Annotated in this window: 213 protein-coding genes, 3 rRNA genes and 1 pseudogene (2 of these 217 running past the window's edge); 94 read left to right on the forward strand and 123 right to left on the reverse strand. The window is 69.1% G+C overall.

The features are described from left to right. From GIY23_RS18440 to GIY23_RS18450, 3 genes are all read left to right on the forward strand, one after another. Positions 1-249, forward strand: the final stretch of a protein-coding gene (locus GIY23_RS18440) for a hypothetical protein (protein WP_228717377.1). Its footprint begins 345 nt before the window's first position; 249 of the gene's 594 nt are visible here — the last part of the coding sequence; the start codon falls outside the window, past its left edge; it ends in the stop codon at positions 247-249. A gap of 142 nt (positions 250-391) precedes the next feature. Beyond that, complete coding sequence (locus GIY23_RS18445; protein ID WP_154077813.1) at positions 392-1435, forward strand: ABC transporter ATP-binding protein; 1044 nt, start codon at positions 392-394, stop codon at positions 1433-1435. After that, positions 1435-2280: an ABC transporter permease gene (locus GIY23_RS18450; protein ID WP_154077814.1), complete on the forward strand. Its 846-nt coding sequence runs from the start codon at positions 1435-1437 to the stop codon at positions 2278-2280. Before GIY23_RS18445 ends, GIY23_RS18450 begins: the two co-directional genes overlap by 1 nt. Before the next feature lie 246 nt (positions 2281-2526). Here the strand turns inward: GIY23_RS18450 and GIY23_RS18455 are convergent, their stop codons facing one another. After that, entirely contained in the window at positions 2527-3003 is a 477-nt protein-coding gene (locus GIY23_RS18455; RefSeq protein ID WP_228717378.1) for a GNAT family N-acetyltransferase, read from the reverse strand. A 149-nt stretch (positions 3004-3152) separates the two neighbouring features. Between GIY23_RS18455 and GIY23_RS18460 the strand changes: the two genes are divergently transcribed. From GIY23_RS18460 to GIY23_RS18485, 6 genes are all read left to right on the forward strand, one after another. Then, a complete protein-coding gene (locus GIY23_RS18460) occupies positions 3153-6911 on the forward strand; it encodes an ABC transporter ATP-binding protein (RefSeq protein ID WP_228717379.1) in 3759 nt (1252 codons plus the stop codon). 385 nt (positions 6912-7296) lie between these two features. Beyond that, positions 7297-11121 (forward strand): multifunctional oxoglutarate decarboxylase/oxoglutarate dehydrogenase thiamine pyrophosphate-binding subunit/dihydrolipoyllysine-residue succinyltransferase subunit, encoded by a 3825-nt coding sequence (locus tag GIY23_RS18465; protein WP_154077816.1) that lies wholly within the window; start codon positions 7297-7299, stop codon positions 11119-11121. Positions 11122-11281: 160 nt separating this feature from the next. After that, positions 11282-11464 (forward strand): DUF6104 family protein, encoded by a 183-nt coding sequence (locus GIY23_RS18470; RefSeq protein ID WP_154077817.1) that lies wholly within the window; start codon positions 11282-11284, stop codon positions 11462-11464. A gap of 175 nt (positions 11465-11639) precedes the next feature. After that, on the forward strand, positions 11640-12671 hold the full coding sequence (gene tdh, locus GIY23_RS18475) for an L-threonine 3-dehydrogenase (protein ID WP_154077818.1): 1032 nt from the start codon (positions 11640-11642) through the stop codon (positions 12669-12671). Further along, positions 12672-13853 carry a glycine C-acetyltransferase gene (locus GIY23_RS18480; RefSeq protein WP_154077819.1) on the forward strand — a complete coding sequence of 394 codons (1182 nt, stop codon included), beginning with the start codon at positions 12672-12674 and terminating at the stop codon, positions 13851-13853. A 52-nt stretch (positions 13854-13905) separates the two neighbouring features. Continuing rightward, entirely contained in the window at positions 13906-14817 is a 912-nt protein-coding gene (locus tag GIY23_RS18485) for a LysR family transcriptional regulator (protein WP_154077820.1), read from the forward strand. Between the two features lie 224 nt (positions 14818-15041). Here GIY23_RS18485 and hutI read toward each other — a convergent pair whose 3' ends face one another. The 5 genes from hutI to hutH form a co-directional block, all read right to left on the reverse strand. Further along, complete coding sequence (gene hutI / locus GIY23_RS18490; protein WP_154077821.1) at positions 15042-16202, reverse strand: imidazolonepropionase; 1161 nt, start codon at positions 16200-16202, stop codon at positions 15042-15044. A gap of 65 nt (positions 16203-16267) precedes the next feature. Next, positions 16268-17587 (reverse strand): formimidoylglutamate deiminase, encoded by a 1320-nt coding sequence (locus tag GIY23_RS18495; protein WP_154077822.1) that lies wholly within the window; start codon positions 17585-17587, stop codon positions 16268-16270. Next, positions 17587-18786, reverse strand: coding sequence for an allantoate amidohydrolase (locus GIY23_RS18500; RefSeq protein WP_154077823.1), 1200 nt, complete (start codon positions 18784-18786; stop codon positions 17587-17589). The genes GIY23_RS18495 and GIY23_RS18500 overlap by 1 nt, the downstream gene beginning before the upstream one ends. 11 nt (positions 18787-18797) lie before the next feature. Further along, the gene (gene hutU, locus GIY23_RS18505) at positions 18798-20453 is read right to left on the reverse strand and encodes a urocanate hydratase (RefSeq protein ID WP_154077824.1); all 1656 of its coding nucleotides are present in this window, start codon (positions 20451-20453) and stop codon (positions 18798-18800) included. A 14-nt stretch (positions 20454-20467) separates the two neighbouring features. Further along, entirely contained in the window at positions 20468-22012 is a 1545-nt protein-coding gene (hutH, locus tag GIY23_RS18510; protein WP_154077825.1) for a histidine ammonia-lyase, read from the reverse strand. Between the two features lie 96 nt (positions 22013-22108). On the opposite strand from hutH, the gene GIY23_RS18515 reads away from it, so the two are divergent. Then, complete coding sequence (locus GIY23_RS18515; RefSeq protein WP_154077826.1) at positions 22109-22885, forward strand: IclR family transcriptional regulator; 777 nt, start codon at positions 22109-22111, stop codon at positions 22883-22885. Between the two features lie 205 nt (positions 22886-23090). Here GIY23_RS18515 and GIY23_RS18520 read toward each other — a convergent pair whose 3' ends face one another. The 4 genes from GIY23_RS18520 to GIY23_RS18535 are packed head-to-tail and all read right to left on the reverse strand — an operon-like array spanning position 23091 to position 26443. Further along, positions 23091-23978 (reverse strand): ABC transporter substrate-binding protein, encoded by an 888-nt coding sequence (locus GIY23_RS18520; RefSeq protein WP_154077827.1) that lies wholly within the window; start codon positions 23976-23978, stop codon positions 23091-23093. A gap of 4 nt (positions 23979-23982) precedes the next feature. Continuing rightward, complete coding sequence (locus tag GIY23_RS18525; protein ID WP_154077828.1) at positions 23983-24675, reverse strand: ABC transporter permease; 693 nt, start codon at positions 24673-24675, stop codon at positions 23983-23985. Further along, positions 24672-25343 carry an ABC transporter permease gene (locus GIY23_RS18530; protein WP_154077829.1) on the reverse strand — a complete coding sequence of 224 codons (672 nt, stop codon included), beginning with the start codon at positions 25341-25343 and terminating at the stop codon, positions 24672-24674. The genes GIY23_RS18525 and GIY23_RS18530 overlap by 4 nt, the downstream gene beginning before the upstream one ends. Next, positions 25340-26443, reverse strand: a complete 1104-nt coding sequence (locus GIY23_RS18535; RefSeq protein ID WP_154077830.1) for an ABC transporter ATP-binding protein — start codon at positions 26441-26443, stop codon at positions 25340-25342. The genes GIY23_RS18530 and GIY23_RS18535 overlap by 4 nt, the downstream gene beginning before the upstream one ends. A 242-nt stretch (positions 26444-26685) precedes the next feature. Here GIY23_RS18535 and GIY23_RS18540 point away from each other — a divergent pair, with 242 nt between their 5' ends. Continuing rightward, positions 26686-28212 (forward strand): bis-aminopropyl spermidine synthase family protein, encoded by a 1527-nt coding sequence (locus GIY23_RS18540; protein WP_154077831.1) that lies wholly within the window; start codon positions 26686-26688, stop codon positions 28210-28212. Between the two features lie 61 nt (positions 28213-28273). After that, positions 28274-28639: a GntR family transcriptional regulator gene (locus GIY23_RS18545; RefSeq protein ID WP_154077832.1), complete on the forward strand. Its 366-nt coding sequence runs from the start codon at positions 28274-28276 to the stop codon at positions 28637-28639. 16 nt (positions 28640-28655) lie between these two features. Here the strand turns inward: GIY23_RS18545 and GIY23_RS18550 are convergent, their stop codons facing one another. Together GIY23_RS18550 and GIY23_RS18555 are read right to left on the reverse strand one after the other, a co-directional pair. Continuing rightward, positions 28656-31490 carry a sensor domain-containing protein gene (locus tag GIY23_RS18550; protein WP_228717380.1) on the reverse strand — a complete coding sequence of 945 codons (2835 nt, stop codon included), beginning with the start codon at positions 31488-31490 and terminating at the stop codon, positions 28656-28658. Positions 31491-31842: 352 nt separating this feature from the next. Next, on the reverse strand, positions 31843-33048 hold the full coding sequence (locus GIY23_RS18555) for an NAD(P)-dependent malic enzyme (RefSeq protein WP_187351933.1): 1206 nt from the start codon (positions 33046-33048) through the stop codon (positions 31843-31845). A gap of 372 nt (positions 33049-33420) precedes the next feature. Between GIY23_RS18555 and GIY23_RS18560 the strand changes: the two genes are divergently transcribed. Further along, positions 33421-34029, forward strand: coding sequence for a dTDP-4-dehydrorhamnose 3,5-epimerase family protein (locus tag GIY23_RS18560; protein WP_154077833.1), 609 nt, complete (start codon positions 33421-33423; stop codon positions 34027-34029). Between the two features lie 241 nt (positions 34030-34270). Here GIY23_RS18560 and GIY23_RS18565 read toward each other — a convergent pair whose 3' ends face one another. Further along, entirely contained in the window at positions 34271-35890 is a 1620-nt protein-coding gene (locus tag GIY23_RS18565; protein ID WP_154077834.1) for a GMC oxidoreductase, read from the reverse strand. A gap of 51 nt (positions 35891-35941) precedes the next feature. Beyond that, on the reverse strand, positions 35942-36277 hold the full coding sequence (locus GIY23_RS18570; protein ID WP_154077835.1) for a S26 family signal peptidase: 336 nt from the start codon (positions 36275-36277) through the stop codon (positions 35942-35944). 97 nt (positions 36278-36374) lie between these two features. Here GIY23_RS18570 and sodN point away from each other — a divergent pair, with 97 nt between their 5' ends. From sodN to GIY23_RS18585, 3 genes are all read left to right on the forward strand, one after another. Next, positions 36375-36782: a superoxide dismutase, Ni gene (gene sodN / locus GIY23_RS18575; protein ID WP_154077836.1), complete on the forward strand. Its 408-nt coding sequence runs from the start codon at positions 36375-36377 to the stop codon at positions 36780-36782. Positions 36783-37002: 220 nt separating this feature from the next. Further along, on the forward strand, positions 37003-37608 hold the full coding sequence (locus GIY23_RS18580) for an acid phosphatase (protein WP_154077837.1): 606 nt from the start codon (positions 37003-37005) through the stop codon (positions 37606-37608). After that, positions 37605-38084: a GNAT family N-acetyltransferase gene (locus GIY23_RS18585; protein WP_187351934.1), complete on the forward strand. Its 480-nt coding sequence runs from the start codon at positions 37605-37607 to the stop codon at positions 38082-38084. The genes GIY23_RS18580 and GIY23_RS18585 overlap by 4 nt, the downstream gene beginning before the upstream one ends. A gap of 221 nt (positions 38085-38305) precedes the next feature. Here GIY23_RS18585 and GIY23_RS18590 read toward each other — a convergent pair whose 3' ends face one another. After that, the gene (locus tag GIY23_RS18590) at positions 38306-38740 is read right to left on the reverse strand and encodes a hypothetical protein (protein ID WP_154077838.1); all 435 of its coding nucleotides are present in this window, start codon (positions 38738-38740) and stop codon (positions 38306-38308) included. A 321-nt stretch (positions 38741-39061) separates the two neighbouring features. Here GIY23_RS18590 and GIY23_RS18595 point away from each other — a divergent pair, with 321 nt between their 5' ends. From GIY23_RS18595 to GIY23_RS18605, 3 genes are all read left to right on the forward strand, one after another. Beyond that, positions 39062-39328, forward strand: coding sequence for a hypothetical protein (locus GIY23_RS18595; protein WP_154077839.1), 267 nt, complete (start codon positions 39062-39064; stop codon positions 39326-39328). A 51-nt stretch (positions 39329-39379) separates the two neighbouring features. Next, on the forward strand, positions 39380-40312 hold the full coding sequence (locus GIY23_RS18600) for a diacylglycerol/lipid kinase family protein (protein WP_154077840.1): 933 nt from the start codon (positions 39380-39382) through the stop codon (positions 40310-40312). A 233-nt stretch (positions 40313-40545) separates the two neighbouring features. Then, positions 40546-40800 carry a WhiB family transcriptional regulator gene (locus GIY23_RS18605; protein ID WP_154077841.1) on the forward strand — a complete coding sequence of 85 codons (255 nt, stop codon included), beginning with the start codon at positions 40546-40548 and terminating at the stop codon, positions 40798-40800. 255 nt (positions 40801-41055) lie between these two features. Here GIY23_RS18605 and GIY23_RS18610 read toward each other — a convergent pair whose 3' ends face one another. Both GIY23_RS18610 and GIY23_RS18615 read right to left on the reverse strand, forming a co-directional pair. Further along, entirely contained in the window at positions 41056-42540 is a 1485-nt protein-coding gene (locus tag GIY23_RS18610; RefSeq protein ID WP_154077842.1) for a PAS domain-containing sensor histidine kinase, read from the reverse strand. Between the two features lie 63 nt (positions 42541-42603). After that, positions 42604-42819 carry a biotin/lipoyl-binding carrier protein gene (locus tag GIY23_RS18615; protein WP_154077843.1) on the reverse strand — a complete coding sequence of 72 codons (216 nt, stop codon included), beginning with the start codon at positions 42817-42819 and terminating at the stop codon, positions 42604-42606. Between the two features lie 295 nt (positions 42820-43114). On the opposite strand from GIY23_RS18615, the gene GIY23_RS23440 reads away from it, so the two are divergent. Beyond that, positions 43115-43189, forward strand: a complete 75-nt coding sequence (locus tag GIY23_RS23440) for a 50S ribosomal protein bL37 (protein WP_407646879.1) — start codon at positions 43115-43117, stop codon at positions 43187-43189. A gap of 62 nt (positions 43190-43251) precedes the next feature. Here GIY23_RS23440 and rsrA read toward each other — a convergent pair whose 3' ends face one another. Together rsrA and GIY23_RS18630 are read right to left on the reverse strand one after the other, a co-directional pair. Further along, positions 43252-43581 carry a mycothiol system anti-sigma-R factor gene (gene rsrA / locus GIY23_RS18625; protein WP_154077845.1) on the reverse strand — a complete coding sequence of 110 codons (330 nt, stop codon included), beginning with the start codon at positions 43579-43581 and terminating at the stop codon, positions 43252-43254. Then, positions 43578-44261 (reverse strand): sigma-70 family RNA polymerase sigma factor, encoded by a 684-nt coding sequence (locus GIY23_RS18630; RefSeq protein WP_228717381.1) that lies wholly within the window; start codon positions 44259-44261, stop codon positions 43578-43580. Before GIY23_RS18630 ends, rsrA begins: the two co-directional genes overlap by 4 nt. A 253-nt stretch (positions 44262-44514) precedes the next feature. Here GIY23_RS18630 and ybaK point away from each other — a divergent pair, with 253 nt between their 5' ends. After that, positions 44515-44991, forward strand: coding sequence for a Cys-tRNA(Pro) deacylase (ybaK, locus tag GIY23_RS18635; RefSeq protein WP_154077847.1), 477 nt, complete (start codon positions 44515-44517; stop codon positions 44989-44991). Positions 44992-45208: 217 nt separating this feature from the next. Here the strand turns inward: ybaK and GIY23_RS18640 are convergent, their stop codons facing one another. The 4 genes from GIY23_RS18640 to GIY23_RS18655 form a co-directional block, all read right to left on the reverse strand. Further along, positions 45209-46006 (reverse strand): hypothetical protein, encoded by a 798-nt coding sequence (locus GIY23_RS18640; RefSeq protein ID WP_154077848.1) that lies wholly within the window; start codon positions 46004-46006, stop codon positions 45209-45211. 553 nt (positions 46007-46559) lie between these two features. Beyond that, positions 46560-47171: an alpha/beta hydrolase family protein gene (locus GIY23_RS18645; RefSeq protein WP_154077849.1), complete on the reverse strand. Its 612-nt coding sequence runs from the start codon at positions 47169-47171 to the stop codon at positions 46560-46562. Beyond that, positions 47168-47878, reverse strand: coding sequence for an SOS response-associated peptidase (locus GIY23_RS18650; protein ID WP_154078963.1), 711 nt, complete (start codon positions 47876-47878; stop codon positions 47168-47170). The genes GIY23_RS18645 and GIY23_RS18650 overlap by 4 nt, the downstream gene beginning before the upstream one ends. A gap of 38 nt (positions 47879-47916) precedes the next feature. Beyond that, on the reverse strand, positions 47917-48669 hold the full coding sequence (locus GIY23_RS18655; protein WP_154077850.1) for an SOS response-associated peptidase: 753 nt from the start codon (positions 48667-48669) through the stop codon (positions 47917-47919). A 99-nt stretch (positions 48670-48768) separates the two neighbouring features. Here GIY23_RS18655 and aroA point away from each other — a divergent pair, with 99 nt between their 5' ends. From aroA to GIY23_RS18670, 3 genes are all read left to right on the forward strand, one after another. After that, positions 48769-50046 (forward strand): 3-phosphoshikimate 1-carboxyvinyltransferase, encoded by a 1278-nt coding sequence (aroA, locus tag GIY23_RS18660; protein ID WP_154077851.1) that lies wholly within the window; start codon positions 48769-48771, stop codon positions 50044-50046. 2 nt (positions 50047-50048) lie between these two features. Next, positions 50049-51062, forward strand: a complete 1014-nt coding sequence (rsgA, locus tag GIY23_RS18665) for a ribosome small subunit-dependent GTPase A (protein ID WP_154077852.1) — start codon at positions 50049-50051, stop codon at positions 51060-51062. A 125-nt stretch (positions 51063-51187) separates the two neighbouring features. After that, positions 51188-52054: a hypothetical protein gene (locus tag GIY23_RS18670; RefSeq protein WP_154077853.1), complete on the forward strand. Its 867-nt coding sequence runs from the start codon at positions 51188-51190 to the stop codon at positions 52052-52054. Between the two features lie 194 nt (positions 52055-52248). On the opposite strand, the gene GIY23_RS18675 is transcribed toward GIY23_RS18670, so the two are convergent. Both GIY23_RS18675 and GIY23_RS18680 read right to left on the reverse strand, forming a co-directional pair. Further along, positions 52249-52752 (reverse strand): DUF6912 family protein, encoded by a 504-nt coding sequence (locus GIY23_RS18675; protein ID WP_154077854.1) that lies wholly within the window; start codon positions 52750-52752, stop codon positions 52249-52251. Beyond that, a complete protein-coding gene (locus GIY23_RS18680) occupies positions 52752-54170 on the reverse strand; it encodes a WS/DGAT/MGAT family O-acyltransferase (protein WP_154077855.1) in 1419 nt (472 codons plus the stop codon). Before GIY23_RS18680 ends, GIY23_RS18675 begins: the two co-directional genes overlap by 1 nt. 95 nt (positions 54171-54265) lie before the next feature. On the opposite strand from GIY23_RS18680, the gene GIY23_RS18685 reads away from it, so the two are divergent. Beyond that, a complete protein-coding gene (locus GIY23_RS18685; protein ID WP_154077856.1) occupies positions 54266-55033 on the forward strand; it encodes a TrmH family RNA methyltransferase in 768 nt (255 codons plus the stop codon). Positions 55034-55127: 94 nt separating this feature from the next. Here the strand turns inward: GIY23_RS18685 and rrf are convergent. The 4 genes from rrf to GIY23_RS18705 all read right to left on the reverse strand — a co-directional run bounded on the left by rrf (position 55128) and on the right by GIY23_RS18705 (position 61181). Then, positions 55128-55245, reverse strand: a 5S ribosomal RNA gene (gene rrf / locus GIY23_RS18690). 181 nt (positions 55246-55426) lie between these two features. Next, positions 55427-58521, reverse strand: a 23S ribosomal RNA gene (locus tag GIY23_RS18695). Between the two features lie 305 nt (positions 58522-58826). Next, positions 58827-60362: ribosomal RNA gene (locus tag GIY23_RS18700) — 16S ribosomal RNA — on the reverse strand. Together the 16S, 23S and 5S rRNA genes form the textbook arrangement of a ribosomal RNA operon. A 402-nt stretch (positions 60363-60764) precedes the next feature. Further along, positions 60765-61181, reverse strand: coding sequence for an HAD-IA family hydrolase (locus tag GIY23_RS18705; protein ID WP_187352193.1), 417 nt, complete (start codon positions 61179-61181; stop codon positions 60765-60767). Positions 61182-61304: 123 nt separating this feature from the next. Here GIY23_RS18705 and GIY23_RS18710 point away from each other — a divergent pair, with 123 nt between their 5' ends. Beyond that, the gene (locus tag GIY23_RS18710; protein ID WP_154077858.1) at positions 61305-61727 is read left to right on the forward strand and encodes an Rv3235 family protein; all 423 of its coding nucleotides are present in this window, start codon (positions 61305-61307) and stop codon (positions 61725-61727) included. A gap of 33 nt (positions 61728-61760) precedes the next feature. Here GIY23_RS18710 and secA read toward each other — a convergent pair whose 3' ends face one another. The 7 genes from secA to GIY23_RS18745 all read right to left on the reverse strand — a co-directional run bounded on the left by secA (position 61761) and on the right by GIY23_RS18745 (position 72119). Further along, a complete protein-coding gene (secA, locus tag GIY23_RS18715; protein WP_154077859.1) occupies positions 61761-64658 on the reverse strand; it encodes a preprotein translocase subunit SecA in 2898 nt (965 codons plus the stop codon). A gap of 285 nt (positions 64659-64943) precedes the next feature. Further along, a complete protein-coding gene (gene hpf, locus GIY23_RS18720; protein WP_154077860.1) occupies positions 64944-65621 on the reverse strand; it encodes a ribosome hibernation-promoting factor, HPF/YfiA family in 678 nt (225 codons plus the stop codon). 389 nt (positions 65622-66010) lie between these two features. Beyond that, the gene (locus tag GIY23_RS18725) at positions 66011-66676 is read right to left on the reverse strand and encodes a ComF family protein (RefSeq protein ID WP_154077861.1); all 666 of its coding nucleotides are present in this window, start codon (positions 66674-66676) and stop codon (positions 66011-66013) included. A 419-nt stretch (positions 66677-67095) separates the two neighbouring features. Beyond that, positions 67096-68865: an LpqB family beta-propeller domain-containing protein gene (locus tag GIY23_RS18730; RefSeq protein ID WP_228717382.1), complete on the reverse strand. Its 1770-nt coding sequence runs from the start codon at positions 68863-68865 to the stop codon at positions 67096-67098. Next, positions 68835-70592, reverse strand: coding sequence for an MtrAB system histidine kinase MtrB (gene mtrB / locus GIY23_RS18735; RefSeq protein WP_154077862.1), 1758 nt, complete (start codon positions 70590-70592; stop codon positions 68835-68837). The genes GIY23_RS18730 and mtrB overlap by 31 nt, the downstream gene beginning before the upstream one ends. Positions 70593-70635: 43 nt before the next feature. Next, the gene (mtrA, locus tag GIY23_RS18740; RefSeq protein WP_154077863.1) at positions 70636-71313 is read right to left on the reverse strand and encodes an MtrAB system response regulator MtrA; all 678 of its coding nucleotides are present in this window, start codon (positions 71311-71313) and stop codon (positions 70636-70638) included. Between the two features lie 128 nt (positions 71314-71441). Then, positions 71442-72119, reverse strand: a complete 678-nt coding sequence (locus GIY23_RS18745; protein ID WP_154077864.1) for a dTMP kinase — start codon at positions 72117-72119, stop codon at positions 71442-71444. Between the two features lie 177 nt (positions 72120-72296). On the opposite strand from GIY23_RS18745, the gene GIY23_RS18750 reads away from it, so the two are divergent. Further along, entirely contained in the window at positions 72297-74849 is a 2553-nt protein-coding gene (locus tag GIY23_RS18750) for an alpha/beta hydrolase family protein (protein ID WP_154077865.1), read from the forward strand. Positions 74850-74946: 97 nt separating this feature from the next. On the opposite strand, the gene GIY23_RS18755 is transcribed toward GIY23_RS18750, so the two are convergent. The 6 genes from GIY23_RS18755 to GIY23_RS18780 all read right to left on the reverse strand — a co-directional run bounded on the left by GIY23_RS18755 (position 74947) and on the right by GIY23_RS18780 (position 81503). Further along, on the reverse strand, positions 74947-76497 hold the full coding sequence (locus GIY23_RS18755; RefSeq protein WP_154077866.1) for an amino acid permease: 1551 nt from the start codon (positions 76495-76497) through the stop codon (positions 74947-74949). Between the two features lie 244 nt (positions 76498-76741). Beyond that, positions 76742-77980: a mannose-6-phosphate isomerase, class I gene (gene manA / locus GIY23_RS18760; protein ID WP_154077867.1), complete on the reverse strand. Its 1239-nt coding sequence runs from the start codon at positions 77978-77980 to the stop codon at positions 76742-76744. A gap of 131 nt (positions 77981-78111) precedes the next feature. Then, the gene (locus GIY23_RS18765) at positions 78112-79191 is read right to left on the reverse strand and encodes an SIS domain-containing protein (RefSeq protein WP_154077868.1); all 1080 of its coding nucleotides are present in this window, start codon (positions 79189-79191) and stop codon (positions 78112-78114) included. A 5-nt stretch (positions 79192-79196) separates the two neighbouring features. After that, positions 79197-79433, reverse strand: coding sequence for a Trm112 family protein (locus GIY23_RS18770; RefSeq protein WP_154077869.1), 237 nt, complete (start codon positions 79431-79433; stop codon positions 79197-79199). Positions 79434-79534: 101 nt separating this feature from the next. After that, entirely contained in the window at positions 79535-80884 is a 1350-nt protein-coding gene (locus GIY23_RS18775) for a phosphomannomutase/phosphoglucomutase (protein ID WP_154077870.1), read from the reverse strand. 259 nt (positions 80885-81143) lie between these two features. After that, a complete protein-coding gene (locus GIY23_RS18780; RefSeq protein WP_187351936.1) occupies positions 81144-81503 on the reverse strand; it encodes a DUF3499 domain-containing protein in 360 nt (119 codons plus the stop codon). A gap of 155 nt (positions 81504-81658) precedes the next feature. Here GIY23_RS18780 and GIY23_RS18785 point away from each other — a divergent pair, with 155 nt between their 5' ends. After that, positions 81659-82132, forward strand: a complete 474-nt coding sequence (locus GIY23_RS18785; protein WP_154077871.1) for a metallopeptidase family protein — start codon at positions 81659-81661, stop codon at positions 82130-82132. On the opposite strand, the gene GIY23_RS18790 is transcribed toward GIY23_RS18785, so the two are convergent. Then, positions 82093-85461 (reverse strand): glycosyltransferase family 2 protein, encoded by a 3369-nt coding sequence (locus GIY23_RS18790; protein WP_154077872.1) that lies wholly within the window; start codon positions 85459-85461, stop codon positions 82093-82095. The two genes, GIY23_RS18785 and GIY23_RS18790, sit on opposite strands and share 40 nt — an antisense overlap. A gap of 148 nt (positions 85462-85609) precedes the next feature. Continuing rightward, a complete protein-coding gene (locus tag GIY23_RS18795) occupies positions 85610-85939 on the reverse strand; it encodes a WhiB family transcriptional regulator (RefSeq protein ID WP_154077873.1) in 330 nt (109 codons plus the stop codon). A gap of 586 nt (positions 85940-86525) precedes the next feature. On the opposite strand from GIY23_RS18795, the gene GIY23_RS18800 reads away from it, so the two are divergent. The 6 genes from GIY23_RS18800 to GIY23_RS18825 all read left to right on the forward strand — a co-directional run bounded on the left by GIY23_RS18800 (position 86526) and on the right by GIY23_RS18825 (position 91093). After that, positions 86526-87278, forward strand: coding sequence for a site-2 protease family protein (locus tag GIY23_RS18800; protein ID WP_228717383.1), 753 nt, complete (start codon positions 86526-86528; stop codon positions 87276-87278). 78 nt (positions 87279-87356) lie between these two features. Further along, positions 87357-88349, forward strand: a complete 993-nt coding sequence (cofD, locus tag GIY23_RS18805; RefSeq protein ID WP_154077874.1) for a 2-phospho-L-lactate transferase — start codon at positions 87357-87359, stop codon at positions 88347-88349. Next, the gene (locus tag GIY23_RS18810) at positions 88346-89701 is read left to right on the forward strand and encodes a coenzyme F420-0:L-glutamate ligase (protein ID WP_154077875.1); all 1356 of its coding nucleotides are present in this window, start codon (positions 88346-88348) and stop codon (positions 89699-89701) included. The genes cofD and GIY23_RS18810 overlap by 4 nt, the downstream gene beginning before the upstream one ends. After that, complete coding sequence (locus tag GIY23_RS18815; RefSeq protein WP_154077876.1) at positions 89698-90237, forward strand: NUDIX hydrolase; 540 nt, start codon at positions 89698-89700, stop codon at positions 90235-90237. Before GIY23_RS18810 ends, GIY23_RS18815 begins: the two co-directional genes overlap by 4 nt. A 209-nt stretch (positions 90238-90446) precedes the next feature. After that, the gene (locus GIY23_RS18820; protein ID WP_154077877.1) at positions 90447-90710 is read left to right on the forward strand and encodes a hypothetical protein; all 264 of its coding nucleotides are present in this window, start codon (positions 90447-90449) and stop codon (positions 90708-90710) included. Continuing rightward, positions 90707-91093: a type II toxin-antitoxin system VapC family toxin gene (locus GIY23_RS18825; RefSeq protein WP_154077878.1), complete on the forward strand. Its 387-nt coding sequence runs from the start codon at positions 90707-90709 to the stop codon at positions 91091-91093. Before GIY23_RS18820 ends, GIY23_RS18825 begins: the two co-directional genes overlap by 4 nt. Before the next feature lie 85 nt (positions 91094-91178). Here GIY23_RS18825 and GIY23_RS18830 read toward each other — a convergent pair whose 3' ends face one another. Together GIY23_RS18830 and manB are read right to left on the reverse strand one after the other, a co-directional pair. Continuing rightward, positions 91179-92096, reverse strand: a complete 918-nt coding sequence (locus GIY23_RS18830) for a DNA-3-methyladenine glycosylase family protein (protein WP_187351937.1) — start codon at positions 92094-92096, stop codon at positions 91179-91181. A gap of 9 nt (positions 92097-92105) precedes the next feature. Further along, positions 92106-93209 carry a mannose-1-phosphate guanylyltransferase gene (manB, locus tag GIY23_RS18835; RefSeq protein ID WP_154077879.1) on the reverse strand — a complete coding sequence of 368 codons (1104 nt, stop codon included), beginning with the start codon at positions 93207-93209 and terminating at the stop codon, positions 92106-92108. 150 nt (positions 93210-93359) lie between these two features. Here manB and GIY23_RS23325 point away from each other — a divergent pair, with 150 nt between their 5' ends. Next, positions 93360-93698, forward strand: a complete 339-nt coding sequence (locus GIY23_RS23325) for a hypothetical protein (protein WP_154077880.1) — start codon at positions 93360-93362, stop codon at positions 93696-93698. Between the two features lie 15 nt (positions 93699-93713). Here the strand turns inward: GIY23_RS23325 and GIY23_RS18845 are convergent, their stop codons facing one another. From GIY23_RS18845 to GIY23_RS18855, 3 genes are all read right to left on the reverse strand, one after another. Further along, the gene (locus GIY23_RS18845; protein ID WP_154077881.1) at positions 93714-94589 is read right to left on the reverse strand and encodes a glycosyltransferase family 2 protein; all 876 of its coding nucleotides are present in this window, start codon (positions 94587-94589) and stop codon (positions 93714-93716) included. A gap of 51 nt (positions 94590-94640) precedes the next feature. After that, complete coding sequence (locus tag GIY23_RS18850) at positions 94641-95789, reverse strand: glycosyltransferase family 4 protein (protein ID WP_154078968.1); 1149 nt, start codon at positions 95787-95789, stop codon at positions 94641-94643. Positions 95790-95957: 168 nt separating this feature from the next. Beyond that, positions 95958-97037, reverse strand: a complete 1080-nt coding sequence (locus GIY23_RS18855; protein ID WP_154077882.1) for a glycosyltransferase family 4 protein — start codon at positions 97035-97037, stop codon at positions 95958-95960. A 314-nt stretch (positions 97038-97351) separates the two neighbouring features. Here GIY23_RS18855 and GIY23_RS18860 point away from each other — a divergent pair, with 314 nt between their 5' ends. Next, the gene (locus GIY23_RS18860; RefSeq protein WP_154077883.1) at positions 97352-98578 is read left to right on the forward strand and encodes an MFS transporter; all 1227 of its coding nucleotides are present in this window, start codon (positions 97352-97354) and stop codon (positions 98576-98578) included. A gap of 82 nt (positions 98579-98660) precedes the next feature. Here GIY23_RS18860 and GIY23_RS18865 read toward each other — a convergent pair whose 3' ends face one another. The 4 genes from GIY23_RS18865 to GIY23_RS18880 form a co-directional block, all read right to left on the reverse strand. Then, positions 98661-99176 carry a DUF6346 domain-containing protein gene (locus GIY23_RS18865; RefSeq protein ID WP_154077884.1) on the reverse strand — a complete coding sequence of 172 codons (516 nt, stop codon included), beginning with the start codon at positions 99174-99176 and terminating at the stop codon, positions 98661-98663. 155 nt (positions 99177-99331) lie between these two features. Then, positions 99332-100216, reverse strand: a complete 885-nt coding sequence (locus GIY23_RS18870; RefSeq protein ID WP_154077885.1) for a hypothetical protein — start codon at positions 100214-100216, stop codon at positions 99332-99334. Position 100217: 1 nt separating this feature from the next. After that, the gene (locus tag GIY23_RS18875) at positions 100218-100544 is read right to left on the reverse strand and encodes a type VII secretion target (protein WP_154077886.1); all 327 of its coding nucleotides are present in this window, start codon (positions 100542-100544) and stop codon (positions 100218-100220) included. Then, complete coding sequence (locus tag GIY23_RS18880) at positions 100544-100993, reverse strand: YbaB/EbfC family nucleoid-associated protein (RefSeq protein ID WP_154077887.1); 450 nt, start codon at positions 100991-100993, stop codon at positions 100544-100546. Before GIY23_RS18880 ends, GIY23_RS18875 begins: the two co-directional genes overlap by 1 nt. Before the next feature lie 143 nt (positions 100994-101136). On the opposite strand from GIY23_RS18880, the gene GIY23_RS18885 reads away from it, so the two are divergent. Then, complete coding sequence (locus GIY23_RS18885) at positions 101137-103668, forward strand: glycosyltransferase (protein ID WP_154078969.1); 2532 nt, start codon at positions 101137-101139, stop codon at positions 103666-103668. Next, entirely contained in the window at positions 103652-104719 is a 1068-nt protein-coding gene (locus GIY23_RS18890) for a glycosyltransferase family 4 protein (RefSeq protein ID WP_154077888.1), read from the forward strand. The genes GIY23_RS18885 and GIY23_RS18890 overlap by 17 nt, the downstream gene beginning before the upstream one ends. 24 nt (positions 104720-104743) lie before the next feature. On the opposite strand, the gene rfbD is transcribed toward GIY23_RS18890, so the two are convergent. Together rfbD and rfbB are read right to left on the reverse strand one after the other, a co-directional pair. Then, positions 104744-105673, reverse strand: coding sequence for a dTDP-4-dehydrorhamnose reductase (gene rfbD, locus GIY23_RS18895; RefSeq protein WP_154077889.1), 930 nt, complete (start codon positions 105671-105673; stop codon positions 104744-104746). Then, positions 105670-106659 carry a dTDP-glucose 4,6-dehydratase gene (rfbB, locus tag GIY23_RS18900; RefSeq protein ID WP_154077890.1) on the reverse strand — a complete coding sequence of 330 codons (990 nt, stop codon included), beginning with the start codon at positions 106657-106659 and terminating at the stop codon, positions 105670-105672. The genes rfbD and rfbB overlap by 4 nt, the downstream gene beginning before the upstream one ends. A 338-nt stretch (positions 106660-106997) precedes the next feature. On the opposite strand from rfbB, the gene GIY23_RS18905 reads away from it, so the two are divergent. Genes GIY23_RS18905 through GIY23_RS18920 form a run of 4 tightly spaced genes read left to right on the forward strand, consistent with a single transcriptional unit; the run spans position 106998 to position 111553 of the window. Then, positions 106998-108674 carry an LCP family protein gene (locus GIY23_RS18905; protein WP_228717384.1) on the forward strand — a complete coding sequence of 559 codons (1677 nt, stop codon included), beginning with the start codon at positions 106998-107000 and terminating at the stop codon, positions 108672-108674. Positions 108675-108727: 53 nt separating this feature from the next. Further along, entirely contained in the window at positions 108728-109942 is a 1215-nt protein-coding gene (locus tag GIY23_RS18910; RefSeq protein WP_154077891.1) for an LCP family protein, read from the forward strand. A gap of 51 nt (positions 109943-109993) precedes the next feature. Continuing rightward, positions 109994-110716, forward strand: coding sequence for a TIGR03089 family protein (locus GIY23_RS18915; protein WP_154077892.1), 723 nt, complete (start codon positions 109994-109996; stop codon positions 110714-110716). Positions 110717-110761: 45 nt separating this feature from the next. Next, entirely contained in the window at positions 110762-111553 is a 792-nt protein-coding gene (locus GIY23_RS18920; protein WP_154077893.1) for a thioesterase family protein, read from the forward strand. Between the two features lie 322 nt (positions 111554-111875). On the opposite strand, the gene purE is transcribed toward GIY23_RS18920, so the two are convergent. The 3 genes from purE to GIY23_RS18935 form a co-directional block, all read right to left on the reverse strand. Beyond that, positions 111876-112361, reverse strand: coding sequence for a 5-(carboxyamino)imidazole ribonucleotide mutase (gene purE / locus GIY23_RS18925; RefSeq protein ID WP_154078971.1), 486 nt, complete (start codon positions 112359-112361; stop codon positions 111876-111878). A 189-nt stretch (positions 112362-112550) separates the two neighbouring features. After that, positions 112551-113735 carry a 5-(carboxyamino)imidazole ribonucleotide synthase gene (locus GIY23_RS18930; RefSeq protein ID WP_154077894.1) on the reverse strand — a complete coding sequence of 395 codons (1185 nt, stop codon included), beginning with the start codon at positions 113733-113735 and terminating at the stop codon, positions 112551-112553. A gap of 56 nt (positions 113736-113791) precedes the next feature. Then, positions 113792-114607 carry a hypothetical protein gene (locus GIY23_RS18935; protein ID WP_228717385.1) on the reverse strand — a complete coding sequence of 272 codons (816 nt, stop codon included), beginning with the start codon at positions 114605-114607 and terminating at the stop codon, positions 113792-113794. 79 nt (positions 114608-114686) lie between these two features. On the opposite strand from GIY23_RS18935, the gene GIY23_RS18940 reads away from it, so the two are divergent. Further along, positions 114687-117116, forward strand: a complete 2430-nt coding sequence (locus GIY23_RS18940) for a sigma-70 family RNA polymerase sigma factor (protein ID WP_228717386.1) — start codon at positions 114687-114689, stop codon at positions 117114-117116. 705 nt (positions 117117-117821) lie between these two features. On the opposite strand, the gene GIY23_RS18945 is transcribed toward GIY23_RS18940, so the two are convergent. Further along, positions 117822-118478 (reverse strand): spermine/spermidine synthase domain-containing protein, encoded by a 657-nt coding sequence (locus tag GIY23_RS18945; protein ID WP_228717387.1) that lies wholly within the window; start codon positions 118476-118478, stop codon positions 117822-117824. A gap of 101 nt (positions 118479-118579) precedes the next feature. Here GIY23_RS18945 and GIY23_RS18950 point away from each other — a divergent pair, with 101 nt between their 5' ends. Then, positions 118580-119077 (forward strand): GtrA family protein, encoded by a 498-nt coding sequence (locus tag GIY23_RS18950; protein ID WP_154077895.1) that lies wholly within the window; start codon positions 118580-118582, stop codon positions 119075-119077. Between the two features lie 109 nt (positions 119078-119186). On the opposite strand, the gene GIY23_RS18955 is transcribed toward GIY23_RS18950, so the two are convergent. Together GIY23_RS18955 and GIY23_RS18960 are read right to left on the reverse strand one after the other, a co-directional pair. After that, positions 119187-120461 (reverse strand): ATP-binding protein, encoded by a 1275-nt coding sequence (locus GIY23_RS18955; protein ID WP_154077896.1) that lies wholly within the window; start codon positions 120459-120461, stop codon positions 119187-119189. Positions 120462-120464: 3 nt separating this feature from the next. Next, positions 120465-121142, reverse strand: a complete 678-nt coding sequence (locus GIY23_RS18960; RefSeq protein ID WP_154077897.1) for a response regulator transcription factor — start codon at positions 121140-121142, stop codon at positions 120465-120467. Between the two features lie 351 nt (positions 121143-121493). Between GIY23_RS18960 and hisN the strand changes: the two genes are divergently transcribed. Continuing rightward, positions 121494-122276, forward strand: a complete 783-nt coding sequence (gene hisN / locus GIY23_RS18965; protein WP_154077898.1) for a histidinol-phosphatase — start codon at positions 121494-121496, stop codon at positions 122274-122276. 595 nt (positions 122277-122871) lie between these two features. On the opposite strand, the gene GIY23_RS18970 is transcribed toward hisN, so the two are convergent. The 7 genes from GIY23_RS18970 to GIY23_RS19000 all read right to left on the reverse strand — a co-directional run bounded on the left by GIY23_RS18970 (position 122872) and on the right by GIY23_RS19000 (position 128928). Further along, complete coding sequence (locus tag GIY23_RS18970; protein ID WP_154077899.1) at positions 122872-123141, reverse strand: hypothetical protein; 270 nt, start codon at positions 123139-123141, stop codon at positions 122872-122874. Further along, positions 123138-125285 carry a glycohydrolase toxin TNT-related protein gene (locus tag GIY23_RS18975; protein WP_154077900.1) on the reverse strand — a complete coding sequence of 716 codons (2148 nt, stop codon included), beginning with the start codon at positions 125283-125285 and terminating at the stop codon, positions 123138-123140. The genes GIY23_RS18970 and GIY23_RS18975 overlap by 4 nt, the downstream gene beginning before the upstream one ends. 2 nt (positions 125286-125287) lie before the next feature. Continuing rightward, positions 125288-125605, reverse strand: a complete 318-nt coding sequence (locus GIY23_RS18980; RefSeq protein ID WP_154077901.1) for a hypothetical protein — start codon at positions 125603-125605, stop codon at positions 125288-125290. Next, on the reverse strand, positions 125602-126069 hold the full coding sequence (locus GIY23_RS18985; RefSeq protein WP_154077902.1) for a YbaB/EbfC family nucleoid-associated protein: 468 nt from the start codon (positions 126067-126069) through the stop codon (positions 125602-125604). Before GIY23_RS18985 ends, GIY23_RS18980 begins: the two co-directional genes overlap by 4 nt. A gap of 149 nt (positions 126070-126218) precedes the next feature. After that, positions 126219-127169, reverse strand: a complete 951-nt coding sequence (locus tag GIY23_RS18990; RefSeq protein ID WP_154077903.1) for a hydroxymethylglutaryl-CoA lyase — start codon at positions 127167-127169, stop codon at positions 126219-126221. A gap of 64 nt (positions 127170-127233) precedes the next feature. Next, positions 127234-127749 carry a PH domain-containing protein gene (locus GIY23_RS18995; protein ID WP_154077904.1) on the reverse strand — a complete coding sequence of 172 codons (516 nt, stop codon included), beginning with the start codon at positions 127747-127749 and terminating at the stop codon, positions 127234-127236. A 342-nt stretch (positions 127750-128091) separates the two neighbouring features. Then, positions 128092-128928, reverse strand: a complete 837-nt coding sequence (locus GIY23_RS19000; protein ID WP_154077905.1) for a biotin--[acetyl-CoA-carboxylase] ligase — start codon at positions 128926-128928, stop codon at positions 128092-128094. Positions 128929-129418: 490 nt separating this feature from the next. Here GIY23_RS19000 and gvpO point away from each other — a divergent pair, with 490 nt between their 5' ends. From gvpO to GIY23_RS19100, 20 genes are all read left to right on the forward strand, one after another. Then, positions 129419-129769: a gas vesicle protein GvpO gene (gene gvpO, locus GIY23_RS19005; RefSeq protein WP_187351938.1), complete on the forward strand. Its 351-nt coding sequence runs from the start codon at positions 129419-129421 to the stop codon at positions 129767-129769. Positions 129770-129805: 36 nt separating this feature from the next. Then, positions 129806-130222: a gas vesicle structural protein GvpA gene (locus GIY23_RS19010; RefSeq protein WP_154077907.1), complete on the forward strand. Its 417-nt coding sequence runs from the start codon at positions 129806-129808 to the stop codon at positions 130220-130222. Then, positions 130219-130974 carry a GvpL/GvpF family gas vesicle protein gene (locus GIY23_RS19015; protein WP_154077908.1) on the forward strand — a complete coding sequence of 252 codons (756 nt, stop codon included), beginning with the start codon at positions 130219-130221 and terminating at the stop codon, positions 130972-130974. Before GIY23_RS19010 ends, GIY23_RS19015 begins: the two co-directional genes overlap by 4 nt. 11 nt (positions 130975-130985) lie before the next feature. Further along, entirely contained in the window at positions 130986-131222 is a 237-nt protein-coding gene (locus GIY23_RS19020) for a gas vesicle protein GvpG (RefSeq protein ID WP_154077909.1), read from the forward strand. A 20-nt stretch (positions 131223-131242) separates the two neighbouring features. Further along, positions 131243-132148, forward strand: coding sequence for a hypothetical protein (locus GIY23_RS19025; RefSeq protein WP_187351939.1), 906 nt, complete (start codon positions 131243-131245; stop codon positions 132146-132148). Then, entirely contained in the window at positions 132141-133358 is a 1218-nt protein-coding gene (locus GIY23_RS19030; protein WP_228717388.1) for an SRPBCC family protein, read from the forward strand. The genes GIY23_RS19025 and GIY23_RS19030 overlap by 8 nt, the downstream gene beginning before the upstream one ends. A gap of 49 nt (positions 133359-133407) precedes the next feature. Next, entirely contained in the window at positions 133408-133869 is a 462-nt protein-coding gene (locus GIY23_RS23120; RefSeq protein ID WP_154077911.1) for a gas vesicle protein, read from the forward strand. Then, a complete protein-coding gene (locus tag GIY23_RS19040) occupies positions 133866-134639 on the forward strand; it encodes a GvpL/GvpF family gas vesicle protein (RefSeq protein ID WP_154077912.1) in 774 nt (257 codons plus the stop codon). Before GIY23_RS23120 ends, GIY23_RS19040 begins: the two co-directional genes overlap by 4 nt. Next, positions 134629-134907, forward strand: a complete 279-nt coding sequence (locus tag GIY23_RS19045) for a gas vesicle protein (RefSeq protein WP_154077913.1) — start codon at positions 134629-134631, stop codon at positions 134905-134907. The genes GIY23_RS19040 and GIY23_RS19045 overlap by 11 nt, the downstream gene beginning before the upstream one ends. 62 nt (positions 134908-134969) lie before the next feature. Continuing rightward, on the forward strand, positions 134970-135251 hold the full coding sequence (locus tag GIY23_RS19050) for a gas vesicle protein K (protein ID WP_154078975.1): 282 nt from the start codon (positions 134970-134972) through the stop codon (positions 135249-135251). Between the two features lie 295 nt (positions 135252-135546). Then, on the forward strand, positions 135547-137187 hold the full coding sequence (locus GIY23_RS19055; RefSeq protein ID WP_154077914.1) for an acyl-CoA carboxylase subunit beta: 1641 nt from the start codon (positions 135547-135549) through the stop codon (positions 137185-137187). A gap of 14 nt (positions 137188-137201) precedes the next feature. Further along, on the forward strand, positions 137202-137435 hold the full coding sequence (locus tag GIY23_RS19060) for an acyl-CoA carboxylase epsilon subunit (RefSeq protein WP_154077915.1): 234 nt from the start codon (positions 137202-137204) through the stop codon (positions 137433-137435). 174 nt (positions 137436-137609) lie between these two features. Further along, a complete protein-coding gene (locus tag GIY23_RS19065; RefSeq protein ID WP_154077916.1) occupies positions 137610-138236 on the forward strand; it encodes a Maf family protein in 627 nt (208 codons plus the stop codon). 466 nt (positions 138237-138702) lie between these two features. After that, positions 138703-140061: a dicarboxylate/amino acid:cation symporter gene (locus GIY23_RS19070; protein WP_154077917.1), complete on the forward strand. Its 1359-nt coding sequence runs from the start codon at positions 138703-138705 to the stop codon at positions 140059-140061. A 266-nt stretch (positions 140062-140327) separates the two neighbouring features. Continuing rightward, positions 140328-142112: an acetyl/propionyl/methylcrotonyl-CoA carboxylase subunit alpha gene (locus tag GIY23_RS19075; protein WP_154077918.1), complete on the forward strand. Its 1785-nt coding sequence runs from the start codon at positions 140328-140330 to the stop codon at positions 142110-142112. Positions 142113-142115: 3 nt separating this feature from the next. Further along, entirely contained in the window at positions 142116-142484 is a 369-nt protein-coding gene (locus tag GIY23_RS19080; protein ID WP_154077919.1) for a DUF1707 SHOCT-like domain-containing protein, read from the forward strand. 69 nt (positions 142485-142553) lie between these two features. Further along, a complete protein-coding gene (locus GIY23_RS19085; RefSeq protein WP_154077920.1) occupies positions 142554-143240 on the forward strand; it encodes a DUF3558 domain-containing protein in 687 nt (228 codons plus the stop codon). 137 nt (positions 143241-143377) lie between these two features. Next, positions 143378-143737, forward strand: coding sequence for a hypothetical protein (locus GIY23_RS19090; protein WP_154077921.1), 360 nt, complete (start codon positions 143378-143380; stop codon positions 143735-143737). Position 143738: 1 nt separating this feature from the next. Further along, positions 143739-144734: a PPE domain-containing protein gene (locus GIY23_RS19095; protein WP_154077922.1), complete on the forward strand. Its 996-nt coding sequence runs from the start codon at positions 143739-143741 to the stop codon at positions 144732-144734. Next, positions 144734-145558 (forward strand): ESX secretion-associated protein EspG, encoded by an 825-nt coding sequence (locus GIY23_RS19100; protein WP_154077923.1) that lies wholly within the window; start codon positions 144734-144736, stop codon positions 145556-145558. The genes GIY23_RS19095 and GIY23_RS19100 overlap by 1 nt, the downstream gene beginning before the upstream one ends. 139 nt (positions 145559-145697) lie before the next feature. Here GIY23_RS19100 and GIY23_RS19105 read toward each other — a convergent pair whose 3' ends face one another. Both GIY23_RS19105 and GIY23_RS19110 read right to left on the reverse strand, forming a co-directional pair. Next, a complete protein-coding gene (locus GIY23_RS19105) occupies positions 145698-147206 on the reverse strand; it encodes a glycerol-3-phosphate dehydrogenase/oxidase (RefSeq protein ID WP_154077924.1) in 1509 nt (502 codons plus the stop codon). Continuing rightward, positions 147203-147808 (reverse strand): TetR/AcrR family transcriptional regulator, encoded by a 606-nt coding sequence (locus tag GIY23_RS19110; RefSeq protein WP_154077925.1) that lies wholly within the window; start codon positions 147806-147808, stop codon positions 147203-147205. Before GIY23_RS19110 ends, GIY23_RS19105 begins: the two co-directional genes overlap by 4 nt. 42 nt (positions 147809-147850) lie before the next feature. Here GIY23_RS19110 and GIY23_RS19115 point away from each other — a divergent pair, with 42 nt between their 5' ends. From GIY23_RS19115 to GIY23_RS22850, 4 genes are all read left to right on the forward strand, one after another. Then, complete coding sequence (locus GIY23_RS19115; RefSeq protein ID WP_187351940.1) at positions 147851-149455, forward strand: FAD-binding oxidoreductase; 1605 nt, start codon at positions 147851-147853, stop codon at positions 149453-149455. 5 nt (positions 149456-149460) lie between these two features. Next, a complete protein-coding gene (locus GIY23_RS19120) occupies positions 149461-150330 on the forward strand; it encodes a diacylglycerol/lipid kinase family protein (protein ID WP_154077926.1) in 870 nt (289 codons plus the stop codon). Positions 150331-150391: 61 nt separating this feature from the next. Further along, on the forward strand, positions 150392-150580 hold the full coding sequence (locus GIY23_RS19125) for a hypothetical protein (protein ID WP_228717389.1): 189 nt from the start codon (positions 150392-150394) through the stop codon (positions 150578-150580). A gap of 209 nt (positions 150581-150789) precedes the next feature. Further along, positions 150790-150951, forward strand: coding sequence for a type II toxin-antitoxin system VapC family toxin (locus GIY23_RS22850; RefSeq protein WP_222850187.1), 162 nt, complete (start codon positions 150790-150792; stop codon positions 150949-150951). A 61-nt stretch (positions 150952-151012) separates the two neighbouring features. Here GIY23_RS22850 and glpD read toward each other — a convergent pair whose 3' ends face one another. Then, complete coding sequence (glpD, locus tag GIY23_RS19135) at positions 151013-152815, reverse strand: glycerol-3-phosphate dehydrogenase (protein ID WP_154078977.1); 1803 nt, start codon at positions 152813-152815, stop codon at positions 151013-151015. Beyond that, a complete protein-coding gene (locus GIY23_RS19140) occupies positions 152815-153660 on the reverse strand; it encodes a DeoR/GlpR family DNA-binding transcription regulator (RefSeq protein ID WP_154077927.1) in 846 nt (281 codons plus the stop codon). Before GIY23_RS19140 ends, glpD begins: the two co-directional genes overlap by 1 nt. Before the next feature lie 386 nt (positions 153661-154046). On the opposite strand from GIY23_RS19140, the gene GIY23_RS19145 reads away from it, so the two are divergent. Both GIY23_RS19145 and glpK read left to right on the forward strand, forming a co-directional pair. Then, positions 154047-154790 (forward strand): MIP/aquaporin family protein, encoded by a 744-nt coding sequence (locus GIY23_RS19145; protein ID WP_154077928.1) that lies wholly within the window; start codon positions 154047-154049, stop codon positions 154788-154790. A gap of 61 nt (positions 154791-154851) precedes the next feature. Then, positions 154852-156357 (forward strand): glycerol kinase GlpK, encoded by a 1506-nt coding sequence (gene glpK / locus GIY23_RS19150; RefSeq protein WP_154077929.1) that lies wholly within the window; start codon positions 154852-154854, stop codon positions 156355-156357. Positions 156358-156437: 80 nt separating this feature from the next. Here glpK and GIY23_RS19155 read toward each other — a convergent pair whose 3' ends face one another. The 4 genes from GIY23_RS19155 to GIY23_RS19170 form a co-directional block, all read right to left on the reverse strand. Further along, complete coding sequence (locus tag GIY23_RS19155) at positions 156438-156974, reverse strand: GNAT family N-acetyltransferase (protein WP_154077930.1); 537 nt, start codon at positions 156972-156974, stop codon at positions 156438-156440. 85 nt (positions 156975-157059) lie between these two features. Then, complete coding sequence (locus tag GIY23_RS19160; RefSeq protein ID WP_222850188.1) at positions 157060-158247, reverse strand: macrolide family glycosyltransferase; 1188 nt, start codon at positions 158245-158247, stop codon at positions 157060-157062. 241 nt (positions 158248-158488) lie between these two features. Further along, entirely contained in the window at positions 158489-158875 is a 387-nt protein-coding gene (locus GIY23_RS19165; RefSeq protein WP_154077931.1) for a thiol-disulfide oxidoreductase DCC family protein, read from the reverse strand. 106 nt (positions 158876-158981) lie between these two features. Continuing rightward, positions 158982-160385: an NAD(P)H-quinone dehydrogenase gene (locus GIY23_RS19170; protein ID WP_154077932.1), complete on the reverse strand. Its 1404-nt coding sequence runs from the start codon at positions 160383-160385 to the stop codon at positions 158982-158984. A gap of 160 nt (positions 160386-160545) precedes the next feature. Between GIY23_RS19170 and GIY23_RS19175 the strand changes: the two genes are divergently transcribed. Further along, positions 160546-160998, forward strand: coding sequence for a gamma-glutamylcyclotransferase family protein (locus GIY23_RS19175; RefSeq protein ID WP_154077933.1), 453 nt, complete (start codon positions 160546-160548; stop codon positions 160996-160998). An 8-nt stretch (positions 160999-161006) separates the two neighbouring features. Here the strand turns inward: GIY23_RS19175 and GIY23_RS19180 are convergent, their stop codons facing one another. Next, positions 161007-161681, reverse strand: coding sequence for a hypothetical protein (locus GIY23_RS19180; protein WP_154077934.1), 675 nt, complete (start codon positions 161679-161681; stop codon positions 161007-161009). A 107-nt stretch (positions 161682-161788) separates the two neighbouring features. Here GIY23_RS19180 and GIY23_RS19185 point away from each other — a divergent pair, with 107 nt between their 5' ends. Further along, positions 161789-162307: a GNAT family N-acetyltransferase gene (locus tag GIY23_RS19185; RefSeq protein WP_154077935.1), complete on the forward strand. Its 519-nt coding sequence runs from the start codon at positions 161789-161791 to the stop codon at positions 162305-162307. Between the two features lie 98 nt (positions 162308-162405). Here GIY23_RS19185 and GIY23_RS19190 read toward each other — a convergent pair whose 3' ends face one another. The 10 genes from GIY23_RS19190 to mbhE all read right to left on the reverse strand — a co-directional run bounded on the left by GIY23_RS19190 (position 162406) and on the right by mbhE (position 172181). Then, positions 162406-163653 (reverse strand): amidohydrolase, encoded by a 1248-nt coding sequence (locus GIY23_RS19190; protein ID WP_154078979.1) that lies wholly within the window; start codon positions 163651-163653, stop codon positions 162406-162408. A 230-nt stretch (positions 163654-163883) separates the two neighbouring features. Continuing rightward, complete coding sequence (locus GIY23_RS19195; RefSeq protein WP_154078980.1) at positions 163884-165107, reverse strand: M20 family metallopeptidase; 1224 nt, start codon at positions 165105-165107, stop codon at positions 163884-163886. A 516-nt stretch (positions 165108-165623) separates the two neighbouring features. Next, positions 165624-165938, reverse strand: coding sequence for a hypothetical protein (locus GIY23_RS19200; protein ID WP_154077936.1), 315 nt, complete (start codon positions 165936-165938; stop codon positions 165624-165626). A gap of 130 nt (positions 165939-166068) precedes the next feature. Beyond that, a complete protein-coding gene (gene mnhG / locus GIY23_RS19205) occupies positions 166069-166410 on the reverse strand; it encodes a monovalent cation/H(+) antiporter subunit G (protein ID WP_154077937.1) in 342 nt (113 codons plus the stop codon). Next, the gene (locus GIY23_RS19210) at positions 166407-166673 is read right to left on the reverse strand and encodes a monovalent cation/H+ antiporter complex subunit F (protein ID WP_154078981.1); all 267 of its coding nucleotides are present in this window, start codon (positions 166671-166673) and stop codon (positions 166407-166409) included. Before GIY23_RS19210 ends, mnhG begins: the two co-directional genes overlap by 4 nt. Before the next feature lie 2 nt (positions 166674-166675). Continuing rightward, positions 166676-167281, reverse strand: a complete 606-nt coding sequence (locus GIY23_RS19215; protein WP_154077938.1) for a Na+/H+ antiporter subunit E — start codon at positions 167279-167281, stop codon at positions 166676-166678. Then, positions 167274-168809: a Na+/H+ antiporter subunit D gene (locus GIY23_RS19220; RefSeq protein ID WP_154077939.1), complete on the reverse strand. Its 1536-nt coding sequence runs from the start codon at positions 168807-168809 to the stop codon at positions 167274-167276. The genes GIY23_RS19215 and GIY23_RS19220 overlap by 8 nt, the downstream gene beginning before the upstream one ends. Further along, positions 168806-169210 carry a Na(+)/H(+) antiporter subunit C gene (locus GIY23_RS19225; RefSeq protein WP_154077940.1) on the reverse strand — a complete coding sequence of 135 codons (405 nt, stop codon included), beginning with the start codon at positions 169208-169210 and terminating at the stop codon, positions 168806-168808. The genes GIY23_RS19220 and GIY23_RS19225 overlap by 4 nt, the downstream gene beginning before the upstream one ends. Then, positions 169207-169776 (reverse strand): MnhB domain-containing protein, encoded by a 570-nt coding sequence (locus tag GIY23_RS19230; RefSeq protein ID WP_154077941.1) that lies wholly within the window; start codon positions 169774-169776, stop codon positions 169207-169209. The genes GIY23_RS19225 and GIY23_RS19230 overlap by 4 nt, the downstream gene beginning before the upstream one ends. Then, complete coding sequence (mbhE, locus tag GIY23_RS19235) at positions 169773-172181, reverse strand: hydrogen gas-evolving membrane-bound hydrogenase subunit E (protein WP_228717390.1); 2409 nt, start codon at positions 172179-172181, stop codon at positions 169773-169775. Before mbhE ends, GIY23_RS19230 begins: the two co-directional genes overlap by 4 nt. A 468-nt stretch (positions 172182-172649) precedes the next feature. Between mbhE and GIY23_RS19240 the strand changes: the two genes are divergently transcribed. The 3 genes from GIY23_RS19240 to GIY23_RS19250 are packed head-to-tail and all read left to right on the forward strand — an operon-like array spanning position 172650 to position 176950. Further along, complete coding sequence (locus tag GIY23_RS19240) at positions 172650-174431, forward strand: serine/threonine-protein kinase (protein ID WP_228717391.1); 1782 nt, start codon at positions 172650-172652, stop codon at positions 174429-174431. A 57-nt stretch (positions 174432-174488) separates the two neighbouring features. Beyond that, complete coding sequence (locus GIY23_RS19245; protein ID WP_154077942.1) at positions 174489-175304, forward strand: purine-nucleoside phosphorylase; 816 nt, start codon at positions 174489-174491, stop codon at positions 175302-175304. Next, a complete protein-coding gene (locus GIY23_RS19250; RefSeq protein ID WP_154077943.1) occupies positions 175301-176950 on the forward strand; it encodes a phospho-sugar mutase in 1650 nt (549 codons plus the stop codon). Before GIY23_RS19245 ends, GIY23_RS19250 begins: the two co-directional genes overlap by 4 nt. Positions 176951-177095: 145 nt before the next feature. Here GIY23_RS19250 and GIY23_RS19255 read toward each other — a convergent pair whose 3' ends face one another. Next, entirely contained in the window at positions 177096-177506 is a 411-nt protein-coding gene (locus GIY23_RS19255; RefSeq protein ID WP_154077944.1) for a hypothetical protein, read from the reverse strand. Between the two features lie 123 nt (positions 177507-177629). Here GIY23_RS19255 and GIY23_RS19260 point away from each other — a divergent pair, with 123 nt between their 5' ends. Both GIY23_RS19260 and GIY23_RS19265 read left to right on the forward strand, forming a co-directional pair. Next, complete coding sequence (locus tag GIY23_RS19260; protein WP_154078984.1) at positions 177630-178082, forward strand: flavodoxin family protein; 453 nt, start codon at positions 177630-177632, stop codon at positions 178080-178082. A gap of 75 nt (positions 178083-178157) precedes the next feature. Continuing rightward, positions 178158-178493, forward strand: a complete 336-nt coding sequence (locus GIY23_RS19265; RefSeq protein WP_154077945.1) for a hypothetical protein — start codon at positions 178158-178160, stop codon at positions 178491-178493. Between the two features lie 67 nt (positions 178494-178560). On the opposite strand, the gene GIY23_RS19270 is transcribed toward GIY23_RS19265, so the two are convergent. From GIY23_RS19270 to GIY23_RS19280, 3 genes are read right to left on the reverse strand one after another with little or no spacing between them, the layout of a single operon-like run. After that, positions 178561-179754, reverse strand: a complete 1194-nt coding sequence (locus tag GIY23_RS19270; protein ID WP_154077946.1) for a glycosyltransferase — start codon at positions 179752-179754, stop codon at positions 178561-178563. A gap of 49 nt (positions 179755-179803) precedes the next feature. Next, positions 179804-180202, reverse strand: coding sequence for a type II toxin-antitoxin system death-on-curing family toxin (locus GIY23_RS19275; protein WP_154077947.1), 399 nt, complete (start codon positions 180200-180202; stop codon positions 179804-179806). Next, entirely contained in the window at positions 180199-180405 is a 207-nt protein-coding gene (locus tag GIY23_RS19280) for a ribbon-helix-helix domain-containing protein (RefSeq protein ID WP_154077948.1), read from the reverse strand. The genes GIY23_RS19275 and GIY23_RS19280 overlap by 4 nt, the downstream gene beginning before the upstream one ends. Positions 180406-180480: 75 nt before the next feature. Between GIY23_RS19280 and GIY23_RS19285 the strand changes: the two genes are divergently transcribed. Then, positions 180481-181071 carry a TetR/AcrR family transcriptional regulator gene (locus GIY23_RS19285; protein ID WP_154077949.1) on the forward strand — a complete coding sequence of 197 codons (591 nt, stop codon included), beginning with the start codon at positions 180481-180483 and terminating at the stop codon, positions 181069-181071. Between the two features lie 110 nt (positions 181072-181181). Here the strand turns inward: GIY23_RS19285 and kynU are convergent, their stop codons facing one another. From kynU to upp, 4 genes are all read right to left on the reverse strand, one after another. Further along, entirely contained in the window at positions 181182-182396 is a 1215-nt protein-coding gene (kynU, locus tag GIY23_RS19290) for a kynureninase (RefSeq protein ID WP_154077950.1), read from the reverse strand. Further along, positions 182393-183442, reverse strand: coding sequence for an amidohydrolase family protein (locus GIY23_RS19295; RefSeq protein ID WP_154077951.1), 1050 nt, complete (start codon positions 183440-183442; stop codon positions 182393-182395). The genes kynU and GIY23_RS19295 overlap by 4 nt, the downstream gene beginning before the upstream one ends. Further along, the gene (locus GIY23_RS19300) at positions 183439-184293 is read right to left on the reverse strand and encodes a tryptophan 2,3-dioxygenase (RefSeq protein ID WP_154078985.1); all 855 of its coding nucleotides are present in this window, start codon (positions 184291-184293) and stop codon (positions 183439-183441) included. The genes GIY23_RS19295 and GIY23_RS19300 overlap by 4 nt, the downstream gene beginning before the upstream one ends. Positions 184294-184654: 361 nt before the next feature. After that, complete coding sequence (gene upp / locus GIY23_RS19305) at positions 184655-185278, reverse strand: uracil phosphoribosyltransferase (RefSeq protein ID WP_154077952.1); 624 nt, start codon at positions 185276-185278, stop codon at positions 184655-184657. A gap of 171 nt (positions 185279-185449) precedes the next feature. Here upp and deoC point away from each other — a divergent pair, with 171 nt between their 5' ends. From deoC to GIY23_RS19320, 3 genes are read left to right on the forward strand one after another with little or no spacing between them, the layout of a single operon-like run. Further along, positions 185450-186418: a deoxyribose-phosphate aldolase gene (gene deoC, locus GIY23_RS19310; protein ID WP_154077953.1), complete on the forward strand. Its 969-nt coding sequence runs from the start codon at positions 185450-185452 to the stop codon at positions 186416-186418. Then, a complete protein-coding gene (locus GIY23_RS19315; RefSeq protein WP_154077954.1) occupies positions 186415-187860 on the forward strand; it encodes an aldehyde dehydrogenase family protein in 1446 nt (481 codons plus the stop codon). Before deoC ends, GIY23_RS19315 begins: the two co-directional genes overlap by 4 nt. Next, a complete protein-coding gene (locus GIY23_RS19320; RefSeq protein ID WP_154077955.1) occupies positions 187853-188752 on the forward strand; it encodes an aldehyde dehydrogenase family protein in 900 nt (299 codons plus the stop codon). The genes GIY23_RS19315 and GIY23_RS19320 overlap by 8 nt, the downstream gene beginning before the upstream one ends. Before the next feature lie 506 nt (positions 188753-189258). Here GIY23_RS19320 and GIY23_RS19325 read toward each other — a convergent pair. Continuing rightward, positions 189259-189837 (reverse strand): SMI1/KNR4 family protein, encoded by a 579-nt coding sequence (locus GIY23_RS19325; protein ID WP_154077956.1) that lies wholly within the window; start codon positions 189835-189837, stop codon positions 189259-189261. Positions 189838-190047: 210 nt separating this feature from the next. Between GIY23_RS19325 and GIY23_RS19330 the strand changes: the two genes are divergently transcribed. Continuing rightward, entirely contained in the window at positions 190048-191280 is a 1233-nt protein-coding gene (locus GIY23_RS19330) for a primosomal protein (protein WP_154077957.1), read from the forward strand. A gap of 273 nt (positions 191281-191553) precedes the next feature. Here the strand turns inward: GIY23_RS19330 and GIY23_RS19335 are convergent, their stop codons facing one another. Further along, positions 191554-192642, reverse strand: coding sequence for an adenosine deaminase (locus GIY23_RS19335; RefSeq protein WP_154077958.1), 1089 nt, complete (start codon positions 192640-192642; stop codon positions 191554-191556). 319 nt (positions 192643-192961) lie between these two features. Here GIY23_RS19335 and GIY23_RS19340 point away from each other — a divergent pair, with 319 nt between their 5' ends. Further along, entirely contained in the window at positions 192962-194236 is a 1275-nt protein-coding gene (locus GIY23_RS19340; protein ID WP_228717392.1) for an apolipoprotein A1/A4/E family protein, read from the forward strand. Between the two features lie 174 nt (positions 194237-194410). On the opposite strand, the gene GIY23_RS19345 is transcribed toward GIY23_RS19340, so the two are convergent. The 6 genes from GIY23_RS19345 to GIY23_RS19370 form a co-directional block, all read right to left on the reverse strand. Further along, a complete protein-coding gene (locus GIY23_RS19345) occupies positions 194411-195700 on the reverse strand; it encodes a thymidine phosphorylase (RefSeq protein ID WP_154077959.1) in 1290 nt (429 codons plus the stop codon). 134 nt (positions 195701-195834) lie between these two features. Beyond that, entirely contained in the window at positions 195835-196218 is a 384-nt protein-coding gene (locus tag GIY23_RS19350; RefSeq protein ID WP_154077960.1) for a cytidine deaminase, read from the reverse strand. A 20-nt stretch (positions 196219-196238) separates the two neighbouring features. Beyond that, positions 196239-197504: an ABC transporter permease gene (locus tag GIY23_RS19355; RefSeq protein ID WP_407646787.1), complete on the reverse strand. Its 1266-nt coding sequence runs from the start codon at positions 197502-197504 to the stop codon at positions 196239-196241. Then, positions 197501-198595 carry an ABC transporter permease gene (locus tag GIY23_RS19360; protein WP_154077961.1) on the reverse strand — a complete coding sequence of 365 codons (1095 nt, stop codon included), beginning with the start codon at positions 198593-198595 and terminating at the stop codon, positions 197501-197503. The genes GIY23_RS19355 and GIY23_RS19360 overlap by 4 nt, the downstream gene beginning before the upstream one ends. Then, complete coding sequence (locus GIY23_RS19365) at positions 198595-200163, reverse strand: ABC transporter ATP-binding protein (RefSeq protein ID WP_154077962.1); 1569 nt, start codon at positions 200161-200163, stop codon at positions 198595-198597. The genes GIY23_RS19360 and GIY23_RS19365 overlap by 1 nt, the downstream gene beginning before the upstream one ends. A gap of 66 nt (positions 200164-200229) precedes the next feature. After that, complete coding sequence (locus tag GIY23_RS19370) at positions 200230-201333, reverse strand: BMP family lipoprotein (RefSeq protein ID WP_154077963.1); 1104 nt, start codon at positions 201331-201333, stop codon at positions 200230-200232. Positions 201334-201737: 404 nt separating this feature from the next. Between GIY23_RS19370 and GIY23_RS19375 the strand changes: the two genes are divergently transcribed. The 5 genes from GIY23_RS19375 to GIY23_RS19395 all read left to right on the forward strand — a co-directional run bounded on the left by GIY23_RS19375 (position 201738) and on the right by GIY23_RS19395 (position 206690). Beyond that, positions 201738-202757, forward strand: a complete 1020-nt coding sequence (locus GIY23_RS19375; protein ID WP_154077964.1) for an App1 family protein — start codon at positions 201738-201740, stop codon at positions 202755-202757. Positions 202758-203183: 426 nt separating this feature from the next. After that, positions 203184-203621 carry a succinate dehydrogenase, cytochrome b556 subunit gene (sdhC, locus tag GIY23_RS19380; protein WP_154077965.1) on the forward strand — a complete coding sequence of 146 codons (438 nt, stop codon included), beginning with the start codon at positions 203184-203186 and terminating at the stop codon, positions 203619-203621. Between the two features lie 2 nt (positions 203622-203623). Then, positions 203624-204043, forward strand: coding sequence for a succinate dehydrogenase hydrophobic membrane anchor subunit (locus tag GIY23_RS19385; RefSeq protein WP_154077966.1), 420 nt, complete (start codon positions 203624-203626; stop codon positions 204041-204043). A 68-nt stretch (positions 204044-204111) separates the two neighbouring features. Next, entirely contained in the window at positions 204112-205902 is a 1791-nt protein-coding gene (gene sdhA, locus GIY23_RS19390; RefSeq protein ID WP_154077967.1) for a succinate dehydrogenase flavoprotein subunit, read from the forward strand. Next, positions 205902-206690: a succinate dehydrogenase iron-sulfur subunit gene (locus GIY23_RS19395; RefSeq protein WP_154077968.1), complete on the forward strand. Its 789-nt coding sequence runs from the start codon at positions 205902-205904 to the stop codon at positions 206688-206690. The genes sdhA and GIY23_RS19395 overlap by 1 nt, the downstream gene beginning before the upstream one ends. Positions 206691-206982: 292 nt before the next feature. Here GIY23_RS19395 and GIY23_RS19400 read toward each other — a convergent pair whose 3' ends face one another. Then, on the reverse strand, positions 206983-207219 hold the full coding sequence (locus tag GIY23_RS19400) for an SCO4848 family membrane protein (protein ID WP_154077969.1): 237 nt from the start codon (positions 207217-207219) through the stop codon (positions 206983-206985). A gap of 77 nt (positions 207220-207296) precedes the next feature. Between GIY23_RS19400 and GIY23_RS19405 the strand changes: the two genes are divergently transcribed. Then, entirely contained in the window at positions 207297-208619 is a 1323-nt protein-coding gene (locus GIY23_RS19405) for a D-alanyl-D-alanine carboxypeptidase family protein (protein WP_228717393.1), read from the forward strand. A 158-nt stretch (positions 208620-208777) separates the two neighbouring features. Here the strand turns inward: GIY23_RS19405 and yhjD are convergent, their stop codons facing one another. The 3 genes from yhjD to GIY23_RS19420 are packed head-to-tail and all read right to left on the reverse strand — an operon-like array spanning position 208778 to position 211214. Next, positions 208778-209818, reverse strand: a complete 1041-nt coding sequence (gene yhjD / locus GIY23_RS19410; RefSeq protein WP_154077970.1) for an inner membrane protein YhjD — start codon at positions 209816-209818, stop codon at positions 208778-208780. Between the two features lie 57 nt (positions 209819-209875). Then, positions 209876-210919 carry a tryptophan--tRNA ligase gene (gene trpS / locus GIY23_RS19415; protein ID WP_154077971.1) on the reverse strand — a complete coding sequence of 348 codons (1044 nt, stop codon included), beginning with the start codon at positions 210917-210919 and terminating at the stop codon, positions 209876-209878. Between the two features lie 43 nt (positions 210920-210962). Then, the gene (locus tag GIY23_RS19420; protein WP_187351942.1) at positions 210963-211214 is read right to left on the reverse strand and encodes a hypothetical protein; all 252 of its coding nucleotides are present in this window, start codon (positions 211212-211214) and stop codon (positions 210963-210965) included. Between the two features lie 288 nt (positions 211215-211502). Here GIY23_RS19420 and GIY23_RS19425 point away from each other — a divergent pair, with 288 nt between their 5' ends. Further along, a complete protein-coding gene (locus GIY23_RS19425) occupies positions 211503-212327 on the forward strand; it encodes a GNAT family N-acetyltransferase (RefSeq protein ID WP_187351943.1) in 825 nt (274 codons plus the stop codon). A gap of 75 nt (positions 212328-212402) precedes the next feature. On the opposite strand, the gene GIY23_RS19430 is transcribed toward GIY23_RS19425, so the two are convergent. Continuing rightward, on the reverse strand, positions 212403-215015 hold the full coding sequence (locus GIY23_RS19430; RefSeq protein WP_228717394.1) for a bifunctional FO biosynthesis protein CofGH: 2613 nt from the start codon (positions 215013-215015) through the stop codon (positions 212403-212405). Positions 215016-215340: 325 nt separating this feature from the next. On the opposite strand from GIY23_RS19430, the gene GIY23_RS19435 reads away from it, so the two are divergent. Together GIY23_RS19435 and GIY23_RS19440 are read left to right on the forward strand one after the other, a co-directional pair. Then, the gene (locus GIY23_RS19435) at positions 215341-216855 is read left to right on the forward strand and encodes a S8 family peptidase (RefSeq protein WP_228717395.1); all 1515 of its coding nucleotides are present in this window, start codon (positions 215341-215343) and stop codon (positions 216853-216855) included. Between the two features lie 123 nt (positions 216856-216978). Continuing rightward, positions 216979-217527, forward strand: coding sequence for a hypothetical protein (locus GIY23_RS19440; protein WP_154077974.1), 549 nt, complete (start codon positions 216979-216981; stop codon positions 217525-217527). A gap of 165 nt (positions 217528-217692) precedes the next feature. Here GIY23_RS19440 and GIY23_RS19445 read toward each other — a convergent pair whose 3' ends face one another. From GIY23_RS19445 to GIY23_RS19515, 15 genes and pseudogenes are all read right to left on the reverse strand, one after another. After that, positions 217693-217953 (reverse strand): hypothetical protein, encoded by a 261-nt coding sequence (locus GIY23_RS19445; RefSeq protein ID WP_154077975.1) that lies wholly within the window; start codon positions 217951-217953, stop codon positions 217693-217695. 41 nt (positions 217954-217994) lie between these two features. Further along, a pseudogene (locus GIY23_RS23125) lies at positions 217995-218096 on the reverse strand (exodeoxyribonuclease III); the annotation flags it as partial. Between the two features lie 3 nt (positions 218097-218099). Beyond that, positions 218100-218453 (reverse strand): hypothetical protein, encoded by a 354-nt coding sequence (locus GIY23_RS19455; RefSeq protein ID WP_154077976.1) that lies wholly within the window; start codon positions 218451-218453, stop codon positions 218100-218102. A 10-nt stretch (positions 218454-218463) separates the two neighbouring features. Beyond that, on the reverse strand, positions 218464-219870 hold the full coding sequence (locus GIY23_RS23130) for an alpha/beta hydrolase (protein WP_228717396.1): 1407 nt from the start codon (positions 219868-219870) through the stop codon (positions 218464-218466). A 140-nt stretch (positions 219871-220010) separates the two neighbouring features. Further along, on the reverse strand, positions 220011-221012 hold the full coding sequence (locus GIY23_RS19465) for an IS30 family transposase (protein WP_222850173.1): 1002 nt from the start codon (positions 221010-221012) through the stop codon (positions 220011-220013). Positions 221013-221595: 583 nt separating this feature from the next. Beyond that, complete coding sequence (locus tag GIY23_RS19470) at positions 221596-222396, reverse strand: exodeoxyribonuclease III (RefSeq protein WP_154077977.1); 801 nt, start codon at positions 222394-222396, stop codon at positions 221596-221598. A 309-nt stretch (positions 222397-222705) separates the two neighbouring features. Then, positions 222706-224079: a PrsW family glutamic-type intramembrane protease gene (locus GIY23_RS19475; protein ID WP_154077978.1), complete on the reverse strand. Its 1374-nt coding sequence runs from the start codon at positions 224077-224079 to the stop codon at positions 222706-222708. 277 nt (positions 224080-224356) lie between these two features. Beyond that, positions 224357-225163, reverse strand: a complete 807-nt coding sequence (locus tag GIY23_RS19480) for an IclR family transcriptional regulator (RefSeq protein ID WP_228717397.1) — start codon at positions 225161-225163, stop codon at positions 224357-224359. Beyond that, positions 225160-225513 carry a 4-carboxymuconolactone decarboxylase gene (gene pcaC, locus GIY23_RS19485; RefSeq protein WP_154078992.1) on the reverse strand — a complete coding sequence of 118 codons (354 nt, stop codon included), beginning with the start codon at positions 225511-225513 and terminating at the stop codon, positions 225160-225162. Before pcaC ends, GIY23_RS19480 begins: the two co-directional genes overlap by 4 nt. A gap of 46 nt (positions 225514-225559) precedes the next feature. Continuing rightward, positions 225560-226117, reverse strand: coding sequence for a protocatechuate 3,4-dioxygenase subunit alpha (pcaG, locus tag GIY23_RS19490; RefSeq protein WP_154077979.1), 558 nt, complete (start codon positions 226115-226117; stop codon positions 225560-225562). 123 nt (positions 226118-226240) lie between these two features. After that, entirely contained in the window at positions 226241-226957 is a 717-nt protein-coding gene (gene pcaH / locus GIY23_RS19495) for a protocatechuate 3,4-dioxygenase subunit beta (RefSeq protein WP_154077980.1), read from the reverse strand. Positions 226958-227294: 337 nt separating this feature from the next. Continuing rightward, the gene (locus tag GIY23_RS19500) at positions 227295-227687 is read right to left on the reverse strand and encodes a hypothetical protein (protein WP_154077981.1); all 393 of its coding nucleotides are present in this window, start codon (positions 227685-227687) and stop codon (positions 227295-227297) included. A 101-nt stretch (positions 227688-227788) separates the two neighbouring features. After that, positions 227789-228649, reverse strand: a complete 861-nt coding sequence (locus tag GIY23_RS19505; RefSeq protein WP_154077982.1) for an NAD(P)-dependent oxidoreductase — start codon at positions 228647-228649, stop codon at positions 227789-227791. A gap of 35 nt (positions 228650-228684) precedes the next feature. Next, a complete protein-coding gene (locus tag GIY23_RS19510; RefSeq protein ID WP_154077983.1) occupies positions 228685-229194 on the reverse strand; it encodes a metallophosphoesterase family protein in 510 nt (169 codons plus the stop codon). Between the two features lie 35 nt (positions 229195-229229). Then, a complete protein-coding gene (locus GIY23_RS19515) occupies positions 229230-230414 on the reverse strand; it encodes an acyl-CoA dehydrogenase family protein (protein WP_154077984.1) in 1185 nt (394 codons plus the stop codon). Positions 230415-230527: 113 nt separating this feature from the next. Between GIY23_RS19515 and ligD the strand changes: the two genes are divergently transcribed. After that, positions 230528-230686, forward strand: partial view of a non-homologous end-joining DNA ligase gene (ligD, locus tag GIY23_RS19520; protein WP_154077985.1) — the 5' portion only. It continues 1431 nt past the right edge of the window; 159 of the gene's 1590 nt are visible here — the first part of the coding sequence; it begins with the start codon at positions 230528-230530; its stop codon lies beyond the right edge, outside the window.

A 230686-nucleotide genomic window follows, 5' to 3' on the forward strand; every position in this document is an offset into this window, starting at 1 on the left:
AGCCGGTTCCGCACACGCCGGGCTCATGCAGGGCCGACCCGCCACCACACCGAGCACACCGGCCCGGTCGTGGCCGAGATGATCGTCCGGTCCGGGGACGAGGGGCCGAGCGAATGGGACACCGACGAGTTCGAGCTCCCCGACCTCGCCACTGGCCGGGCCCGGCCGCAGCCACCGATGGGCGGACATCTCGAAACCGATCACACGCGGATCCACCGGGCAGGTGTGGTTGACAGGACGGCCCGCTGACGTCGGCATCGCGTGCCTGAACTGCTCCCGCACCAGCCTGTCGACCCGCACCAGTTCGTCCACCCGTATGAGCGATGAGGCACGATGGACACGCCCGGATCGTGACGCCGGGCGAACGTGACGCCATTCGGGAGGACGGGTTTTGCACGACCGCAGCGGTCGCATCGCGGTACACGGCCTCAGCAAGTCGTTCGGCCAAGTCGACGCGGTGCAGGACCTCAGCTTCACGGTCGAGCCCGGTGTGGTGACCGGATTCCTCGGGCCGAACGGCTCGGGCAAGACGACCACCCTGCGCATGATCCTCGGCCTGGTCACCCCGACAGCGGGGCACGCAACGATCAACGGCGTGCCGTTCCAGCAACTGAGCAACCCAGCCACGGTCGTGGGCGCGGTGCTCGAAGCGCAGAGCTTTCACGGCAGTCGCACCGCACGCAACCACCTTCGCTGCTACGCGGCCGCGATGAACGTGCCCGACGAGCAGGTCGAGCGGGCGTTGGACCTCGTCGGCCTGAGCAGCGCGGGCAGGCGCCGGGTGGGTGGGTACTCACTCGGCATGCGACAGCGCCTGTCGCTGGCGACCGCACTGCTCGGTGACCCGCAGGTGCTGGTCCTCGACGAACCCTCCAACGGTCTCGACCCGGAAGGCATCGCCTGGTTGCGCGGGTTCCTTCGGTCCTTCGCGGCCACCGGCCGCACGGTGCTCGTGTCCAGTCACCTGTTGCGCGAAATGGAACACACCGTCGACGACGTCGTGATCGTCAGCCAGGGCCGGTGCGTCTACAACGGCGACCTGGAACGGATACGCGCCGAGCAACGCACCCGCGTGCTCGTTCAGGCCTCCGACCCGGCGGCGCTCGTCACGGCACTGCAACAGCGGGGATATCGCGTCGAGTACGAGCAGGACGGGCAACTCGCGGTGTACGACACCGACTCCCGCACGGTCGCCGACCTCGCCCTCGACAGCGGCGTCGCGCTGTACGGGATGCGGGACGAACACGTCGATCTTGAGCAGCTTTTCTTCCAGCTGACCCGCGGGCAGTACCACGCGGCGGCACCGACGAACGGCGCGCAGTGGGGCTCACCCGGCGGGCCGGGGCAGCCCGACCCGTACGCACCGCCGCAGCAACCACCCGATCAAGGACGACCGAACCACGGTGGACACGCCGGCCTCGGAGGGGGTGCCTGATGGGGCCGCTGGTCAAGGCCGAGTTCCGCAAGATCTTCACCACCGGTGTGTGGTGGGGGATGCTCATCCCGGTCGCGATTCTGAGCTTCTTCGCCTCCTGGGCCGGTACCGCGCTCGGCGCCGTCCAGGAGATCCAGGACAGCGTCGGCCAGCCCCTGCCGCTGGGGCTGCTCACGGTGTCGATGTCGACGAACTTCTGCACCGTGTTCGCGGTGCTGTTCGGCGCGTTGTCGTACTCCTCCGAGCACAACAACAAGAACATCACCACGACGTATCTCACCGGGAATCCCCGTGGCGCCGTCATGGGTGCCAAGCTCATCTCCTACGCGAACCTCGGCCTGCTCTACGGTCTGGTGAACCTGGTGCTCGCCAGCCTCGGCGCGCTGCTCGGCGCCGGTCTCGCCGGATTCGGCAACCCGGCAGACTGGTTCGCGGTCGGCGCAGCCGGACTGCTGTCGATGATGCTGTGGACGCTGCTTGGCGTCGGCCTCGGCGCGATCATCACCAACCCACCGCTGGTCATCGTCACGGTGCTGGTCTACAAGTTCTTCGAGTTGGTGCTCGCCCCGTTCCTGGCGACCAGCGAATGGTCCGAGCTCGCCGGCTATCTGCCGGGCGCGGCGGCCTCCGGGATCGTCGGCAACATCGCCGTGCCGGTGTTCATCCGGGCGGTCGCGGGAGACAACGAGCAGAACGTGCCCGCCGAGGCGTTCGAGTTCCTGCATTTCACCTTCGGCGGCACGTACGGACAGCCGTGGTGGGCGAGCGTGCTGACGTTCGCCGGCTACGCCGCCGTCGCCGTCGTCGGCGGCTGGCTCCTCAGCCGCAGGCGCGACATCACCTGAGAGTGGATTTGGGAGCTGGCATGTGTGCCCGTAGGGCACGCCTCCTACAGCCGCACGGCAGGGTGAGAAACTCCGGCGTTCCAGTACGTGCCTCGTAAGGCAGGGGTTCTCGCCGCGTACGCGTGGTGCTCAAGGCGTGAACCGGGGCGGCGGTACCGGGCCACCCACCCAAGTTCTCACATGCGTTCTGAGACGAGGTGTGTCTCGCGACGCCGAGGGCCGGGTGACAGGAAGGTTCCCTTACTGTCAGACGAGGCGCTTCTCGAACCAGTGCGCGGCGTAGGCGTTGTCGTTGTAAGCCTGGACCTCCGCGTAGCCGGCGGAGGCGTACAGCGCGCGAGCCTCGTGGAGTTCGGCCGCGGTGTCCAGCCGGATCCGGTCGCAACGGTAGCGCCGCGCGTGGGCTTCGAGCTCCGCCAGCAACGCCCGGCCTGCTCCGCGACCGCGCAGCGCGGGTGAGATCCACATGCGACGGATCTCGCCCGCCCCGTCGGAGTCGGTCCGCAGCGCACCGCAGCCGAGCACCGCACCACCGGATCGGACCAACAGAAACACCCCTGCGGGTGGAACGAAGTTGGTCTTGGCCGGTGGAGCGGCTCGGCTCGTGTCGAAACCGTCCGGAAACCGCTCCTCCAGTTCGGCGACGTAGGACGACAGCGCGCCCTGGGCCTCAAGACTGTCGATCGGTTCGGGCTCGATGGTGAAGCCTGCCTCGCGTGTCACACCGCCGAGTCTGCCCCTCACTCACGCAAGCGTGTCGACCCCGGTCCCGCTCAGCGCGTGACAGTAAGGGAACTTTCCTGTCACTGGTGACAGGAAAGTTCCCTTACTGTCACGCCCCCGGCGCCGGTGGGTGTGCCTAACCTGGGGGCGTGAGTGACTCCTTCGGATCCGACTCGAGTTCCGGCGGGTGGGTCCGTCGGATCTGGGCGGCCTGCTGGCGGCACCCGGCCGCGGTGCTGCTCTCGCTCGGCGCGTCGATGACCGCGGTCGGCACCGAGGCGGTGGTGCCGCTGCTGACGAAGTTCGCCGTCGATGACGCGGTGGCGCAGAGCACAGCCCGGCTCGGCTGGGTGGTGACCGCACTGGTCGCGGTCGGCGTCTTCCGGTTCGCAGCCGCGTTCGTCCGGCGCTACTGGGGCGGGCGGCTCGCGGTCGACGTGCAGCACGACCTCCGGCGTGCCGTGTTCGCCTCCGTGCAACGCCTCGACGGCGGCAAGCAGGACGCGCTGCGCACCGGGCAGGTCGTGTCTCGTTCGATCAGCGACCTGCAGCTGGTCACGTCGCTGCTGATGATGTTCCCGCTGGCGTCGGGGATGGTCGTGCTGGCGGTCGTCGCGTTCGTCGCGATGCTCTGGCTCTCCCCGCTGATGACGGTCATCGCACTGGTCGTCGGCCCGCTGATGGCGTTCGTGTCGGCCCGGAGCAAGCGCACGCTGTATCCGGCGACGTGGTCGGCTCAACAACGCGCCGCCGACATCGCCCAGCAGGTCGAGGAGACCGTCACCGGAGTACGGGTCGTCAAGGGATTCGGGCAGGAAGGACGCGAAGTCTCCCGGCTACGAGATCGGGCTCGCACGCTCTACGCGGAACGGCTGCGAACGGCCCGGTTGGCGTCGATGCCGACGGCACTGATGTCGGCGCTACCCGCCGCCGGCCAGGTCGCGGTGCTGGCGCTCGGCGGTCTGCTCGTGATGCGCGGGCAGATCAGCGTGGGAACCTTCGTGGCGTTCGCCGGCTACATGGCGATGCTCGTCGCTCCGGCCCGGATGCTGTCCGGGCTGATCATCCAGGCCCAGCTCGCTCGCGCCGCGACGGAGCGCATTCTCGGCCTCATCGACTCGCAGCCCGAGGTCCGCGAAGCGCCGGACGCGGTGCCGTTGCCCAGCGGACCGCTGCGCGTCGAGTTGGACGGGGTGACATTCGGCTACACACGGGACCAACCGGTGTTGCGCGACGCCTCTTTTCAGGTGGAGCCTGGCGAGACCGTCGCGTTGGTCGGCTCGGCGGGCTCGGGCAAGTCCACGGTGTCGCTGCTGCTTCCCCGCTTCTACGACGTGCACGCGGGTTCGGTGCGGCTCCGGGCCGGCGAGGACGCGCTCGACGTGCGCTCCGTTCGGATGGATTCGCTGCGCACGGCGGTCGGTGTCGTGTTCGAGGAAGCGTTCCTGTTCTCGGACACCATCGGGGCCAACATCGCCTACGGCAGACCGGGCGCCTCCGATGCCGAGGTCCGTGCCGCAGCCGACGCGGCCGAAGCGCACGAGTTCATCACCGCGCTACCCGAGGGCTACGACACGGTCGTCGGCGAGCGCGGCCTCACCCTCTCCGGCGGACAGCGTCAACGGGTCGCGCTGGCGCGGGCGCTGCTGTCCGATCCGCGCGTGCTGGTGCTCGACGACGCGACCTCGGCGGTGGACCCGACGACCGAAGCCGCCATCCACGGCACCCTGCGGCAGGTCACGGCGGAGCGGACGACGTTGCTCATCGCGCATCGGCGTTCGACGTTGAACCTGGCGGACCGGATCGCCGTGCTCGACGAGGGGAGCGTCGTCGACGTCGGCACCCGGGAGCAGCTCGAAGCACGGTGCCCGCTGTTCCGGTCGCTGCTGGCGGGGCCCGGTGAGGAGATCGAGCGGATCCGGGACGACGCCCCCCAGCAGGACGAGTGGGACGCACAGCTGTGGCCGGAGGTGCCGAAGCCGGACGAGCTCGCCGCGCACACCCGGACGACCGACGCGGGGACCGGCCACTCCACTGTCGATTCGATGGCTCCGACACCGGAACTGCTGGCAGGGCTGCGTACCCTGCCTCCTGCTCGCGACCACCCGCACCTGCCTCGGAGTCTGGATCCGACCGCGCCGGACCCCCAGTTCCGACTGGCCCGGTTGGTGCGACCGATCCGGTGGGGCCTCGCACTGACGATCCTGCTGGTGGCCGCGGACGCGGCGACCTCGGTGGCGCTGCCGTCCCTGATCCGTGAGGGCCTCGACCGGGGGGTTTCCGTCGGGAACACGGCGACCCTCGGTGTGGTCAGCGTGATCGCGGCCGTCGTCGTGCTGGTGGGGTGGCTGGCCGTGCGGGCACAGACGATCGTGGCGGCACGCACCGGCGAGAGCCTGCTCTACCTGCTGCGTCTGCGCAGCTACGCCCATCTGCAGCGGCTCGGGCTCGACTACTTCGAACGCGAGCTCGGCGGCCGGATCATGACCAGGATGACCACCGACGTCGACGCACTGTCGGCATTCCTGCAAACCGGGATGGCACAGGCGGTCGTGAGTATCCTGACGATCTTCGGGATCACCTCGGCGCTGCTGATCACCGACCCGTCGCTGGCGGTGGTGGCATTCACGGTACTGCCGCCGCTGGTGCTCGCGACCGTGGTGTTCCGCCGGCTGTCGAGCACCGCGTACGCGGAGGCGCGGGAGAAGGTCAGCACGGTCAACGCCGACATGCAGGAGAACGTCTCCGGGCTCCGCGTCGCCCAGGCGCACCGCCGCGAGGAGCACTCGGCGTCGATGTTCGCCGAACGCAGTAACGACTATCGTCGGTCCCGGCTGCGGGCGCAGCGCTACGTGGCGACCTACTTCCCGTTCGTGGCCTTGCTCTCCGAGTTGGCCCAGGCGGCGGTGCTCGGTGTCGGCGCGGCGCGCGTGGCCTCGGGGACGCTCACGGCCGGTGTGCTCGTGGCGTTCCTGCTCTACCTGGGGCTGTTGTTCGGCCCTGTCCAACAGCTCGGATCGGTGTTCGACAGCTACCAGCAGGCGCGGGTGGGTATGCGTCGGATCGGGGATCTGCTCCGCACCCCCACGTCGGTTCCCGAACCGCAGCGGCCGGTGGCGGTGCCGTCCCGGCTGCGGGGAGACGTGGAGTTGCGGTCGGTGTCGTTCACCTACGGCGGCCCGGAATACGCGGTGCGGGACATCACGTTGCACGCGTCGCCGGGAGAAACGGTGGCTCTGGTCGGGCCGACGGGCGCAGGGAAGTCGACGTTGGTGAAGTTGCTCGCGCGCTTCTACGACACCACCGAGGGTTCGGTGCTCGTCGACGGGGTCGACGTGCGTGCCTACGACCTGGCCGCGTTCCACCGGCGGATCGCCGTGGTCCCGCAAGAGGGACACCTCTTCGCGGGAGACGTGGCGACCAACATCGCCTACGCGGTGCCGGGTGCGAGCCCGGACGACATCGAGGCGGCCGCCCGCAAGGTGGGTGCGCTGGCCGCGATCGCCGCGTTGCCCGACGGCTTCCGCACCGAGGTCGGCGAGCGGGGCAAGAACCTCTCGGCGGGTCAGCGTCAGCTGGTCGCACTCGCCAGGGCGGAGCTGGTCGATCCCGACCTGCTGTTGCTCGACGAGGCGACGGCCGCGTTGGATCCGGCGACGGAGGCGATGGTGGTCGACGCGAGCGCCCGGGTCGCCTCGTCGCGGACGACCTTCGTGGTGGCACACCGGCTGGCGACGGTGGCGCGGGCGGACCGCATCGTCGTCGTCGACGGCGGGCGGATCGCAGAGCAGGGTTCGCACGACGAGTTGCTCACTACCGGTGGCCACTACGCACGACTGTGGGAGGCGGGGGACTTCTCGGCGCCCGAGACGGGCCGGGAACACGCCGACACCGGTACTCCCGGCTGAGTGGTCGCGGACTGATCCGCATCCGGTTTCCGCGACGGCAGACCCACCCGCACACCCTCCACGTCCCGCGGTGTGACCGATCGTGTCCCACTCGGCGGGAGCCGCGTCCGGCTCCGAAACACCGGGTGCGGAGCGGACGACATGACAGACGGAACAGTACGGACGCACTCCGCCTGGGCGGCGGCGCATAGTACTCGATCGACGCCCCGTTCGCGTGACCCGACCGGGGAGAAAATCGGGGATCCGAGTGATCCTGATCGATTCTGTGACCGGTTTTCCACCCACGCCGGTCCTCCTGTGTGCCACCGGCCCGACAAGGACCGCTAGCCTGGTACGTGAGTGTGTCTGTAAATCACGAGCAGATGGATTGAGGCGAACGCCAGCCGTGTCCAGCAGCAGCCCTGCTTCACAGTTCGGCCCCAATGAGTGGTTGATCGAGGAGATGTACGAGCAGTTCCTCCACGATCCCTCCTCGGTAGACCCGGCGTGGCACGAGTTCTTCGCCGACTACAAGCCGACTGAGGCCGCCACCGACAACACCGTTGCCGCGACGTCGCGCGCAGCCACGTCCGACGCGAGTGGTTCCGGCGGTGCCGCCACCGCGACCACCACCGGCGGGGACGGCAACGGGCAGGTTTCCCGGCAGGCCGCGACCTCCGCGAACAACCCAGCCCCGAACACCGCCCCTGCGAAGGACGCCACTGCGCGGCAGGACGGCGCGTCGCAGAAGAAGGACGGGACGGCGCAGAAGTCCGGTGCGTCCCAGCCCGCCGAGGCTCCCGCGAAGCAGCAGTCCCAGCAGTCGGCCAAGCCGTCCCCACAGCAGGCCGCCAAGGCCGCGCCGGTCAAGAACGGCACGGACGGAGGGGACACCAAGTCGCTGCGCGGCGCCGCCGCGGCGATCGCGAAGAACATGGAACAGTCGCTGACCGTTCCCACCGCCACCTCGGTGCGCGCGGTCCCGGCGAAGCTGCTGTTCGACAACCGCATCGTCATCAACAATCACCTGAAGCGGAACAAGGGCGGCAAGGTCTCGTTCACGCACCTCATCGGCTACGCGCTGGTGCGGGCGATGCGGGACTTCCCGAACATGAACCGCCACTACGGTGAAGACGCCAAGGGCAAGCCTGCCGCGATCACGCCCGAGCACATCAACATGGGCCTGGCGATCGACATGCCCGGCAAGGACGGTGACCGCAACCTCGTCGTGGCCTCCATCAAGGGCTGCGAGGAGATGACCTTCCAGCAGTACTGGCAGGCCTACGAGGACATCATCCGCAAGGCCCGCAACAACGCGCTCACCGCGGACGACTTCGCGGGCACCACGTTCTCGCTGACCAACCCCGGCCCGTCGGGCACCAACCACTCGGTGCCACGGCTGACCAAGGGGCAGAGCGCGATCATCGGCGTGGGTGCGATGGACTACCCCGCCGAGTTCCAGGGCGCCAGCGAGCAGACACTCATCGACATGGGCATCAGCAAGATCGTCACGCTGACGTCCACCTACGACCACCGGGTCATCCAGGGCGCCGAGTCCGGCGACTTCCTGCGCAAGGTGCACCAGCTGCTGCTCGGCGAGGACGGGTTCTTCGACGAGGTCTTCACCTCGCTGCGAATCCCGTACGAGCCGGTGCGCTGGACCCAGGACATCCCGGAAGGCGCGGTCGACAAGACCGCCCGGGTGCTGGAACTCATCGACGCCTACCGCACCCGCGGCCACCTGATGGCCGACATCGACCCGCTGAACTACCGGCAGCGCAGGCACGAGGACCTCGATGTCCTCTCGCACAGCCTCACCCTGTGGGACCTGGACCGGACGTTCCCGGTCGGCGGTTTCGCGGGCAAGGAGCGCATGAAGCTGCGCGACGTGCTCGGGGTGCTGCGGGACTCCTACTGCCGCACGGTCGGCGTGGAGTACATGCACATCCTGGAGCCCGACGAGCGCGAGTGGCTGCAGAAGCGGGTGGAGAAGCCGCACGTCAAGCCCGATCCGACGGAACAGAAGTACATCCTGTCGAAGCTCAACGCCGCGGAGGCGTTCGAGACGTTCCTGCAGACCAAGTACGTCGGCCAGAAGCGGTTCTCGTTGGAGGGTGCCGAGACCGTGGTGCCGCTGCTCGACGCGGTGCTGGACTCCTCGGCGGCTTCGGAACTCGACGAGGTCGTCATCGGCATGCCGCACCGTGGCCGCCTCAACGTCCTCGCCAACATCGTCGGCAAGCCGATCTCGCAGATCTTCCGCGAGTTCGAGGGCAACCTCGACCCGGGCCAGGCGCACGGTTCCGGTGACGTCAAATACCACCTCGGCGCCGAGGGCAAGTACTTCCGGATGTTCGGCGACGGCGAGACGACGGTCTCGTTGACGTCGAACCCGTCGCACCTGGAGGCGGTGAACCCGGTTCTGGAGGGCATCGTCCGCGCCAAGCAGGACGTCCTCGACAAGGGTCAGGAAGGCTTCACCGTGCTGCCGGTGTTGCTGCACGGCGACGCCGCGTTCGCCGGTCAGGGTGTGGTCGCGGAGACGCTGAACCTGTCGATGCTGCGGGGCTACCGCACCGGCGGCACCGTGCACGTGGTGGTCAACAACCAGGTCGGCTACACGACCGCCCCCGAGCACTCGCGCTCCAGCAAGTACTCGACGGACGTCGCCAAGGTCATCGGCGCCCCGGTGTTCCACGTCAACGGCGACGACCCCGAGGCGTGCGTGTGGGTCGCCCAGCTCGCCGTCGACTACCGGCAGGCGTTCGGCAAGGACGTCGTCATCGACATGGTCTGCTACCGCCGTCGCGGCCACAACGAGGGCGACGACCCGTCGATGACGCAGCCGGCGATGTACGACGCGATCGACAAGATGCGCAGCGTGCGCAAGACCTACACCGAGTCGCTCATCGGTCGCGGTGACATCACCGTCGAGGAAGCCGAGAAGGCGCTCAAGGACTACGCCAACCAGCTCGAGCACGTGTTCAACGAGGTTCGCGAGTTGGAGAAGCACCCGCCGGAGGTGAGCCCGTCGGTGGAGTCCGAGCAGACGCTGCCCGCGAAGCTGAACACCTCGTTGAGCCCGGAGGCCTTCCAGCGCATCGCGGACGCGCAGGTGAACTGGCCGGAGGGCTTCACGCCGCACTCGCGGGTCAAGCCGGTGCTGGACCGCCGCGCGAAGATGGCCACCGACGGCGGTGTCGACTGGGCGTTCGGCGAGCTGCTGGCGTTCGGTTCGCTGGCGATGGAAGGCCGTCCGGTGCGGCTCACCGGCCAGGACACCCGGCGCGGCACGTTCGGCCAACGGCACTCGGTGCTCATCGACCGCAAGACCGGCACCGAGTACACGCCGTTGCAGAACCTCAGCGACGACCAGGCGAAGTTCCTCGTCTACGACTCGGCGCTCTCCGAGTTCGCGGCGGTGGGTTTCGAGTACGGCTACTCGGTGGCGAACCCGGACGCGCTGGTGTTGTGGGAGGCGCAGTTCGGGGACTTCTTCAACGGCGCGCAGCCGATCATCGACGAGTTCATCTCGTCCGGTGAGGCGAAGTGGGGCCAGCGTTCGGACGTGGTGATGCTGCTGCCGCACGGCCACGAGGGCCAAGGCCCGGACCACTCGTCCGGCCGGATCGAGCGTTGGCTGCAGCTGTGCGCGGAGGGTTCGATGACGGTGGCGATGCCGTCGACGCCCGCGAACTACTTCCACTTGCTGCGGCGTCACTCGCTCGACGGCATTCACCGCCCGCTGGTGGTGTTCACGCCGAAGTCGATGCTGCGTCTGAAGGCGGCGACGAGCTCGGTCGCGGACTTCACGGAGGGCAAGTTCACCTCGGTGATCGATGACCCGACCCAGCCGGACCCGGCTTCGGTGACCAAGCTCGTGCTGTGCACCGGCAAGCTGTATTACGAGCTGGCCGACGAGAAGGAGAAGCGCGGCCTGACCGACACGGCGGTGGTGCGGCTGGAGCAGCTGTACCCGCTGCCGCACAACAAGCTGCGCAAGCTGCTGGATCGGTACCCGAACGCCACGAACATCCGCTGGGTGCAGGAAGAGCCTGCGAACCAGGGCGCGTGGCCGTTTCTGGGGCTGGCGCTGCCCGAGGTGGCTCCGGAGCGGTTCACCGGCATCGAGCGGGTGTCGCGCCGTGCGATGGCCGCCCCGGCATCGGGCATGAAGGTCGTACACGACGTCGAGCAGGCCGAGGTCGTCTCCGGCGCGTTCGACGACTGACGCCTACCACAGCAGCGGGCCGTCGGTTCTCCGGAACCGGCGGCCCGCCGTCGTGCGCGCGGGGGGTGGTGACAGTAAGGGAACTTTACTGTCACCGGTGACAGTAAAGTTCCCTTGCTGTCACCTCGGCAGCGAGACGCAAGAGTGCGAGGGAGGACGGGTGTACTTCACCGATCGGGGCATCGAGGAGTTGGAGGACCGCCGCGGCGAGGAAGAGGTCACGCTCGCGTGGGTCGCCGACCGGTTGCGCGCGTTCGTCGACCGCCACCCCGAGTTCGAGAACGCGACCGAACGGCTCGCCACATTCTTGGCGCGCGACGACGAGGACGATCCCGACGAGTGACGCGCTGACAGTAAGGGAACTTTCCGCGCACTGGTGACTGGAATGTTCCCTTACTGCCACGCGCTGTGCAGTGGTGCTTACCAGGCAGTGCAGAAAGTTGCGATGGACCCTGTACAGCGGGCCGGGACAGAATCCTTCGGAACCGTTCGACTGGGAACGGGCCGAGGAGGTAGCCGTGCGAGCACTGGTGAAGACGTCGCCCGCCCCGGGCTTGGAGCTGACCGAGGTGCCGGACCCGACGCCGGGACCGACGGACGTGATCATCCGGGTCCATCGGACAGGCATCTGCGGGACGGACCTGCACATCGAAGCGTGGGACGACTGGGCGGCGAAGACCGTGCCTGCTCCCCTCGTGATCGGTCACGAGTTCGCGGGCGAGGTCGTCGAGGTCGGGTCCGCGGTCACCCAGGTGTGTGTCGGCGACCAGGTCAGCGGCGAAGGGCACCTGGTGTGCGGGCGCTGCCGGAACTGCCGCGCAGGCCGCCGCCACCTCTGCGCGAACACGCGCGGGCTCGGCGTGCACCGGCACGGGGCGTTCGCCGACTACGCGGTGCTGCCCGAGTCGAACTGCTGGGTGCACCAGCAGGACCTCGACCCGGACGTTGCGGCGATCTTCGACCCGTTCGGCAACGCGGTGCACACGGCGTTGAGTTTCCCGGTGGTCGGCGAGGACGTGTTGATCACGGGCGCCGGGCCGATCGGGCTGATGGCGGTGGCCGTGGCGCGGCACGCGGGAGCCCGCAACGTCGTCATCACCGACGTCAGCGATCACCGGTTGGAGCTGGGGAGCAAGGTCGGCGCGACGCGGGCGCTCAACGTCGCGGAGTCGTCCGTCGAGGAAGCCCAGCGCCAGCTCGGGATGACCGAGGGCTTCGACGTGGGCATGGAGATGTGCGGCCAACCGGCGGCGCTGCGCGAGATGATCGGCAACATGTCCCACGGCGGCCGGATCGCGATGCTCGGCCTGCCCTCCGAGGGATTCGCCGTCGACTGGGGCCAGGTCGTGCTGAAGATGCTCACCGTGAAGGGCATCTACGGTCGGGAGATGTTCGAGACCTGGTACTCGATGTCGGTGTTGCTGGAAGCGGGCCTGGACCTCACCCCGGTCATCACCCATCGGTTCCCGTGCACGCAGTACGAAGAGGCGTTCGAGACCGCACGGCTGGGGCGTTGCGGAAAGATCATCCTGGATTGGACGGTGCGGTAGATGTTCACGATGCGCGACGAACTGCGCGGCAAGCTCGACGAGATCCGCGAGGCGGGCCTGTACAAGACCGAGCGGGTGCTGGCGTCGCCGCAGAGCGCCGAGGTCGGAGTGCAGGGCGACCGGAACCGGGTGCTGAACTTCTGCGCGAACAACTACCTCGGACTGGCCGACCATCCGAAGCTGGTGGAGGCCGCGCAGCAGTCCCTCGAGCAGTGGGGCTTCGGGATGGCCTCGGTGCGGTTCATCTGCGGCACGCAGGCCCCGCACAAGGAGCTCGAACGTCGCCTCGCGGACTTCCTCGGGCAGGAGGACACGATCCTCTACAGCTCGTGTTTCGACGCCAACGGCGGCCTGTTCGAGACGCTGCTGGACGAGCGGGACGTGATGATCTCCGACGAACTCAACCACGCGAGCATCATCGACGGGGTGCGGCTGTGCAAGGCGCGCCGCGGCCGGTACGCGAACCGGAACATGGCGGAGCTGGAACAGCAGCTGGCCGACACCCAGGACGCGCGGCACCGCTTGATCGTCACCGACGGCGTGTTCTCGATGGACGGATATCTGGCGCCGCTGGACGAGATCTGCGATCTGGCGGAGCGCTACGACGCGATGGTCATGGTCGACGATTCGCATGCGGTCGGGTTCATGGGTGCGACCGGAGCCGGAACACCGGAGTTGTTCGGCGTGCAGGATCGGGTGGACATCATCACGGGCACGCTCGGCAAGGCGTTGGGCGGCGCGAGCGGCGGCTACACGGCCGCGCGAGCCGAGGTCGTCGAGTTGTTGCGGCAGCGTTCCCGCCCGTACCTGTTCTCGAACTCGCTGGCACCGTCGATCGTGGCCGCGTCGCTGGCCGCGCTCGACCTCGTGGCTTCGGAGCCGTCGTTGCGGCAGCGTCTGCGCGACAACAGCGAGCTGTTCCGGCGTCGCATGTCCGAGGAAGGGTTCGACCTGCTGGACGGCGAGCATCCCATCATTCCGGTCATGATCGGGGGCGCCGCCGAGGCGGCGAAGATGGCGGATCTGTTGCTGGACAACGGAATTTATGTCATCGGGTTCTCGTTCCCGGTGGTACCGAAGGGCAAGGCCCGCATCCGCACCCAGATGTCGGCGGCACATTCGGCTGACGACGTCGAACGAGCCGTGTCCGCCTTCGTCGCGGCGCGCAACGCCATGGTCTGACTTGTCCGGCAGGCGCGTGGCCAGGGTCGTGTGTGGCTCGTAGGCTGACCGGATGATGGATTCGCGGCGGTTGCACGTCCTGCGTGCACTCGCCGACCACGGCACCGTGCGAGCCGCCGCCGAAGCGTTGTTCCTCACCCCGTCTGCGGTGTCCCAGCAGCTCAACGCGCTCGAGAGCGAGGCCGGCCAGTCGCTGCTGGAACGGCGCGGTCGCCGCGTGCGGCTGACCGCCGCGGGCGAGCTGCTCGCAGAACACGCGACCACGGTCCTCGCGGAGCTGGATCGTGCCGAGGCGACGCTGGCGGCGTGTGCCGCGGGCGCCGTGGGGCGCGTGGAGGTCGCCTCGTTCTCGTCGGCGATCACGCAGGTCCTGGCTCCGGTGATCGCGTCGCTGCGAGAGCAGGCTCCGGACGTCACCGTCCGGGTACGCGACGCCGAAGGACACGAGAGCGTGGCACTGCTGCTCACCGGGGACGTCGACGTCGCGATCTCGATGGAGTACAGCTCGACGTTGCAGGCCGACGACAACCGGGTGACCCGGTACCCGCTCTACGCCGAACCGTTCGACGTCGTCCTGCCGCCCGGCCACGAACTCGCCGCACGCGAGGCGATCGAGCTGACGTCCTTACGGGACGAGGAGTGGATCTCGCCGCTGCCGGGGAATCCGTGCCGATCGGTGGCGGAAGTGTCCTGTGAGAACTCGGGATTCCTCCCCCGCACCACACACACCTCGGACGACTACCACGCCGTCGTCGCGCTGGTGGCTGCCGGAACGGGAGTGGCGCTGGTACCGCGTACCGCGATCGACCCGGGGCACGAGGCAGTCGTGCGTCCGGTCTCGGGCCGACCGCCGACACGTCGCGTGTTCGCTGCCGTCCAACGTGGACGGGAACAGCATCCGCTCCTGCGACTCGTGCTGGACGCGGTCCAGTCCCAGGCGCGCACCGCGTTCGCCGCGGTCTGACTTAACGACAAGCCGCCGGGAGGCGGCGCTCAGCGGTCCTTGCACGTTGGGTCGTGTCAGCAGCGGACGCAGCCGGACCACCGGCGGGTTCTCAGCGCCCTCCTCGCGAGGACAGCGGTTTCGTGGCGTAGGTGGCTACTCGAGATACCGATCCCGCAGCGAGGAGGGCGCTGAGGTTCCGCCACCCGACCCACCGAGCAACACCTGCTGATGAGGAGTTCTCTCTACGCCACAGTGCGGCCGGAGCGCCACACGGCGTGGGTGAGCGGAACGCCGGGACGGTAGGCCAGCCACGACGAGCTCGGGGCGTCGAGCACGTGCAGGTCGGCGCGCGCGCCCGGCCGGACGACGCCGACCGCTCCGTCTCCGGTCTCGCGCCGCAGCGCCCGCGCTCCGCCCCACGTCGCGGCTCGTACCGCTTCGTCCACGGTCATGCGCATCTGGAGCACTGCCGTGGTGACGCAGTACGCCATCGACGAGGTGTACGACGACCCGGGGTTGCAGTTCGACGCGAGCGCCACGGTCGCACCGGCGTCGAGGAGGCGACGAGCGTCCGGAAGTGGTTGCCGCGTCGAGAGATCACAAGCAGGCAGCAGCGTGGCCACCGTCTCCGACCCGGCGAGCGCGTCCACATCGGACTGTTCGAGGTACGTGCAGTGGTCGACGCTGGCCGCCTCGGTTTCGACGGCGAGACGAATCCCCGGACCGGACCCGAGTTGGTTGCCGTGTACTCGCAGCCCGAGCCCGCGCTTCTTCGCGGCGAGCAGTACCCGGCGGGACTGGTCCTCGTCGAAAGCCCCGGACTCGCAGAACACGTCGCACCAGCGCACGTGCGGGGCCACCGCGTCGAGCATGTCCCCGCAGACGAGGTCGACGTAGTCGTCGGCGTCCTCGCCGGGCGGGACGAGGTGTGCGCCGAGGAAGGTCACTTCGTCGGCGACCCCGGCGGCGACGCGCGCGGCTCGAAGTTCGTCCGCCACGGTGAGCCCGTAGCCGGTTTTCGTCTCGACGCAGGTGGTTCCCTGGGCGGCGGCTTCGTCGACGTGACGGCGCACCGTCTCGGCCAGGTCCTCGTCGGTGGCCGCGCGGGTCGCCTCGACGGTCACCGCGATGCCACCGGCACGATAGGGCTCGCCGTTCATGCGGGCGGCGAACTCCGCCGTCCGGTCTCCGGCGAACACGAGGTGCGTATGGCTGTCGACCCAGCCGGGCAGCACCGCGCGCCCCTCGACGTCGACCCGTTCGTCACCTTCGGGCGCCTGCGATTCGGGGCCGACCCAGGCGACCCTGTCGCCGTCGAGGACGATCGCGGCGCCGGTCAGAGTGCCCAGTTCGTCGTCCTGCGTGGGCAGTTCGCCGATCCCGGTAATAACAGTGCTTGCCATCGCTCACTCATTCTCGTGGTTACGTGAACTCTCTGACCCGCGTGTGTCCTGCGGGAATCGACGGGTCAGGTGACGGCCTCGATGGCGTCGGCGAGGGACCGCCCGAGATCCGGGAACGCGTGGTGCCCGCGGTCGCGGACGACGATGCGGCCGTCGACGACGACGTGGTGGACGTCATCGCCGCGTGCGGCGACGAGAGCGGTCTCGGCGGGGACACCGGCGAGTCGCGGACTGTCCAGTCCGATCGTCACGAAGTCGGCCCGGGCCCCCACGTCGAGGCGTCCGGCGTCGTGCCATCCGAGCGAACGTTGCCCCGACTCGGCACCGATGTCGAGGAGGTCGGCCGGCCCGAAGCTGCCCCGCGTCTCGGTGCTGAGTCGCGTGTTACCTTCGACCGCTTGGATCTCGGTGAACGGGTCGATGACGGAGTGCCCGTCGCTGCCCACCGACAGCGGGCTTCCGGCGACGGCGAGTTCGGTGGCAGGCCCGATCCCGTCGGCGAGGTCGCTCTCGGTCGTCGGGCACAGGCACACACCCGTGCGGCTGCTCCCGAGCAGCGCCGTGTCGGCGGCCGCGAGATGCGTGGCGTGCACGGCGGTCGTGGCGGCACCGAGTGCGCCGTGACGGTCGAGCAGTTCGGTCGGGGTGCAACCGTGTGCTGCGAGGCACGCGGCGTTCTCCGCACGCTGTTCGGACAGATGGACGTGGAGCGGAACTTCGTTGCGGTGGGCCCACCCTGCGACGTCCTCGATCGCCGCGGACGGGACGGCGCGAACCGAATGGATGGCCGCTCCGAGCAACACGCTGTCCGAGCCGATCGCGGATTTGTCCACTCGGGACAACCAACCGTCGACGTCACCGTCGGTGTAGCGCCATTGCACACCGGTGACGTCGGCGCCGAACCCGCCTGCGAGATAGCAGGTGTCGAGCAGCGTCAAGCGAATCCCGGCGTCGGAGGCGGCGGCGACGAGGGCGGTGTTCATGGCGTTGGGATCGTCGTAGCCGCGGCCGCCCGGCGCGTGGTGCAGGTAGTGGAACTCGCCGACGGAGGTCATGCCCGCCAACACCATTTCCGCGTACACCGCGCGGGCGAGCTGGTAATAGCGGTCCGGGTCGAGGTTCTCCGCGACGGCATACATCTGGTCCCGCCACGTCCAGAACGTGCCGCGTCCGCCCGAGGTCCGGCCGCGAAGTGCGCGGTGGAAAGCGTGCGAATGCGCGTTGGCCAAGCCCGGAATCGTCAATCCCCACAGGGTTTCCGCGTGCGGCGGCGGTGACTTCGCGCGTTCCACCGCGGTGATGTGTGCGTCCTCGATCTCGAGGACGGCGCCGTGGACCACCCCGCTCGGTAGCCACGCGTGTTCGCACCAGTACGTCGTCGTCATCAGGCCGCCAAGTGTCGCAGAGTTCGGGCCAGCGCACGGGTTCCGTCGAGGCAGTCGCCTGCTTCGGCGAACTCGTCGGGCGCGTGGCTGATCCCGGTGGGGTTTCGGACGAACAGCATCGCGGTCGGTGTCGTGGCCGCGAGCACTCCGGCGTCGTGCCCTGCACCGGTCGGCAGTGTCGGGGCGTCGAGCAGACCCGAGAGGTCGTCGCGGAACCCGGCTTCGAACGACACCGTCGGTGTGTAGGACTCCTCCGACACCTGGACGGTGCAGCCCTCGTCGACGGCGATCTGCTGGGCAACCTCGGTGAGTTCGCCGACGATCTCCCCTACGTGTTCACCGTGCTCGCTGCGTGCGTCGAGCCAGACGTCCACAGTGGAGGCGATCACGTTCGTTCCACCGGGAGTCGGCACGAGTCTGCCGACCGTGGCACGGGAACCGTCTCGTGTGAAGGCCGCGCGCCGGGTGGCGGAGACGAGTTGCGCGGCGGGCAGCATCGGGTCACTCCGGTCGTCCATCAGCGTGGCCCCCGCGTGGTTTCCCTGACCGCGGAACCGGAATCGCCACCGCCCGTGCGCGAGGATGCTGGAGGCGACGGCCACCGAGCGGTCGAGGTCGACCAGTCCCCGCCCCTGCTCGACGTGCAGCTCGACGAACTGTCCGATGCGCCCGAGTGACTCGTCGTCGCGTCCGACGTGGTCGGGAGCGAGCCCGGAAGACCTCATCGCCTCGGCGAAGGTGACGCCGTCGGGGTCGCGCAAGTCGCGCGCGACGTCCGGGTCGATCGCGCCGGTCAGCAGGCGGGACCCCAGGCACGGCACGCCGAACCGGGATCCCTCCTCCTCCGCGAACACCGACACCGCCACCGGCCGCGAGGGTTCGAAACCCTCGGCCCGGAGCAGGTCGATCGCCGTGAGCGAGCACGCCACGCCGAGCGGGCCGTCGAAGGCGCCGCCGCCGGGAACGGAGTCGAGGTGGCTCCCGGTGACGACGGCGTCGGGTGCCGGTTCACCCCACCACGCCCACACGTTCGCGTTGCGGTCCGTGGTGACCTGCAAACCGCGTTTCTCGGCCTGGCCGGTGAACCATTCCCGCAGCTCGTGCTCGGACCGGTCGAAAACGTGCCTGCTGTAACCGCCGCGCGCGCCGTCGGCGCCGACCGTGGTGATCTCGGCGAGCAGATCGGTGGGTGAACTCACGACACTCTCCTTCAGCGACCGTTCGGGATGTGCACTCCGCGCTGTGCGGCGACGTCGTCCGCCCGGTCGTATCCGGCGTCGACGTGGCGGATGACGCCCATACCCGGATCGTTGGTCAGGACCCGGTTCAGCTTCTGCGCCGCGAGCGGCGTCCCGTCGGCGACCGTGACCTGGCCGGCGTGCAGCGAGCGCCCCATTCCGACACCACCGCCGTGGTGCAGCGACACCCACGTCGCTCCGGAGGCCGTGTTGACCAGCGCGTTCAGCAGCGGCCAGTCGGCGATGGCGTCGGACCCGTCGGCCATGCCCTCGGTTTCGCGGTACGGGGAGGCGACCGAGCCGCAGTCCAGGTGGTCGCGTCCCAGCGCCAACGGTGCCGTCAGCTCACCGGAGGCGACCATGTCGTTGAACCGCTCCCCTGCTCGGTCACGCTCGCCGTAACCGAGCCAGCAGATCCGTGCGGGCAGCCCCTGGAACTGGACCTTTTCCCGCGCCATCCGGATCCAGCGCTGGAGCTTGTCGTCGTCGGGGAACAGCTCCAGCAGTGCCCGGTCGGTGGCCGCGATGTCGGCGGGATCGCCGGACAGCGCCGCCCACCGGAACGGGCCTTTGCCTTCGCAGAACAGCGGGCGAATGTAGGCGGGCACGAATCCCGGGTAGTCGAAGGCACGGGCGTAGCCGCCTTCCTTGGCTTCGCCGCGCAGCGAGTTGCCGTAGTCGAAGACCTCGGCACCGTTGTCCAGGAAACCCACCATCGCCTCGACGTGCTTGGCGATGGAATCCCGTGCCCTGTCGGTGAACTCGTCGGGCTTCTTGGCCGCGTACTCGTCCCAGTCATCGAGCTCGACACCGGCGGGAAGGTACGACAGCGGGTCGTGCGCCGAGGTCTGGTCGGTGACGATGTCGGCGTCGACACCCCTGCGCAGCAGCTCAGGGAGCACCTCGGCGGCGTTGCCGATGACGGCGACCGAGTACGCGCGGCGCTCGCGCTTGGCCGCCACGGCCCGCTCGATCGCGACGTCGAGCGAGTCGGCGACTTCGTCGAGGTATCCGTGCCGTACACGGCGATGCGCCCGGTCCGGGTCGCACTCGACGACAAGCGTCGAGCCGCCGTTCATCGTGACCGCCAACGGCTGCGCGCCGCCCATTCCGCCGAGTCCCGCGGTGACCGTCAGCGTTCCCGCCAGCGTCCCGCCGAAGCGCTTCTCCGCCACAGCGGCGAAAGTTTCGAACGTGCCCTGCAGAATCCCCTGCGTGCCGATGTAGATCCAGGATCCGGCGGTCATCTGCCCGTACATCGTCAGCCCGAGCGCGTCGAGACGACGGAACTCCGGCCACGTCGCCCAGTCGCCGACGAGGTTCGAGTTCGCGATGAGCACCCGCGGCGCCCACTCGTGGGTGCGCATCACGCCGACGGGCTTGCCGGACTGCACCAGCATCGTCTCGTCCTCGCCGAGCGTGGTGAGTTCGCGGGTGATGGCGTCGAAACTCGCCCAGTCCCGGGTGGCTTTGCCGGTTCCGCCGTAGACGACGAGGTCGTCCGGGCGTTCGGCGACCTCGGGGTCGAGGTTGTTCTGCAGCATCCGCAGCGGCGCCTCGGTGTTCCAGCTGCGGGCGGTGAGGTCGGTGCCGCGCGCCGCGCGCACGGGTCGGGCTCCAGCGCTCATGGTCTCTCCCAAGGTCAGCGAGCGAACTCGTTGCAGGTGTCCCGCACGGCTCCGGTGCGGATGAGGTCTTCGACGGCGGCGATCTGCGGTGCGAGGTGGCGGTCCGGGCCCGGCCCGTCGACGCGGGTGCGGATCAGGTCACGGACGGCACCGGTGGCCGGTCCGGGCGTCAGCGGTGCGCGCAGGTCCAGCGCGCGCGCCGCGGTGAGCAGTTCGACGGCCAGCACGGTGGTGAGCCCGTCGACGGCCTTGCGGAGTTTGCGAGCCGCAGCCCACCCCATCGACACGTGGTCCTCCTGCATCGCGCTGCTCGGGATGGAGTCCACGGACGCGGGCGCGGCGAACCGCTTCAGTTCGGAGACGACGCCGGCCTGCGTGTAGTGGCCGATCATGTGCCCGGAGTCGACGCCGGGATCGTCGGCGAGGAAGGCGGGCAAGCCGTGCGAACGCGCCACGTCGAGCATCCGGTCGGTCCGGCGCTCGGCGATGCTCGCGACGTCGGCGACCGGGATGGCGAGGAAGTCCGCCGCGTAGGCGACCGGCGCGCCGTGGAAGTTGCCGTTCGACTCCACGCGCCCGTCGCCGAGAACGACGGGATTGTCGATCGCGGAGGCGAGTTCCCGGTCGGCGACGGTGTCGACGTAGCCCACCGTGTCGCGGGCGGCACCGTGCACCTGCGGGGAGCAGCGCAGCGAGTAGGCGTCCTGCACCTGGTGGCAGTCCGGGCCCCGGTGGCTCGCGACGATCGGCGAGTCCGCCAGGAACGCGAGCATCCGCGCGGAGGAGTGCGCCTGCCCGGGATGCGGGCGCAGCGCCTGCAGGTCCGCGTCGAAGACACGGTCGGTGCCCAGCAGCGCCTCGACGCTCATCGCGGCGGAGACGTCGGCGACGTCGAGCAGTGCGGCGACGTCGTGGGCCGTGAGCACCAGCATGCCGAGCATCCCGTCGGTGCCGTTGGTCAGCGCGAGACCTTCCTTCTCGGCGAGCACGACCGGCTCGATCCCGGCCTCGGCGAGCGCCTCGGCGGCGGGCCTGCGGCCTCCGTCCTCGGTGAGGACCTCGCCCTCGCCGGTCAGTGCGAGCGCGGCGGCCGCCAGCGGCGCCAGGTCGCCGGAGCAGCCGAGCGACCCGTACTCGTGCACCACCGGCACGATGCCCGCATTGAGCATCGCGGCGTAGGCCTGCGCCGTCTCCGGGCGGACGCCGGTGTGGCCGGTGGCGATGGTCTGCAGGCGTAGCAGCATCAGGGCGCGCACGACCTCGGGCTCGACGGCAGGGCCGGCTCCGGCGGCGTGCGAGCGCACGAACGAGCGTTGCAGCGCGGTGCGGCGGTCGGCAGGGATGTGCCGCACGGCCAGCGCGCCGAAACCGGTGGAGACGCCGTAGGTCGGTTCGGTCGCCGCGGCGAGGCCTTCGATGTGCTTGCGGGTCTCGGCGATGCCGTGCTCGGCCGCGGCGGACAGCGTGACAGGCGCACCTCGCCTGGCCACCGCGACGACGTCGTCCGGAGTCAGCGGCCGGGGGGCGATCTCGCGCACGTTCCGAGTGGTCTCTGTCATGTCTCCATGGCACCGCACGCGGCGCCGGAGCAGAAGGCCGGTTAAGGTGACTGTGTCTGGTATTTCAGACCGTACGCACGAACGGGGAGGCGAGCCGTGAGCAGCAGCGACATTCCCGCGTTGCGGCGCGGGCTCGCGGTGCTGCGGGTGCTCGCCCAGCGGCCGGGGCCGGTTCCGGCGGCGACCATCGCGCGCGAACTCGACCTTCCCCGGTCGACGACGTACCACCTGCTCGCCGAACTGGTCGACGCCGGATTCGCGACCCACTTGCCCGAGGAACACCGCTACGGGCTCGGCATGGCGACGTTCGAACTCGGCTCGGCCTACCTACGTCACGACCCCCTGGAACGGCTCGCCGGTCCACTGCTGCGGACCCTCGTCGACAGGGTCGGACATACCGCTCACCTGGGTGTCCTGCACGGCGGCGAGTCGCTGTACCTCGTCAAGGAGCGGCCCTCGCAGCCGGAGACCCTGGTGACCGACGTCGGGGTCCGGCTGCCGGGGCAGCTCACCGCATCGGGGCGGGCGATGCTCGCGCACTTGCCTGCGGCACAGGTGCGGGCGGTGCTGCCGAGTAGCGACCACTTCGTCGTCCGCACCGATCGGGGTCCGACGAACCTGCCCGCGCTGCGGAGGCTGCTCGGCGAGGAGCTCCGGCGTGGATGGGCGGTCGAGGACGGCTACGTCACGGCCGGATTCGCGTCTGTGGCGTGCCCGGTGTTCGACCACAACGCGCACCCGACCGCGGCGATCAGCGTGACGTTCCGGCACGTCTGCGAGGACGGTTCGTGCGGACACACCTGGCCGGAGCTCGCGGGGGAGGTCCGCCGCGCGGCCGCCAACCTCACCGCCCGCATCGGCGGCCACCCCTGATCGGGGCGAACGGCACGTTCGCCCCACCACACGAGGCGAAAGTGCCGTTCGCCTCACCACACGAGGCGAAAGTGCCGCTCGCCCCACCAGGGCAGCTCCACCGGGCGAACGAGGCGAAAGTGCCGCTCGCCCCACCACACGAGGCGAACGTGCCGCTCGCCACACGAGACGAGGCGAAAGTGCCGCTCGCCTCGTGTGGGTCGGCTCAGAGGCCGGCTTCTTGGACGAAGGTCTTGGCGACGTCGGCGGGGTTGGCCTTGTCCACCTCGAGCCGCTTGTTCAGGTCGGTGAGCTTCTGCGTCGTCAACGTCCGAGAGACGGTGTTCAGCACTTCGACCTGCTCCGGGCTGAGCTTGTCCTTGCCGACCAGCGGCACGACGTTCTGGGCCGGGAACATGCTCTTCGGGTCCTCCAACGGAACGAGGTTGTTCGCCTCGATCGTCGACGAGGTGGTGAACAGGTTCGCGACCTGGATGTTGCCGCTGGTGAGCTCGTCGACGAGTGCGGTGCCCGCCTCGACGCTGCGGATCTCCCGGAACGTGCAGCCGTAGGTTTCTGCGATCTGGGTCTCCCACCGCTGCTTCCACTCGCTGGGTGCGCCGAGCACGAACTCACCGCACCGTGGCCCGAGGTCCTCGAGGCTGCGGATGCCGGTCCCGGCGGTCTCGGCGGTGACGGTGAGGACGTCGGAGTCCTCGGCCGGCGAGTAGTCGAGGACGTCGAGTTCCGGTGGCAGGCTGCGCTGGAGTTCCTCGTACACCGGACCCGGCTCGGTGCTGGTGGCCGAGTCGTTGACGAACTCGAGCAGGTTGCCGGTGTAGTCGGGCACCACGCTGAGCTCGCCGTCCCGCGCCGCGTTGAAGTACACCTCGCGCGAACCGATGCGCGGCTTGAGTTCGACCTGCGCACCGGTGGTTTCGAGCGCTTCGCCGTAGATGTGCATGAGCAGTTCGCTCTCGGCGATGTCGGCGGAGCCGATGACGATCGGCCCACCCTGACCACCGTCGCCGGATTGCAGTGGGTCGCCGGAGCCGCAGGACGCGAGTCCCACCGCGAGGGCGACCGCTGCTCCGGTAGCCACGAGTCGTTGCATCGCGTTACCTTTCTGTCGGTCCTGCTGCCGTGGTCTGTGCGGCGAGGACGACGCCGCGCGGCACGAACGCGCGGGACAGGCCCGCCAGCACCGCGTCGAGCACGACCGCGAGCGTGGCGACGAGGATCGCGGCGGCGGCCATCTGGGCGTAGTCACTGACTTTCAATCCGTCGAGCAGGGTGCGGCCGAGCCCGCCCAGGCCGACGTAGGCCGCGACGGTGGCGGTGGCGACGACCTGCAGCATGGCGCTGCGCACACCGCCGAACACGAGCGGCAGAGCGTTGGGGATCTCGACGCCGAGAAGGCGTTGCCGTCCGGTCATCCCCATCCCGCGTGCCGCGTCGACCGCTTCGGCGGGCACGTTGCGAATACCCGCGTACGTCCCGGACAGGATCGCCGGGATCGCGAGCACCACGAGTCCGGCGAGCGCGGGCACCTCACCGACGCCGAGGAACAGCACGAGGAGCGTGACCACGCCGAGCGTGGGCAGGGCACGGATCGCGTTGCCGACACCGACGACGAAGACCGCGCCGCGCCCGGTGTGTCCGATGTAGAGGCCGAGCGGCACCGCGATCACGGCCGCCACGGCGACGGAGACCACGCAGTAGTACAGGTGCAGCAGCATCTGCATGGGGACTCCACCCGAACCGGACCAGTTCTCCGGGTCGGTCAGCCACGCCACGATCTCGCCGATCATGCCGCGCTCACCTGCCCGGCCCTGGCCCACGGGGTGAGTCTCCGCCACACGGCGACGAGCAGCAGGTCGATCAGCAGCGCCAGTAGCAGGGTGAAGGCGATGCCGACGCCGATCTGGAACAGGTAGTCGCGTTGGAACCCGTCGGTGAACAGGCGCCCGAGCCCGCCGATGCCGACGAGCGCGCCCACGCTGACCAGGCTGATGTTGCTCACCGACGCGACCCGGACACCCGCGACGAGTACCGGGACGGCCAGCGGCAGTTCCACGGCGAGGAACCGGCGTCCCTGCCGGTATCCCATCGCGGTCGCCGCCGCGATGACGTGCTGGGGGACGGCGACGAGCGCGTCGAGCACGGGGCGCACGAGCAGCGCGGCCGTGTAGAGGGTCAGTGCGATGACGACGTTGATCGACGACAGCAGCGGGGTGCCGATGATGCCGGGTATGAGCACGAACAGCGCCAGCGACGGAACCGTGTAGACCACGTTCGACGCGCCGAGGACCAGCGCGCGAACCCGGGTCACCTGCTGGGCGAGACGGCCCAGTGGCAACGCGAGCAGGAGGCCGAGCAGCAGCGGCACCAGCGACAGGTAGAGGTGTTCGAGCAACGACCCGACCACCAGCTCCCGGTTGCTGGGGCTGCCGAAGAAGCGGGCGAACTCCTCGATCACGGCGTGCTGCTCTCGTGGGCGACGGCGCGCCGGTGTTCGATGAGGTCGAAGACCTCGCGGGCGGTGACGACTCCCAGGTGGTGGCCGTCGTCGTCGACGACCACCCCGAGCCCGGACGGTGCGGAGAGCACGGCGTCGAGGGCGCCGCGGAGTGGACCGCCACGGCGGTGCAGGGATCCGCCCGCCATCAGGTCGGTTTCCGCGACCGGTCCGTCCACTGTGGTCTCTTGGCGCAGCCAGCCGCGTGGCCGGTCGTTCGCGTCGAGCACGAGCGTCCAGCTCTGCCGTGCGGTGGGAGGCGAGTCGCCGAGCCGGACCGTGTCGACGGCTTCGACGCGCACCTCGTCGGATTCCACGAACGACAGTCGCCGGTAGCCGCGGTCACGGCCGACGAACGAGGTCACGAAGTCGTCGGCCGGTTCGGCGAGCAGGTCGTCCGGGGCGGCGTACTGCGCGAGGTGCCCGCCCTGGCGCAGAACCGCGACCTTTTCCCCGAGTTTGACGGCCTCGTCGATGTCGTGGGTGACGAACAGCACCGTCTTGTCGAGTTCGTCCTGCAGCCGCAGCAGCTCGTCCTGCAGACCCTCGCGCACGATCGGGTCGACGGCACTGAACGGTTCGTCCATCAGCAGCACCGGCGGATCCGCCGCGAGCGCACGCGCGACACCGACGCGCTGCTGCTGGCCGCCGGAGAGCTGCACCGGGTACCGCTGGCCGAGATCGGCGGGCAGGCCGACGAGTTCGAGCAGTTCCGACGCGCGGCTGCGGGCTTTCGTCTTGCTCCAGCCGAACAGCAACGGCACGGTGGCGACGTTGTCGAGCACGGTGCGGTGCGGGAACAGGCCCGCTTGCTGGATGACGTAGCCGATACCTCGTCGCAACTGGGCGGGGTCGGAGTCGCGGACGTCGGCACCGTCGACGCGGACCACGCCGGACGACGGGTCGATCATCCGATTGACCATGCGCAGCAGGGTCGTCTTGCCGCAGCCGGAGGGACCGACCAGGACCGTGATGGTGCCCGGCTGCACGGACAGGCTGAGTTCCTGGACGGCCACCGTGCCGTTGGCGTACTCCTTGCGCACGGACTCGAACTCGATCACCGAGCCCCCTCGCGGATCACCGACAGCCACTCGCCGACCGTCGCAAACCTGATCGACTGTAACCGGATCGGGCGGCGTATGCGATGCAGCGAGGGCGCGGTCACGCCTCCGCCTGCCAGGTCGGGCAGCGGAAACTCAGCGCCGGTGGTCGGCTGCGTCCGTGGTGACCCGCTCGACGGCTCCGCCGCTGACCCGACACGACGACAGCTCATTCCGCAAGGACCTCTACTGTGGGCGGCCTGATGAGCACACCCGAGAACCCTGCGCACTCCTTTCCCTCCGAGGACCCGACCCCCGGCGAGGCGGTGCGAGCGATGATCGACTCCTCGGGCGCGCAGTCCGGTCCGCTGCGCCGGATTCTCGCACTACTCGGCGAGGGGCCGATCACGTTCGACGCGCTCGTCCGGGAGTCGGCTACGCCCCGCCGCACCGTCGAGGAGCTGCTGTCGGCAGCCGGTTCGGCGGTCACGACCGACCACGGTGAGGTGCGCCTCACCGATCCCGGTTTCGCGGCGCAGTTCACGCGGACAGAGCCCGCAACGCCGTCCCATGCGGCGGATTTCGTCCGCCAGGCGGTCGAATCCGGCCCCGTCGCCCGTGCTGCGCTCGATCACGTGACGGCCACGCCGGAGACCGTGCTGCGCCGGGCGGAATGGCTCCGCGACCATTACGACCTGCGCGGGGCCACGGTGGTGTGCGTCGGCGACCACGACCTGACCTCGCTGGCGGTGGCGATGGTCGAACCGAGCGCGCGGGTACTCGCCCTGGACCTCGACGAGCGGGTGCTCGCCCACATCGACACGCTCGCCGCCGAGCACGACCTGCCGGTGCGCACCTTGCACGCCGACTTCCGGTTCGGGCTCGCACCGAGCGTGCGGGAGTGCGCGGATCTGGTGTTCACCGACCCGCCGTACACACCCGAGGGCGTCGGACTGTTCGCCGCGCGCTCCGCGGAATGCCTCGATGAGCAGGGCAGAATGCTGGTGGCGTACGGCTACAGCGACCGCACGCCTGCCCTGGGCCATGCCGTGCAGCAGGAACTGCTTCGCCTCGGGTTCGTGTTCGAGGCGATCGTGCCGGACTTCCACCGGTACCACGGCGCGCAGGCGATCGGCAGCGCCAGCGACCTGCTGGTGTGCCGCCCGACCTCGCAGACTCGCAAGGTACTACGCCGCACGGGCGGGATTTACACACACGGTCCGCAGTCCGTGGAGTCCTCCTCGGGCTCCATGGACGAACAGTCCCGGACGGCTCTGCGGAACCTTGTCGGCCACGACGAGTTGAGCCCGCCGGGGTGGGACCGCCCGCTGCGCAAGACGGCTGCGACACCGATCTTCGACCTCCGGGACGATCCCGGGCCGTGGCTGCTGCGGATGCTGCTCGCCTGCAACGGGTCCTCGGCGGCGTTCCTGGTGCCGAACAACCATCCCGACATCGCCGACGCTGCCGGCCAGACGGCACTGCGCGAGCTGATCACGGGGAAGTTCGGTATCCGGTTCCACCGCAGCACGCCCGATTCACGCCACGCCGTCGTCCTCGCCGAGTCCACTTCGGACGGATCGGTACACGGGCGATTGCTGTGGCGCGCGCACGGCAAACTGGGCAACACCTGGCGTGAGGCGCTCGTCGCGGCCAGCGGCGGAGACCTCACCAAACGCACGGCTCGGGCCCGCGTCGCCGAATCGGCCCCCGTGCCTGAGGATCTGCACGTCCGGCTGATCGACCTGCCGCGCCACCGAATCGCGGCGGTGCTGCACGCGGCAGGTTGATATGTAGCATCCCTCGTGTCACCGTGAGGAAACGAACGTTGCTACACAAAGGGAGGGGCTCATGGAGATCAGCATCGACCCGGACTCGGCAGTCCCGCCGTTCGAGCAGGTCCGGGCCACGATCGCCGAACGTGTCAACGACGGCAGCCTCGCGATCGGCACCAAACTCCCGACCGTACGGGCACTCGCGAACGACCTCGGTATCGCGGCGAACACCGCCGCCCGCGCCTACCGGGAACTCGAACACGCCGGACTGCTCGAGACACGCGGACGCGCGGGCACGTTCGTCAGCTCCAGCGGGGACCGCACGCGCGCACGCGCCCAGAAAGCCGCCCGCACCTACGCCGAGGTCGTGCACGGGCTCGGGCTGGACGCCGACGAGGCACTCGCCATCGTCACCGCCGCCCTGCGCTCCGAACACGCATAGCGGGCACGGATGAGCGTCAGGTTCCCCGGGGGATGTCGAGCGGGCCGAGCGAGAGGATGGTGCGGAACTCGCGGGCCGGGATGGCGCGGGAGAACAACCAGCCCTGGTAGAAGTCCACCCCCACGCCGGAGAGCACGTGGAACTGGGTCGCGGTCTCCACCCCTTCGGCCACGCACTGCCTGCCCATCGCGCGCGCCATGTCCACCACGGCGCGGGCCACCGCGAAGTCCGAGGCGTCGCCGCCGACGCCGGAGACGAAACTGCGGTCCACCTTGATGATCTGCGCCGGAAGGTCCTTCAACCGGGCCAGCGACGAGTACCCGGTACCGAAGTCGTCCACAGCGAACCGGAGCCCGCGCCCCGACAATTCGCCCATCGCCTGCCTGCTGCGGGACGGCAGATCGACCAGAGCAGTCTCCACGAGCTCCAGGATCACGCGGCTCGGATCGATGCCGCACTCGTCGACGGTCCTGGTGATGGTGTCGACGAACTCCCGGTCGCCGGGCACCAGCGCCGCCAGGTTCACCGCGATCGACACCGGGCGCCCGTTGTTCGACGGCCACTGCGCGGCCTCCCGCAACGCCGTCCGCAGCGCCCACCGGTCCAGGTCACGCAGCAGGTCACCTTGTTCGGCGACGGGCAGGAAGGCACCGGGCCCGAGCAGCCCGCGGTCGGGATGCGGCCACCTGGCCAGGGCCTCCGCACTGGCGATCGAGCCGTCGCCTGCCACCACCGGCTGATAGTGCAACGCCAGGCCGTCGTTGTGCAGCGCCTCCCGAAGTTGCCCCTCGAGATGCAGCTGCCGGTCCGCCGAGGCCATCAGCGCCGGGCTGGCCAGCGACACCCGCCCGGCGCCGCGCCGCTTCGCCTCGAACATCGCCGCGTCGGCGAAACGGAACAGGTCCTCGCCCGCCGTCGTGCCACTGCTCGGGACCGCGGCGCCGATCGAGGCCGAGACCCGCACCAGCTGGCCGTGCACCGGAACGGCGGTGCGCAGCAGCGACGCGACCTTCGTGGCCAGCGCGTCCACGCCACCGACGGCTTCGATGTCGGGACAGATGATGAGGAACTCGTCACCGGAGAGGCGAGCGGCCGTGCACCCTCCCGGCAGTCCGCCCTCGAGTCGCCGGGCCAACGCCACGAGCAGTTCGTCGCCCGCGTCGTGCCCGAGGGAATCGTTTACCCGTTTGAACTTGTCGATGTCGCAGAACAGGACCGCCACGCGCTCCGAGTCGGCCTTGCCGAGCAACCTGCCCAGCAGTTCCTTCACGGCGGCCCGGTTCGGCAGGCCGGTGAGTTCGTCGTGCGTCGCCTGGTACCGCAACGCTTCGGCGGCCCGGCGACGTTCCGTGACGTCCTGGAAGACCACCAGCCAGAACGTTTCCCCGTCGTCCTGCACGGAGGTCGCCACGTGCAGCTCGCAGTAGACCGGGTCCCCGTCGGCCCGCACGAACAGCCGCTGCGGCAGCCGGTGCCTGCCGTGCTTGCCGGACTCCTCGCCCTGCAGCCCCGTCACGGGCTCGTCCGGATGGGCCATGTCCCTCGTCGACATTCCACGCAACTGGTCGAGCCGGTAGCCGAACAGGTCGCACAGCGCGTCGTTGGCGTCCACGAGACGCTCGGCCTTGTCGAAGACTCCGATCCCGACCGGGGTGACCGAGACGAGGTCGCTGAAGCGCTGGCTGGAGCGCTCCATCTTGGTCACCGCCGTGCGCTGCTCGGTGACGTCCTGCGTGGTGCCGACGAGGATGGTGCGCCCGTCGGCGTGCACCGTCGCCGCACCGTGCGACCGAAACGTCCGGACCGCGCCGTCGTCCCTGCGCAGGTACCGGTACTCGATCTCGACCGGTGCGCCGCCTGCCGCGAGGCTCTTCCAGGCTTCGCGTACCCGGTCGCGGTCGTCCTCGTGCACGTGGTCGATGTCCTCGAGAAGAGTGCCGAACCGGCCTTCGTGGCGGCCCGCGACCTCGAGGAGCATCTCCGAGCTCCAGGTTCTGCCGGTTCGCGGGTCCCACTCCCAGGTGCCGAGGCGCGCGATGCGCTGGGCGTCGTGCAGGCGCCGCCGCTCCTCACGCAGCTGACGCTCCAGCCTGCGCACATCCGTGACGTCCTGCACGGTGCCGATGATTCGGTCGATCTGGCCGTTCTCGTCGCGCTCCACCTTCGCGCGGCACAGGAACACGCATTCCCCGGAGAGGCTGCGGAGTTCGACGTCGAAGACCTGACCGTGCGGGCCTGCGGACAGTTCCTCCCAGAACGCGAGGGCTTTGGCCTGGTCGTCGGTGTGCACACCGTGGATCAGGTCGAACGAGCCGCGCGGATCGGCGGGCGCGCCGGCTCCGTCCGCGATCGCGAGCAACTGTGGGCTGTTGTAGGCCTGGCCGGTCTTCGGGTACAGCGCCCACGCACCGACCTTCGAGATCTCCTGCGCTTCGAGCAGGGTCTCGTGCTCGGTCGCCACGCCGTGGGACACGCTGCGCGCGGTGTCGCCAGGCGTGTCCGTGAGATCGACCAGCACGCTGACCTGCAGCTTGTTGTCGTTGACGTGCGGCCAGCTCACCAGTCGGACCGGGATGTCGCGCTGCCCGGTCCGGATGAACGAGAACTCGCCTGCGAACTCCACGACCTCGGTGAGGTCCATCCCGACGAGGTCGGCGCAGGATTCCAGGCCCGTCAGCGCGGCCGCCTGCGGTGTCGCAGCGACGATCGTGCTGTCGAACCTCGTCAGCAGGGCGGCGGTGTCCGGCAGCGGCAGGTCGACCGCGACGCCCGGGTCGGGCTGCGCCCGCCCGAAACCGGACGGCGTCGCCGCCGTTTCCGAAGCTCGTGCCGCTTGGCTCTGCTCCGTCAACAGACCACCTTCTCCGAGCTCGGCAGCAGGTTCGTCCCCGACGGTGACTCACTTCCCGGTCTCACCGATCCACCCCCGACTCCTCGGACCCGGCGCCGAGTCCTGGACGAGTGAGCACGAACGCACGCAGCGTCAGTGCGCGACTGTACCCGGCATCACACGAACGGCCCAGAACTCCGTGCCGGATGATCTCCGCGACCCGGCGGGACCGGCTCGATCGCACGAGTGACACACCATTCCTCTGACTACGACGCGTGAGCAAGGCACGGGGTTGGCGCCGAAACGAGAACCGGGGCCCGCGTCGTGCGACGCGGACCCCGGTTCCGTCGTGCGGGCCGTGATGACGACGGCATCAGGCGGTAGCGACTCCGTCCTCCTGGGCGGCCTTCGCGACCGCGGCGGTCACCTCGGGGGCCACCCGCGGGTCCAGCGGGCTCGGCACGATCTGGTCGGCCGAGAGGTCCTCGGCGGCGACCGCGGCGATCGCCTCGGCGGCGGCCACCTTCATCCGGTCCGTGATCATGCGCGATCCCGCCTGCATGGCGCCCTTGAAGATGCCGGGGAAGGCCAGGACATTGTTGATCTGGTTCGGATAGTCACTACGCCCGGTCGCCACCACCGAAGCGTGCTTGGCGGCCAGGTGCGGGTGAATCTCCGGATCCGGGTTGGACAGGGCGAACACGATCGCGCCCTCGTTCATCGCGGCGACGTCCTCCTCCGGAATCTGTCCGGCCGAGACACCGATGAGCACGTCCGCACCCTTCAGCGCGTCGGCGAGCGAGCCGGTCACACCCGCGGAGTTGGTCTGCTCGGCCAGCTCCTGCTTGATCGGCGTGAGCTCGCCCCGGCCCGGGTGGATGACACCCTTCGAATCGGCCACGACGATCTCGCCGATCCCGGCGGCGTCGAGGATCTTCGCGCAGGCCACGCCCGCCGCACCGGCACCGGAGATGACGACCCGCTGCGACGCGAAGTCTCGTCCGGTGATCGTGCACGCGTTACGCAACGCCGCGAGCGCCACGACAGCGGTGCCGTGCTGGTCGTCGTGCATGACCGGGCAGTCCAGCGCCTCGATGAGCCGGCGTTCCAGTTCGAAGCAGCGGGGCGCCGCCACGTCCTCGAGGTTGACCGCACCGAACGACGGACGGAGTCGCACGAGCGTGTCCACGATCTCGTCCACGTCGGTGGTGTCGAGCACCAACGGGATCGAGTCGATCCCGGCGAAGGTCTTGAACAGCGCCGACTTGCCCTCCATGACAGGCAGCGAGGCGCGCGGGCCGATGTCTCCGAGACCGAGCACCGCAGTGCCGTCGCTGACCACGGCGACGAGGCCCGGCGTCCAGGTGTAGCGCTGGGCGAGGTCCTCGTCCGCGGCGATCGCCCGGCTCACCTTCGCTACACCGGGGGTGTAGGCGATCGAGAGCTCACGCTGCGAGGACAGCGGGGCGGTCAGACCGACGGAGAGCTTGCCGCCCTCGTGTGCGGCGAAGATCTCCTCGTCGCTGAGCTGCGGGGCCGGCTGCTGAGTCGGGGTGGTGTGGTCGTTCACGGTGGTCACGGCGTCCCTCCTGTAGCCATGGCCGTAGTACCGGGAAACAAGTCCGGTACGGGCGAAGCGGGCGGTGTGTAACCGCCCGGGCGACGGCACGTACGCCTACTCGTCATCGAGCGGTTCGTTCCATCGCACTGCCGGGTTCACGATCCCTGTGCGGACGATCCCGGCGGACGCTGCGGTCGGGACAGTTTGCCAGCCGCGGACGACGCTGTCTGCGACCGGGCTCACACTATTCGGGCAAACCTCGGGAATACCGGGAGAAATGCCGTGTACTGATTCGATTCCGTCATCAGTTGTCGCACTCGAGTGAACGATCACTCATGGGCCGCCGATGCCGTCGATCGCGCGTGCCGTCCGAACTTCTAAGCTTTCTCCATGCAGTCACGGCAGCTGGAGATCACCGGCGCGTTCGAGTTCACCCCGAAATCCTTCCCAGACCACCGGGGGCTGTTCGTCGCCCCCTTCCAAGGGGCGGTGTTCAGCGAGGCGACCGGGCACTCGCTGCGACTCGCGCAGACCAACCACAGCGTCTCGGCCCGCAACGTGGTCCGCGGCGTGCACTTCGCCGACGTTCCGCCGGGACAGGCCAAGTACGTGTACTGCCCGAAAGGCTCCCTGCTCGACGTGATCGTGGACGTCCGCGTCGGCTCGCCGACTTTCGGCACCTGGGAGGCGATCCGGCTCGACGCCCTCGAGTACCGGGCGATCTACCTGGCGGAAGGACTCGGCCACGCCTTCGCCGCGCTCACCGACGAGACGGTGATGACCTACCTGTGCTCCACCGCCTACAACCCGGCCGCCGAGCACGGGGTGAACCCGCTCGACCCCGATCTGGCCCTGCCGTGGGACCACCTGGACGCGGAACCGGTGCTCTCCGAGAAGGACCGGGACGCACCCGGGTTGCGGGAGGCTCGCGAATCCGGGCTGCTGCCCCGTTTCGACGAATGTATGGCGCGCTACGAACAACTCCGCAGCGAAGGCTGACGCGTTCAGAACTCCTAGCAGAAGGCCTGCTCGGTGGGTCGGGTGGCGGAACCTCAGCGCCTTCCTCGCTGCGGGATCGATTTCTTGAGTAGCCACCTACGCGGCGACATCGCTGTCCTCGCGAGGAAGGCGCTGAGAACCCGCGGGTGGTCCGGCTGCGTACGTGGTGACCGCTACTCGGGCTCGACTTCTCGGGTTGTTACCGCTTCTGGTAAAAAAGCTCACCCGTTCGGTAGCGAGATCAGTTGCCGCGCACGTCCTCTGCGAGCACTCGGGCCACATTGCGTTCGGCGAGCGCAGTGATCGTGACGAATGGATTCACGCCTGTCGAACCCGGGATCAACGCACCGTCGGTGACGTACAGCCCGTCGTAACCACGCACCCTGCCGTGGAGGTCGGTCGTCCTGCCGAGCACACAGCCACCGAGCGGGTGATACGTGAACGAGGACTCGAACGCACGGGTCCCACCGAACAGGTCGTGCCGATACACCGTTCCGTTGACCTGGTTGATCCGGTCGAACAGCGACCGCACCGCGGTCTCCGCGGGCGCCGCCTGCTCCGCGCGCCAGTCCAGCCGGGCCGTGTCCGTCGCGGCGTCGAAGGCGAACCGCGCCCGTTCCGGCGTCCGTGCGATCGCCAGGTACAGGCTCACCCACGTCTCCAACCCCGCCGGGATGGGCGCGATCTCGGCGAAAACCGGATGGTCGGGGTCGGCCGTGTTGTCGATGCCCATCGCCGGCATCGTCGACTGCTCGGCGCCGGTGGGATCCCAGACGTGATTCGCCCGGCCCAACATGACGTTGCCGTTGGGCCCCCATCCCTCGCCGAGCGACTCGTCGAGGTCCGGCAAGGCGCCCTGCTCTCGCGCGCGGAGCAGCAGTTCCGTGGTACCGAGGCTGCCCGCGCCGAGGAACAGGTGGCGGCACCGGATCTCCTTGACCGCGCGCACCTCGCCGAGCTCGTCGATCTGCTCGACCTCCACGGCGTAGCCCGCGCCCGCGGGCCGGAAGCTGCGCACCCGGTGCAGGGACTCGATCGTGACGTTGCCGGTGCCCAGCGCGGCGGGGAGGTAGGTCTTGTCGAGACTGCGTTTGCCGTAGTTGTTGCCGTAGATGACTTCGCAGTCCAGCGCCGACCGTGGCGCCTCGCCCGCCGTCTCGCGCTGCATGTAGTCGAAGTCGTAGACGCTGGGCACGAACGTGGTGGGGAACCCGGCGCGGTGCGCGTGGGCGCGCGAGACCCGCGCGTAGCGGTACGCCTCGGTGGTCTCGAACCACTCGGGATCGACGTGGTTCACGCCGAGTTCCCGGTTCGCCAGCGGAAAGTAGGTGCCGTACATCTCGTCGGCGTCGACCTCGGGCAGGATCCGTTCGAAGTAGTCGCGCTCCGGCACCACCGCCATACCGCCGTTGACCAGTGAGCCGCCGCCCACACCGCGACCCAGGTAGACGTCGATGCCGGGGTGGGCGACCCGATCGAGGACACCGGCGAACGGCGGCTCGATGTCCTTGTTGATCACGTCCAGCCACAGGAACGTCGCCAACGGCGTCTCGGTGCGGTCGCGGAACCACATCGACCGGTGGTCGGGCTCGAGCATCGAGCAGAAGATCTTGCCGTCCGCGCCTGCGGTGTCCCACAGCCCGCCCATTTCGAGCATCGTGGTGCGGATCCCGGCCTCGCCGAGCCGCAACGCGGTCGCCGCCGCTCCGTAGCCGGTGCCGACCACGAGCGCGGGCACGAAGTCCTGATCGCGCGCTTCTGCTCGAGCCGTGCCCACGCTGTGCAGCCCCAACGCTGCGGCGGACTGCAGTGCGGCGAGACCGAGAAGGCGGCGGCGGGAGAAGCGGGGTGAACGGATCATGCGTCCAGCTTGAGCCACTATGTCGATCATGGCGAGACCTTCGCGCGACATTCAGGTGAACGGCGTAAACCCCGACGGAAGGCGTCCCGGACGTGGCCAGAACCGCCACCGTGCGACACCGAGCACCTCGGCGGGCCCCAACTCGCGGGAATCGGTCGAGGCGCCGCCGTTGTCGCCCACCACGTGCCACCCGCTGCCGTCGGCATGCACAACCCGCTTCAACGACAGCTGAGCCGGACGGCTCGCCCACTGCACCAGTGCCACGTCCCCCGGGCGAGGACGGGCGCGGGAACGCACCACCACGACGTCCCGGTCGCGCAGCGTGGGAGACATCGAGCTTCCGCGCACGAGAACCCGGCGCCACGGCCACCGCCCCAACGAGTCCACGTCACGCAGCGTCCCACGCCGGGAACCGCCCGTGAGACGAACCGTCCCGTCGGGAGTAGGCTCGCCCCGTCGGAGCATTCACTGTCAAGGAGGACCTATGCGGCTACTGTCTCGCATCCTCGCGCCGCGCCTCGAAGCCACCGCGCACTGCGACCTGCCGTGCGGCGTCTACGACCCGGCTCAGGCCCGGATCGAGGCCGAGTCGGTCAAGGCCATGCAGGAGAAGTACCAGGACAGCGACGATTTCGAGTACCGCACGCGGGCGATCAACATCACCGAGCAGCGCTCGGAGCTCGTGAAGCACCATCTGTGGGTGCTGTGGACGGACTACTTCAAGCCGCCGCACTTCGAGAAGTACCCGCAGCTGCACGAGCTGGTCAACAAGGCCACCAAGGCCGCAGGCGCCACCGGAACCAAGGGCTCCATGGACCCGGCCACCGGACAGCAGCTGCTCGACTACATCGCCGAGATCGACAAGATCTTCTGGGAAACCAAGAAGGGCTGAGGTAGTCGGCTCGGTGGTGCCACCCTCGGTCGCACCACCGGCAAGCACGCGGACCGCATCCGGTCACCAAGCCGCCGAACACCGGCGCGTCGGACGACCGGATGCGGTCTTTGCGTGGGGCGAACGGCACTTTCGCCTCATCTCGCGAGGCGAAGGTGCCGTTCGCCTCGCCTATGGACGGCCGGTCCGGCGTGCAGCGCCGTCGTTCTAGCATGACCCGGTGCCAGAGCATCGGATTCATCTGCTGCGTCACGGCCCGACGGAGTGGTCACTAACCGGCCGACACACCGGACGCACCGACGTCCCGCTGACCGAGTCGGGCGAGGCTTCCGCTCGGCGCGCAGGGCGAACTCTCGCCGAGTTCGAACCGCTCGAGGCCACGGTGCTCACGAGCCCGCGCAGTCGCGCGACCCGGACCGCCGAGCTCGCAGGTCTCGCAGGGGCCGAGTCCTGGGACCTGCTGGCGGAATGGGACTACGGCGACTACGAGGGCCTGACCACCCCGCAGATCCGCACCGAGGTGCCGGACTGGACCGTCTGGACGCACCCGTGTCCCGGCGGCGAGACCGCCGCCGAGGTGGGCGATCGCGCCGACGCAGTGCTCGGTGAGATCGAGGCGCTGCGGCGACGGGGCGCTGTCGTGCTCGTGGGACACGGACACTTCAGCCGCGCTCTCGTCGCCCGCTGGCTCGGGTTGCCCGCAGCCGAAGGGGTCCGTTTCGCACTCGATCCCGCCGGCATCTCGGTCCTCGGACACGAACGAGGCGTGCGCCAGCTGACCCACTCGAACGTTCCGCCCGAACCACGACCGGCAGGAGCCCAATGACTCACCTGATCCGCCGCGCCGAACCGCGCGACGTGCCCGCGATCGTGACGCTCGTCCACGAGCTCGCGGCATACGAGAAGGCGCCGGACGAATGCCACCTCGTCGACGAACAGTTGCACACCGCGCTGTTCTCGGAGACTCCCGCGTTGTTCGGTCACGTGGCCGAAGTGGACGGTCGGCTCGAGGGTTTCGCGCTGTGGTTCCTCAACTTCTCCACGTGGCGCGGTGTGCACGGCATCTATCTGGAAGACCTGTACGTGCGGCCGGACAACCGGGGCCGCGGGCTCGGCAAGGCCCTGTTGCGCACCCTCGCCGAGGAGTGCGAGACGCGCGGTTACGCGCGCCTCGAATGGTGGGTGTTGAACTGGAACGAACCGGCGATCGAGTTCTACCGCAGCGTGCGGGCGGTGCCGATGGACGAGTGGACCGTCTTCCGGCTCACCGACGACGCGCTCGCCGAGTTCGGCCGCGGCTGAGCTGAGGGGCGTTTTGGAACTGAGGTGGGTGGTCCGGTACCGCCGCCCCAGTTCGCGCCTCGCGGCGTTGGGGTCCTCTTGAGTACCACGCGTACGCGGCGAGAACCCCTGCCTTGCGAGGCGCGAACTGGAACGCCGGAGCCCCTCACCGTGCCCCGGCTGATCACGTGTGACCGTGCCCTACGGGCACCAAGACAGTTCCCAAATGCCCTCTGAGCCTGCTATTTCGCGTTCAGGTCCGCGTCGGGTGCGGTGCTGCCGGTCATCGTCCAGGTTCGTGCGTCACGGCGGAACAGCAACCACAACACCACGATCGGCGTCACTGCGATCAGCATGCCGATCAACGCCCGCTCCGACGGCCCCAGCGCGTACCAGGCGGCACCGAGCAGCAACAGCTGCAACAGCAAGACCGGCGTGCGGGCCCAGTGCTTGCTCCGAGTCAGCCCGATCCCCGCCGCGAGCACCCCGCCGGAGAGCACGGTGAAGTAACCGGCTTCGCCGAACGTCTGCGCCGGGTCGAAGGCTCCGACGCCGCCGCCTTCCCCGGACAAGCCACGGGTCACCAGCGCGAGGACGAATGCAAGCCCGGCGACGGACTGGGCGATCGCCACCCACCCGGCCAAGCGCACGCTGCGCGGAGCGATTTCGGTGGACACGGCGCCGGTGCCTTTCCGTCTCGGGGCCAGCTCGGTAGCTCTGCCGAATCGTGGCTCATCTGTGTGGTCATCGCCCGAAGTACCTCACCCGGTTGAGTCATCAGGCCTTCGCGTGTGGTCTCGCAACGGAAGGTCGAACCGAACCGGTGCCGAGGCGACCTCCGCAGGGTACTGGTGCGTCCGACATGCTCTCCACCACGCCGCCGGCCACCCCACTTCCGCGGTGCGACCTCGGCCCATCACGTTCCGTACACGCGAGCGAGGTCAACACCGCCCGATCGACGCATGACAACCGGGCGGGCTCCCCGCGAGGATCGAGGCATGACCGCAGCAGCGACGGCGAGCACGGGCCTCGGGGTGTCCCGTTCCTCCGTCGCCGACGCGGTCGACGCCGAGTACGGACGAGCGCGCTCCGGGGTTGCGCGCGAACGCCTTCTCGGCGGCACGCGGGAGGACTGGCAGCGGCGCACCCGTTCGCAGGTGTCTCAGCCGCCCTGTTCGGGTCTCGAACCCGATCCCGCCCCCGGCTCCGCGCGAGCCGTTCGCCGACGACCGCCGACCAGCATGGGAGGCGCCACGCTGATCTGACGCACCGGAGCACCGCCGAGCGCTCGAACGCCCTCGCTTAGGGTGGGGGACGTGCGCGCCGTTCTCGTGGTGAATCCGCAGGCCACGTCCACCACCGAAGGTGGTCGTGACGTGCTGATTCATGCGCTGCGCAGCACGGTCAAACTCGACGTCGTGCAGACCGAACACGCCGGGCACGCCGCGGACGTGGCTCGCGACGCGACCCACGAGGGCGTGGACGTGATCATCGCGCACGGCGGCGACGGCACCGTGAACGAAGTGGTCAACGGCATGTTCGCGGGAGCCCACGCCACGGCGCGCGCAGGTGAGCTGCCGGTGCTCGGGGTGGTTCCCGGCGGATCGGCCAACGTCTTCGCCCGTGCCCTCGGACTGCCGAAGGATCCACTCGAATCGACCCACCGGTTGCTGCGCGCACTGGAGACCGGCTCCCGCCGGGACGTCGGGCTCGGCAGAGCCAATGACCGCTGGTTCACCTTCAACGCCGGCGTCGGCTGGGACGCCGAGGTGGTCGCCGAGGTCGAGAGGCTGCGTTCGCAGGGGCGCGAGGCGACCCCCACGTTGTACGCGAAAACTGCCCTGGCCTGCTATTTCCGGGTGCGCAAAGATCCACCGGCGATCACCGTGACCATCGACGGCGAAGAGCCCGTCACCGACCTGTACACCGCGTTCGTCACCAACACCGACCCGTGGACCTACCTCGGGTCCTTTCCGGTGCGGATGAACCCGGAGACCTCCTTCGACACCGGTCTCGGCATCTGCTCGTTGACGCACATGGGAACCTACGGTGTGCTACGTCACGTCAGTCAGATGCTGCGAGCGCGAGCGACGCCACACGGAAAGAACCTCGTTCGGCGTGCGGATCTGGCCCGGGTGCACGTACGGTGTGTGGAGCCGTTGCGGCTGCAGGTCGACGGCGACAACCTCGGTGAGTGCACGGCGATCGAGTTCGTCTCGGTGCCGAATGCCCTGCGGGTCGCTGTATAACTTTCGCGCAACGGAGTCGCACCCCCTCCGGGGCACCCCGGTGATCAATCGAAAGACCTGGTCATGGCCTGTCGATCTTTCAGGTGAGTTCCACCACCGATCGAGATCGAACCCTTGACATCGCGCGAGTTCGTGAAAGCATTCACAAGCACACGGACTCCGTGGCATTCACCCAAACACCCCGAACGAACGATCGGCACGCGTTGGCGTGCCTGACGAGGAGCTAAGGAATCATGGACTGGCGCCACCGCGCGGTATGCCGCGACGAGGACCCGGAACTGTTCTTCCCCGTGGGGAACAGCGGTCCTGCGTTGCTGCAGATCGCCGAGGCGAAGGCCGTGTGCCAGCGCTGCCCCGTCGCCTCCGAGTGCCTGGCATGGGCACTGGAGAGCGGGCAGGACGCCGGCGTCTGGGGCGGTATGAGCGAGGACGAGCGTCGCGCACTCAAGCGCCGCAACGCTCGGACCCGGGCTCGTACCAGCGCCTGAGTTCGCTCGTTCCGCTGACAGTACACAAGGGTGGCCGGCACCCCACCGGCCACCCCGTGCTGGTCTTCGGATCACGAGCACCGACACGGCTGACGCGTACACCAACCACCCCGACGAGACACCCCGGTCGATCAGCGTCGATGCTGGTCACGGTCGATCCCCGAACGTGGTCGACCGACACCGAGCCGATCGACCACGGCATGTCGCCGACGACGCGCCACGGGGATCATCGACGCACCCCGCGGCGGCGCAGCCTCAGCGGCGGTACTTCAGCGGAACCCGTAACACCGCTTCCGTGCCGCGCTGATCGCCGCGACCGCGCAAACTCAACGAGCCCCGGAGCTCAGACTCGACGAGGGTTCGCACGATCTGCAGGCCGAGACGTTCGGCGCGCTCCAGGGAGAATCCCGGTGGAAGGCCGCGACCGTCATCGACGATGACGACGTCCAGCCAGCGCGCCGAACGCTCCGCCTGCACCACGACTTCCCCACCGCCCTGGCCTTCCGGGAACGCGTGCTCGAACGCGTTCTGGACGAGTTCGGTCAGCACCATCACCAGTGGGGTGGCGAGTTCGGCGGAGACCACCCCGAACCGTCCTTCCCGCCGGACCTTCACTCCGCTCTCGGCGCCCGCGAGGTCGCTCATCATCGGGATCACCCGATCGACGACGTCGTCGAGATCGACCCGCTCGTCCACCGACATCGACAGCGTCTCGTGCACCAGCGCGATCGACGTGACGCGCCGCACGGATTCCTCCAGTGCGGCCTGCGCTTCGTCGTTGCCGCTGCGCCGCCCCTGCAGCCGCAGCAGAGCCGCCACCGTCTGCAGATTGTTCTTCACCCGGTGATGGATTTCCCGGATCGTCGCGTCCTTCGACATCAACGCCCGATCCCGGCGCTTGACCTCGGTCACGTCACGTACCAGCACCAAGGCACCCGCCGACTGCCCCCTCGGGTACAGCGGCAACGCCCGGAACAGCACGGTGGCGCCCTTCGCGTCGGCTTCCATCCGCATGCTCGGTTCCCCTGCGATCCCGTTGCGGATCCGCTGCGCCACTTCGTCGGCGTCGAACGGGTCCGACAACAGGGCCCGGGTGACTTGTGCGAGCTGGGCACCGACGAGGTCGGCCGCGTGGCCCATCCGGTGGTAGGCCGAGAGTGCGTTGGGGCTCGCGAACACCACGACGCCTGCACTGTCGACCCGCATCAGCCCGTCCCCCACACGAGGACTGGTGTGGACGTCCGGTGACGGCTCCGGAGTGGGAAACGTGCCGTCGGCGATCATCTGGCACAGATCGGCGGCGCTGCCGAGGTACGAGATCTCCAGCGGACTCGGCACGCGCGGCACCGCGAGGTTCGTGTCCCGGCTGAGCACGCCCACGACCTCGTCGTCGAACACCACCGGGATGGTCTCGCGCCGCACCGGCACGCCCTCGTTCCAGCGCGGGTCCTCTTCGCGGCAGACCCGCTGTTCGCTCACAGCGCGCCGCAGCTGCGGATGACCGGACAGCGTAGCTTCGCTGCCGACGGCGTCCTCGGGATGCGCGGTGGGCGCGGTAGTCGGGCGCGCCTGTGCGACGCACAGGAACCGTTCCCCGTCGGCGAGCGGAACCCACATCAGGAAGTCCGCGAACGACAGATCGGACAACAGCTGCCACTCGGCCGCGACGAGTTGGAGGTGGCCGGCGGCGCTACCGGACAGGCCGGTGTTCTCGGCGAGCAGGTCACTCAACGTCGACACGACGAACCTCCTGTTCGTACCGGACGCTCGTGATCATCGAGCCCGGGCGAGAGGCGCGGGTTCTCATTCGACGACGGCGATGAGATCGCCTTCCTGCACCACGTCCCCTGCCCGGACCGCGACGGTACTGACCTTGCCGTCGACCTCCGTGAGCACCGGAATCTCCATCTTCATCGACTCCAGCAGGACGAGCGAATCACCGTCGTGCACCGAGTCACCCTCGTGCACGGCCACGCTCATGACGTTCGCGACCATCTCGGCGCGGATCTCCTCGGCCAACAGTGCCTCCTCGTCGCGGCGGGTCCTACCACCGCGACGGGTCCTCCGGCTGCCCGGCGTCGACCCACCCCGGCGTTCGGCCTCAAGCAAACCACAGGCGGGCCGCCCGCCAGCAGCTGGTCACGTGCATGCCAGAATTGGGGCGGGTATACAGCCCGGTCGCCGCGCGAGCGCCTCGTCGGAGGCACCGTTGCGCGGACCGTGGCGTCGTGTCGACGCCTTCGCGTCGCCGAAGACCGCCGCGGCTCACCGGGCTCACCGAGCAGCCGAACCGACCAGTGAGGGAGGGGCCACCATGGGTAAGCGGGCCCGCAAGAAGAAGGACCGGCGCAAGAACAACGCCAACCACGGCAAGCGTCCCCGTTGCTGAACGCGGACAAGACGAGCTGAGCCCCGAACCACATCGGTTCGGGGCTCAGTCGCGTGCGGGGGTCATTCTTGTGAGGTCTTGGTCCGCACCTCGACGGATGTGCCGTCCGGTCCGTGCTCCACGGTGACGTCGGCCTGTTGCAGGACCGTTTCCCGGATCGAGCTGCGCAACCGGTCCCGCAGATTCGTGGGGGCGTGTTCGCCGCCGCACTTGCGGTGCAGCAGCTCCTTGAGGTGCTCCTCGATGCCGTAGCTCTCCAGGCAGCTGCCACACTCGTCGAGGTGGTGTTGCAGCATCTGCCTGCGTTCGTGATCGCACTCGTTGTCCAGGAACAACCACACTTCGGCGAGGACGTCGCCACAGGGAGTGTCGTGATGCTCGCCGCAGCTCATGACGTGCTCACCTCCGGTTCGGCTTCGCGGATGAACCCGCGATCCCGGGCGACGTCGGTGAGCATGCCGCGCAACTGCCTGCGACCGCGGTGCAGTCGGGACATCACCGTGCCGATGGGAGTGCCCATGATCTCGGCGATCTCCTTGTAGGCGAAGCCCTCGACGTCGGCGAGGTAGACGACCATGCGGAACTCTTCGGCGAGTTGCTGCAGAGCGTTCTTCACGTCGGTGTCCGGCAGCCGATCGAGTGCCTCCACCTCGGCGGACCGCAGACCCGTGGAGGTGTGGTTCTCCGCCTGGGCGAGCTGCCAGTCCTGGATCTCGTCGGTCGGCTGCTGCTGAGGCTGGCGCTGCCGCTTGCGGTAGCCGTTGATGTAGGTGTTGGTGAGGATCCGGTACAGCCACGCCTTGAGGTTCGTGCCCTGCTTGAACGTGTGGAACGCCGAGTAGGCCTTGAGGTAGGTCTCCTGCACGAGGTCTTCGGCGTCGGACGGGTTGCGGGTCATCCGCAGCGCCGCGCCGTACAACTGGTCGAGCAGCGGCATCGCGTCGCGTTCGAACCGGGCGGCACGTTCGTCGGGTGTTTCCTCGACCTGCTCGTCCGCTCCGGCCTGCTGCGGCGCCGGATCCTGCTGTTCGGTGTCGGCTGCACTGTTGACCTGCCCTGAGGTGCTCGGCACCGGGCTCCCTTCCCGCCGCCAGGACGTCGACGCAACTGACGGCGTACCCGCGTCGTCCGGCACGCGAGTCGCCGTCGAGGATACCCCTGCACTGCCCTGGTCACCTGTCGCGACGGGCGTCGGACGGGGCGCTGAAGGACCGGGCCGGTCGAGCACTGCGCACGTGTTGTCCGTCATCACGATCGCTACAACGCAGAAGGGTCACCTGCTATTCCCACGCGGCGGCCGGGTGCACGCCGTCTACAGTGCCGACATGGCTGGACAGGCGACACCCGCGACGACGATGCTGCGCAAACAGGGTGTTCGGCACGAGGTACACACCTACGAGCACGACCCGCGCGCGGACTCCTACGGCATGGAAGCGGCAGAGTTGTTGGCACAGCCGCCCGAGCGGGTGTTCAAGACGCTGGTGGCCGAAGTGGACGGTGCGCTCACCGTCGGCGTGGTTCCGGTCACGGTCCAGCTCGACCTGAAGGCACTCGCGGCGGCCGTGGGCGGCAAGAAGGCGAAGCTCGCCGACCCCGCCGCCGCCGAACGCGCCACCGGCTACGTCGCGGGCGGGATCGCTCCGCTGGGGCAGAAGAAGCGGCTGCCGCTCGTGCTCGACGACTCCGCCATGACGTTCGACACAGTGTTCTGCAGCGCCGGCCGCCGCGGCCTGGAGATCGAGCTCGCTCCCGGAGACCTCGTTCGGCTGGCCGCTGCCACCGTCGCTCCGATCGGCGGGTGACAGGAAGGGAACTTTCCTGTCACGCACGCACCGACGCCGCCCCTGCGGGCCCTTGGTTCACCGCAAGCGATCGCGGCGCACGCCTGCGAGCGCTGCCTGGGTGACAGCAAGGGAACATTCCGCGCACCAGTGACAGGAATGTTCCCTTGCTGTCAGAGGCGCCGGGCGGTGGAGCTGGGAATCCGCCGCCCGGCCACGTGAAATTTTGCGGGAAGCCTCAGAGGTCGAGTGCGCCGCCGGTGAGGTCGCCCGCGGTGTTCTCCAGGCCGCCGGTGACGTCCTCGACCGCGTTGACCGGGGCGGTCACACCGGTCTCGGGCATCACACCCTCGAGGGCACCGTCGACCGGCAGCTCACCGGTGACGTCCTCGACCGTGCCGGTCACACCACCGGTCACACCACCGAGGTCCTGCAACCCGCCGGTGACATCCCCGGCGCCGGCGAGGTCGCCGACCGTGCCCATGACGTCGCCACCCTGGACGGTGTCGGTCACGCCGCCGACGACGTCGTTGACGCCACCGAGGTCCTGCAGGCCGCCGGTGACGTCGCCACCCTCGACCGCGCCCTGCACGCCACCGACCACGTCGGTCACGCCGTTGCCGGCCACGTTGCCCACGTTGACGTCGCCCGGCTGGATGTCGCCGACCAGCCCGTCGACAGCGAACTCGTTACCCGAGCCGACCTCGTTGCCCGAGCCGACGTTCTGCTCGGTGTTCTCGGTGTTGTCGATGTCGGTGTTGGTCGTCTCCTCCGACTGGCTCGCCACGGGACGCATCGTCTCGTCGACGTCACCGGCCGCGGAGAAAATCTCAGGGGTAGGCACGTTGAATTCCCTCTCGTTCGCGTCGTCTGCCTCGAGTGGCGTCTCGAGTGGCATCGGGTAGCTCAACGCCACGTGCTGACTACCGGCGAGGGTGTCCACACCGGGCTGCACCGCACGCGGCGCCACGACGTCGTCGACCGTCAACTGATCCATCACCAGCCCCACGGCCTGCACCACCTCGCCCGCACTCATCTGATCGAGCCCCGCGCCCCGCAGAGACGCATTCGGATCCACACCGAACGCCGACTAGCACGCTCCGCATCGGACACGGCAGCTCAGCAAGACCAGAAACACACGGCACAGCACGCCATTTGCAGGGCGCTCATCGCTGCACCGAAAAGACTAGAGATCACGTTTGTCGGGGCGGTCGGGGATCTTCCCCTAAAGTCCGTGACTCTATTAGGGGAAATCGCGAGCTTCGCACTGAAACCGCAGGTGACGAAGCCGTCACAGGCAAAAGACGGGAAAGCTTCGCGCGAGGCTGTTGCGCACGTCACAGAACTGGGAAATCCCATCGAGGCGACGCTGAAAAAATCTTCGCACCGAGCCAATCCACAATCAACCCGGCTACGAACATTGCCTTTCGCAGGTTCGACGCCCGTTCTGTCAACGAGGCGGCTTGAAACGAGTCACGGCGCATGACCAGACCGGAGCGAACGGCACTTTCGCCTCACCACACGAGGCGAAAGTGCCGTTCGCCTCGTGCAGTTGCGAACGGGAGAGGGGCGAAGCGGCGGGCCGTGCGTCACGCGACGATGCGCAGCACCCTGTCGAGCCATTCGCTCACCGTGCGAGAAATTCCGTCCACATCGGACTTCAACGAGTGGTCGCCAGGGACCAACGCCACATCCCGACGGTGCGCGGACTCGGGACGCCCGAAAGCGTCCCGCTCGCCTTGCACCACGAGCGTCGGCACCTCGACTCCGTCCAGCTCGTCGAGCCGGGACTTCTCCGGCTTGCCCGGCGGGTGCACCGGGAAAGCAAGACAGAGCACGGCCGCGGCGTCGCCCTCCGCCGCGGTCCGGCACGCCACCCGCGCGCCCGAGGACCGGCCGCCGAACAGCAACGGCAGCTCCGGGAACCAGCGCCCCCCGAGGTCCTCGGCCACCGCGAGCCACGCCGCGTCCAGCTGCTTCGCAGGCGCCGGTGCTCGCCGCCCCGCCACCCGGTAAGGCTGTTCCACGAGCGCCACGTGCACACCCGCGGTCGTCGCCGCCCGCGTCGCGGCGACCAGATCCGGTGCGGCGACACCGCCACCCGCGCCGTGCCCGAGCAGCAACGCGGCCCGTCCCTCCTCGGCACAATGCAACTCCGCGCGGGCCGGGCCGTGCGGAGTGGGAACCTCGGCGGACGTCATGACTCGAACAACGCCGGCTGCGGCTCGACGGCCGGGGCGACGCGCTCCAACAGTCCGGGATGGTTGTTGCGGATGCTGTTCACCTCAGGTGAGACGGGGCGCAACTCCAGCTCAGTGAGCACCCCGCTGTCGACGCCGCTCAACAGCTCAGCGACGTCAGTACTCTCCGGATCGAGCCACTCCTGCCACCGTCGCCGCGGCAGGACCAGCGGCATCCGGTGGTGGACGTCGGCGAACTCCCCCACCGCCTCCGTCGTCACTACCGCACAGGTCACCAGCGGGGCTTCGCTGGCCTGCGGCCACCACGCCGAGAACACCGCCGCCATTCCCAGCGACGCGCCGTCGGACCGTCCGCACAGGTGCGGCTGCCGGGTCCGGTCACCCGGAGACCATTCGAACCACCCGGTCGCGGGCATCAGGCACCGCCGGTGGGCGACCGACTCGGCGTAGGCGGGCTTGGTCGTGATCGACTCCGCTCGCGCGTTGATCATCGGCGGGCCGCTCGTCGTGTCCTTCGCCCAGGTCGGTACGAGCCCCCAGCGCACCGGACGCAGAGTGCGTTCCCGGCCCCGCTGCACCACGACCGGGACCGTCCTCGTGGGGGAGACGTTGAAATCCGGCGCGACCTCACCCTCGGTGCGGTCGAACGCGTCGAACTCGTGCGCGAGCATCGCCGGGTCGTGCCGGACCGCGTAGCGACCACACACCACACTCACCTCTCGTGCCCGAACCCCTCGTCACGGACTCACTCGTCCAAAGGTACCGCCGCGGGCTCCGCCGACCGATCGTCGACCCGTTCCAGCAGCTCTGGACCGTCGTTGCGGACGTCGTTGACCGCCGTCGACACCGGCCGCAGCTCCAAGTCCGCGATCAGCTCCGGCGACGGCTCCAGCAGCGCCGAGACGTCCTCCCGTTCCGGGTCCAGCCACTGCTCCCAGCGAGCGGCAGGCATCACCAGCGGCATCCGGTCGTGGATCTCGGTCAACGGCTCCGCCGCGCCGGTCGTGAGCACCGAACAGCTCACCAGTGGCGGCCCCTCGGAGCCCGCCTGCCGCCACGTCGCCCAGATCGCCGCCAGCGCCAGACTCGACCCGTCGCCGTATGTCATGAAGAACGGCTGCTTACGCCGACCGTCCCGCCGCCACTCGAACCAGCCCTCCGCCGGAAGCAGACACCGGTGGTACTTGATCGCCGTTCGGAACGCGGGCTTCGAGGTGACGGTCTCCACCCGCGCATTGATCATGCGGTTGCCGACCGACGGGTCCTTCGCCCACTTCGGCACCAACCCCCACCGCATCACCCGCACGCTGCGTTCGGTCCGCGAGAGGTCGCGGACACCCTCGGCGTCGCGCGGATGGCGCTGGACGACGCCGTAGACCGGATCGGTCGGGGCGACGTTGTGGTCCGGGCCCGGCGCGTCCTCGCCGGTGGCGTCGAACGCGTCGAACTCCACGGCCAGCCGGCCAGGGTCTTTCACCGACGCATACCGTCCGCACATCGTGCCTGGTCACCTCCGTCGTCACCACCTGCGACCCCAGTATCCTGACACCCACCCCCGACAGCAGCGCCGCGTCCGCACGTGCGGAATCATGGAGGCATGACGCAGCTGTGGACCGCCCCGACCGCCCCCGGACCCGTGCAGGCGGTCGTCACGGTTCCCGGCTCCAAGTCGATCACCAACCGCGCACTGGTGCTCACCGCGCTCGCCACGGCACCGTCGACGCTCCGCGCGCCGCTGCGCAGCCGGGACACCGAACTCATGGCCTCGGCCCTGCGCGCGCTCGGCACCCGCATCGACGACACCGACGACGGGGGCTGGCACGTGACGCCCGCCGAGCCACACGGCCCTGCCATCGTCGACACCGGTCTCGCGGGAACCGTCATGCGATTCGTACCCCCGGTTGCGGCCCTGGCGACCGGAAACGTCGAGTTCGACGGGGACCCACGCGCCCGAGAACGCCCCATGGACACGGTCCTCGACGCACTGCGCACACTCGGCGCCGAGGTCGCCGGCTCGAACCTGCCGTTCACGCTGCACGGGACCGGACACGTGCCGGGCGGGACGGTCACCATCGACGCCTCCGCCTCCTCGCAGTTCGTCTCCGGCCTGCTGCTCTCCGGCGCCCGGTTCGACCGGGGGGTCACCGTGCTGCACGACGGGGAACCAGTGCCGTCCCTGCCGCACATCGAGATGACCGTGGCCATGCTGCGCGACGCGGGCGTGGTCGTCGACGACAGCGAACCGAACCGCTGGCAGGTGGCGCCGGGGCCGATCTCCCCGCGCGACGTCGACGTCGAACCCGACCTGTCCAACGCGACCCCGTTCCTGGCCGCCGCGGCCGCTACCGGCGGCAGCGTCACGGTCCCCGGCTGGCCCCGCCACACCGACCAGGCGGGCGACCGCATCCGGGACATCCTGGTGACCATGGGAGCCGAAGTGCGGCTGGACGACACCGGCCTCACCGTGCACGGCCCGGCCGAGCTCGGCGGCATCGACATCGACCTTCACGACGTCGGGGAACTCGCCCCCACCGTGGCCGCGCTCGCCGCGCTCGCCACGACGCCCTCACACCTGCACGGCATCGGCCACCTGCGCGGCCACGAGACCGACCGGCTCGCCGCGCTCGACGCGGAACTGAGCGCCCTCGGCGGGCAGGTCAGGCGAACCGACGACGGCCTGCGCATCACGCCGCGCCCGCTGCACGGCGGCACGTGGCACTCCTACGCCGACCACCGGATGGCCACCGCAGGGGCGATCCTCGGCCTCCGTGTGCCCGGCGTCGAGGTCGACGACATCGCCACCACGGCCAAGACGTTGCCCGACTTCCCCGGCCAGTGGTCGACGATGCTGCTGTCCCCCGCGGTCGGAGCCTGAGCATGGGCAAGCGCGGCTGGCGGGACCTCGACGAGTCCGACGTCCGGGTCCGACCTGGCCGACGAAGCAGCAGGCCGCGCAGCAAACGCCGCCCGGAACACGCCGACGCCGAGACCGCGATGGTCGTCGCTGTCGACCGCGGCCGCTGGACCTGCGCCGTCGACGGCGACCCCGAACGGCGCGTCACCGCGATGCGGGCCCGCGAACTCGGCCGCACCCCCGTCGTCATCGGCGATCGGGTCGGACTCGTCGGCGACACCTCCGGCGCACCGGACACCCTCGCCCGCATCATCCGCGTCCAGGACCGCACCAGCGTGCTGCGCCGCACCGCCGACGACACCGACCCGTACGAGCGAGTCGTCGTCGCCAACGCCGAACAACTCCTCATCGTCACCGCCCTCGCCGACCCGCCGCCGCGCACCGGGTTCGTCGACCGCTGCCTCGTCGCCGCCTACGCGGGCGGCCTGGAACCGGTCCTGTGCCTGACGAAGGCCGACCTCGCCGCCGCCGACGAACTGATCGCCACGTACTCCGCCCTCGACATGCCCGTGGTCGTCACCCGGATGGACACCGACCCGCAGGACGTACGAGACCGTCTCGACGGACGCGTCTCCGCGCTCGTCGGCCACTCCGGAGTCGGCAAGTCGACGCTGGTCAACCAACTCGTGCCGGACGCCGAACGGGCCACCGGCGAGGTCAGCGACGTCGGCAAGGGCCGCCACGTGTCCACCTCCGCGGTCGCCCTCGCGCTCCCCGGTCGCGGCTGGGTCGTCGACACACCCGGCATCCGCTCGTTCGGGCTCGCCCACGTCACACCCGACGACGTCACCGCGGCGTTCGAAGGATTCGCCGAAGCCGCCGAGGAATGCCCACCGAACTGCGGGCATCTGGGCGGGGACGACGACCCCGACTGTCACCTCGACACGTTCGTCGACGACGGACACGGCAGTGCGGAGCAGCTCGCCTCCCTCCGGCGGTTGCTGCTCTCCCGCGCGGGACGCTCCCCGGACGGCTGAACCAGCCGGAAACACCGCTGGCTGGTTGTGGTCAACGTGGCCGCGAGCCGCTGTGCCCGACGGCGGGCGTTGCTAACGTGGCCTGCGGACTCACCGCCCGGCAGCCTCTCCCGAGGAGCTTCCCGATGCCCCGAGCCCGAACCGCCTCCGCGGTCGCCGTACTCGCACTCGCCGCAGGTCTCGGGGCGTGCACCGCGGAACCGCCCCCACCACCGGCCGCCGAGGGGCCCGCGGCTCCCGCTCCGCCGGATCCGCGTCCGAGCGCCGCACCGCTGCTGCGGGACGTCCTCGGCGCCATGAACGAGGCGGGGACGGCGGAGAGCACGTTCCAGGGGCGGCTCGGACTCGTCGGGGAACTCGACGGCGAAGGTTCCGTCGACTACCGGCAGCCCGAACCGGAAGTCAGCTTCACCGGCACGACCCAGCCCGCGCCCGGGTACCCGGCCGAACCCGTCGAGGTCGTACTCGCCGACGGCGTCGGCCACCTCAAGTCGCCGCTGCTGATGCCCGAACCGGACAAACCGTGGATCGTCGTCCCCGAAGACGGTCCGGAGTTCACCGCACAGCTGTTCGGGCCTGCACTGCGACAGCTCACCGACACCGTCGACCCGCGAAGCACGTTCGGCGGCATCGAGGACGTCACCAAGATCGCCGCATCGCAGCCTGCGGAGGTCGATGGTCGACCCGCGACGCGCTACGACCTGGCTGTGCTCACCGCACCAGCCGCCGAGGCGGCGACGGATCCCCGCCAAAAAGAGCAGTTCCGGCGAGCGGCGGACGAGGGCACGCCCGAGCTGAACTACCAGCTGTGGGTCGGGCAGGACGGTCTACCACTGCGTTTCTCGACCGTGCAGGACGTCGACCAGACCGGCCAGGTCTCCCTGACGACGACGTACGACGATTGGGGCTCCGAGGTGGCCATCGAACCACCCCCACCGGAGCGGATCGGCGAGTTCCGCGACCTCCCACCGCTGGCAGCCCCGCCCCGCTGACCCCTCCGACTCGCGAACCTCGGGGGATACCTGGGGACTGCCGGGGCAGAGTGAGGGCTCCGGCGTTTGGAGTTCGTGACTCGCAAGGCAGGGGTTCTCGCCGCGTACACCGGGCACTCAAGAGGACCCCAACGCAGCGAGGCGCGAACTCGGGCGGCGGTACCGGACCACCCACCCAAGCTCTAAATGCCCTCTTACATGAGTTCGAGGAGAAACGGGACTTCCTGGGGGGCGTACCAGAGCAACTCGTGATCCTCCGCCTCGCCGAGGGTGAACTCCGCGTCGGCGTCCCCGAGATCGGCGGCGTCGACGACGGCAACGGCATCGCGGACGGCCTGCTCGGCGTCGGCACCGTCGACGTGAACCGCGGCGACCTTCTTCCACGGGACCGGGTAGGCGAGCCGCACGACCGCGTTGTCGAGGTCGGGCCGCAAGGTCACGTCGTCGATGTCCGCGGAGACCACCACGCGCCGCACGTCGGTCTTGTCGTCCTCCTCGAGTTCGGAGGCGATCAGCCGCAGACAGGCGCGGGCCGCTTCGCGCTGCGCCGCGTACTCGAGTTCCTCGGTGTCGCCGATGGCGTAGGACTCGCGCAGTGCCGGGGTCAACGCGAACGCCGTTCCGCTCAACGGCTGGAGACGCTGTTCGTCCACCAGCGAACGCAGCATGCGCATCGTCGCGGGTACGTAGATCCTCATCACTCGACCGTCCCCATCATCTCGTCCATCGACTCCCGGATCACCGCCGCGAGCACGTCCACATCGGACATCGCGTCGCGGTCCCCGTTGAGCCCGAAGTACATTCCGCCGTCGTAGGAGGTCACCCCGATCGTGAGCGCCTGGTTCTTCGCCAAGGGCACCACGGGGAACATCTCCACCATCTTCGCGCCCGCCGCGTACAGGGGCACCTGCGGCCCCGGCACGTTCGTGACGAGCACGTTGAACAACCGGTCCGACATCCCGTTGGCCACGCGAGCACCCAACGCGTGCAAGGTCGGCGGCGCGAACCCGGAGACCTGCACCAGGGCTTCGGCAGCCACGGAATGCCCGGACTCGGCGTGCGCACGCATCTGATGCCGGATGTGATGCAACCGCACCACCGGGTTCGATTCCCCCACCGGAAGGTCCACGAGATACCCGGACACGCGATTGCCGATCTCGCCGACCTTCCGGGCCCCGTTCTGCGGTGCCTCCTCGTCGAGGCGGATCGACAGCGGCACCATCGCTCGCACGGTCGTCGAACCCGTGACGACCTCGCCACGGGAGAGCAGCCAGTTCCGGAGCGCACCGGAGACGAGAGCCAGCACCACGTCGTTGACGGTGCCCCCGTGGGCCTGCCGAATGGCACGGAACTCGTCGAGTCTGGCCCTGGCCACCGCGAAGCGTCGTTGCGTCGAGGTCGGCACGTTCAGCGGTCCGCCCGGAGTAGGTGACGCGGCCGCCCGGACCGCCGTCGCCAAACCACCCACGGCGTTGACGACCTTGCCCGCTGTCGCGGTGAAGTCGAGCGCAGCGGAACGCACGTTCTCCACGATCTCGCCCGGGCGTTGAACCGCGTCGGTCACGGCCTCCATCACCAGGCCCACCGAACCCTGCTGCGGACGCGGCATCCACAGGTCGTCCTCGGGTTGCGTCTTCGGATTCGGCGCGACGTCGAAGATGACCTGTCCGATGTCGAGGGCACCGGTGCCGTCCACCATCGCCTGGTGCGTCTTCGTGATCACCGCGACCCGGTTCTTCGACAACCCTTCGACCAGATAGACCTCCCACAAGGGGCGAGTGTGGTCGAGCTTCCTGGACATCAGCCGGGCGGTGAGCTCGTGCAGCTGCGCGTCCCGGCCCGGTTTCGGCAGCGCGGAGCGGCGCACGTGGTAAGTGATGTCGAAGTCCTGGTCGTCGACCCACACCGGACGGGCGAGCCTGCCCGGTACCTGCACCACCTTCTGCCGGTAGCGCGGCACCAGCGAGAGCCGCTGTTCGATCAGCGACAGCACCCGATCGTAGTCGAATCCCGCACGGGGGCGGCGGAACAAGGCCACGCCCCCGACGTGCATCGGCGTCGTGTAGTCCTCGAGATACAGGAAGGACGCGTCGAGTGCGGACAGTCGATCGGACATGCCCGCGATACTGGCACACGATCGGTATCCCGCGACGACCCGAACCACCCTCGGCTCTGTGCCGTGCCGCAGCAGGCCCGTGTGACACTGGCCGGGTGCACACCGACGTTTCCCCGAAGGACAAGTTCGTCACCGTCTATGGGCGCAAACCCGTCCTGGAGGCGTTGCACGACTACGACCTCAGGGTGGACAAAGTCGTCATTGCCGAAGGTCTGCGCGGCCCTGCGGTGACGGAGATCAAGGAAGCCGCAGGCGACCGTGCCGTCAAGGTGCAGCGCGCCAGCGCCCACCGAGTCAAGGTGCTCGCGGGCAACGGTCGCCACGACCAGGGTGTGCTCGCCGACGTCGTCGCCCGCAGGATGCGGCCGTTGCAAGACGCACTCTCCGACCCCGCCACCGCGCCGCGTACCGTGCTGCTGCTCGACGGAATCACCACACCGGGCAACGTCGGGATGATCCTGCGCACCGCCACAGCGGCGGGCATCGACGGCGTCGTCGTGCCGCATCGGGGAGTCGCGACGCTCGACCCGCTCGTCATCAAGGCCTCGGCCGGAGTGGCGTTCCACGCACCCGTGCTCCGCTGCACCACCGCCGGCGACGCTGCGGAGCTGCTCTCCGACGCCGGGTACCCGCTCTACGCGCTCGACGCGAAGGGCCGGCGGGACTTGTACTCGGCGGAGCTCGGTCCTCGGTCTGTTTTCGTCCTGGGAAGCGAGACCGCCGGACTCTCCGGGGATGTCCGGGCACGCATCGGAGAAGACGTCAGCATCCCGATGTGTGGCGGAGTCGAGTCATTGAACGTGGCCAGCGCCGCCGCGGTCGTGTGCTTCGAACTCCAGCGCCGCATCAACACCATCGGATGATGATGCAGACCGGCATTCGTGGGTGTGTGCATAAAAAAAGGGCAGTGCGAGGCTGCCGTGGTCGGCTGCCCCGCACTGCCTTCTTTGGGTGGAATGTCGGCGGTGTCCTACTCTCCCACACCCTGTCGGGTGCAGTACCATCGGCGCTGGAGGGCTTAGCTTCCGGGTTCGGGATGGGTCCGGGCGTTTCCCGCTCCGCTATCGCCACCGACACACTCAACACCACCCCCGGCAACCCCACACGGGTGGGGGGTGGAAGTCTTGATGTGTTGTGCGTATTCAACTGTGCCGAGCCCCCGGTTCCACACGTGTGTGTGGTGGGGGTGGTTGTTGTTTCAGATACCGTATAGTGGATGCAAGATCGCGTGGTTGTCGCGTGTGTTTGTGGTGTGGTTGTGGTAAGTCCTCGGCCTATTAGTACCCGTCCACTCCGCCCATTACTGGGTGTCCATGTCGGGCCTATCAACCCACTGATCTGGTGGGGGCCTTAACCCACAACGGGGTGGGAGACCTCATCTGGGAACGGGCTTCCCGCTTAGATGCTTTCAGCGGTTATCCCTTCCGAACGTAGCCAACCAGCCGTGCCCCTGGCGGGACAACTGGCACACCAGAGGTCCGTCCGTCCCGGTCCTCTCGTACTAGGGACAGCCTTCCGCAAGTCTCCTACGCGCGCGGCGGATAGGGACCGAACTGTCTCACGACGTTCTAAACCCAGCTCGCGTGCCGCTTTAATGGGCGAACAGCCCAACCCTTGGGACCAACTCCAGCCCCAGGATGCGACGAGCCGACATCGAGGTGCCAAACCATCCCGTCGATATGGACTCTTGGGGAAGATCAGCCTGTTATCCCCGGGGTACCTTTTATCCGTTGAGCGACACCGCTTCCACCAGCCAGTGCCGGATCACTAGTCCCTGCTTTCGCACCTGCTCGACCCGTCAGTCTCACAGTCAAGCTCCCTTATACACTTACACTCAACACCTGATTGCCAACCAGGCTGAGGGAACCTTTGGGCGCCTCCGTTACCCTTTAGGAGGCAACCGCCCCAGTTAAACTACCCACCAGGCACTGTCCCTGAACCCGATCAGGGCCCGAGGTTGAGATGCCCGGAACGACCAGAGTGGTATTTCAACAACGACTCCACACCCACTAGCGTGAACGCTTCACAGTCTCCCACCTATCCTACACAAGCCGAACCAAACACCAATACCAAGCTATAGTAAAGGTCCCGGGGTCTTTCCGTCCTGCCGCGCGAAACGAGCATCTTTACTCGTATTGCAATTTCACCGGGCCTGTGGTCGAGACAGCGGAGAAGTCGTTACGCCATTCGTGCAGGTCGGAACTTACCCGACAAGGAATTTCGCTACCTTAGGATGGTTATAGTTACCACCGCCGTTTACTGGCGCTTAAATTCTCCGCTTCACCACCCAAAGATGGTTAACGGGTCCTCTTAACGTTCCAGCACCGGGCAGGCGTCAGTCCGTATACCTCGTCTTACGACTTCGCACGGACCTGTGTTTTTAGTAAACAGTCGCTTCTCCCTGGTCTCTGCGGCCACACCCAGCTCCCCACGCACGGTGGATCACCAGACATGGCCCCCCTTCTCCCGAAGTTACGGGGGCATTTTGCCGAGTTCCTTAACCACAGTTCACCCGACCGCCTCGGTATTCTCTACCTGACCACCTGTGTCGGTTTCGGGTACGGGCCGTGCACACACATCGCTAGAGGCTTTTCTCGACAGCACGGGATCACCCACTTCACCACCACGGCTACGCCTCACCTCTCACCCACACGCTGCCCGGATTTCCCTGGACAACGGGCTACAGGCTTACACCGGTACTACCACTCACCGGCAGGGCTACCCTCCTGCGTCACCCCATCACTTGACTACTACCCACTCAGGTCCCACGCACCACCAACCAGGATCCGAAGACCCCCGTCAGCAGCGGGTGGTTAGTCTCACGGGACTCGCCATGGGCGCGTGCACACGGGTACGGGAATATCAACCCGTTCTCCATCGACTACGCCTGTCGGCCTCGCCTTAGGCCCCGACTCACCCTGGGCGGACGAACCTGCCCCAGGAACCCTTGGTCATCCGGCGGCAGAGATTCTCACTCTGCTCTCGCTACTCATGCCTGCATTCTCACTCCCACACCCTCCACACCCCCTCACAGAGATGCTTCACCGGATACAGGACGCTCCCCTACCCACCCACACACAGTGTGAGCGACACGGCTTCGGCGGTGTACTTCAGCCCCGCTACATTGTCGGCGCAGGACCACTTGACCAGTGAGCTATTACGCACTCTTTCAAGGATGGCTGCTTCTAAGCCAACCTCCTGGTTGTCTCTGCGATCCCACATCCTTTCCCACTAAGCACACACTTCGGGGCCTTAGCCGGTGTTCTGGGCTGTTTCCCTCTCGACGACGAAGCTTTTCCCCCGCCGTCTCACTGCCACGCTCCACCACAGGCGTATTCGGAGTTTGGCTGACGTCAGTAACCCGTAAAGGCCCATCAACCAACCAGTGCTCTACCCCACCCGGGCACCACGCAACGCTGCACCTAAATGCATTTCGGGGAGAACCAGCTATCACGAAGTTTGATTGGCCTTTCACCCCTACCCACAGCTCATCCCCCAGGTTTTCAACCCTGGTGGGTTCGGGCCTCCACACGGTCTTACCCGCGCTTCACCCTGGCCATGGGTAGATCACTCCGCTTCGGGTCTGCACCACGCGACTCCAACGCCCTCTTCAGACTCGCTTTCGCTCCGGCTACCCCACCCGGGTTAACCTCGCCACGCAGCAGCAACTCGCAGGCTCATTCTTCAAAAGGCACGCCATCACCACCACCCCAACAGGGGCAGCCACAGCTCTGACGGATTGCAGGCACACGGTTTCAGGAACTCTTTCACTCCCCTCCCGGGGTACTTTTCACCATTCCCTCACGGTACTCTCCACTATCGGTCACCAGGCAGTATTCAGGCTTAACGGGTGGTCCCGCCAGATTCACAGCGCCCTCCACGGAAACACTGCTACTCGGGCACGCCATCACACACACCACGCAGATTTTCGCCTACGGGACTCTCACCCACTCCGGCCAGGCATCCCAACCTGTTCAACTAACCCACGCAGCCACGCTGAAGGGCCGGCAGACCCCTCCAACAACGCCCCACAACCCCGCACACGCAACCCCTGCCGGGTCTCCCACATGCACGGTTTAGCCAACCTCCGCTTTCGCTCGCCACTACTCACGGAATCACAATTGTTTTCTCTTCCTACGGGTACTAAGATGTTTCACTTCCCCGCGTATACCCCCCACACCCTATACATTCAGATGCAGGTAACCCGACATCACTCGGGCTGGGTTTCCCCATTCGGACATCCTCGGATCACAGCTCGGTTGACAACTCCCCGAGGCATATCGCAGCCTCCCACGTCCTTCATCGGCCCCTGGTACCTAGGCATCCACCGTGTGCCCAATACAACTTACACACAAACCAGAAACACAAGACAAAAACAAGATGCTCGCATCCACTATACAGTTCTCAAACAACAACCAGACAACACACACCCGTGTGTTCCCTCAAAACCCAACAGTGCACCGACATCACGACCAACCCCACCCACAACACGAGCAGAACCAGCCGACCAGTGATTAGCGTTTCCACAACTCTTCGAGCACACCCACCACACGGAACATCCGCCCATGCACAGCAGGCACACCCCACACCCAGCACAGCCACACACGCAACACGCACGCAACCACACCAGACATGGACACGATGTTTGCTCCTTAGAAAGGAGGTGATCCAGCCGCACCTTCCGGTACGGCTACCTTGTTACGACTTCGTCCCAATCGCCGGTCCCACCTTCGACCACTCCCCCCGGACAACCGGTTGGGCCATGAGCTTCGGGTGTTACCGACTTTCGTGACGTGACGGGCGGTGTGTACAAGGCCCGGGAACGTATTCACCGCAGCACTGCTGATCTGCGATTACTAGCGACTCCGACTTCACGAGGTCGAGTTGCAGACCCCGATCCGAACTGAGACCAGCTTTATGGGATTCGCTCCACCTCACAGTATCGCCACCCATTGTACCGGCCATTGTAGCATGTGTGAAGCCCTGGACATAAGGGGCATGATGACTTGACGTCATCCCCACCTTCCTCCGAGTTGACCCCGGCAGTCTCCCGCGAGTCCCCACCATCATGTGCTGGCAACACGGGATAAGGGTTGCGCTCGTTGCGGGACTTAACCCAACATCTCACGACACGAGCTGACGACAGCCATGCACCACCTGTACACCAACCACAAGGGAAACCATGTCTCCACGGCAATCTGGTGCATGTCAAACCCAGGTAAGGTTCTTCGCGTTGCATCGAATTAATCCACATGCTCCGCCGCTTGTGCGGGCCCCCGTCAATTCCTTTGAGTTTTAGCCTTGCGGCCGTACTCCCCAGGCGGGGCGCTTAATGCGTTAGCTACGGCACGGAAACCGTGGAAACAGTCCCCACACCTAGCGCCCAACGTTTACGGCGTGGACTACCAGGGTATCTAATCCTGTTCGCTCCCCACGCTTTCGCTCCTCAGCGTCAGTATCGGCCCAGAGACCCGCCTTCGCCACCGGTGTTCCTCCTGATATCTGCGCATTTCACCGCTACACCAGGAATTCCAGTCTCCCCTACCGAACTCAAGTCTGCCCGTATCGACCGCACGCCCACCGTTAAGCGGCAGGTTTTCACGGCCGACGCGACAAACCGCCTACGAGCTCTTTACGCCCAATAAATCCGGACAACGCTCGCACCCTACGTATTACCGCGGCTGCTGGCACGTAGTTAGCCGGTGCTTCTTCTACACCTACCGTCAAAACCCCACAACAGGGCCCCTTCGTCGATGTCGAAAGAGGTTTACAACCCGAAGGCCGTCATCCCCCACGCGGCGTTGCTGCGTCAGGCTTTCGCCCATTGCGCAAGATTCCCCACTGCTGCCTCCCGTAGGAGTCTGGGCCGTGTCTCAGTCCCAGTGTGACCGGTCACCCTCTCAGGCCGGCTACCCGTCGTCGCCTTGGTAGGCCACTACCCCACCAACAAGCTGATAGGCCGCGGGCTCATCCCATACCGCCGGAACTTTCCACCCACCCCCATGCGAGGACAGGTCCTATCCGGTATTAGACCCCGTTTCCAAGGCTTATCCCGAAGTACAGGGCAGATTACCCACGTGTTACTCACCCGTTCGCCACTCATCCACCCCCGAAAGGGCTTCAGCGTTCGACTTGCATGTGTTAAGCACGCCGCCAGCGTTCGTCCTGAGCCAGGATCAAACTCTCCAACAAGGATCATTCAAAACCTGACCAACAAAAACAGTTGGCACAAAAACAAAACCACCCAACCCACACAACGCAGGCCAGGCAGCCAAACCACCAACCACAAAACATCGGCACACTGTTGAGATCTCAAAGAACACACGCACAACCCAGCAACCCCACAACAAGGCCACCAAGCAAGCGCCAAAACATTCACGTTGTCGTACCCAACCAGCCTAACGCACCGGAAAACAACCCGTGCATCCGGGGGGTCACCCCACCCGACCGAACCCAGAAGTCCGGAACCAGTCGATATCCACAACTACACCGCACCCGGTCCGAACCCGGCCCGTTCCGTGCTGGCGATGAATAAGTTACAGCAGCCCCAACACCCACCCAACACCCACCCCCCGGAAAGATCGAAAACGCTGCTCAGAGGGGCTGTCCGCGGAGGGAGAGCCCGAAGAGCGCTTCGAGCTCGTCCACCGTTCCGCGCGCCGAGTGGTGGTGCACACCCACCATTCCCACCGCGACCGCGCCGTCGACGTTGCGCCGCAGATCATCGACGAACACGCATTGCTCGGGCGGTACCTCGAGACGGCGGGCCGTCAACGCGTACGCCTCAGGGTCCGGCTTGGCGACACCGACCGTTCCGGAGACCACGACCGCGTCGAAGAGCTCGGCCCACTCCGGCTGGTCGAACCCCCCGTCGGCGTTCGACAGCAGCGCCGTCCTGAGCCCCGCTGCCCGCACCGCCCGCGTCGCGGTGACCATCGGCGGCTCGTCGGCCCCGGAACCGCCACCGAGATCGGTCATCACTCCGCCGAAATCCAGAATCAGCGCGCGCATCGTCACGCGGGCGACCGTACCCGCCGAACACGTCCCACGTTCGGGCGTATTCCGCGGCGAAACTGACCGGATTCCGGGTGGTGGTTCCTCTGTTCATCGAGTCGATCGCCAAAGGAGAACGCCATGCTCGCTACGGCACCAGCACCAACCACCCCAGCCACCGGAGCCTCCGTGGCCGCGCTGACCCCGACGGTCCGGCACGCACCCGTCCCGGTGCCGCCGCGAGCCGGCGGCACACCGAGCGCGCACGCGATCGCCACCCGCCTTGCAGTCGCCCTCACGGACGTCCTCGCGGCTCGACGATCACCGCATCAACTCCGCAGCAGATTGACCCCGCTCACGCTGGGCCTGCTCACGCGCCAGCTGTCAGCAACACCGCTGCTCGCGCGGACCTTCCGGGTGCACTCGGTCCACGCGTGCCCGACCACGCGCCGCAGCATCGAGGCCAGCGCGGTGCTGACCGGCGTCACACGCAGCAGGGCACTCGCGTTGCGGATCGAGCATCGGGACGAGCAGTGGATCTGTTCCGCGCTGTCACTGCTCTGAACAGCGCGGAACAGATCCACTCCTCGCGGGAGGTCACTTGCCCCGGTTCTTCTTCGCCTCGCGCTGGGCGGCGCGCCGCTCCCGCCGAGTGCCCGATTGGGCGTTGCCCTGCGTGCCTTGCTCACGGCTGTTGCTCGTCTGCACACCACCCGACTCCGCGGGACCCGAGTAGTTCAGCTTCTGCTGCTGCGGGGTGTCCAAACCCTTGCCTCGCAGCATGTTCGGCGCTTGCGTGCCGTCGTCGCCGGACGCACCGAGCTGGCTCAACGCTGGGCCGGCCGCCGCAGGCTTGGCCGCCCGCTTCGACTGGGGCTGCGCGGCCGCCCCACCGCCTGCCTGCTGCCCGGCCGCTTGACCGGCACGCGGTACGACCGTCTGCTGACCGTCCCCGGCGGTCACCGAGACCGGAACCGACGGCTCCTCCGCGGGCTCCGGCTGGGCGGACTCCACCTGAACGTTGAACAGGAACCCGACGGACTCCTCCTTCAACGCCTCCAACATCGCGTGGAACATGTCGAAGCCCTCCCGCCGGTACTCCACCAGCGGGTCGCGCTGCGCCATGGCACGCAGGCCGATGCCCTCCTTGAGGTAGTCCATCTCGTAGAGGTGCTCACGCCACTTGCGGTCGAGCACGCTGAGCACCACCCGACGCTCGAGCTCGCGCATCGCACCGGGACCGACCTTCGCGTCGATCTCGGCCTCGCGGGCGTCGTAGGCCCGCTCGGCGTCCTCCATGATCAGTTCGAGCAACCGTTCCCGGTTGAGATCGTCCTCGTCCTCGACCATCGCTTCCCAGTCCAGCGAGATCGGGAAGAGGGTCTTGAGCGCGGACCACAACTTCTCGAAGTCCCAGTCCTCCGAGTAGCCCTCGGAGGTGGCGCCGTTGACGTAGGCGGCGACGACGTCACGCAGCATGTGCAGAGCCTGCTCGCGCAGGTCCTCACCCTCGAGCACCCGACGACGCTCGGTGTAGATCACCGAACGCTGCTGGTTCATCACCTCGTCGTACTTGAGGACGTTCTTGCGGATCTCCATGTTCTGCTGCTCGACCTGGGTCTGCGCGCTGCGGATCGCCCGGGTGACCATCTTGTGCTCGATCGGCACCTCGTCCGGGACCTTCAACCGGGTCATGACGGTCTCGACCATCGCCGCGTTGAACCGGCGCATGAGTTCGTCACCGAGCGAGAGGTAGAACCGTGACTCGCCGGGGTCGCCCTGGCGGCCGGAACGCCCGCGAAGCTGGTTGTCGATACGCCGCGACTCGTGCCGCTCGGTACCGAGCACGTACAGGCCACCGGCCTCCCGGACCTGCTCCGCCTCGGCCTCGACCTGCTCCTTGATCTTCTCGACCACGCCGGGCCACTCGGCCTCGTACTGTTCGCGCGAGTCGACCGGGTCGAGCCCACGCTTGCGCAGCTCGGCGTCGGCGAGGTGGTCGACGTTGCCGCCGAGCACGATGTCGGTGCCTCGACCGGCCATGTTCGTCGCGACCGTCACCGCGCCCCTGCGGCCCGCTTCGGCGATGATCGCCGCCTCGGACTGGTGGTGCTTGGCGTTGAGCACGTTGTGCGGGACGCCCCGGTTGAGCAGCAGTTTCGCCAGGTACTCGGAACGGTCCACGCTGGTCGTGCCGACGAGCACCGGCTGGCCCTTGCGGTGCTTGTCCTCGATGTCCTCGGCGACGGCCTCGAACTTCGCCTCCTCGCTCTTGTAGACGAGGTCGGGCTGGTCTGCCCGGATCATCGGCAGGTTCGTCGGAATCTGCACGACACCGAGCTTGTAGGTGCCCTGGAACTCGGCGGCCTCGGTCTCGGCCGTACCGGTCATGCCCGCGAGCTTGTCGTAGAGGCGGAAGTAGTTCTGCAGCGTGATCGAGGCGAGCGTCTGGTTCTCCGCCTTGATCTCGACGCCTTCCTTGGCCTCGATGGCCTGGTGCATGCCCTCGTTGTAGCGCCGGCCGTCGAGGATCCGGCCGGTGAACTCGTCGACGATGATGACCTCACCGTTGCGGACGATGTAGTCCTTGTCCGGGCGGTAGAGTTCCTTGGCCTTCAAGGCATTGTTGAGGTAGCCGACCAGCGGGGTGTTCGCGGCCTCGTAGAGGTTCTCGATACCGAGCTGGTCCTCGACCACGGTGACGCCGTCCTCGAGGACACCGACGGTGCGCTTGCGCTCGTCGACCTCGTAGTGCCGGTCCTTGGTCAGCATCGGCGCGAGCCGGGCGAACTCGTTGTACCAGCGGGAGGACTGGTCTGCGGGCCCCGAGATGATCAGCGGAGTACGGGCCTCGTCGATGAGGATCGAGTCGACCTCGTCGACGATGGAGAAGAAGTGCCCGCGCTGCACGCAGTCGGCGAGGCTCCACGCCATGTTGTCACGCAGGTAGTCGAAGCCGAACTCGTTGTTCGTGCCGTAGGTGACGTCGGCCTCGTAAGCCGCGCGGCGCTGTGCGGGCTGCAGATCGGCGGTGATCGCGCCGACGTCGAGGCCGAGGAAGCGGTGCACCCGGCCCATCCAGTCGGCGTCACGTTTGGCGAGGTAGTCGTTCGGCGTGACGACGTGCACACCCTTGCCCGCGATCGCGTTCAGGTACGCGGGCAGCACACAGGTGAGCGTCTTGCCCTCACCGGTCTTCATCTCGGCGATCTGACCGAGATGCAGGGCGGCGCCACCCATGAGCTGCACGTCGAAGTGACGCTGGCCCAGGGTGCGGTTCGCGCCCTCGCGGGCGACGGCGAAGGCCTCGGGCAGCAGCTCGTCGAGTGTCTCGCCGTCGGCGTAGCGGCGCCGGAACTCCTCGGTCTTGGCCGTCAGCTCGGCGTCGGAGAGTCCGACGATGTCGCCTTCGAGCGCGTTGATGTGCGCAGCGATTTTGCGCAGGCGCTTGAGGGTCTTGCCCTCACCGGCGCGGAGCAGTCGGGACAGGACCATCCGGTCGACCTCACTACCTGATCGTGACGCGCCCCCACGGACGCTTTGTGGCCATCGTATTAGAGCTCGGTCCGGTCACGGCGTTCACTCGTCCCGGGAACGTGGTCGCGGTCACGTCCGAGCATGTCGTCGCTGTTCGTGGCCACCGAACTCACGGGACACCACCGTGTCGGACGGCCGGACGGCGCTGTCCCCCGCGTCCACGGTACGCGGGGGACAGCCACTGCGTTCGGCGTTGGCACACACTCGCCGCGGCACCGCAGCCGGCGCGTGCGTGCCTGTGGGTCAGGCGGCCAGCCTGATGACGCCGTAGTCGAAGCCGTGGCGCCGGTAGACGACGCTGGCGACGCCGGAGTCGGCGTCGGAGAACAGGTAGAAGTCGTGGCCGACGAGCTCCATCTCGTAGAGAGCCTGGTCCACGGTCATCGGTTTTGCCGTGTGCTCCTTCTCCCGGACGATGCGGCCCGGCTCGTGGTCGAGGGCCTCCTCACGCTGCTCGGGCACTTCGGCGGTCTGCTCGGACACTTCCTGCGACGCTTCGAGCAGGGCCGTACGGGTCGCGGGCACCTGGCCGCGGCCTCCGTTGTGCGGCATCGCGACCGGCCGGTCGGCCTCACCGGAGGTCGCTTCGGCGACCGAGGTCGGGTTCCGGCGCCCGTAGTGCACCTTGCGGCGGTCGTGCGCCCTGCGCAGGCGGTTCTCGAGCTTGCTGGTGGCGGAGTCCAGAGCGGCGTAGAAATCACCGGCAGCGGCTTCTGCGCGAACCGCGGGCCCTTTGCCCACGAGGGTGATCTCGACGCGCTGGCAGTTCTTGGCTTGACGTGGGTTGCGCTCGTGGAAGAGCTCCACGTCCGCCCGGATGGTCTTCCTGTCGTACCGCTCCAGCCGGGTCAGTTTGTCGGAGACGTGCTCCCGGTAGTGCTCCGGAATCTCGACGTTTCGACCCTTGACCACGATGTCCATTCACGACCTCCGTCTCTCGGCGTGCCTCTCGGATGTGCTGCGTCGTCGGCGCCGGGAGCGGAGTTCAGTTCGTTTCCGGCGCCAGGGACATGGGCTGCTCACTCCTCCCTGAAGGCCGGGGACCGCTGTTGGATGGGGACGTTAGCTGCCTTTACCGACTTGTGACAGCCCCCTTGTCGAGGGAAGTCAAGCGACCACCCACTGTGATGGTCGACACGTTCGTCGGGGCAGGTCAGGCGTGCGGTCCGGGCGACCTGACTCGATCGGAGGCACACAAGTTTCACCCCTTCGGAGCAGCGCACGAGCGACCGTTGCGCACCGAATCCGTCGTCGGACATCCCCACCCCGCCAACGGACCACGACGTGGTGAAGTTCCCGTGGCGTCGGGCTCACCCGGCGGTGGCGGTCAGTCCGAGGACGAGATGTACCGGGTGCCCACCCGACTGCAACGCATCGACCGAGCAGGCGACCGTCGCCCCGGTCGTGACGACGTCGTCGACGAGCACCACGGTGCGTCCCGTCGTCGGCGCCCGTGCCGGGCGAAGCCGAATTCGCCCGGACAGGTTCCGCATCCGCGCCTGGGCTCCGAGTCCCACGGAATCCCGTGCAGCCCCGCGAACCGCCAGGCACTCGGCCACCACGCTGTCCGGGAGCTCGGCGGCGGCGGCGCGCGCCACGCGTGCCATGTGCGAGCCACCCCGGCGCCGTGCGACCAACGTTCGCGATGGAGCGGGCACGAGGCACCAGCCGCCGTCGGGCACGATCCGCCGCAACGCCGCGGCCACCGCGAGGCCGAACGGCCGAGCGAGATCACGCCGGCCGGACACCTTCAACGCGACGACGCCGCGCCGCGCCGCGCCCCGGTAGCGGCCGAGTGCGAACACCGGCGGCCCTCCGTCGAACACCCTGCGCCGCACGGGTCGAAGCGCATCGAGACCGGCCGCGCATTCCGAACACCATCGCTGCGCACGTGCCCCGCAGCCCGCGCACGCCAGCGGCGCCACGAGGTCGGCGAGACCGCGTGCGACGTCGCGCCACCACACCCTGTCGTCCATCCCGCCAGCGTCACAGGCAGACACCCGGACCACCGGGCTCTGCACCACACCGAGCACCGCGTGTCGGACAGGCGGAAACGACTCAGAAGCTGTCTGTGGTCTGCGGTGGTGGTCACCTACCGGCGTCCCAGCTTGCCGCTCGCGGCGTTGGGGTCGCCTCGAGTACCAGCACGTACGCAGCGGCGACCCCGGCCTTGCCAGCGACAACCTGGAACACCGGAGCTTCTCACCGTGCTCGGGCTGAGCACGCAAGACCATGCCCTGACGGGCATCAGAACAAGAACACAGACAGGCGGAAGCACCTCAGAGCGCATTGTGGAAGGTGCGGAGATGGTCACTTGCGAGGCGTGCCCTACGGGATGCCAGTGTCCAAAGGCCCTCTCGCAGGGCATTCGACGATCCCGCACACCCTTCGACACTCAGCCCGGGAAGAACGGGATGGACCCGCCGCCGATCGGCACCTGCAACAACCGCCACAGGTCCTGATCACCCGTCGCCTGCCACAACCCGCTGTTGTCGGCGACCACGACCTTGCGCCCCGGACCGACCGTGATGGCCGTCAGCGGCTGTTGCAGGTTCGCCGAGGAGTACGACGACCACTGGAAGCCGTCGACCGAGGTCTCCAGGACCGGCACCCCGGAGCTGCTGGTCATGGCGACCAACGAGTCGTCGCCGATCCACTCGACACCGGTGATGGTGACGTCGCTCGGGCCGCCGGTGAGCGGGGTCGGCCGGTACAACCGCAGGTCACCGGCGTCGCCGACGATGCCCGCGACCACGATGGTGCCGTCGACCACCGCGGCGAGCCGGGTCCCGTCGCGGGAGATCCGCAAGTCTGTGATCGGCCGGTCGCCTGCCAGCTCGGCCGAGTCGACCTCGCCGGTCGACCAGTTCCCGTCACGGCCTTGGACGGCGTAGGCGATCCGCCTGGAGTCGACCACGGTCCACACCTGGGAGGAACCGCGCCACGTCGGTTCGGTGAGCTGGACACCACCGATCGGCAGTTCCTGGAGGGTTCCGCCGTACTCACCGACACGCAATCCCACTCCACCCGGTCGCCGGACCGCCGCCGCCAGTCGCGACCCGTCGGCCGACTGGCCCGCGCGCACCACGTCGTACTCACCCGAACCGGCGGGGCCGGGCACCGGAGCGGCATTGTCGTCGAGTACCCGCAGCCGCTCGTCGACGACCGCGAGACCCGAACTCGCACCGGCGTCGCCGTTGTCGCTCTCGAACTGGGCGACGTCGGCGGGTCGCAGCTCCGGGGTGTCCGGCAGCAACGGCGTGCCGTCCTCCAGCAACCGGACCCGCGCGTTGCTGACGCCTTGCAGCGAGAGCACCACCTGCGCGGCGATCAACCTGCGCACCTCCGGCGCCGGCCGCCCGAGATCACTGAAGTTGACCACGAGCGCGCCGTCCTCGGCCTCGCTCACGTTCGTCTTGGTGACCGCGTCCGGCGGCAGCGCCGTGTCCATCGCTCCGCGGAACCCTTCCGAGGGGCCGCCGTTGAGCAGTTCGATGACCCGGCTCGGCTGCGCGGGGCCGGGCTGGGCGACGACGTAGCGCTGGTCCGGGACGACCCCGTCGCGAGTGTGGTCGAGGAAGTACACCGGAACGGGGCGGTAGTTGTCCTCGAACGCCGACCGGCTGACCAGCAACTCCGGCGGCGGATTGGCGATACGCCACTGTCCGTTCGGCTGCATCTCGACGCGCACCGGTACCTCGTAGCTACCGGACTCGGGCACGAAGGACTTGTCGGCCTTGAGCCTGCCGACCTTGTCGACCTGCAGGCTCACCATCTGCACCGAGCGCGGAGCTCCCGGAGGAGGCGGCTGCGGAATCGTGTCGACCTCGTCGACGATGAGCAGCTCCCTGGGCGGTTGCCACTGCTCGCGTGTTTGCCGCGTCAGGTGCAGCCGGGCCGCCTCGTAGTCGTTGGCCGGAGATCCGGCGGCATCGGCGAAGTTGCGCACCAGGGCGAGCGGGTCGACGTCCTCCGGCGGTGCAGGCACCTCGGCGGGAGTGTTGGCCTCGTCGACGCGCTTGATCGCCTCGGGGTCCGAAGCTTCCGGAATCGCCGCACACGAGGCGAGCACGAACATCGCGACCACGACGGCGACCAGCGTGCGCAACCGACGACCGCCCGAACCGGTGTCCGTCATCGTCCCTCCGAGAGTTCGCCGTCCCACGTCGTCTCCTCCGACAGCCGCGCGGGCCCCTGGTCGCGCCCCTCGGGCTCGAGCTCCGCCTCGCCGTACTCCGGCTCCGGCGTGGCGAGCAACGCGTCGGGCGCGGCGATCGACTGGGGCGCAGGCATCGCGAGCGGGCTGTCGTCGAGAGTCTTCTCGGGTGTGCGCGGCAGCGTGAGGCGGAAGCACGACCCCTCACCACGCTCGCCCCAGGCGTCGAGCCAGCCACCGTGCAGCCGTGCGTCCTCCGAACTGATCGACAATCCGAGCCCGGTGCCTCCTGTGCGGCGGTTCCGGGACGGGTCCGCCCGCCAGAACCGGGTGAACACCAGCTCCGCCTCACCCTGCCGAAGCCCCACGCCGTAGTCACGCACGAGCACGGCCACCGCGGTCTCGGAGGCCGCGATACGGATGTCGACCGGTGCGCCCTCCGCGTGGTCGACAGCGTTCGAGACCAGGTTGCGCACGACGCGTTCGATCCGGCGCGCGTCCGCGACGACCGGCACCGGCTCGTCGGCTCCGTCCAGCCGTAGCTCGACGCCGCTCGTGTCGGCGATGGCACGGACCGAGTCGACGCCACGCTGCACGATCTCGGCGAAGTCGAGCTGCTCGGCGGAGAGCTCGGCGACCCCAGCGTCCAGCCGGGAGATCTCCAGCAGGTCACCCAGCAGGGCCTCGAAGCGGTCGAGTTCGTCCACGAGCAGTTCGGTGGATCGGGACAACCCTGGCGGGAACTCCTCCCGTGAGGCGTGCAGCACGTCGGCGGCCATCCGCACGGTGGTCAGCGGGGTCCGCAGCTCGTGCGAGACGTCGGAGGTGAACCGGCGCTGCAGCTGCCCGAACTCCTCCAGCTGCTGGATCTGCTGCTTGAGGCTGTCGGCCATCTCGTTGAACGACTCGGCGAGGCGCGCCACGTCGTCCTCGCCGATGACGCGCATGCGTTCGTCGAGGTCACCGTCGGCGAGGCGTTCGGCAGTCTGGGCGGCGTGCCGCACCGGGCGCACGATCTGCCTGGTGACGAGGTTGGTGATCGCGCCGAGCAGCACCAGCAGCACGGCACCACCCACGAGCAACGTCGACTGCACGACGGACAGAGTGCGCTGCTCGGCGGTGAGCGGGAACAGCAGGTACGCCTGCAACGGCCGGGTCGAGCTGCCGACCGGAGTGCCGACGGCGAGCATCGTCACCCGGGTGCCGTCGCGCTCGACGGTGGTGATCTGGCGCGCGAGCTGGCCGCGTTCGACGAACCGGCGCAAGCCCTCCGGAACGTCCTCGATCGGGCCCGCCGACGGCTGCGCCCGGCGTTGCGCCGCAGCGTGACCGTCGACGAGGACGGGGTCGAAGGCTCCCGCGACGGAATCGACAGTCGACTGCCCGGACACCGAGGTCGTCAGCCGGTTCAACGCGGCAGCGAGCTGTTCGGGGACGCCGTCGGCGTTCGGGTCGACGGCCGTGAGCTCCCGTTCGAGAACCGGCAGGCTGGACTCGACCTGGGCGACCGCGGCGGTCTGCTTGGTCTCCAACAGCCGGTTCGTGATCTGCGTCTGCAGCACCATGCCGAGGACGAACACCACCGCGGACGACAACGCGAGCGTGCTGACGACGACGCGCAGCTGCATCGAGCGACGCCACACCAGCTCGAAGCGGTGCCAGCGGCGGCGGATCTCGGACCGGGCGCGCGCGACCCGGCGCCGCCACACGCGGCCACGACGCGCCCATACGTTCAACTCGACCGTCCCCTGTGGACAGAAACGACCGTTCTGGGCGTGGTCACGGCGGGCCGGCCTTGTATCCGACGCCGCGCACCGTCAGCACCACCTCGGGACGCTCCGGATCGCGCTCCACTTTGGACCGCAGGCGTTGCACGTGCACGTTCACCAGCCGGGTGTCGGCGGCGTGCCGGTAGCCCCACACCTGCTCGAGAAGCACCTCGCGGGTGAACACCTGCCGCGGCTTGCGCGCCAGCGCCACGAGCAGGTCGAACTCCAGCGGGGTCAACGCGATCGGCACGCCCTCCCTGGTGACCTCGTGACCGGGCACGTCGATCGCGAGGTCGCCGATCGTCAGCGTCTCGGCCGGCTCGGCGTCGGTGCGGCGCAGCCTCGCACGCAGCCGCGCGACCAGCTCCTTCGGCTTGAACGGCTTCACGACGTAGTCGTCGGCACCCGACTCGAGACCGAGCACGACGTCGACGGTGTCGCTCTTGGCCGTGAGCATCACGACCGGCACCACGGACTCGGTGCGGATCGCCTTGCAGACGTCGATGCCGTTCATCCCCGGCAGCATCAGGTCGAGCAGGACCAGATCCGGCTTGAGTTCCCGCAGCGCGGGCATCGCCTTGGTGCCGTCGTTGACGACCGCGGTGTCGAAGCCCTCACCCCGGAGCACGATGGTCAGCATTTCGGCCAGGGCCGGATCGTCGTCCACGACGAGCACGCGTGCCTTCATGGCACACATGGTTGCACTTCTCACTGACCGGACGTGCACCACCCGGCCGTCATCGGCGCAGGTCGTCGCCGTGCATCGGTCACGACCTCGACGGATACCACCGAAATGGAGCAGCGGCGGGCGCCGGGTCAGACCCCGAGGACGGCGTCCGTGAGCGCTCCGAGGTCCGTGCGGGCGGCGTCGGCACCGCCGAGCCCTCCGACCTCGGCACCACCGTCGACGACCAGCCACGGTGACCACCACTGTTCGGCCGCGAGCTGGGCGTACACCCGGCGGCAGCGCTGCTGCAGCGAGTCGTCCGACTCGAAGCGATCCCGCTCGCGGTCCGTCTCGGTCCGCTCGCGATGCTCCGCCCGGCCCGCGGCGACCTCGGGCGCGACTTGGAGCAGCAAGTGCAGGTCGGGCCGGGGAAGACCGAAACGGTCGATCTCCAACCCGCGCACCCACGCCACGAACGACCCTCCGGCGTCCTCGTGCAGTCGTGCCGCCCCGTAGGCGGCATTGGACGCGACGTAACGGTCGAGCAGCACGACGTCGTGGGCGGCCAGCGCGGTGTTCAACGATTCCACGGCGCCGCGTCTGTCCAACGCGTAGAGGACGGCCATCCCGTGCACGGAGTCACCCAGGTCTCCGTGACCGCCGCGCAGTGCCTCGGCCACGAGCGCGGCGTGCACGTCCTGTTCGTAGCGCGGGAACGCGAGCCGGGTCGTCGAACGGCCCCGGCGAGCGAGCTCGGTGGCGAGCCCTTCGGCGAGCGTGCGTTTGCCCGCACCGTCCAGACCTTCGATCACGACCAGTCGCCCCACGGTGGCGACCGTAGCCGAGCGGCTCCAGGGAGCCGCCGTCGCCCGCCGCACATGCGGGACGCGGGAGCGCACGGACAGCACAATCATCAGTGCAGCGGTCGCACGATGTGGATCAGCGGTGGACAATCGATCACGGCGCCGCGAACGCGACCGCCGCCGACCCCCCCAGGAGGAACGGTGCCGATCCCCGGGCCCGACACGCGGGTGGTCGAGCTCCGGGTGCACGGACTGCTCGGCAACCACGGTGACAAGCTCACCGACTCGGTCGCGTCCGTGGACGTGGCCGGCGACGAGACCGGCCGCATCGTCCGTCCAGCCGACCGATTGCTGCGCCCGGTTCCCGGCCCGATGCTCGCCGCAGGGGACCGCACCGTGCCGCGCGTCGTCGAGGGATACGTGTGGGGCGGTATGACCCCGGGCGGCTGGTCGAAGGCCACGTGGGCGCTGCTGTTCCCGTTCGCGCTGGCCAACGCCGCGCACTGGATGCTCCCGCCGCCACGCCGGGACAGCGCCGCAGGGCTTGCTCTGAGCAACGTGCTGCGTGCGCTGCTGCGGGTGGCCTCCGTGCTGTTGACCACGCTGCTCGTCGGACAACTCACCGTCGTCAGCGTCGATCTGTTCGCGGCACAGTGCCTCAGTCCCGGGACACGCTGTCTGTCCGGCTTCCCGGACGACGTGCGCGAGCTGACCGTAGTGCGGTCACTGGTGGGCGTCGTTCCTGTCGTGCTCGGCGTCCTGGTGATGCACCGACTGTCCACAGTCACGTGGCGCATCAGCGGCGGCGGAAAGCCTGGCGTCGCACGCGATTCCGCCCACGCGCCGTCGCAGCCCGGGGCGAACGTCGCCACTGATCCGGACACCCCGCTGCTGCGCGCTCTGCATGTCGTCGCCGCTGTGTCCACAGTGACGCTGATCGTCCTCGGTGGACCGTTCGCCCCCGATGTCGACGTCCGGTGGTGGTGCGCGGTCGTGTTTGCGGGAGTCGCGTTGCTGGGTGCCGTGCTGCTCGACGACCCCACCGAAGCGCGCGATGCGTCGTTCGGCCTCGCGGTGCGCGCTCGGGTCGCGACAGCGCCCGTCCGGCGCGGACTCATGGTGGCCGCCTCTCTCGTCCTGCTGTCCGCCGTCGTCGCACCGGGAGATTTCACCGGAGCACTCCCGGGCTCCGGTGGCACGATCGACCTGATCACCGGAATGCTGCTCATCACGTGCGTGGCGGTGGCGGTGCTGCTGGTGCCCGCCGCACTGCTCGCCCGGTCCCGATGGGCGGACCTGCCCAGGCCGTTGCGCCCGTGGGTCGGTGGGTGGATGGCAGCACCGGTGCTCGGCATCGCTTGCCTGCTCGGCACCGGATTCGGCGCGGGGCTCGCGTTGAGCGCCCGGCGCGCACTCGGGCACCCCACGCTGCTGCTGCCCGCCGCCTACGACGACGTCACGATCTTCTGGGGCACCTGCCTCGTGCTGCTGGCCGCGGCCGCCGCGATCGCGGTTCCGGTCGTGTTGTTCCACCAGTGGCGCACGAACCGCTCGGACGACGCGGTACCCGACGAAGTCGCCCTGCTGCACGCCGGCCGCACCCAGGATCAGAGTCGTGCCGCCCGGGCGTGGCGCCGGACCCGGCTCCAACAGGGCAACGCCCACCACGTCGTGTTGCTGCTGGCCGGGCTCCTCGCGCTGAGCACCGGTCCGACGCTCGTGCTGCGACTGCTCGGCCCCGACTCGGCGTCCTGGTCCCAGGTGCTCGTCGCGCTCGGCGTCGGCGCCCTCGCCGCGCTCGCGATCGCGCTGCTGCGCATGGTGCAACATGCTGCCACCGGCAAGAACGGCGCGCGCTACCTCGGCGTGCTCTGCGATCTCACGCTCTTCTGGCCGCGCGAGGCGCATCCGATCGTGCCGCCCTGCTACGCGCTCAAGGTCATTCCGGAACTCGCCGCACGCGCGACCGAGCACCTCGAGGACCCGGACACGCGGGTCGTCCTCGTGGGACACAGCCAGGGCAGCCTGCTCGCGACCGTCGCCACCGCGCGATTGCTCGACTCGCTGCCCGACCACGACCGCGAGCGGGTCGGGCTCGTCACCGCGGGATCGCAGCTGCAATGGGCCTACCCACGGGCGTTCCCCGGCGTCGTCCCGCACGACTCGCTGCAAAGACTGGCCGGGTCGCTGCGAGGCCGCTGGCGCTCGTTGTGCCGGGGAACCGACCCGCTCGGCGGGCCGGTGACCACCTGGAACAGACAGGTCTACGACGGGATGCTGCTCGGCGTCGGATTCCGGCCGGACGGCACCCGTGGCCCGCTGCCCGCAGCCACGCGAGGACCGACGGGCGCACTCGTGCTCGGCGGCGACCACTGGCTCCCGGACCCGCAGCGCGGGCCGTTCTCGTTCCGCCGCTGGGCTCCCGGCGTGCTGGGGCACAGCCAGTACAGCGACGACCCGGAATGGGACCGGGCCGTGGCGATGGCCGCAGGCCTGGAGTTCCCGGCGCGCGGTTCGACGCTGCCGTGGTCCTCGGCTCCGCCGATCCCGTCCGCCCCGGAGCCCGAACGGATGCGTCCGCACGGCAGCGACGGCGAGTCCCTCGACGTTCCCGCCGTGCCTGTACAACCGGCGGAGCCGAACGGCTCAGCGGGAACCGCCTTCACTGGGACAGTCGAGGGCGGGCCGCCGGTTCGCAAGGATCGGAACGCGCCCTGGGAACGTGGGCGAACGCTGCGCTCGCCCGAACACTGAATCTCCCTCACGTCTCACCCGGTGTGGTGGAGCGAACGGCACTCTCGCCCCACCACACGAGGCGAGAGTGCCGTTCGCCCACTTCGCGACGACTGGGTCAGTCCTTCACGGCGGTGGAGCCGCCGGACGAACCGTCCGCCGTGGACCCGCCTTCCTCCCCCGCGAGCCGCTTCGCGAGCACCGAGTGCTTCCTGCTGTAGAGGAAGTAGATCACCACTCCGGCCGCCATCCAGACGAGGAATCGGACCCAGGTCAACGCCGTCAGGTTCAGCATCAGCCACAAGCAGGACACGATCGCCAGGATCGGGATCAACGGCACGAACGGTGCCTTGAAACCACGCGGCAGGTCGGGTCGCGAGCGCCGCAGCACGATCACACCGGCGGAGACGAGAATGAACGCGAACAACGTGCCGACGTTGACCATCTCTTCGAGCTTGCCTGCCGGGAAGAACCCGGCGGCGATCATCACGACCACTCCGACGATCACCGTCGCGCGCACCGGCGTTCCGCGCTTGGCGTCGGTGTGGGCGAGAGCGCGTGGCACGAGACCGTCGCGGGACATCGCGAACAGCACCCGGACCTGACCGAGCAGCAGCACCATGACGACGGTCGTGAGACCGACGAGTGCGCCGACGGAGATGAGACCCGCCGCCCAGAAGATTCCGTTCGCGGCGAACGCGGTGGCCAACGTGGACTGGTCGCCGGTCACCGGGTCGGTGGCCAGTTCGGTGTAGGGCACCATGCCGGTCACCACGAGCGCGACCAGCACGTAGAGCACGGTGCAGATCACAAGGGTGCCCAGGATCCCCCGCGGTGCGTCCTTTTGCGGATTCTTCGTCTCCTCCGCCGTGGTGGCGACCACGTCGAACCCGATGAACGCGAAGAACACGAGTGAGGCACCGGCCAGCAGGCCGAACACGCCGAAGTTGCTGGACTCGCCGCCGAGCAGCAGGGACAGCAGAGACTGGTCGAGCGCGGCGGCGTCCTCGGTGGCCCCTTGTGCCGGCGGGACGAAAGGAACGTAGTTCGCGGCGTTGATGTAGGCCGCGCCGACGACCACGACGAACAGCACGACGCTGACCTTGATCAACGTGATGATGAGGCTGAACCGGGCCGAGAGCTTCGTTCCCAGCGCCAGCATCGTGACCAGCGCCGCGATCAGCAGCACCGCGCCCCAGTCGAACTGCAGCGGCCCCATGTCGAGCGCGGTCGGGACGTTGAGCCCGGCGAGGGCCGAGACCTCGTTGAGGTACTGCGACCAGCCCTTGCTGACCGCCGCGGCCGCGATGGAGAACTCCAGAATGAGGTCCCAGCCGATGATCCACGCGAGGAACTCGCCGAAGGTCGCATACGAATAGGTGTAGGCACTGCCCGCGACGGGCACCGTCGAGGCGAACTCGGCGTAGCACAACGCCGCGAAGCCGCAGGCGAGCGCGGCGATGACGAAGGAGATGGACACCGCCGGGCCCGACACGTCACCCGCCGTCCTGGCGGCGATCGTGAAGATACCGGCACCGATGACCACGGAGACACCGAAGACGATCAGGTCCCAGCTGCCGAGGTTCTTCCGGAGCTTGGTGTCCGGCTCGTCGGTGTCCAAGATCGATTGTTCCACCGACTTGGTGCGAAACAGCCCGTTCGCCGGCACTGTTGCCTCCTCGTTCAGACCGAAAGGTGATGGATTGCACCCCAGCCGGGAAGTCTGACACCCCCATGGGTGAACCCGATCCTTCGGTGGATCATTCGTTAACTGCTTGTGACCCGGGTTTTCACCCGGGCGTCAGAGTAGACCGCCACCCTGTGGTGCGCTGGCCGTCTCGGTGGTCCCGGAGTGTTCACCCGCCGGAGTCCGAGGCGGCGACGGACGGCCGACGCGCGATCTCGGCCGAGGTTCAGGTAAGAGTGCCGACGGAGGCACAGAAGAGCTGGGCGGTGGCGTCCACGGAGTCGACGGGTTCGGCGACGACCGCGGCGTCCGCGGCGGCGAACCACACCGACTGGCCCCTCTCGAGTTCCAGCTCTCGACCGCCGTCGACCGGTCGCAACCGCACCCGCCCGCGCGTGCACAACGCGATCTGCGGTCCCGCCGAGTCGAGCCGCACACCCGACGGTTCCGACGGCGTCCAGTCCACTCGGGAGAGTTCGAACTCGTCGGCGTTCGTGGGGTACACGGTGAGATTGCCGTCGCGCGCGTCCCCCTTGAGCACCCGCATGTCGCCGCAACCGAAGTCCAGTACTCGCAACAGCTCGGGCACGTCGACGTGCTTCGGCGTGAGGCCGCAGCGCAGAATGTTGTCCGAATTGGCCAGGATCTCGATCCCGGTGCCACGCAGATAGGCGTGCAGGTTGCCCGCCGGGAGGAAGATCGCCTCGCCCGGCTGCAGCACGAGCCGGTTCAGCAGCAGGCTCGCCAGCACGCCGGCGTCGTTCGGGTACGCCTCGCCGAGTTCGAGGACCGTCCGGCACTCGATCGCGAACTCGCCGCGCTCCCGCAGATGCCGCACACACGCGTCGAGCAGGTCGGGTAGCACCTTCCGCAGGTAGGGCTCGGGAAGCGTGATCCACGTGGTGAACAGCGCCCGCATCCCGTCGGCGTCCGGCTGGCCGGACAGCAGCTCACCGTGCGCGCGCAGGCTCGGCACGTCGAGCGCCTGCAACAGCCGCACCGTGCGATGTGCGTCGCGGAACCCCGCGAGTGCGTCGAACTCGGTGAGCGCGCAGATCAACTCCGGCTTCGCGGTGGGGTCCGGGTAGTTGCGGTGCGACGCGGCGCGAGCGATGCCCGCGAGTTCCTCGCGCGCGAAACCTTCTCGCGCCTGGTCCGGCGACGGGTGGGCCTGCATGCTCAACGGCTCGTCGGCGGCGAGGACCTTCATCAGGAACGGCAACTGGTTGCCCCACCGGTCGACGCACCCGGTGCCCAGGTGATGGTCCGGATCGGCTTCGAGAGCTCCCAGCAGTGACGACTCGGCCCCGTCCGGCCCCACCAGGTACGACGGATCCCCCGGATGCGCGCCCATCCACAGCTCCGCCTCCGGGTGCGGCGCCGGCACCCGGCGACCCACGAGGTCCGCGATCGCCGTTCGCGAACCCCACGCGTAGGGGCGTACCGCGTTACGCAGTAGCTCCACTGTCGTCTCGCTTCCTCGTTCTCCCGCTCACCACAACGCCGGACCGCGCCGTCCCACGCTCCAGCAGACCGTCTCGATGATCGGGCCACATCAGGGTGGCCCCGGACTTCTCCCTCGGGTCCGCACCCCGATCAGCGCATCGCGAGAGTCTGCCTGCCCGGACCGCCGAGCGTCCCCGACGCCAACCCCAGATACACCGAGGCCAGGTCGAACCGCGCGGCGAGCAGGCCGGTCCGCAGGACGGCGTCCTCGCGCACCGACTCACCCGGTTTAACGACGTCGGCGGCCGGTAGTGCCGACAACGCCGCTTGTTCCGCCGAACAGCTCTGTTCGTCGTGGCAGGAGCCGACCAGGAACACGCGGAGCAGACCGCCCGGCGCGTCGTCCGGGTCGGCGAAGATATCGGCGCCGGAACCGGCCTCGGCGGCCACACGGTGCAGCGCATGACGGGTGGACGCGTGGGCGAAACTCGTGACGTCGCACGGCGTGCCCGCCTGAGAGGCGAGCGCGAACGCGCCGTGCCGGGCCACGGCCTCGGCGACCTCGTCGACGCCCCAGAGCAGCGGCGTGCGGTCGGCCAGTCGCAGTGCCAGCGACGTCGCCGGGTTCGTCAACGGCTCGTGGTCGGGATGGGAACGCTCGGCCTCGTGATCGAGTTCCTCGGCGAGCTCGGACATGTCGGTCGCGAGCAACCCGAACGCGGCAAGCACGTGCAGCCCGGCCGCGAAGACGTGCGTGAACTGCAGTTCCGCTGGGACGGGCAGACGCGGTGGCAGGACGGTGGCCCGCCCGGCGGCGGCTGCCGCGACCGGACCGTCCTCGGGTGCGGCGAGCACCACGGTCGCGCCGCGACGTGTCGCGCGGGCCACCGACTCGGCCAGTACCGGGTCGTTGCCGTCGGTGGTGTGGCCGAAGACCAGGTCCAGCGCCCCGACCCACGTCGGCGCGGACTCGGCGACCACGACCGGAACCGGACACGACTGGCCGAGCAGGGCACGGAACAGCTCCATCACCGACCGCCCCACCCCCGGCCTGGCGATCAGCACGAGGGCGCGCGGTCGTTCGTCGGCCAGCTGATCGAGCCGCGCGTCCGACGCGGACTCGCCGACCGAGCGCACCTGCGCGCCTGCCATCGCCGCGGCGCGCAGCATGCCGCCGACGTCGGCATCCACGAGCCTCGCCGGGTCGTCGAACAGACTGTCGTCGAGCACGAACGTCACCCCTTTCCGGGGCCTGCCTCGTCATCCGGTCCGGCACCGTCTTGCGACCCCGAGTCGGCCTCGTCGAGCAGCAGCACCGGGATGCCGTCCCGCACCGGATAGACCCGGCCACAGTCCGTGCAGGTCAACACGTCCGCGGACGGGTCTGCGTCGGTGCCCTGCCGCAGCGTGCCGTGATCCGGCGCCGGGCAGGCCAGGATCTGCAGAAGCTGCGGTTCGAGGTCAACGGTCATCAAGTCCTCCTGTGTCGGTGCGGCACCCCCACACCCGCTCGGCCCGTGATCGGACGATCACGCGGGCCCTGCTTGTCCGCCCGGTCCCGCCGGGCGCCCGGTCAGCTCCGCACGACCCCGAGCACCTCGTCCCGCAGCGCGTCGACCGCGGCGGCGTCACCGGCCTCCACGTTCAACCGCAGCAGCGGCTCGGTGTTCGAGGGCCGAAGGTTGAACCAGGCTCCGTCGGCCAGCTCCACGGTAAGCCCGTCGAGGTCGTCGACACGAGCGCCCGACCGGTCGGCGAAGAACTCACGGACCGCTTTCATCCGTCCGGCCGGATCGTCGACCGTGGAGTTGACCTCACCGGAGGACGCGTACCGCGTGTACGGCGTCATCAACCGCGCCAGGGGCTCCTGCTGGCCGCCGAGCGCGGCGAGCACGTGCAACGCCGCGAGCATGCCCGAGTCGGCGCGCCAGAACTCCCGGAAGTAGTAGTGCGCGGAGTGCTCACCACCGAAGATCGCGCCCGTGCTGGCCATCGTCTGCTTGATGAAGGAGTGCCCCACGCGGGTCCGCACCGGCTTGCCGCCGCGCTCGGCGACGATCTCCGGCACCGCCTTCGAGGTGATGAGGTTGTGGATGACCGTGGCGCCCGGTTCCTTCGCCAGCTCGCGGACGGCGACCAGCGCCGTGATCGCGCTCGGCGACACCGGCTCGCCGTCGGCGTCGACGACGAAGCACCGGTCGGCGTCGCCGTCGAAGGCCACTCCAGCGTCGGCACCGACTTCCCGGACCTTCGCCTGCAGGTCCACCAGGTTCGCGGGGTCGAGCGGGTTCGCCTCGTGATTCGGGAAGCTGCCGTCCAGCTCGAAGTACAGCGGCACGACCTCGACCGGCACCCCACTGAACACCTCCGGGACGGTGTGTCCCGCCATGCCGTTGCCCGCGTCGACGACCACCGTCAACGGGCGGCTGCCGGAGAGGTCGACCAGGTCACGCAGGAACGCCGCGTACTCCGTGAGCATGTCCCGCTGCCGGACGGACCCGCGCTCGCCGAGGAACTCCGGCACGCCGTGCGCGACGAGCTCCTTGATCTCCGAGAGGCCGCTGTCCTGGCCGACCGGGGAGGCTCCTGCGCGGCAGAGCTTGATGCCGTTGTACCGGGCCGGGTTGTGACTCGCGGTGAACATCGCGCCCGGCAGCGCGAGCGACCCGGACGCGAAGTACAGCATGTCCGTGCTGGCCAGGCCGAGATGCACCACGTCGACGCCTTGAGCGACGACGCCCTCGGTGAACGCCTCGACCAGCCACGGGGACGAGTCGCGCATGTCGTGGCCGACGACCACGGCGGGCCCACCGACGAATCGGGCGAAAGCGCCACCGACGTCGCGCACCACGTCGGCGTCGAGCTCGTCGCCCACCACACCTCGGATGTCGTACGCCTTGACGATCTCCGACAAGTCCCGCACGCTGCACTCTCCCCGCTCGGCCACGTGCGCCGGGAGTCCGGCCCGGCGTGGCCGCGAGCCTACCGGTGATCGTCCCGGCACCGCTGCGCCGTCCGGACCGAGGAGCCGTGCGTCACGTCCGCCCGCCGAGAGGCTGTCTGTGGTCTGCGGTGGTGGTCACCTGCCGGCGTCCCCGCCTGCCGCTCGCGGCGTTGGGGTCGCCTCGAGTACCAGCACGTACACAGCGGCGACCCCGGCCTTGCCAGCGACAGGCGTCCTCTCACTCCTCCGAGGGGTCGGGCAGCGCGCGGAGGTGTCCGCGCCGGTTGCTGCCGACGGAGAAGTCCGGCGGGTCGACGGCGTCCTGCTCCCGGCCCGCTTCCCGCACCGCCTCGGCGAGGGCCGTCAGGTCGTCGGTCACCTGCTCGGGCATCGCGAACTCGCCCTCGTGCCGCACGACCTCCCAGCCCTTCGGCACCGTGAGCCGCAGCGCGTGCTCCTCGCACAGGTCGTAGCTGTGCGGCTCGGCATACGTCGCCAGCGGACCGACGACGGCCGTCGAGTCCGCATAGGCATAGGTCAGCGTGGCAACGGCCGGGTTGGTACACCCGGTCCGCGAGCAACGCCTCACGATCCGCACGACAGGCACGATATCGCCCCGGGCCGACCACGCGACGCAGGCACGCGGAAACGTCCCCGACGAAGGTCAACTTCGCCAGGCGGGACCGGGTGGATCACGGGCGCATCGGGGTGGCGTCGCCCCACGACGAGCACCTCGGGGCGTACTCTCAGGCCGTGGTGACCGCACGTGGATCTCGGCGTCGGCTCCGGGCTCGACGAGATCGTCGAGGCCGGGGGCCGCGCGGGCCCCTGTACCCGGCGTCCGTTCCGGTGTCGCGGAGCCGGTCGCAGCGCTTCGACGCACGCGTGCTCGACGCCCTCGAGCCGATCGAGCAACGCTGGCACACCGAACTCACCCAGCTCGACGTCGCGGTCGACGACGTTCCCGAGGTTCCTCGGACGGGGCCGGACGGGCTCGTCTGGGACGAGGACGTGGTGGTCGACGCGAACGTGCCCCTCGCCCGGCTGATCCCCGCCGGGGTGGATCGGCGGGGGCTGCCCACCAGGGCGCGGATCGTGCTCTATCGGCGCCCGCTGGAAGCGCGTGCCCGCGACGGCGCCGACATGGCCGATCTGCTGCACGACGTGCTCGTCGAACAGGTCGCCGCCTACCTCGGCCTCGACCCCGACGTCATCGAAGGCTCCTGAACGACGTTCGTATCGGGCGCGGCTGCGGGACTGGACTCCTGCTCCGACGAGAGCTTCGGCACCGAGCGAGGCCGTGCCGTACGGCGACGGTCTGGCAGCGCACCGAGCACCGCGAACAGAATCGCGGCCGCCTGCACGACCAGCAGGGTCGTGCGCGGCAGTTCGCTGTAGGAGACGGTCACCTCACTGGCCGTCGGAGGAAGCGGAACCGCGACCTGGTGCCCCCACGCGGTCGCCAACGGCGCCTCCCGGCCGTCGACCGTCGCCGCCCACCCCGGCTCGTTCTCCGCCGCGAGCAGCAGGACCCGGCCGGGCCCGCCGTCGGAGACCCGGACCGCCACGTTCGGCGGCACCGCCTCGACCGGCAGCGACCGCCCCTGCGGCGGGGGCGTCGAGGTGAGCCGCGCCTGCCGCGCGAGGTCCGGCCCGAGCAACGCGACCGGACTGTTCGGCAGCTGGACACGCAGAACCTCGGTCCCGTCCGCGAGCCGGCCCTCGGCCTGGACGAGCTCCCCGGCGACGGCCCGCACGTCGGCCGCGACCTCGGACGGGACGCCCACCCACGCCGCGTCGCGCGCAGCCGCGGCGGCGATCGCGGAGCGGACGCGGTCGGCGTCGCCGGACCGCAGGGCCCGCTCCACGCCGCGCAACCACTCGACGGCGTTTCCGGCGGGCACCAGCTCGTCGTCGCCGAACCGCGGCTGCCCTCCTTCGACGAGCCGCGGCGGCTGCGGACCCGGCTCGACCAGCAAGCCGACGCCGGCCGTCTGCGACGTCGGGTCTCCTGCTGCGTCGGCCGTGCGCAGCGGCCCGGACCGTCCCGCCACCGATGAGGACGCGGCCAGCACCACGAGCAGCCCGCACAGAGCCGCCGCCGTCACCGTGGACAAGGCAGTCCAGCGGGACGACCAGCGCTTCCGCCCGGTGGCCAGCACGACCCACAGCAGCCCGGTGGCGACCAGCAGCAGCGGCGCCCCCGCCCACCCGACGGTGACCGGGCCACCCCAGACCGGCGAGAGCGGAAGCGTCGAGACGAGCACGGCCGCGATCCAGCCGACGACGGCGACGACGAGACCGGGCACGGCAGCACGACTCGGCGAGCGAACCAGGGCGTACGCGGCGGCGGCCACGATCAGACCGCCGATCAGCGACACCGAGCCGTCCGGACTCAACAACGCCACCGCGAGCCCGGCCGGATCCTCGACCACCCGTGCCCCGAGCCCGTGCACGAGGATCTCCGGGTTCTCGACGAGCACCGTCGGCCACGGCAGCAGACACAGCACCGGCAGCACCACGATCGCGGCGAGCCCGGCAGTCCGCCGCGGCATCCGGCGCACCTCACCCGGTTCGAGGACGAAACCGAGAAGCGCCAGCACGACCAGCACCACGTGCATCAGCGGGGAGAACGCGCCGAGCGCGGTCAGGCCGAGCGCGGTCAGGCAGGCCACCCCGAGCCAGTGCCCGGTCCGCGTCGCCATCGGCGTCAGCCGGGCCAGCCCCAGAACGGCGGCGATCCCCGCCAGCAGCGGCGGGAGCAGGATGTGGGCCACGAGCACGTCGACTCGCCCCTGCGCGGCCGACACGGTCGCGGTCGGGATCACCGCGTAGGCGCCTGCGGCCAGGGCCCGCCAGGTGCGCGAGACCGGCAGCCGCCGCGACGCCGCATATGCAGCGACCCCGGCGAGCGGCGCGTGGAACACCGACAACAGCAGCAGTACGGCCGCCGGACCACCGACCGGGGCGAGCACACCGCCGACGATTCCGAGGACGAGCAGCGACGGCGGGGCAGGCGACCCGGTGCCGCCGTGCTGCGGATGCCATGACGCCAGGTACTCCGACCAGGTCGCGCCGAGCCCGTCGGCGGCGAGCAACCGCCCACCGTGCAGACCGGCTCCGAGCCGCGGCACCTCGGCGACCAGCCCGTGCGTGACGAACGCGAACAGCACGAGCAGCACGGTGAGCACGACGGCGGGCGCAAGCAGCAGTTCCCGGGCGACGCCCGCGCGGTCGACCGGGACGACCAGCAGTTCGCGTTCCGGTGTGGCGTCGACGTCGCGGGGTCGCGGGGAGGGCCGAGGCGTCGACGTCGGCGGCTCCGGTTCCACGGCCACGACCACCGGCAATCCGGCCCGCCGAAGGCCCGCGTGACGGCGCCGCGTTGCCGGGGCGCCGAGCGCCCCGTCGCCCGGAAGGTCGGAAAGCACCGCGCGGGCAGGAGCCGCGTGCGCGCGACGGTCGCGGCCGAGGACGAGGTCGCGGCGCACCCGATCACGCACCAGTGCGGCGAACGCGCCCCCGACGGCATTGCGGGCCCGCGTGAGCCTGCTCGTGAGCAATCCTCGTGTGCGCTGTGGATCCGGAGTGATGCGGGCACGCGAAGCACGCGCCGCGCGCAACCCCATCCGCCCGGTCAACAACTGCCGCGCCACCACGAGTTCGGCGAGAGCATCCGTGCCGCGCCGCAGCAGGGCGTACCCGAGCGCCCGCACCAGCGAGCACACCAACAGCCTCGGCACACCGAGGACGAACGAGACCACACCCACGTTGACCAGGAACGTCCGGACACCGTGACTGCGCTGCGCCGCTCGCCACGTCGTGCCCGAGGCGTCCGGCGCGCGCCCCCCGGAGCGCAACGCCGCCGCGTGCCGCATCCGGGCTCGTGGGACGGAGAGCACCGGGTGTCCGGCCGCGTTGAGCCGCCACCCGAGGTCGACGTCCTCGCCCCCGATGGAGAGTTCTCCGTCGAATCCCTCGAGCTGGTCGAAGACCTCGCGGCGCACGAGCGCACCCGCAGTGGACACAGCCAGTACCTCGGTTGCGGTGAGCAGCTCGGCGTCGACCAACGCCGGGTCGAGTTCGATCGCGGCGAGCCCGCTCTGCACCGAGCCGGTGGCATCGAGCGAGAGCCCCGCGTCGAGCACGAGACGCGGGTCGTCCCGGTCCAGCCCGAGCGGCCCCAGCATCGCGACGGAATCGTCGAGGTCGGCCGCGTCGAGCAGTTCGGCGAGGCAGTCCGGTTCCGGCGCGGAATCGTCGTGCAGCAGCCACACCCACGTGTCTGCCTCTCCTGCCGCGTCCAGCGCCGCGTCGACGGCCGCACCGAAACCGGTCGCGGCCGGGAGGGTGAGGACCTCGTCGACGGGACCGCCGGTGGCCTCCTCCAGCAGGCGCGGCGTGGCGTCAGTGGATCCGGTGTCGACGGCGACGACGTGACCAGGAGGGACGGTCAACGCCCGCAGCGAGGACAGAACCTCCGGGAGCCATGACTCGCCGTCGTGACAGACCAGCACGGCCACCACGGACGCAGTACTCGCACGCGACGCCGCCACCGTTCCTCCAGCCAGCCGAGATCCGATGAGCAAGCACCGTAGTGGACGGCTGGTCGGTACCCGCCACCCGGCAATCCCTCGCCGGAATCTCAGCGCATGCCTGTGATCTTGTCGTGATACCCGTCAGACAAGGCCACAGACGCCGAACTCAGACGGCGCGGCGCTTGAGTTTGCGGCGTTCGCGTTCGGAGAGCCCACCCCAGATGCCGAACCGTTCGTCGTGCTCCAAGGCGTACTCCAGGCACTCGGACTTGACCTCGCACCCCTGGCAGATCCGTTTCGCCTCGCGAGTGGACCCGCCCTTCTCCGGAAAGAACGCCTCCGGATCGGTCTGCGCGCACAACGCGCGCTCCTGCCATTCCTGCTCGTCGTCCGTGGCGAACAGATCCGTGAACAGGTCGAACTCAGCGGGCTGCTGCGGGAGGTCCTGATCGTGCACGTGTCCCTGCACGTGTGCCTCCGCCGTCGTCTGCCACATTCGTGTCTCCCCCGATCTCTCCCTTCCCGGCCGACCTCCCCAGGACGGACGGGACTCGCTTCGACCGGATCCGGCACCGACCACGGTCGGCGACCGGCCCCTCTTCTGGCGGGGCACCGTTCGCGCCGGTGCGCCCACCGCCGACCGGGAACGCCCGCACTACGACCGGTGGCGCTCCAGTCGACCTCGCCATCCCCACCGGGTCTCCCGTACCCGGCCCGAGTTCCGCGCCGCGGAACTCGCTCCCCCCGTGATCGATCAGTTTCATCGGACCGAAGGTTCGATCAACTGACGACCGTTTCAGGAGGGAATGACATCACTGTGATTACACCCGTGTAGCGCGCCACGGTCAAGCGGAGACCATCCGTCAGGTGACGTCGATGGGAGATCCACGCGGGACAGCAGGCCGAACGCGCCACCGTCGCCGATCCCACCACCGCTGACCTGCATGATCAACGGGTACCACGGATGCGGTCGGCTCGCAGATCAATTCACCGGGAACGGATTCTGGGCGAACGGGAAACAAACGGAATGCCGGACTCCACCCACCGGCGGAGCGGGGGCGCACGGCCTGGACACTGACGGAGTGAAGACTTCTTCCTCGCTGCGAGTCAGTCCGCTGTTCCTGGCCTTGCTCGGAGTGACGGCCGCAGGCTGCGTGCTCGCGACGTTCGACAGCGGAGTCGCCCGATCGGCGGGTGTGATCCTGATCGTGCTCGGCGGCTGGGCGAGCTCGCTGTGCTTGCACGAGTTCGGGCACGCCGTCACGGCCTATCGCGGAGGCGATCGCGAAGTCCGGGCCAAGGGCTACCTCACCCTCGACCCGCGCCTCTACACCGACCCGGTGCTGAGCATCGTGTTGCCGTTGTTGTTCGTCGCGATCGGTGGCATCCCGTTGCCCGGCGGGGCGGTCTGGATCAACCACGGAGCCCTCGGCTCACGGCGCACCGAGTCGATGGTGTCGCTGGCCGGGCCGTCGACGAACCTGATCCTGGGGCTCCTGCTCACCGTGGTCGTGAGCACGGTGCAGATGCCGTTCGGCCTCGCGGCCGGCCTGTCCTACTTGGCGTTCCTGCAGGTGATCGCGTTCGTGCTGAACATGCTTCCGGTGCCGGGGCTCGACGGGTACGGCGCGATCGAGCCGTGGTTGTCGCGCCCGGCGCGGGAGCTGGGTGCGAAGGCCCGCCCGTGGGCACCGCTGATCTTGTTCGCGGTGATCATCGGTATCCCGTTCGCGGGTTCGGCGTTCTTCAGCCTGGCCTACGCCGTGTTCGATCTCGTCGGCGGCCAGGCCGCCTACGCGGCCGAAGGCATGTCGCTGTTCCGCTTCTGGGAGTGACCGTGCCGGAGTGAGTGGGGTTCGCCTCATCCGTCACGTCCGCGTCCCCGTCGCGGCGCACCGTGCGAGGATCGCGGGGTGAAGGTTGTGGTGCTTGTGGGGGGCGTCGGCGGCGCCCGGTTCCTGCTGGGTGTGAAGGCCGCGCTGGGGCTGCCCGCGATCGGCGATGAGTCGGACTCGACGCACGAGATCTCGGCGGTGGTCAACATCGCCGACGACCTGTGGCTGCACGGCATGCGGGTCTGTCCCGATCTGGACACGTGCATGTACACACTCGGCGGCGGGATCGACGAGGAACGCGGCTGGGGCCGGGTGGACGAGTCGTGGTCGGTGAAGGACGAACTCGCTGCGTACGGGGCGGAACCGACCTGGTTCGGGCTCGGGGACCGGGATCTGGCCACGCACCTGATCCGCTCCAGGATGCTGCGCGCAGGCTACGGCCTGACCGACGTGACGGATGCGCTCTGCGATCGGTGGCGCCCGGGCGTGCGACTGTTGCCGGTCAGCGACGATCGAGTCGAGACGCACGTCGCGATCGAGGACCCCGACTCGGGTGAGTCCCGTGCGGTGCACTTCCAGGAATGGTGGATCCGCTACGGCGCGAAACCGACGGCACACGCGATCGTCCCCGTGGGTGCGGACGAGGCGGAGCCGACACCGGCTGTGCGTGCCGCGCTCGACGACGCCGACCTGATCCTGCTCGCGCCGTCGAACCCGGTGGTCAGCATCGGCACGATCACCGCCGTTCCGGGATTCACCGATGCACTTCGCTCCGCCGCCGCACCGGTGGTCGGGATCTCGCCGATCGTCGGTGACCGTCCCGTGCGCGGCATGGCCGACGCGTGTCTGTCCGCGATCGGGGTCGAGACCACTGCGGAGGCCGTCGGGCGACATTACGGCGCCCGGTCGGACGGAGGCTTGCTGGACGGGTGGCTGGTGCATTCCGAGGACTCCGCCGAGGTGCCCGGTGTCGACGTGCGGTCGGTCCCACTGCTGATGTCCGATGTGGACGCGACAGCCGACATGGCGCGCGCGGCCTTCGACATCGCCGGGGTGGAGGTACCGCGATGACACCCTCACCGAGGGATCATGCTGCCCCGGACGGACTCCGGCTCTTCCCGGTGCGCGGGTTGCCGGAGTTCGCGCCGGGCGACGATCTCGGTGCTGCTCTCGCAGCGGCGGCGCCGTGGCTGACCGACGGCGACGTCGTCGTGGTGACCAGCAAGATCGTCTCCAAGGCCGAGGGCCGGATGGTCGAGGCGCCTGCCGACGCCGAGGCACGGGACGCGTTCCGCCGGGAGCTGGTCCTGTCGGAGGCGACGCACGTCCTCGCGCAGAAGGGCCGCACGCTGATCACTCAGAACCGGCTCGGCATCGTGCAGGCGGCGTCCGGTGTGGACGCCTCGAACGTCGCGCACGACCGGATCGCCCTGCTGCCGGAGGATCCGGACGCCTCGGCGCGACGGATGCGCGACGCGATCGCGCAGCGGCTCGGCGTCACGGTGGCCGTGGTGGTCACCGACACGATGGGTCGCGCGTGGCGGATGGGGCAGACGGACGCGGCGATCGGTTCGGCCGGCCTGGAGGTCCTGCACCGGTACGCGGGCAGCGTCGACCAGCAGGGCAACGAACTCGCGGTGACCGAGGTCGCCGTGGCCGACGAGATCGCCTCGGCGGCGGATCTGGTCAAGGGCAAACTCGGCGGCGTCCCGGTCGGAGTCGTTCGCGGACTGTCTCTTGTGGACGACGGTTCGTCGGGCAGGGACTTGGCGCGCACCGTCGAAGAGGACCTGTTCCACCTGGGCACTGCCGAGGCGATCGGCCAAGGGCGACGCGAGGCCGTCCTCATGCGACGGTCGAGCCGTGCGTTCACCGACGACCCGATCGACGAGGTGGCGGTGCGTCGTGCGGTCGGCGCCGCCTTGACCGCACCCGCACCGCACCACACCCGGCCGGTGCGGTTCGTGTGGCTACGCGACCGTCCACTGCGCCAGAAACTGCTGGACGCGATGCGCTCCGCGTGGCTCGACGACCTGCGGGCGGACGGAATGTCGGAGCAGGCGGCGCACCAGCGCGTGACTCGCGGCAACCTGCTCTACGCCGCACCGGAGATCGTCGTGCCGTTCCTGGTCCCCGAAGGCGCGCACGACTATCCGGACGAACGCAGGAGCCTGGCCGAGCACGCGATGTTCACCGTGGCCGCCGGGGCGGCCGTGCAGGGCCTGCTGGTGGCGCTGGCCGCCGAGGAACTCGGGTCCTGCTGGGTGTCGTCGACCCTGTTCTGCCCCGGCGTCGTTCGGTCCACACTGGACCTCCCGGCGGCGTGGGAGCCGTTGGGCGCCGTCGCGGTGGGGCATCCTGCGGAGGAGACTTCCGGACCTCGCCCACCCCGCGAACTCGACGGAGGACTGATCGAACGGTGAGTACCGACCTGCACGTCGACGCGGTGAGCACCCTGGAGCGGTGGCAGCCCGCGGACCCCCAGCAGGAGGCGCTGCGGCACGCGTTCCGGACCTTGCTCGACGCACGGCAGGACGCGTGCCTGCGGGAGTGCGCGCCGGGACATCTCACGGCGTCGGCGGTGCTGGTGGACCACGCGGGCGAACACCTGATGCTCACGCTGCATCCGCGTGTCGGCCGGTGGCTCCAGCTCGGCGGGCACTGCGAGCAGGAGGACACGTCGCTGCGGGCAGCCGCGCTGCGGGAAGCGACCGAAGAGTCCGGCATCGACGGCCTCGTGGCCGACCCGGAACCGGTGCACCTCGACGTGCATCCGATCACCTGCTCGCTCGGCGTACCGACCCGTCACTTCGACGTGCGTTTCGTGGTGCGGGCACCGGAGGGCGCGCTGCCGGTCCGCAGCGACGAGTCGCTGGACCTGCGGTGGTGGCCGCTCGGCGCGCTGCCCGCCGACTCCGATCTCGCCCCTCTCGTCACCGCCGCCCACCCCACCCTCTGAGGTGAGAAGGCGTTGTGGAACTTGCGCGGGTGCTCCGGTACCGCCGCCCCAGTTCGCGCCTCGCGGCGTTGGGGTCCTCTTGAGTACCACGCAATGCTCTCTGAGGATCACCACCGCCGAGGCGCCGTTGTCGAGCGGATCATGCTGGTTCAGAACACCATGAGCAGCTCGGTGTAGCACCTGAAGCTAATGGTGTTACACTCAAACACATGCCGACCACCCGCCCCCGGCACCATGTGACCGAAACCGACGACCTCGCGGCCGCGCTGGACGCCGAAGCTGGTCGGCGGCCGGACTTGAGCCGCTCCCAGTTGCTCGTCCAGTTGGCTTTGGAAGGCCACCAGGCTGCCGAGCACGCTCACGGCCAATGCCGCTCGCACAAACTTGCCGCCCTGCGCAAACACAGCGGGGTTCTCACCGGCGCATACGAAACCGGCCATCGTGATCGGCTGCGGGATGAGTGGCCTGAATGATCGTGCTGGACGCCGACGTGATCATTGCTCATTTCGACGCCTCGAACGTCCATCACGAACGCGCCGAGACTTTGCTGACTCGGGAGATCGGGGAAGACTTCGGTGCCAATCCGCTGACGCTGGCGGAGGTGCTCGTCGTACCCGCGCGGGACAACCGCTTGGAAACCGTGCGCACCGCGTTGCGCGAGCTGGAAGTGCAGGAGTTGCCGTTTCCCGACGACACTGCGGTCAAGCTCGCCGAACTCCGCGCTGCGACCGGGCTGAAGATGCCCGACTGTTGCGTACTCCTCACCGCCGAACACTGCGCGGCACGAGTCGCCTCGTTCGATGATCGGGTGATCCAGGCAGCCATCACGCGCAATGTGGAAGCTCTGAGCCAGTGAAGCAGAGCCGGAGGACCCCCACACCGCGAAGCACGGACTGGGGCGGCGGTACCGGACCACCTCCCCCAAGTTTCACAATGCGCGCTCAGCGGCTGCGGTAGTCGCGGACCGGCATGCGGGGTCCGAAGCGGGGGCGGGAGACTCCGGCGGCGTTCATGTAGCGCACCGCGCGGTGGCGGTGGCCTTCGTACGGGGCGAGGGCTTCGAGCATGCCGTCGTCGTCGAGTGGCGAGCCGGTGAGCGCGAGTCCCACGATCGTCGGCAGGTGGTAGTCGCCGATGCTCACCGCGTCCGGGTCGCCCCACGCGCGTTGGGCGACCTCCGCGGCCGTCCAGACGCCGATGCCCGGCACGTGTCGCAGGTGTCGGCGCCCTTCGACGCCGCCGAATCCCACCGCTTTCTCGAGGCTGCCCGCGACGGAGGCCGCGGCGAGCAGGGTCTTGCGGCGAGCCCCGTCGACGCCTGCCCGGTGCCACTCCCAGTCCCGGATCGCCCGCAGCTGGGTGGGGTCCGGGACCACGCGCAGCCCCTCCGGTGCGGGTCCGGGCGCGGCGGAGCCGAACCGTCGGCACAGCTCGCGCCAGGAGCGCCAGGCTTCGCGGCCGGTGACCTTCTGTTCGAGGATCGCGGCCACGAGCACGTCCCACACTCGCCTGGTCGCGCACAGCCGGAGCCCGGGTGCCGTCCGGACTCCCCGCGCGACCACGTCGTGCACCGCGTCGAACCCGTGAGCGTCGTCGGCGGCTCCGAGCAGGTCGGGCACCGTCTCCAGCACCAGCGAGGCCCCCGCACCCCACGCCCTCGCCCGGATACCGTCGGTGTCACTGGTGAGCCGCAGCGTCGCCGCGCCTCGGGCCGTGGTCGCGGTGCGCCAGTACTCCCCCGGCCCGTAGGCACAGGTCGGGTCGCCTTTGCCGCGTTGCAGCGGCGACAGCACCCGCGGCAGGTCGACGTCGTGCGGCGGCTGCCAGAGCCGCACCAGCCCGTCGTCGGAGTCCGTCACGTCCTCAGTTCAGCAGTCCGAGGAGAACCGGATCGCACCCGGGGCGAGTTCCGCCCCGGGCCACACCCTGGCACCGTCGAGCAACTCGCACCCCGAGCCGATCACGGCGCCGTCGCCGACCACCGTCCCGCGCAGCACCACCCCGTCACCGACGATCGCGCCCGAACCGACCACAGCGTTCTCCACGACACTGCCGGCTCCGACACGTGCACCTTCGAAGAGCACGGAGCCGTCGACGCGCGCGTCGTCGGCGACCGTGCACGCGGTTCCCACGGTGCTGCCCCCGGTCACGGTGGCCCCGTCCGCGACACGGGCACCGGGCAGCACGAGTGCCTCGCCCGGCTCCGCGGGCAGCGCTGCGGACGGCGCTTCGCCTCGGACGAGGTCCCGCGAGCCCCGCACGAACGCCTCCGGCGTCCCGAGGTCGAGCCAGTACGCGGCGTCCACGTGACCTTGAATCCGGGCACCCGAGTCGAGGAGCCCTGGAAAGGTCTCTCGCTCCACCGACACCGGCCGACCTTCGGGAATCGTGTCGATCACCTCGCGGCGGAACACGTAGCACCCGGCGTTGACCTGGTCGACCGGCGGCGTGTCGGTCTTCTCCAGGAACGCGGTGACCCGCCCGTCGGCGTCGGTCGGCACACATCCGAACCTGCTGGGATCGTCGACCTTGACCAGGTGCAACGTGACGTCGGCGTCGTGCTCGCGGTGGGTGCGCACGAGCGCGCCCAGATCCACCCCGGACAGGATGTCGCCGTTGAACACGAGCACGTCACGCTCGCGGAGCCGACCGGCCACGTTACGGATCGCACCCGCGGTGTCCAGCGGCTCGTCCTCGACGACGTACTCCAGTTCGAGGCCGAGATCGGAGCCGTCGCCGAAGTACTCGGCGAACACTTCCGCCTGGTAGGACGTGCCGAGCACCACGTGACGGATACCGACGGCTCGAAGTCGTGAGAGCAAGTGGGTGAGAAACGGCACTCCCGCGGTCGGCAGCATCGGTTTCGGGGCGGAGAGGGTCAGCGGCCGCAACCGGGTGCCCTTGCCGCCGACGAGGACCACGGCTTCCGCGTCGGCCACCTCGGCCCCGATCTCCGCCGGTCGTGGCGACATTCGCCCCTCCTTCACCTGACGAACGACCTTGGGAGGAATACTCTGGCAGGGGCAGCGCCGTCGTGGGTACCGGGGCCCGCCGCACGACTCCACCCCGACGGGCAGACTTTCGGGCCGGTGCCGACCGGCGAGGCAAGGAGAGGGCACTTGATGGATCCGCGCTCCCGGGCCGACGACCTGCTCGCTCGCGCGGGGGCGCGCGGCGCCTTCGTCGTCACGCCCCACAACATGACCTCGCCGATGGACGCCTCGCAGACGGTGCGCATTCCGCGCGCCGGTTTGCCGGGCGCCGGCCAGGACCCCGAGTCGACGATCGTGATCCCCACATCGCAGGCTCATCCCGCCGAGGGGCAGGCTCCGAGCCCGGGCGCGATGTGGCCGCAAACCGATCAGCAGGGTGGCGAAGGGCCCGCGCGCGGACACGGCTCGGTCTACGCGGCGTTGACGCCTGACGAGCAGCCGGACGAGTGGCAGTTCCCCCGGCGCTGAGCCGTCTCGGCCGCGTCAGCGGCTCTTGGCCGCGGCCCGGATCTCCAAACGGGCGCGCACGGACAGCGCGGCCCGCAGCAGCAGGCGCAGCGGAGCCCAGCGCGGCCCGCGGTACCGGTCGGAGAGGAACCGGTAGGCGCTGCGATGGTGTTCGGTGAGCATCCGCACCGAGGCCTGCTTGGCGGAGTGACCACCGATATGCATGATTTCCGCGTCCGGCACGTAGACGTTGAGCCAGCCGACACGGTCGAGCCGGTCGCCGAGGTCGACGTCCTCGAAGAACATGAAGTAGCGGGGGTCGAACCCGTCGACGGCGTCGAAGGCCTCCCGCCGCAGCAGCACGCACGAACCGGACAGCCAGCCTGCGGTACGTTCGGTGATCTCGGCCTCCGACTGCCGGTAGGCGCTCGTCCACGGGTTCGACGGCCACACCTTGCCGAACAGGGCGTGCCCGATTCCCCGACCGAGGGAGGGCTGCAGCCGGGCTGAGGGATACACGGCCCCGTCGCGCTCCCGGATGAGCGGGCCGAGCGCTCCCGCGCGGGGCCAGCGCTTCGCCGCGTCCAGCAGTGCGTCGAGACTGCCCTGGCCCCATTCGACATCCTGGTTGGCGACGACGACCCAGCCCACGGAGTCGTCGAGGGCGGCGACACCGCGGTTGGCGGCCGAGCCGTAGCCGAGGTTGTCGCCCATCGGCACGAGCTCGACGGGCTCGCGCGCGGAGAGGCGTTCGGGCTCGCCGTCGGTCGAGCCGTTGTCGGCGAGGATCACCCGGAGTGGGCGCTCCGTGGCCTTGGCGAGCGTGTCCAGGCACGGTTCGAGAACCTCGCCGGGCGAGTAGGTCACGATGACGACGGCGAGTTCGTCGCCGTAGGTGCGCGCGTCGGTCACGAATGGTCATTCTGCCGAACCCGCGCGCCCCCCGGGGCGTGGGGCCACGGTTCAGCGTGTCCGGCGGTGGACGAAGTGGGCGCGGGCGTAGACCTCACGGTGCTGAGTGGCGGACGCGGCCCAGCTGAACTCCTTCGCCCGCTGCTGGGCATCCGCGGACAGCACGGAGCGGCGGGCCGGGTCGTCGAGCAGGTCTACGAGCCCCCGGGCGATGTCGCAGGCTCCGACACCGCAGTAGGCGACCGCGTCACCGCCGACTTCGGGCAGGCTGAGCCGCCGCGTGGTCAGCACCGCCGCCCCGCACGCCATCGCCTCGAGCACCGGCAGCCCGAAGCCTTCGCCGATGCTCGGGTAGGCGACGACCTCGGCCCCACCGAGGAACGCGGCGAGCTGCGGAAACGGCAGATACCCGGCACGGATGACACGGATGCGGTGGGGCACCGACCCGAGCGCGTTCTCCACCTGCTCGTCCCAGCCCGGCTGGCCGGCGAGCACGAGCGCGGGAGCGTCGGTTCGTCCCTCGCACGCCTCGGCGAAACCGCGGATCAGGGCGGGTACGTTCTTGCGAGGTTCGAGCGCGCCGAGGAACGCCACGTACGGCCTGCCGTGCAGACCGAACCGGTCGCGCACCGCGGTGACCTCCCCGGGCGAGGGCGGATGGAACTGGTCGGGATCGACGCCGTGGTTCACGACCCGCATCGCACGAGGATCGGCACCGATCGAGCGGGTGAGTTCGTCGGCGGTGGCCCTGCTCGGCACGACACACAGGGTCGCTCGACGCACGGCGGTCCGGCTCCATGCGCGGAAGAACCTCGCCTTCACCGGAGAGTGCAGCGCGGGCTCGGTGAAGAACGTCGCGTCGTGCAGGGTCACCACGGATGCGGCGGAGTTCGCGAGCGGTGTCGTGTAGTGCGGGGAGTGCAGCACGTCGACGCCGAGGCGGCGGACGAGCCGGGGCAGCGTCGTCTGTTCCCAAGTGAGCCGCGCCGTGCGGGTGGAAACCGTTTCGGCGGCGGGGGCGATATGCGCGTGCGGGGCGAGGCGGTGGTAGAGCTCGGCGTCGCGCAACTGGCACGCGATGCTCAGCCGGGAACCGTCGGCGTCGAGGGCCGCGAGCAGCGAATCCACGTACCGGCCGACGCCACCACGGTCGGCGGGGACGGCCGTGGCGTCGACGAGAACGCGCGGCTCACCTCTCAGCGGGCGTTGTGGAACTGAGGCCGGTGGTCCGGTACCGCCGCCCCTCACTTTTCTGCGGCTGGGCACGTATGACCGTGCCCTACGGGCACCAAGGACAGTTCCCAATGCACTCTCAGCACGCGAGCAGCGTACGGGCCGACGTCCCGTGCTCGTGGCGGGTTCGTCGAATCAACGGGACGCGACTCGGAGGTGCAGTTGCCAGACGGCTCGGGCCGCTTGCTCCCACGTGTAGTGCGCGGCCTGCCTGCGACCCCGCTCGATCAGCGGTGCCGGGTCCCGCACCGCGTCCCGGAGCGCTTCGGCGAGCGCGGCCGTGTCACGCCGGGCAACGGTGATCCCGGCACCGCCGGTGACTTCGGCGAGAGCCGGAGCGTCCGAGTGCACGACCGGAACACCCGCGGCCATGGCTTCGAGGACGGGCAGTCCGAAGCCTTCGGCGAGACTCGGTGCGGCGAGCACGCTCGCCTGCCGCAGCACGGCGGCGAGGTCGGTGTCGTCGACGCGCCCCAGCACGTGAAGGCGCCGCGGGTCGAGACCGTTCTCACGGGCGACGGTGTGCAGGTCGACAGCACCCCAGCCGGGTTGCCCGGCGAGAACCACGGGAAGGTCGGGCGCGGGTGTGAGCGCCATCGCTCGGACGAGATCGTCGAAGCCTTTACGCGGTTCGATCGTGCCGACGCCCAGGACGTACCGCGCGGGGAGCCGTTCGGTCAGCGGCGACGAGGCTGCGCGGGTGAGCACGGGCGCGACGCCTTCACCGATGACCTGCACCGGGACGGTGATGTCGACGTGGGCCGCGAGCTCGTCGGCGACGGCACGCGTCGGCACCACGAGCGCAGCGGCCGAGCGGGCGGCACGGGTGACGACCTTGCGATGCCACCGGACGCCGCGCGGAGTGAGCGTCTCGGGATGTGTCCACGGCACGGCATCGTGGACGGTGACGACCGTGCGCCCGCGTGGGGGCGCGAGCGGTGTCGGCGCATGGACGGCGTCGCCACCGATCGCAGGCGGCAGACCGTGCTCCCACGCGCTGATCAACGCTCGACGCGGAAGACGCAGCACGCGCGGCGCTCCGATGCCGGGGATCTCGGCTGCTCGCGGGTTCCCGCTCGCGCTGACGACGGTCGACAGTGCCCAGCCGTCGGGAACCGTCGCGGCCATCGCGCGCAACAGCTCCCGCGCGTAGCGGCCGGTTCCCCCCGGAACCGGAGCGAGCAGCTGCTCAGCCATCGCGACGACCTGCGGCATCCGTCACCTCCCCACGCGTGAGCCTTTTTCGTTGCCAGAGCCACCAAAAAGACTCACGCCGTCTACCCAGGCTCTCACGATCGTCACCTCGGGCGTGCGTGATCCTCCGTGTTCCTCTCCGCACTCCGCACTCCGGGGCGAGCAGCTGCTCGGCCATCGTGACGACCTGCGGCACCAGTACACGCGTGAGCCTTTGTGGTTGCTATAGCCACCGAAAAGGCTAACGCCGTCTCCTGCTCCGGTGATCGGCAGTCTCGTTCCCTGCAGCACGAAAAGGTTTTGCGTGGCTTCTCCGTACGGTCGAGGCTGCCGCGATGGCTGCGCAGAATCGAACCGAGCCCGGGCGGACCACGTACGGCGAGGTCTTCGTCGAACCCGAGTTCCGGGTCATCGTGGTGGGCAAGCTGCTCATGCTGCTGGCCGAGACGCTGCGGACCCTCGCACTGTCCGTGCTGGTGTACAAGGCGACCAACTCGGCCTTGCTGAGCGCAGTTACTTTCGGAGCCGGTTTCATCCCGCAAGCGATCGGTGGCAGCACGCTGACCGCGCTGGCCGATCGGCTACGGCCACGCCGGCTGCTCGTGACCTACGAGCTGCTGCAAACCGCCGTCACCGGGCTCCTGGCTGCGGCGGTGCTTCCCGTATGGACGGTACTGGTGCTGGTGGCCATGGCCGGGACCTTCGCCCCACTCCGGTCGGCCTCGACCGAGGCTCTCCTACCGGAGATCCTCGCCGGAGACCGCTACGTGCTCGGGCGCTCGATCGTTCAGACGATCTCCTCGACCATGCAGATCGCAGGTTATGCGGTAGGCGGACTGTTGTTGGCCGTTCTGTCCCCGCAGGCCGCCTTGTCACTCGCCGCAGGCAGTTATCTGCTCGCCGCAGCGATCTGGCGGCTAGGTCTGCGGAACCGCGCCGTCCGCACGCCCGATCTCACGCTGCGGGCGACGGCCATCGAGACGTGGCGCACCAATGTCTACCTACTGCGCAGCAACCGAGACATGCGCGGCCTACTGCTGGCGTTGTGGCTGCCGATCGCGGTCATGGCCGGAGCCGAGTCCACACTTGTCGCCTACGCAGCACGCGCCGGGCTTCCCGAAGGCAGCGCCGGCTATCTCCTCGCGGCGTTGCCGGTGGGCATGGTGCTCGGAGACGTGGTGGTGGCCCGGATGTTGCGTCCTGTCACGCGCGCACGTCTGGCTCTTCCCCTCGCCCTGCTCGCTGGCGTACCACTGCTTGCCTTCGCCACACATCCCGGACTGGCCGCCGGGATGGCGCTGCTCATCTTCGAAGGAGCCTGTGTCGCCTACTCGCTGCCGCTACAGGCGGCCTTCGCGGAACTCGTTCCCGCACACCTGCGCGGGCGAGGCTTCGGCCTGTTCAGCAGCGGACTCATGACGGCCCAGGGGCTCGGCACCGTAGCCGTCGGTGTCCTCGCCTCGGCCATCGGGCCGGCATCAGCCATCGCGGTAGCGGGCGGCCTGACAGCAACGACAGTCATCGTGCTTCGACGATCGTTCACCGCCGCCTCCCATGCGTGAGCCTTTTTGGTTGCTATGACCACCAAAAAGGCTCACGCTGCCCGGTAGCCAGGGAACGTGACCGTTGCTCGGGGGTGCGTGCTCAGCGCGGGTGGCGAGCCGGGTCTGCTGGTCGCTTCGTCGTCGCCTTGAGGTGCGACCAGATCCGGTGGCCGGCGACCAGGCAGAGGGCGCCGCCCAGGCCGATCGGCGCGTACAAGAGATAGCCCCATGCCGAACTCGGCAGGAAGTCCGCCCGATACACCTCGTAGTCCGGAGCGTTGCCGCGGCCCCGGAAGCTCTCGCGCTCCACCACCTCGACAGGGCGGCCGAGATCCGCGTCGGTCAGTTGGGACCGGAGGAACTCGCGGGACTCGACCGTGCCGTCCGCCCAGGTGACCTCCGCCTCGCAGGTCGACCACATGCCGAAACCGCGGGCGTGGAACGGACCGCCGAACTCGCAGTTCTCGGCTACGGCCACTCCCCGGTCGACCACCCGCTCGCCGTAGACGCTGATGCCGTGAAACCCGACCGCCCAGACCGTGCACAGGATGATGCCGACCCCGACCGGCAGCATCAACACCCACCGGACGATCGAGCCACCATGTGTTTGCCGCACCACTATCTCCTGTCGTCACGTGACGTTCTCGCGCTCGCGCCCACCGGTGCGAGTGGTAGTCCTGTTTCCGAAACGACGTCGCACTGCGGGACACACCCGTGCATCGCCATGATCCTCGTGACCACCGATCCAGCACTGGACCACGGCTGGCGCGCTCACTGCTCTCCGGTCGTCTGCGCATAAGGTTTGTCGTCGATCTGCGCTCCGGAGACCGTGGCGTTCCTGGCGAGCTGCTGTCCGGCGGTCAAACTGGACGCGGGAACGTTCTGGGCCGCCTTCTGGAGCGGTTCCAACGTGTCCTTCACCTTGTCCAGCATCGGCTTGACGCGCTTGACGATGTCCGCCAAGCGCTTGATCGACGTGACGATCCGCTCCAACCAGTCGGCCACCCGGCTCGACCACTTGGCCACGATCCGGATCGCGTCGGCAACGAGCACCGGAGTCGCCATTCCCAGCGTGAGACCGGCTGCGATCGCCGACCGCGCGAGCCACTGCACCAGGTCCGACATGGCCTCGGCGATCAGGTCACGAACCGTCGTGCGCACGGCGGCGACCGCGGCAGCCGCACCGGCGACAGCTGCCCCGACCGCCGTCGCGGTTCCGGACGCGCCTTTGATCATCATCGCCTCACCGGCGCCGACGATCTTGTAAGCGTCGATCGCCGGTCCGTGCCAGGCAGCCGTGTCCGACGCGACCGCCTGTTCCATGTCCGCGGCGGCGTCGCCGAGAGCTTGCGAGACGTTCGCCCACGTCTCCGCGTTGGCGTTGACGGCGTCCGGATTTCCCGCGAGGGAGTCCAGCATCTCCGGCAGGGGGTCCACATGCTCCATCGCCCACGCGAACGCGGAACTGAGCAGTGTTCCGAACGGGTCGGCGACCACGCTGAGGGCATCGAGCCCGGTGGCGGCAGCGTTGATTCCGGCTTCACACCAGTCGCCGCTCTCGACAGCTCGCAGCGTGTCCGTGCCGAAGTCGATCACCGCAATGCCGTCTTCCGGCATCACACTCGGCTGGACGTCGGCTACCAATGGGTTGCTCATGTCAGTGGTTCCCCAGTTCCCTCTCGATGGCCGCGAACGTCTCGCCGAGAATCTTCTCGAGCTCGTCGTATCCGTCGGCCATGTCGGTGATGCCCTGCGCGGTCGCCGAGACCGCCGTGTTCGCGGCGACGATCGCGGCTTGGCCCGCTGATTCGACGGTGCCGATCAGCGGTACCAGGATCGGGCTGCACAGAATTCCGTACGCCTCTCCGTCCATCGACGCCTGAGCTGCGGCGTCGGCGGCCGTGTTGATCCGGTCGGCGACGCCGTCGAGCCTGCCCGCGTGCGAGCGCATCTCATCGGTGTGCACTCCGATTCCGTCCGGCATCAGAAGCCCCTCCTGCGGTCCATCCAACTGCCGTCTTCGTCGTCCTCGTCGTCGGCGGGCGCCGGATGACAGGTCGGCGCCGTGTCGTTCTCCGCCTCCGGGAAACGCTCCCGGAAGCCGGTCACGACTGCCTCCAAGGTGTCCGAGTCGTCGCCAGTGACCGGCTGCATGACGTCCCGCATCCGCTCGGCGAGCTTCGACTGTGCTTGCCGCAGCGTGTCGAGCACCTCGCCTGAGATCTCGGCCGGGCGCTTGCGCAGTACCGCGTCGGCGAGGTCGAGCCCGACCAGGTTCCCGGTGTGGTCGACGGTGACCGTCACCACACCGTCCCTGCTGGTCTGCGAGACCTGAACCGCCTTGGCGGCGTCCTGGAGCTGCTGCGCCTGCTGCATCTTCTGGTCGATCTGCTGCCGCCAACCGGCGAGCATGGCGTCCGGATCGGTCGTCACCGGTACCCCTTTCGCTGAGTGTGATCATTCGGACGCATCACTCACCCGAACGGTTCCCATCGCGGGACACCGCCGCACGTCCGAATTCACCCGTCGCCGACATCTCGCCGGGGCCGATGGTGCAGGCTTGGGGCGTGCCTGAGATGTCCGACCGCAGCGCGAGTGGCGCCCACCTGCCCGTCGTGTCGGTGATCGTGGTGAATTACCGCGGCGCCGACGACACGCTCACCTGTCTGCGTGCGCTGCGCGACGAGCTGGACTACCCGGCCGACAAACTCGACGTCGTCTGCGTCGACAACGGCTCCGGCGACGGCAGCGCCGAGCGGCTTCGTGCCGTCGACGGAGTGCGGCTCGTCGAGTCCGAGACGAACCTCGGCTTCGCGGGCGGGTGCAATCTCGCCGCACAGCACGCGGAAGGCGCGGTGCTGGCGTTCCTCAACAACGATGCGCGACCGGCACGTGACTGGGTGCGCACGGCCGTCGCCGTGCTGCGCGCGGAACCGACCGTCGGTGCCGTCGCGAGCAAGGTCCTCGATTGGGAAGGCAGGCACGTCGACTTCGTCGACAGCGGCCTCACCTGGTTCGGCATGGGCTACAAGCGGCACGCAGGCGACGTCGACGACGGTTCCCACGACTCCGCCCGTGACGTGCTCTTCGGCACCGGTTCGGCCTTGTTCGTGCGCGCCGAGTTGTTCACCGCGCTCGGCGGTTTCGACGACCGGTTCTTCATGTTCTACGAGGACGTGGACCTGGGGTGGCGACTCAACCTGCGCGGATGGCGCGTGCGCTACGAGCCGCGTTCGGTCGCCTACCACCGCCATCACGCCTCGATGGCGACCGTGTCCTCGGCCCGCGAGTACTACCTGCTGGAACGCAACGCCCTCGCAGCGCTGTACAAGAACGTCTCCGAGGAAACGCTGGCGACAGCACTTCCCGCCGCGCTCGCGCTGGCGGTGCGCCGCTCCACGGCACGCGGTGAGATCGACCCGACCCAACTCGACATCACGCGCCGACCCGAGAATCCCGCCGACGACGAGGCCGGGGTGAGCGTGTCGCGCGAGGCGCTGGCCGGGGTGCTGGCCATCGACCAGTTCGTCGAGTTGTTGCCGTCCCTGCGGGAATCGCGCGCCATCGAACAACAAGCCCGGGTGCGCACGGACACCGACCTGGTGCCGTTGATGCGCAAAGCGATGGAGCCCGCCTACCCGCTGCCGCGTTACCTCGCCGCACACGAGGCCCTCGTGGACGTCTTCGATCTCGACGCGGTGTTCGGACGCTCGCGCAAGATCGCGGTCGTCACCGGTGATCCGATCTCCGAACGCATGGCCGGGCCCGCGATCCGCTCCTGGCACATGGCCGACGTGCTCGCCGCCGAACACGACGTGCGCCTGGTCAGCGTCAACCGCGAAGGTTCCGGCACGGCCCCGGAATCGGCGTTCCCGGTGTTCACAGTGACACCGAAACAGCTGCAGAAGCAGGTGGAGTGGGCCGACGTCGTCGTGCTGCAGGGCCACATCCTCGAGATGACGCCCCAGCTCAAACGCCTCGACTCCACCAAGATCGTGGTCTGCGACGTCTACGACCCGATGCATCTGGAACTGCTGGAGCAGGGCCGCGACACCGACGACGAGCGCCGGGTCCGGGATCTCGCGGGCGTGACCGGGGTGTTGAATTCGCAGCTGGAGCGCGGTGATTTCGTCCTGTGCGCCTCCGAGCGGCAGCGGCACTTCTGGCTCGGTCACCTCGCGTCGCTCGGGCGCCTGACGCCGACCGTCTACGACAACGACCCGACGACTCGGTCACTGCTGTCGGTGGTGCCGTTCGGGCTGTCCTCGGTGCCACCGCGCCGCACCGGGCCGGCCCTGCGCGGCCATCAGCCGGGAATCGGCGCCGACGACAAGATCGTCATTTGGGCGGGCGGCGTCTACAACTGGTTCGACCCGTTGACCCTGCTGCACGCCGTGCACCGCCTCGCCGACCGGCGCAGCGACCTGCGGTTGTTCTTCCTCGGCATGAAACATCCCAACCCGGGGGTTCCCGAGATGGGGATCGCAGACCGGACCCGGCAGTTGTCCGCGCGGCTGGGGTTGACCGACAAGCACGTGTTCTTCAACGAGTGCTGGGTTCCCTACGGTGAGCGCCAGAACTACCTGCTCGACGCCGACTGCGGGGTGACGACACACTTCGAGCACGTGGAGACGACGTTCGCGTTCCGCACCCGTGTCCTGGACTATCTGTGGGCGGGGCTTCCGGTGGTGACGACGGACGGAGACTCGTTCGCGGATCTGGTGCGCGGCGAAGGGCTCGGCGTCGTGGTTCCGGCGGACGACCCGGACGCACTGGCGAACGCGCTCGACAACGTGCTCTACGACGACGAGTTCGCCGCCGCGTGCCGGGACCGCATCACCGACGTGCGGGAGTCGTTCACGTGGGAGTCGGTGCTGGAGCCGCTGACGCGGTTCTGCCGCGACCCGCGTCCGGCACCGGACCGGCTGCCGAACTCGGCGCCGCTGGTGAAGACACCTCCTTGGCACAGCGGCGAAATGCTGCGACACGACATGGACCTGGTTCGTCGGTACCTGACGGCGGGCGGGCCGACCGAGGTCGCACGCCGGGCGACCGGGAGAGTCCGGCGCATCGCGAGCGAGAAGCTGCGCGGTGGCAGGCGGAGGTGAGCCGCGGGTCCTGCTCGACGGGACACCGCTCGTCGGGGCAAGGACGGGAGTGGGGCGCTACACCGCATGCCTGATTGACGAACTGACGTCCACCGTGGACGTGTCGCTGATCGGCCTGACCCTCCGGGGTTGGCGGGAGCTGCGGAGGAAACGGCCCGAAACGGCGACGGTGACCGGGATTCCCCTGGTGGCCTCCGCCCTGCACTCCGCTTGGGCACGCGTCGAGTTCCCGCCGATCGAACTGTTGGCTCGTGGCCAGGACCTGGTACACGGTACGAACTTCGTGCTGCCGCCGTCGTGTCGCGGTCGCGGCGTGGTCACCGTGCACGACCTCGACTTTCTGAACCACGCGGAACAGCTGCCGCGACGGGGCCGCGAGTTTCCGACTCTGGTGCGCCGGTCCGTCCGGCGAGCAGCGGCCGTGTGCACGCCGACCCGCGCTGTGGCCGAGTCGGTGATCGAACGGTTCGACGTTCCCGAGCAGACCGTGCACGTCACTCCACTCGGGGTCGACAGGGCGTGGTTCGCCGCGTCGCCACCGGATTCCACGCTGCGGGAGCGATACCGGCTACCGTCGGAGTACCTGGTGTTCGTCGGTGGGGACGTGCCCCGCAAGGGACTGTCCACGGTGTACTCCGCGCTGGATCGTGAGCTGCCGCCACTGGTTCACGTCGGCCCAGCAACGACCTCGGCTCCCACGAACGTGGTGCGTACCGGCCACGTGCCGGACGAAGTGCTGCGCCGGATCGTTCGAGGCGCGAGCGCACTCGTCCTCCCTTCCCGCGACGAGGGTTTCGGGCTTACCGCGCTGGAGGCGCTGGCGTGCGGGATTCCCCTGGTGTGCTCGGACATTCCGGCGCTTCGGGAGGTCACCGACGGACAGGCCGTCATGGTCCCGTACGGCGACGCCGACGCACTACGCACCGGACTCCGGCTCGCTCTCACCACACCGCCGACCACGAGGTCGCAGCGACGCGCACACGCTGCGACCTACACCTGGCGCGCCTGCGCCGAAAGCACCCTCACCGCCTACCATCACGCGCTCGCCTGATCGCGTCCGAGAACACCGGACGGGTCACGCGGGGGCGTCACTGTGGACGAAGGCCTCCGGATTGTCAGCGAGAGCGGTGGTGAGCGACTCGCGCCACGCGGGCAGTGGCGACAGACCCGCTTCACGCCACGCCGTTCCCGACAGGACCGAGTACGCGGGACGAGGCGCCGGAAGGGGGAACTCGGCGGTCGTGCACGGACGCACCCGCTCCGGATCGTGCTCCAACTCCTCGAACACCGCGCGTGCGAATTCGAACCAGCTCGTCTGACCGGAGTTCGTGCAGTGCAGCACCCGTCGCTGCGGCCCGCGCCGTTCGCTGACCCGCCCGGCGAGCTCCAGGAGTCCACGCGCCAGATCCGCCGCCCACGTCGGCGATCCGACCTGATCGTCGACGACGGACACCGTTTCCCGCTCGACGGCCAGTCGCGCCATCGTCTTGACGAAATTGCTGCCCGTCGCCCCGTACACCCAGGACGTGCGGACGACCCACGCGTGAGCGCCCGCGTCGAGCACGGCTCGTTCCCCGTCGAGTTTCGTCCTTCCGTACACGGTCTTCGGTCCCGTCTCGGCGTCCGGTTCGTACGGCTCGGTTCCGTCGCCGCCGAAGACGTAGTCGGTCGAGACGTGCAGCAGCGGCAGCCGGCGAGCCGCACACTCCTTCGCGAGCGTGCCGGGACCTGTCGCGTTGACCGCCGCCGCGCGAGCCGGGTCGTCCTCGGCCGCGTCGACCGCGGTGAACGCGGCCGCGTTGATCACCACCGGGCGCAGGTCGGTGTCCCGCGCGGTCTCCGCGAAGGACTCGACCGCGTCGACGACCGCCTCCGGGTCGGAGATGTCCAGTTCACCCGATCCCGGTGCGTGCACCAGGCTGTGGCGGGCCCCGGCGAGCAGGCGACGCAGCTCCGAACCGAGTTGTCCGCGCCCGCCCGGCACGAGCACCGCCAGCCGGGTCATCGACGACCCCCGGTGGCCTTCTTCAACGGCTCCCACCAGTCGCGGTTCTCGCGGTACCAGCGCACCACGTCCGCGAGCCCCTCGGCGAAACCGACCTGCGGCTCGTAACCCAGCTCCGTGCGGATCTTCGTCCAGTCGACCGAGTACCGCCGGTCGTGGCCCTTGCGGTCCTCGACCGGCCGGATCCAGGACTCCCCGAGCCCCATCTCGGCCAGCAGCCGTTCGGTGAATTCCCTGTTGGTCAGCTCGATGCCACCGCCGATGTTGTAGACCTCACCCGCGCGGCCGGACTCGGCCACCAGCTGGACACCGCGGCAGTGGTCGTCAACGTGCAGCCAGTCCCGCACGTGGAGCCCGTCCCCGTAGAGCGGGACGGGCTCGCCGTCGAGCAGGTTCGTGACGAACAACGGCAGCACCTTCTCCGGGAACTGGTACGGGCCGTAGTTGTTCGAGCACCGCGTCACGCACACCGGCAACCCGTGCGTGCGGTAGTAGGCGCGGGCGAGCAGGTCCGACCCCGCCTTCGCCGCGGAGTACGGCGAGTTCGGCTCCAGCGCGTGCTCCTCCGGCCACGAACCGTCCTCGATCGAGCCGTAGACCTCGTCGGTCGAGACGTGCACGAGCTTGTCGACGCCGTGGTCCAGCGCGGCCTGCAGCAGCGTGTCGGTGCCGACGACGTTCGTGACCACGAAGTCCGACGCGCCGACGATCGAGCGGTCCACGTGCGTCTCGGCGGCGAAATGCACGATGACGTCGGTCGCGGACACCAGGTCGCGCACCAGAGCGGCGTCGCACACGTCGCCACGAACGAACCGGAACCGGGGGTGATCGGCGACCGGCGCGAGGTTCTGCTCGTTGCCCGCGTACGTGAGTTTGTCGAGGACCGTGACCGTCGCGTCGGCGAACGCCGGGTAGGCGCCGGTGAGGACCTGCCGCACGTAGTGGGAGCCGATGAAACCCGCTCCGCCGGTGACCAGAACTCGCATCGCACCTTCCTGAGTGGAACCGCCCGCGGGTCGACCGCGTGCACCGCCGGAGCACCGCCGGGACGTGATCGGTACCGTCACGTCCGGAGCCGACCATCTCAGGGTGATCGGTTCCGGGCGGGAGGACGGGTGTCAGTCTGTCACGTGCGCACGGCACGAATGTGAGGTCCCGAGCAACCGAGGGCCGCTGCCGCGCGTCACTCGAGTGAGTGATATCACCGAGTGCGACCGTCCGGGTCCCGCGCCGACGACGCCGCGGATAACCTTCCCCGACGGAAGGTGGATCATGCTCGCCGGATTCCGGCGAGTGGTGCAGTCAGTCCGAGAGAGGATTCGGCGTGGACGACCGGCCGCGCAGGCCCGGCACCCCGCAGGGGCGACCGGGCACCCCGCAGGGACGCCCCACCCGCGGCGTTCCACCACGCCCCGACGCCCAGCGTCGCCGGCCGCCGCAGGCCGACAGGCCCGCTCGCCACCCGGCTCCGGCACCGGCACCGCCGCCACCTTCCGACACGTGGGCGCCGCGGCGCCGGAACCGCCGCACCCCGATCGGACGGGTCGTCATCGCACTGCTGTCGGTGATGATCTTCGCAACCACCGGTTACGCGTGGGGCACCCTTCACGGCTTGAACGCCGGCCTGAGCACCAACGACGTCATCGGCAGCGGGCTCAACCAGTCGGACGGCGCCACCGACATCCTGCTCGTCGGCAACGACAGCCGCACCGACGCCCAGGGCAACCCGCTGCCGGAAGAGATCCTCAAGCAGCTGCGCACCACCGACGACGAGGGCGGCGACCTCACCGACACGATGATCCTCATGCGGATCCCGAACGGCGGCGGCCGGGCCAGCGCCGTCTCGTTCCCCCGCGACACGCTCGTCGAACTCGGCCAGGGCTTCGGCGAACAGAAGCTGAACTCGGCGATGGGGCGGGCAAAGCAGGCAGCGCGGACGAAACTGGAATCCGAGGGCGTCACCGACGAAAAGGAACTCGAGAAGAAGAGCACCGCCCAGGGACAGAAGTTCCTGGTGCAAACCATCGAGAAGCTCTCGGGTGTGGGCATCGACCACTACGCCGAGATCAACCTGCTCGGCTTCTACGAGATGACCAAGGCCGTCGGCGGCGTCGAGGTGTGCCTGAAGGAACCCGTGGACGACAGCGACTACTCCGGCGCCGTCTTCGACGCGGGCCCGCAGAAGGTGCAGGGTGCCGACGCGCTCGCGTTCGTGCGGCAACGCCACGGCCTGCCTCGTGGGGACCTCGACCGTGTCGTCCGCCAGCAGGTGTTCATGTCCGGCCTCGCCCGCCAGATGCTCTCCAGCGGAACCCTGGCGAATCCCTCGCGGCTCAGCGACCTCGTCACCTCGCTGCAGAAGTCGATCGTGCTCGACGACAATTGGGACGTGATGAAGTTCGCGCAGCAGATGCAGGGCATCGCCGCGGGCAACATCGAGTTCCACACCATTCCGGTCGAGCTCGACGGGTCGTCGGGCTCCGAGGATGTGACCGCGGACAAGCAGAAGGTGCAGACGTTCGTCGACGACCTGCTGCTGCCGCCGAAGGAGCGGGCCGCCAAGCAGCAGCAGAACGAGGCGAAGGAAGCGCAACGGGCCGAGACGACGGTCAACGTCTACAACGCTTCCGGTGTCAGCGGCCTCGCGGGCGAGGTCCGCAGCAAGCTCGGCGACCAGGGGTACCAGGAGGGTGACAGCGGCAACGCCGAGTCCATGTCGAAGTCGGTCGTGCAGCACGCTCCCGGCGAGGCCGAGGTCGCGCAGCAGATCGCCGACAGCCTCGGTGGCATCTCCGTGGAGGAGAGCTCGGAGCTGACCAGCGGGAGCGCCGCGATCTACCTCGGCGACGACTACAAGGGCCCGGGCGCGCAGAACTTCGCGGGCAGCGGCCCGATGCAGCTCGACGGTGCGCGCCAGGCCAAGCCGCAACCCGCGCAGGAGCCGTCCAGCGGAACCGAGGAGCAAACGATCACCGCCGACGGCGTGCCGTGCGTCTTCTGAGGCGCGAGGGCGTGAGTCTTTCTGGTGGCTCTGGCAACCAAAAAGGCTCACGCATGCTTGTCCTCGGCCGCACCGCCGTCGCCGTGGCCTCGCTGCTCGCGTTGGCGGGTACCGCCGCGGGGTGGACGATGCTGGACCGTTTCCAGGACTCGGTGACCAGCTCCGAGGTGTTGCGGGAGATCCCGGACGCGCCGTCGGCCGACGACGCGGCGACCGACATTCTGCTCGTCGGCAACGACAGTCGCACCGACGCGCAGGGCAACCCGCTGCCGCTGTCGGTACTCAAGGAACTGCGCACCGAGAGCACCAACGGTCTCAACACGGACACGTTGATCCTCGTACGAGTCCCGCACAACGGTTCCGCTCCGACTGCGGTGTCCGTCCCCCGCGACACGTTGGTGCAGGTCCCGGACTCGCGACCGGAGAAGGCCAACGCCGTGTACGGCCTCGCGAAGCGAACCGCGGCGGACGGGCTCCGTGCGGACGGAATAACCGATTCGTCCCGAGTGGAGCGCGAGTCGGCACTCGCCGGGCAGCGCACCCTGGTCCGCAGCGTCCAACAACTCACCGGGGTGCGGATCGACCACTACGCCGAGGTGAACCTGCTCGGGTTCTACGAGGTCACCGAGGCCATCGGCGGCGTGGACGTGTGTCTGAACCAGGCCACCAGCGACAAGGACTCCGGGGCCGACTTCGCCGCGGGCGAGCAGACCATCGCCGGTGGCGACGCGCTCTCGTTCGTGCGGCAGCGCCACGGCCTGCCTAGAGGCGACCTCGACCGGATCGTGCGCCAGCAGGTGTTCATGGCGGCTCTGGCGAACAAGGTCCTCTCCACCGGCACCTTGACCGACCCGGCGAAACTCGAGGGGTTGATGGCGGCCGCCCGGAAGTCGGTGGTTCTCGACCAGGAGTGGGACATCGTCGGGTTCGCCCAGCAGATGCAGGGGCTCGCTTCCGGCGGAGTCCACTTCGTCACGTTGCCGGTCGCCGACGTCGGCGCCAGAGACGACCGAGGGCAGAGCATCGTGACCGTGGATCCGAACGAGGCACGCCGGTTCGTAGACGGCCTTGCCTCCGGCCCGCCCGGCCAGCGCCCGGCGGGCATCGCTCCGGCCGGTGCGATGCGACTCGACGGCACCGCACACCGCCAGACCCCGACAGAGGACTCCCCGACCCCGCCCGAGCCGGGTACCGCTGCCACGGACACCCCGGTTGTTCCCGACCCACCGCCGCGCATCAGCTCCACCGGCATCCCCTGCGTCAACTGACGGGACCGTGGTGCCCGGCGAGCGCGGCGGCGGAGTGGATAGGGTCGGAGTATGAGTGTCACGCAGGCCGTGCTGGCGCCGTTGCTGGCGGAAGGCTCACCGAAGCCGCTGATCACGCACTACGACGACGCGACCGGTGCCCGCATCGAACTCTCCCGCGCGACCACGGCGAACTGGGCCGCGAAGACCGCGAACTGGCTCGTCGACGAGATCGACCTCGAACCGGGCGCCCCGGTGGCGGTTCTGCTGCCCGCACACTGGCAGACGGCGGGCGTTCTGCTCGGCGCATGGTGGTGCGGTGCCCATGTGGTCGCCGAGCCGGAAGGAGCCGAGGTCGCGTTCGTTCCCGCAACCGACCTGTCCTCGGCCGACGGTGCGCACGCGGCGGCGGCCGTCGGTCTCGACGCGATGGGCGCTCCGGTACACGGGTTGCCCTCCGGGATCGCGGATTACGTCTCCGACATCCGGATCCACGGGGACGAGTTCGCCCCGACGACGCCGATTCCGGGCTCCACGAAGGCCCTGCTGGGATCCGATGTGGACGAACTGCTCGGCCTGGCCAGGACCCGCGCGACGGAGCTCGGTTTCGACGGCTCGACGCGCGTTCTGTCCACCCTGGACTGGACACTGGAGTCCGGTGTGCTCGACGGCTTCCTCGCCGTGCTGCTCGCCCAGGGGTCGTTGGTGCAGTGCTCGAACGCCGACGCGGCCAAGCTCCCCGGCAGGCGGGAAACGGAGCGCACCACCACCGATCTCGGCGACCACGAGCGGTGACACACGCCCTACGACTCCCGGTTACCGGCGAGTAGTATCTGGGCCGTGTCCGAGCATCAGAGCCTGTTCCGCCCCGAGGGTGAGCGTTTCGTGTCCACCAGGGCCGCCGGGAGCCCGTGGGGCGAGCTGACCGGCGGCGGCCCCGTGGCGGGCCTGCTCAGCCGCGCCGTGGAGCAGCACCTCGGCGGCGCCGACTCACCCTTCCACGTCGCCCGCTTGACCTTCGACCTGATGCGCCCGGTGCCGCATGTTCCGTTGGAAGTCTCCAGCCGCACGATCCGCGACGGCAAACGTCTCCAGGTGATCGAGACCGCGCTGTTCTCCGAGGGCGTCGAAATGGCTCGGGTGACCGCACAAGCGTTGCGCCGCACCGATCTCGGCGAGCCCGTTCGCCGTACCCGGCCGGACTACCCGCTACCGGCGACGCTGGAGCCGGGACAGCTGCTGCCCGCGGCGGCGGGCTCGCTGCGGTGGGGCGTGCAGGACGTGACCGAGGTGCGCTGGGTCTCCGACCAGTTCGGCGGCAGCCCGAGCCGGGTGTGGTTGCGGATGCCCCTGCCGCTCGTGCCGGGCGAGCGGATGTCCCCGCTGGTCCACACCGCCGTGCTGGCCGACTGCGTCAACGGTGCCGCACCGTTGCGCAAACCGTACGGGCCGTTCATCAACAGCGACATCACACTGTCCCTGCACCGGGAACTCACCGGCGACTGGCTCGGCATGGAGGTTCAGCGCGACGTGCAGGCGACCGGGGTCGGTGTCGTCCACGCGGTGCTCTCCGACGTTCAGGGCGCGATCGGGCACGTCACCGAATCGGTGCTGGCCAACCAGCTCGGCTGATCAGAGGGCACTGTGGAACTCGGGGAGTGGTCCGGTACCGCCGCGCCCCGGCGGGTCAGTGAGAGAAGGCGTTTTGGAACTTGGGTGGGTGGTCCCGTACCGCCGCCCCAGTTCGCGCCTCGCGGCGTTGGAGTCCTCTTGATTACCACGCCGTACGCGGCGAGAACGCCTGCCTTGCGAGACACGAACTCCGAACGCCGGAGCTCCTCACCCTGTCGAGGCTGAGCACGTATGAGGCGTGCCCTACGGGCACAAAAGCGAGTTCCCAAATGCGCTTTGCGGCGTGCTCTACGGGCACAAACGCCAGTTCCCCGAATGCACCTCAGTCCTGAGCCCGCTCCTGCAGCGCGGCGTGCTTGTCCAGCACCAGGTTCTCGAGCTCGTCCTGGAACCGGGCCATCCGCTCGCGCAGCCGTGCGCCCCGCTCGCCGGAGTCCGTCGCGAGTGTGCGGACCGCCAGCAGGCCCGCGTTGCGCGCGCCCCCGACCGACACGGTCGAGACGGGAACGCCGCCCGGCATCTGGACGATGGACAACAACGAGTCCAGACCGTCGAAGTACTTCAACGGCACCGGAACGCCGATCACCGGCAGCACCGTGGCCGAGGCGACCATGCCCGGCAGGTGCGCGGCACCGCCCGCGCCCGCGACGAGCACGCGGAGCCCGCGGTCGGCGGCTTCACGGGCGTAGTCGAGCATCCGCTGCGGTGTGCGGTGCGCGGAGTACACCCCGACCTCGTACGGCACTTCGAACTCGTCGAGCGCCGTCGCGGCATCCTGCATCACCGGCCAGTCGGAGTCGCTGCCCATGATCAGGCCGACCAACGGCTGTTCCTGTGCCACCTCGTGCACCTCTCTCCTCAGTGCCTGTCTTCGCCCTTGTCCTGATGCCCGTCACGGCATGGTTTCGCGCGCTCAGCCCAAGCACGGCGATGAACTCCGGTGTTCCAGGTTGTCACTCGCAAAGCCTGGGTCGCCGCTGCGTACGTGCGGGGCTTCTCAGTGGACCGGGTGGCCGTCGGACCACACGCCGTGCGACAGGAAGTGCCCGGCCAGCGCTGCTTCCCGGCGCACCGAGGTCATCTGCTCGCCGAGCACCGTCACGTGGCCGACCTTGCGTCCGGGCCGCTCCGCCTTGCCGTACAGGTGAATCTTGGCGTGGGGGAACCGGGCGAACAAGTGGTGGACCCGCTCGTCGAGCTTCATCGCGGGACGCTGCTCGGCGCCGAGCACGTTGGCCATCGCGACGGCGGGCGCGGCGAGATCCGTGGTGCCGAGCGGGTAGTCGAGAACCGCTCGCAGGTGCTGCTCGAATTGGGAGGTTCGTGCACCCTCGATGGTCCAGTGGCCCGAGTTGTGCGGCCGCATCGCGAGTTCGTTGACGACGAGCCCGGCCTCTGTCTCGAACAACTCCACCGCGAGGACGCCGACGACACCCAGCTGGTCCGCAACGGACAGTGCGATGTCCTGGGCCTGCTGCCGGAGTTCGTCGGAGGCCTCCGGTGCGGGGGCGAGGACCTCGACGCAGATTCCGTCCCGTTGCACGGTTTCCACCAGCGGCCACACGGCTCCCTGCCCGAACGGCGAGCGCGCGACGAGGACGGCGAGTTCCCGCTTCAGCGCGACGCGTTGTTCGGCGAGCAGGGCGGCGCCGGAGTCGAGGAGCTCGGTGACCTGCGCCCGCGCCTCCGACTCGGTCGCCAGCGTCCACACGCCACGGCCGTCGTAGCCGCCGCGCGCGGTCTTGAGCACGAACGGCCACCCGTGCCGGCTACCGAACTCGATCGCGTCGTCGGCGGTGGTGACCTCGGTGAACGGCGGCACCGGCAGACCGAGCTCGGCGAGCCGCCGGCGCATGACGAGCTTGTCCTGCGCGTGCAGCAGCGCGTCCGGTCCCGGGTGCACCGCGACCCCGGACGCGACGAGCTCGCGGAGATGCTCACCGGGGACGTGCTCGTGGTCGAACGTCACCGCGTCGCAGCCTACGGCGAACGACTTCAGCGCGTCGACGTCGGTGTGGTGACCGATCTCGATCCGGGGCGAGACGAGGGCGGCAGGGTCGGTCTCCGAGGTCGCCAGCACCTTGAGCGTCTGCCCGAGCGGGATCGCCGCCTGGTGCGTCATGCGCGCCAGCTGGCCTCCGCCGATCATGCCGACCACAGGCGTTGCAGTGTTGCTGTCCACGAACACGAGAGCCTAGCCGCCCACCCCGCATTCCTGCTGAGGTGGTGTCCCCGAGGTCACAAGCAGTCGAGTAGCTGCCACGCGCGCTGGTGGGTGGCGGGGAGCGCGACGTCGCTGACCCGGACGCACGCGGTTCTCAGCGACGGATCGTTCGCGAGCCTAGTGGGCACGTCCGTCTCGAATCGGGCGCGGCGAGCGTGCAGCCGGTCGCCCCTGGCTGCCAAGACGGTGGCCGTCGAGGGGCGCAGCAGCGACAGGGTCTGGCCGGAGTCGAACACACGCTGCAGTGCGGCGGCGGTGAGGATCATCGCCTGCGCCCTGTTCCATCCGGAACCGTCCTCCGGGACCTCGATCGTCACCGTGAGCAGCGCGTAGCCCGCGCGGGGCTCGCGTCGAGCCGACGCCGCCTCCCGGTACACCTCGTGCAGCCGGGTCCGGAGATAGTTGACCGTGGTGAGTCCGGTGAGCGCGTCCGTCGATTCGCGGGCGATCGCCTTCCCCGCGGACCCGTCCGCCCACCCGCTGGCCGTGACACGGATCATCCACGCCGGTACGGCATCGGGGTCGGCCACGACGAGCCCGGTGTCCTCGGCGTCCGCGCACGCGGCGTGCATCGCGGCCAGGTCCTGCAGCGTGCCGTCGAGACCCACCCCGGCACCGGCCCGCTCACCACCGAGTTCGCCGAGGCGCTGGCGTAGATCCCCGGCACCGACGGCGGCCTCGCAGACGCGGTCGACCGCCGGAGAAGCCCAGTCACCGGGGAACGGCCACCCGGCGGCGAAACTGGTGGTCCGCCACCGCGCCCGCAGCGTGTGCACACCCGCATAGGTGAACCGCGCTTCACATCCGCTCGGCTGCTCCCGCATACTCATCACCCCTCTCGTCTGCACTGGGGGGACGTACGACTTCGCGAGCAGTGACGGTGTGCCCCGGCCACCGTCGCGGCGAGCGGTGGACGACAACGACGACGTCCGAGAGGAAACAACTGTGGTTGCGGATCCGTCCGAATCCCAGGGGTCCGGCGACAACGAACTCCTGGACGCGGTGCGGCACGGTTCCACCGACGCCTACGCCGAGCTCTACGACCGGCACGTCGGTGCGGCCTACTCCATGGCGCGGCAAGTCGCCAAGTCCGCGGCCGAGGCGGACGACCTCGTCTCGGAGACGTTCGCGAAGGTCCTCGACGCGCTTCGCTCCGGAGGCGGGCCGACCTCGGCGTTCCGCGCCTACCTGCTGACCTCGCTGCGCCACACCGCCTACGACCGCACGCGCAGGGACAAGAAGCTGCAACTGTCGGAGGACGTCACCGCGGTCCCCGGCGCGGACGGAGGCGAGTCGTTCGACGACCCGGCCGTGACGGGACTGGAACGGTCGCTGGCCGCGCGGGCGTTCGCGCGGCTGCCGGAACGGTGGCAGGCGGTGCTGTGGCACGTCGAGATCGAGGGCCAGAAGCCCTCCGACGTGGCGCCGCTGCTGGGGCTGACACCGAACGGCGTCTCGGCCCTCGCATACCGGGCGCGCGAAGGGCTGCGGCAGGCCTACCTGCAGGTTCACCTCGGGCAACTCGCCGACGCCGGCCCGGGGGTCGAACACTGCCGGGCCACCGTCGAGCGGCTCGGGTCCTGGACGCGCGGGGGCCTGGCCAAGCGGGAGACCGCCCAGGTCGAGGCGCATCTGGACGGCTGCGAACGCTGCCGCACGCTGGCCGCCGAGCTGGCGGACGTCAACGGTGGGCTGCGTTCGGTCGTCGCGCCGCTGGTACTGGGAGCGGGCGCCGCCGGATACTTGGCCGCCACCCAGGGCTCCACGACGGCTGCAGGGGTCACGGCGGGTGGTGCGAGCGCGACGGGCGCCGCGACGGAGTTCGGGAACGCTACGGCTCGGCAGATGGTGACGTCAGCGGTGTCGGGAGTGGCTCTCGTCGCGGCCGTCGTGCTCGGCGTGAGCGCGGGCGAGCAGCCGCAGCCGTCGGCCCAACCCCGGCCGGAACCGGTGCAGCCAGCCCCCGCACCGGCCCCGCAGCTCCCACCAGCGCAACAGCCCCCGGCGGCACCTGAGCTTCCTGAGCAAGACGCGCCCGCGCCCCCACCGCAGGCACCGGCGCCACCGACTCAGCAGCAACCTCCGGTTCCGAACCCGCCTGCCCCGCCGCCTGCCTCGGCGCCGGACGCGGTGCCGGCCCCCGAACCCGCGTCGCTGAGCGTGTCCGGCCCCTCGGGGGCGGTCCAGCTCGTCGCGGGCGAGTCAGCGAAGCCGATGCCGGTCCGCGTGACGAACACCGGCGGCAGCGAGTCCGAGCCGGTGACCACGACGCTGACTCTGCCGCCGGGGATCACGGCCTCGATGCCGCAGGTCCGGGCGGCCTCCGCTCCGTCGATCGACTGCGACGGGGGTGAGGGAACGATCACGTGCACGACCGACGGGGGACTCGCGCCGGGCAGCTCCACGGAGTTCGGTTTCGTCGTCCGCGCCGACCGCGACGCCGAGGACGGCGAGGTCACCGGAACCGTTTCCGCCGGTCCGGACAGCGAGCTGAGCCTCACCGCGATCCCGGTCGCCGTGACGCCGCGGCCGACGGACGAGGTGGATGTGCGGGCGAGCGAGGCGTGGAGCCGCGGCCCGTTCAGCCGCGTCCGCGTCGAGATGACCAACACCGGCACCACCTCCGCGCCGGCCGAGATGGTCGCCAAGGTGCCGGACGGCCTGCGGGTCGTGGGCAGTTACGGCTGCCGAACCGCTCCGGGAGAGGTCCGCTGCAGGACGGGGCAACTCCCGCCGGGCAAGGAATTCGAACGCGACTTCATGGTGACGACGCTTCCCGGCGCAGACGCGGACCGGCGCGAAGTGCGGCCCGCCGCCGCCAGCTCGCCACCCGACCGCACGTTCACCATCCCGGTGACGGCAGCGCTGGGAACGGCGAGCGACGCCTCAGCGGTCGACGTGCGGCTGGTGGGTCCGTGGCTCCCGCCGGACGAGCGGCCGACACCTCCGGCGCCGCCGAGCGACCCGACGACCACCACGGACCCGACGACCACCACGGATCCGACCACGACCTCCGACCCGACCACGACCTCGGATCCGCCGACGACGACCCGGCCCGATCCGACGACCACCACGGAGCCGACCTCGCCCGACCCGACGACGTCGAACCCCACGACAACGCCTCCCCCGACATCCTCGGATCCCCCGACGACCTCACCGGAACCGACATCCTCGGACCCGCCGGACCCCACGACGACCGGGCCGACGGACGTTCCGACTCCGAGCGAGACCGGAGGCCCCACCACCGGCACGAGCGGCGTCGGCCCGCCGAGTTCCGGGCCGACCGAGGGAAGCGCAACGGGTAACGGAGAGCGGAAGCATCCCGCACTCGGCCGGTGACGCCCGCCCCGAGCGCTCGGGCTGGGACGGATGTCGACGTGCGCCCGTGTCGCTGTCACTGAAGTGGCGGTTCGACTGCCCTCGCACGGATCAGAGACGGAACGCAGCTCAGAGCCTGTTGTGCGCGACGCGAAGAAGACGCCGCCCACGGGTGGGCAGCGCCTTCTGGCCAAGCGGTATACAACAACGCTGTGGCGTGATCTGGCCGCCGGGTTCCCGAACGCATTCGATCGAGCCAGGATCACTATCGAACGGCCCGTGAGCCGCGTGCACGAGTTCCGCAACAGGTTGGCTCACCACGAAAGAATCTGGAACCAGCCGCTCAGAGGGCATTTTGGAACTGGCTTTTGTGCCCGTAGGGCACGCGTCATACGTGCCCAGCCTCTGCAAGGTGAGAAGCTCCGGCGTTCGGAGTTCGTGCCTCGCAAGGCCGGGGTTCTCGCCGCGTACGCCTGGTACTCAAGAGGACCCCAACGCCGCGAGGCGCGAACTGGGGCGGCGGCACCGGACCACCTCCCCAAGTTCCCAATCGCGCTCTCAGGGATCGCTACCGCGACATCGTGTCTCTGCTGCGTTGCATCGACGGGAACCTCGCGCACTGGGCCACGGAGGAGTGCCGAGTTCCTGCAGTATTGGCCGAGTGCCCCTCGACCGCCCGCTCCCCTAGCCTCAGCGCTGAGTTCGGAGCCGGGCTGGGGCGGCTGCTCAGCGACGGGCGAGGTACAGGTGGAACGTCGTCTCGGTGGTGTCGAGGACGACCGGCAGGACGATCTCCCTGTGATCGCCGAACACGCGGCGCAGGGCGGCTGCCAGCTCCGGGGAGGCCGAGGCCGACCAGACGGCCAGGGAGCCGCCCGGTGCGAGCTGGTCCCGGCAAGCACCGAGAAAGCCGTCCCGGTAGACCGCCGCGTTCGTGTCGTGCACGAGATATCCGGGCCCGTTGTCCACGTCGAGCAGGATCACGTCCACCTGCTCGACCTCGCCGAGCACGTCGACCAGGTCCCCGACGACGACTCGCACGCGCGGGTCGTGCAGCGCGGTCTCCGTCGCGGGGACCAGCCCCTGCCGGTTCCACTCCACGACGGCGGGTTCGAGTTCGACGACGTGGACCGTCGCGACTCGTGCGTCCGCGAGGACCTCGGCGAGGGTGAACCCGAGCCCGAGCCCTCCGATGAGCACCCGGCCGCCTCCGGTCTCGGCGAGCGTGGCGGTCGCGAGCAGCCGCTCGGTGCCGGTGTGCACCGTGTCCATCACGAACACCCCGTTGACCCTGAGTTCCAGCGCGCCGTCGCGCTCACGCCGGAACAGCACCACCTCGCCGCGTTCCGACTCGGCGGCCACCCGTTCGCTCGTCCGATCCACAGGCGTCTCTCCTTCTCGCTCCCCGCGATTATCAAACACCCGTGCGGCGGGTACACCCGACCGGCGAGTTCCGCCCCGGGGAACTCCGTAAACTCGGGGCCGTGTCCGTGGTCGACCAAGTGCTCATGCACGTTCCTCGCGCCTACCGGAACGTCGCGCTGCGACACCGCGAATTGATCAAATTCGGCGTGGTCGGGGCGACGACGTTCTTCATCGACACGGCGATCTTCTACGTGCTGAAGCTGACGGTGCTGGCGCCGAAGCCAGTGACGGCGAAGGTCATCGCCGTACTGGTGGCCACGGTCGTCTCGTACGTACTCAACCGCGAATGGTCGTTCAAGGAACGCGGTGGCAGGGAACGGCATCACGAGGCGTCGCTGTACTTCTTGTTCAGCGGCATCGGGGTCGGGCTGTACGCGGCTCCACTGTGGATCTCCCGGTACGTGTTCGACCTTCAGGAGCCGTTCACCTCACGCCTGGTCGAAGAGATCGCGGACTTCACCGCGGGTCAGATCATCGGCCTGCTCGTGGGCATGGCGTTCCGATGGTGGGCGTTCCGACGATGGGTGTTCCCGGACGAGCTGAACCCGAAGCACTGAGAGCGCATTGTGGAACTTGCGTGGGTGCTCCGGTAGCAGGAAACCTCATCTCGCGGCCGGCTGATCTGCGGAGCCGACAGCAGACCCGCAACGCGACGGCCCCTGCCCCTCACCGGGGTGTCGGGTCGATCTTCCACGGGACGCCGAGCACGTCGTCGGCGCGCGCTTCCCGCAGGTACACCTCGAACAGCGCGGGCCGCGCGGAGCTGAGCTCGAGACGCCCACCGTCGGCCTCCACGAGCGCTCGCGCCAGCGCGAGCCCGACACCCGTCGAGCCGCCCGCCGAGAACCCGCGCTCGAAGACGTAGGGAACCAGCGGGTCGGGCACACCGGAGCCGCTGTCGGAGACGTCGACGACGACGGTGCCCGCGCCGTGCCGGGCCGTGAGGACGATGGGGCCTTCACCGTGCCGCACCGCGTTGTCGAGCAGCACACCGATCGCTTCCCGCAGCCGAGTGGGCGTGGCGCGGGCCAGCAGTCCCTCCGGGACGCGCAGGCGCAGCGAGCGACCTTCGGCGCGGACGACATCACGCCATTCGTCGCCGACCGAGGTGAGCTCGGCGGTGACGTCGAGCGGCTCGGAGTGCTGGGCGCGGGCCGCGGTGGCAGCGGCGAGGAGTTCGTCGAGCACCGACGAGAGCCGCTCGGCCTGTTCGAGCGCGGCGGAGGCCTCCTCGGACATCTCCGGGTCGTCGGTGGTCGCGAGCGCGTCGAGCCGCAGATGCAGCGCGGTGAGCCTGCTGCGCAGCTGGTGGGAGACGTCGCCGACGAGTTCCCGTTCGCGTTGCACGAGGTGCGAGAGCGCGGCACCGGAGGCGTCGAGGGCGTCGGAGACACGGTCGAGCTCGGGCACCTGGTGGCGACGTTGATCGGGACGGAAGTCACCCGCACCGAGCCGGGCGGCGCGGGCGGCGACGTGCCGCAGCGGGTCCGCGAGCCGACGCGCCGTGACACCGGCCACGACCATGCCGGTGGCCCCCGACAGCACCACCAGCAGCACCACAGCACCCCCGACCTGCACCTGCTGTGTGCGGACGGGAGAGCTCGGAGCGGCCAACGTGACGCTGCCGGAATGCACCATCGACACGGTCTCCACGAGCGGCGATTCCCCCGGGTCCGCGCCGAAGCTGCGCGTTTCCTGCTGGGTACGCACGATCAGCCGAGCCCCGGCAGGGACCGCCACTCGCACCGCGGTGAGGTCGAGCGGCTGGTTGGTGGCGACCTGTTCGTCGAGGCGGGTGGCGATCTGCTGAGCGCGGGTGGAGAGGTCTCCGCGGGTGATGTCCTCGACGAGGGTGAGCGCGCTGAACCCGAGTGGCAGACCGAGGACCACAGCCGTGACGGCCACCACGAGCAGCGTCGCTTGCAGGATGCGCCGGCGCACGGGTCAGTCCGTGTTGAACCGGAAGCCGACACCGCGGACGGTGGCGATGCGCTGCTCGTCCAGGCGGGAACCGTTGCTGTCGCTGAGCTTGCGGCGCAGCCACGAGATGTGCATGTCGAGGGTCTTGCTGCCTTTGCGCCCGGGCTCCGGCCAGACCTCCTCGAGGATGTCCTCGCGGGTCACGACCTCGCCCGCGTGTTGCATGAGCACCCGCAACAGCTCGAACTCCTTGTTGGCGAGCTGGACCTCGTGCTCGTCGACGATCACGCGGCGGGCCGTCAGTTCGAGCCGGACACCGCCGATCTCGAGGTTCTCGGGTGCGTTGCGGCGCAGCAGGGCGCGGATGCGGGCCATCAGCTCGGCCAGCCGGAACGGTTTGGCGACGTAGTCGTCGGCGCCCGCATCGAGACCCACGACGAAGTCGACCTCGTCGGTGCGGGCGGTGAGCATCAGCACCGGCAGGCCACGCCCCTGGGCACGGAGCCTGCGGCAGATCTCGAGTCCGTCCATGTGGGGCAGCCCGAGGTCGAGCACGAGGAGGTCCACGCCACCGTCGGACGCCGCGTGCAGCGCTTGCGTTCCGTCCTCGATCACCTGCACGGAGTAACCCTCGCGTTGCAGGGCCCGGGACAGCGGCATCGCGATCGCCGGGTCGTCCTCGGCCAACAGCACCACGCTCACGTCCCCCAGCGTAGAGGTCGCGTGTCCGGTGCATCCCGGTCACCGTCGGTTCACGCCGCGAAGAGGACGGTCGAGGTGAGGTTCCGCCACCCGACCACTGCGTCAGACCTTCTGACTAGAATTCTCAGAAGCTGTCTGTGGTCTGCGGTGGTGGTCACCTACCGGCGTCCCAGCTTGCCGCTCGCGGCGTTGGGGTCGCCTCGAGTACCAGCACGTACACAGCGGCGGCACCGGCCTTGCGAGCGACAACCTGGAACACCGGAGCTTCTCACCGTGCTCGGGCTGAGCACGCAAGACCATGCCCCGACGGGCATCAGAACAAGAGCACAGACAGGCTCTAAGGTTTCGGGCGTGAGCATCGACCTGCACTCCGACCGGGACCTCGCGCTGCAACTCGCGGACGTCGCCGACGGCATCACGACGCAACGGTTCCGAGCACGCGACCTCACCGTCGACGCCAAGCCCGACCGCAGCCCCGTGACCGACGCCGACCTCGCCGTCGAGGACGCCGTCCGCGACATCCTCCGCCAGCGTCGTCCCGGCGACACCGTCGCGGGTGAGGAACGCGGCGGCACCACCGGAGCGGGACGTACCTGGGTTCTCGACCCGATCGACGGCACCAAGAACTTCCTTCGCGGCGTGCCCGCGTGGGCCACGCTCGTCGCACTGGTCGACTCCGGTCAGCCCGTCGTCGGCGTCGTCAGTGCTCCCGCGCTCGGTCGTCGCTGGTGGGCGAGTGTCGACTCCGGTGCGTGGCGCAGCACCCATGGCGGCCCGGCGGAACGCATCGAGGTCTCGGCGGTCCACGACATCGGCGACGCGTACCTGTCGACCACACACCTCGGCACGTGGTCCGAACACCACAGCCGTGAGTCCTACCTGCGGCTCGTCGACGCCTGTTGGGAGAACCGGGCGTTCGGCGACTTCTGGTCACACTGCCTCGTCGCGGAGGGCTCCATCGACATCGCGGCCGAAGCGATCGTCAATCCGTGGGACGTCGCGGCCGTGCAGGTCCTCGTCACCGAAGCCGGCGGGCGGTTCACCGACCTGTCCGGGCAGGCTCGGTTCGACGGCGGCAACGCACTGTCCACCAACGGAGCGCTGCACGACACCGCCCTCGACCTCCTGCGCTGACCTTCCGTCCGCAATGGACTCGAGGCGAACGGCACTCTCACCCCGTCTCACGAGGCGAAAGTGCCGTTCACCCCATCCGACACCGACCCACTCGGGTAAGCGCATTACCCACCCACCGAGGCGAACGGCACTCTCACCCCGTCTCACGAGGCGAAAGTGCCGTTCACCCCATCCGACACCGACCCACTCGGGTAAGCGCATTACCCACCCACTCGAGGCGAACGGCACTCTCACCCCGTCTCACGAGGCGAAAGTGCCGTTCGACCCATCCGACACCGACCCACTCGGGTAAGCGCATTACCCACCCACTCGAGGCGAACGGCACTCTCACCCCGTCTCACGAGGCGAAAGTGCCGTTCGACCCATCCGACACCGACCCACTCGGGTAAGCGCATTACCCACCCACTCGAGGCGAACGGCACTTTCACCCCGTCTCACGAGGCGAAAGTGCCGTTCGCCCCATCCGACACCGACCCACTCGGGTAAGCGCATTACCCACCCACTCGAGGCGAACGGCACTTTCACCCCGTCTCACGAGGCGAAAGTGCCGTTCGCCCCATCCGACACGCCGAACCGGTACGCCCGCATGCGTGCCTCAGCCGGGTGTCTTCGGGGCGAGGGCGCCGCGGAGTGCTTGAGTCCACGTCAGGCGCCCGAAGAGGTAGAAGCAGGCGACCTGCTCGTCGGAGAACCGCGCCCAGTCGTAGCGGTTGCCCTGCTCGCGCCAGAACACCTCCCACGCGGGCTCGCCCTCCACCTCGTCCCTGAGCAGGCACCAGCGATCGTCGGCTTCCCGCCCGAGCGACACGATCTCGGCCGGAACGCCCATCGCCTCGAGCCAGCCGAGAACGGATTCGGTGTTCACACGCCCTCCTTGTGCTGCGACGCCTCGAGATTCTCCACGGCGATCCGGACCGTCCCCGCCTCGGACGCCTCCACTTCGCGCGTGAGTTCGAGCAGGAAGCCGAATGCCACCAGTTCCGCCGCCGAGTACGTGGCCCGGTAGCGCACCCCGCCGCCGGGCTGCGCGAACCACGAGGCGGACACCGCCCGCCACACCGGCAGCGGACGCAACACCCGGTACCGGCGGTACCCGCGCTCGACGTGCGCGGGCGGGAGCGACCGCTGAGCGACCGCGGTCCCATCGACGGCGAAGACCCGTCCCGCACCGGTGCCGAAGCGGTCGAGCACCGTGTCCGGGTCGAGCACGATCGGCTCGCCGGACTCCACACAGCCCTCCGGGAACCGCGCCGACGCTCGCCACACGTAGTCGCGCGAGTCCTCGACGAGGAACCGGCGCTCCCACTCGACTTCGGCGAGCTCGCCCAGCGGGTCGTGGTTTTCCAGCAGCTCGGCGGGCACCTCGCGTGCCTCGCCGTCCGCGAGCGGTGCGGCGCCGGATCGCGCCCGGACCGCCGCGTCGGAACCATCCACAAGGGACGAGCGTGGGTGGTCCTGCGGCGGAAAACACACTCCGCCGACGGGTTCCTGCTCTTCGGCAGGCGGCGGCAACTGCCTGCTCGGGCGTGGTGCCGCGAGCGGCATGTGCCCGAGCGGGAACTGGTTGAGCACGAACGCCACCACCGACTCGCTCCGCGCGGGCGTGCGCGGCGGACGCGGCACGTCCGCCTGCTGCGCACTCGCATGCGGCATCGGCGGCTGCACTGCGGCTCCCGGAGGCCGAGCAGCCGCTCGCGGTGGCTGCTGCACCTGGGGCGCGGGCTGCTGCGGCGGAGGCTGCGGGACCACGCCGAACCCGGGTTGCTGGGGACGGTAGGGCACCGCAGGCCGCGGGGGAGGCTGAGCCGCCACGCCGCCGGGTTGCTGTCCCCCGGCGGGCGGCGGCGCCACGCCGCCGTGCTGGAACCCGCCGGCCTGCGGTGGAGGCTGTGCCATCGGTGGAGCCTGCGGCGGCATCGGAGCATTCGGCACGGCTGCGGCCGCCGAAGCAGGCGGAGCCGCCCAAGCCGACTGCACGCCCTGCGGCGAGGTCACCGGGTCACTCGGAGAGAGCGACACCGGCCCTGTGGACTCCGCACCGCCGCCCCAGCCTGGCGTCACCGACGGACCCACCGGGATCGGGCCGGTGTTCTCGCTGAACCCGGGCGGGCCGCCTGCCGGAGGGCCGACTTCCGGGCCGCCGACCGGCCCCGGATTCAGCCGATCCATTGTGGACTCCGTTGCACCTGCCGCATGCTGCGCCTGCTCTGCCACGGGCTCGTTCACAGCCCCGAGAGCACCCCCCACCGTCGCTGCACCATCACCGACAGCGCCCGCAACACCGTGTCCGGGAACGCCTTCGGTGAGACCCGTTCCCACGTCCGCAGCCGTCCCCCCGGCCTCGCCGACGGACTGACCGATGCCGACGACGGCCTCACCCGTGTCGGCAGCGAGACCGCTCGCGCCACCGGCCACGTCGCTCACGGCGTCACCGGCGCTCCCCGCCACGCCGCTGACGGTGTTCTCGACCGAGCCCAGCAACCCGGGTGCCGAACCGGAGTCCATCGTCACACCGCTGTCGGCATCCACCGCCGACGACAACGTGGCGTGGGTCTCCGACACACCCACGGACGCACCGCGCAACACGGTGTCGAGCCCGGCGAGTGCCTGTGCGTTCCCCGAGCCCGCCGCCTGCTCCGCCGCGTCGACCTGTTTGGCCGCGTCGACCAGCTGACGCACCATCTGCACCTTCGCCGCACCGATCTGCTCGGCGGCGTGGTCCAGCCGGTCGGCCGAGGCCGTGCACGCCTTCACCGAGGACCGCAGCGGCCCGTCCTCGCCGACCATGCCGTTCCATTCGCGCCCCGCCGCGTCACCGGACTCGCCCTGCAAGGACGCCAGCGCGCCCTGGGCGACACCGTCGGCCGACGACGACAGCGAGTCGATCGACGTGGCCGCCTCCCGCCAGGCCCCCGCGGACTCACGCATCGCGTCCTCGTCGGCCTCCGGCCACTGCAGCCCGACCTTCGCGGCGACGTCACGCAGTTCCGGAGGAAGTTCGATCCCCATGCTCACACCTGCCCGGAACGGCCGAGCTCGGCGGCACCGGCGTCGTCGGCCGCCCGGGACGTCGCCGCCGACTCCGCGAACTTCCCGCCGAGCCCCCGCAGGCTGCCCGCGATCCCGCCGACGGCGTCCGCGGCCTCCTGTGCTCGGGGCTCGTGCTTGGCGGCGAACCGTTGCCCGACCTCGTCCGCACCCCAACAGCCGGCACCGGCTTCCTGCGCCCGACGCAGCTGCTCGGCGATGCGGTCCGCCTGCCCCGCGAGGTCGTGCAACTCACCGGCGCTGCGCGTGAGCCCGTCCAGATCCGTGCGGAACCCGTTCACCTTCTGCCCCCGTCCCTGCCGTCCTCGAGCCAGCTGCCGCTGCCTTCGTCCTCATCGTCGTCGTCGCACGCCGGTTCGATACGGGACTTCGGAGCATCGTTCGCGACAGCAATCGGATCGAGGTCCGCGCGGCCCTCCCACACCGAGGCCGGGTCCGTGCCCGAAGGCAACACCGGCTGGAGCAATTCGTGCGCACGCTCCGCCACGGCGTGCGCGGCCTGCGCCGACAGGCGCGTCACCACCGCAGCCAACTGATCCGGCCGGTAACGCTGATACGCCGACTCGGAGAGCACCAGGTCCCGCAACGCGCCCTGGGCACCCACGGTCACCGTCACGGTTCCGTCCTCGCTGCGCACCGTCTCGGTGAGCGTCGCCAACTCCTCCTGCACCGACCGAAGCCGCTCGCGCCCGCGCCGGTACTCCGCGAGCAGTTCCTCGACCTGGGCACCATGATCGGCAGGCATGGCCGTTCCCCTCTCCCGGGATGTTCGTCACTGCCCGACCCCGACACCGGCGAGCTGCCGCCGGTCGCAGGCATGCCTCCGACGATGGGACGCAGCCGCCGGGCCGATGGTTCCACGTGCCCGAGACGCACTCGCGGCCCGGCTCCGGCTCAGCCGGCGAGCGCCTTGACCACCGCGGACGGGCTGGGACGCCCCAGTTGGCCCGCCATCCACACGCTCGTGTCGACCAGGGCCGCGAGGTCCACCCCGTGCTCGATGCCGAGCCCGTCGAGCATCCACACCAGGTCCTCGGTCGCGAGATTGCCGGTCGCCGACTTCGCGTACGGGCAGCCGCCGAGGCCACCAGCGGAGGAATCGACCGTCGACACCCCGAGACGAAGCGCCGCGTAGGTGTTCGCCAGCGCCTGGCCGTAGGTGTCGTGAAAATGCACCGCCAGCCGGTCGACCCCCACGCCCTCAGCGACGAAAGCGCCGATCACCGCCTCCACGTGGCCTGGAGTGGCCGAGCCGATCGTGTCGCCCAAGGACAACTGCGAACAGCCCATGCCCAGCAGCCGCTTGCCGACCGAGACCACCTGTTCGATCGGGACCGCGCCCTCCCACGGGTCGCCGAAGACCATCGACACGTAGCCGCGTACGTCCATGCCTTCGGCTGTCGCACGCGAGACCACCGGGTCGAACATGCCGAACTGTTCGTCGAGGGAGCGGTTCAAGTTCTTGCGGGTGAACGACTCCGTGGCCGCCGCGAAGATCGCGACGTCCCGGACTCCCGACTCGATCGCCCGATCCAGGCCGCGCTCGTTGGGCACCAACACCGGGTACCGCACGCCCTCTCTCGGAGTGAGCCCGTCGATCACCTCGGCGGCGTCGGCGAGCTGCGGAACCCACTTCGGATGCACGAAGCTCGTCGTCTCCACGACCGTGAGCCCTGCCTCGGCGAGCCGGGTGAGGAAGTCCAGCTTCACCGCCGGGGGCACGACCTCGGACTCGTTCTGCAGACCGTCCCGCGGACCGACCTCCCAGATCGTCACCGCACTCGGCAACTCCGCCGGACGCGGCGACGCCACCGGCATCGGCAACCCCAGCTCACGCGTGTTCATCGGCACTCCCGGTTCGCTCGACCCGCGCTGGTGCGGTTCCGTGCTCGGTACCACGCAGGGACCGTCATCGGTACTCCTCGTGATCCCAGTCGTCGCGGTAGTCGCCGTTGACCTCCCGGTACAACAGCGTGTGCACGTGCTCCACGTGCGGGATGTCGTCGAACTCGAGCGGCTCGTCGGCGGCGGACTCCACGATGAGCGTTCCGCAGCCCAGCATCCGGTCCACGACGCCGTGCCGGAACCGGACGCTGTTGATGCGCTGCATCGGGATGTCCACGCCCGAGCGGGTGAACACGCCCTCGCGGACCATCAGCCGTTGCGTGGTCACCACGAAGTGCGTGGTCTTCCAGCGCAGCAGTGGCGCCAGCGTCAACCACACCGCGAGAATCAGGCCGAGCACCCCGATCGCGATCCACGCGGGCAGATGCCAGGACAGCGGCGCGACGAGCGCGGCGAGATACGCCCCGCCGCCCACCACGACGAGGAACACCAGCACCGGAACGACCAGCATCTTCCAGTGCGGGTGCTTGTGCACGACGACGTACTCGTCCTCACCGAGCAGGTCCTCGGGATAGGCCACGGATCCCCTCCTCACCGGGCACCGATGCCGATCACGGTACCGGCCACGCCGCACGGCGAACACTCGTCCCACAGCAACGGCGCGAACGGCACTCTCGCCCCACAACACGAGGCGAACGGCACCCTCGCCCCACAACACGAGGCGAACGGCACTCTCGCTCCATACGACACCGCACCGACCCGGCGCGAACGGCACTCTCGCCTCGCGAGACGAGGCGAACGGCACTCTCGCCCCACAACACGAGGCGAACGGCACTCTCGACCCACACGGAACCGCACCAGCCCGACGGGGCGAACGGCACGTTCGCCTCGCGAGACGGGGCGAGAGTGCCGTTCGCCTCGCTCAGCGGTCGTCGGGGCGAAGGTGGACCACGTCGCCTGCCGAGATCGCGGTGCGGACACCGTCGAGGCCACGCACCACGAGCCGCCCCTGCTCGTCGACGTCCTTTGCGACCCCGCGCAGCGACTCCGCACCCCCGAGTTCGACACGGACGTCCTGGTCCAGCGTCACGCACAGCGCTCGGTAGCGGTCCAGGACACCGGTCTCCGCGACAGCACCGGCGTCCGACCGCCACTGGTCCTCGACCTCGGCGAACGCGTGCAGCAGCCGGATAGCGAACTCTTGCCGGTCGACGGCGCTCGCCCCTTCCGCCGCGAGCGAGGTCGCGGGCAGGCCGCCCGCCCCGGAGGGCAGGTCGTCCGTCGAGTGGTGCACGTTCACCCCGACCCCGAGCACGACCGCCATCCCGTCGAGGGTGGTGACGCCCTCGGCGAGGATCCCGGCGGACTTGCGTCGACCGGGGCCGAGCAGCAGGTCGTTCGGCCATTTCAGCGTGGCCTCGATGTTGGTCGTCTCACGGACCGTCTCTGCCAACGCCACCCCCGCGAGCAGCGGTATCCACGACAGCGCGGACTGTGCGACCACCACGGGCCGCAGCAGAACGCTCACGTGAAGGCCGTAAGAGCGCGGCGAGACCCACGTCCGCTGCATCCGCCCGCGCCCCGCCTGCTGCTCCTCGGCGATGAGGACGGTGCGGTCGGGTTCACCGGCCGTCGCGGCCGCGACGAGGTCGGTGTTCGTCGAGCCTGTGACGGTCACCACGTTCAGCGCGGAATAGGGGCCGTCGTTCACCAGGCGCTTGCGCAGGACGTCGGCATCGAGGGGGACCGGTCTCGTCATGCCGCTGACACTACGGCGCCCAACGCACACCAATCCGCGCTCCCTCTGAGCACCCTCTCGCGCGCGAGCGACCATGACGATCCTTGCGAGCGTCGGTAAGGTCGCCGTGGCGCGGGTTGAGACAGCAGCCTGCCGGTGAATCGCCGAACCCCGGTTCACTCGGAGTTCTGCATCACAGATCAAGAAACGGTCCGTCCGACACGAACGCGTACCGTCGCGTGAGTGAGCGCCACAGGGCCTCTTTCCGGGCCACTCGCTCCGTTCTCGCGCAACAGATCAAAAATGACCGAGCGGCGGATCGATCACCTCACCAATTGCACGCCGCACCACCCACACGGGCCAGTTATCAGGAAATCTTCCGGCACTGGACGAACGAGTTCATCTTCTTGTCGATGATCGGTTTACCCGTCGATCTCACAGGGTAGCTCTCGCGGATGAAGACGCACTGCCGGTCGCACACGACAACGCAGTCCTGGAGATGCGCACGATCATGACGGAGCAGTCCAAGCGGCGGAGCTCCGCCGCGAGTTCTCGTACACCCACGAGGTCACGGGAGCGCGACACGGAATCCGGCGGTACCGGCCGCACGACCAAGCGCACCGCCATCGTGCGGCAGGCACGCCACCAACTCGAAGAACTGCTGGGCAAGGAGACCGAGTCGATTTCGGCGTTCCGCACCACCGACGAGGGATGGCAGCTCAACGTCGAGGTCGTGGAAGTACCACGGGTCCCCGACACCACGAGCATTCTCGGGACCTACTCGGTTCAGCTCGACAACGACGGCGAGCTCGTCGGTTACGAACGTCTCGCCCGCTATGCACGCGGACAGATCGGTCGTTGAACCGCGAATCACCCCCGAAACGAGGAGAGTCTCTTCATGACACAGGCAGTACAGCAATCCGGCGGACGAGGCGGTTCTCAGAACCAGCTCTACGATATTCTCGATCTCATTCTCGATCGTGGTCTCGTGATCGACGTCTTCGTCCGCGTCTCGCTCGTCGGCATCGAGTTGATCACTATCGACGCCCGGGTCGTCGTCGCGAGCGTGGATACCTACCTGCGTTTCGCCGAGGCGGCGAACCGGCTCGACCTCAATCAGGCGAGTAGTGCCACCACGCTTCCCGACCTGGTCGGCGACAGCGTCGAGAGCGGCGCGAAGAACAAGACCAAGGGAGCACTGACCGGCGCCAAGGAGACGTTCACCGAGGCGTTCCAGGAAGCGAAGGAACCGAGCAGCTCGGAGAACCGGCAGAAGCAGCGCAGCAGCCGGAACCGCCGGGAAGGATCCGAATGAGTACGTACCTGTACGGGCTGGTCGCGACCTCGCACCCGGCGAGGGTGGACGGGCTCACCGGTGTCGGTGCGCCGCCCGCGCAGGTGCGCACGCTCGTAGCCGGCGACATCGTGGCGATCGTCAGCGACGCACCCGAAGGCTTGCGCGCCAAACGGCGCGACGTGCTGGCACACGAGGACGTGTTGGAGAAGCTGTGCGCGCAGGGCGCGACACTGCCGATGCGGTTCGGGGTCGTCGGCGAGGACGACGACGCGGTCGTCGAGGAGGTCTCCGGACGCAGCGAGGAGTACACCGATCTGCTCACCCGGCTCACCGGCCAGGTCGAGATCAACGTCAAGGCTACGCACCACGAGGACGAAGTGCTGCGTCAGGTGCTGCTCGACGACTCGGACCTGCGCGCGTACCACGAACGCATCCAGTCCGACGGCGGCGGCTCCCACGAGGAGCGCATCGCGTTCGGCGAGAAGGTCGCCAACGCGGTGGAGCAACGGGCCGCGCAGGACGCCGACGTGCTGATCGGGCACTTGAGTCGGCTGGCGGACCGCCGACACATCGGCCCGCCGGTGGGCGAGACCTTCCTCAACGCTTCGTTCCTCGTGGGCGCCGAGGAGATCCAGCACTTCGAAGAGGCCGTGGAGGCGTTGCGCGAGCAGGTGGACTGGCTGCTCGACCTGCGCGTCCGGGGCCCGTTGCCGCCGTACAGCTTCACCGAGATCCACCAACCCGAGCCCGAGATCGCGCGGCCCGGCTGAAGGAGCGCGGCATGGGACTGCTGAGTGAACTGATCCTGCTCCCGCTGGCCCCGGTCCGCGGGGTGGCGTGGACGGTCGATCAGGTCCTCACGGCCGCGGAACGCGAGCAGATCGAGACGTTGCGAGCCGAACTCATCCGACTCGAACGAGACCTGCACGACGGTGTGATCGACGAGGAGGAATTCGACCGACGCGAGGACGAGATCCTCGACCGACTCGAGGAACTCGACGCCGGGGTCACCGGTTGACCGAGAAGGGATCCGGGCAGATGAACAACGGAGCCAAGATCGGCGCGGCCGTCGTGGGCGGGTACGTCCTGGGCCGCCGACGCAAGGCAAAACTGGCGATCGGTTTGGGCAGCTGGCTCATCGGCAAGAAGCTCAATCTCGATCCGAAGCAGCTCGCGACCCAGCTCGGCAAGGAGCTGCAGTCGTCACCCCAGTTCAGTGCGCTGCGCGACCAGCTCACCAACGAGGTGCTCACCGTCGGCAAGACCGCCGCCGGAAACTTGATCGCCGCGCAGACCAACCGGCTCGCCGACGGGTTGCACGCCCGGACCCAAGGCCTCAAGGACGCCGCCCAGGTGGTCGACGCCCGGCAGGACGACGACGAGGAGGACGAGGACTCCGGAGACGAGTCCTCGGACCAGGACAGCGGTGAGGCCGCCGAGGACGAGCAGGACGGGCCTCGCGAACGTCGCGACCGTCGGTCTCCCTCCAGCACGCAGAAGTCGCGGACGTCGGCGACGCGTCGCACCGGCGGCGGCAAGGCCACAGCCGGCGCCACTGCGAAGTCCGGCACGAAGACCGCGAAGTCCGGGGCCGCACGGACTCCAGGGTCCGGCGCCGCGAAGAAAGCCTCCACCACAGCGAAGAAGGCTCCGGCTAGCGCGAAGAAGAGCACAGCCGCCGCGAAGAAGAGCACAGGCACCACGACAAGCACTGCGGCCACCACGAAGAAGGTTTCGGGCACGACGAAGTCGGCAACGGGTGCGGCCAAGAAGGCATCGGACACGACGAAGTCGGCGTCGGGTGCGGCCAAGAAGGCATCGGGTGCGGCTCGTTCGGCGTCGAGTGCGGCCCGGAAGACGGGTGGCCGCGCCGGCGACACAGCGGCCAAGAGCACCGGACGCGCCGCGAGCAAGAGCAGTAGCAGGAGGTCGGACCGTGGCTGACACCGGAAGCGATGACAACAAGGAAGGCGGGCCGCTGAGTAGTCTGCGGGAGACCGTCGGCCGTAATCCGGCGATGGAACGCCTGTTCCAGGAAGCCGAGAACTACGTCACCGCCAAGGCGCAGAACCTGGTCTCGGCGGCAGGCGACAAACTCGGCGAGACCACGCAGCAGCTCACCGAGGCCGCCGAAGGCGACGGGCTCGGCAGCTTGATCGGGCAGGGCGGCAAGAAGCTCGCGGAGGGCAAGAGCGCACTTCGTGCCGCGATGGAGGTCGCGGGCAAGGGCCTCAAGGACAAGGTGAAGGAAGCTTTCACCGGAGGCGGCAGCAAGGGCAAGGGCTCCAGCAGCGGCAAGTTCAACAACATCGTCGAGGACGTCGACGTCGGCGTTCCGGTACGCACCGCCTTCGACCAGTGGGTCAACTACCAGGAGTTCGGCGGTTTCACCCGCGGCGTGCTCAGTGTGGACCACGTGGACGAGGTCACGACCAACTGGAACGCCAAGGTCGCCAAGTCCAAGCGCAGTTGGAAGGCGACCGTCAGCGAACAGATCCCGGACGAACGGATCGTCTGGAACACCGAGGGCGCCAAGGGGACCATCCGGGGCGTGGTCACGTTCCACCCGATCGGCGAGAACCTCACCCGGGTGCTGCTCGTGATCGAGTACTACCCGAGCGGCTTCTTCGAGAAGACCGCCAACATGTGGTGGGCCGCGAGCCGACGTGTGCGTCTGGATCTCAAACACTACCGCCGCTTCATCATGATGCAGGGCGAACCGACCGACGAAGGCTGGCGCGGCACCATCCGCGACGGCGAGGTCGTGCAGTCCCACGAGGACGCCGTGCAAGCGGAGCAGGAAGAGCAGGAGTCGGACGAGCACGCCGACGAGGACACGGACGACGAGTTCGAGGACTCCGATGAGGAACAGGACGCCGGCGATGACCAGGACTTCGCCGACGAGGACGCCGACTACGACGAAGACGGCGAATCCGAGGAGGATTCCGAGGCCGACCACGACGAAGAGGATGACCTCGAGGAAGACGAGGAAGACTACGAGCACAGCGACGAGGACGAGTACGACGAGGACGCAGAGACCGACGAAGACGACGAGGACCTCGAAGCCGAACCCGACGAGGACGAGGCCGAGGAGGAGCCGGAGGCCCGCCGTGCGCCGCGTCGTCCGCGCCGTCGATCGAGGGCACCGGCATGACGCGGACACCACACCCCGGTAAGTCGGCCACTGCAGCAGGGAGCGTCTCGTGACGGAACCAGCACGACAGGTCGGAACGCCGCAGTCGCAGCTCGCGCGCTCGCAGAACAGCGGCTCCGGCGCGAACCTCGCCGACATCCTGGAACGGGTGCTGGACAAGGGGATCGTGATCGCAGGAGACATCCAGGTCAACCTGCTCGACATCGAACTGCTCACCATCAAGTTGCGCTTGCTGGTCGCCTCGGTCGACAAGGCCAAGGAGATGGGCATCGACTGGTGGGAGCACGACCCGAGCTTGTCGTCGGCGTCGATGCGCAACGGCCAGCAGGACCAGCAGTCCGTCGAGGCCGACAGCACTCGCGTCGACCAGCTTCAGGCCGAGAACGACGAACTGCACCGGCGGCTCGCGGCTCTGGAGGGGGGTTCCGTCCCCGAGGAACAGGCATCGGAACCCTCGCAACGGAAGGGATCGGCAGGCGGGTCGTCGAGCGGGCGAAGGAATGACCGATGAGCGGGACGGTGCGCTACTGCTACGCCGTCACGCGAGGGCTGAGTCCCGAGGCCCTTACGGACGAACGCGGGGTCCGGGGCACGCCGTTGGAGGCCGTCGAAGCCGACGGCCTGGTGGCCGTGACGAGCCCGGTCGACGCCGACGAGTTCAGTGAATCGGCCCTGCAGAAGAGTTTGGAGGACCTGAACTGGCTCGGTGAGGTCGCCCGCGCGCACAACTCCGTCGTGGAGCGGGTGGCCGGTCTCGCGGTGACGCTGCCGCTGCGGCTGGCGACGATTTACCTCGACGCCGACCGCGTCCGTTCGGTGCTGCGCTCGGAGGAGGCGGCCTGGACGGCGGCCCTCGACCGGCTCGACGGGCGCGTCGAGTGGGGCGTCAAGGTGTACACGGTCGAGCAGCCCGAACCCGCGGCGCCGGAGCCCGAACGCCCGGCCTCGGGCCGGTCCTATCTCCGGCAGCGCCTGCAAGCGCGGGACAGCCGCGACGCGAGCATGCAGGACGCCACCGGCAGTGCCGAGGACGTGGACGGCTCGCTGTCCGCGCTCGCACACGAGCATCACCGCCACCGGGTACAGGCGCAGGAACTCAGCGGCGTCGAAGGGCAGAACGTGCTCAACGCCGCCTACCTGGTCGACGCGGACGCGCAGGACGCGTTCCTGGACCGCGTCACCGAGCTGCGGGAACAGCACACCCGGTGCCGGATCGACGTGACGGGCCCGTGGGCCCCGTATTCCTTCGCCTTCGACCACACGACGTCCGATGCGGGCTGAACCGCGCGAGAGTTCCCCCGTCCCGAACGACGACCACCCGCTCGCGGACCGGGAGATCGCGCTCGTCGACCTGCTGGATCGCGTCCTGGCAGGCGGCGTCGTTCTCGCGGGCGACCTGACCATCTCGATCGCCGATGTCGACCTCGTCCACATCTCGCTGCGGGCGCTCATCACGTCGGTCCGATCGCGGGACGCCACGCCGTGGAACCCGTTCAGCAACGACCCGCCGGTCACCGGCCAACGCGCGGAGCAGGAGGGACAGCCGTGAGCAGCGAGCAGGAACGGAACGGACGCGACCCGGCGGACGTCACCTCGGCACTCGTCGACGGTCTGGCCGCGAAAGGCAACCGCATCGACACCGACCGGGACAGTGTCGAACGCGACCTGATGAAACTGGTGCTGACCATCGTCGAGCTGCTCAGACAACTCATGGAGAAGCAGGCGTTGCGGCGCGTGGAGGAAGGGGACCTCAGCGAGGACCAGGAAGAACGCGTCGGACTGACGCTCATGCTGCTGGAACAGCGGCTCGGGGAGCTGCGGGACGAACACGGCCTCACCGCGGCCGACCTCAACCTCGATCTCGGTCCGCTCGGCCCACTCCTGCCCCGATAGCAGGGTTCACGGGCTGCTCTGCGTAGGTGGTTGCGTGGCCGCACTCACGGATGCCGACGGCTTCTCCCCGCCTACGCAGGCCGACCACCGGCGGGTTCCCAGCTCGTGGCTGGCGAGGACAGCGTCGACGTGATGTAGGGCGCTACCTGATGTCGGCGATCCCGCAGCCGGCCGCGAGGTGAGGTTCCGCTACCCGACCACCCACGCAGCGCAACCCGCACATCCAGGGCGCGTGATGCGTGTCACCGGCGAGCCGGGGTGGGTGTGTCGACGTGGCTGGCTAGGCTACGGGGTCATGAGCAGCGCGACCGAACCGATCGGCGAGCCGCCCGCTGGCGAGCCCGACATCCACACCACCGCAGGCAAGCTCGCCGACCTCTACCGTCGCAACGACGAGGCGGTTCACGCCGGGTCCGAGCGAGCCGTGGAAAAGCAGCACGCCAAGGGCAAGAAGACCGCTCGCGAGCGGATCGACCTGCTGATGGACGAGGGCTCGTTCATCGAGCTCGACGAGCACGCACGGCACCGCTCCACGAACTTCGGGCTGGAGGCCAACCGCCCGTACGGCGACGGGGTGGTCACCGGCTACGGCACGATCGACGGCCGCCAGGTGTGCGTGTTCTCGCAGGACTTCACGGTCTTCGGTGGTTCGCTCGGCGAGGTCTTCGGCGAGAAGATCGTCAAGGTCATGGACTTCGCCCTCAAGACCGGTTGCCCGCTGATCGGCATCAACGACTCGGGCGGCGCCCGGATCCAGGAGGGCGTGGTCGCCCTCGGCCTGTACGCCGAGATCTTCAAGCGCAACACCCACGCCTCCGGTGTCATCCCGCAGATCTCGCTGATCATGGGTCCGTGCGCGGGCGGGGCCGTCTACTCGCCTGCGATCACCGACTTCACGGTGATGGTCGACCAGTCCTCGCACATGTTCATCACCGGTCCGGACGTCATCAAGACGGTGACCGGTGAGGACGTGACGTTCGAGGAGCTGGGCGGTGCGCGCACGCACAACACGACGTCCGGCAACGCGCACTACATGGCCTCCGACGAGGACGACGCGGTCGCCTACGTCAAGGAGCTACTGTCGTTCCTGCCGTCGAACAACCTCTCCGAGGCGCCGGTCTTCGAGGGTGAGGACACCGGCAGCGGTTCGGTGGCCGAGGCCATCAACGACTCCGACCGCGAGCTGGACACGCTCATCCCGGACTCGCCGAACCAGCCCTACGACATCACCGACGTGATCACGCGGGTGCTCGACGACGAGGAGTTCCTCGAGGTCTCGAACCTGTTCGCGCCGAACATCGTGGTCGGCTACGGCCGTGTCGAGGGCCAGAGCGTGGGTGTCGTCGCCAACCAGCCGATGCAGCTGGCGGGCACGCTCGACATCGACGCGAGCGAGAAAGCCGCGCGGTTCGTGCGGACCTGCGACGCGTTCAACATCCCGGTGCTCACGTTCGTGGACGTTCCCGGGTTCCTCCCCGGCACGGACCAGGAGTACAGCGGCATCATCCGGCGCGGCGCCAAGCTGCTCTACGCCTACGCGGAGGCGACGGTCCCGCTGGTCACGGTGATCACGCGGAAGGCTTACGGCGGCGCGTACGACGTCATGGGCTCCAAGCACCTCGGCGCGGACGTGAACCTGGCCTGGCCGACGGCACAGATCGCGGTCATGGGCGCCCAAGGCGCGGCGAACATCCTCTACCGCAAGCAGCTGACCGAGGCCGAGCAGCGTGGTGACGACGTCGAGGCCGAGCGGGCCCGATTGCAGCAGGAGTACGAGGACACCTTGTGCAACCCGTACGTGGCGGCCGAGCGCGGCTACGTGGACTCGGTCATCCCGCCCTCGTACACGCGCGGCTACGTGGCCCGTGCGCTGCGCATGCTGAAGACCAAGCGGGAGAGCCTGCCCGCGAAGAAGCACGGCAACATCCCGCTGTGATCCCGGAGGAGTCGATGAGCGAACGCCCCGTGCTGCGCATCGTGCGCGGCAACGCGGACGACGCCGAGATCGCGGCGGTCACCGCTGCCCTGACGGCCGTCGCCGCCAACTTGGCCGAAGCGCCGCAGGCGGGACCGCAGCGGCTGTCCGAATGGGCGTCGCGGAGTTCCGCCCTGCGGCGCACGACCGCTCAGCAGTCGCTGCGGCCCGGCTCGAACGCGTGGCGGGCCTCAGCCCTGCCGCAGTGACGGATGCCCGTGTCAGTTGGAGCGTGGACGGGTTTGATCCGCGTTGGTGGTTCCGTGGCGGGTCTGCGAATGGCAGCGGAGAAAACTGTCAGCGTACGGTGCCTGATTGCAGCCCTCAGTCCGCGCCCAACGGCCTCACGCCGAGGGGTTCCCGGTGTCATCTAGGCTCGCCGCGTGCGTTTCGTGCTCGGCTCCGCCTCCCCCGCCCGACTGTCGGTCCTGCGTGCCGCCGGAATCGACCCGCTGGTGCGAGTCTCCGGGGTCGACGAGGACGCCGTCGCCGCGCGGCTCAGCGACCCGAGCCCGGCTGAGCTGGTGACCGCGCTCGCCGAGGCCAAGGCGCAGGCCGTTGTCGACTCGCTCGGCGAGGACGTACCGGATGCGGTGGTGGTCGGCTGCGACTCGATGCTGTCGATGAACTGGGACGGCGTCGACCGCATCGTCGGAAAGCCCGCCACCCCGGAGATCGCCGCCGAACGCTGGAAACACATGGCAGGTGGCACGGGCGAGCTGTTCACCGGACACGCCGTCGTTCGAGTCGAGGAAGGCGTCGCGACCGCGACCGCGACACGACACCTGGCGACCACGGTGCGGTTTTCGACGCCGAGCGAGGACGAGATCGACGCTTACATCGCCACCGGCGAGCCCTTGGCCGTCGCGGGCGGGTTCACGCTCGACGGTCTCGGTGGCTGGTTCGTGGAAGGCGTCGACGGCGACCCGTCCAGCGTCATCGGCATCAGCCTGCCGCTGACCCGCACACTCCTCGCCGACGTCGGCGTCAGCGTCGTCTCCCTCTGGTGAGCAGCTGTCGTTGATCCGCGGTGGTGGTCGCTTACCGTCGTTTCAGCTTGCCGCTCGCTGCGTTGGGGCCGCCTCGAGTACGCGGCGGCGACCCCAGCCTCGCGAGCGAGAACCTGGAACACCGGAGCCCCCTCACCCTGCCCGTGCCGAGCACGCAGGACCGTGCCTGACGGTGGGCAGTGAGACCACGCGTCCATCCGAGTGAAAACAGCCACAACTCGAGTCGGGCTGGATGCATCGCGTACGACGCGGCGTTGACGTTCTTCGGTATGCGCGAAACCCGTGACTGGCACTTCACCGAGCGCCTGCACGTCGATCTTCGACGGCAGGCCAGCTCCGTCTGACCTGTCCCTCCCCGACGAAGCCGACGCCGAGCGCACGAACCGCCGCGCGGCAACGCCGAGAACGGCCACGACCGAGACCGCGCAGCCCACCCCCGCTTCCCTTGCGATCCAGGGAGACCCGCATGACCGCCAGTCCGACTTCACCGAGTGACGAGCCCACCCGTCGTTTCCGGTTCAACCCGAAAGTGTTCGCCGTCGCCATCGTCGCTTCCCTGGTGCTCGGTGGAGTGCTCGGATGGGTTGCCCGCACGACCGGTGCCGAATGGCTCGTCACCACCCTCGACACCATCGGCTCGACGTTCACCAGCCTGCTCACCTTCACCGTCCTGCCGCTGATCTTCACCGCGATCGTCGTCGGCATCACCAGCCTGCGCAACGTCGGCGGCGGACGCACCGCGGCACGACTCGGCGGGAAGACGGCGTTGTGGTTCGCCACGACCTCGCTGATCGCCGTCACGATCGGAATCGTCGTCGGATCGGTGTTTCAACCCGGCCAGGGCCTGAACATCCAGCCCACGCAGGGCAACGTCGACGAGGTCGGGCAGAAGTCGTCCGGCTCGTGGCTGGACCTGATCAACGGGCTCGTGCCGAGCAACCTGATCCAGGCGTTCAGCGAGGGTGAGACGTTGCAGGTCGTGTTCGTCGCGCTGCTGGTCGGCGCGGCGGCCTACAGCCTCGGCGACAAGGTCGAACCGTTCATCGAGTTCAACCGTTCGGTGTTCGAGATCATCCAGCGGGTCCTCGGCTGGATCATCCGGCTCGCGCCGATCGGAACGCTGGGCCTCATCGGCAACGCCGTCGCGACCTACGGCAACGAGTTCTTCGCGCCGCTGCTGAGCCTCACCGCCGCCACCTACGTCGGCTCGCTGCTGGTGCTCTTCGCCGTGTACCCGACGCTGCTGTGGTTCGTGGCGCGCGTGAGCCCGCGCCAGTTCTTCGGCAAGGCGTGGACGGCGTTGCAGTTCGCGTTCGTGTCGCGTTCGTCCGGGGCGACGCTGCCGCTGGCTCGGCAGACCGCGGTGAACCTCGGTGTGGACCGCTCGTACGCGAGCTTCGCGGTTCCGCTGGCGACGACGACGAAGATGGACGGGTGCGCGGCGGTCTACCCGGCGATCGGGTCGATCTTCGTGGCGAACCTGTTCGGCATCCCGCTCGGGCCGGTGCAATACCTGACGATCGTCGCGGTGGCGGTGTTCGGAGCGATCGCCACGGCGGGCGTGACCGGCTGGTTCACCATGCTCACGTTGACGATGGCCTCGCTCGGTTTCCCCGCGGAAGTGGTGGCGACCGGCATCGCGATCGCCTACGCCGTCGACCCGATCCTCGACATGATGCGCACGACCACGAACGTCGGCGGCCAGATCGCCGTGCCGGTGATCGTGGCGCGGACCGAGGGCATGCTCGACGACGACACCCTCGACGCGCACACCGGCCCGCCGCTGCTCAACGCCGACGACACCCGGACTCCCACCCCCGCCTGACACCGAGGCGAACGGCACTCTCGCCCCACCAGACGAGGCGAACGTGCCGTTCACCCCACACCACCCCGCGAAGCGAACGGCACTCTCGCCCCACCACACGAGGCGAACGTGCCGTTCGCCCCACGGTCACGTGTGATCCATGTCGCTCCGACGGGGTTGGCGCGGTCGTGCCCTTCCCCTCGCCACGGCGCGCGGGCATACACTCCGGGCGTCGATAGGTCGCCAGGTGTGCGCACCCTGGCGCCGGTGGCTACAGGAGGTTAGGCGTGCCCGAGGACTCGACCGAGCAGTCCCAGCTCCGCAAGGTCCTGATCGCGAACCGCGGTGAGATCGCGGTGCGGGTCATCCGTGCCTGCAAGGACGAGGGCATCGCCAGCGTCGCGGTGTACGCCGAGCCGGACGCGGACGCTCCGTTCGTGCGGCTGGCCGACGAGGCGTTCGGCCTGGGCGGCACCACAGCGGCCGAGAGCTACCTGGACATTCCGAAGGTCATCGACGCGGCGAAGCGTTCCGGCGCGGATGCGGTGCACCCGGGCTACGGTTTCCTGTCGGAGAACGCCGATTTCGCCCAGGCGGTGCTGGACGCAGGCCTGATCTGGATCGGTCCGTCCCCTCAGTCGATCCGCGACCTCGGCGACAAGGTCACGGCGCGGCACATCGCACTGCGCGCGGGCGCGCCGCTGGTGCCGGGCACGAAGGACCCGGTGAACGGATCCGACGAGGTGGTCGCCTTCGCCGAGGAGCACGGCCTGCCGGTGGCGATCAAGGCCGCGTTCGGTGGCGGCGGTCGCGGCCTCAAGGTAGCCCGCACCATGGAGGAGATCCCGGAACTCTACGACTCGGCCGTCCGTGAGGCCGAGTCCGCGTTCGGGCGCGGCGAGTGCTTCGTCGAGCGCTACCTGGACCGGCCGCGCCACGTCGAGGCGCAGGTGATGGCCGACCAGCACGGCACCGTGATCGTCGTCGGCACCCGCGACTGCTCGCTGCAGCGGCGCCACCAGAAACTCGTCGAGGAGGCTCCGGCACCGTTCCTCACCGAGGACCAGCACAAGAAGATCCACGAGGCCGCGCGGGGGATCTGCGCCGAGGCCGGGTACTTCGGGGCCGGAACGGTCGAGTTCCTCGTCGGCGTGGACGGCACGATCTCGTTCCTCGAGGTCAACACGCGGCTCCAGGTGGAGCACCCGGTCTCGGAAGAGACGACCGGGCTGGACCTGGTGCGCGAGCAGTTCCGCATCGCCGCCGGGGAGAAGCTGCAGTACTCGGCCGACCCCGAACCCGTCGGCCACTCCATCGAGTTCCGCATCAACGGCGAGGACGCGGGCCGCAACTTCCTGCCCGCACCCGGCACGGTGACCCGGTTCGTCACTCCCGCCGGACCGGGCGTGCGGGTCGACGCGGGCGTCGAGACGGGCACGGTGATCGGCGGCCAGTTCGATTCGTTGCTGGCCAAGGTCATCGTCACCGGACGCGACCGGCAGCAGGCGTTGGCGCGCTCCCGCCGGGTCCTCGACGAGATGGTCGCCGAGGGGATGGCAACGGTGCTGCCGTTCCACCGGGTGATCGTGCGCGACCCCGCGTTCACCGGAGAGGACGGATTCACCGTGCACACCCGGTGGATCGAGACCGAGTTCGACAACACGATCGAACCGTTCACCGGCGGGACCGAGCCGGAGGAGGCCGAGCCGCGGCAGACCATCACCGTCGAGGTCGGCGGCCGCCGCCTCGAGGTCACCCTGCCCGCCGAGTTCGCCGCCGCACCCGCCGCCGGCGGCGGCAACGCCAAGGCCAAGCCACGCAAGCGCAACGCGGGCAAGGGCGGCGCCGCCGTGTCCGGGGACGCGCTCGCCGCGCCGATGCAGGGCACCATCGTCAAACTGGCGGTGGAGGAGGGCCAGCAGGTCGAGGTGGGCGAACTCGTCGTCGTGTTGGAGGCGATGAAGATGGAGAACCCGGTCACCGCCCACAAGGGCGGCACCGTCACGGGGTTGCAGGCGCAGCCGGGTGACTCGGTCAGCCAGGGCACCGTCGTCTGCGAGATCAAGGACTGACCGGTGCCGCGACGACCGGGGGACGGTGACGATCTCCGGATCGGCGACCCGGAGCGCGAGCACGTGATCGCGTTGCTCGGTGAGCACCTCGGCGCACGACGGCTCGAGGTGCACGAGTACGACGAGCGCTGTCGGGTCGCGGCGCAGGCACGGCTGCGCTCGGAGCTGACGGCGCTGTTCGCGGATCTGCCGGACCCGCGCCCGGTGCTGGCGACCACCGCGGAGCCTGCGCCGGCGGCGCGTCCGGGCGGGACGGCGCTCGCGGTGGGGTTGGGTGTGGCGCTGCTGGCGCTGGCAGTGGTGACGCGGCAGCTCTGGCTGCTCGGGATCTTCGCGGTCGCGATCGCGTTGTGGCTGGCTCGTTCTCGATGAAACCGCAGTTCACGAGGCATTCAGGGCAGGTCCGACGGGAACCGGACCGGCTTTCGCTACGGTAACGGTATGCACAACTCGTCGACACGACGTCGGACGATCGGGGTGCTACTGGCCGGCTCGCTCGCCCTGTCCGGGTGTGGCCTTGCGCAGACCGAACGGACCGCCGAGACCCCGGCGACTCCTCCGCCGCCACCGCCTCCACCCACGTCGAGCGCGCCACCGCCTCCACCGCCACGTCCGTTCGACCTGGTGCTCGACGGGGTCGACCCGTGTTCGCTGCTCACCGAGCAGCAGCGTGGCCAGCTCGGCTTCGACCGCGAACCGCTCGCCGACTCCGAGGCCGGGTTCGGCAATGCCGCGACCTGCAGCTTCCGCAACAGCACCGCGAAGGTCGGCGCCCGGCTGTCGCTGGTGACCACGGAAGGCATCGACGTCTGGACCAGCGACACGGCCCAGGTGCAGGCCACGCCGACCGTCGTCGAGGGTTTTCCGGCACTGGTGATCCGGACCCCGGAACTCAATCTTTCCTGCAACGTCGCCGTCGACGTCGCCGAAGGACAACACCTGGACGTGCTCTACCGCGACGACGGCGCGAACCCGCCGCCTCCGCTGGACCAGCTCTGCGCGGGTGCCGAGCGTGTCGCCGCCGGCGCCGTCGCCACGCTGCAGTCGCCGCAACCGACGTCCGAGCCGTCCGAAGAAGAGTCCGAGAGCGTCGCTCCGTCACGGAACTCGCCGGAAGGGACGAACTGACGGCGGACCCGGCCGGGTGTGGCACTCCCCGCAATTGGAGCACTCCCCAGCGTGACGGACACGAACTAGAGTGATCGTGAATCAGAACCGCCGCCTGCGGGCGCCGGACGAGGAACGTTTCTTTTCGGGAGGACAGCGTGCCGCTCAACACCTCCGTCGACCAGGAGGTCATCGGGGCCGGTGGCTCCATGCAGGTCGACCCCGGCTCGATTCCCGGGCTGGTCACCAGCCTGCAGGACTCCCTGGACCGGGTCGGTGTGCAGATCGAGCACGCGATCACCGAGTTAAGGATCCGCCCGTGGGCAGGGGATCCAGTGAGCACCGAGGCCGCCGACGAGTTCAACGGTCGCTCCGTCGGCGGGGAGTTCGACGCGCTGACCGCCCTGTGCGGCTACCGCGACCAGTTGCAGTCGGCCGCCGAGTCGCTCGAACTGGCGGGGCGCCAGTACGCCGACGTCGAGGACGCCAACATCACCCGACTCACGCCGGGATGCTGACGTGACGAACTCCGGGGACCACCGGTGGCAGGGCTACAGCCACCCCGAACTGTACGAGCAGATCCACCAGGGACCGGGCGCGGACGCCTCCACCGACCCGGTACGCCGCTGGTCCGAGTTGACCACGGCTCTCGCCGAGATCGACTCGGATCTGGCTTCCGCGCTGATCCGCGCGATGGACGGCTGGCAGGGCGAGGCCGCCGAGACCACTCGCAGCGGGTTGCGGCCGCTCGGCGAATGGGCCGGTGAGGTTCAGGAAGCCGCGCGGGTCATGCGCGACCGCGCCGAGGAGCAGGCCGAGCACGTCGGCAAGGCCCGCGCGGAGATGCCACCGCCGGTTCGGCTCACCGCCGAGGATCCGGGCATGGCCGAGTCGCTGTTCACGCACCTGTTCAGTGGGCAGACCGACCGTGAAGCACAGGAGGCCGCGCAGGACGCCGCCGAACAGCGTGCCTTCGACGTAATGCGCACCTACGAGTCCTCGACGCGGGCGAACACCACGTCGCTCGCGTCGTTCGCGGCTCCACCGCAGGTCACGGTGGACGCGCCGGCTGCTCGTCCGATGCCGGGCGGGGGCGTGGCGCAGCCTGCGGTCACGATCAACTGGGCGCCGTCGGTGCCTGCGACACCGCCGACCGGGCCCGGATCGGCGTTCGGGCCCAGCAGCGCGGCGGCTCGACTCGGGGGACTTCGGGCGGCGCCCGGCCTCGGCACGTCGGGCAGCTCCGGCTCCGGCTCGGGCTCGGGCCGTTCGGGCTCGGGTTCGGCGGGCGGCTCGGCAGCCGGCCGGGCGGGCTCAGGCGGCTCGGGTTCGGCGGGCGGCTCGGGTTCGGGCGGCTCCGGGAGGACGGCTTCCCGTGCGGCGCGCGACCAGAGTGGACACGACGACGAGCCGGAGACCGACTCGCCGGTCACCGAGGACAACGGCGAGGGTGGCGGGTTCTTCGATGCGCCGAGGACCTCGTCGCGGCCGGTGATCGGCGGCGAACCGGGCTGATGATGCTCGACACCGCGACCGACCACCACCGGCCGGTCGAGCTCAGCGCGCTCGAACTCGACGTGGTGTGGGAACATCTGGCGCTCGGCACCCTGCCGCTCGTGATCAAAGTGCCTTCTCCCGGACGAACCCACCAGGAGCGCTCCGAGCTGGTGGAGACTGTGTGGAACGGGCTGTCCGCACGTGGCCTCGGAGATCGCGGCGGTCTGGACGCGGACCTCGAAGCGATGTTGCGGGTGCTCGCCGAGCCGCACCGTGAGGTGGACGGACGCCTGTGGCTCGGGCGTGGCGTGCGAGTACTCGCCGCGTCCGCACACGCCGAGGACGCGAACTTCGGCGTTCCGGCACCGGGCGCGGTGCTCGCTGTCAAGGACGGCGACGTGATCACGATGCGCGCGATCGCCGCGGCCGGTCTGGCGCGGGAGGCGACGGGTGTGTTGCCGCCGTTACCGGCAGGGTCGGGCGGTTCGGTGACGTTGCGCGGCGCCGACCTCGACGCGGCCGCCGCCGAGTCGGGGGACGACCCCGAGAGGTTGCGCTCCGCTCTGCGGGGGCGGGGGGTGCGGCCGGACGACGTCGAGACGTTGGCGCGGATGACCACCGAGGTGCGCGGACAGGGACAGTTCGGCGCTGCGCGGCGGGAACCGGGTGCGCGCCGAGTTCGGGCCGAGCGGGTGGTCGGCTTCTTCGATACGCCGCACGGTCGCTACCTGCAGATGCGCCGGGACTCGGCTTCGGGCGATCCGTGGTCGACGGTCGCTCCGGTGGACGCCCGCACCCTCATCAGCCACGTCGAAGCGCTCCACGCCGACCTCGAAGCGTGACCCCCGATCCGGCGAGGTGACAGCCTCGCTCCGCGAGACCACCGCCGTACCCAGATCATTCCCACAAAGCGCCTGTGGACAACTCCCCTCCCCTGTGGACAGCCAGGTGGCAAATTCGCGCGAATTTGCCACCCTGCGGTCAGGGGGTGAGGGCGGCTTCGGCGGCGGCGTGGGCGCTGACGCGGGCCGCCGGGTCGAGGCCGATGCGGGTGCGCCGGTCGAGCAGGTCTGCGACGTCGAGCGCCCCTTCGCGCTCGACCGCGAACCGGAGCTCGCCCATGGTGTGCTCGGTCGCCGCCGAAATCCGTTGCCGATCGTCGAGCGCCAGCACCTCCACAGCTTCGGTGCCGTAGCGGCGCAGCAACCGCGTGGGCGCATCGACGCGGTCCAGCTCGGCGCGGCTCGCCGCTCCGACCACGGGAAGCCGCCGTGTCCGGCATTCACCGACTGTCAGGCCCGCGCGCCGCACTCCGGCGTCGAGGGCGTCCTGAGCCATGCGGCGGTACGTCGTGAGCTTGCCGCCCACGACGGTGAGCAACCCGTCCGCGCCGACGATCACCTGGTGTTTGCGTGAGAGGTCCGAGGTCTCGTCGCTGCCGGTGTCCAGCAGCGGGCGCAGTCCCGAGTAGGTCCCGAGCACGTCCTGCCGGGTGAGCCGGCGCGCGAGGGCCCGGTTGATCGTGTCGAGCAGGAACGTGATCTCGGAGTCGGCCGGTTCGGGCTCGTCGGGAACGGGTCCGGGCGCGTCCTCGTCGGTGAGTCCCACGTACACACGGCCGTCCGGGACGGGCAACGCGAACACGTAGCGGCCGAAGTGCCCGGGCACCGGCACGGTCAGCCCTGCGGTCAGCCCCCCGAATGCTTCTTGTGAGACGACGAGGTGCGTCCCGCGCGACGGGCGCAGGCGCAGCCCGGACGCCACGTCCGCGGCCCACACCCCGGTCGCGTTGACGACCAGGCGCGCGGACACGTCGATCTCGCGACCTGTGAGGGTGTCCGTCACCACCGCCCCACCGCCTGTGACCTGCGAAGCGGCCGCTCGAGTGAGGACTTTCGCGCCGTGGCCGGCGGCGGTGCGGGCCAGCGCGACCACGAGCCGGACGTCGTCGGTGAGCTGCCCGTCCCAGCCCATCAGTCCGCCGCGCAGTCCCTCGGCGCGGACGGTGGGCGCGTGGCGTGCGACTTCGGCACCAGTGACGCGGCGCGAGCGCGGCAGCGTGCGCGCGGAGGTGTGCGCGGCGGCGCGCAGTGCGTCACCGGCCAGGAATCCGGCGCGGGTGAGCAGCGCGTCCCGGGGCCTCACGGTGGCGTGCAGCGGAATGATCTGCGGCAGCGCCCGCACGAGATGCGGCGCGGTGTGGTCGATCAGGATGCCCCGCTCGACCGCGCTTTCGTGCGCGATACCGACCTGCCCGGACGCCAGGTACCGGAGCCCGCCGTGCACGAGTTTCGAACTCCACCGGCTCGTGCCGAACGCGAGGTCGTGCTTCTCGGCGAGCACGACCGACAATCCGCGGGACGCGGCGTCGAGTGCGATGCCCGCACCGGTGACCCCGCCTCCGATCACGAGTACGTCGACGGGACCGGTCGCGGAGTCGAGCTCGTCGAGTTCGCGGCTGCGGCGGGCGGCGTTCAGTGCGGTGCTCATGAGGCGAGGTACCTGTCGATCAGCTCGGACAGTTCGGTGTCCAGAGCGGGGATGTCGGTTTCGGTGACGAAGACGCGGCCGCTGAGCGCGAACGACCGGGCGGTGAGCATCACGGCGCGCGCGAGCATGCCCGCGTCGGCGTCGCGGATCGAGCCGTCGGCCTGGCCAGCGCGGATGCCCTCCTCGACGAGGTCGAGCTGGGCCACGGCGCTCGTCCCCTGTCGTTGGAACAGGTACGGGAGCAAGAAATCCGGGTCGACGTCGATGATCTTGCGGAACAGCGGATGAGTGCGCACCGCGCCGACCACGCGCACCGTGGTGCCCACCACCGCCTCGCGGCCCGTCCCGACCCGCTCCACCACGTCGTCGGTGAGCGTCGCGAACTCCCGGGTGACGAGCGCGGCGGCGACCGCGCGCACGTTGGGCCAGCGCCGGTAGAGGGTCGCGCGGGAGACGTCGGCGCGGCGGGCGATGTCGGCCATGTTCAGCCGGCTCATCCCGACCGCGAGCAGCAACTCGTAGGCGGCGTCGAGGATGCGCTCCTCGGGGATCGCGTTGGCGGCCCGAGCCTCCCCCTCGTGATTGCGTCGCTGCGACACCATGTGTAAAAGTGTAGCATCTCTCTGAACTGCCGAGGAGCGTCCGTGACCGAGTACGACCTGTCCAACGTCGAACGCCACCCCTACCTGTGGGGCAACCTCGAGACCCCCGGCCACCTGCCCGACGCCGCGAAAGACGCGCTGGCCGCACTCGGCGCCACGCCGCCGGCCCCGCCGGTCCCCGTACCGGACGCGACGCTGCCGGTGACTGAGCTCCCCGAGGCGGTCACCTCCGCGCTGAGGACCGCACTCGGCTCCGAGCACGTCAGCACCGAGCACGACACGCGCGTCGGCCACACCCGCGGCTTCTCGACACCCGACCTGGTGAAGCTGCGCAGCGGCGACGCATCCGACGCGCCCGACGCGGTCGTGCATCCCGGTTCGCACGACGAGGTCGTGCACGTCCTCGACATCTGCAGCGAGCACCGCGTCGCGGTCGTGCCCTACTCGGGCGGCACGTCGGTCGTCGGCGGCCTCGCGCCGGAGCGAGGCTCCTTCGCCGGAGTCGTGGCGCTCGACACGAACCGGCTCGACCAGCTCGTGAGCGTCGACGACGTCTCGCGAACCGCCGTGCTGCAGACCGGCACCCGGGGCGTGACGGCGGAAAGGCTCCTCGCCGAGCGCGGCTACACACTCGGACACTTCCCGCAGTCCTACGAGATGGCGACCATCGGCGGGTACGCCGCCGCCCGCTCCGCGGGCCAGTCCTCCGCCGGGTACGGACGCTTCGACGAGATGGTCGAGGGACTCACCGTCGCCACTCCGCGCGGCACGATCACGCTGGGCACAGCGCCGCAGTCCGCGGCGGGCCCGGATCTGCGGCAACTCGTCCTCGGGTCGGAAGGCGCGTTCGGCGTGATCACCTCGGTGACCGTCCGGATCCACCCGGCGCCGCAGCAGCGCGTGTTCGAAGGCTGGAAGTTCGACTCGTTCGCCGACGGGGCCGTCGCGCTGCGCGCGCTCGCCCAGGACGGCCCGCTGCCCACGGTGCTGCGCCTGTCCGACGAGGTCGAAACGGCCGTGAACCTCTCCGATCCGGACGCGGCGCTCGGCAGCGGCGAGTCCGGCGGATGCCTGGTCGTCACGGGCTACGAAGGCACCGACGCGCAGGTCGCGCGAACCCGTGAGGGCGCCTCCGCCGTGCTCCGGAAACTCGGCGGCGTCTGCCAGGGCGAGCAGCCCGGCGAGGCGTGGCGCACCGGCCGGTTCCGTGGCCCGTACCTACGCGACTCGCTGTTCGACTCCGGCGCGCTGGTGGAAACGCTGGAGACGGCCACATACTGGGCGAACCTCGACACGCTCAAGACGGCGGTCACCGACGCGGTGCAGGCCGCGCTGAACGACCAGGGCTCACCCAACCTCGTCATGTGCCACATCAGCCATGTCTACGAGTCTGGTGCGTCGCTGTACTTCACCGTCGTCACCAAACAACTCGACGACCCCGTCGCGCAGTGGGCGAAAGCCAAGGCGGCGGCCAACGCGGCGATCAGGGACTGTGGCGCGACCATTTCCCACCACCACGGCGTCGGCACCGATCACCGCGAGGCGCTCGCGCTCGAACTCGGGCCGATCGCGGTGGACGTGCTGCGGGCCGTCAAGAGCAGCGTCGACCCGGCCGGGATCCTCAACCCCGGCGTGCTGATCGGCTGAGGCCGGTGCCCACGTACACGGCGTTGATCAACCCGGTCGCGGGTGGCGGGCACGCGCTGCGCGTGTGGCGGCCGGTCGCCGACCTGCTCGCCTCGCGAGGCGTCGAGGTCTCCGAGGTACGCACCCGAAGCGCACAGCACTCCATCGACACCGCCGCCGACCGCGCACAGCGCGGCGAGACGGTGATCGCCGTTGGCGGCGACGGCCTCGTCCGCGACGTCGCCGCCGGAGTGTTCGGGTCCGGGAGCGCGATGGCGATCGTGCCCGCAGGCCGCGGAAACGACCTCGCCCGCAAGCTCGACCTGCCGACCACGACCGGGGCGCTCGCCGCGATGCTGGAGACGGGTGGCACCCGGCGCGTCGACGTGATCGAGGCGGCCGGACAGGTCGTACTCGGCAACGTCTACGTGGGAATCGACTCGGTGGCGACCGAGGCCATCAACAACACACGCTGGCTGCCCGGCCGCCTCGTGTACCGGCTCGCGCCCGTCGGTGCGATCTTGCGCTGGCAACCGCCGGAGTTCCGGCTCAGCACCCCGGAGTGGTCGCTGAAGCGCACGCTGCACCAGGTGGTCGTCGCGAACTCGGGGCGTTACGGCTACGGACTGAACATCGTCCCGTCTGCACGGATGGACGACGGGACGCTCGACGTGCTCACCGTCGGGAACGCCCCGAAACGCAAGGTCGTCCGGTTCATCAACAGGGCGAAGACCGGGCGGCATGTCGACTCCGAGGAGGTCGAGGTGCGCACGACGACGGAGATCACGCTGGACGCAGACTCCGCCGTGCCGGTCCATGCCGACGGCGACTACCTCGCCGACCTCCCCGTCACCATCCGACTGCGCCCCGCCGCCCTCGACCTCGTCGTTCCGTAACGTGAGGCGAACGGCACTTTCGCCTCACGAGACGAGGCGAAAGTGCCGTTCGCTCCAACTGATGTGGCAGGAAGCAAGCGACTGGAACGGCTCGCCGCTGAGGACGCCACCCGTCGGAGCCGTCGCAGTGCGAGAGCTCGCGGCCGTCTCCCGCAGGGCCGACAACCCCGCCTTACTGGGCGCCCCCGACCTCGACGTGGACACCGCGACGTTGCTACAGGACTTGGACGCCGAACGAGCCGACCGATGATCGTCGTCGATGCCTCGGCCGCGTTGTCGGCACTGCTCAACGCAGGCTCGGCAGGAAAGCGTTCATTCACCAACAGCTACACGTGCCTCACCTGATCGACCCCGAACTCGCGAGCAGCCTGCGTCGCAGAGTCTCCGCCGATCAGGTTGACGCGCGAGCGGCCTGGAACACCTCCGCGTGTGGCAACGGATGGGGTCACGCGCTACGGAATGTTCTCCCTGCTCCACCGGGTGTGGGAACTCCGGCAGAACATCTCCGCCTACGACGCTTCCTACGTGGCCCTGGCCGAGTTCCTCGATTGCGATCTCGTCACCGCCGACGCAAGGCTCGCCCGCACTCCCGGCACCCGTTGCACCGTCGTACCCCACTGATTTCACGGGGCGAACGGCACTTTCGCCTCACCACACGAGGCGAAAGTGCCGTTCGCGCCGGTCAGCTCACGGGTTCGATGATCTCCGGACGTGACTCCGGGGCGGCCGAACGCTTCGCGTCCGCCGCCTGATCGTCCGGCTGGGACTGCGAATCCCGTTCCGCCTCGACGCGCGCGGTGTAGACGTCGACCTCGGAGCGGATGCGTTCTTCGTTCCAGCCGAGCGCACGTCCCATCAACCGGGCCACCGGGTCCGCGCAGTCCACCCCTCGATGCGGGTACTCGATCGAGATCCGCGTACGCCGGGTAAGCACGTCCTCGAGGTGCAACGCACCTTCGTGGCTCACCGCGTACGCGACCTCGGCCATCAGGTAGCCCTGCGCGTTCGGCACGGGTTTGAGCAGCTCCGGATCCTCCTGCGCCAGCGCCAGGATCTCGTGGATCATCGAGCCGTACCGGTCCAGAAGGTGCCGGATCCGGTACGGGTGCAGACCGTGCTGCGTCGCGAGCTGGTCGGCCTGGTTGACCAGCGCGTGATACCCGTCGGCACCGACGAGCGGCACCTGGTCGGTGATGGACGGTGCGATGCGGTGCGAGACGTCGTTGCCGATCGCGTCGATCGCGTCCGCGGCCATCACCCGGTACGTCGTGTACTTGCCGCCGGCGATGGCCACGAGCCCCGGCGCGACGTGCGCGACCGCGTGCTCGCGGGAGAGCTTCGAGCTCTCGTCGCTCTCCCCCGCCAACAGCGGCCGCAGTCCCGCGTAGACGCCTTCGATGTCGTCGTGCTTGAGCGGCGTGGCGAGCACGGTGTTGACGTGTTCGAGCAGGTAGTCGATGTCGTGCTTGGTCGCGGCGGGATGCGCGAGATCGAGGTTCCAGTCGGTGTCCGTGGTGCCCACGATCCAGTGACTTCCCCACGGAATGACGAACAGGACCGATTTCTCGGTGCGCAGGATCATGCCGCTCTCGGCCACGATCCGGTCGCGCGGCACGACGATGTGCACGCCTTTGCTGGCACGCACCCGGAACCGGCCGCGACTTCCCGACAGCCGTTGCAGCTCGTCGGTCCACACGCCGGTCGCATTCACCACGGCCTGCGCGCGGACCTCGGTCTCGGCGCCGGTCTCGGCGTCGCGGAGCTTGACCCCCGCGACCCGGTCGGCTTCCTGGAGGAACCCGGTGACCTGCGTGGACATCCGAACCACCGCGCCGTAGCGAGCGGCCGTGCGGGCGACGGTCATGGTGTGGCGGGCATCGTCGGCCTGGGCGTCGTAGTAGCGGACGCCGCCGATCAGCGCGTTGCGCTTCAGCGCAGGAACCATCCGCAGCGCCCCAGCACGGGAGAGATGCTTCTGCCCCGGCACCGACCGGGCACCGCCCATCGTGTCGTAGAGCAAGAGCCCCGCGGCGGTGTACGGCCGCTCCCAGAGCCGTTTGGTCAGCGGGTACAGGAAGCTCACCGGTTTCACGAGGTGCGGCGCGAGCCGGGTCAGCATCAGCTCCCGCTCCCGCAGCGCCTCCCGAACGAGTGAGAACTCCAGCTGTTCGAGGTAGCGCAAGCCACCGTGAAACAGCTTGCTCGACCGGCTCGACGTTCCCGCAGCGAGGTCGCGCGCCTCGACGAGCGCTACCCGCAGACCCCGGGTCGCCGCGTCCAGTGCCGCCCCCGCACCGGTCACGCCGCCACCGATGACGACGACGTCGAAGTCCTCACGGCCGAGCCGCTGCCAACTCGTCTCGTGCTCGGCCGGGCTGAGCCTGCCGGACAGGCGCACCGGGTCGGGACTGTTCACCGCTTCGGACACCAGCGACCTCCTCGGTCGGATCGGTCCACCATCGACGCGCACGTTCCCGGTGGTCATCATGACGGACGGCCACGCGGTGCGCGCGCCGCACTTGTCGCCGTCGCTCGCGGCGCGCGGACGTCGGCGCCGCGCGAGCGCAGCACGTCGACGTCGGCCTGCGCGGTACGCGAGTCGACGAGGACGATGTCGAAGTCCTCGGCGGGAGCGACCGCGTGCAACGCCCGCCTGTGGAACTTCGTGTGATCGACGTAGAGCACGCTGCTGCTCGCGGACTCCACCATCGCCTTTTTCAGCTGCACCATCTCCTGGTGCGGGTAGCAGCAGACGCCGTCGGTCACGGCCGACACGGACATCACGGCGAGGTCGACGCGGATCGCTCGCACCGCGTCGAGCGCGACTCCGCCGACGAAGGCGTCCGCCCACGGCAGGAAGTCGCCTCCGATCCCGATGAGGTGCACGCCCTGCTTGTCCGCGAGCTCACCGAACACGCCCCGGTGGTTGGTGACGACCGTCAACGGCGCCTTCTCCGGCAACCGCTTCGCCAGGTGCACGCCGGTGGTCGAGTCGTCGAGCACCAGTGCGTGACCCGGTTCGACCAGGTCGAGCGCCGCCTCGGCCAGCTCCTGTTTCTCCGCGACGTTCTGCTGCATCCGGTACTCGGACGCGGCTTCGTAGAGCAACGACGACGCGGCCGAGACCTGGCCGCGGTTGCGGTGTACGAGCCCTTGTGACTCGAGATCGGCCAAATCGCGGTACACCGTCATCGCGCTCGCGCCGACGGTGGAGACGAGATCGTCGATGTGCAGCGTGCCCTCGGCCATGACGAGCTCGGTGATCCGCCGTCTGCGGTCCTGCTGCTTGTCAGAGGGCCGACGGGTGGCTTTCGTTCGCCGTCGTGCCATCGCCCCACCCTTCCGCCCCGGGAGGCCCCGTCCCGGCTCGTCGACCGGTTCACCAACCCCGAGATCTCGACATCTCACGTTCAGTACGATAAAAACACCATTCAACGACGTGAGCAATGTGTTCTTTCACGCCGTTGGTGTGAGATGAGGCGGTGCCCGCTGTCCTCGGACAGGTGTCAGCACCGGCTCCCGGTCGGCCACGCTGCGCAGCTCGTGCGGTGTGCCGGCGCGTGCGGTCCGTTGCGAAACGGCACGGCACGCTCGTACGAGTGGCGGCGGGCGTCCGAAGGTGCTGCCATGCGCTGAAACCGCGTAAGCGATTCATCCACGTCGGACAGTCCGGCCCACACGGCCGGTAGGGACGACGACGGCACTAAGGGATCGACATGAGCTTGTGGGAGATCTTCTTCTCGGAACTGGTGGGCACGTTCATGCTGACCCTGCTCGGGTGCGGCGTCGTGGCCAACGTGACTCTGCGCGACACCCTCGGCAACAGCGGCGGCTGGCTACTGATCAACTTCGGCTGGGGCATCGCCGTCTTCATCGGTGCGAGCATCGCCGCGCCCAGTGGCGCGCACATCAACCCGGCGGTCACCGTCGGCCTGGCCGCCAACGGTCAGGTCGAATGGGCGCAGACGCCGGTCTACTTCCTCGCACAGGTCATCGGCGGTTGCCTCGGCGGTATCGCCTGCTGGGCGGCCTACAAGCTCCAGTTCGACCAGAATCCCGACAACGCGAACACGCGCGGGATCTTCTGTACCGGCCCGACGATCCGCAACGCGCCGTGGAACGTCGTCACCGAGTTCATCGGCACCTTCGTGCTGGTGCTCTGGATCGTGCTGAACCCGGGGATCCAGACCACCGCGGGCGGCGAGATCGAGTTCAACAACAGCGCGCTCGGGTACGCGGCCGTGATGTTCGTCGTGGTCGGTATCGGTAACTCGCTCGGTGGCCCCACCGGCTACGCCATCAACCCGGCCCGCGACCTCGGTCCCCGCATCGCCTACGCGATCCTGCCGATCCCCGGAAAGGGCTCGGCAGAATGGGACTACGCGTGGATTCCCATCGTCGGCCCGTTGCTCGGCGGGCTCGTCGCCGGCCTGCTCGGGCTCGCGCTGCCGTCGATCTGATCCGCGCACGACCGTTCCGCCGAAACCCCGAACGTCCTCGCCGAAACAAGGAAGGCACGGCATGACCTCCTACATCGCGGCCATCGATCAGGGCACGACGTCGACCCGGTGCATGCTTTTCGACCGTGGAGGAGGTGTGGTGTCCTCCGACCAGGTCGAGCACCGGCAGATCCTCCCGCGGGCCGGGTGGGTCGAGCACGATCCCGACGAGATCTGGGCCAACACCCGCAAGGTCTGCGCGGGGGCGCTGGCCAAGGCCGACATCGTCGCCTCCGACGTCGAGGCGGTGGGCATCACGAACCAGCGCGAGACCACCGTGGTGTGGGAGAAGGCCACCGGCAAGCCGATCTACAACGCGATCGTCTGGCAGGACACCCGTACCGACACGATCGTCAACGAGCTCGCCCGGGGCGAGAAGGGGCAGAACCGTTTCCAGGAGACGACCGGGCTGCCGCTGGCGACATACTTCTCAGCCACCAAGATCCGCTGGATCCTCGACAACGTCGAGGGCGCCCGGAAGCGGGCCGAGAACGGGGAACTGCTCTTCGGCAACATGGACACCTGGGTGTTGTGGAACTCCACCGGCGGTCCGGACGGTGGTGTGCACGTCACCGACGTCACCAACGCTTCGCGGACGCTGCTGATGGACCTGCGGACGTTGCAGTGGGACCCGGACATCTGCGCTCAGATCGGGGTGCCGATGTCGATGCTGCCCGAGATCAAGTCGTCCTCCGAGATCTACGGCCGATTCCGCGAGCGTGGCGTCTTCGGCGGACTGCCCATCGCGGGCATCCTCGGCGACCAGCAGGCCGCCACGTTCGGGCAGGCGTGCCTGTCGCCCGGCGAGGCGAAGAACACCTACGGCACCGGGAACTTCCTGCTGCTCAACACCGGAACCGACCTGGTCCTCAGCGAGAACGGTCTGCTCACGACCGTCGGCTACAAGATCGGCAACGCCGCCACCGTGTACTGCCTGGAGGGCTCGATCGCGGTCACCGGTTCGTTGGTGCAGTGGCTACGCGACAACCTCGGCCTGATCGGCTCGGCGCCGGAGATCGAACAGCTCGCCTCCGGTGTGGACGACAACGGTGGCGCCTACTTCGTGCCCGCGTTCTCCGGGCTGTTCGCCCCGCACTGGCGCTCGGACGCACGCGGGGCGATCGTCGGGCTCACCCGCTACGTCAACCGGGGGCACCTCGCGCGCGCCGTGCTGGAGGCGACCGGGTTCCAGACCCGCGAGGTCATCGAGGCGATGAACGCCGACTCCGGTGTCGAGCTGACGTCGCTGAAGGTCGACGGCGGCATGGTCGTCAACGAGCTGCTGATGCAGTTCCAGGCCGACATCCTCGGTGTTCCGGTGATCCGGCCCGTGGTCAACGAGACGACCGCCCTGGGTGCGGCCTATGCGGCAGGGCTCGCGGTCGGGTTCTGGGAGAGCGAGGCAGACATCCGCTCGAACTGGGCGAAGGACAAGCAGTGGGATCCGAAGCTGGCGCAGGACCGGCGCGAAGCCGAGTACCGCCAGTGGCAGAAGGCCGTCACGAAGACCTTCGACTGGGTCGAGTAAGGACCACACACCTCGTCTCGTGAGGCGAACGGCACTTTCGCCTCACGAGACGAGGCGAAAGTGCCGTTCGCTCCATCAACTCAACGAGTGAGCCGCCAGACGACGTCCACGCCGACTTCGGCGGAGGTCACCGGCTGCTGCGGCGGGCTGCGGCGATCGACCTCGGTGAAGCCGAGCCGACGGGGAATCGCGCCACTGGCGATGTTCGCCTCGTCGTGAACGATCTCGACGTGGTCGGCACCGATGCGCCACGCTTCGTCGATCAACGCAGCCACCGCGCGAGTCATCACACCGTGCCCGGTGTGTCGAGGGTGCAGCCAGTAGCCGATCTCGAGCCCGCCCGCGCCGATACGTGCCATGAGCTCACACGCTCCGATGATCGCACCCTGACCGGACAGAATGGCGTAGCTGAAAGCCCGCCCCTCGCGCCAGCATTCGTCGCTTCTCGACAGGAACTCCACCGCCTTGTCGTGCCCGTAACCGTTGGCCCACGCCATCCACGGGGTGAGGTGATCGTGCGACTCGGTGACGACTCGGAGGGCCTCGTCGACGTCGCTGTGTTCCCACCGTCGAAGGTCGACTCCGTCGTGGTGCAACTTCTCGCGCGGCGTGTCCATGCGTCGCCATTGTGCTCGCACCGCCACCGGCGAGCGAACGGTTATCCGAGGCCGTAGCCGTCGGCAGACGACCACGGCCACCCGCTCACGATGCCAACTCGGACTCCAGCACGTCGACAGCCGTGCGGATCCCACCGGAAGCGAGGATCTCCTCCCGCATGGCCGCGACCCTGCGCTGAACGTCCACATCGGACGAGACGTACTCCAACGCCGATCGCAATGCTTCCGGTGTCGCCTCCGGCAACGGAACGTGCTTGCCGAGGCCGAGCTCCTCGACGCGCGCGGCGTTGGCGAACTGCTCGGAGACCCAACCGACACCGATCTGCGGCACACCGCAGTACATCGCCTCCATCGTGCCGCCCATGCCGGAATGCGTGATGAACGCGTCGGCGTGTGTGAGGATCCGCAGCTGCGGCACCCACCGATGTACTTCCACCGTGGATGGAAGCGGTCCGATCTCCTCCGGCTCCACGTGCTTGCCGACCACGAGGACCACGTGCCACCCGGAGTCGGCGAACGCACGCACGCAGTCCCGGAAGAACTCCGGTTTGTTCGTGTAGGCCGAGCCCAGCGAGACGAGCAGAACGGGCCGGTCCTGCGGCGGCTGCCAATCACCCTGGAACGCACGTTCGGTGAGCATCGGCCCGACGAACGTGACGTCGCCCTGTACTCGGTCGGCGTAGTACTGGAAGCTGCGCGGGATGGTCGCCAACGATCGGCTCGGAGTGATCATCGACTCATAGGTCAGCGCCGAACCGTAGGAGTCCAGGAACGCCCGGAAACGGGCCCGGAACTCGGCCATCCCCGGCGCCTGCTCATCGATGCCGAACACGTCCTCGAACCCCTCGAACGGGAGGTGTGTCGGCGACATCGAGAGACTGGGCACGCCCCACTTCTCGGCGAGCACCGGCGCGTGCTGTGCGCCGATGTCGTGGACGACCAGGTCGGGGCGGTCGCCCTCGTACGCGGCGTCGAGCTGCGGCACCACCTGGATCGCCTCGTCGAGGAACATGTTCGACGCCTCGACCATGTCATCGGTCCACTCGTCACCCTTTTCTCCGGTCGGGAGCAGACTGGTGTAGCCGACGTGTTCGGCACCGGCCTCCACGACCTGCGGGGCGAACGCCTTCGGGACGGCGTAGGTGACCCGATGTCCCCGCTCGACGAGTGCGGACACCAGCCCCAGCCCGGGATTGACGTGACCGTGGCCGGGGATGTTCATGAAGGCGATGTGCGCGGGATTCTTGGTGCGGTAGGCGTTCTGCGTGTTCAAGACGAGCTCCGTTCTCGCCGCGACAGGTCAGCGGCGTGTGCAGAAAGGCAAGAAAACAAGCGCGCGGAACATCTCGGACGATGTGAGGCGTTCACGCGCGCACGACGCTGCCGAGCGGCCGTCAAGCGGTGCGCTGACGCGGCTCGGCGCGATGATCAGAGGTAGAACGGAAGCCCTGCACCCATGCCGACAAGCATACGGCAGCGTGAGTCTTTTTGGTTGCTATAGCCACCAAAAAGACTCACGCGCCCGGGCGCTGGTCGGGGGGTAGCTGGCACGCGGGCGTCGTTCCGGGGAGCCGCGAGCGGTTCGCGGCGACGATGCGGTAGACGAGCGCGGCGAAGGAACGCACCACCGGCAGTGCGAGCACCCGCCCCACGAGGGAGACGGGGAAACGCGCACTGCGCAACAGATCGGCGACCGCTGCCGCACCCCCGGAGACGCGGCCGTCCGTGCCCACCCAGACGACCTCCCGTTCCGCGCGGGCGCAGGTCGTGCCGAGCGCCGCGAGATCGGCGGTCTGCCACGGCGTCACCCGAACCCGGACCGGTATCCGCTCGACCAGCCGGACGCTGCGAGTGCAGAACCCACAGTCACCGTCGTAGATCAGCACGGGCGTCGTGTTCATTCGACACTCCCCACGGGTCGCGTTCACCGACGAGTGTCCTCGCATGAGCACAGCGAAGCGCGCTGCCGCCGGCACCGCACCAGCGACGGTTCCCCCGTCGACCAGCTCAGTCCAGGTCGTCGTGGCCCATGAGCTGCCGTCCCGCCTCGGTGAGCGAACCGGACAGGGACGGATACACCGAGAAGGTGTTGGCGAGGTTGTCGACCGTGATCTGATTCTGCACCGCCAGGGCGATCGGCAGGATCAGTTCACTGGCGTTCGGCGCGACGACGACACCACCCACGACTACGCCGGTCGCGGGACGGCAGAAGACCTTGAGGAAGCCGCGCCGCAGGCCTTCCATCTTGGCACGCGGGTTGCCCGCCAGCGGCAGCGTGACCGTGCGCGCCGGGACTTCGCCGGAGTCGATGGCCTGCTGGCTGATGCCGACGGTGGCGATCTCGGGATGGGTGAAGATGTTCGCCGCGACCGTCTTGAGCTTGATCGGTGCGACGCCCTGACCGAGTGCGTGCCACATCGCGATGCGCCCCTGCATTGCCGCGACGGACGCCAGCAACAACAGGCCCGTGCAGTCCCCGGACGCGTACACGCCGGGAACGGAGGTGCGGGAGACACGGTCGACCGGGATGTAGCCGCTGCGATCGGTCTCGATCCCCACTCGGTCGAGCCCGATGTCCTCGGTGTTCGGCACCGAGCCGACGGTCATCAGCGCGTGGCTGGCCTCGACGGTGCGGCCGTCGGCGAGGTGCACGACCACGCCGCCGTCGACGCGTTCGATGCGCTCGGCACGAGCGTGCTGGACGACCGCGGTGCCGCGCTCGGCGAACACGTCTTCGAGGACCTTGGCCGCGTCGGCGTCCTCGTGCGGCAGCACCCGATCGCGACTGGAGACCATGGTCACCTTGACGCCCATCTCGGTGTAGGCCGACGCGAACTCGACGCCGGTGACCCCGGAGCCGATCACCGCGAGGTGTTCCGGCAGGTCGGGCAGGTCGTAGAGCTGCCGCCAGTTGAGAATCCGCACCCCGTCGGGTTCGGCTCCCGGCAGAACACGGGGCGTGGCACCGGTGCCGATCACGACCACGTCGGCGGTGAGCTCCTCGTAGCCGCCGGCGCAGAGGTCGATGCCGATCTGATGCTGGGCGAGACCGGGAGACTCGTTGGTGAACCGGGCGCGGCCGGGGACGATGCGGACCCCTTCGCGGCGAACCCGCGTGCGGATGTCGGCCGACTGCGCGAGGGCGAGTCCCTTGACCCTGCCGTGGACGACGGCGACGTCCGGATCGGAGTCGGTCTCCTTGGTGCGGATGCCGAGTTCCTTGGCGTCCCGGAAAGCCGATCGGGCTCCGGCCGAGGCGATGAACGTCTTCGACGGCACGCAGTCGTAGAGCACGCAGGCGCCGCCGAGCCCTTCCGGTTCGACGAGCGTCACGTCCGCGCCGTGCTGCGCTGCGACCAGGGCCGCCTCGTACCCTGCCGGCCCGCCTCCCATGATCACGATGCGGGTCACTGCGCGTTCCTCCTGGGGGTTCGAACCTTGTGGGCCGCGACAACCGTACGCCGCGCCGTCGCCGGTCAGGGCGGGTGGTGCCGCTGGATCGAGTGATCTGTGTCCCCCTCGTGACGCGGTCCACCCCGACAGCACCCGCCGCGGTGGTTAGGCTGTGAGCGTGCCGCTGTACGCCGCCTACGGATCCAACATGGATCCTGCCCAGATGTCGGACCGCGCCCCGCATTCCCCGATGGCCGGAACGGGGTGGTTGCTGAACTGGCGGCTGACCTTCGGCGGCGAGGACTACGGCTGGGAAGGCGCACTCGCCACGATCGTCGAGCACGACGGCTCGCAGGTGTTCACCGTGCTCTACGACGTCAGCCCGGAGGACGAGCGGCAGCTCGACCGCTGGGAGGGCTCGGAACTGGGGATGCACAAGAAGCTGCGACTGCGGGTGCAGACCCTGGACGGGCCGGTGCTGGCGTGGATGTACGTGCTGGACGCCTACGAGGGCGGGCTGCCGTCCGCGCGCTACCTGGGTGTCGTGGCCGACGCGGCGGAGGCCGCCGGTGCTCCCGCCGACTACGTCGAGAAGCTGCGGACCCGCCCTTGCGGGAACATCGGCCCCTGATCCGGCGCTCACGCCGCACCTGAGAGTTCACTCGGCACCGGTGGTCGGCGCGCGAGGATGTCGGCGGCGGTTGAACCGGGTACCCAAGCCAATGCGAGCAGGCCGCTCGCTTGTCGCGTCCCTCTCCGGTCCCGACGCTGTGCGATCCGGTGCCGTACCGCTGCCCGCAAGCGCGACACTCCCTCCGGTGGGAGGAGAGTGAACGCGTCCTCCAGGCAGGCCAGTGCCGCACGTGACTCACCCGCACACAGGACGTCGGTGAGAGCGACGTCCAGCGCCTGCACCCGTAAGCCGTCGAGTTCCTGCACTTCGGCCTCTCGCACCCAGCCTTGGTGCACCACGAGGCCGGTCCTCGATCGATGCTGACGGTCGTAGGGAACGAGCACGTGCACGCGAGCGCTGTCGATGCTGCGGCAGCCGTGCATCGCGAGGGCGGTGAACCCGCAGAGCACGGATTGCGGACCGCAGCGCAGAAGTCCTGCGGCGGCGCGTGTGCGGGGATCGTCGCGATCTCTCGTCGGGACGAGAACGCCGGGCCAGAGCTCGGTCCAGGCGGGATCGGCGAGCATCGCTTGCTCGGCTCCGACACCCGAGTCGCGGCGTACTGCTTCACGAGTGAGGACACCGAAGAGCGCGGCGCACGGGTGGGCGGCGGACGGGGAGGCGATCTGTGTCGTAGTCACACAGGGAAGAGGACGGAACCGCCTGTTCTGATTGTCCCCTTTCGAGTGATCGTGGCGGTCCGGGCAAATCCGTTGCTCCGGAGTGAAACCGCCGGGACACTGCCTCCGTGCTGATTCGCCCGGAACGCCCGCAGGACATCGACGCCGTTCGAACGGTGCACACAGCCGCGTTCGAGCGCGACGACGGTGCGAGGCCGGTCGAGGTGGGGCTGCTCGACGCGCTCCGTCGGTGCGAAGACTGGATTCCGGCGTTGTCCCTGGTGGCTGAGCAGGACGACACCGTCGTCGGCCACGTCGTGTGTACGCGAGGCCACGTCGGCGGCCACCTCGCCCTCGGACTCGGACCGATCGGCGTGCTGCCGGCGAACCAGGGAAGCGGTGTCGGCGCGGCGCTCATGCACGCGGTCCTCGCCGCCGCCGACGCGCGCGGTGAGAGGCTCGTGGCACTGCTGGGCGACCCCGCCTACTACCGGAGATTCGACTTCGTTCCCTCCACCCGGCACCGGATCGACCCGCCGGATCCGACATGGGGACCGTACTTCCAGGTCCGCCCGTTGACGGCGCACGACGGCACCGTGCACGGAACGTTCCGCTACGCCGCCCCGTTCGCCGACCTCGGCGGCTGAGGATGCACAGCGCGCTCGTCAGGCGCGCCAGTGCCGCGTCGTCCACATCGGCATCGAGCCATCAGACGATACGGCGAGCGTGATCGCCGCGAGCGAACTCAGCTCACGCAGGCGGCCAGCGCGGAATGCACCATCACCCGCACGCCGACGAACAGGGCCCGCTCGTCCAGCACGAACGTGGGACGGTGCAGGTCCAGCGGCTTACCCTCACCGGACCACACCCCGAGCCTGCCGAACGATCCCGGCACGTGCTCCAGGTACCAGCCGAAGTCCTCTCCGCCGGAGGACTGGACGGTGCCGGTCAACCCGCGTTCGCCCAACGCCGCCTCGACACCGCCGCGCAGCAGCCGGGTACTGCCCGCGTCGTTGACCACCGGCGGAACACCACGCCGGTGCAGCAGGTCGAAGCCCACGCCCAGCGGTGCGAGCAGGCTCGACGTGAGTTCGTGCATCAGCGGTTCCAGCTCCGCCCAGGTGTCACGATCACCGGTACGCAACGTCCCTCGGACGACGCCGTCCTGCGGGATCGCGTTCGGCGCCTCACCCGCGTGCACGGCACCCCACACCAGCACCGTCCCCGTGCGCGGGTCCACCCGCCTCGACAGCAAGGTCGGCAGCCCGGTGATCACCGTGCCCAGCGCGTGGACGAGATCGCCGGTCAGGTGTGGGCGGGAGGTGTGACCGCCCGGCGAGTTCAGGCGGATCTCCACCAGGTCCGCCGCGGAGGTGATCGGCCCGACGCGGGTGCCGATCTGGCCCACCGGCAGCCGCGGATCGCAGTGCAGGCCGAAGATCCGCTCCACCCCGTCGAGGCCCCCGGCTTCGAGCACGTCCAACGCACCGCCGGGCATCACCTCCTCGGCGGGCTGGAAGACCAGCCGAATACGTCCAGGCAGCTCCGGGGCGCTCGCCAGCGCTTTCGCGGCCGCGAGCAGGATCGCGGTGTGCGCGTCGTGCCCGCACGCGTGCGCGACACCATCCACAGTGGACGAACAGGACAGCCCGGTGGCCTCGGTCAGCGGCAGCGCGTCGATGTCCGCCCGCAACGCGACGGTGCGCGGACCGTGCGGCGACTCCGGGCCGATGTCGCAGATCAGGCCAGTTCCCTGAGGCAGCACCTTCGGTTCGAGGCCGACGGACTCCAGCTCGTCGACGAGGAAGTCGGTCGTGGCGCGCTCACGGCGCGCCAGTTCGGGGTGGGCGTGCAGGTGGCGGCGCCACCGGACGACCTGCTCGGCGTTGTCCGCCAGCCACGAGTCCAACCAGGACGGGCCGCGCCCGGCGCCGAAATCCTCCACCGCACCGGGATCGACGTCCCCGACGGCATCAGACCCCACAAGGGACATGGTGCTCGCGGTGGCCGCTTCCGGCTCGACGACATCGAGCGCGCCGCGTTCGGCCCGCTCCGCCTCGTCCCAGTCCGGGCGCGCCGCAACCCCGCCACGCGGGCGTCCCGGCTCCGGCTCGCGAGAATCCACCACCGTCACGTCCATCCTCCGAATCCCGCGCGGTCGACCCGCACGACTGTTCTGCACACCGCGATTTCGGTTCGCCGAACAACACGCGGCTCGACTCTTCACTGCCCGGACTCGTCCGTCCCGAGTTCCGGCGGGCGGGCCGAGGGATGCCGTCGCTGCGAACCCCGGCGCTGGACCGATGCGGTCAACCTGTCCCGCTGGTCCGGGTCGGTGGCCGCGGCGAGGACCGTCTCCGCCAGCGCTCGCGCGCCGTCCAGCACAGCCTGTTCGCCCGACTCCGAGGCGCACGCCGTGGCGAACTCCGCCTGGTGGTTCACCGCGTCACCGCAGTCCACCGCGATCAGCGGGTGAATCGCGGGCAGTTCCCTGGTCACGTTTCCCATGTCCGTGCTGCCGAAAGTGCGGGTGCGCTCCTCGGCACGAGTCACCGGCGTCCGCTCGGTCTCGGAGATCGCCGACCGGTACGCCTCGACCAGCCACGGGTCGGCGTCGAGTTCGGTGTAGACCGGCGAGACGAGGGTGACCTCGCACGTACACCCGGTGGCCACGGCCCCGGCGTCGAAACAGGCGCGGATACGGTTCTCCAGGCGCTGCAACGACTGTGTTCCGGCGGCACGAAGGTTGAACACCGCCGAGGTGTGCGCGGGAACGATGTTCGGCGCCGCGCCACCCTCCGTCACGATACCGTGCACCATCTGTTGCGGTTCGAGGTGTTGACGCGCCAGTCCGATCGCCACTTGCGCGACGGTCAGAGCGTCGGCGGCGTTGACCCCCAACTCAGGAGCGGAGGCCGCGTGCGAAGCACGTCCCGTGTAGCGCACTTCGAGGTCGACGATCGCCAGCGACGACGGGCGGCACACATCCTCCGGGGCCGGATGCACCATCGCCGCGAGTGCGACCTCGTCGAACAGGCCCGCACGAAGCATCACGATCTTGCCTCCGCCGGTCTCCTCGGCCGGTGTCCCGAGCACCCGCACCCGGAGCCCGAGTTCGTCGGCGACCTCGGCGAGTGCGAGGGCCGCTCCCACCGAGGACGCGGCGATGATGTTGTGCCCACACGCGTGGCCGACCTCGGGCAACGCGTCGTACTCGGCGCACAGTCCGACGACGAGGTCGCCTTCGCCCTTCTCGGCCACGAAAGCCGTGTCGAGTCCGGCGACCGGCGCCTGCACGCGGAAACCCTGGTCGGCGAGCAGTTCCGTGATCTTCGCGGCACTGCGGTACTCGGCGAAGGAGACTTCGGGTTCGGCGTGCAAACTGTGCGCGAGCGCGAGGAGTGTCTCGCGATGCCGATGCACCGCCGCGTGGCACGTGGCGACCAGGCCGGACCGCTCGGTGCCGGGTTCCGGATCGGGCCGGTCGGGATCCCCTCCGGAGCGGGGTGCGGGCACGTTACTCATGACCCCCCGCATCTTGCACCATGCGGGCGCGGCGAGCGGCGTTCCGTCCGGTCGTGCTGCCCACCGGAGCGTGTGCTGCGCCGAATGGACGCGCGTTGTTCGGCTCGGGTGGTCAACAGGCTCGAGCGACAGGTGCGCGGCTGCGGGGTGTGGAAAGGGTGTGGGCCGGCACCGGTCGGGGGGCTTCCCGGTGCCGGCCCACGTCTGTGGGGCCACGCCCGATCGGGATCCGCAGCCGCCGTGTCGCGTGAAGTTTCGGTTGAAGCTTCACATTCTTGGGCGTCGCGGTTCCCTAGTGGTCATGCGTGGTGATGCTCGCTCACGCTCACCACATCGTGTTCGGTTGTGAAAATCCCACAGGTTCGGCTCGAGGTCCAGACCCGTGGCGACAATTCGTAGAACGCATTTCGACACAACGGAGCGGGGCGCGTTCCGTGCTCACTTCTTTCCGGAGAACTTCACGAAAAAGGTCGGCTTCCCACGCAACCGTCGCGTCAACAACACCAACGCGATGAGCACCAAACCCACGATGCCCACCGTCAAACGATCCTGCGACGGCATTTCCGGAGCGTCGTCCTTGGGCAGATCCACCTCCGGCGCCGGCTCGGGTCCGGGCTCGGGTGGCGGCTGCTGCGCGACGACCACCCGCGACACGACCGGCTCCGCGACGGCCTCGGGCTGCTCCGCCTGCGGCCCCACCAGCAGGAAACACGCCGCGGCCAGAGCCGTGACCGTCGAGACCGTTCTGCGCATGATCGCTGGGCCACCCTTCCGCTCCGGCGCCGAACCGCTGATCACACGAGTGATCGTCACCCGTACCGGTTCATTTGATCATAGTCGGTGACCGCGCGGGAGGACCGCCGGAACACCGTCACGGATCGGCTCAGCGCCGCTCCGACTGCAACCGTTCCGTGAGCTCGTCGACGACCAGCCTGTCCCTGCGGATGCTGTCCGAGCGATAGGCCGCTCGCCCGACGAGCTGCGCCAGGATCGGCGCCGTCAGCAGCTGCAACAGCGCGACCAGCAACAGCCCCGTCGCGTACCGGAACTCCAGCTCCACCGCCGTGCCCAGCAGAATCAGGATCAGGCCCAGCGTCTGCGGCTTCGTCGCCGCCTGCAGCCGCGAGGTCACGTCGGGGAACGTCACGAGACCGATCGCACCGAACACGCACGACACCGCGCCCGTGATCATCAGGATCGCGGCGAGAATCTCGTCCCAGCTCATCGGTACGGCTCCTTCTTCTCGACGAGGCGGGCCGCGCTCACCGAACCGATGAACGCCAACAAGGCGAACGCCGCGAGCAACGCCACGTTCGACCCGTCCTGCTGTGCCGCCATCCCCACGCAGGTGCCGCCCACGATCAGCGTCACGAACACGTCGAGCGCCACGATCCGGTCCAATGTGGTCCGGCCGAGCATCAACCGTGCGAGCACCATCAGGGCCGCGACACACAGCAGGCCGAACACCAGGACGTACACCGCTGACATCGTCATTGCCGACCGCCTTCCGATGCCGAGTCCGTCGCGGGCGTGCCCGGCACCGCCTCTTCCGGAACGGCGCACCGCACGAGATCCGACTGTGCGCCGACCGCGCGCACGACCCGGCGCTCGAGCGCGTGGAACTCCCGGCGAACCGCTTCCACGTCACTGGTGGCGAGCGCGTACACGTAACAGATCCGGTTCGCCCGGTCGATCTGCATCACGAACCTGCCCGGTGCCATCGACAGGGCGTTCGCGGTCATCGCGGTCAGGTGGTCGGAGTCGGTCATCGTCCGCACCGCGACGATGGACGCCGTCGTCCTCGGCCCGTACCGCACCGACTGCCAGGACACCCGGATCGTCGAGCTCACCAGGTCGTAGGCCAGGTACAGAGCCAGCCGCAGCAGACTCCACGGACGCAGGACGATGTTGGTGTCGATCGGCGGGACCGGGAAGACCAGGCTCACCAGAACGCCGACGAGCAGCCCGAAGAACACGGTGCCGACGTCGATCGTGCCCCACAGCAGGACCCAGACCAGCGTGAGCCAGCCGACCAGCGGCAGCCTCCTGACGATCCGCCGGATCGGCCTGCGTTTGCTCACGACCTGCTCAGCCACCGGAACCACCTCCCAGGACGGCCGTGCGGTACGCCTCGCCGTGCATGAGGTCCTCGGCAGCACGGGCACTGACGTCGGCGAGCGGGCCGGCCAGCACCGCGATCATCACGCTCGCCGCCACCAGCACCCCGGTGGCCAGCACCATCGGCTTCGAGGTCGTCCCGGTCCCGACGACGAGCTCGTCCTGGGGATCCGGGTCGCCCTCGGGCGCCTTGACCTGGCCCCAGAAGGCGCGGGTCCACACGCGGGCCATCGCGTACAGCGTGAGCAAGCTGGTCAGCACCGCGCCGCCGGTGACGACGTAGGCCGCCCAGGTCCCCGCGTTGACGCCCGCCTGCAGCAACGCCAGCTTCGCGATGAAGCCCGAGAACGGAGGCACCCCGGCCAACGTCAACGCAGGCACCGCGAACAGCACCGCGATCAGCGGGGCGGCCTTGGACAGCCCGCCCATCCGGCTCAGCGCCACCGTGCCCGTGTGCCGGGTGATCAGCCCGCTGACAAGGAACAACGTCGCCTGCACGGTGATGTGGTGGACGACGTAGAGGATCACGCCGGTCAGCCCGGCACCGTCGTAGACGCCGAGCCCGAAGAGCATGTACCCGATGTGACTGACGAGCAGGAACGACAACATCCGGTTGAGGTCGTTCTGCGCCAGCGCCCCGAGCGCACCGATGATCATCGTGGTCAGCGCGATCCCGAGCATCAGATACCAGCTCGCCTCGTGGGTGAACACCAGCGTCTGAGTCCGGATCAGCGCGTACACGCCGACCTTGGTGAGCAGGCCCGCGAACACGGCCGTCACCGGTGCGGGCGCCGTCGGGTAACTGTCCGGGAGCCAGAAGTGCAGCGGCACCATCGCCGACTTCACGCCGAAGACGATGACCACGAGCAGGCCGAGTGCGGTCTGCAGACCCTCCGGCAGAGCGGCGACCTTGACCCCGAGGTCGGCCATGTTCACCGTGCCGGTCGAGGCGTACACCAACGCGATCATCGTGATGAACAGCAGCGACGAGACGAGGCTGACGATCACGTACGTCATTCCCGCGCGGATCCGCTCCGCGGTGCTGCGTCGCGTGATGAGCACGTACGACGAGGAGAGCATCAGCTCGAAGGCGACGAACAGGTTGAACAGGTCGCCGGTGAGGTAGGCCAGCGAGACCCCCGAGCACAGCACCAGATACATCGGGTGGAACGTCGTGCTCGAGACACCCCGGCCGTAGTCGGTGATCCGCTGGCCGATGGAGTAGACCAGCACCGCGAAGGTCACCAGCGCGGAGACGAGCAACAGCAGTGACGACAACCGGTCGGCGACGAGACTGATGCCGGCCGGTGCCGCCCAGTCCCCCAGCTGCAGCACGATCGGGCCGGTGCGGTCGGCGACGAGAAGCAGGATCACCGCGTTGACGATGATCCAGCCGAGCACGACGAGCCCGATCGCCCGCTGCACGTCGGCGAACCGGCCGAGCGCCAGTGACAGTCCGGCTGCCAGCAGCGGCAGCAGGACCGGAACGGCCACGAGCGCGGTCATGTGGTCGCCTCCGTCTCGGCGTCGTCCTCGGATTCGGCGAGCCTGCGTTCGAGCCTGCGGATGCGGCGGTCCTCGACGTCGTCGCGGACCTCGTCGTCACCGAGCAGCAACCACGAGCGGTAGGCCAGTGCGAGCAGGAACGTGGTGAGCGCGAAGGTGATGACGATCGCGGTGAGCGCCATCGCCTGCGGCAACGGGTCCGTCATCGACTCCGGCGGGGTGTCGCCGAGCAGCGGCGCACGGCCCGGTGGCCCGCCGGCGAGCTGCAGGAGCAGGTTCGCGCCGTGGCCGAGGATCACCGTGCCGATCAGGATCCGCATCAGGGAGCGCTGCATGATCAGGTAGAAGCCCGCGGAGTACAGGCCGGCCAGGACCAGCGCCATCGTCACGTTGACGGTCATCGCATGCCCTCCCGTTCCGCGGCGGCCGCGTCCGCCTCGATCCCGGAGCCGAGGGTGCGCAGCAGGTCCAGGACAGCGCCGACGATGAGCAGATAGACACCGATGTCGAGGAAAATGCTGGTGACGAGCTTGATTTCGCCGAGCACCGGCACTGCGAACTTGAGGATCTCGCTTTCCAGCACGGTCCCGCCGAACAGCAGCGGCAGGAAGCCGGTGACGACGGCGATCGCCAGCCCGAGGCCGATGAGCACCGGCGGCCGCATCGACACTCGCGCGCTGTCGTCCATGCGCCCGCCCGCCAGGTAACGGAGCACGAAGGCCTGGCTGGCGACGAGACCGCCGCTGAAGCCGCCGCCGGGACGGTCGTGGCCGGCGAAGAGCAGGTACAGCGAGAACACGATGACCGTGGGGAACACGATGCGGGCCGCGAGTTCGAGCAACACGGCCCGTTCCCGCCCGTCGCGCGGGAATCCGGACAGCAGCCAGCGTTCGCTCGGTGCGTCCCATCCGGACCACGAGGTGACCTGCGGTTCCGGGTCCGGTTGCTGCTTGTCGACGCTGGTCATTCGCGCACCTCCTGCTCGTAGGGGGTGACCTTGGGCTCCGGCACGGCATCGGCCGGATCGGTGATGTCGTCGGAGGCGGGCTTGCGTCGGATCGCTTCGCGGCGACGCTCGAACCGGGAGGCGATGATCAGGCTGGCCACGCCGGTGGCGGCGACCGACAGGACCGCGATCTCACCGACCGTGTCGAAGGCGCGGAAGTCCACGAGGATCGCGTTGACGATGTTGGTGGCGCCTGCTCCGTCCTCGGCGCGGGCGATGAACTCCTGACTCGCGACCGGCGGTGCCTGACGTGCGCTGCTGAAGATCATCGCGGCGGCCGCGACGAACACTCCGCCCGCGACGGCGACGAGCATCTTCTGACCCCGCAGCACCCGGCTGGCGGTGTCCGACTGACTGAACCGGATCGGCAACCTGCGCAGCACGAACACGAACGCGACCAGCGTCAGGGTCTCGACGAGGAACTGCGCGAGCGCGAGGTCCGGCCCGCCGTCGACGATGAACAGGCCGCCGATGCCGTAGCCGATGAAGCCGACCATGAGCACTGCGGTGAGGCGCCGCTGGGCACGCACCACCCCGACGACGGCGACGAGGACCGCGATCGCGAGCGGCACCTGCAGCGGGTGGTGCCACAGCGGCGCGTCGGTCGGGATCTCGGCCCCGGCCAGCAAGGCGACGCCGGGGATGGCCAACACCGTGAGCAGGATGATCCCGACGTAGGTCGGCAGCGAACCGGCCTGGGTACGACCGGTGACGGCGACGGCGGTACGTTCCAGCAGCGCCATGATCCGCTCGTAACCGCGCTGGGCGTTGAGGAAGTCGGGGTTCTCCGGGTAGCTCTCGCGCGCCTCGATCAGACGTGTGGTGCTGCGGTGGACGAGGATGCCGCCGACCAGCGCGATGAGCGAGTACAGCAACGGCAGGTTGAACCCGTGCCAGAGCGCGAGGTAGTACGTCGGGTCGTCGACGTCGAAACGCGCCGCGTAGGGCCCCACGAGCGAGTCGACGAGCGGACTCGCGGGCCCGAGCACCAGCCCGAACAGGGCCGGGACGAGCGCGGGAATCGTGAGCCACCACGTCGGCGACGACGCCTCCGTGGCATCGATGCCCGGCTTGGTCGCGAACGCGCCCCACATCAGCCGCAAGCTGTAGGCCACGGTGAACACGGAGCCGACGAGCAGTCCGACCCCGACGACCTGGTCGAGCGGACCGCCTTCGGTGAACGCCTCGAACGCGGCTTCCTTACCGACGAAGCCCAGCATCGGCGGCACGCCGGCCATGGACGCCGCCGCGAGTCCGGCGATCGTGGCGAGCACCGGCATCCGCTTGCCGAGACCGGAGAGTTCGCGCACGTCACGGGTGCCGGTCTGGTGGTCGATGATGCCCACGACCAGGAACAACGTCGCCTTGAACAGCCCGTGCGCGAGCAGCATCGTCAGCCCGGCGACGATCGTGACGTAGGTTTCCGCGCCCTGGAGTACGACGAGGAACCCGAGCTGGCTGACCGTGCCGTAGGCGAGCAGCTTCTTCAGGTCGTATTCGCGCAGCGCACGCCAACCGCACACGATCATGGTGAGCAGCCCGAGCACGACGGAGGGCACCGTCCACGCCGCCACGCCGACGAAGATCGGTCCCAGGCGGGCGATCAGGAACACACCGGCCTTCACCATCGACGCGGCGTGCAGGTAGGCACTGATCGGGGTCGGCGCCACCATCGCGGCGGGCAGCCAGTTGTGGAACGGGATCTGCGCGGACTTGGTGAACGCGCCGACCAGGGTCAGCACCCCGGCCACCACGACCGGGGGCCCGGACGGCGGTGCGGCCAGCAGCTCGGAGATCCGGTAGGTCCCCGCGGTTTCGCCGAGCACGACGAAGCCGAGCAGCATCGCGAGCCCGCCGAGCGTAGTCAGCAGCAGCGCCTGCAGCGCCGCGCGACGGGACTCCCTGCTGATCCCGGCCTGCCCGACGAGCAGGAACGAGCAGATGGTGGTGAGTTCCCAGAAGACGTACAGGGCGATGAGGTCGTCGACGAGGACCAGTCCGAGCATCGCGCCCGCGAACGCCAGCAGCAGCGGGGCAGACCTGCGTGCGTCGCCGCTGCCGCGGCCGAAGTAGTACGCCGAGTAGACCAGTACGAGCGCACCGATCCCGGTGACCAGCAAACCCATGACGACCGCGAGCGGGTCCAGCCGGAAACTGAATTCGAGTCCGAGGCGCGGTGCCCAGGCGAGTGTCTCGTCGATCGGTTGCCCGCCCAGAACCGCCGGAAGCCGCATCACGATCCAGCCGAACCCCACCGCGGGCAGCACCGCGGCCACCAAGAACGCGGCGCGCGTGTTGCGCACCGCTACGGTGGGCAGCAGGATCGCACCGAGCAGGTGCAGAGCGACCAACGCGAGCAACGGCACCTCCTCGACACCTTCCGGGACCGTCCGGGCACAGTCATTTCACCGTTCGGCCCCGGTGCGGCCGACCACGTCGACCTTGACCACCGAGTACGACCGTCGCGAGGGACCACACCGGGATCCTCGGATCCCGGGCATCGCCCTTCGGCGACGCCCTGTCCGATCCGATCGGGGACCAACCTATCCGAATCGTCCGGACCACACACCCTCTTCGATGATCGTCACCACCCGGGGTCGTGGCCGGTGAAAGGCACTTTTGTGTTGCATTACCATGGCCTTCCGCTCACTCGCGAAGGGCCGGTGATGATCACTGCGAGTGGGGAAGTTCACTTCCCGTAACAGTGTTCGCTCCGCACGTCGCGGCGCGGCCACCCGCTGCGCCGCCCCGCGCGAACTCGTCTCCCGCCCGGCGCTGCTCGCTGCCCGCCGATTCCCGTACTCGCGGAGGGCTCGGCCGTGGACAATGGCACCGTGTCCGACACGTCCTCACCAGATCCTACTGGGCGCCGATCCGAACCCACCGATCCCGGGTCGGCCGCCACGCAGGACAGCACGGCCGCGGAGGGCGCAGGCAGGCTGATCGGCGGACGTTACCGGCTCGGCCCGCGCATCGGCGGTGGTGCGATGGGCGTCGTGTGGTCGGGTACCGACGAGCTGTTGCGCCGCCCGGTCGCGGTCAAAGAGGTGCTGCTGCCACCGGGCCTGCCGGACCGCGAGGCCGACGAGCTGCAGGAACGGACTCTGCGCGAGGCGCGCGCCATCGCCGTGGTCAGCCATCCGAACGTCCTCGTCCTCTACGACGTCGCACGGGAGAACAGCGTGCCGTTCGTCGTGATGGAGATGCTGCCGTCGCAGAGTCTGGCGACGGTGCTCCGCGAGCACGGCGCGCTCGACGAGACCCAGCTGGCCACGATCGCCGACTCGGTCGCGGCCGCGCTGCAGGCGGCACACCGCGGCGGGATCATTCACCGCGACGTCAAACCCGGCAACGTGCTGATCAGCGACGACGGCCGGATCAAGCTCAGCGATTTCGGGATCTCCCGCAACGTCGCGGACTCCACGATCACCCGCACCGGCATCATGCTCGGCACGCCGGCGTTCCTCGCGCCGGAGGTCGCCACCGGCGACCAGCTCACCGAGGCCGCCGACCGGTGGGGGCTCGGGGCCACCCTGTTCGCCGCCGCCGAGGGCCACCCGCCGTACGACACCGACGACGACCCGCTGACGACGGTGACGGCGATCGTGCACGACCCGGTTCCGGCGACGACGTACCCCGGTCCCGTCGGCGAGGTGATCAGCGGCCTGCTGGCGAAGGACCCGGCGGCACGGATGCCGTTGGACGAGGTACGCAGGCGACTCGGACCGCTGTTGCCTCCGGACGAAACACGTCCGTTCGCGCTCATGCGCACCCAAGAACCGATGACGCCCGGCGCACCCGTAGCGGTGCCCGGTCGCGGTGAGGGGCGCAAGCAGGACCCCGAGCCCCGTGAGGCGGAGCCGGTTCCGCTGGCAGCCGACCCGGGCCCGCTGCCGTTCGAACCGCGCGCACCCACGCGCGGGCGGGGTCGGCAGGTGCTGGCGGTGATCGCGACGGCGCTCGCCGCGCTGCTGCTGTTCACGGCAGCCGCCGTGGGCGGGTTCGCGGCCAGCCGCACGCTCGCCGGGGAGCCGTTGCTGCCCACACCACCTCCGGCACCGGCTCCGCCGCCACCACCCGAGGTACGACTCGCGCCGGTCACCGAGACCGCCCGCCACGAGTCCGACAGCGATGCGGGCACGTTCACCGCACGAGTCCCGGAGGGCTGGACACAATTCAAGGGACAACGCGACGACGCCCCTGCGGACAGCATGACGGTGCACTTCGTCTCCCCGGACGGCCGCGAGGAGATCGCCGTCGAACGGTTCGGCGGCTACTTCACCGACGGGTACGACATCGACGACTACCGGGACGTGTTGCAGGAACGCGCCGCGGGCGCGAACGGCGACGTCGAGGTCATCTCGGACGCGGCGGTCGGCGACGCCGACCCGACCAGTGGGGAGAACGAGCACCGGGTGGTGTTCGAGACGGTGCAGCGTGCCCTCGGCCAGGACTCGAACGCCGAGCTGCGCAGGCTGACGTCGCTGCAGCTCATCCCGCGCGACGGTGACCTGTGGACGATCCGGCTCACGGTCCCCGCCGACTCCGCGGACGCCGACGGGCGGGCTCCGGACCTGTTCGGCGCGGTCGTCGACAGCTTCGAGCCGCAGAGCTGACACCGGCCCGCGCGGGGTCGGCGCACAGGGACAGGGCCTCGTCTAGGCTCACGGCCCGTGACGCCTTCGACGACTTCTCCGCAGGACCCGAACGCACTCGCCGAAGCCGCCGCCACGTCGCTGGCCGAGCGGACCGGGGTGCGCAAGCACGACCTGGCAGTGGTCCTCGGCTCCGGCTGGCAGCCGGCCGCCGAGGAGTTCGGCACCCCCGACAGCGAGGTCGACATGGCCGACCTCGCCGGATTCGAGGCACCGAGCGCGATCGGCCACAGCGGCAAGATCTGGTCGATGACCATGGCGGACAAGAAGGTCCTCGTGCTGCTCGGACGCACCCACGGCTACGAGGGCCGCGGACTCGACCCGGTGGTGCACGGAGTGCGCACGATCGCCGCCGCCGGGTGCGGGTCCGTAGTGCTCACCAACGCGGCGGGTGGTCTCCGTGAAGGCATGTCCGTCGGACAGCCAGTGCTGATCAGCGATCACCTGAACATGACCACGCGTTCGCCGTTGGTCGGCGCCAACTTCGTGGACCTCACCGACCTGTACTCGCCGCGGCTGCGCGCGATCGCCAAGGACATCGACTCCTCCCTAGAGGAAGGCGTGTACGCGGCCATGCCGGGGCCGCACTTCGAAACCCCAGCCGAGATCCGCATGCTGCGCACACTCGGCGCGGACCTCGTGGGCATGTCGACGGTGCCCGAGGCGATCGCCGCCCGGGCGGAAGGCACCGAGGTGTTCGGGCTGTCGCTGGTGACGAACCTGGCGGCGGGCGTCACCGGAGAGCCGCTGAACCACCAGGAAGTACTCGATGCGGGCAAGGCCGCCGCCACCCGCATGGGCACGCTGCTCAAGGAACTCGTGGAGCGGTCGTGACGACGCTCGACCCGGCGGTCCGCGACGCGGCGTACCGGTGGATCGGCGACGACGTGTCCACGGATGCGAAGGCCGAGCTGCACGCCGTGCTGGGCGAGGCCCAGGCCGGCTCGACCGACGCGATCGCCGACCTCACGGACCGGATGGCCGGTCCACTGGCGTTCGGCACCGCAGGCCTGCGCGGTCCCGTGCGCGCGGGGCCGAACGGCATGAACCGCGCCGTCGTCGTGCGGACGACGGCGGGACTGGCGTCGTGGTTGCAGGCTCAGGGCCGCGGCGGCGGGGTCGTCGTGGTCGGTCGCGACGCGCGACACGGCTCCGCCGACTTCGCCGAGGACACGGCAGGAGTGCTCGCCGCGGCCGGATTCGACGTGCGGATGCTCCCGGAGCCGCTGCCGACCCCGGTGCTCGCCTTCGCCGTCCGCGCCCTGGACGCCGTGGCCGGAGTGCAAGTCACGGCCTCGCACAACCCCCCGCAGGACAACGGCTACAAGGTCTACCTCGACGCGGGAGCCCAGCTCGTCTCTCCCGCCGACCGCGAGATCGAAGCCGCCATCGAAGCCGTGGGAGCGGCGAACACCGTGCCGAGCTCGGCGTCGTGGACCGTGCACCACGCCGCCGTGACCGACTACCTCGACCGCATCGAACAGCTGCCGCACGGTTCCGCCCGTGAACTCCGGGTGGCGGCCACGGCGCTGCACGGCGTCGGAGCCGAGACGCTGGTCGCCGCGCTGAAGCGGGCCGGATTCCACGACGTGCACCTCGTCGCCTCGCAAGCCGACCCGGATCCCGACTTCCCGACGGTCGGATTCCCCAACCCGGAAGAGCCGGGAGCCACCGACGAACTGCTGGCGTTGGCCTCGGAGGTCGGCGCGGACCTGGCGGTCGCGCTGGACCCCGACGCCGATCGGTGCGCGCTCGGGATCCCGGGCCACGACCGACGGTGGCGGATGCTGCGCGGCGACGAGACCGGCGTCCTGCTCGGCGACCACGTGCTCTCCGGGGTGGACCGTTCGATGCACCCGGATCCGTTGGTGGCGACCACGCTCGTCTCGTCGACGATGCTGGGGTCGGTCGCGGCGGCCTACGACGTCCGGTACGCCGAGACGCTCACCGGGTTCAAATGGCTGATGCGCGCCGGCGACGGCGCGGGCACCGGCCTCGTCTACGCCTACGAGGAAGCGCTCGGCCACTGCGTCGACCCCGACCACGTCCGGGACAAGGACGGCATCTCGGCGGCGGTGCTGGCCTGTGACCTCGCGGCCTCGAGCGGACGCACCCTCGCCGGGCTGCTGGACGCGCTCGCGGTCGAACACGGCGTGCACCTCACGGACCAGGTGTCGCTGCGGGTCACCGACCTCGACGTCATCGACCGCACCACCGGCAAGCTCCGCGCGGACCCGCCGACCCGTCTCGCCGGAACGCCCGTCACGACGCGCGACTTGTTACCCGCCAACGACATCCTCGTCTACGAGGGCGAGGGCCTGCGGGTCGTCGTCCGGCCGTCCGGCACGGAACCGAAACTCAAGTGCTATCTGGAGGTCCGGGCCGACGTCGACGAGTACGGCCTCGACTCCGCCACCCGCACGGCCACCGACCGCCTCACCACCCTCCGCCAAGAACTCGCCACCCTCCTCGCCCCCTGAGGTGGCAAATTCGCGCGAATTTGCCACCCGGCTGTCCACAGGGTGGCGAGTTGTCCACAGAGAGGCCGCGTGGACGCTCCCGCATCCAGCCGCGAGCTGGCTTTCCGCCACAGAACGGCACACACAGATCACCCCGCACGCCCGCTTACGGGGTGACCTCGCTCGGTTGGGCGGAGTGCTCGTGGCACTCCTCCGGAGTGACGGCCTCGAGCCACAGGTGCAAGCGGTCGTTCTCGCGCTCGAAGTCGGCGTAGATGCTGTCCCCGCGGCAGGCGATCTCCAGGTTCCGGGTGAGGTCGTGGTCGATGTGGGAATCGTCGCCGACCTCTCCCCACTCGCACTCGGAACCGATCATCCGAACGTGCCGACGGTGCGCGTGCTCACTGGTCATGCCGGCGATCCAGTCGGCGACGTCGTCCGGAGAGGTGAGCACGAGATCCGGCTCCTGTCGCAGCCGGGTATCCCGGCCGCTGACGGTCAGTCCCAACGACGCGCGAGCTTCCATATAGACGTGCCAGTGCACGTGGCGGGCACGCCACTCGTCCGGGTCTCGCATCGTCACCACCCCCGCGAGGAGACGACCTGCACCGATCGTGAGCCCATCGCGGCGTCCTCGCGAGACGGCGTCACCCCTTCGCGGCCCCTTGCGGGCGTGGACGATCACCGCGAGGCTGACGAGGTGCCGACATTGCTGATCGTTCACCACACCCCGTCACCGGGAACGCAGGCGTTGTTCGAGAAGGTCGTCGAGGGCGCCACGACCGACGAGATCGAGGACGTCACGGTGGTGCGCAAGCCCGCGCTGGCGGCGACCGTGCCGGACGTGCTCGACGCCGACGGTTACCTGCTCGGCACTCCGGCGAATCTCGGCTACATCTCCGGCGCACTCAAGCACTTCTTCGACACCGTGTACTACCCGTGCTTGGATGCGACCGCCGGCCGCCCGTACGGATGTTGGATTCACGGCAACGAGGGAACCGAAGGCGCGGAGCGGGCGATCACGTCGATCACCGGCGCACTCGGCTGGACACCGATCTCACGGACCGTGGAACTGCGCGGCGAACCGGACAAGGCGGACCTCGACGCGGCGTGGGAACTCGGCGCCACGGCCGCGGCCTCCCTGATGCCCTGAGGCGACACGTCACCGAGCGGAGTTGTCGCTGCGTGCGGGCTTGCCTGTGTCGTCAGGGTGGGAGACCCTTCGGGGGTGAGTGACGAATTGATCGAACTGGAACTCAACGATTCCGGCGTCTCCGTGAATCTCCCGCAGCCCGGTCACACACAAGACCGGGTACACGGGGTTCCCTACCGGCCGGTGGAGTTCCGCGACGACGATCTGCCCGCCGCCTTGGAGCGGTCGGCCACGTGGCTCCGCGAAACGCAGGAATGGCTCGGCGAACCCGTCGACGTCCTCGCGGTCCACCTCGATTACGACGAACGACCCGGGTCCCCGTATTACGACCTCAAGTTGCTGTGCAACGAGGAAGACCTGGCGGGGGCGCCGGTCGCGCTACGCGACCGGGAACACCCTCCCAGAAACTGATCCGCCTGCCCGTCGCCCCTGTTGAGTCGTGGCCCGCCGGGGCCGTCCTGTCCCGGCGGGCCCACCGTTACGTGCGGGTGCGGCGACCTTTCCACGCCGTCTGTCCGCGCACCACGCGGATCGCGCCGTCCAGAAGCACGCCCCCGAACAGCGCGTTCGTCAGCGGCGCGAGCGGCGCGAGACTAGGTTCGGCGCGCATGAACCGCGCAGTCCTCTCGTGGGCGGCGCCCTGCGCGACCCACCCGGCGATGCCGGCAGCAGCGAGAAGACCTCGCCGTCGGCGGAGGCCGACGACCACGGCCGCGGGCGCCGCGAGCGACAGCGCGATCTGACCGAGACCGCCGCCGATCAGTACCGGCACCGAGGCTCGGGTCCCGGCGACGAAACTCTTCCGGAACGATCCCCACCCCTGCCGGAACGGGTCCATGCCGCTGGTGGTGACGTGATCGAGCCCGTCGACCGTGCGTACGGTGCCGCCGTGGTCGCGCACGGAGGTGGCGATGGCGACGTCTTCGTTGCGACGCTCGGCGAGTGCCTCCCACCCGCCGACCTTCTCGTAGTGCGAGCGGCGCATGAGAATGCAGTGGCCGATCGCGAACGCTTTGCGGCCTCGCCCGTCCGGGGAGGCGTTCTCCGCGATCATCTGCAGTCCCGGCGGCATGAGCAGCGGCCAGGCCGACGAGTGGCTCGTCGGTGGTCCGCCCGGTGTGGACACCAGGTCGGCATCGACGGAGTCAGCGGTGTCCAGGAGTCTGCCGAGCAGTTCGGGTCCGAGGACGGTGTCGGCGTCGACGAACAACAGCCACTCGCCCGCTTCCGGCTCGCCCACGGCCTGCACGCCGACGTGCATCGCGTGGACTTTGCCCGTCCATCCCGGCGGGGGGCCGTCGACGCGCACGATCTGCACCCGCGAATCCTGCGCGGCGTGCCGTTCGGCGATCCGGCTGGTGCCGTCGGTGGAGCCGTCGTCGACGACGACGATGCGCACCGCCGACGGTGCCGTTCGTCCGTAGTTCTGGTCGCGCGCGCCGCGCAGGCATTCGTCGAGGACGGCTTCCTCGTTGCGTGCGGGGATCACGACGGAGACGCGCGCGGGAAGTCTCGACTCGGGGGTGAAGCGGGACAGCGGCACCGCCGTCCGCGCGCGACGTACGGTCAACAGCCCGCGCACGACGGACGCCGAAGCGACCGCGCCGAGCAGGAGGTTCCGCGTTGCGGCTAGCGAGGGCACCACACCCACAGACTGCCACGCAGCGGGCATCTCGGACACTCTGTGAGACGAACACCCGGTGAAACCCTCGTACGGGGGTTCACCGTTTGGGTGTCGCCCAGGTTTTCAGTCGATCCGCGATCTCGGGCAACTCCCCACGGCCGCGGCCGACCTCACGCACCAGAGCGAGCGCGTCGTCCTCGTCGGCGTCGATCCACCAGCCGTTCATGTCGCACAGCGTCACCGCCGCGACCCATCCGAGACGCCAGTTCCCCTCCCCCAGCGGCCGGGTGCGCACGACGGAGTCGAGCAACGCGGCCGCCTTGAGCCACACCGTCTCGTACGCGGTCACGCCGAGCACGACGGCCCGAGGACGGTACGCGGCGCAGTCGAGCAGTCCACTGTCCCGAATCAACAGATCACCGCTGGTCACGGCAGTCGCCAGCAACAGAAGGTCGGCGGTGTCGAGATAGACGGTGTCGGCGGACTCGCCGCTCACGTCGGCCCGAGCTTGTCCAGCAGGCCTTGATACCGCGGCACGACGCGACGCAGCACCTCGTCGAGTTGCTGGTCCTTCTGCTGCCGCGCCCAGCGCTCCGCCAGCGCGCTGCGGACAACCTCGTGCTGGGATCGTCCTTCGGCGACGGCCAGAGCGGCAAGCCGTCGGCTCTCCTCGTCGGTGAGTCGAAGCGTCATGGCCATACCGCGATGGTATCTCCTTGATACCGGTCCTGCACGAAGGACCGGCGGCGGCTCCGGCGCTGGTAGTTTCACCCAATGGCACGTCCCAAGGTGCACGACGAGGCACTGCGCATCCGCTTGCTGGAGCGCGCGGGGCAGCTCTTGTCCGACCACGGCCCCGAAGGGCTCGGGCTGCGCAGGCTCGCCTCGGAGTCCGGTACGTCGACGACTGCGGTGTACTCGTTGTTCGGCGGCAAACCAGGGTTGGTGCGCGAGCTCTACATCGAGGGATTCCGGCGCCTCGGCGACCGAATGGAGCGGGTGCCGAAGACCGACAACGTGCTCGACGACCTGCAGGCACTCGGAAACGCCTACCGCAGCAGCGCGCAGGACAACCGGAACTTCTACTCGATCATGTTCGATCGGGCCGTCCCGGACTTCCAGCCGGACGAGGAGGCCCGAGCGTGGGCGCGGCGCAGCATGCGCCCCCTGCGCCACACCGTCGAACGCGGCGCCGCCGAGGGCCTGTTCGTCGGCGTGGCTCCTGAGGAGATCGTGGTGTCCGCCTGGGGTCTCGTCCACGGCCTGGTGTCCCTGGAACTCAGCGGCTCGGTCCCACCGGACGTGGACACCGACGCGCTCTACGAACGAGCCCTGGTCAACGGGATGGCCGGCTGGCTCAACTGACCGCCTCGCCACGGTGGCAAATTCGCGCGAATTTGCCACCCCTCTGTCCACAGGGGGTGGAGTTGTCCACAGGGGCGGGGTGTGGGGCTCGACAAGGTCGGGGTGTGAGGTTAGGAGGCGGTCGCGTGGATGACGTCGACGGCGTTCCAGAGTTCCTCGAACGACGTCGTCAGCGGCGACAGGCCGAGGCGGATCCCGTCCGGCGCCCGGTAGTCCACGAGCACACCGGCCTCGGTCAACTTCGCGGTGAGCTCGACGGCGTCGTCCCGCCGCAACGTGACGTGGCCGCCGCGCTCGGCAGGGTCTCGCGGTGAGGCCAGCCCGAGACCGAGCGGCGCCAGCCGATCGTCGGCGAGCGCGACGGCGAAAGCGGTGAGCGCGGCGGCCTTCTCCCGGATTCGCCCGATCCCCGCCTCCGCGACGAGCTCGACACCCTCGGCGACACCGAGCATCGCGAGCACCGGCGGTGTCCCGGACAGGAAGGATCGCACGCCGTTCGCCGGTTCGTATCCCTGCGCCATGTCGAAGGCGTCGAGGCGTCCGAGCCACCCTTGCAGCGGCTGCCGGAGGTCCTGGTGTTCGCGGCGCACGTACAGGAAGGCGGGCGCTCCGGGACCCGCGTTGAGGTACTTGTACGTGCAGCCGACAGCGAAGTCGACGTCGAGGCCGTCGAGTTCGACCGGCAGGCAGCCGACGCTGTGGCAGAGGTCCCAGACGACGAGCGCCCCCGCCTCGTGGGCGATGCGGGTGATCGCGGCCATGTCGGCGACGAAACCGGTGCGGTAGGCCACATGGCTCAGCGTCACCACGGCCGTGTCCTCGCCAACCACAGTGGACACCTGTTCGGGCGTGGCTCCACGATCGGGATCCACGTCGATCCAGCGCACCGTGAGCCCGAGTTCGCCGGCGATGCCTTCGACGACGTAGCGATCGGTCGGGAAGTTGTCCCGGTCGGTCACGATCTCGCGGCGGCCGGGCCGGGCGCTCACCGCCGCACGGATCACCTTGTACAGGCACACCGTGGTGGAGTCGCCGACGGCCACCTGGCCGGGCGCGGCGCCGAGACAGACCTCGCCGATGCGGTCCCCGATCCGTTCCGGCAACTCCAGCCATCCCTCGTTCCAGCCGCGGATGAGCCGGGTGCCCCATTGCTGATCGACGAAGTCGGCGAGACGGTCGGCGGTCGCCCGGGGAGGCCTGCCGAGGGAGTTGCCGTCCAGGTAGGCGACGAGGCCGTCGTCGTGGGCGGGCAGGAACCTCGTTCGGAGCGACGCGAGCCGGTCCCGGGCGTCGAGGTCGCGGGCGTCGTCGAGAGTGGGTGTCACGGCGTTCCCTCCGGTGTGGTGGACGGCAGGACGGTGCCACGGTGCACGACGGTGCGTGCCCGAGCCAGCACCTCGGGCGCTGTCAGGGGATCTTCCGGCACCGCGACGAGGTCGGCAGGAATGCGCACACCTCCCGTTTCCCGACAGAGGGCCCGGACGATCTCGGCGGGGGTGAGTTCGGCGGCGCGGAGGGCGTCGAGCTCGCTGCCGTTGACGCCGAGTGGCAACGGGCCGTTGCCGAGGTCCGTGCCGTAGCGGACACGTCCTCCCAGTGCGTGGAAGCGGCGCAGGTTGCTCACGGCGGTCTCCCGCTGCGGCGAGTCCACGCCACGACCGTGAATGTCCAGTGTAGACACGACAGCGACTTGCCGGGCCATCCGGCCGAGCAACTCGTCGCCGAGTCGTTCGCTCCACGGAGTGTGGGCGAGCACGTCGACGCCCGCCGCGACGGCCCGGGAGGTCTGCCCGGCGCCCTCGGTGTGCGCGGTGACCGTGAGGCCGCTCCGGTGCGCCGTCGCCACCAGCGCGCGCAGCGTGGCGTCATCGAAAACCGGCCCGGCCTCGGAGTTCAGCGCCACCTTCACCGTCACCGGCCGGTGCGGCGCAAGTGCCCGCACCGCGCGAGAGGCCGACTCGGGTGACCCGATCTCCCACGCCATCCCGTCCAGTGCCCACTCCCGGTCCGTCGGATACCCGCCGGGCGCGGTGAGGAACGGCCCGGCAGCGAGCACGCGCGGCCCGTCGAAGCCAGGCAGGCACGACTCGGCCGCGAGTCGGAACACCCGAGTCGCGACCGCGCCCAGATCGACCGCCGTGGTGACTCCGGCCGACGGCAACGCTGTGTACTCGACGAGATCGGTGTGCACGTGGTGATCCACCAGCCCCGGCAGCAGGACCCCGTCGACGTGGTGCGCAGGCGCGGCGGGCCCCTCCGCAGGAGCACCTGCCCATGTGATCATTCCGTCCGCGACGGCGACCGCCACCGGACCGGAGAGCGTGTCGCCACCGAACCATCCGGCGTCAGCGGTGAGCACCAGCTCGGTCACGTCCCCACCTCGGTCCGCACCTGCAGGAGCTCGGGGAAGAACGTGAGTTCCAACGCGGCCTTGAGGAACCGCACACCGCTGGAACCGCCGGTTCCCCGCTTGTGGCCGATGATCCGCTCGACGGTCTTCATGTGGCGGAAGCGCCACAGCTGGAAACTCTCCTCGATGTCGACGAGTTCCTCGCACATCTCGTACTCCGACCAGTGCTGCTCGGCGTTGTCGTAGATCTGCTTGAGCACCGGCAGCAGGTGCTCGTTGGCGACGTAGGGCTGAGCCACGTCGCGGTCGACGAGCTCGGCGGGCACGGCGTGACCACGGCGGGCGAGATAGCGCAGGAACTCGTCGTAGAGACTCGGGGCGTGCAGGGTTTCCCGCAGCGTCGCCTGCGCCTGCGGATCGTGGGCGAACACCTCGATCATCGCGACGTTCTTGTTGCCCAGCAGGAACTCGATGGTGCGGTACTGCACGGACTGGAACCCGGACGACGGCCCGAGGTCGTCGCGGAACTTGACGTACTCGACGGGGGTGAGGGTGGCCAGCACGGCCCACTGCTCGAACATCTGCTTCTGGATGTGCTTGACCCTGGCGAGCGACTTGAGCGCGGGCGCGAGATCGTCCCGGGCGATGTAGGAGTTCGCCGCGTGCAGCTCGTGGATCAGCAGCTTCATCCAGAGCTCGGTGGTCTGGTGCTGGATGATGAACAGCATCTCGTCGTGGTGCCCGGTACTGCTGACCGGTTGCTGGCAGGACAGCAACTCGTCAAGGTGCAGGTAGCCGGCGTAGGTCATCCGGTCGGCCAGGTTCCGGTGGACTCCGTCCTCGATGGGCCGCTGGTTCGACGCAGTACTCATCCGCTCCCCCTTGGCCGCCGCTGTGACGGCGATCAGCACAGTGTCACCTCTGTGACGGTGATCAGCCGAGTGCCACAGCGGTACCGGGCAGAAGGCTAGACAGGCCCGCCGAAACCGGTCAACGCCGCCAGCTCCCAGATGCCCTCTGAGAGCTTGTCTGTGCTCTTGTTCTGATGCCCGTCAGGGCATGGTCTCGCGTGCTCAGCCCGAGCACGGTGAGAAGCTCCGACGTTGCAGGTTGTCGCTCGCAAGGCCCGGGGCCGCCGCTGCGTACGTGCTGGTACTCGAGGCGACCCCAACGCCGCGAGCGGCAAGCTGGAACGCCAGTAGATGACCACCACCACAGACCACAGACAACTTCTCAGACGGTGCCGTACTCGCGGTCTCCCGCGTCACCGAGACCCGGCACGATGAACCCGGACTCGTTGAGCCGCTCGTCCACGCTCGCCGTGATGACCCGGACCGGCAAGCCCGACTCGGCGAGCAGCTCCAGGCCTTCCGGCGCCGCGACCGTGCAGATCGCCGTGACGTCGGTGGCACCACGCTCGGCGAGCAGCTTGATCGTGTGCGCCATCGAGCCACCCGTCGCCAGCATCGGGTCGAGCACGAACACCGCCTGCCCGGACAGCTCGGCGGGCAGCGACTCCATGTACGGCGTCGGCTGCAGGGTCTGCTCGTCCCGGGCGAGGCCCACGAACCCCATCTGCGACTCCGGGATGAGGCGATGCGCCTGGTCGGCCATGCCGAGCCCGGCGCGCAGCACCGGCACCAGCAGCGGCGGCGCCGCGAGCCGCGAGCCCGTGGTCTTCGCGACCGGGGTGTGCAGCGGATACTCGGCGACTTCCGACTCACGGGTCGCCTCGTACAACAGCATGAGGGTGAGTTCCTGCAGCGCCGCCCGGAACGCGGCGCTGTCCGTGCGCGCGTCGCGCATCGTGGACAGGCGCGCCTTGGCCAGCGGATGGTCGACGACCTGGATGTCCATGACCGCCCACCGTAATGGACAGCCCGCCTCTCACGTCTCGCACCGGAGCGCACGGCACCTGTGCCGCGTCCGGCGCGGCGACGGTGCCGCTCCTCAGTCCGATTCGGAGATCGTCGCTGGGCAGGAACACGGCCGAGCCGCCGTCGGCCACCAGCGCTTAGACTCCCGCCCATGGCCACAACCACGTCCGCATCCGCGCTGCCGGACACGCTGCGCGACGCGACCCAGGACGCCGGTGCGCTGCGGAGGTTCCTGCACGGACTGCCCGGAGTCGACCAGGTCGGTCTGGAGCAGCGCGCCGCCGGGCTCGGCACCCGGAGCATCAAGAAGGCCTCGAAACTGTGGGCGATCGACACCGCGATCCGGATGGTCGACCTCACCACGCTCGAAGGCGCCGACACCGAGGGCAAGGTCCGCGCACTGTGCGCCAAGGCCCGTCGCCCCGACCCGGACCGCCCGGAGACACCACCGGTCGCCGCGGTGTGCGTGTACCCGGATCTGGCCGCGACGGCGGTCGAGGCGCTGGCGGGTTCCGGAGTCGGTGTCGCGTCCGTGGCCACGGCGTTCCCCTCGGGGCGCTCCTCGCGGCAGGTGAAGCTCGCCGACGTGGAACTCGCGGTCCGGGCGGGCGCGAGCGAGGTGGACATGGTGATCGACCGGGGTGCGTTCCTCTCCGGTCGCTACGGCGAGGTGTTCGATGAGATCCGGGCCGTCAAGGCGGCGTGCGGATCGGCGCACCTGAAGGTCATCCTGGAGACCGGCGAGCTGGCCACCTACGACAACGTGCGGCGCGCGTCCTGGCTGGCGCTACTGGCGGGCGGCGACTTCATCAAGACCTCCACCGGCAAGGTATCCCCGGCGGCCACCCTGCCGGTCACACACCTGATGTTGCAGACGGTGCGCGACTGGTACGACCGTACCGGGCAGCTGCGCGGGGTGAAGCCCGCGGGCGGCATCCGCACGACGAAGGACGCGATCCGCTACCTGGTGACGGTGCACGAGGTGGCGGGACAGCACTGGCTGAGCCCGGAGCTGTTCCGCTTCGGCGCCTCCAGCCTGCTCAACGACCTGCTCATGCAGCGGCGGACCCAGCACGACGGGCACTACAGCAGCCCCGACTACGTGGCGGTGGACCAATGACCGACGTTTCGACGGTGTGGGAGTACGCGCCTGCGCCCGAATCCCGCGACATCGCACAGCTGCGGGAGAACTACCGGATGTTCGTCGACGGCGAGTTCGTCGACGGTGCCGGCGAACCGCTCAAGAGCATCAACCCCGCCACCGAGGAACTGCTCGCGGAGGTCGCGGGCGCTGCCGAGTCCGATGTGGACACGGCTGTACGCGCGGCACGCGCGGCGTTCGACGGCGGGTGGGGGTCCATGCCCGGCAGCGAACGCGCGAAGTACCTGTTCCGGATCGCCCGCCTCATCCAGGAACGCGGGCGGGAGCTCGCGGTGCTGGAGACGCTGGACAACGGCAAACCCATCAAGGAGTCGAGGGACGCCGACGTCCCGACCGCCGCCGCGCACTTCTTCCACCACGCGGGCTGGGCGGACAAGCTCGACCACGCCGGGTTCGGTGCCGATCCGCGACCGGTCGGCGTGTGCGGACAGGTCATCCCGTGGAACTTCCCGCTGCTCATGCTCGCCTGGAAGATCGCCCCGGCACTGGCGTGCGGCAACACGGTCGTGCTCAAACCCGCCGAGACGACACCGCTGACCGCTCTCGTGTTCGCCGAGATCTGCCAGCAGGCCGACCTTCCGCCCGGTGTCGTCAACATTCTGCCCGGCGCGGGCGACGTCGGCGCGACGCTCGTCGCCCACCACGGCGTCGACAAGGTCGCGTTCACCGGCTCCACGGAAGTCGGCAAGGAAATCCAGCGCACCGTCGCCGGGACCGGCAAGAAACTCACCCTGGAACTCGGCGGCAAGGCGGCGAACATCGTCTTCGACGACGCTCCGATCGACCAGGCTGTCGAGGGCATCGTCAACGGGATCTTCTTCAACCAGGGCCACGTCTGTTGCGCAGGTTCCCGGCTGCTGGTGCAGGAATCCATCGCCGAGGAGCTGCTGGACAAGCTCCACGGCCGGGTTCGGACGCTGCGCGTCGGCGACCCGCTGGACAAGAACACCGACGTCGGCGCCATCAACTCCGCCGAGCAGCTCGCCCGGATCTCCGAGATCAGCGACACCGGTGAGTCCGAGGGCGCGCACCGGTGGACGAGTCCCTGCTCGCTGCCGGAAAAGGGTTTCTTCTTCGCTCCGACGGTGTTCTCCAACGTGCACCAGTCGATGCGCATCGCCCGCGACGAGATCTTCGGGCCGGTGCTGTCGGTGCTGACGTTCCGCACTCCGGACGAGGCGATCAGCAAGGCCAACAACACGCCTTACGGGCTCTCCGCCGGGATCTGGACCGAGAAGGGGTCCCGCATCCTGTGGGCCGCGCAGCAGATGCGCGCCGGGGTCGTGTGGGCCAACACGTTCAACCGTTTCGACCCGACCGCACCGTTCGGTGGATACCGGGAATCGGGCTTCGGCCGCGAGGGCGGCCGAGCCGGGCTGGAGGCCTACCTCGATGTCTGAGAAGAACGCGAAGAAACCGGCCACCGGGAACAGCCCCCGGGTCGGGGTCGCCAAGACCTACAAGCTGTACGTGGGCGGGAAGTTTCCCCGTTCCGAGTCGGGCCGGGTGTACGAGGTCGCCGGTGCCGACGGCACGTTCCTCGCCAACGCCGCCCACGCCTCCCGCAAGGACGTGCGTGACGCGGCGTCGGCGGCACGCGGGGCTTTCGGCGGCTGGTCCGGCGCGACCGCCTACAACCGTGGCCAGGTCCTGTTCCGCGTCGCCGAGGTCATGGAGGGACGCCGCGCGCAGTTCGCAGCGGAGGTATCCGCGGCCGAAGGTGTCGACGACGCCGCCGCCCAGTCCCTTGTGGACATCGCGATCGACCGAACCGTGTGGTACGCGGGCTGGACGGACAAGATCGCGTCCGTGCTCGGAGCGGCGAATCCGGTCGCGGGACCGTACTTCTCGTTCAGCGTGCCGGAACCGACCGGCGTGGTCGGCGTGCTCGCGCCGCAGTCCTCGTCGCTGCTTGGCCTGATGAGCGTCGTGGCTCCGGTGCTCGCCGCGGGAAACACCTGCGTCGTGGTCGCGAGTGGTGAGCGTCCGCTGCCCGCCGTCACGTTCTCCGAGGTCCTCACGACGTCGGACGTGCCCGGCGGGGTCCTCAACCTGCTCACCGGCTCGGCCGGTGAGCTGGGCCCGTGGCTGGCCGCGCACGCCGACGTCAACGCGCTCGACCTCACCGGAGCCGGTGAGCAGCGCGCCGAGCTGGAGCACGCGGCCGCAGGCACGGTCAAGCGTGTCCTCGCGGGCACTCCCTCGGAGCCGGACTGGACCCGTCCGGCGGACATCAAACGCCTGCGCACCTTCACCGAGACCAAGACCGTCTGGCACCCGGTCGGCACCTGACCCGGGCGGGTCGCGACCTCGTCGTCGGCCCACCGATCCCGGCGAGCGCACTCGTCGTCACCGTTACGTGGACGATCGGCGTCGGGGCGCGCGCCGTGCGGGTGCGACAACGCGACGAAGACGGCCCGCGGAGTGAGGCTGTGGCAGTGCGCCGAGGTTTCCGCCGGTCCCCGCAGACGGGCCACCCGCGGGTTCTCACCTCGCGGCTGGCGGACGGCGTCGACGTGCTGGAGAGGCCCTACCTGATGTCGACGATCCCGCAGCCCAGCAGACCCAGCTACGCCTCGAAGGACTCAGAGAGCGTTGTGGAACTGAGGTCGGTGCTCCGGTACCGCCGCCCCAGTTCGCGCCTCGCGGCGTGGGGGTCCTCTTGAGTACGAGGAGTACGCGGCGAGAACCCCTGCCTTGCGAGGCACGAACTGAAACGCCGGAGCCCCTCACCGTGCCCCGACTGATCACGTGTGACCGTGCCCTACGGGCACACAAGCCAGTTCCAAAATGCACTCTCAGCAGACCTGCCAGTCCAGGCGCCCGTCCTCGGTCACCGTCGGATGGCTGTGTCCGGCGGAGGTGCCCTCCACCAAGGCGCGGCGCACGTCGCTGAGCATCGCCGACACGTCCGCCCATTCGGGCCGGGCCGTCTGCGACGTTTCCTGCTCCCACTCCAGCACACAGCCGGCCGACGGCCCGGGACGCAGGTCCACCACGAGCTCGTCGGCGAACCCGTCGCCGGCGATCGGCACCCATGCCGGATGGAAACCGGTCGCTTCCGAGCCCGCCCTGCCGAAGCCGTTCGGCTCGTCCCGCTCCGCCCAGGATCGCCGGTGGCACCGCCAAGCCTCGAGGGAGCGCCGCGCACCGTAGGGCGTGTAGAACGGCGGGAGGACGTCGGCGAGCACGTCGTCGTCCGTCCCGTCGCAGCATTCCCACCACGCCATCAGGTCGGCGGGCAGCGTCAGCGCGAACTCCTCCACGAGCCGGGCCACGTCCAGCGCCGGGTCCGGCACCCGCAACGACGCGGCAGTCACCGGCGCGTACTCGTCGAGCCAGCGCACGATGTCCGACCACACCTCGACGACCTCCATCGGCCCATGATCGGGATCACACCTGTCGGCGAGGTACCGCCAACCGTGCTCGGCGGGACCGGGTGACGAGCCTCGCCGGAAGTTCCCACTATTTTCTGTGACAGCCGGGGCCGAACGCCGATAGCGTCGCACCCGACCGGGCAGCACGGCGTGCGCACCGAACCCGTAGGCTCGTCTCACACGCCTGGTTCGGCGACCGGAGGTGGAGAGATGGCGCAGGACATCGTCCCGATCGAGCTGGGGCTGCCCCAGGGCGACGTGGTTACCTTGTGGGCGCCCAGGTGGCGTGAGGACGGTGAGGAATGGGAGGCGTTCCTCGGCCACGAGGACGACCTCTACGCGTTCCCCGACGCCGCGCACCTGACGGCGTTCGTCCGGGCCAACCGCGCACACGACCTCGACGACCATCCGGCGTGGCACGTGGTCACCGCGCTGTCGGCGGTGGAACTCAGCCCCGGCGACGATCACCAGTTCGACCTCGTCGGAGTGCCCGAGCTTGTCTCCGAACCGATGGACACCTGGACGGTCAACGAGCTCGCCGAGATCGTCTCGGTCGCCCGGTCGCTGGCCGACGTGTGCGAACTCGACACGGTGAACGAGGTGCTCGACGCGGCGAGCGGCTTCGAGATGCTCGACCAGGGGACTCTGGCGTTCGGCGGCAAGGACGGGCAGAAGCGGTGGAACGCGCTCTGCGAGGTCGTCGCCGAGCGGTGGGACGAGTTGCTCGACGCCATCGACTCGGTGGTCACCACCCCGGAGGTCTCCCAGGACGCCGTGACCACCGCGGAGACGGAACTCGCCGAAGCGTGGGAGCAGACGGACGAGAACAGCGCGGCCACCACCTCCGAGGCGTCCGAAGTGGACGACGACGTGGAGGACGAAGCCGCGCCCGGCTTCTGGGGCGAAGTCGGCATCGACCCCATCAAGATCATCACGAGCCAAGGCGAGTACTACACGCTGCGCTGCTACCTCGACGACGAGCCGATCTTCCTCGGCTCCGACGGCAAGATCGACGTGTTCTCGTCGCCTCGCGCGTTGTCCCGGCACGTGGCCGACAGCGGCGGCGAAGGCACCGACCTGGCACGGGTGGCCACCTGGGAACGGGTCGTCTCGAAGGCCACCGGCGGCGAACTGGAGGTGCAGGTCGACCCGGACAACACCTACGTCCTGCCGGGGTTGGCCGACGACCTCGCGGAAGGTCCGTCCGCTGTGGACCCGAACCAGCTGGACCTCGCCGAAGAGCTGATCGTCGACGCGGCGAACTGGGCCGGTGATTCGAGCGTCGACAAGGCGCTGGCACCGTCGGAGCGACTGGGCTGGCTGGTCTCGTTCATTCTGCGCCCGGACCCGAACCGTCTCCCGCCGAGCGGACCGTTCGACCACGAGGTCTCCGCCTGGCGCAAGCTGGTCGAGGACCTCGAGGCCCGCCTCCGCTCCCACTGACCCACCCGAGCCCACCGCGGCGAACCGCTCCCTCCGCAAGCCGAACTCACAGCGATCCGACACCCGCTCGGTGGCGTGAGTCTTTTTGGTGGTCATAGCCACCAAAAAGACTCACGCCACGCCACGGGACCAGCCACCCCAGGCCAGCCACTTCGGGTCGGCCACTTCGGGTCGGCCACTTCGGGTCGGCCACTTCGGGCCAGCCACTTCGGGGCGGCCACTTCGGGTCGGCCACTTCGGGTCGGGCCGTGAAGCCGGGCCGTCGCAGTCGGCTCAGCCGAGCAAGGTGGCGTAGCCGGGTTTGATGACGGTCTCGATGACCTCCAGCCGCTCGTCGAAGCCGATGAACGCCGACTTCATGGCGTTGACCGTGAACCTCTGGATGTCCGACCAGCCGTAGCCGAACGTCTCGTGCAGCAGGGCGAACTCGCCGGACATGCTGCAGTGACTCATGAGCCGGTTGTCGGTGTTGACCGTGACGCGGAACCGCAGGTCGGCGAGCACTCCGATCGGGTGCTCGGCGATCGAGGGCGCGGCGCCGGTCTGCAGGTTCGACGACGGGCACATTTCGAGTGGGATGCGGCGGTCCCGCACATAGGCGGCGAGCCTGCCGAGCTGAACGTTGCCGTCGGCGTCGGTCTTGAGATCGTCGACGATGCGGACCCCGTGGCCGAGCCGTTCGGCACCGCAATGTTGCAGTGCCTCCCAAATCGAGGGAAGCCCGAAGGCCTCGCCCGCGTGGATGGTGAAATGCGCGTTCTGCTGTCGCAAGTATTCGAAGGCGTCGAGGTTACGGGTAGGCGGGAACCCCGCCTCCGGTCCCGCGATGTCGAATCCGACGACTTCCACATCGCGGTACCGGACGGCGAGTTCCGCGATTTCGGCGGACCGGGCGTTCTGCCGCATCGCACACAACAATGTACCGATTCGGATACGTTTTCCTTGCGATGCGACAAGGCGCTCACCCTGCCGAAAACCGTCCTGCACGGCCTCGACGACTTCGGGGAGTGACAAGCCGCCTTCCTGGAACAGTTCGGGGGCGTAGCGCACTTCCGCGTACACGACGCCGTCATCGGCGAGGTCCTCGACGCACTCGGCGGCGACTCGGGTCAGCGCGTCTCGCGTCTGCATGACGGCGACCGTGTGCGCGAACGTTTCCAGGTACCGCTCCAGCGACCCGGAATCGGCCGCTTCGTGGAACCATCGTCCCAGCTCATCGACGTCGTAGCTGGGGAGGTCACGGTAATCGACGGCCCGCGCGAGATCGATGATCGATTCGGGACGGAGGCCGCCGTCGAGGTGGTCGTGCAACAACACCTTGGGGGCAAGGCGGATCGTGTCCAAGCTCACCGGAGTCTCCATGGATTCACGTTACTACCCCCGCCGAGCCCTCGACCTCCCACCTCGGCACAGCTCACACCGAGACACCCGGAACTCACGCGCCCGGCCCAATCGGAGAACGACCGGACCGCCGTCACCACCGATGACGACGAACGGCGGAATCCGTGCGCCTGTTCGCCACTGTCCTCGTTGCACTCTTCGCAGCAATTCCGCCGGATGTTCCGGACGGTCGGGAGCCCTCGGAGATGACGGAGCGTGTCGGGGGGCGCCGGGGAGCGTGCAGATCGAGTCGCTACGCTCCAAATGTCCTCCCCTCCCCTCGACGAAGGACGCCCCAGCCGTGAACGAGAACAACCAATCCGCGTTGTCGTTCGACCGGATGCGCAACATGCTGACGCGTGCCGCCGAGATCCGCGAGAGCGAACAGCAGCAGATTTTCGACGCACTCGACGAGATCCACGCCCGGATGTCTCCGCTGGAGTCGCTCGGCTCCGTGCGCAAGCGGCTGTCCGAGCTCCCCGACCGCACCGAGGTCGGCGTCCTGGCCGAGCGCCTCGACGAGGCACTCGCCAAGGTGGACGCCCAGGACGGCGCTATCGCCGCGGTGCGCACCGCCGTCGACGGCATCGTCGACAAGCTCGCCAAGCCGTTCGCTCAGCTCGACGGGCGCCTGGACGGGGTCGCGGGCCGTTTCGACGGCGTCGCGGGCCGGATGGACGGGCTGGAGGACAAGCTCGCCCACATCCACAAACGGCTCGACGAACTCGGCGGGCATCTCGACAAGCAGGACACCCGGATCGACGAGCTGCCCGGCACCGTGGGCACCCCGTTGCGGGAACGGCTGGATGCTGTGGAAACGAGCCTGCGTGGGCGCCTGGCCGAGGTCGACGAGGGCGTGCACGAACACCTCGACGGCACCAAGGAGGCACTGCAGCGCTCGGTCACCGAGTCCGGCGACGGGCTGCGGACCTCGATCGGCGAATCCGTCACCGGCAGCCGCGACGAGCTGCAGGTGACCTTGGGTGAGCTCAAGGAGCGCCCCGCCGTCGACCCGACCGAGCGGCTCGACGCACTCGCCGAACGCCTCGAGTCGCTCACCGACCGGTTGGACAAGGTCTCCGGCCGTCTCGACGGGGTCGAGGAGAACGTGCAGTCGCGCATCGAGGCCGTCGAGCAGGGAGTCACGAGCCGCATGGACACTATCGAGCAGGGTGTCTCCACCCGGCTCGAGTCCGTCGAGCAGGGCGTGTCGAGCAGGCTGGACACGGTCGAGGAGGGCGTGAAGACCGGTCTCGGCGAACTGGGCGGCACGCTGGCGACGAACCTCTCGCAGCTCAGCAGCACGATCTCCGAGCGCCCCGACACCGAGGCGGTGAACTCGGTGGTGCGCAAGGCGAACGAAGAGACGGAGATGCGTCACGCCGGTCAGTTGGACGAGGCGATGGCGACGTTCGCGGAGCTCATTCTCGGTGGTGGCGGCCAGGCTGCTTCGCCGCCACCGCCGACCACGCTGCCACGCTCACAGCAGCGCCGTGGTCGGTCGAAGAGCGCCAAGCGCAACGAGGACAAGTCCGCCACCGACGACGCCGACAGTTACACCGCCGAGAGCGCCTGACCCCAGGGGTGGCAAATTCGCGCGAATTTGCCACCCCGCTGTCCACAGGCGGCGGAGTTGTCCACAGGGTCGGCGTGGGGGCGTTCGGCAGGCCGTGGGGCTGTGAGCAGTAGGAATGCGGGGAGTTCGCCTTGACGAGGCGGACTCCCCGCATTTGTCTGTGCCCGAAAGTGGTCAGCGGATCGTGTCGAGCACCAGTGGGCCGGGCTCGCGCGCCGGGCTGGTGCTGTCGTTGCCGACGGAGTAACCCTCGCGCAGCGCGTCCAGCGCACCCTCAACCGCGTGCGGGGTGTCCGTGTGCAGCTCGAGCAGCGGTTGACCCGCTACCACCTTCTCCCCTGGCTTGGCCAGGCAGCGCACTCCAGCGCCGTGCTGCACCGCGTCCTCTTTGCGGGTACGCCCCGCGCCGAGGCGCCATGCGGCCACCCCGACCGCGTAGGCATCCAATGTGGCCAGTGTTCCGCTCGTCGGAGCCTCGACCACGTGCGTGTGAGCGGCGCGCGGAAGGTCCGCGTCCGGGTCGCCTCCCTGGGCCGCGATCATCCGTTGCCATGTCTCGTACGCCCGGCCGGACGCGAGCACCTGTGCGGGATCCACATCGGACAGGCCGGCGTGGCGGAGCATTTCGCGCGCGAGCGCGACCGTCAGTTCCACGACGTCGGACGGTCCTCCGCCGCGAAGGACCTCGACGGACTCGGACACTTCGAGAGCGTTGCCCGCCGCACGCCCCAACGGCACGGACATACCGGTGATGAGTGCGCTGACGTTCAGCCCGTTGCCGCGCCCGATCGCGACGAGCGCCTCGGCGAGTTCCTTCGCTTGCGCGGCGTCCTTCATGAACGCGCCCGTGCCGCATTTGACGTCCAGCACCAAGGATTGCACGCCCTCTGCGATCTTCTTGCTCATGATGGAGCTGGCGATAAGGGGGACGGACTCGACGGTGCCCGTGACGTCGCGCAACGCGTAGAGCTTGCGGTCTGCAGGGGCGATCCCGTCCGTCGCCGCACAAATCACCGCTCCGACGTCGGCGAGCTGTGTCCGGATCTGGTCGGTCGACAGACTCGCCCGCCAGCCGGGAATCGACTCGAGCTTGTCGAGGGTACCGCCGGTGTGCCCGAGGCCGCGGCCAGACAACTGCGGCACCGCCGCACCGCACGCGGCGACGAGCGGCGTGAGCGGGAGTGTGATCTTGTCGCCGACACCGCCGGTGGAGTGCTTGTCGACGGTCGGGCGGGAGACGGTCGAGAGATTCAGGTGTTCGCCGGAACGGACCATCGCGCGTGTCCAGCGGGCGGTCTCGTCGGGGTCCATCCCGCGCAACAGGACCGCCATCGCCAACGCGGACATCTGCTCGTCCGCGACGTCCCCGCGGGTGTAGGCGTGGACGACCCAGTCGATCTGTTCGTCGTCGAGCCGCTGCCCGTCGCGCTTCGCGCGGATCACCTCGATCGCCGTGGGCGCCATAGCAGTGGAGTCCTCCGTCCATCTCGGAACAGCCGATCGAAAGCGACAGTACTCCCACACCAGCGAGCCGCGAGCCACCGCAAGAGCGTGAGTCTTTTTGGTGGCTATAGCAACCAAAAAGACTCACGCTGCGCTCAGAGCTCGAACACGTCGGGAAGCACGTCGCGCATGGTGCTGATGCCGCGTGGCGTGTCGAGCTGGCAATCGGGTCCGCCGAGCTCGTGGAGCAGCTGGCGACATCTGCCGCACGGCATCAGCAGGTCGCCGTCGCCGCTGCGGCACGCGACGGCGACGAACCTCCCGCCTCCGGTGAGCCGCAGTTGGCCCGCCATCGTGCACTCCGCGCACAAGGTCAGCCCGTAGGAGGCGTTCTCGACATTGCAGCCCACGACGACTCGACCGTCGTCACACACCGCGGCGGCGCCGACCTGCAGCGACGAGTAGGGACAGTACGCCTTCGCCGCGGCCTGCTCCGCCGCCGCTCGCAGCCCGTTCCAGTCCACAGTGGTTGAACTCAAGGCGGAATCTCCTTTCTTGATCAGCCTGCGCCACGCCGGTACTGCTCGCCGTTGGCGGCGGGCGGTCGCAACCGTTGGGCGGCGGCCGCGAGCACCACGAGGGTCACCAAGTGCGGCGTGTACGCGGTGAGTTGCTCGGGCAATTCGTCGGTGTACCAGTACACGGCGTAGAGCGCGGCGGCCACGCTCGCGGCGATCCCGGCGGAGAACCACCGGCGCCGCCACACCTGCAACGCCACGACCGCCAGTAGCACCAGCGCGGCGGTGTAGAGCAGCGCGTGCACCGTGGTCTCGCCGCTGCGCAGCTGCAGCCCGTCGGAGTAGCCGAACAGTGCCGCGCCCCCCAGGAGACCACCCGGACGCCAGTTCCCGAAGATCATGGCGGCAAGTCCGATGTAGCCGCGCCCGTTCGTCTGGTTCTCCAGATACCCGGGCTGTCCAGGGCTGAGGATCAATGCCGCGCCACCGAGCCCGGCCAGCGCACCGGACATGATCACGGCGCTGTACTTGTAGAGGTAGACGTTCACGCCAAGCGACTCGGCGGCCTTGGGATTCTCCCCGCAGGACCGAAGTCGCAGCCCGAACGGCGAGCGCCACAGCACCAGGTAGCTCACGGGAACGAGCAGGTACGCCAGCATCGTCAGCGGTGAGATTCCGGTGACGAGTCCGCCGAGGATGCCTGCGAGGTCGGAGAGACCGACGCGCTGCATGTCCTCCAGTTCCTGCAACCAGCCGCTGAGCGGTTGCACGGAGTACGTGTCGAACTTCGGCACCGGCGGGGACTGCCTCGGGTTCTGGGAGACCGGCTCGAACAGCAGTGTCGCCAGGTAGATCGCGGTCCCCGCTCCGAGCAGGTTGATCGCCACACCGGAGACGATGTGGTTGACCCCGAAGGTGACAGTCGCGAGTGCGTGCACCAGACCGCCGATCGCGCCGAACACGGCCGCCGCGACGAGCCCTGCGAGCGGGCCCCACTGGTAGCCCGCCCACGCTCCGCCCCAGGTTCCGAGGATCATCATGCCCTCGAGTCCGATGTTGATGACTCCGGCGCGTTCGGCCCACAGGCCGCCGAGCGCGGCGAGCAGGATCGGAATGCCGAGCCGGACCGCGGACTGTACCGTGCCGGAGGCTGTCAGTTCGGGCAGGCCGGTCAGGTACGACGTGGTGGACACGGCGATGATCGCGACCGCCACCCACACCGCCGCACTCGCCCACCCCGGCATCCGGCGCGCGGCGGGCGGAGTGCGGCGGGACGCGGCCTCGTCGGGCAGGAAAGTGGTACTCACGACCGCTCACCTCCCGCAGGCACGGCTTCGTCGGTTCTGCCGAGTGCTCGGCCGACCCTGCGCTGTTCGGCGGCGAGTTCGTGACGGCGTACCAGTTCGTAGGCGACGACGACGGACAGCACGATGGTGCCTTGCAGGATCGTCACGATTTCCTTCGGTACCCCGATGTTGTCCAGCGTCAGCGAACTCTTGTCCAAGAAGGACCACAACAGCGCACCGAAGGCGATTCCGATCGGATGGTTGCGGCCGAGCAGGGCGATCGCCAGTCCTGCGAAGCCGTATCCCACCGGAAAGTTGATCGTGTAGGTGTGTTCGCGGCCGAGGATCTCGGGCAGCCCCGCGAGTCCCGCGACGGCGCCGGACAACAACATCGCGGTGATAATCATCCGCTTTCCGTTGATGCCACCCGCTTTCGCCGCGGACAGCGAATGACCGGACACGCGCAGCTCGAAGCCGTAGCGACTCCGGTCCATCATCAGGCCGTAGCCGACACCGACCGCGACCGCGAGCAGTACGAGCCCGAACACGGTCCCGGCCTCACCGAACGGAATTCCGGGGACGCGGCCGGAGTCGGCAATGACCGGGGTCCCGAGGGAATTGCCGCGTAGCTCGCCGAAGGCGTCGGTGGAAACCAGGTACGCGATCAACCCGCCTGCGATGGCGTTGAGCATGATCGTCGAGATCACCTCGGAGACGCCCCGGTACACCTTGAGCAGCGCGGCGATCCCGCACCAGACGGCGCCTACGAGCGCGCCGACGAGGATGATGACGAGTGCGTGCAGCCCGTACGGCAGGGTGATCGAGCCTCCGACGATGGCCGCGACGCAGGCGGCGAGCCGGTACTGGCCCTCGATGCCGATGTTGAGCAGGTTCATCTGGAAGCAGATCGCCGCGGCCAGCGCGGCGAGGTAGTAGATGCCTGCCGTGTTGAGAATGTTGACCGCGGTGGTTCCGCGTCCCACCTGCGTGACCATCTCGGCCAGCGCCAGCGCCGGGTTCGCGCCGGAGGCGAGCAACACGATGCTGCAGAACACGACGGAGAAGGCGATCGCCAAGGCGGGCGGGACGAGGCGTGCGCGCCAGGTGTGCATCAGACCTCGGCCCCCGACCCGTTCTCGGCCACCGGCTCGTCCAGTCCGGCGCCGGTCATGGCGGCGCCGAGCTGCTCAGGGGTCACCGTGCGTGGGTCCGCGTCGGCGACGAGCCGCCCCCGCAACATGACTTTGACGGTGTCCGACAGGCCGATGAGCTCGTCGAGGTCGGCGGAGACGAGCAACACCGCGAGTCCTTCCGCCCTGGCGACGCGCAGGCTCTCCCAGATCCCGGCCTGGGCGCCGACGTCGACACCGCGCGTCGGGTGCGCGGCGACGAGCAGCACCGGCTTCCCGGACAGTTCCCTGCCCACCACGAGTTTCTGCTGGTTGCCTCCGGAGAGCGCGGTGGCGTCCACGTCGATCCCGGGGGTTCGCACGTCGAACCGCGCGACGATACGTTCGGTGTCCGCGCGGGCTCCTGAGCGGTCGATCCAGCTTCCCCGAACCGCGGGTGCTCGCGTCTGGTGCCCAAGAATCCTGTTGAACCACAACGATTCTTCGAGCACGAGGCCGTGCCTGTGGCGGTCTTCGGGGATGTAGCCCACACCCGACGCCCGTCGGTCCAACGTAGACATCGTGGTGACGTCTCGGTCGCCGAGCCGGATGGTGCCGGTCGTGCCCGTGCGCATGCCCATGATCGTCTCGACGAGTTCGGTCTGACCGTTTCCCTCGACCCCCGCGATCCCGACGACCTCGCCCGCACGGACCGTCAGGTCGACCCCGTCGAGCACTGCGCGCACCGAATCCGGTGCGGCCAACGACACCGAGTCCAGCGTCAGCACGGCGCGCTCGGTCACCGTGGAGGCGCCGCGCTCCGGGACGGGCAGCTCGGAGCCGACCATCATCTCCGCCAATGCTCTCGAGGTCACCTCGGCGGGATCGACGGTGCCGACCGTGGTTCCGCGACGCAGCACCGTGACCGTGTCGGCGATGTCGCGGACCTCGTCGAGCTTGTGCGAGATGAACAGGAACGTGAACCCCTGCCCCCGCATCGTGCGCAACGTGCCGAAGAGCTCGTCGACCTCCTGCGGCACCAGCACCGCCGTGGGCTCGTCGAGGATGATGATCCGCGCTCCCCGGTAGAGCACCTTGAGGATCTCCACGCGTTGCCGGTCCGCGACGCCGAGTTCCTCCACCCGCGCGTCGAGCCGCACGCCGAGTCCGGTCCGCTCCGCCAGCTCCACGACCTTCGCCCGCGCCCGGCGCCCGATGCCGTGTTCGGCCTCGGCGCCGAGCACCACGTTCTCCAGCACGGTGAAGTTCTCGGCGAGCATGAAATGTTGGTGCACCATGCCGATCCCGGCCCGGATCGCGTCCGAAGGGGACCGGAACCGGACCTCGTCTCCGGCGACCGTGACCACGCCCGAATCCGGTGGGTGCATGCCGTAGAGGATCTTCATCAGGGTCGACTTGCCCGCACCGTTCTCCCCGCACAGCGCGTGCACCTCACCGACCCGCACGGTCAGGTTCACCTCGGAATTCGCGACGACGCCGGGGAAGGTCTTGGTGATTCCCGTGAGCGTGACGGCGGGATCGCCGCCCGGCTTGGGGTTCGGTGTGTTCATCAGGCTCCGTGGACTCGACGCGGACGACGGCGCCGTAGGGGCCGCCCGCCCCTACGGCGCGAGCGATCACTCGCCCGGCGTGTCCTTGACCTGGATCTCGCCCGAGGAAATGGCCGCCTTGTAGGCGTCCAGGGTCTGGACGAGATCGTCGATCTTGCCACCCGAAGTCGAGTACCCGACACCACCGACGGAGAGGTCGAACTTCTCCGGCACCGTCCTGAGGTCGTCGCGGGCGAGCGCGTTGATGTACTCGTAGACGGCCAGGTCGACACGCTTGAGCATCGAGCTGATGATGACGTCCTTGTACTGGGCGACGGTGGGCTGCGCGTACTGGTCCGAGTCCACACCGATCGCCTGTGCTCCCGCCGACTGCACCGCCGAGAACACGCCCTTACCGGAGGCGCCTGCGGCGTGGTAGATCACGTCGGCGCCCGCGTCGAGCTGGCCCTGGGTCGTCTCGGAGCCCTTGTTCGGGTCCTGGAAGCCGCTGTTGTCGCCTGCCGGGGTGAGATAGTCCCGCTCGATCCGGATGTCCGGCGCGGCGGCCTGAGCACCCTGCACGAACCCGGCCTCGAACTTCTGGATCAGCGGAGTCTGCACACCGCCGACGAAGCCGACGTGGCAGGTCTGGGATTTGTGCGCCGCGACGACACCGGAGAGGAACGAGCCCTGCTCCTCGGCGAAGACCAGCGAGGTCACGTTGGGCAGGCCCTCGACCTGCTCGTCCACGATCGCGAAGTTCGTGTCCGGGAACTGCGGAGCCACCGTCTTCACCGCATCGGCGTAGGCGTACCCGACCGCGATCACCGGGTTGAACCCCTCACGGGCGAGCTGGGTCAGCCGCGTCTGTTTGGCGTCCTCGGGCTCGCCGGCTCCGGCGTCGAGTTCCTTGGTCTCCCGGAGACCGGACTCCTGCTTCGCCCGTTCCAAACCGGCGACCGAAGCGTCGTTGAACGACGCGTCGCCGCGACCACCGATGTCGAAGGCCAACCCGACCCGCATGTCGCTCGCGTCCGCGGGCGGCAGGCCCGCGCTGGGTGCCTGCGGTTGCTGGGCGGGCACCTGCGGCGGCTGCTGCGTCTGACACGGTTCGCCGGACGCGGCCTGCCCACCGCTTCCGTCGCCGTCCTTCGCGCACCCGGTGGCCGCGAGCGCGCTCGCGAGAGTCACCGCGAGCAGCACCCGTCTCCGCCTCGAACCACCTGAACGCGACCCCGGAACAGCACGTCCTCGCCACGACGACAGCCGCATGAGCAGTCCCTCTTTCCCGTTGTCCGTCACGGCCGCACCGCTTCGCCGAACCCGGTCGGGGCACGGTGTGCGAGGGACTCGGGGCGATGTCGGCGCCCGTCGCAGCCCACGTCACAGGTGAGTGATGTCGGGTCGTGCATGAGTGATGTGGCTCTCGAAATTAAGCCTTCGGCAGCCGATTCGGGGCGTGCCACGGTTACGAATCGGATACTGCTTCGATCAAGTACCGCCTTCGCCGGTGGTGGCAGCGCCGACGACGGTTGTGGCGCGCCTGTGATGTCCTGGTCACCGCACGGTGGGGTTCGATCCCATACGTTCGAGACATGGCCCGCCCGCATCTGGCCTCGATCATCGAGGACGCCTTCCACCGCAGGACCAACGCCTGGCTGCGCGGCCGCGGCTGGAAGCCGCGCACCATCGGACACACCGGGTACGGGTCACCGGAGTTCGTCCGCGTCCTCGGCAGGGTCGTGCTGAGTCGTTCGGCGCGCGACCAACCTCTCCCCGGCGCGGAGGTCGTGCAGCGGGGCTGGCGCGCGTTCCTCACCGCGCCCGCGCTGAACGTTCCCGTGACCGTGACCGTGAACGGCGTCGAAGCACGGACTCGCACCGATCGCAGCGGCTACATCGACCTGACGCTCATGTCGCCGGGACTGGAACCGGGCTGGCACGAGGCGACGCTGGCCGCCGACGACGCTCGACCGATGACCGCACCGGTGCGCATCGTCGACCCGTCGGCAGGCTTCGGGATCATCAGTGACATCGACGACACCGTCATCCGCACCATGCTGCCGCGACCGCTCATCGCCGCCTGGAACACGTTCGTGCGGCACGAGACGGCTCGGCACGTCATCCCCGGCATGGCGCGGATGTACCGGACGATGCTGGGCGAGCGGCCCGGCGCGCCGATGTTCTACCTCTCCACCGGCGCCTGGAACACCGCACCCACGCTCACCCGGTTCCTGCGTCGGCACGGCTACCCGCCGGGGCCGCTGCTGCTCACCGACTGGGGGCCGACGAACACCGGGTGGTTCCGCAGCGGACAACAGCACAAGCAGGACACCCTGCACCGGCTCGCGAGGGAGTTCCCCCAGCTGCAGTGGCTGCTGGTCGGCGACGACGGGCAGCACGACCCGAAGATCTACAACGACTTCGCGATGAAACGCCCGGACGCGGTGGAGGCCGTCGCGATCCGCGAGCTCACCGCGACCGAGCAGGTTCTCTCGCACGGCACGCCGCTGTCCCTGCCGGAGTACGTGCCGAACCCACGACGGCAGACGCCGGTGTTCCGCGCCCGCGACGGCCACGGCCTCCTCCGCCTCCTCAGCACCTGGCACCGCTGAGCCCGGGTGGCAAATTCGCGCGAATTTGCCACCCGGCTATCCACAGGGTGTGGGGTTGTCCACATTCGGGCGGTTCGGTTTCGATTCGGTCACGCCCCTGACCTGGAGCGTTCGCAAATTCGCGCGAATTTGCCGCATCGCGGTCCACAGGGGGATGGGGGGTGGGGACGGTGGTGGGGGTCACTGAGCGGAGAGCTTGGAAGTCACGGAACGGTTTCTACATCGATCCACCTGGGCGGTAGATCTGTCTGGTCGATCACAGAGAGCACAGGCGAGTAGGCCAGCCGGATGGCGCGGGTCTAGCATCCGAGGCGTCAAGGTCCCGTTCCCGTAGCCGGTGGCAGGCGCACACCCTGCGGCTCGCCCGATCCGGTTACCTCAGTTCCCGAGGCGGGGCCCCATCAGCGACGTTGGAGGCCTTCCACCATGGCCAGCACCACCGCCTCCGCGGCGGAGGCCCCCCAACGCGAGGCCGCTCCTCGCGCCAAGGGGACGCTCTATCGCGGCGACCTGGGCATGTGGTCGTGGGTCGCGCACCGCATCACGGGCGTACTCACCTTTTTCTTCCTGTTCGTGCACGTGCTCGACACCGCACTCGTTCGGGTCTCGCCGGAGGCGTACGACACGGTCATCGAGACCTACAAGCACCCGTTCATGATCCTGTTCGAACTGGGCCTGCTCGCCGCCGTGCTCTTCCACGCGTTCAACGGGATCCGCGTCATGCTCGTCGACTTCTGGGCCAACGGCCCGAAGTACCAGAAGCCGATGCTGTGGACCGTCCTGGCGCTGTGGGTGGTGCTCATGATCCCGGCCGCGATCAGCATGCTCACGCGGGCCATCACGGAAATGTTCGGGGGAGCCTGACCATGACCACGACCGACACGTCCCTCGCGCTGGACAAACCGCGCTCCTCCGGCCGGCCCGCCGCACGCCGCAGCAACTTCGAGCTCTACAGCTGGCTGTTCATGCGGTTCTCCGGCGTGGTGCTGCTGTTCCTGGTCCTCGGCCACCTGCTGATCATGCTGTTCCTCGACGGCGGGGTGCACCGGATCAACTTCGCCTTCGTCGCGGGCCGCTGGTCCTCGCCGTTCTGGCAGTTCTGGGACCTCACGATGCTGTGGCTGGCCGGCCTGCACGGCGGCAACGGCCTGCGCACCGTCATCAACGACTACTCGCGCAAGGACACCACCCGCTTCTGGCTGAAGACCCTGCTCTACGTCTCGGTCCTGCTGACCGTGGGTCTGGGCACCTTCGTGCTCTTCACCTTCGACCCGAACATCGGCTGACCCGACACCGCAGGTTCGAGGCCGCGCCCACCCGGCCCGGTCTCACCGGCCACGCCCAGGAGGCGACCATGCAATTCCACAAGTACGACGTGGTCATCGTCGGCGCAGGAGGCGCCGGGATGCGCGCGGCCATCGAGTCGGGCCAGCGCGCGCGGACCGCCGTGCTGACCAAGCTCTACCCCACCCGCTCCCACACCGGCGCGGCGCAGGGCGGCATGTGCGCCGCGCTGGCCAACGTCGAGGAGGACAACTGGGAGTGGCACACCTTCGACACCATCAAGGGCGGTGACTACCTGGTCGACCAGGACGCCGCCGAGGTGATGGCGAAGGAGGCCATCGACGCGGTCCTCGACCTCGAGAAGATGGGGCTGCCGTTCAACCGCACCCCCGAGGGCAAGATCGACCAGCGTCGGTTCGGCGGTCACACCCGCGATCACGGGAAGGCCCCCGTGCGCCGCGCCTGCTACGCCGCGGACCGCACCGGCCACATGATCCTGCAGACGCTGTACCAGAACTGCATCAAGCACGGTGTCGAGTTCTTCAACGAGTTCTACGTCCTCGACGTGACGATGAGCGAGAACGAGCGCGGCGAGCAGGTCTGCACCGGCGCCGTCGCCTACGAGCTCGCGACCGGCGAGATCCACGTCTTCGAGGCGAAGTCCGTCATCTTCGCTTCGGGCGGGTTCGGCAAGGTCTTCAAGACGACCTCCAACGCGCACACCCTCACCGGCGACGGCATGGGCATCGTCTACCGCAAGGGCCTGCCGCTGGAGGACATGGAGTTCTACCAGTTCCACCCGACCGGTCTGGCCGGGCTCGGCATCCTCATCTCCGAGGCGGTGCGCGGCGAGGGCGGCATTCTCCGCAACGCCAGCGGCGAGCGTTTCATGGAGCGCTACGCTCCGACGATCAAGGACCTCGCGCCGCGCGACATCGTGGCCCGCTCGATGGCGCTGGAGGTACTCGAAGGCCGCGGCGCCGGGCCGAACAAGGACTACGTGACCCTCGACGTCACGCACCTCGGCGAGGACGTCCTGGAGCAGAAGCTGCCGGACATCACCGAGTTCTCCCGCACCTACCTCGGTGTGGACCCCGTCGAAGAGCCGGTGCCGGTGTACCCGACGGCGCACTACGCGATGGGCGGCATCCCCACCAACATCGACGCGGAAGTGTTGCGGGACAACGAAACCGTGATTCCCGGCCTGTACGCGGCGGGCGAGTGCGCGTGCGTGTCGGTGCACGGGTCCAACCGTCTCGGCACGAACTCGCTGCTCGACATCAACGTGTTCGGTCGTCGCGCGGGGATCGCGGCCGCCGAGTACGCGCACAGCCACGACCACGTCGAGCTGCCCGCCGAGCCCGCGAAGCTCGTCGAGGGCATGGTGCAGCACCTGCGGACCAACACCGGCGGCGAACGGGTCGCCACGATCCGCACCGAGCTGCAGGAGACGATGGACGCCAACGCCTCGGTGTACCGCACCGAGGAGACCCTCAAGACGGCGATGGACGACGTGCGCGCCCTCAAGGAGCGTTACGGCCGGATCGCGGTGCACGACAAGGGCATGCGGTACAACTCCGACCTGCTCGAGGCCGTGGAACTGGGCTTCCTGCTCGACCTCGCCGAGGCGCTGGTCAACTCCGCCCTGGCTCGCAAGGAGTCCCGCGGCGGGCACGCCCGCGAGGACTACACGGCACGTGACGACACGAACTTCATGCGGCACAGCATGTCGTACAAGGTGCTGCCGGACGCCGAGGACCCGGAGGCCCCGCTGGGACTGACCGGCTTCCTCTCCGACATCCGCCTCGACTACAAGCCCGTCGTCGTTACCCGGTACCAGCCGATGGAGCGTAAGTACTGATGACCGCCACCGTGAACACCACCGAGGACAAGGCCACCGACCTCCCGGACGACGCGCCGCCGATCCCGGAGGGCGCGACGATGGTCACCGTCAAGATCCAGCGCTACAACCCGGAGATCGACGAGGACCTGCACTGGGAGTCGTACCGGGTACCGGCGATGCCGACCGACCGGGTGCTCAACATGCTCCACTACATCAAGTGGTACGTGGACGGCAGCCTGACGTTCCGCCGTTCCTGCGCGCACGGTGTGTGCGGCTCGGACGCGATGCGCATCAACGGCGTGAACCGGTTGGCCTGCAAGGTTCTCATGAAGGACCTGTTCGCCAAGAACGGCGAGACGACGGTCAGCGTGGAGCCGATCAAGGGCCTTCCGGTGGAGAAGGACCTGCTGGTCGACATGGAGCCGTTCTTCGAGGCGTTCCGTGCGGTCAAGCCGTACCTGATCACCTCGGGCAACGAGCCGACACGCGAGCGCATCCAGTCGGTCGCCGACCGGGAGCGCTTCGACGACACCACGAAGTGCATCCTGTGCGCGGCCTGCACGACCTCGTGCCCGGTGTACTGGTCGGAGGGCTCGTACTTCGGTCCGGCCGCGATCGTCAACGCCCACCGGTTCATCTTCGACAGTCGCGACGAGGCGTCCGAGGAGCGTCTGGACATCCTCAACGACATCGACGGCGTGTGGCGCTGCCGCACCACCTTCAACTGCACCGATGCGTGCCCGCGCGGCATCCAGGTGACGAAGGCGATCCAGGAGGTCAAGCGGGCGCTGATGTTCCGCCGCTGACGCCGCCTGTCTCGACGCCGACGCTCGTCCACCTCGGACGGGCGCCGGCGTCGTCGTGTCGCGGGGTCGAGCTCGGTTTCAGAGTGCATTTTGGAACTGGCTTGTGTGCCCGTAGGGCACGGTCATACGCGATCAGCCGGGGCAAGGTGGGATGCTCCGGCTTTCGGAGTTCGTGCCTCGCAAGGCAGGGGTTCTCGCCGCGTACGCGTGGTACTCAAGAGGACCCCAACACCGCGAGGGGCGAACTGGGACGGCGGTATCGGACCACCCAACCAAGCTCCACAATGCCCTCTCAGGCCCGGGCCGAGCGGCGTACTCGGAGTCCGCGCCAGCCCATCACTCCGATGGCGGTCCCCAGAATCAGTGAGACAGCCGCGATCACCAGGTGCACCAGCAGGTAGGCGGTGGGTGAACCGTCGAGCCAGGAACGGTCACTCACCCAGATGTTGCGGAAGAACACGGGCCACAACAGCCACGACCACACCCCGAAGGCGAGCAGGAACGCGGCAGCACGTCGAGAAAGTGTCACCGCTCCAGTGTCGGACGGGGCCAGTGGTGTTCGGCATCCGGGGTTCGGCGGCAGCGACGCTTGGCTAACCTGGGTCCGTGCCCCAGAGAGCCGACGGATCGGCGACAGCGACAGGTTCCAGCGATGTCCGGGAACCGCGCCACCCCATTCCCGCACCCGCGCGAACCGCGCTCGCGCTGATCGCCGCGACTGCGGTCCTGCTGCCGGTCTCCGGCGTCGCGCAGGCCCAGACCGTGGCGCCCCCGCCACCGTGCTCGAACCGGTCAGCACCACCGCCGCCCGTGGACACCTCCGAGGTGCCGGCACCCGGTCGACCCAGTCCCGAACCGCTTCCCGTTCCGGACCCACCGGTCGGCGGCGAGCGTCTCGGCGCGTGCGATGCACCGGTGCTTCCGCAGGGGGCTCCGCCGCCACCACCGAACCTCACCTCTCCCGCCTGGCTGGTCGCTGACCTCGACAGCGGTGAGGTCCTCGCCGCGCTCGACCCGCACGCGCGGCACCGGCCCGCGTCGACGATCAAGACACTGACGGCACTGACGGTGCTCCGGGACCTCGACCTCGACGACCGACTCGTCGCAACCCAGGAGGACGCGAACCGGGAAGGCTCCAAGGTCGGCCTCGCCCCCGGCGCGAGCTACTCGGTGCGCCAGGTTCTCGCCGGGATGATGATGCAGTCGGGCAACGACGCGGCGCACGCACTCGCGATGAAGCGCGGCGGTGTGAACGTGATGGTGGCCCGGATGAACGAGGTCGCCCGCGACATCGGTGCGGCCGACACCCGGGCGGCGACACCCTCGGGTCTCGACGGCCCCGGCATGAGCACCTCCGCCTACGACATGGCATTGATCTTCCGTGCCGCCATGCGCGAACCCGAGTTCCGGAAAGTGATCGGGACGAGGCAGACGGAACTGCCCGGCCCGCCAGGACAGCCGCCGTTCCTGGTCAGCAACGACAACCGGGTACTGCTGAACTATCCGGGCGGGATCGGCGGCAAGACCGGTTTCACCAACGACGCCCAGCACACGTTCGTCGGGGCCGCCGACCGCGACGGCAGGCGGCTCGTGGCGGTGATGCTGCGCGGTGCGAACCAGCCGGAGAAGCTCTCCCAGCAGACGATGCGGCTGTTGGACTACGGCTACGCGCTCGCTCCCGGCTCCTCGGTCGGCACGCTCAATCCTCCGGAGCCCGAGCCGCCCGCACCCGTGGCGGCCGCCGAACCACCGGCCGGCGGGGTTCAGGACCAGGCCCCACAGGACGAGGGCTCCGCGTTGTTCGACTCGCTCGGCGCCCCGCTGACGCTGCTGTTCGGCTCCGGCCTGGCCATCGCCGGTGCCTTCGGCTTCTGGCGCCACCGAACGAAACTCGCCGCCGCGCAGCGCCGCGAGACACCGCCGGACTGAGAGCACTGGGGGGGCGGTAACGGACCACCCACCCAAGTTCCACAACGCCTTCTGAGGGGCGCGCTTGGAGGGCGTGGTCCGGTATCACCGCACGCGAGGTGAGGTTCCGCCACAGGACCACCAACCCACAGCAACTCGCGCGCCCCTGCGAGTTCGAGTCAACGGCGGCGGAAGAACCACCCGGCGACGGCTCCGAGACCGAGAAGCCCTGCGGAGGCGCGTCCGCTGACGCGAGGCACCTGGACCACCGGGCGGATCACGGCCGGTGCGGGCGGTTCCGGAGGCAGCTTGTCCAGGTTCTCCTGGGCCGTCGCCGTCCACGCCGTGACGAACAGGATGAACCGCGAGGTCAGGTATGCGAACACGAGCAGACCCAGAATCGGCCCGAACGCGGCGCCCGCGGGCGAACTCGTGACGCGCCCGAGGTAGAACACCCCGACCTGCTTGAGCAGCTCGAACCCGATCGCCGCGAGCATCGCTCCGTGGACCCCGGACCGCATCGACACCGGCTTCCGTGGCAACCGGGTCAGGACCCACAGGAACACCAGGAAGCTCGCCGCCAGCGACAGCACGATCGTCAGCAGCCGCAGCACGACACTCGCCCACACGGTGTCGGCGATCCCGACGAGCTCGAACAGCGTCCGCCCCACACCGCCGCCGAGCGCGCTGATACCGAACGATAGCCCCATGGCCGCGCCGAGACCGATCAACGCCAGCAGATCCGAGCCCATGCGTTTGAGGAACGGCGGGCTCGCCGTCTCCTGACTCCACTGCGCGGTCAACGCCTCACGCAGGTTCGTCATCCACCCTAGCCCCGAGTACAGCGCACCGACCAAGCCGACGAGACCGACCGCGCCCGCGCTCTGAATGGCCTGTTCGACGACACTGTTGAGCATCGCGCTCATGCCCGGGTTCGGGACGGCCGAGGTGATCGACTGCTGCAACCGGTCCAGCAGGTCCGGGTTGCCGGCGAGGATGAAACCGGCGACGGCGAAGACGATCATCAGCAGCGGCACCAGGGCGAGCACGCTGAAGTACGTGATCGCCGCGGCGTAGTAGTCGCCGTAGTGAGTCTGGTAGGTGTTCCCGGCCCGGACGAGGCGATCCAGCCAGCCGTACTTGCGGCGCAACAGATCCAACCTGCTCGGCGAGTTGCCGGCGTCGTGCGCCGTACGCGCTGCTTGACTGCGGTCGACCACGTGCCACCTCCGGCCGTCGAGTGTTCCGAGGCAGCAGGCTACTCCGTGATGATCAGCTCAGCCCATCGACGGGAGGAAACCGATCCTGTCGTACACCGAGCGCAACGTCTCCGCCGCGACCGACCGCGCCTTCTCGGCGCCCTTGCCGAGGATCTTGTCCAGCTCAGCAGGGTCGTCGAGGTAGCCACGGACTTGGTCCTGGAACGGCGTGACGAACTCGACGACGACCTCGCCGAGATCCTTCTTCAGATCCCCGTAGCCGCGACCGGCGTACTCGGCCTCCAGCTCGGAGACGGCGCGCCCGGTGAGTGCCGAGTAGATCACCAGCAGGTTGCTGACGCCTGCCTTGGCTTCCGGGTCGTAGCGGATCTCGCGCTCGTTGTCGGTGACGGCGGAACGGATCTTCTTCGCCGAACGCTTCGGGTCCTCCATGAGTTCGACGACCCCGGCCGGGACCGACTTGCTCATCTTCGCCGTCGGGTCCTGCAGGTCGAAGATCTTGGCGGTCTCCTGCGGGATCTTCGGCTCGGGCAGCGTGAACGTGCTGCCGAACCGTGCGTTGAACCGCTGGGCGAGGTTGCGGGTCAGTTCGAGGTGCTGGCGCTGGTCCTCGCCGACCGGCACGGCGTTCGCCTGGTACACGAGGATGTCGGCGGCCTGCAGGATCGGGTAGGTGAACAGGCCGACGCTGACGTGGTCGGCGTCCTGGCGCGTGGACTTGTCCTTGAACTGGGTCATGCGGCCGGCTTCGCCGAACCCGGTGAGGCATTCCAGGACCCACGAGAGCTGGGCGTGCTCGGGGACGTGGCTCTGCACGAACAGAGCCGACCGGTCCGGGTCGATACCGAGCGCGAGCAGCTGGGCCGCCGACACGCGCGTGCGCCGACGCAGCTCGGCGGGGTCCTGGGCGACGGTGATCGCGTGCAGGTCCACCACGCAGTAGAAGGCGTCGAACTCGCGTTGCAGGGTGACCCATTCGCGCAGCGCACCCAGGTAGTTGCCGAGGTGGAACGAGTCGGCGGTGGGCTGGATCCCGGAGAGCACGCGCGGACGCGCGGTGCGGGTGTCGGACGCCTGGTTCGCGGAACTGTCGCTGCTCACGAGCCCGATTCTCGCAGCACAGCCGAGCACCCGGGAGCCGGGCTCACTTGCGCCTGTTCTGCGGCTGGACCGGAGTCTTCTTGCGCCGTAGCACCCCGGCGACCATGCCGGTGACGCCGAATCCGACGGCGGCGAGCCCGACCGGGGCCGAGAGGGCTTCGAGTGCGCCCCCGGCAGCGGCGAGCGGGTCTTCCTCGGGTGCGGCGTATGCGGCGCCGGTGAAGGTGGCGCCGAGCACGGTGCCGGCGGCCAGCGCGGACACACGAGCGTGCATCCGTGCCATGCGGCTACGCACGAGCGTTGCCTCCCTTGACGTGTAACCCTAACGGGCTATCTTGCCGTGCGAATCGTATCCAATTCGACCACGCTGACGTGACATCCGGGTGCCTACCTGGTGGCCGTGAAGATCATATTGAGTCACTGACAGTGAGCCTCACAGGGTCGCCCACGAGACGTCGAACTGCCGAAATCGCTGGCGAGGGCCGTACCGAGCTTTCGAGGCAACGCTTTCCGTGCACGGTGACGAGCAACCGAGCCCGGCATGCGCCCGCTCACTCGAACGAGAAGCGGGGACACTCCGATCGTGCGCATCGAGACTCTGACCGAACGAGGTCTCCCGCAGTGCCTCGCCCTCGCGCGAGACCGCGAATGGCTCGCCGAGGACGCGAAGTGGCGGATGCTGTTCGAGGTCGCGACCGTCCTCGGCGTCCGCGACGACAGCGGCGCGGTCATCGCGACCGTCGCCCACGCGCGTCCCACGACGAGCCTCGACTTCGTCGGCATGCTGCTCGTGGCCAGCGAGCACGAGCAGCGGGGGATCGGACGGGCGCTGATGCGGCATGTCCTCGACCGCTCCTGGCCGAGGCCGGTCCTGCTGCACGCGACGCCTCGGGGACGCCCGTTGTACGACAGCCTCGGGTTCGCGGAGGTAGGCGCCACGGGCACCTACTTCCGTCGTCCGGAGCCGACCAGCGGCGTCGGGCGCTCACGGCCCGCGACCCCGGCCGACAGGGACGCGATCGTGGACCTGGACGCGCGGATCTACGGCGACGCGCGCCCCGAGCTCGTGGAGCGGCTTCCGCGGTTCGCCGAGCAAGTGCGCGTGCTCGAACGCTGCGGCCAGCTCGCGGGCTACGTCGCGGCGTGGCGCAACGTCGACGGGCTCGTCGTCGGTCCGCTCGCGGCGCGAACCGCCGAGGCTGCCCAGGACCTGGTCGCCGACGTGCTCCGTGACAGCACCGCGCCGGTGCGTCTCGATCTCGACCGGGCGCAGCCCGAGATGCACGAATGGGCGACGGCTCAGGGGTTCGTCTGGCGCAACGACACCGTGCGGATGGCGGCTCGCCACCACGGATCGCTGCACCGCACGGACGTCGTCTGGTCCCCTTTCACCCAAGCCACCGGCTGACCCCACCCTGTGGACAACCCGCCCGCCTGTGGACAACGGGGTGGCAAATTCGCGCGAATTTGCCACCCCCGGGGGTCAGGAGGGGTTGAGGGTGAGGGGGATGCGGCTGACGGGACCGTAGGTGGTGCCGCGCTGGCGAGGGCGCCGGTCGATGCCGGTGGCGACCTCCCGTAGCTCCTCGATGGTGCGGGCCGAGCCGTGCTCGGAGCCGGCCATGCGGCTGATCGTCTCCTCCATGAGCGTGCCGCCGAGGTCGTTCGCACCGCCCCGCAACACCTCACGGGTGCCCTCGTCGCCGAGCTTGACCCAGGAGCACTGCACGTTGTCGACCCGGCCGTGCAGCGCCAGCCGAGCCATCGCGTGCACGACCCGGTTGTCCCGCCGGGTCGGCCCCGGCCGGGCGAGCCCCGCGAGATAGATCGGCGCGTTGCGGTGCACGAACGGCAGCGGCACGAACTCGGTGAACCCGTCCGCCCCGTTCTCCCGCGCGGTGTCCTGCACCCCGGCGAGCGTGCGCAGGTGCCCGAGCCAGTGTTCGGGGGTGTCGACGTGGCCGTACATCATCGTCGACGAGGACCGGATGCCCAGCCGGTGCGCGGTGCTGACGACCTCGATCCACTCGGCGGCGGGCAGCTTGCCCTTGGTGAGCACCCAGCGCACGTCGTCGTCCAGGATCTCGGCGGCGGTCCCAGGGATGCTGTCGAGCCCGGCCTCGCGTAGCTCGGTGAGCCACTCCTCGATGCCGACGCCTGCCTTCGCCGCAGCCGAGACGATCTCCATCGGGCTGAACGCGTGAACGTGGATCTCGGGCACCCGGGCCTTGACCGCGCGCACCAGGTCGGCATAACCCGTGACCGGCAGCCGGGGGTCGATTCCGCCCTGCATACAGACCTCGGTGGCTCCCGCCTCCCATGCTTCGGCCGCGCGTTCGGCGACGTCTTCCGGCGCCAGCCGATAGGCATCGGCGTCGCGTTCCCGCTGCGCGAAGGCGCAGAAGCGGCAGCCGACGTAGCAGATGTTCGAGAAGTTGATGTTGCGGTTGACCACGTAGGTCACGTCGTCGCCGACGACGTCGCGCCGGACCGAGTCGGCTGCCGCAGCCAGCGCGTCGAGTGCGTCTCCGTCGCAGTGCATCAAGGCCATTGCGGCGTCGGAGTTGGCCGGGTCGAGCAACGCGGCCGGATCGTTGTCGGCGAGCCGGAGGCCGTCGGCGACGTCGCTGTCGAGCCGTTGCGGCGCCGAGCCGCTCGGCACCTGCGCGCGTAGCTCCTCCCAGTCGCCGTAGACGGTGTCGAAGTCGCCGCGGCGGTCGGCGGTGCGTCCCTCGGTGTCGATGCTCGCATGCAGGTCGGTTCGCCCGATCGACTCGAATCCGCCGTCGGGCTCCTGCCACGGGCGCCCGAGCACCGCGGCGTCCGCGTCGGCGAGACCGTCCGGTGCGGCGAGCGCGGACACGTGCTCGGCGAGTCGCGGGTCGAGCCACGGCGACCCCGCGAGCCCGTCCCGCACGTAGCGCGGATAGGCGGTCAGTCGTTCGCGAAGTTCGAAGCCACAGCGGCCGGTGCGGTCGGCGAGACGCTCGATCTGCGGCCACGGGCTCTCCGGGTTGACATGGTCCGGAGTCACCGGCGAAACGCCGCCCCAGTCGTCGATGCCCGCACGGACCATCAGTTCGATCTCGTCGCCGACGAGGTTCGGCGGCGCCTGCACGCTCACCCCGGTCGGCATGAGCAGTCTCGCCACCGCGATGGTCGCGGCGAGGTCCTGCAGGTCGGCGTCGGGCATGGCCTGCATCGCGGTGTCGGGCTTGGCGACGAAGTTCTGCACGATGATTTCCTGCAGGTGTCCGTACTGTCGCGCGGTGCGGCGCAGCGCGAACAGGGTCTCGGTCCGCTCGGTGAGGGTCTCCCCGATGCCGATGAGCAGGCCGCTGGTGAACGGCACCGCGACCCGCCCCGCGTCGTCGAGCGTGCGCAGGCGGACGGCGGGTTCCTTGTCCGGGCTGCCGTAGTGCGGGCCGCCCTTCTCGCTCCACAGCCGCTCCGAGGTGGTCTCGAGCATCATGCCCAGGCTCGGCGCGACGGGCTTGAGTCTGGTCAGTTCCGACCAGCTCAGCACGCCCGGGTTCAGGTGCGGCAGCAGGCCCGTTTCCTCCAACACGGCGATGGCGCAGGACCGCACGTAGTCCAGCGTCGAGGAGTAGCCGCGCGCCGAGAGCCACTCGGCGGCCTGCGGCCACCTGTCCTCCGGACGGTCGCCGAGGGTGAACAGCAGTTCCTTGCAGCCTGCGGCACCTCCTTGGCGCGCGATGTCGAGGACCTCGTCGCGTTCCAGGTACAGCGAATCGAGCCGATGCGGCACGGTCGCGAACGTGCAGTAATGGCAGCGGTCCCGACACAACCGGGTCAGCGGCGCGAAGACCTTGCGGCTGTAGGTGATGAGCCCGGCACGTCCCTCGGCGAGCAGGTGCGCGTCGCGGGCTCGGGACGCGGCGGCGCACAGGGCGTCCAGATCGTCTCCGCGCGCGTGCAGCAGCACCGTCGCCTCGGTGATGTCGAGCGCGACTCCGTCGGCTGCGCGACGCAACGCTCGCCGCATCGCGGAACTGCTCGGAACCTGTTCGGCAGGAGCGCCACGGCCACCGCGCGCGGCGAAGGTCTCGGGCGTGATGAGTTCGTCGTCCGGCACGCCTCCGAGCGTAGGCGCCACGAGCGCGAACATCACCCCGGCGAATCCCGCTCTCTCGCGCGCCGGGAACTCGGGGCGGTGGTCCAGAACCGCCGTCCCAGTCCGCGCCTCGCGGCGCTGGGGCCCTCTGGAGTACCACGCGTACGCGGCGAGAACGAACTTCGAACGCCGGAGCCCCTCGCCCTGCTGGTCACGTACGACCCGCCGGGAATCACCCCTTTGCGCGCACCGTTAGCCCGTTCTGCCCTGTCCTGCCTGCGGTTCGGCGAGAAGACTCGGCCGGTCCGGCGATTTCGCCGTACTGGGTCTCCCGATGGAGGATCACGTGCCACGCACTTCCCACCGGCGGCGTGTCTCGCGGATCGCGGGCTCTGCCGTCGCTCTCGCGATGCTGGTGCCCGCATCCGTGGCAGGCATCGCGCAGTCCGCACCGTCGCAACCCGCCGACGGTCCCCCGTTGCATTTCATGGTCATCGGACCACCCGGCTCCGGACTCGCCCAGACCGAGGACTCAGTGGAGTCCACCGGCGGCACGGTGGTGCAGAGCTGGCCACAGATCGGCGTCGTGGTCGCGACCTCCCAAGACACCGCGTTCGCCGAACAGCTGCGCGGGCAGCCGGGGGTGCAGCAGGCGGGGGTCAGCCGCGATTTCGCCGAGCTCGTGCCGTCGCCCCCGGCGGCGCAGACACACGCCGCGAAGGGCATGGAGCCGCTGGAGGGCACTGTGGAGCCACCGGCGTCCGCGACGGCCGACGGTGAGCCGCTGGAACCGGAACAGTGGGACATGCCCGCCATCAAGGCCGCCGAGGCGCACGCGGTGAGTCAAGGCAGCAAGGACACCGTGGTCGGGATTCTCGACTACGGGATCGACCCGCAGCACCCGGACCTGAAGCCGAACCTGGACGTGTCGAAATCGGTGAGCTGCGTCGACGAGGGCGTGCCGAACCAGGACGTCGAGGCGTGGGCACCGACGGACGAAACCCAGGCGCACGGCAGCCACGTGGCAGGAACCGTCGGGGCGGCCCGCAACGACGTCGGGATCGCCGGCGTCGCTCCGAACGTCACGCTGGCTTCGGTGCGCGTCGTCAGCGACGAGGGCTTCATCTTCCCCGAGTTCGCGGTGTGCGGGTTCATGTGGGCCGCCGAGCAGGGTTTCGAGGTCACGAACAACTCGTGGTTCGTCGACCCCTGGTACCTGTGGTGCGACCGCGACCCGGACCAGAAGGCCGTCGCCGAGGGCGTGCGCCGCGCGGTCGAGTACTCGCAGAGCAAGGACGTGGTGAACGTCGCCGCGGCCGGGAACAGCAACTGGGACCTGTCGAAGCCGATCCGCGACACGAACAGCCCGAACCACGGCGGCCCGACCCAGGACCGCCGCACCGGCCCTGATTGCCACAAGCTGCCCGCCGAGCTGCCCGGTGTGGTCACCACGTCCTCGACCGGAGTGGACGACGTGAAGTCGTACTTCTCGAACTACGGCATCCAGTCGATCGACGTGACCGCGCCCGGTGGCGACGCGAACCAGATCCCGGACACGCCGTCGAAGAACGGCCGCGTGCTGTCCACCATCCCCGGCGGGGGTTGGGGCTGGATGCAGGGCACGTCGATGGCCTCGCCGCACGCGGCAGGGGTGCTGGCGCTGATTCGCAGCACTCATCCGGAGATGACGGCACAGCAGGCCATGGGCGTCCTCAAGGGACAGGCCGACCCGGTTCCGTGTCCGACGCACTACGATCCGGACGGTGACGGCAAGCCGGACGCGGTGTGCAACGGCGGGGCGACCGGCGCGGGCTTCTACGGCGCAGGCATGGTGGACGCGCTCGACGCCGTACACGGCTGACGGTTCACGCTGCGGAGGGCGCTTTCCCGGAACGGGAAGGCGCCCTCCGCAGCGTCACGACGAGGTGCACGAGCACCGGCGCCGTCTCGTGTTCCTGCTATGGCCTTCGCGGAAGGGGGTCACGTGAATCGAGTAGCGACGACGGCGGTGACGCTGTTGCTCGTGTCCACAGTGGTCGCCTGCGGACGAATCGGCGAACGGGCGGACAGTGGTTTCGACACGGCACCGGACGCCTGCGAGTTGGTCTCGGTCGGCACCGTGGAAGAACTCGTCGGCAGCGGGGCCACGACGGAGCCGTTCACCCCGAGCGACGACACACGTAGCTGCACCTGGCAAACGGGCCCACGAGGCGAGAAGACTCTCATGGTGCAGGCCAGGCACCTGTTCGTGCATCCGACGGATTCGGCTTCCGAGCTCGGCCGCGTCCACGTCGACAACCGCTACGGCCGGGACCCGAGGTACGAGAAGATCGAGGTGTCCGGCCCTCCGGCGTACCGCGACACCCAGCAGCCGGGGACGGTCCACACGCACGTCGACAACGTGCTGCTCACGATCTTCTACGTCGCGGGCACGACGAAGGGTGAGCCTCCGACGTTCGTTCCCGCGCCCGGCCTGAACGAGGACGCTCGACGCATCGCGAACGAAGCAGTGCAGGCGCTGGACCGGTCCTGAACGGGCGCGCGGGAACCTCCTTGCCCGCTAGTCGCAGGGTCTCGGACACCAGGCGGAGCTGTCTGGTTCTTGGCGTGAGAGGGTCGCGCGGGTTGAGACTGTGTCAGGCACGGTGCGCCGACGGTTGTTTCGCTGCCTACGCAGACCTGCCGATTCGAACCACGCTCACCGCTCACCAGCGAACCCGGCACGAGCTTCGTGAACCCACGACACCGCCTCGGCCGGTGGACGCTGTTTCGAACGCCGCGCCAACCTGTCGAGGGCGGGTTGAGCTTGCGACTCTCGCGGCGCGGCGGTTTCACCACTGAGTCCGGCGTGCACCAACATCCGCGCCAGGGTCGCAGGTCGCACCCGGAGCCGCTCGGCCTGCTCGCGCGAGGCGGCCGCGTCGGCGTCATCGAGGCGTACAGTGATCGCCTTCGTCATTACCCCAGCATACGGTGCGTTTCGCAGCGCGCAGCTTCTGATCAAGCCCCGGCGAACGTCACGGTCACCGGGGCGTGGTCGCTCCAGCGTTTGTCGTAGGACGGAGCGCGCTCGACCACGGCGTCCACGGCACGTTCGGCGAGACGTCACGGCACGTCGGTGAATTCCGGTGGAGGTGCTGCCTCTGCCCCCGTTATCGTCGTGACGACCGCAACAATGAGCATGAGGAACCCAAGCGGTAGCACGGCCAGAGAGAGTAGTTTTCTCCTGCCTCTCGCGGCGAGAACGCTAGTAAAGCTGCCGATAAGCCAGGGAACGGCCCACAACAGGAAACCCATGAAGACGAGCGCTGTATCTAATTGGCTCGTTTGAAACCCAGATCCCGTGGTCTGAACATAGTTGATCCAGAAGCCAAATCCCACGACCAGGAGAACAATACCGATTGTGAGGCCAGCCTTGCTCGGCTTCCGCGTGCTGGCTGGAGTTGCATTATTCGTCATTGTTAGGCCCTTACCGTTTCCCGACCATCACTTCTGCCATCCCGTCCAAGGACTCTTGCTGCTTCCAGTAGTCGGAATGACCTCCGTTCGGATCAGTCGGGAGAATATTTCCACCGAACGACGGATCAGAGGGATCCGTGCCAAATCGATGGGTGTCCCCTCCGGAAGCCCAGTCGAGACCCCAATGGAGTGGGCTGGGTGGAGGTGCGAACTTGTCAATGGGATCATTTCCTGCCGTTCCGCCCCAGACATGATCGTTCGGAACGTCGAATTGTTCTGCGTGGTCTACTCCAGTTCCGGGGCTACCCAGGAAAATCATTTCGTCCGCGTGAACGCCACCCTCTCGACCTGCATACCCCACAACGGTGGAGCCGTAGCTATGTCCGGTAATGGTGTTGTGTGAGCGCGTATCTCCCTCATGCGTAGCGCGGAGACCTTCCTGAAACTCAGTCAGATCCTCGTGAGCACCCTCAGCCGAGAAGGACAGTGCTGCCTCGCCTAGATTGATGGGCGAATTATAGTCTCCCCACATGATAGCGGCATTTTCCGTACCGGGTGAGGACATGGCATCTGCGCGTTCAAGCATCTTGTCGTTGCGAGCGACGTAATCCGTCGCGTCACCCAGGTCATGAAAGGTGCCGGGAACCAGAGTCATCGTGTTGTCAGCGGTATCCGGATTTCCGCTAGCGACAATGACCTGTCCACGCCCACCAGCAGTGGAATCAATACCGAGAAGAAATTTCTCGCCGGGAGTCAGATTGTTCTCCAGCTTGTCGATTCCCTCTAAAGCCTGCTCAAGCTCATCCCTACGGCGCATGTGCTGGGTCAGCTCCATTCCCTTAGCGCCGCCATGCTTGATCATATAGTTTGCTGCTTTCAGCTCTGAGACAAGCTGTGAACGCTGCCCAGCAAGGATGGAACGATTCGCCTGATCACGATGGATTGCCGAAACGCCGTTAGTGCTTCCCACCATCTGTGGGTAGCTGGAGATCAGGTCTTGCTTCTGAGCGCTACTCAGTGAAGACCACATCGCTGAAACCGAAGCAGGACCACCAGGCATAGCTTTCTCGAACATCGCACGGGTTGAGTGCGTAACACGCTCCTCCATTGCCAATGCCACGCTGGCTAGCGCGGTCGCTGCTGGGCTTGTCGCGTGTTCGGCTGCCCGGGACCATTCGGCAGCTTTACCAATGCTTCGGAGGCTTTCGCCAGAACCGTCCAGCCTTGCCATCAGGGTTTCATGTGCAGCGCGTTCCTTCTCGCGTGCTTCCTTGATGGTAGTTTTGACTTCCTGAAAGGCCTTCTGCTGCCGTTCGTTCTCCTCGGGAGGAAGTGGCCCTGGCCCCGGCTCCAGGATGATCCGGGAACCCAACATCTCAAGCCCACCCGAGACAGCAACATCCCGCGCTTGCTGCATTCTGGTTTTCACGGTGTCCAGCTCGTCCGCAAAGACAGTGAGTGTCTTCCCGAGGCCTTCGAAAATCTCCGTGAGGCTGTCCCCGTCCTTGCCAGTATTGACCGCAGTATCACGGAAAGAGTCGCTAGCTCTGGGCGGTGTCAGTCGGTGGAAGCAAGTGAGCTGGTGAGGAGCTCGGTGAAGACTTCTGCTGGGGTTCGGTAGTCGAGTATACGGCGGGGGCGGTTGTTGAGTTCTTCGGCCACGGTGTCCAGGTAGGACTGGTGGTCGGTGATGTCGGTTGCTTTGGGGAAGTATTCGCGCAGCAGCCGGTTGGTGTTCTCGTTCGTGCCGCGTTCCCACGGCGAGTGCGGGTGGGCGAAGTAGATGTCGACGTCGGCGGCCAGCGACAACGCCGCGTGGCGTGCCATCTCCGAACCCTGATCCCAGGTCAGGCTGGTGAGCAGATGCGACGGCATGTCGTTGATCTTCGACAGGAGTGCGTCGTGGGTCGTGGTGGCGTCATGCCTGCCGTCGGGCAGCGCCACACAGCAGGTGTAGCGCGACGTACGCTCGACCAGGGTGGCCATGGCGGTTTTGCCGCCCTTGCCCACCACGAGATCCCCTTCCCAGTGTCCGGGCACCCTGCGGTCGGCGACCTCGGCCGGGCGTTCCTCGATCGAGCGCATACCCACGATCCGCGCACCCGAGCTGCGGGCCCGGCCACGGGAGCGCCGCTGGCTACGCCCCGAGCGCAGCCAGATGCCTTGACGAGCCAGTTCGCCGGTGGGCAGCGCATAGATCCAGGTGTAGATCGCCTCGTGAGACACCTGCCAAGCCTGCTGGCCCGGCCGTTCGTGCCGCAACCGGCCCGCGACCTGGTCCGGCGAGCAGCCCTCCCGCAGCTTGGTCGTGACCACCTCACGCAGCACCGGATCTGTATCCAGCTTGCGGATCTTCGGCCGCGCTCGTGCCGACGTGGCCCGTCGTACGACTACCTGGGCCCGGTAATGCGCCCGGCCGCCATGGCGACGGATCTCGCGGCTGACCACGCTGGGATTCCGCTCGATCCGCTCCGCGATCACCGCCTGGTCCACGCCCTCGGCGATACCGCGCGAGATCTCTTCCCGATCGCCGCCCGTCAACATCGTGCGCTGTCCCACCCGGACACTCCTCGTCGGCCTTCCACACTCCACCGACGACATACCTACACCTAGATCACGTGCTTACACCGGTTGAGATCAAGCTGCCCTCCCACTCAGCTTCAGAGCGGGAGCGAGTTTGATGCCAACCTGTCGCGGTCTTCTCTACCCCAGTCCCGATATGACGGATAGCGTCGCTGACCTGGCGCATGATGCCAGGATTACCGGCGACGTAGATACTGATCCCCATCTTGATCCCCAGTGCTCCTAGCGTGGTTTGAAAAGGCCCTCATTGGCCTCTTCGGTGCTGGCGTAGGTGTGCTTATTCGCCTCAAGGTCTGCTGCCGCTTGCGAAGTAGCCTCCGCTAGTCCTGCTGCCGTCCTCATCAGCTCAGCGACGGTCGCCGTGACTGCCGCACTGGATGGCCCAGCATCCGCTTCCGGCGCTGGCTGCGCTGAAGCGAGGCTGTGCGTGGAGGCGTCTAGTTCCCCAGCCAGCCCAGACAGTACGGCGGGATCGATCCGCATACTCATGTGTCTCCCCTGTTATGGCCTTCGCGATCACGCTATCGGATGCAGGTAGAGCTTGTGAGGGGGTTTCTACTTAAGACCTGTCGAACGTCACTGTCACCGGGGCGTGGTCGCTCCAGCGTTTGTCGTAGGACGGAGCGCGCTCGACCACGGCGTCCACGGCACGTTCGGCGAGACCGGATGTGACGGCCTGATAGTCGATTCTCCAGCCGGAATCGTTATCGAAGGCTTTCCCGCGGTACGACCACCACGAGTACGGGCCGGGACCGTCCGGATTCTGCTGACGAAACACGTCGACGTAGCCGAGTTCGTCGAAGACCCGGCTCATCCATTCCCGTTCCTCGGGAAGGAAGCCGGCGGATTTCTGGTTCGCCTTCCAGTTTTTCAGGTCGATCTCGCGGTGCGCGATGTTCCAGTCTCCACACACAGCGACGTCCTTGCCCTCCGCCTCCGCGCGTTCGCGCAATGCGGCCAGGTACGGCAGGAACTCGGCCATGAACCGTTCCTTCTCGTCCTGGCGTTCCGTGCCGACGTCACCACTGGGCAGATAGAGGCTCGCGACGACGAGGCCCGGCAGCTCGACCTCCGCGTACCGGCCGCTGTCGTCGAACTCCTCGGAGCCGAAACCGATGCGCGACGCCGACGGTTCGGTGCGACTGAGCACGGCCACTCCGCTGCGGCCCTTTGTCGCACTCGGCGCGAGCAGCAGGTGCCAACCCTCCGGTTCCCGCACGGCTGGCGGGAGCTGGTCGGGCTCGGCGCGGGTCTCCTGCAGGCAGACGACGTCGGCGGCGGTGGCGCTGAGCCACTCGAGGTAACCCTTCTTCGACGCCGCACGAAGGCCGTTGACGTTCACGGTGGACACGGTGAGCACGAGCCGAGGCTAGCGATCGACACCGACTCCGGGTGCACCCGGGAGGGCTTCGACGCGCAGGGCTCCGGGGCCACGGGCACCCCCAGACGCCCGCGGCCCCGGTGCCATGACTCCTCGGTGAGCGCAGGCCACGAAGTCCGAGTCACCCCGGGGACCTCGACACGCGATTATCGCGCCCGGCCCCGGGCCTGCCCGTATATCCTTAACGGAAAGGGTGCGCGAGCGTCAAAGTATGTGGCGACGAACACCGCGCTCACGCCCGAACAGAGCAATCCGTTCCCACTATTTTTCAGTTGAATCGTCACATAATCATCGTCGAGGTGGATTCTTCGGCCAGTGGGGTGACGCACCCGGTGGCGGTTGCGGGGGCTGCGGTTGCGGGGGTCGCGGTGCCTGGGCGACAGGCGGCGGAGGCCCCTGCGGGCGCATCCCACTCACCGGACGCACGACCTGCGTCGGCTGACCGCTGATGTCCGGCAGCGGCCCGGTCTGGCCCGGCGCAGGCGGCGTGACGAAGCCCGACGGCCCCTGCCCCACCCACGGCGGCGGGGCCTTGGCCTGCGGCATGCGGCGGAAGAACGCGTCGCGTGCCGTCTTCATCAACACGAGGATCGACGCTCGTCGCTGGTGGAACTCGTTCGGCGAGATCGCGCGGTTCGCCGCGTGGGAGTGCAGCAGCGCGAGCTCGGTGGCAGCGAGTTGGTAATCCCCCATGGCCCGGACCCCGTTGAGCCCCGCGTGGTGCCGAGCCCAGTTCCGCGCCTGCTTGCGCCCGGCCATCGTGCCGAGCATCTGCACGTCCTGTGGCGACACGAGCCCACTGGGAACATACGCGGGCAGATGCGTCCGGATGAGGTTCACGATGCGGCGGCGATCCTTCACGATCACCACGATCAACGCGACGAACACCCCGAACAGCACGGGATACGAGATCAGCATCCCCAGGAAGCCGAGGATGGTCACGCCGTTCCACAGGGCGTGCAGGAAGACTGCCACACACCAGCCTCCGACCACGGCGACGAATCTGCGTGCCCCGTGGTGCTTGGCCGCGTACGCGACGCCGAGACCGATCGCCGCGGTGAACAACGGGTGCGCCAGCGGGGAGATGACTCCACGCAGAATCACCACCTGCAGCAACGAACCCGAGGCTTCGGCGTTGAGGTAATACAGGACGTTCTCCACGGTCGCGAACCCGAGTGCGACCAACCCCGCGTAGACGAGGCCGTCCGTCGGCCCGTCGATCTCGTTGCGGCGGAAGAACAGGAACAGCAGCAGCAGCGCGCCCTTGAAGCTCTCCTCCACCACCGGGGCGACGATCGTTCCCGTCAGGTAGTCCGCCACCTCCGGATCGAGCACGGCCAGCAGCACGGCACCGCTGACGCTGTTGACGATGAACGAGCCGAGCAATGCCACCCCCGCGCCCCAGGCGAAGGAGAACACGAGGTTCAGCGTCGGCTCCGGCTCCAACCGGTCGACCATCAGGATGAGCCCGGCCAGCAGCATCGCCGTCGGCAACGCGAGGAACAGCGAGACCGTGGTGGACAGCGCGCCCATGGCGATCCCGTAGCCGACGAGGAAGATCAGCGTGCACAGCCCGCACACGACGAGACCGACGATCAGCGCGACCGGATGCCGGTTCGAACCTCGCTGGTCCAGGACAGCCTGGGGGTTGAGAGCGACCATGGCCGCAGAGTCTAGGACGCGATCTCCCTCGCTCGTGGGCGGTTCGTCGAACTGCCCACGGTTCGCCCCGGCAGGAGAAGCTGTCTTTGGTCTGCGGTGGTGGTCGCTGAACGGGTACCACGTACGCAAGCCGGCCACACGCGGGTTCTCTCGGCGCCCTCCTCGCGAGGGCAGCGACAGCGCCGCGTAGGTGCCTACTCAAGAAATCGAGCCCGCAGCGGGGAAGACGCTGAGGTTCCGCCACCAAGCCACCGAGCACACCTTCGGAACGGAGTTCTCACGACCGAGTCCCCGACACCGCGCAGAGGTCCGCGCCCATGCGACGCGTCGCCTCCAGCAACGGGGGCAGCAGTACGTCTCGGACGTGCTCCGGGCCGTTTCGGCCCGCGTGCGACGAGACGTTCGCGGCGGCCACGACACGACCGCCCGGACCGTGCACAGGCGCCGCGATCGACCGAAGGCCCGCTTCCAACTCCTGGTCGACGAGCGACCAACCGCGTGCCCGGATCATGTCGAGTTCCTTACGCAACGCGTCGACGTCGGTGATCGTGCGCGGTCCGAGTGACTCGATGCGAACTCGGTCCAGATAGGACTCGATGTCCGTGTTCGGCAGCGAGGCCAGCAACACCCGTCCCATCGACGTCGCGTAAGCGGGGAACCGGGTGCCGATGGTGATCGAGACCGTCATGATCCGCGAGGTGGGCACGCGCGCCACGTACACGATGTCGTCGCCGTCGAGCACCGACACCGACGCCGACTCGTCCACCTGCGATGCCAGCTGCTCCAGATGCGGCTGGGCGATCTCCGGGAGCGAGATGCTCGACAAGTACGAGAATCCCAGTTCCAGAACCCGTGGAGTGAGCGCGAAAACTCGGCCGTCGGTCGAGACGTAGCCCATCTGCACGAGAGTGTGCAGGAACCGGCGTGCGGCGGCGCGGGACAGGTTCGTCGCACGCGCGACCTCGCTGAGCGTCATCCTCGGCCGGGACTCGTCGAACGCGCGGATGACCGTGAGCCCGCGGGCCAACGACTGCACGAAGCCGACGGTGTCGTCCACGGCCGTCGGCGGTGCACCGGAGCTCACGGAGTTTGCACCTCGTCGAGCACCTTCTGGGCCAACGCGAACGCGCGGTTGGCTTTCGGCACTCCCGCGTACACGGCGACGTGCATCAGCACCTCACGGATCTCGGCCGGAGTCACGCCGTTGCCGACAGCCGCACGGACGTGCATCGAGAACTCCTCCTCGCATCCCGTCGACGCGAGGATCGCGAGGGTGAGGCAGCTGCGGGTCGGCCGGTCCACACCGTCGCCGCTCCACAGGTCCCCCCACGCGTACCGCGTGATGAAGTCCTGGAACGGCGCGGTGAACTCGGTCGTCGCCGCCACCGCCCGATCGACGTGGGCATCGCCGAGCACCTCCCGGCGAGTACGCATTCCCTGTTCGTTCTCCACCGTCGTCCTCCTCGTCACGCCGTGCCCGTCACACCGCGAAGAACACCGTTTCCTTCGCGCCCTGGAGATGAATGTCGAACCGCACGTCGTCACCGCCGCGGGCGGCGATCAGCGTGGAGCGCCGGTCTCCGTCCACAGCGGACAGGATCGGGTCGTCGGCGTGGGCGGCTCCGTCGTCAGGGAAGTACAGCCGGGTCACCACCCGATGCAGCAGTCCACGCGCGAACACGCTCACGTTGAGGTGCGGGGCTTGCGGCTGCCCCTCCGCGGTCGGCACCACACCCGGCTTGATCGTGCGGAACCAGAAACTCCCGTCGGTCCCCGTCCCGCACCGGCCGAGTCCGTGGACCGCGCTGTCTCCTCCGCGCGGATCGTCCGGGAACTGGCCCTGCTCGTCGGCCTGCCAGGTCTCGATCACTCCGTCCGAGACAGGATTCTCCGCACCGTCGAACACGCGTCCGCGCACGACGAACGCGCCGGGAGTCCCTTCCGCGACGATCTCCGGCCCGCCCGGCCACAACATGCCACCCGGGAGGTCGAAGAACGGTCCGATCGTCTGCGACGGGGTAGTCCCGTGCCGCGTCATGAGTTCTCCTTAGAGGGTGCGCGGATTGCTCTGCGTGGGTGGTTCCGTAGCGGGTCTGCGTACTCGGCCGGAAAACTGCCGGCGCACGGTGTCTGACGACAGCCGAAGTCCGCGCGGCACGACTCAGTCCTCGAACGGTGTCGCACCGTGGCCACGCAGCACGATGTCGAACCGGTAGGCCAGCGCCCACTCCGGCACCGTGTTGTCCAGGTCGAAGCTGGAGACCATGCGTTCGCGAGCCGAGGCGTCCCGCACGGACTGGAAGATCGGATCCTGACTGAACAGTGGGTCGCCGGGGAAGTACATCTGCGTGACGAGACGCTGGGTGAACGCGCGGCCGAACAGCGAGAAGTGAATGTGCGCCGGCCGCCAGGCGTTGTCGTGGTTGCGCCAGGGATACGCGCCGGGTTTGACCGTGACGAACCGGTAGTGGCCCTCGGAGTCGGTGAGGCAGCGACCGACTCCGGTGAAGTTGTCGTCGAGCGGGGCGGGATGGCGGTCACCGGCGTGGCGGTAGCGCCCCGCCGCGTTCGCCTGCCACACCTCGATGAGGCTGTGCGGAACCGGTTTGCCGTCGGAGTCCAGGACCCGGCCGTGGACGACGATCCGTTCGCCGAGCGGCTCACCCTCGTGCTGGCGGGTGAGGTCGTGGTCGAGCTCGTCGACGTGACCGTCGCCGAACACCGGTCCGGTGACCTCGGAGAGGTTCTGGGGCAGGTGCTGCATCGGCTTGGTCGGCGCCCGCAACGGGGTCGAACCGTATTCGGGGGTCAGCAGCGACGGGTGCGACTCGTCGTCGCGCTCGTAGGACGGCAGCACCAGGCGGCTCGTACTCATCATGTCGCTCCACTGTGGATGGTACTGGGGCGGCGCGGGCGGCCGGAACTGCCGAACGTCCGGACCAGCGGGCACCGCGGCGAGCGTTCGCTTGGCGAACGCCTGTGCTCTTTTCGTACGCTATCGACCCTCACCAGCGGCAACAATCGACGTCCATCCGTCCAGCAGAAGCATTACCCGAGCCCCTGCGTGAGTCTCTCCGCTCCTAACGTCACGCCGTCTGCGCAGGTCACGCGGGCTCACGCGGCATGACTCGTGCTCACGACCCGTCAGCTGACGCACGGCCCCGAGGGCCGGAATGACAAGTGACACAAGGACCGTAGATCTCGGCGCCAGGAGGTCAGGCCACGCGTCGCCGGCGCAGCGGCAGCGCGCTCAGCGCACAGAGCGCCCCGAAGCCGGAAGCGACCAGGACGGCTTTCGTCCGCGTCTCGGGGTCGGGGAGCAGCGACCCGAACAGCACCGCGTCCACCACGTCGCATCCCACTCGCACGCCGATCGCCAGCAGCAACGTCGACCGTGACGGCGCCAGCGCCATCGCCGCACCCGAGACGACGTCGCGGCCACTGATCGCCCGGCACAACACCGCCACGTCCTGCGGCGCGTCGCCTGACGCGTCGGCGAACCCGAGCGGCCCGGCGAGTACCTCCGGTCGCGCCAGGACCGCGACGCTGTAGCCGATCGTGACGACACCCAACACGCGCGCCGGTATCGCGCCCGGAACCCTCGCCATCAGTACTCCTCTCGGGCAGGAGGACCATCCTCACAACCGGTAGCTACGGTGTCGACACACGCCCCTTCGAACAGCACCGGATGCGGCGCTGATGTCGAGGATCACCTGCCGCCGAGGGTGCGGACCACGGCGGACATGTCTTCGGCGCCGTGCCCTGCGGCATCCGCGTCACGGAACAGTTCGTGCAAGGCGCCCATGATGCGATCATCGGTGCCGCTGGTGCGCAGGGTTTCGGCGATCAGGCCGGTGTCTTTCACGGCCCCGTTGAGCGCGAAGGCAGCAGGGAACTCGCCCTCGATCATCCCCTTGCCCTTCAGCTGCGTGTAGGCGCAGTCGAGTGGTCCACCGGAGATGCTCTCCAGGAACAGCTGTGGATCAAGCCCGAGGTTCTCCGCCATGCCGACGGCTTGCGCGGTCGCACCGACGACCGACAGGACCCACGAGTTCGCGACGAGTTTGAGCCGGTGCCCGTCGCCGGGTTCCTCCCCGACCCAGACGGTGCGCGAACCGATCGCGTCGAACACCGGAGCCACTCGGTCACGAACCTGCTGCGGTCCGCTCGCCAGCAGGATGAGCGCGCCCTGCTCGGCCGGCTGTTTGGTCCCGAGCACCGGCGCGTCCACGAAAGCCACGTCGTGTTCGTCCGCGAGACCCGCAAGCCGTCGCGTTTCGTCGATCCCGACAGTGCCGCACTGCACCCATGTCGCCTCACCCCAGGCGGGCAGAGCTCGTCCCATGACCTCGGCGGTGGCGTCGACGTCGAACATCATGGTCAGCACGAGGTCCTTTGCGGACACGGCTTCGCGCAGTTCCTCGACCACCGTCGCGCCGTCGTCGGCGAGCGGACGGGCGCGCTCAGCCGTGCGGTTCCACACGGTCACGTCGAACCCTTCGCGAATCAGGCTGCGTGCCATTCCCGCACCCATCAGGCCCGTTCCCAACACGGCGACACTCGTGGACACGGCCACTCCCCTTCCGCACGATTTCCAGGACAGGACTACCCACCGGCGGCGCGTTCAATCCGATGCAACTCGACGGCCCCGAGCCGTCCGTCGGTGATCTCCACGGTCATGCAGGTGTGATGGGGCTGCCGTCTGCGGTCCGTCGGCGAGCCCGGATTCAGCAGCCGCAGGCAGCGTGCGGTCGTGCTGTCCCACGGAATATGGCTGTGCCCAAAGACGAGCACGTCGTCGTCCGGGAACCACCGGTCGCACCGGTTCTCCCGTCCCCGACCGGCGCCGGTCTCGTGGATCACGGCGAGCCGGACTCCGTCGAGTTCGACCCGAGCGACCTCCGGGAGACGTTCGCGCAGCACACCGTGGTCGTTGTTGCCGAACACGCCGATCAGCCGAGCACTGCGCTTCTCGAGTTCGTCGAGCAGGGCGACGTCGACCCAGTCGCCCGCGTGGATCACGACGTCCGCCGCCGCCACCTCGGTCCACACCTGCTCCGGGAGCGCTTTCGCGCGCTTCGGCAAGTGCGTGTCGGCGATCAGCAGCAGACGCATCCCGCCAGTCTCACCGTCCTCGGCGCAGTCGCAACTCATGACACGGGTTCAAGGTCCAGGAACGTCCACCGGGTGTCCGGCGCGAGCCCGGCGAGCCACTTCCCGCAGTTCTGCAGTACCGCCGGGCTCGAGGTGATGTGCTGCGTTCCGGTGTACAGGTCGCGGAGCACGCGTTGCAGGTCGCCGTCGCGGATCGCCGCGGTCGCCGCCCACTTGTGCACGGTCTGCCCGATCTCGTGCACCGACCACGTGGTGTTGTTGAGCATCAGCCGGGTGAACGTTTCCTGCTCGGTGGACAGCGGAACGCCACCGTCCAACGTGGCTTCGTTGTCCTCCCACACCTCGCGCGCCCACGCGTGCGCGGCACGGAGTTTGCTTTCCGCCTGTGCGTACTCCGCATAGAACTGGGACGTGTCCACTGTGGCGCCGGGCTTGCCGGTCTTGGTCGCGGCGAGCCCGTTCATCTCATCCAGCAACCTGCGTCCGACACCGAGCGCCCATCCGCTGTGGGAAATCCCGGCCATGTTCGCCAGGCCGAGCCGATACATCGCCCCACCGTGCCGGGGCCCTATGGTCGCGATGTCGTACACGTGTGTTTCCGGAACGAAGACTTCGGAGCACGTGTAGTCGATGCTGCCGGTGGCGCGCAGCCCGAGCACGTCCCAGTTGTCGATCAGTTCGACCTCGTCCTTGGGGCAAGTCACGACCATCGCGCGTCCGCTCTCCTCGCAGAGGGCGGCACTGTGCACGTGGGTGGCCAGGGAAACGCCGGAGGCGAAGTGCCAGTGACCGCTGACCCGGTACCCGCCGTCCACAGGCACCGCGCGGCCCATTCTCGTTCCCTGCCCGGCGATCAACGCGTGTCTCCGGGAATCCGTGTCGAACAGCTCCCGCACCGCCTCCGGCCCGAGGTAGGCGGCCGTCGTTCCGGTGATCATCTGGAGTGCGGCGAAGGTCCAGCCCGTCGAAGCATCCGAATACGACAGGCGCGCGACGACCTCCAGAACCTGGCGCGGACAGAGCTCAAGACCGCCGAGCTCACGCGGAACTCCGACGCCGAACAGCCCGCTGCTCCACAGTGCCTCCACGACACGTGGCGCCAGGTCGCCCCGCTGCTCGTTGAGGCTCGCATCCTCCCCGACTGTCGGCAGGACTTCGTCGAGATTCGCCAGGATGGTGTCGAAGTCTTCGCTGGTATGTAGCCGGTCCGCCTCGGTCATTGGTACCCCCGATCTCGAGACGGTAGTCACTCGATCACCCGGCGTCCAGATTGTGGCGCTGGACAAGCCCGGTTCGACTTTCGCCTCCTGGCTCGGGCGGGTACACCGGGAAAGTGGCCGACCCACCGGAACATCGCCTGAAGAAGTACCGCGAGAAGCGGGACTTCGAGCGCACGGCGGAGCCTGCCGGGGCCGCCGAGGCGAACGCGGAAGGTCACCGTTTCGTCGTGCAGCGGCACCGTGCGCGGCGCCGTCACTACGACCTGCGACTC

Origin of the sequence: Allosaccharopolyspora coralli (assembly GCF_009664835.1) — a bacterium.
GTDB lineage: Bacteria > Actinomycetota > Actinomycetes > Mycobacteriales > Pseudonocardiaceae > Allosaccharopolyspora > Allosaccharopolyspora coralli.

Excerpts from the sequence above, each read along its gene's own strand:
- GIY23_RS18450 (WP_154077814.1), top strand. The coding sequence starts at position 1,435 with ATGGGGCCGCTGGTCAAGGCCGAGTTCCGCAAGATCTTCACCACCGGT.
- GIY23_RS18480 (WP_154077819.1), top strand. The coding sequence starts at position 12,672 with ATGTTCACGATGCGCGACGAACTGCGCGGCAAGCTCGACGAGATCCGC.
- GIY23_RS18485 (WP_154077820.1), top strand. The coding sequence starts at position 13,906 with ATGATGGATTCGCGGCGGTTGCACGTCCTGCGTGCACTCGCCGACCAC.
- hutI (WP_154077821.1), bottom strand. The coding sequence starts at position 16,202 with ATGGCAAGCACTGTTATTACCGGGATCGGCGAACTGCCCACGCAGGAC.
- GIY23_RS18495 (WP_154077822.1), bottom strand. The coding sequence starts at position 17,587 with ATGACGACGACGTACTGGTGCGAACACGCGTGGCTACCGAGCGGGGTG.
- hutU (WP_154077824.1), bottom strand. The coding sequence starts at position 20,453 with ATGAGCGCTGGAGCCCGACCCGTGCGCGCGGCGCGCGGCACCGACCTC.
- hutH (WP_154077825.1), bottom strand. The coding sequence starts at position 22,012 with ATGACAGAGACCACTCGGAACGTGCGCGAGATCGCCCCCCGGCCGCTG.
- GIY23_RS18520 (WP_154077827.1), bottom strand. The coding sequence starts at position 23,978 with ATGCAACGACTCGTGGCTACCGGAGCAGCGGTCGCCCTCGCGGTGGGA.
- GIY23_RS18525 (WP_154077828.1), bottom strand. The coding sequence starts at position 24,675 with ATGATCGGCGAGATCGTGGCGTGGCTGACCGACCCGGAGAACTGGTCC.
- GIY23_RS18540 (WP_154077831.1), top strand. The coding sequence starts at position 26,686 with ATGAGCACACCCGAGAACCCTGCGCACTCCTTTCCCTCCGAGGACCCG.
- GIY23_RS18545 (WP_154077832.1), top strand. The coding sequence starts at position 28,274 with ATGGAGATCAGCATCGACCCGGACTCGGCAGTCCCGCCGTTCGAGCAG.
- GIY23_RS18560 (WP_154077833.1), top strand. The coding sequence starts at position 33,421 with ATGCAGTCACGGCAGCTGGAGATCACCGGCGCGTTCGAGTTCACCCCG.
- GIY23_RS18565 (WP_154077834.1), bottom strand. The coding sequence starts at position 35,890 with ATGATCCGTTCACCCCGCTTCTCCCGCCGCCGCCTTCTCGGTCTCGCC.
- sodN (WP_154077836.1), top strand. The coding sequence starts at position 36,375 with ATGCGGCTACTGTCTCGCATCCTCGCGCCGCGCCTCGAAGCCACCGCG.
- GIY23_RS18585 (WP_187351934.1), top strand. The coding sequence starts at position 37,605 with ATGACTCACCTGATCCGCCGCGCCGAACCGCGCGACGTGCCCGCGATC.
- GIY23_RS18595 (WP_154077839.1), top strand. The coding sequence starts at position 39,062 with ATGACCGCAGCAGCGACGGCGAGCACGGGCCTCGGGGTGTCCCGTTCC.
- GIY23_RS18605 (WP_154077841.1), top strand. The coding sequence starts at position 40,546 with ATGGACTGGCGCCACCGCGCGGTATGCCGCGACGAGGACCCGGAACTG.
- rsrA (WP_154077845.1), bottom strand. The coding sequence starts at position 43,581 with ATGAGCTGCGGCGAGCATCACGACACTCCCTGTGGCGACGTCCTCGCC.
- ybaK (WP_154077847.1), top strand. The coding sequence starts at position 44,515 with ATGGCTGGACAGGCGACACCCGCGACGACGATGCTGCGCAAACAGGGT.
- GIY23_RS18640 (WP_154077848.1), bottom strand. The coding sequence starts at position 46,006 with ATGAGTGCGGGCGAGGTGGTGCAGGCCGTGGGGCTGGTGATGGATCAG.
- GIY23_RS18645 (WP_154077849.1), bottom strand. The coding sequence starts at position 47,171 with ATGACGTCCGCCGAGGTTCCCACTCCGCACGGCCCGGCCCGCGCGGAG.
- GIY23_RS18655 (WP_154077850.1), bottom strand. The coding sequence starts at position 48,669 with ATGTGCGGACGGTATGCGTCGGTGAAAGACCCTGGCCGGCTGGCCGTG.
- aroA (WP_154077851.1), top strand. The coding sequence starts at position 48,769 with ATGACGCAGCTGTGGACCGCCCCGACCGCCCCCGGACCCGTGCAGGCG.
- rsgA (WP_154077852.1), top strand. The coding sequence starts at position 50,049 with ATGGGCAAGCGCGGCTGGCGGGACCTCGACGAGTCCGACGTCCGGGTC.
- GIY23_RS18670 (WP_154077853.1), top strand. The coding sequence starts at position 51,188 with ATGCCCCGAGCCCGAACCGCCTCCGCGGTCGCCGTACTCGCACTCGCC.
- GIY23_RS18675 (WP_154077854.1), bottom strand. The coding sequence starts at position 52,752 with ATGAGGATCTACGTACCCGCGACGATGCGCATGCTGCGTTCGCTGGTG.
- GIY23_RS18680 (WP_154077855.1), bottom strand. The coding sequence starts at position 54,170 with ATGTCCGATCGACTGTCCGCACTCGACGCGTCCTTCCTGTATCTCGAG.
- GIY23_RS18705 (WP_187352193.1), bottom strand. The coding sequence starts at position 61,181 with ATGCGCGCGCTGATTCTGGATTTCGGCGGAGTGATGACCGATCTCGGT.
- GIY23_RS18710 (WP_154077858.1), top strand. The coding sequence starts at position 61,305 with ATGCTCGCTACGGCACCAGCACCAACCACCCCAGCCACCGGAGCCTCC.
- secA (WP_154077859.1), bottom strand. The coding sequence starts at position 64,658 with ATGGTCCTGTCCCGACTGCTCCGCGCCGGTGAGGGCAAGACCCTCAAG.
- hpf (WP_154077860.1), bottom strand. The coding sequence starts at position 65,621 with ATGGACATCGTGGTCAAGGGTCGAAACGTCGAGATTCCGGAGCACTAC.
- GIY23_RS18725 (WP_154077861.1), bottom strand. The coding sequence starts at position 66,676 with ATGGACGACAGGGTGTGGTGGCGCGACGTCGCACGCGGTCTCGCCGAC.
- mtrA (WP_154077863.1), bottom strand. The coding sequence starts at position 71,313 with ATGAAGGCACGCGTGCTCGTCGTGGACGACGATCCGGCCCTGGCCGAA.
- GIY23_RS18770 (WP_154077869.1), bottom strand. The coding sequence starts at position 79,433 with ATGACCGTTGACCTCGAACCGCAGCTTCTGCAGATCCTGGCCTGCCCG.
- GIY23_RS18795 (WP_154077873.1), bottom strand. The coding sequence starts at position 85,939 with ATGTGGCAGACGACGGCGGAGGCACACGTGCAGGGACACGTGCACGAT.
- GIY23_RS18810 (WP_154077875.1), top strand. The coding sequence starts at position 88,346 with ATGACACCCTCACCGAGGGATCATGCTGCCCCGGACGGACTCCGGCTC.
- GIY23_RS18820 (WP_154077877.1), top strand. The coding sequence starts at position 90,447 with ATGCCGACCACCCGCCCCCGGCACCATGTGACCGAAACCGACGACCTC.
- GIY23_RS18825 (WP_154077878.1), top strand. The coding sequence starts at position 90,707 with ATGATCGTGCTGGACGCCGACGTGATCATTGCTCATTTCGACGCCTCG.
- manB (WP_154077879.1), bottom strand. The coding sequence starts at position 93,209 with ATGTCGCCACGACCGGCGGAGATCGGGGCCGAGGTGGCCGACGCGGAA.
- GIY23_RS23325 (WP_154077880.1), top strand. The coding sequence starts at position 93,360 with ATGGATCCGCGCTCCCGGGCCGACGACCTGCTCGCTCGCGCGGGGGCG.
- GIY23_RS18855 (WP_154077882.1), bottom strand. The coding sequence starts at position 97,037 with ATGCCGCAGGTCGTCGCGATGGCTGAGCAGCTGCTCGCTCCGGTTCCG.
- GIY23_RS18860 (WP_154077883.1), top strand. The coding sequence starts at position 97,352 with ATGGCTGCGCAGAATCGAACCGAGCCCGGGCGGACCACGTACGGCGAG.
- GIY23_RS18870 (WP_154077885.1), bottom strand. The coding sequence starts at position 100,216 with ATGAGCAACCCATTGGTAGCCGACGTCCAGCCGAGTGTGATGCCGGAA.
- GIY23_RS18875 (WP_154077886.1), bottom strand. The coding sequence starts at position 100,544 with ATGCCGGACGGAATCGGAGTGCACACCGATGAGATGCGCTCGCACGCG.
- GIY23_RS18885 (WP_154078969.1), top strand. The coding sequence starts at position 101,137 with ATGTCCGACCGCAGCGCGAGTGGCGCCCACCTGCCCGTCGTGTCGGTG.
- rfbD (WP_154077889.1), bottom strand. The coding sequence starts at position 105,673 with ATGACCCGGCTGGCGGTGCTCGTGCCGGGCGGGCGCGGACAACTCGGT.
- rfbB (WP_154077890.1), bottom strand. The coding sequence starts at position 106,659 with ATGCGAGTTCTGGTCACCGGCGGAGCGGGTTTCATCGGCTCCCACTAC.
- GIY23_RS18910 (WP_154077891.1), top strand. The coding sequence starts at position 108,728 with ATGCTTGTCCTCGGCCGCACCGCCGTCGCCGTGGCCTCGCTGCTCGCG.
- GIY23_RS18915 (WP_154077892.1), top strand. The coding sequence starts at position 109,994 with ATGAGTGTCACGCAGGCCGTGCTGGCGCCGTTGCTGGCGGAAGGCTCA.
- purE (WP_154078971.1), bottom strand. The coding sequence starts at position 112,361 with ATGGGCAGCGACTCCGACTGGCCGGTGATGCAGGATGCCGCGACGGCG.
- GIY23_RS18935 (WP_228717385.1), bottom strand. The coding sequence starts at position 114,607 with ATGAGTATGCGGGAGCAGCCGAGCGGATGTGAAGCGCGGTTCACCTAT.
- GIY23_RS18975 (WP_154077900.1), bottom strand. The coding sequence starts at position 125,285 with ATGGGGATCGAACTTCCTCCGGAACTGCGTGACGTCGCCGCGAAGGTC.
- GIY23_RS18985 (WP_154077902.1), bottom strand. The coding sequence starts at position 126,069 with ATGCCTGCCGATCATGGTGCCCAGGTCGAGGAACTGCTCGCGGAGTAC.
- GIY23_RS18990 (WP_154077903.1), bottom strand. The coding sequence starts at position 127,169 with ATGAACACGCGTGAGCTGGGGTTGCCGATGCCGGTGGCGTCGCCGCGT.
- GIY23_RS19000 (WP_154077905.1), bottom strand. The coding sequence starts at position 128,928 with ATGACGAGACCGGTCCCCCTCGATGCCGACGTCCTGCGCAAGCGCCTG.
- gvpO (WP_187351938.1), top strand. The coding sequence starts at position 129,419 with ATGACGGAGCAGTCCAAGCGGCGGAGCTCCGCCGCGAGTTCTCGTACA.
- GIY23_RS19010 (WP_154077907.1), top strand. The coding sequence starts at position 129,806 with ATGACACAGGCAGTACAGCAATCCGGCGGACGAGGCGGTTCTCAGAAC.
- GIY23_RS19015 (WP_154077908.1), top strand. The coding sequence starts at position 130,219 with ATGAGTACGTACCTGTACGGGCTGGTCGCGACCTCGCACCCGGCGAGG.
- GIY23_RS19020 (WP_154077909.1), top strand. The coding sequence starts at position 130,986 with ATGGGACTGCTGAGTGAACTGATCCTGCTCCCGCTGGCCCCGGTCCGC.
- GIY23_RS19025 (WP_187351939.1), top strand. The coding sequence starts at position 131,243 with ATGAACAACGGAGCCAAGATCGGCGCGGCCGTCGTGGGCGGGTACGTC.
- GIY23_RS19040 (WP_154077912.1), top strand. The coding sequence starts at position 133,866 with ATGAGCGGGACGGTGCGCTACTGCTACGCCGTCACGCGAGGGCTGAGT.
- GIY23_RS19045 (WP_154077913.1), top strand. The coding sequence starts at position 134,629 with ATGCGGGCTGAACCGCGCGAGAGTTCCCCCGTCCCGAACGACGACCAC.
- GIY23_RS19055 (WP_154077914.1), top strand. The coding sequence starts at position 135,547 with ATGAGCAGCGCGACCGAACCGATCGGCGAGCCGCCCGCTGGCGAGCCC.
- GIY23_RS19060 (WP_154077915.1), top strand. The coding sequence starts at position 137,202 with ATGAGCGAACGCCCCGTGCTGCGCATCGTGCGCGGCAACGCGGACGAC.
- GIY23_RS19070 (WP_154077917.1), top strand. The coding sequence starts at position 138,703 with ATGACCGCCAGTCCGACTTCACCGAGTGACGAGCCCACCCGTCGTTTC.
- GIY23_RS19085 (WP_154077920.1), top strand. The coding sequence starts at position 142,554 with ATGCACAACTCGTCGACACGACGTCGGACGATCGGGGTGCTACTGGCC.
- GIY23_RS19100 (WP_154077923.1), top strand. The coding sequence starts at position 144,734 with ATGATGCTCGACACCGCGACCGACCACCACCGGCCGGTCGAGCTCAGC.
- GIY23_RS19105 (WP_154077924.1), bottom strand. The coding sequence starts at position 147,206 with ATGAGCACCGCACTGAACGCCGCCCGCCGCAGCCGCGAACTCGACGAG.
- GIY23_RS19110 (WP_154077925.1), bottom strand. The coding sequence starts at position 147,808 with ATGGTGTCGCAGCGACGCAATCACGAGGGGGAGGCTCGGGCCGCCAAC.
- GIY23_RS19125 (WP_228717389.1), top strand. The coding sequence starts at position 150,392 with ATGTGGCAGGAAGCAAGCGACTGGAACGGCTCGCCGCTGAGGACGCCA.
- GIY23_RS22850 (WP_222850187.1), top strand. The coding sequence starts at position 150,790 with ATGTTCTCCCTGCTCCACCGGGTGTGGGAACTCCGGCAGAACATCTCC.
- glpD (WP_154078977.1), bottom strand. The coding sequence starts at position 152,815 with ATGACCACCGGGAACGTGCGCGTCGATGGTGGACCGATCCGACCGAGG.
- GIY23_RS19140 (WP_154077927.1), bottom strand. The coding sequence starts at position 153,660 with ATGGCACGACGGCGAACGAAAGCCACCCGTCGGCCCTCTGACAAGCAG.
- GIY23_RS19145 (WP_154077928.1), top strand. The coding sequence starts at position 154,047 with ATGAGCTTGTGGGAGATCTTCTTCTCGGAACTGGTGGGCACGTTCATG.
- glpK (WP_154077929.1), top strand. The coding sequence starts at position 154,852 with ATGACCTCCTACATCGCGGCCATCGATCAGGGCACGACGTCGACCCGG.
- GIY23_RS19155 (WP_154077930.1), bottom strand. The coding sequence starts at position 156,974 with ATGGACACGCCGCGCGAGAAGTTGCACCACGACGGAGTCGACCTTCGA.
- GIY23_RS19165 (WP_154077931.1), bottom strand. The coding sequence starts at position 158,875 with ATGAACACGACGCCCGTGCTGATCTACGACGGTGACTGTGGGTTCTGC.
- GIY23_RS19190 (WP_154078979.1), bottom strand. The coding sequence starts at position 163,653 with ATGTCCCTTGTGGGGTCTGATGCCGTCGGGGACGTCGATCCCGGTGCG.
- GIY23_RS19200 (WP_154077936.1), bottom strand. The coding sequence starts at position 165,938 with ATGCGCAGAACGGTCTCGACGGTCACGGCTCTGGCCGCGGCGTGTTTC.
- mnhG (WP_154077937.1), bottom strand. The coding sequence starts at position 166,410 with ATGAGCTGGGACGAGATTCTCGCCGCGATCCTGATGATCACGGGCGCG.
- GIY23_RS19210 (WP_154078981.1), bottom strand. The coding sequence starts at position 166,673 with ATGTCAGCGGTGTACGTCCTGGTGTTCGGCCTGCTGTGTGTCGCGGCC.
- GIY23_RS19220 (WP_154077939.1), bottom strand. The coding sequence starts at position 168,809 with ATGACCGCGCTCGTGGCCGTTCCGGTCCTGCTGCCGCTGCTGGCAGCC.
- GIY23_RS19225 (WP_154077940.1), bottom strand. The coding sequence starts at position 169,210 with ATGACCGTCAACGTGACGATGGCGCTGGTCCTGGCCGGCCTGTACTCC.
- GIY23_RS19230 (WP_154077941.1), bottom strand. The coding sequence starts at position 169,776 with ATGACCAGCGTCGACAAGCAGCAACCGGACCCGGAACCGCAGGTCACC.
- GIY23_RS19255 (WP_154077944.1), bottom strand. The coding sequence starts at position 177,506 with ATGCGAGACCCGGACGAGTGGCGTGCCCGCCACGTGCACTGGCACGTC.
- GIY23_RS19270 (WP_154077946.1), bottom strand. The coding sequence starts at position 179,754 with ATGCCCGCTGCGTGGCAGTCTGTGGGTGTGGTGCCCTCGCTAGCCGCA.
- GIY23_RS19280 (WP_154077948.1), bottom strand. The coding sequence starts at position 180,405 with ATGGCCATGACGCTTCGACTCACCGACGAGGAGAGCCGACGGCTTGCC.
- GIY23_RS19285 (WP_154077949.1), top strand. The coding sequence starts at position 180,481 with ATGGCACGTCCCAAGGTGCACGACGAGGCACTGCGCATCCGCTTGCTG.
- GIY23_RS19300 (WP_154078985.1), bottom strand. The coding sequence starts at position 184,293 with ATGAGTACTGCGTCGAACCAGCGGCCCATCGAGGACGGAGTCCACCGG.
- upp (WP_154077952.1), bottom strand. The coding sequence starts at position 185,278 with ATGGACATCCAGGTCGTCGACCATCCGCTGGCCAAGGCGCGCCTGTCC.
- deoC (WP_154077953.1), top strand. The coding sequence starts at position 185,450 with ATGGCCACAACCACGTCCGCATCCGCGCTGCCGGACACGCTGCGCGAC.
- GIY23_RS19315 (WP_154077954.1), top strand. The coding sequence starts at position 186,415 with ATGACCGACGTTTCGACGGTGTGGGAGTACGCGCCTGCGCCCGAATCC.
- GIY23_RS19320 (WP_154077955.1), top strand. The coding sequence starts at position 187,853 with ATGTCTGAGAAGAACGCGAAGAAACCGGCCACCGGGAACAGCCCCCGG.
- GIY23_RS19325 (WP_154077956.1), bottom strand. The coding sequence starts at position 189,837 with ATGGAGGTCGTCGAGGTGTGGTCGGACATCGTGCGCTGGCTCGACGAG.
- GIY23_RS19330 (WP_154077957.1), top strand. The coding sequence starts at position 190,048 with ATGGCGCAGGACATCGTCCCGATCGAGCTGGGGCTGCCCCAGGGCGAC.
- GIY23_RS19335 (WP_154077958.1), bottom strand. The coding sequence starts at position 192,642 with ATGGAGACTCCGGTGAGCTTGGACACGATCCGCCTTGCCCCCAAGGTG.
- GIY23_RS19345 (WP_154077959.1), bottom strand. The coding sequence starts at position 195,700 with ATGGCGCCCACGGCGATCGAGGTGATCCGCGCGAAGCGCGACGGGCAG.
- GIY23_RS19360 (WP_154077961.1), bottom strand. The coding sequence starts at position 198,595 with ATGCACACCTGGCGCGCACGCCTCGTCCCGCCCGCCTTGGCGATCGCC.
- GIY23_RS19365 (WP_154077962.1), bottom strand. The coding sequence starts at position 200,163 with ATGAACACACCGAACCCCAAGCCGGGCGGCGATCCCGCCGTCACGCTC.
- GIY23_RS19375 (WP_154077964.1), top strand. The coding sequence starts at position 201,738 with ATGGCCCGCCCGCATCTGGCCTCGATCATCGAGGACGCCTTCCACCGC.
- sdhC (WP_154077965.1), top strand. The coding sequence starts at position 203,184 with ATGGCCAGCACCACCGCCTCCGCGGCGGAGGCCCCCCAACGCGAGGCC.
- GIY23_RS19385 (WP_154077966.1), top strand. The coding sequence starts at position 203,624 with ATGACCACGACCGACACGTCCCTCGCGCTGGACAAACCGCGCTCCTCC.
- sdhA (WP_154077967.1), top strand. The coding sequence starts at position 204,112 with ATGCAATTCCACAAGTACGACGTGGTCATCGTCGGCGCAGGAGGCGCC.
- GIY23_RS19395 (WP_154077968.1), top strand. The coding sequence starts at position 205,902 with ATGACCGCCACCGTGAACACCACCGAGGACAAGGCCACCGACCTCCCG.
- GIY23_RS19445 (WP_154077975.1), bottom strand. The coding sequence starts at position 217,953 with ATGACGAAGGCGATCACTGTACGCCTCGATGACGCCGACGCGGCCGCC.
- GIY23_RS19455 (WP_154077976.1), bottom strand. The coding sequence starts at position 218,453 with ATGACGAATAATGCAACTCCAGCCAGCACGCGGAAGCCGAGCAAGGCT.
- GIY23_RS23130 (WP_228717396.1), bottom strand. The coding sequence starts at position 219,870 with ATGCAGCAAGCGCGGGATGTTGCTGTCTCGGGTGGGCTTGAGATGTTG.
- GIY23_RS19475 (WP_154077978.1), bottom strand. The coding sequence starts at position 224,079 with ATGGTCGCTCTCAACCCCCAGGCTGTCCTGGACCAGCGAGGTTCGAAC.
- pcaC (WP_154078992.1), bottom strand. The coding sequence starts at position 225,513 with ATGCGTACTCGCCGGGAGGTGCTCGGCGATGCCCACGTCGATCGGGCG.
- pcaG (WP_154077979.1), bottom strand. The coding sequence starts at position 226,117 with ATGACGCGGCACGGGACTACCCCGTCGCAGACGATCGGACCGTTCTTC.
- pcaH (WP_154077980.1), bottom strand. The coding sequence starts at position 226,957 with ATGATGAGTACGAGCCGCCTGGTGCTGCCGTCCTACGAGCGCGACGAC.
- GIY23_RS19500 (WP_154077981.1), bottom strand. The coding sequence starts at position 227,687 with ATGGCGAGGGTTCCGGGCGCGATACCGGCGCGCGTGTTGGGTGTCGTC.
- GIY23_RS19510 (WP_154077983.1), bottom strand. The coding sequence starts at position 229,194 with ATGCGTCTGCTGCTGATCGCCGACACGCACTTGCCGAAGCGCGCGAAA.
- GIY23_RS19515 (WP_154077984.1), bottom strand. The coding sequence starts at position 230,414 with ATGACCGAGGCGGACCGGCTACATACCAGCGAAGACTTCGACACCATC.